General features: G+C 57.3%; 206 protein-coding genes and 2 tRNA genes (2 of these 208 running past the window's edge). 106 read left to right on the top strand and 102 right to left on the bottom strand.

Annotated elements, in window-relative coordinates; genetic code table 11:
- The 4 genes from AC0J4F_RS23505 to AC0J4F_RS23490 all read left to right on the top strand — a co-directional run.
- Positions 1-1,039, top strand: the 3' portion of a protein-coding gene (locus tag AC0J4F_RS23505; protein ID WP_473024933.1) for a nitrate- and nitrite sensing domain-containing protein. Its footprint begins 332 nt before the window's first position; 1,039 of the gene's 1,371 nt are visible here — the last part of the coding sequence; the start codon falls outside the window, past its left edge; the stop codon is at positions 1,037-1,039.
- A 45-nt stretch (positions 1,040-1,084) separates the two neighbouring features.
- Complete coding sequence (locus AC0J4F_RS23500) at positions 1,085-1,990, top strand: methyl-accepting chemotaxis protein (RefSeq protein ID WP_473024932.1); 906 nt, start codon at positions 1,085-1,087, stop codon at positions 1,988-1,990.
- 85 nt (positions 1,991-2,075) lie between these two features.
- Positions 2,076-3,740, top strand: coding sequence for a cisplatin damage response ATP-dependent DNA ligase (locus AC0J4F_RS23495; RefSeq protein ID WP_473024931.1), 1,665 nt, complete (start codon positions 2,076-2,078; stop codon positions 3,738-3,740).
- A 120-nt stretch (positions 3,741-3,860) separates the two neighbouring features.
- Entirely contained in the window at positions 3,861-4,400 is a 540-nt protein-coding gene (locus tag AC0J4F_RS23490; RefSeq protein ID WP_473024930.1) for a hypothetical protein, read from the top strand.
- Positions 4,401-4,437: 37 nt separating this feature from the next.
- On the opposite strand, the gene AC0J4F_RS23485 is transcribed toward AC0J4F_RS23490, so the two are convergent.
- Entirely contained in the window at positions 4,438-5,307 is an 870-nt protein-coding gene (locus AC0J4F_RS23485; RefSeq protein ID WP_306149413.1) for an acyl-CoA thioesterase, read from the bottom strand.
- 466 nt (positions 5,308-5,773) lie between these two features.
- Here AC0J4F_RS23485 and AC0J4F_RS23480 point away from each other — a divergent pair, with 466 nt between their 5' ends.
- Both AC0J4F_RS23480 and AC0J4F_RS23475 read left to right on the top strand, forming a co-directional pair.
- Positions 5,774-6,454, top strand: a complete 681-nt coding sequence (locus AC0J4F_RS23480; protein WP_133947876.1) for a response regulator — start codon at positions 5,774-5,776, stop codon at positions 6,452-6,454.
- A 216-nt stretch (positions 6,455-6,670) separates the two neighbouring features.
- Positions 6,671-9,166 carry a putative bifunctional diguanylate cyclase/phosphodiesterase gene (locus AC0J4F_RS23475; RefSeq protein WP_473024929.1) on the top strand — a complete coding sequence of 832 codons (2,496 nt, stop codon included), beginning with the start codon at positions 6,671-6,673 and terminating at the stop codon, positions 9,164-9,166.
- Between the two features lie 71 nt (positions 9,167-9,237).
- On the opposite strand, the gene AC0J4F_RS23470 is transcribed toward AC0J4F_RS23475, so the two are convergent.
- A complete protein-coding gene (locus tag AC0J4F_RS23470) occupies positions 9,238-12,765 on the bottom strand; it encodes a PAS domain-containing hybrid sensor histidine kinase/response regulator (RefSeq protein WP_473024928.1) in 3,528 nt (1,175 codons plus the stop codon).
- A gap of 279 nt (positions 12,766-13,044) precedes the next feature.
- On the opposite strand from AC0J4F_RS23470, the gene AC0J4F_RS23465 reads away from it, so the two are divergent.
- The 6 genes from AC0J4F_RS23465 (at position 13,045) to AC0J4F_RS23440 (ending at position 18,732) form a co-directional block, all read left to right on the top strand.
- Complete coding sequence (locus AC0J4F_RS23465; protein WP_473024927.1) at positions 13,045-14,217, top strand: pyridoxal phosphate-dependent aminotransferase; 1,173 nt, start codon at positions 13,045-13,047, stop codon at positions 14,215-14,217.
- Positions 14,218-14,291: 74 nt separating this feature from the next.
- Entirely contained in the window at positions 14,292-15,446 is a 1,155-nt protein-coding gene (locus AC0J4F_RS23460) for a two-component system sensor histidine kinase NtrB (RefSeq protein ID WP_473024926.1), read from the top strand.
- A gap of 38 nt (positions 15,447-15,484) precedes the next feature.
- Positions 15,485-16,096: a response regulator transcription factor gene (locus AC0J4F_RS23455; protein ID WP_133947866.1), complete on the top strand. Its 612-nt coding sequence runs from the start codon at positions 15,485-15,487 to the stop codon at positions 16,094-16,096.
- Between the two features lie 133 nt (positions 16,097-16,229).
- The gene (locus AC0J4F_RS23450) at positions 16,230-16,571 is read left to right on the top strand and encodes a response regulator (protein ID WP_473024924.1); all 342 of its coding nucleotides are present in this window, start codon (positions 16,230-16,232) and stop codon (positions 16,569-16,571) included.
- Between the two features lie 222 nt (positions 16,572-16,793).
- On the top strand, positions 16,794-17,507 hold the full coding sequence (locus AC0J4F_RS23445; protein ID WP_473024923.1) for a Crp/Fnr family transcriptional regulator: 714 nt from the start codon (positions 16,794-16,796) through the stop codon (positions 17,505-17,507).
- A 136-nt stretch (positions 17,508-17,643) separates the two neighbouring features.
- A complete protein-coding gene (locus AC0J4F_RS23440; RefSeq protein WP_473024922.1) occupies positions 17,644-18,732 on the top strand; it encodes a MerR family transcriptional regulator in 1,089 nt (362 codons plus the stop codon).
- A 62-nt stretch (positions 18,733-18,794) separates the two neighbouring features.
- Here AC0J4F_RS23440 and hemN read toward each other — a convergent pair whose 3' ends face one another.
- Entirely contained in the window at positions 18,795-20,171 is a 1,377-nt protein-coding gene (gene hemN, locus AC0J4F_RS23435) for an oxygen-independent coproporphyrinogen III oxidase (protein ID WP_473024921.1), read from the bottom strand.
- A gap of 259 nt (positions 20,172-20,430) precedes the next feature.
- On the opposite strand from hemN, the gene AC0J4F_RS23430 reads away from it, so the two are divergent.
- From AC0J4F_RS23430 to ccoS, 9 genes are all read left to right on the top strand, one after another.
- Positions 20,431-21,534 (top strand): AbrB family transcriptional regulator, encoded by a 1,104-nt coding sequence (locus AC0J4F_RS23430; protein WP_133947859.1) that lies wholly within the window; start codon positions 20,431-20,433, stop codon positions 21,532-21,534.
- Between the two features lie 204 nt (positions 21,535-21,738).
- Positions 21,739-23,394, top strand: a complete 1,656-nt coding sequence (gene ccoN / locus AC0J4F_RS23425) for a cytochrome-c oxidase, cbb3-type subunit I (RefSeq protein WP_133947857.1) — start codon at positions 21,739-21,741, stop codon at positions 23,392-23,394.
- 14 nt (positions 23,395-23,408) lie between these two features.
- The gene (ccoO, locus tag AC0J4F_RS23420; protein WP_133947855.1) at positions 23,409-24,143 is read left to right on the top strand and encodes a cytochrome-c oxidase, cbb3-type subunit II; all 735 of its coding nucleotides are present in this window, start codon (positions 23,409-23,411) and stop codon (positions 24,141-24,143) included.
- Positions 24,144-24,148: 5 nt separating this feature from the next.
- Complete coding sequence (locus AC0J4F_RS23415) at positions 24,149-24,304, top strand: cbb3-type cytochrome c oxidase subunit 3 (protein WP_133947853.1); 156 nt, start codon at positions 24,149-24,151, stop codon at positions 24,302-24,304.
- Positions 24,305-24,307: 3 nt separating this feature from the next.
- Positions 24,308-25,186, top strand: a complete 879-nt coding sequence (gene ccoP / locus AC0J4F_RS23410) for a cytochrome-c oxidase, cbb3-type subunit III (RefSeq protein WP_133947851.1) — start codon at positions 24,308-24,310, stop codon at positions 25,184-25,186.
- A gap of 264 nt (positions 25,187-25,450) precedes the next feature.
- Complete coding sequence (gene ccoG, locus AC0J4F_RS23405) at positions 25,451-26,914, top strand: cytochrome c oxidase accessory protein CcoG (RefSeq protein ID WP_209002271.1); 1,464 nt, start codon at positions 25,451-25,453, stop codon at positions 26,912-26,914.
- A 139-nt stretch (positions 26,915-27,053) separates the two neighbouring features.
- Positions 27,054-27,566 (top strand): FixH family protein, encoded by a 513-nt coding sequence (locus AC0J4F_RS23400; RefSeq protein ID WP_133947849.1) that lies wholly within the window; start codon positions 27,054-27,056, stop codon positions 27,564-27,566.
- Positions 27,567-27,576: 10 nt separating this feature from the next.
- Entirely contained in the window at positions 27,577-29,829 is a 2,253-nt protein-coding gene (locus tag AC0J4F_RS23395; protein WP_473024919.1) for a heavy metal translocating P-type ATPase, read from the top strand.
- Position 29,830: 1 nt separating this feature from the next.
- Positions 29,831-29,995 (top strand): cbb3-type cytochrome oxidase assembly protein CcoS, encoded by a 165-nt coding sequence (gene ccoS / locus AC0J4F_RS23390; protein WP_473024918.1) that lies wholly within the window; start codon positions 29,831-29,833, stop codon positions 29,993-29,995.
- Positions 29,996-30,026: 31 nt separating this feature from the next.
- On the opposite strand, the gene AC0J4F_RS23385 is transcribed toward ccoS, so the two are convergent.
- The gene (locus AC0J4F_RS23385; protein ID WP_473024917.1) at positions 30,027-30,191 is read right to left on the bottom strand and encodes a hypothetical protein; all 165 of its coding nucleotides are present in this window, start codon (positions 30,189-30,191) and stop codon (positions 30,027-30,029) included.
- A gap of 352 nt (positions 30,192-30,543) precedes the next feature.
- Between AC0J4F_RS23385 and AC0J4F_RS23380 the strand changes: the two genes are divergently transcribed.
- Positions 30,544-31,026 (top strand): response regulator, encoded by a 483-nt coding sequence (locus AC0J4F_RS23380; RefSeq protein ID WP_473026462.1) that lies wholly within the window; start codon positions 30,544-30,546, stop codon positions 31,024-31,026.
- Between the two features lie 433 nt (positions 31,027-31,459).
- A complete protein-coding gene (gene aroQ, locus AC0J4F_RS23375; RefSeq protein ID WP_209172981.1) occupies positions 31,460-31,903 on the top strand; it encodes a type II 3-dehydroquinate dehydratase in 444 nt (147 codons plus the stop codon).
- A 33-nt stretch (positions 31,904-31,936) separates the two neighbouring features.
- Here the strand turns inward: aroQ and AC0J4F_RS23370 are convergent, their stop codons facing one another.
- The 7 genes from AC0J4F_RS23370 to urtA all read right to left on the bottom strand — a co-directional run bounded on the left by AC0J4F_RS23370 (position 31,937) and on the right by urtA (position 40,341).
- Complete coding sequence (locus AC0J4F_RS23370) at positions 31,937-32,758, bottom strand: sugar transferase (RefSeq protein WP_473024916.1); 822 nt, start codon at positions 32,756-32,758, stop codon at positions 31,937-31,939.
- A gap of 272 nt (positions 32,759-33,030) precedes the next feature.
- Entirely contained in the window at positions 33,031-34,338 is a 1,308-nt protein-coding gene (locus tag AC0J4F_RS23365) for a UDP-glucose dehydrogenase family protein (RefSeq protein ID WP_473024915.1), read from the bottom strand.
- A 242-nt stretch (positions 34,339-34,580) separates the two neighbouring features.
- Entirely contained in the window at positions 34,581-35,276 is a 696-nt protein-coding gene (gene urtE / locus AC0J4F_RS23360; protein ID WP_473024914.1) for an urea ABC transporter ATP-binding subunit UrtE, read from the bottom strand.
- 3 nt (positions 35,277-35,279) lie between these two features.
- Entirely contained in the window at positions 35,280-36,026 is a 747-nt protein-coding gene (urtD, locus tag AC0J4F_RS23355; protein WP_209177128.1) for an urea ABC transporter ATP-binding protein UrtD, read from the bottom strand.
- Between the two features lie 3 nt (positions 36,027-36,029).
- Entirely contained in the window at positions 36,030-37,262 is a 1,233-nt protein-coding gene (gene urtC, locus AC0J4F_RS23350; protein WP_473024912.1) for an urea ABC transporter permease subunit UrtC, read from the bottom strand.
- Positions 37,259-38,878 carry an urea ABC transporter permease subunit UrtB gene (gene urtB / locus AC0J4F_RS23345; protein WP_473024910.1) on the bottom strand — a complete coding sequence of 540 codons (1,620 nt, stop codon included), beginning with the start codon at positions 38,876-38,878 and terminating at the stop codon, positions 37,259-37,261. The genes urtC and urtB overlap by 4 nt, the downstream gene beginning before the upstream one ends.
- Positions 38,879-39,057: 179 nt before the next feature.
- Positions 39,058-40,341, bottom strand: a complete 1,284-nt coding sequence (gene urtA / locus AC0J4F_RS23340; RefSeq protein ID WP_473024909.1) for an urea ABC transporter substrate-binding protein — start codon at positions 40,339-40,341, stop codon at positions 39,058-39,060.
- A 390-nt stretch (positions 40,342-40,731) separates the two neighbouring features.
- Here urtA and AC0J4F_RS23335 point away from each other — a divergent pair, with 390 nt between their 5' ends.
- From AC0J4F_RS23335 to AC0J4F_RS23320, 4 genes are all read left to right on the top strand, one after another.
- A complete protein-coding gene (locus tag AC0J4F_RS23335) occupies positions 40,732-44,124 on the top strand; it encodes a hybrid sensor histidine kinase/response regulator (protein WP_473024908.1) in 3,393 nt (1,130 codons plus the stop codon).
- Positions 44,117-45,025 (top strand): response regulator, encoded by a 909-nt coding sequence (locus AC0J4F_RS23330; RefSeq protein WP_473024907.1) that lies wholly within the window; start codon positions 44,117-44,119, stop codon positions 45,023-45,025. The genes AC0J4F_RS23335 and AC0J4F_RS23330 overlap by 8 nt, the downstream gene beginning before the upstream one ends.
- A gap of 117 nt (positions 45,026-45,142) precedes the next feature.
- The gene (locus AC0J4F_RS23325; protein ID WP_473024906.1) at positions 45,143-46,171 is read left to right on the top strand and encodes an AraC family transcriptional regulator; all 1,029 of its coding nucleotides are present in this window, start codon (positions 45,143-45,145) and stop codon (positions 46,169-46,171) included.
- Between the two features lie 117 nt (positions 46,172-46,288).
- Positions 46,289-47,398 carry an acyl-CoA dehydrogenase family protein gene (locus AC0J4F_RS23320; RefSeq protein ID WP_209173705.1) on the top strand — a complete coding sequence of 370 codons (1,110 nt, stop codon included), beginning with the start codon at positions 46,289-46,291 and terminating at the stop codon, positions 47,396-47,398.
- Between the two features lie 71 nt (positions 47,399-47,469).
- Here AC0J4F_RS23320 and AC0J4F_RS23315 read toward each other — a convergent pair whose 3' ends face one another.
- The gene (locus AC0J4F_RS23315) at positions 47,470-47,766 is read right to left on the bottom strand and encodes an AzlD family protein (protein ID WP_209172991.1); all 297 of its coding nucleotides are present in this window, start codon (positions 47,764-47,766) and stop codon (positions 47,470-47,472) included.
- The gene (locus AC0J4F_RS23310) at positions 47,759-48,511 is read right to left on the bottom strand and encodes an AzlC family ABC transporter permease (protein WP_473024905.1); all 753 of its coding nucleotides are present in this window, start codon (positions 48,509-48,511) and stop codon (positions 47,759-47,761) included. Before AC0J4F_RS23310 ends, AC0J4F_RS23315 begins: the two co-directional genes overlap by 8 nt.
- Before the next feature lie 140 nt (positions 48,512-48,651).
- Between AC0J4F_RS23310 and AC0J4F_RS23305 the strand changes: the two genes are divergently transcribed.
- Complete coding sequence (locus tag AC0J4F_RS23305) at positions 48,652-49,200, top strand: helix-turn-helix domain-containing protein (RefSeq protein WP_133947818.1); 549 nt, start codon at positions 48,652-48,654, stop codon at positions 49,198-49,200.
- Positions 49,201-49,260: 60 nt separating this feature from the next.
- Here AC0J4F_RS23305 and AC0J4F_RS23300 read toward each other — a convergent pair whose 3' ends face one another.
- The 16 genes from AC0J4F_RS23300 to AC0J4F_RS23225 all read right to left on the bottom strand — a co-directional run bounded on the left by AC0J4F_RS23300 (position 49,261) and on the right by AC0J4F_RS23225 (position 68,790).
- The gene (locus AC0J4F_RS23300) at positions 49,261-50,433 is read right to left on the bottom strand and encodes a trypsin-like peptidase domain-containing protein (protein WP_133947816.1); all 1,173 of its coding nucleotides are present in this window, start codon (positions 50,431-50,433) and stop codon (positions 49,261-49,263) included.
- Positions 50,434-50,786: 353 nt separating this feature from the next.
- On the bottom strand, positions 50,787-51,761 hold the full coding sequence (locus AC0J4F_RS23295; RefSeq protein WP_473024904.1) for a hypothetical protein: 975 nt from the start codon (positions 51,759-51,761) through the stop codon (positions 50,787-50,789).
- Between the two features lie 294 nt (positions 51,762-52,055).
- Complete coding sequence (locus tag AC0J4F_RS23290; protein ID WP_306149386.1) at positions 52,056-53,342, bottom strand: tyrosine-type recombinase/integrase; 1,287 nt, start codon at positions 53,340-53,342, stop codon at positions 52,056-52,058.
- Between the two features lie 642 nt (positions 53,343-53,984).
- On the bottom strand, positions 53,985-54,560 hold the full coding sequence (locus tag AC0J4F_RS23285; protein WP_306149385.1) for a transcription termination/antitermination NusG family protein: 576 nt from the start codon (positions 54,558-54,560) through the stop codon (positions 53,985-53,987).
- A 987-nt stretch (positions 54,561-55,547) separates the two neighbouring features.
- Positions 55,548-56,159, bottom strand: a complete 612-nt coding sequence (locus AC0J4F_RS23280) for a hypothetical protein (protein ID WP_473024903.1) — start codon at positions 56,157-56,159, stop codon at positions 55,548-55,550.
- Complete coding sequence (locus tag AC0J4F_RS23275) at positions 56,156-57,091, bottom strand: helix-turn-helix domain-containing protein (protein WP_473024902.1); 936 nt, start codon at positions 57,089-57,091, stop codon at positions 56,156-56,158. Before AC0J4F_RS23275 ends, AC0J4F_RS23280 begins: the two co-directional genes overlap by 4 nt.
- A 1,454-nt stretch (positions 57,092-58,545) precedes the next feature.
- A complete protein-coding gene (locus AC0J4F_RS23270; RefSeq protein WP_473024901.1) occupies positions 58,546-59,019 on the bottom strand; it encodes a DUF411 domain-containing protein in 474 nt (157 codons plus the stop codon).
- 79 nt (positions 59,020-59,098) lie between these two features.
- Entirely contained in the window at positions 59,099-59,884 is a 786-nt protein-coding gene (locus AC0J4F_RS23265) for a hypothetical protein (RefSeq protein ID WP_473024900.1), read from the bottom strand.
- Positions 59,885-59,913: 29 nt separating this feature from the next.
- A complete protein-coding gene (locus AC0J4F_RS23260; protein ID WP_473024899.1) occupies positions 59,914-60,795 on the bottom strand; it encodes a CopD family protein in 882 nt (293 codons plus the stop codon).
- 6 nt (positions 60,796-60,801) lie between these two features.
- A complete protein-coding gene (locus AC0J4F_RS23255) occupies positions 60,802-61,161 on the bottom strand; it encodes a copper resistance CopC family protein (RefSeq protein ID WP_473024898.1) in 360 nt (119 codons plus the stop codon).
- A 35-nt stretch (positions 61,162-61,196) separates the two neighbouring features.
- The gene (locus tag AC0J4F_RS23250) at positions 61,197-61,628 is read right to left on the bottom strand and encodes a copper-binding protein (RefSeq protein ID WP_473024897.1); all 432 of its coding nucleotides are present in this window, start codon (positions 61,626-61,628) and stop codon (positions 61,197-61,199) included.
- Positions 61,629-61,724: 96 nt separating this feature from the next.
- Positions 61,725-62,090 carry a copper-binding protein gene (locus tag AC0J4F_RS23245; RefSeq protein WP_473024896.1) on the bottom strand — a complete coding sequence of 122 codons (366 nt, stop codon included), beginning with the start codon at positions 62,088-62,090 and terminating at the stop codon, positions 61,725-61,727.
- A 38-nt stretch (positions 62,091-62,128) separates the two neighbouring features.
- Positions 62,129-65,308, bottom strand: coding sequence for an efflux RND transporter permease subunit (locus AC0J4F_RS23240; RefSeq protein ID WP_473024895.1), 3,180 nt, complete (start codon positions 65,306-65,308; stop codon positions 62,129-62,131).
- Positions 65,308-67,503, bottom strand: a complete 2,196-nt coding sequence (locus AC0J4F_RS23235; protein ID WP_473024894.1) for an efflux RND transporter periplasmic adaptor subunit — start codon at positions 67,501-67,503, stop codon at positions 65,308-65,310. Before AC0J4F_RS23235 ends, AC0J4F_RS23240 begins: the two co-directional genes overlap by 1 nt.
- Before the next feature lie 83 nt (positions 67,504-67,586).
- Positions 67,587-68,021 carry a hypothetical protein gene (locus AC0J4F_RS23230; protein WP_473024893.1) on the bottom strand — a complete coding sequence of 145 codons (435 nt, stop codon included), beginning with the start codon at positions 68,019-68,021 and terminating at the stop codon, positions 67,587-67,589.
- A 169-nt stretch (positions 68,022-68,190) separates the two neighbouring features.
- Positions 68,191-68,790, bottom strand: a complete 600-nt coding sequence (locus AC0J4F_RS23225; protein WP_473024892.1) for a hypothetical protein — start codon at positions 68,788-68,790, stop codon at positions 68,191-68,193.
- Between the two features lie 73 nt (positions 68,791-68,863).
- Between AC0J4F_RS23225 and AC0J4F_RS23220 the strand changes: the two genes are divergently transcribed.
- From AC0J4F_RS23220 to AC0J4F_RS23200, 5 genes are all read left to right on the top strand, one after another.
- Positions 68,864-69,388 (top strand): Crp/Fnr family transcriptional regulator, encoded by a 525-nt coding sequence (locus AC0J4F_RS23220; RefSeq protein WP_473024891.1) that lies wholly within the window; start codon positions 68,864-68,866, stop codon positions 69,386-69,388.
- A 759-nt stretch (positions 69,389-70,147) separates the two neighbouring features.
- The gene (locus tag AC0J4F_RS23215; protein WP_473024890.1) at positions 70,148-70,864 is read left to right on the top strand and encodes a HoxN/HupN/NixA family nickel/cobalt transporter; all 717 of its coding nucleotides are present in this window, start codon (positions 70,148-70,150) and stop codon (positions 70,862-70,864) included.
- Positions 70,865-71,025: 161 nt separating this feature from the next.
- A complete protein-coding gene (locus AC0J4F_RS23210) occupies positions 71,026-71,382 on the top strand; it encodes a hypothetical protein (RefSeq protein WP_473024889.1) in 357 nt (118 codons plus the stop codon).
- Positions 71,383-71,436: 54 nt separating this feature from the next.
- Complete coding sequence (locus tag AC0J4F_RS23205; protein ID WP_473024888.1) at positions 71,437-72,168, top strand: HupE/UreJ family protein; 732 nt, start codon at positions 71,437-71,439, stop codon at positions 72,166-72,168.
- A gap of 12 nt (positions 72,169-72,180) precedes the next feature.
- A complete protein-coding gene (locus AC0J4F_RS23200) occupies positions 72,181-72,795 on the top strand; it encodes a transmembrane anchor protein (protein ID WP_473024887.1) in 615 nt (204 codons plus the stop codon).
- A gap of 66 nt (positions 72,796-72,861) precedes the next feature.
- Here the strand turns inward: AC0J4F_RS23200 and dmeF are convergent, their stop codons facing one another.
- Positions 72,862-73,854, bottom strand: coding sequence for a CDF family Co(II)/Ni(II) efflux transporter DmeF (gene dmeF, locus AC0J4F_RS23195; protein WP_473024886.1), 993 nt, complete (start codon positions 73,852-73,854; stop codon positions 72,862-72,864).
- Between the two features lie 696 nt (positions 73,855-74,550).
- On the opposite strand from dmeF, the gene AC0J4F_RS23190 reads away from it, so the two are divergent.
- The 3 genes from AC0J4F_RS23190 to AC0J4F_RS23180 are packed head-to-tail and all read left to right on the top strand — an operon-like array spanning position 74,551 to position 77,422.
- Positions 74,551-75,462, top strand: coding sequence for an ABC-three component system protein (locus AC0J4F_RS23190; protein WP_473024885.1), 912 nt, complete (start codon positions 74,551-74,553; stop codon positions 75,460-75,462).
- Complete coding sequence (locus tag AC0J4F_RS23185) at positions 75,462-75,698, top strand: ABC-three component system middle component 6 (protein ID WP_473024884.1); 237 nt, start codon at positions 75,462-75,464, stop codon at positions 75,696-75,698. Before AC0J4F_RS23190 ends, AC0J4F_RS23185 begins: the two co-directional genes overlap by 1 nt.
- Positions 75,695-77,422 (top strand): DUF2326 domain-containing protein, encoded by a 1,728-nt coding sequence (locus AC0J4F_RS23180; protein WP_473024883.1) that lies wholly within the window; start codon positions 75,695-75,697, stop codon positions 77,420-77,422. The genes AC0J4F_RS23185 and AC0J4F_RS23180 overlap by 4 nt, the downstream gene beginning before the upstream one ends.
- 553 nt (positions 77,423-77,975) lie before the next feature.
- Here the strand turns inward: AC0J4F_RS23180 and AC0J4F_RS23175 are convergent.
- Positions 77,976-78,050: transfer RNA gene (locus AC0J4F_RS23175), tRNA-Thr, on the bottom strand.
- A gap of 394 nt (positions 78,051-78,444) precedes the next feature.
- On the opposite strand from AC0J4F_RS23175, the gene AC0J4F_RS23170 reads away from it, so the two are divergent.
- Positions 78,445-78,624 carry a hypothetical protein gene (locus AC0J4F_RS23170; protein WP_133953051.1) on the top strand — a complete coding sequence of 60 codons (180 nt, stop codon included), beginning with the start codon at positions 78,445-78,447 and terminating at the stop codon, positions 78,622-78,624.
- A gap of 150 nt (positions 78,625-78,774) precedes the next feature.
- On the top strand, positions 78,775-80,064 hold the full coding sequence (murA, locus tag AC0J4F_RS23165; RefSeq protein WP_473024882.1) for a UDP-N-acetylglucosamine 1-carboxyvinyltransferase: 1,290 nt from the start codon (positions 78,775-78,777) through the stop codon (positions 80,062-80,064).
- Positions 80,065-80,073: 9 nt separating this feature from the next.
- On the opposite strand, the gene AC0J4F_RS23160 is transcribed toward murA, so the two are convergent.
- On the bottom strand, positions 80,074-80,556 hold the full coding sequence (locus tag AC0J4F_RS23160; RefSeq protein ID WP_473024881.1) for a DUF3124 domain-containing protein: 483 nt from the start codon (positions 80,554-80,556) through the stop codon (positions 80,074-80,076).
- Positions 80,557-80,816: 260 nt separating this feature from the next.
- Between AC0J4F_RS23160 and AC0J4F_RS23155 the strand changes: the two genes are divergently transcribed.
- From AC0J4F_RS23155 to AC0J4F_RS23105, 11 genes are all read left to right on the top strand, one after another.
- Positions 80,817-81,257 (top strand): DUF2948 family protein, encoded by a 441-nt coding sequence (locus AC0J4F_RS23155; protein WP_133953042.1) that lies wholly within the window; start codon positions 80,817-80,819, stop codon positions 81,255-81,257.
- 38 nt (positions 81,258-81,295) lie between these two features.
- On the top strand, positions 81,296-82,603 hold the full coding sequence (gene hisD, locus AC0J4F_RS23150; RefSeq protein WP_473024879.1) for a histidinol dehydrogenase: 1,308 nt from the start codon (positions 81,296-81,298) through the stop codon (positions 82,601-82,603).
- A gap of 30 nt (positions 82,604-82,633) precedes the next feature.
- Entirely contained in the window at positions 82,634-83,137 is a 504-nt protein-coding gene (locus tag AC0J4F_RS23145) for a UPF0262 family protein (RefSeq protein ID WP_133953037.1), read from the top strand.
- Positions 83,138-83,190: 53 nt separating this feature from the next.
- Positions 83,191-83,595: an arsenate reductase ArsC gene (locus AC0J4F_RS23140; RefSeq protein WP_473024878.1), complete on the top strand. Its 405-nt coding sequence runs from the start codon at positions 83,191-83,193 to the stop codon at positions 83,593-83,595.
- A gap of 117 nt (positions 83,596-83,712) precedes the next feature.
- Positions 83,713-83,931 carry a translation initiation factor IF-1 gene (gene infA / locus AC0J4F_RS23135; RefSeq protein ID WP_006939340.1) on the top strand — a complete coding sequence of 73 codons (219 nt, stop codon included), beginning with the start codon at positions 83,713-83,715 and terminating at the stop codon, positions 83,929-83,931.
- A 41-nt stretch (positions 83,932-83,972) separates the two neighbouring features.
- A complete protein-coding gene (locus tag AC0J4F_RS23130; RefSeq protein WP_133953034.1) occupies positions 83,973-84,599 on the top strand; it encodes a Maf-like protein in 627 nt (208 codons plus the stop codon).
- Between the two features lie 49 nt (positions 84,600-84,648).
- Positions 84,649-84,852, top strand: a complete 204-nt coding sequence (gene yacG, locus AC0J4F_RS23125) for a DNA gyrase inhibitor YacG (protein WP_133953033.1) — start codon at positions 84,649-84,651, stop codon at positions 84,850-84,852.
- Between the two features lie 278 nt (positions 84,853-85,130).
- Positions 85,131-86,738: a bifunctional metallophosphatase/5'-nucleotidase gene (locus AC0J4F_RS23120; RefSeq protein WP_473024875.1), complete on the top strand. Its 1,608-nt coding sequence runs from the start codon at positions 85,131-85,133 to the stop codon at positions 86,736-86,738.
- 198 nt (positions 86,739-86,936) lie between these two features.
- Positions 86,937-88,304, top strand: a complete 1,368-nt coding sequence (locus AC0J4F_RS23115) for a tetratricopeptide repeat protein (protein ID WP_133953031.1) — start codon at positions 86,937-86,939, stop codon at positions 88,302-88,304.
- Positions 88,305-88,319: 15 nt separating this feature from the next.
- A complete protein-coding gene (locus AC0J4F_RS23110) occupies positions 88,320-91,517 on the top strand; it encodes a FecR family protein (RefSeq protein WP_473024874.1) in 3,198 nt (1,065 codons plus the stop codon).
- Between the two features lie 300 nt (positions 91,518-91,817).
- Positions 91,818-91,893 (top strand) — tRNA-Phe (locus tag AC0J4F_RS23105).
- Between the two features lie 352 nt (positions 91,894-92,245).
- On the opposite strand, the gene AC0J4F_RS23100 is transcribed toward AC0J4F_RS23105, so the two are convergent.
- The 7 genes from AC0J4F_RS23100 to AC0J4F_RS23070 are packed head-to-tail and all read right to left on the bottom strand — an operon-like array spanning position 92,246 to position 99,818.
- A complete protein-coding gene (locus tag AC0J4F_RS23100; protein ID WP_473024873.1) occupies positions 92,246-93,541 on the bottom strand; it encodes a BatD family protein in 1,296 nt (431 codons plus the stop codon).
- Complete coding sequence (locus AC0J4F_RS23095) at positions 93,538-95,079, bottom strand: VWA domain-containing protein (RefSeq protein ID WP_473024872.1); 1,542 nt, start codon at positions 95,077-95,079, stop codon at positions 93,538-93,540. Before AC0J4F_RS23095 ends, AC0J4F_RS23100 begins: the two co-directional genes overlap by 4 nt.
- Positions 95,076-96,059, bottom strand: coding sequence for a VWA domain-containing protein (locus tag AC0J4F_RS23090; protein ID WP_473024871.1), 984 nt, complete (start codon positions 96,057-96,059; stop codon positions 95,076-95,078). Before AC0J4F_RS23090 ends, AC0J4F_RS23095 begins: the two co-directional genes overlap by 4 nt.
- On the bottom strand, positions 96,056-96,526 hold the full coding sequence (locus AC0J4F_RS23085) for a DUF4381 domain-containing protein (RefSeq protein ID WP_473024870.1): 471 nt from the start codon (positions 96,524-96,526) through the stop codon (positions 96,056-96,058). The genes AC0J4F_RS23090 and AC0J4F_RS23085 overlap by 4 nt, the downstream gene beginning before the upstream one ends.
- Positions 96,523-97,527, bottom strand: coding sequence for a DUF58 domain-containing protein (locus tag AC0J4F_RS23080; RefSeq protein WP_473024869.1), 1,005 nt, complete (start codon positions 97,525-97,527; stop codon positions 96,523-96,525). Before AC0J4F_RS23080 ends, AC0J4F_RS23085 begins: the two co-directional genes overlap by 4 nt.
- A gap of 23 nt (positions 97,528-97,550) precedes the next feature.
- Positions 97,551-98,564, bottom strand: coding sequence for an AAA family ATPase (locus AC0J4F_RS23075; RefSeq protein ID WP_473024868.1), 1,014 nt, complete (start codon positions 98,562-98,564; stop codon positions 97,551-97,553).
- Between the two features lie 36 nt (positions 98,565-98,600).
- Entirely contained in the window at positions 98,601-99,818 is a 1,218-nt protein-coding gene (locus tag AC0J4F_RS23070) for an AI-2E family transporter (RefSeq protein ID WP_473024867.1), read from the bottom strand.
- A gap of 144 nt (positions 99,819-99,962) precedes the next feature.
- On the opposite strand from AC0J4F_RS23070, the gene AC0J4F_RS23065 reads away from it, so the two are divergent.
- From AC0J4F_RS23065 to AC0J4F_RS23055, 3 genes are all read left to right on the top strand, one after another.
- On the top strand, positions 99,963-100,289 hold the full coding sequence (locus AC0J4F_RS23065; RefSeq protein ID WP_473024866.1) for a hypothetical protein: 327 nt from the start codon (positions 99,963-99,965) through the stop codon (positions 100,287-100,289).
- A 9-nt stretch (positions 100,290-100,298) separates the two neighbouring features.
- Complete coding sequence (locus AC0J4F_RS23060) at positions 100,299-100,790, top strand: phage holin family protein (RefSeq protein ID WP_133953022.1); 492 nt, start codon at positions 100,299-100,301, stop codon at positions 100,788-100,790.
- A 325-nt stretch (positions 100,791-101,115) separates the two neighbouring features.
- Positions 101,116-102,000: a homocysteine S-methyltransferase family protein gene (locus AC0J4F_RS23055; RefSeq protein WP_473024865.1), complete on the top strand. Its 885-nt coding sequence runs from the start codon at positions 101,116-101,118 to the stop codon at positions 101,998-102,000.
- A gap of 22 nt (positions 102,001-102,022) precedes the next feature.
- On the opposite strand, the gene hypF is transcribed toward AC0J4F_RS23055, so the two are convergent.
- Genes hypF through hypA form a run of 6 tightly spaced genes read right to left on the bottom strand, consistent with a single transcriptional unit; the run spans position 102,023 to position 107,970 of the window.
- A complete protein-coding gene (hypF, locus tag AC0J4F_RS23050; RefSeq protein ID WP_473024864.1) occupies positions 102,023-104,344 on the bottom strand; it encodes a carbamoyltransferase HypF in 2,322 nt (773 codons plus the stop codon).
- 11 nt (positions 104,345-104,355) lie between these two features.
- Entirely contained in the window at positions 104,356-105,393 is a 1,038-nt protein-coding gene (gene hypE, locus AC0J4F_RS23045) for a hydrogenase expression/formation protein HypE (protein WP_473024863.1), read from the bottom strand.
- Positions 105,390-106,544: a hydrogenase formation protein HypD gene (hypD, locus tag AC0J4F_RS23040; protein WP_473024862.1), complete on the bottom strand. Its 1,155-nt coding sequence runs from the start codon at positions 106,542-106,544 to the stop codon at positions 105,390-105,392. Before hypD ends, hypE begins: the two co-directional genes overlap by 4 nt.
- Entirely contained in the window at positions 106,541-106,795 is a 255-nt protein-coding gene (locus AC0J4F_RS23035) for a HypC/HybG/HupF family hydrogenase formation chaperone (protein WP_008191248.1), read from the bottom strand. Before AC0J4F_RS23035 ends, hypD begins: the two co-directional genes overlap by 4 nt.
- 9 nt (positions 106,796-106,804) lie before the next feature.
- Positions 106,805-107,629: a hydrogenase nickel incorporation protein HypB gene (gene hypB, locus AC0J4F_RS23030; RefSeq protein ID WP_473024861.1), complete on the bottom strand. Its 825-nt coding sequence runs from the start codon at positions 107,627-107,629 to the stop codon at positions 106,805-106,807.
- Complete coding sequence (gene hypA, locus AC0J4F_RS23025; RefSeq protein WP_447234688.1) at positions 107,629-107,970, bottom strand: hydrogenase maturation nickel metallochaperone HypA; 342 nt, start codon at positions 107,968-107,970, stop codon at positions 107,629-107,631. Before hypA ends, hypB begins: the two co-directional genes overlap by 1 nt.
- Before the next feature lie 501 nt (positions 107,971-108,471).
- On the opposite strand from hypA, the gene cysQ reads away from it, so the two are divergent.
- Positions 108,472-109,299, top strand: coding sequence for a 3'(2'),5'-bisphosphate nucleotidase CysQ (gene cysQ / locus AC0J4F_RS23020; RefSeq protein WP_473024860.1), 828 nt, complete (start codon positions 108,472-108,474; stop codon positions 109,297-109,299).
- Between the two features lie 95 nt (positions 109,300-109,394).
- Entirely contained in the window at positions 109,395-110,426 is a 1,032-nt protein-coding gene (gene galE, locus AC0J4F_RS23015; RefSeq protein ID WP_473024859.1) for a UDP-glucose 4-epimerase GalE, read from the top strand.
- A gap of 4 nt (positions 110,427-110,430) precedes the next feature.
- Here galE and AC0J4F_RS23010 read toward each other — a convergent pair whose 3' ends face one another.
- On the bottom strand, positions 110,431-111,180 hold the full coding sequence (locus AC0J4F_RS23010; protein ID WP_473024858.1) for a metallophosphoesterase family protein: 750 nt from the start codon (positions 111,178-111,180) through the stop codon (positions 110,431-110,433).
- Positions 111,181-111,317: 137 nt separating this feature from the next.
- Entirely contained in the window at positions 111,318-112,646 is a 1,329-nt protein-coding gene (gene purB, locus AC0J4F_RS23005) for an adenylosuccinate lyase (protein ID WP_133953011.1), read from the bottom strand.
- A 153-nt stretch (positions 112,647-112,799) separates the two neighbouring features.
- Between purB and AC0J4F_RS23000 the strand changes: the two genes are divergently transcribed.
- Together AC0J4F_RS23000 and AC0J4F_RS22995 are read left to right on the top strand one after the other, a co-directional pair.
- Positions 112,800-113,282 (top strand): NUDIX domain-containing protein, encoded by a 483-nt coding sequence (locus tag AC0J4F_RS23000; RefSeq protein WP_133953010.1) that lies wholly within the window; start codon positions 112,800-112,802, stop codon positions 113,280-113,282.
- A gap of 89 nt (positions 113,283-113,371) precedes the next feature.
- The gene (locus AC0J4F_RS22995; RefSeq protein WP_473024857.1) at positions 113,372-114,997 is read left to right on the top strand and encodes a L,D-transpeptidase scaffold domain-containing protein; all 1,626 of its coding nucleotides are present in this window, start codon (positions 113,372-113,374) and stop codon (positions 114,995-114,997) included.
- 29 nt (positions 114,998-115,026) lie between these two features.
- Here AC0J4F_RS22995 and AC0J4F_RS22990 read toward each other — a convergent pair whose 3' ends face one another.
- The 4 genes from AC0J4F_RS22990 to AC0J4F_RS22975 all read right to left on the bottom strand — a co-directional run bounded on the left by AC0J4F_RS22990 (position 115,027) and on the right by AC0J4F_RS22975 (position 119,279).
- On the bottom strand, positions 115,027-116,637 hold the full coding sequence (locus tag AC0J4F_RS22990) for an APC family permease (protein ID WP_133953083.1): 1,611 nt from the start codon (positions 116,635-116,637) through the stop codon (positions 115,027-115,029).
- A 92-nt stretch (positions 116,638-116,729) separates the two neighbouring features.
- Positions 116,730-117,401 (bottom strand): ribulose-phosphate 3-epimerase, encoded by a 672-nt coding sequence (gene rpe, locus AC0J4F_RS22985; protein ID WP_133953008.1) that lies wholly within the window; start codon positions 117,399-117,401, stop codon positions 116,730-116,732.
- A 113-nt stretch (positions 117,402-117,514) separates the two neighbouring features.
- Positions 117,515-118,252: a DUF2259 domain-containing protein gene (locus AC0J4F_RS22980; protein ID WP_473024856.1), complete on the bottom strand. Its 738-nt coding sequence runs from the start codon at positions 118,250-118,252 to the stop codon at positions 117,515-117,517.
- A gap of 52 nt (positions 118,253-118,304) precedes the next feature.
- Positions 118,305-119,279: a sodium:proton symporter gene (locus tag AC0J4F_RS22975; protein WP_473024855.1), complete on the bottom strand. Its 975-nt coding sequence runs from the start codon at positions 119,277-119,279 to the stop codon at positions 118,305-118,307.
- Positions 119,280-119,388: 109 nt separating this feature from the next.
- On the opposite strand from AC0J4F_RS22975, the gene AC0J4F_RS22970 reads away from it, so the two are divergent.
- Positions 119,389-120,663 (top strand): NAD(P)/FAD-dependent oxidoreductase, encoded by a 1,275-nt coding sequence (locus AC0J4F_RS22970; protein ID WP_473024854.1) that lies wholly within the window; start codon positions 119,389-119,391, stop codon positions 120,661-120,663.
- Between the two features lie 10 nt (positions 120,664-120,673).
- Here AC0J4F_RS22970 and AC0J4F_RS22965 read toward each other — a convergent pair whose 3' ends face one another.
- Both AC0J4F_RS22965 and AC0J4F_RS22960 read right to left on the bottom strand, forming a co-directional pair.
- On the bottom strand, positions 120,674-121,438 hold the full coding sequence (locus AC0J4F_RS22965; protein ID WP_473024853.1) for a substrate-binding periplasmic protein: 765 nt from the start codon (positions 121,436-121,438) through the stop codon (positions 120,674-120,676).
- Positions 121,439-121,550: 112 nt separating this feature from the next.
- Positions 121,551-122,030, bottom strand: coding sequence for an Lrp/AsnC family transcriptional regulator (locus AC0J4F_RS22960; RefSeq protein WP_008196258.1), 480 nt, complete (start codon positions 122,028-122,030; stop codon positions 121,551-121,553).
- Between the two features lie 145 nt (positions 122,031-122,175).
- Here AC0J4F_RS22960 and AC0J4F_RS22955 point away from each other — a divergent pair, with 145 nt between their 5' ends.
- The 3 genes from AC0J4F_RS22955 (at position 122,176) to AC0J4F_RS22945 (ending at position 130,114) form a co-directional block, all read left to right on the top strand.
- Positions 122,176-125,697, top strand: a complete 3,522-nt coding sequence (locus AC0J4F_RS22955) for an indolepyruvate ferredoxin oxidoreductase family protein (RefSeq protein WP_473024852.1) — start codon at positions 122,176-122,178, stop codon at positions 125,695-125,697.
- Between the two features lie 779 nt (positions 125,698-126,476).
- The gene (locus AC0J4F_RS22950; protein ID WP_166672872.1) at positions 126,477-127,562 is read left to right on the top strand and encodes a DUF2336 domain-containing protein; all 1,086 of its coding nucleotides are present in this window, start codon (positions 126,477-126,479) and stop codon (positions 127,560-127,562) included.
- Between the two features lie 197 nt (positions 127,563-127,759).
- The gene (locus tag AC0J4F_RS22945) at positions 127,760-130,114 is read left to right on the top strand and encodes a mechanosensitive ion channel domain-containing protein (RefSeq protein WP_473024851.1); all 2,355 of its coding nucleotides are present in this window, start codon (positions 127,760-127,762) and stop codon (positions 130,112-130,114) included.
- Positions 130,115-130,208: 94 nt separating this feature from the next.
- Here the strand turns inward: AC0J4F_RS22945 and AC0J4F_RS22940 are convergent, their stop codons facing one another.
- On the bottom strand, positions 130,209-132,320 hold the full coding sequence (locus AC0J4F_RS22940) for a PQQ-dependent dehydrogenase, methanol/ethanol family (RefSeq protein ID WP_473024850.1): 2,112 nt from the start codon (positions 132,318-132,320) through the stop codon (positions 130,209-130,211).
- Positions 132,321-133,088: 768 nt separating this feature from the next.
- Here AC0J4F_RS22940 and AC0J4F_RS22935 point away from each other — a divergent pair.
- The 5 genes from AC0J4F_RS22935 to AC0J4F_RS22915 all read left to right on the top strand — a co-directional run bounded on the left by AC0J4F_RS22935 (position 133,089) and on the right by AC0J4F_RS22915 (position 140,363).
- Positions 133,089-133,970 carry a LysR substrate-binding domain-containing protein gene (locus AC0J4F_RS22935; RefSeq protein ID WP_473024849.1) on the top strand — a complete coding sequence of 294 codons (882 nt, stop codon included), beginning with the start codon at positions 133,089-133,091 and terminating at the stop codon, positions 133,968-133,970.
- 132 nt (positions 133,971-134,102) lie between these two features.
- The gene (locus tag AC0J4F_RS22930; RefSeq protein WP_447234668.1) at positions 134,103-135,113 is read left to right on the top strand and encodes an ArsR/SmtB family transcription factor; all 1,011 of its coding nucleotides are present in this window, start codon (positions 134,103-134,105) and stop codon (positions 135,111-135,113) included.
- 1 nt (position 135,114) lies between these two features.
- On the top strand, positions 135,115-136,026 hold the full coding sequence (gene metF, locus AC0J4F_RS22925) for a methylenetetrahydrofolate reductase [NAD(P)H] (RefSeq protein WP_209173062.1): 912 nt from the start codon (positions 135,115-135,117) through the stop codon (positions 136,024-136,026).
- A gap of 230 nt (positions 136,027-136,256) precedes the next feature.
- The gene (metH, locus tag AC0J4F_RS22920) at positions 136,257-139,985 is read left to right on the top strand and encodes a methionine synthase (protein ID WP_133952999.1); all 3,729 of its coding nucleotides are present in this window, start codon (positions 136,257-136,259) and stop codon (positions 139,983-139,985) included.
- 246 nt (positions 139,986-140,231) lie between these two features.
- Positions 140,232-140,363 (top strand): hypothetical protein, encoded by a 132-nt coding sequence (locus AC0J4F_RS22915; protein ID WP_286182913.1) that lies wholly within the window; start codon positions 140,232-140,234, stop codon positions 140,361-140,363.
- Between the two features lie 151 nt (positions 140,364-140,514).
- Here AC0J4F_RS22915 and AC0J4F_RS22910 read toward each other — a convergent pair whose 3' ends face one another.
- Positions 140,515-141,201 carry a winged helix-turn-helix domain-containing protein gene (locus tag AC0J4F_RS22910; RefSeq protein WP_133952998.1) on the bottom strand — a complete coding sequence of 229 codons (687 nt, stop codon included), beginning with the start codon at positions 141,199-141,201 and terminating at the stop codon, positions 140,515-140,517.
- Positions 141,202-141,345: 144 nt separating this feature from the next.
- On the opposite strand from AC0J4F_RS22910, the gene AC0J4F_RS22905 reads away from it, so the two are divergent.
- From AC0J4F_RS22905 to AC0J4F_RS22885, 5 genes are read left to right on the top strand one after another with little or no spacing between them, the layout of a single operon-like run.
- A complete protein-coding gene (locus tag AC0J4F_RS22905; RefSeq protein WP_133952997.1) occupies positions 141,346-141,690 on the top strand; it encodes an NIPSNAP family protein in 345 nt (114 codons plus the stop codon).
- Positions 141,687-142,043, top strand: a complete 357-nt coding sequence (locus AC0J4F_RS22900; protein ID WP_133952996.1) for an antibiotic biosynthesis monooxygenase family protein — start codon at positions 141,687-141,689, stop codon at positions 142,041-142,043. Before AC0J4F_RS22905 ends, AC0J4F_RS22900 begins: the two co-directional genes overlap by 4 nt.
- A complete protein-coding gene (locus tag AC0J4F_RS22895; protein ID WP_133952995.1) occupies positions 142,040-142,960 on the top strand; it encodes an EamA family transporter in 921 nt (306 codons plus the stop codon). The genes AC0J4F_RS22900 and AC0J4F_RS22895 overlap by 4 nt, the downstream gene beginning before the upstream one ends.
- On the top strand, positions 142,957-143,379 hold the full coding sequence (locus tag AC0J4F_RS22890; protein ID WP_133952994.1) for a (R)-mandelonitrile lyase: 423 nt from the start codon (positions 142,957-142,959) through the stop codon (positions 143,377-143,379). Before AC0J4F_RS22895 ends, AC0J4F_RS22890 begins: the two co-directional genes overlap by 4 nt.
- A gap of 9 nt (positions 143,380-143,388) precedes the next feature.
- Complete coding sequence (locus AC0J4F_RS22885) at positions 143,389-143,901, top strand: GNAT family N-acetyltransferase (protein ID WP_133952993.1); 513 nt, start codon at positions 143,389-143,391, stop codon at positions 143,899-143,901.
- A gap of 169 nt (positions 143,902-144,070) precedes the next feature.
- Here the strand turns inward: AC0J4F_RS22885 and AC0J4F_RS22880 are convergent, their stop codons facing one another.
- The 6 genes from AC0J4F_RS22880 to AC0J4F_RS22855 all read right to left on the bottom strand — a co-directional run bounded on the left by AC0J4F_RS22880 (position 144,071) and on the right by AC0J4F_RS22855 (position 149,711).
- The gene (locus tag AC0J4F_RS22880; protein ID WP_473024848.1) at positions 144,071-144,664 is read right to left on the bottom strand and encodes a DedA family protein; all 594 of its coding nucleotides are present in this window, start codon (positions 144,662-144,664) and stop codon (positions 144,071-144,073) included.
- Between the two features lie 75 nt (positions 144,665-144,739).
- Positions 144,740-145,561 carry an ABC transporter permease gene (locus AC0J4F_RS22875; protein ID WP_133952992.1) on the bottom strand — a complete coding sequence of 274 codons (822 nt, stop codon included), beginning with the start codon at positions 145,559-145,561 and terminating at the stop codon, positions 144,740-144,742.
- Complete coding sequence (locus AC0J4F_RS22870) at positions 145,554-146,321, bottom strand: ABC transporter ATP-binding protein (protein WP_473024847.1); 768 nt, start codon at positions 146,319-146,321, stop codon at positions 145,554-145,556. Before AC0J4F_RS22870 ends, AC0J4F_RS22875 begins: the two co-directional genes overlap by 8 nt.
- 50 nt (positions 146,322-146,371) lie before the next feature.
- Complete coding sequence (locus tag AC0J4F_RS22865) at positions 146,372-147,394, bottom strand: ABC transporter substrate-binding protein (RefSeq protein WP_133952990.1); 1,023 nt, start codon at positions 147,392-147,394, stop codon at positions 146,372-146,374.
- Between the two features lie 152 nt (positions 147,395-147,546).
- Positions 147,547-148,986: an ATP-binding protein gene (locus AC0J4F_RS22860; RefSeq protein ID WP_133952989.1), complete on the bottom strand. Its 1,440-nt coding sequence runs from the start codon at positions 148,984-148,986 to the stop codon at positions 147,547-147,549.
- Positions 148,983-149,711 carry a response regulator gene (locus AC0J4F_RS22855; RefSeq protein WP_133952988.1) on the bottom strand — a complete coding sequence of 243 codons (729 nt, stop codon included), beginning with the start codon at positions 149,709-149,711 and terminating at the stop codon, positions 148,983-148,985. The genes AC0J4F_RS22860 and AC0J4F_RS22855 overlap by 4 nt, the downstream gene beginning before the upstream one ends.
- Before the next feature lie 236 nt (positions 149,712-149,947).
- On the opposite strand from AC0J4F_RS22855, the gene AC0J4F_RS22850 reads away from it, so the two are divergent.
- Both AC0J4F_RS22850 and AC0J4F_RS22845 read left to right on the top strand, forming a co-directional pair.
- The gene (locus AC0J4F_RS22850) at positions 149,948-150,910 is read left to right on the top strand and encodes an EF-hand domain-containing protein (protein WP_473024846.1); all 963 of its coding nucleotides are present in this window, start codon (positions 149,948-149,950) and stop codon (positions 150,908-150,910) included.
- A gap of 295 nt (positions 150,911-151,205) precedes the next feature.
- The gene (locus AC0J4F_RS22845; protein ID WP_473024845.1) at positions 151,206-152,207 is read left to right on the top strand and encodes a hypothetical protein; all 1,002 of its coding nucleotides are present in this window, start codon (positions 151,206-151,208) and stop codon (positions 152,205-152,207) included.
- 112 nt (positions 152,208-152,319) lie between these two features.
- Here the strand turns inward: AC0J4F_RS22845 and AC0J4F_RS22840 are convergent, their stop codons facing one another.
- Together AC0J4F_RS22840 and AC0J4F_RS22835 are read right to left on the bottom strand one after the other, a co-directional pair.
- The gene (locus AC0J4F_RS22840) at positions 152,320-152,928 is read right to left on the bottom strand and encodes a YceI family protein (RefSeq protein WP_473024844.1); all 609 of its coding nucleotides are present in this window, start codon (positions 152,926-152,928) and stop codon (positions 152,320-152,322) included.
- 283 nt (positions 152,929-153,211) lie between these two features.
- Positions 153,212-153,397, bottom strand: coding sequence for a hypothetical protein (locus AC0J4F_RS22835; protein ID WP_473026472.1), 186 nt, complete (start codon positions 153,395-153,397; stop codon positions 153,212-153,214).
- Here AC0J4F_RS22835 and AC0J4F_RS22830 point away from each other — a divergent pair.
- The 5 genes from AC0J4F_RS22830 (at position 153,356) to AC0J4F_RS22810 (ending at position 159,340) form a co-directional block, all read left to right on the top strand.
- Complete coding sequence (locus AC0J4F_RS22830) at positions 153,356-154,066, top strand: alpha/beta fold hydrolase (RefSeq protein WP_473026461.1); 711 nt, start codon at positions 153,356-153,358, stop codon at positions 154,064-154,066. The genes AC0J4F_RS22835 and AC0J4F_RS22830 overlap by 42 nt on opposite strands.
- Before the next feature lie 214 nt (positions 154,067-154,280).
- On the top strand, positions 154,281-154,946 hold the full coding sequence (locus AC0J4F_RS22825; protein WP_473024843.1) for a GGDEF domain-containing protein: 666 nt from the start codon (positions 154,281-154,283) through the stop codon (positions 154,944-154,946).
- Positions 154,947-155,456: 510 nt separating this feature from the next.
- Positions 155,457-156,587 carry a type III PLP-dependent enzyme gene (locus tag AC0J4F_RS22820; protein WP_133952984.1) on the top strand — a complete coding sequence of 377 codons (1,131 nt, stop codon included), beginning with the start codon at positions 155,457-155,459 and terminating at the stop codon, positions 156,585-156,587.
- A gap of 9 nt (positions 156,588-156,596) precedes the next feature.
- Positions 156,597-157,148: a GNAT family N-acetyltransferase gene (locus AC0J4F_RS22815; protein WP_473024842.1), complete on the top strand. Its 552-nt coding sequence runs from the start codon at positions 156,597-156,599 to the stop codon at positions 157,146-157,148.
- Positions 157,149-157,954: 806 nt separating this feature from the next.
- The gene (locus AC0J4F_RS22810; RefSeq protein WP_473026460.1) at positions 157,955-159,340 is read left to right on the top strand and encodes a homospermidine synthase; all 1,386 of its coding nucleotides are present in this window, start codon (positions 157,955-157,957) and stop codon (positions 159,338-159,340) included.
- Between the two features lie 36 nt (positions 159,341-159,376).
- On the opposite strand, the gene AC0J4F_RS22805 is transcribed toward AC0J4F_RS22810, so the two are convergent.
- The 5 genes from AC0J4F_RS22805 to AC0J4F_RS22785 form a co-directional block, all read right to left on the bottom strand.
- Positions 159,377-160,078, bottom strand: coding sequence for a hypothetical protein (locus AC0J4F_RS22805; protein ID WP_473024841.1), 702 nt, complete (start codon positions 160,076-160,078; stop codon positions 159,377-159,379).
- Positions 160,079-160,234: 156 nt separating this feature from the next.
- Positions 160,235-161,635 carry a selenium-binding protein SBP56-related protein gene (locus AC0J4F_RS22800; protein WP_473024840.1) on the bottom strand — a complete coding sequence of 467 codons (1,401 nt, stop codon included), beginning with the start codon at positions 161,633-161,635 and terminating at the stop codon, positions 160,235-160,237.
- A 178-nt stretch (positions 161,636-161,813) separates the two neighbouring features.
- Entirely contained in the window at positions 161,814-162,578 is a 765-nt protein-coding gene (locus tag AC0J4F_RS22795; protein WP_133952980.1) for a Stf0 family sulfotransferase, read from the bottom strand.
- Between the two features lie 30 nt (positions 162,579-162,608).
- On the bottom strand, positions 162,609-164,423 hold the full coding sequence (locus tag AC0J4F_RS22790) for an adenylate/guanylate cyclase domain-containing protein (protein ID WP_209002746.1): 1,815 nt from the start codon (positions 164,421-164,423) through the stop codon (positions 162,609-162,611).
- Positions 164,424-164,561: 138 nt separating this feature from the next.
- The gene (locus AC0J4F_RS22785; RefSeq protein WP_133952978.1) at positions 164,562-166,160 is read right to left on the bottom strand and encodes a SulP family inorganic anion transporter; all 1,599 of its coding nucleotides are present in this window, start codon (positions 166,158-166,160) and stop codon (positions 164,562-164,564) included.
- 370 nt (positions 166,161-166,530) lie between these two features.
- Between AC0J4F_RS22785 and AC0J4F_RS22780 the strand changes: the two genes are divergently transcribed.
- Positions 166,531-167,190, top strand: coding sequence for a type 2 periplasmic-binding domain-containing protein (locus tag AC0J4F_RS22780; RefSeq protein ID WP_166672871.1), 660 nt, complete (start codon positions 166,531-166,533; stop codon positions 167,188-167,190).
- 25 nt (positions 167,191-167,215) lie between these two features.
- On the opposite strand, the gene AC0J4F_RS22775 is transcribed toward AC0J4F_RS22780, so the two are convergent.
- Positions 167,216-168,577, bottom strand: coding sequence for an adenylate/guanylate cyclase domain-containing protein (locus AC0J4F_RS22775; RefSeq protein ID WP_473024839.1), 1,362 nt, complete (start codon positions 168,575-168,577; stop codon positions 167,216-167,218).
- A 170-nt stretch (positions 168,578-168,747) separates the two neighbouring features.
- Complete coding sequence (locus tag AC0J4F_RS22770) at positions 168,748-170,535, bottom strand: SPFH domain-containing protein (RefSeq protein ID WP_133952975.1); 1,788 nt, start codon at positions 170,533-170,535, stop codon at positions 168,748-168,750.
- A 236-nt stretch (positions 170,536-170,771) separates the two neighbouring features.
- On the opposite strand from AC0J4F_RS22770, the gene AC0J4F_RS22765 reads away from it, so the two are divergent.
- Entirely contained in the window at positions 170,772-171,491 is a 720-nt protein-coding gene (locus AC0J4F_RS22765; protein ID WP_133952974.1) for a type 2 periplasmic-binding domain-containing protein, read from the top strand.
- A gap of 12 nt (positions 171,492-171,503) precedes the next feature.
- Here the strand turns inward: AC0J4F_RS22765 and AC0J4F_RS22760 are convergent, their stop codons facing one another.
- Positions 171,504-172,976: an alpha/beta hydrolase gene (locus AC0J4F_RS22760; RefSeq protein WP_473024838.1), complete on the bottom strand. Its 1,473-nt coding sequence runs from the start codon at positions 172,974-172,976 to the stop codon at positions 171,504-171,506.
- 200 nt (positions 172,977-173,176) lie between these two features.
- On the opposite strand from AC0J4F_RS22760, the gene AC0J4F_RS22755 reads away from it, so the two are divergent.
- Positions 173,177-174,355, top strand: a complete 1,179-nt coding sequence (locus AC0J4F_RS22755) for an aminotransferase (protein ID WP_133952972.1) — start codon at positions 173,177-173,179, stop codon at positions 174,353-174,355.
- A gap of 38 nt (positions 174,356-174,393) precedes the next feature.
- On the top strand, positions 174,394-175,428 hold the full coding sequence (locus AC0J4F_RS22750) for an asparaginase (protein WP_133952971.1): 1,035 nt from the start codon (positions 174,394-174,396) through the stop codon (positions 175,426-175,428).
- 17 nt (positions 175,429-175,445) lie between these two features.
- Here the strand turns inward: AC0J4F_RS22750 and AC0J4F_RS22745 are convergent, their stop codons facing one another.
- Positions 175,446-175,895 carry a GNAT family N-acetyltransferase gene (locus AC0J4F_RS22745; protein WP_133952970.1) on the bottom strand — a complete coding sequence of 150 codons (450 nt, stop codon included), beginning with the start codon at positions 175,893-175,895 and terminating at the stop codon, positions 175,446-175,448.
- A 12-nt stretch (positions 175,896-175,907) separates the two neighbouring features.
- Between AC0J4F_RS22745 and AC0J4F_RS22740 the strand changes: the two genes are divergently transcribed.
- A complete protein-coding gene (locus AC0J4F_RS22740) occupies positions 175,908-176,714 on the top strand; it encodes an arginine deiminase-related protein (RefSeq protein ID WP_133952969.1) in 807 nt (268 codons plus the stop codon).
- A gap of 224 nt (positions 176,715-176,938) precedes the next feature.
- Positions 176,939-178,471 carry a diguanylate cyclase gene (locus AC0J4F_RS22735; RefSeq protein WP_133952968.1) on the top strand — a complete coding sequence of 511 codons (1,533 nt, stop codon included), beginning with the start codon at positions 176,939-176,941 and terminating at the stop codon, positions 178,469-178,471.
- Positions 178,472-178,492: 21 nt separating this feature from the next.
- Here AC0J4F_RS22735 and AC0J4F_RS22730 read toward each other — a convergent pair whose 3' ends face one another.
- Entirely contained in the window at positions 178,493-179,845 is a 1,353-nt protein-coding gene (locus AC0J4F_RS22730; protein WP_133953069.1) for a TIGR03808 family TAT-translocated repetitive protein, read from the bottom strand.
- Positions 179,846-180,020: 175 nt separating this feature from the next.
- On the opposite strand from AC0J4F_RS22730, the gene AC0J4F_RS22725 reads away from it, so the two are divergent.
- Complete coding sequence (locus AC0J4F_RS22725; protein ID WP_473024837.1) at positions 180,021-180,308, top strand: hypothetical protein; 288 nt, start codon at positions 180,021-180,023, stop codon at positions 180,306-180,308.
- Positions 180,309-180,398: 90 nt separating this feature from the next.
- Here the strand turns inward: AC0J4F_RS22725 and AC0J4F_RS22720 are convergent, their stop codons facing one another.
- On the bottom strand, positions 180,399-180,872 hold the full coding sequence (locus tag AC0J4F_RS22720) for a YHS domain-containing (seleno)protein (protein ID WP_473024836.1): 474 nt from the start codon (positions 180,870-180,872) through the stop codon (positions 180,399-180,401).
- Between the two features lie 288 nt (positions 180,873-181,160).
- On the opposite strand from AC0J4F_RS22720, the gene AC0J4F_RS22715 reads away from it, so the two are divergent.
- Complete coding sequence (locus AC0J4F_RS22715; protein ID WP_133952965.1) at positions 181,161-181,784, top strand: TetR/AcrR family transcriptional regulator; 624 nt, start codon at positions 181,161-181,163, stop codon at positions 181,782-181,784.
- On the opposite strand, the gene AC0J4F_RS22710 is transcribed toward AC0J4F_RS22715, so the two are convergent.
- The 7 genes from AC0J4F_RS22710 to AC0J4F_RS22680 form a co-directional block, all read right to left on the bottom strand.
- Entirely contained in the window at positions 181,747-182,355 is a 609-nt protein-coding gene (locus AC0J4F_RS22710; protein ID WP_473024835.1) for a pyroglutamyl-peptidase I, read from the bottom strand. The genes AC0J4F_RS22715 and AC0J4F_RS22710 overlap by 38 nt on opposite strands.
- An 8-nt stretch (positions 182,356-182,363) precedes the next feature.
- The gene (meaB, locus tag AC0J4F_RS22705) at positions 182,364-183,359 is read right to left on the bottom strand and encodes a methylmalonyl Co-A mutase-associated GTPase MeaB (protein ID WP_133952963.1); all 996 of its coding nucleotides are present in this window, start codon (positions 183,357-183,359) and stop codon (positions 182,364-182,366) included.
- Positions 183,360-183,472: 113 nt separating this feature from the next.
- On the bottom strand, positions 183,473-184,060 hold the full coding sequence (locus AC0J4F_RS22700) for a DUF1131 family protein (RefSeq protein WP_133952962.1): 588 nt from the start codon (positions 184,058-184,060) through the stop codon (positions 183,473-183,475).
- Positions 184,061-184,216: 156 nt separating this feature from the next.
- A complete protein-coding gene (locus tag AC0J4F_RS22695; RefSeq protein ID WP_473024834.1) occupies positions 184,217-184,798 on the bottom strand; it encodes an LOG family protein in 582 nt (193 codons plus the stop codon).
- Positions 184,799-184,858: 60 nt separating this feature from the next.
- Positions 184,859-186,247, bottom strand: a complete 1,389-nt coding sequence (locus tag AC0J4F_RS22690) for a dipeptidase (RefSeq protein ID WP_420338358.1) — start codon at positions 186,245-186,247, stop codon at positions 184,859-184,861.
- Between the two features lie 105 nt (positions 186,248-186,352).
- A complete protein-coding gene (locus tag AC0J4F_RS22685; RefSeq protein WP_473024833.1) occupies positions 186,353-187,303 on the bottom strand; it encodes a cation efflux transmembrane domain-containing protein in 951 nt (316 codons plus the stop codon).
- A gap of 19 nt (positions 187,304-187,322) precedes the next feature.
- Positions 187,323-188,882, bottom strand: a complete 1,560-nt coding sequence (locus AC0J4F_RS22680; RefSeq protein ID WP_473024832.1) for a helicase HerA-like domain-containing protein — start codon at positions 188,880-188,882, stop codon at positions 187,323-187,325.
- 164 nt (positions 188,883-189,046) lie between these two features.
- Here AC0J4F_RS22680 and AC0J4F_RS22675 point away from each other — a divergent pair, with 164 nt between their 5' ends.
- A complete protein-coding gene (locus AC0J4F_RS22675) occupies positions 189,047-189,436 on the top strand; it encodes a DUF2780 domain-containing protein (RefSeq protein WP_133952957.1) in 390 nt (129 codons plus the stop codon).
- Between the two features lie 44 nt (positions 189,437-189,480).
- Positions 189,481-189,888 carry a DUF4332 domain-containing protein gene (locus AC0J4F_RS22670; RefSeq protein ID WP_133952956.1) on the top strand — a complete coding sequence of 136 codons (408 nt, stop codon included), beginning with the start codon at positions 189,481-189,483 and terminating at the stop codon, positions 189,886-189,888.
- Positions 189,889-189,981: 93 nt separating this feature from the next.
- On the opposite strand, the gene AC0J4F_RS22665 is transcribed toward AC0J4F_RS22670, so the two are convergent.
- Entirely contained in the window at positions 189,982-190,560 is a 579-nt protein-coding gene (locus AC0J4F_RS22665) for a carbonic anhydrase (RefSeq protein ID WP_473024831.1), read from the bottom strand.
- 30 nt (positions 190,561-190,590) lie between these two features.
- Positions 190,591-191,697 (bottom strand): NmrA family NAD(P)-binding protein, encoded by a 1,107-nt coding sequence (locus tag AC0J4F_RS22660; RefSeq protein ID WP_473024830.1) that lies wholly within the window; start codon positions 191,695-191,697, stop codon positions 190,591-190,593.
- A gap of 89 nt (positions 191,698-191,786) precedes the next feature.
- Between AC0J4F_RS22660 and AC0J4F_RS22655 the strand changes: the two genes are divergently transcribed.
- Together AC0J4F_RS22655 and AC0J4F_RS22650 are read left to right on the top strand one after the other, a co-directional pair.
- Positions 191,787-192,383: a TetR/AcrR family transcriptional regulator gene (locus AC0J4F_RS22655; protein WP_473024829.1), complete on the top strand. Its 597-nt coding sequence runs from the start codon at positions 191,787-191,789 to the stop codon at positions 192,381-192,383.
- 72 nt (positions 192,384-192,455) lie between these two features.
- Positions 192,456-193,733, top strand: a complete 1,278-nt coding sequence (locus AC0J4F_RS22650) for an amidase family protein (protein ID WP_473024828.1) — start codon at positions 192,456-192,458, stop codon at positions 193,731-193,733.
- On the opposite strand, the gene AC0J4F_RS22645 is transcribed toward AC0J4F_RS22650, so the two are convergent.
- Together AC0J4F_RS22645 and AC0J4F_RS22640 are read right to left on the bottom strand one after the other, a co-directional pair.
- On the bottom strand, positions 193,730-194,692 hold the full coding sequence (locus tag AC0J4F_RS22645; protein ID WP_473024827.1) for a DMT family transporter: 963 nt from the start codon (positions 194,690-194,692) through the stop codon (positions 193,730-193,732). The genes AC0J4F_RS22650 and AC0J4F_RS22645 overlap by 4 nt on opposite strands.
- 203 nt (positions 194,693-194,895) lie before the next feature.
- Positions 194,896-195,228 carry a hypothetical protein gene (locus AC0J4F_RS22640; protein WP_473024826.1) on the bottom strand — a complete coding sequence of 111 codons (333 nt, stop codon included), beginning with the start codon at positions 195,226-195,228 and terminating at the stop codon, positions 194,896-194,898.
- 343 nt (positions 195,229-195,571) lie between these two features.
- Between AC0J4F_RS22640 and minC the strand changes: the two genes are divergently transcribed.
- The 3 genes from minC to minE are packed head-to-tail and all read left to right on the top strand — an operon-like array spanning position 195,572 to position 197,526.
- Positions 195,572-196,387: a septum site-determining protein MinC gene (minC, locus tag AC0J4F_RS22635; RefSeq protein ID WP_473024825.1), complete on the top strand. Its 816-nt coding sequence runs from the start codon at positions 195,572-195,574 to the stop codon at positions 196,385-196,387.
- A gap of 54 nt (positions 196,388-196,441) precedes the next feature.
- Positions 196,442-197,263 (top strand): septum site-determining protein MinD, encoded by an 822-nt coding sequence (gene minD, locus AC0J4F_RS22630; RefSeq protein WP_008195504.1) that lies wholly within the window; start codon positions 196,442-196,444, stop codon positions 197,261-197,263.
- Entirely contained in the window at positions 197,260-197,526 is a 267-nt protein-coding gene (gene minE, locus AC0J4F_RS22625) for a cell division topological specificity factor MinE (protein WP_055672792.1), read from the top strand. Before minD ends, minE begins: the two co-directional genes overlap by 4 nt.
- Before the next feature lie 56 nt (positions 197,527-197,582).
- Here minE and AC0J4F_RS22620 read toward each other — a convergent pair whose 3' ends face one another.
- Complete coding sequence (locus AC0J4F_RS22620) at positions 197,583-197,822, bottom strand: CDGSH iron-sulfur domain-containing protein (protein WP_008191849.1); 240 nt, start codon at positions 197,820-197,822, stop codon at positions 197,583-197,585.
- A 227-nt stretch (positions 197,823-198,049) separates the two neighbouring features.
- Between AC0J4F_RS22620 and AC0J4F_RS22615 the strand changes: the two genes are divergently transcribed.
- Together AC0J4F_RS22615 and AC0J4F_RS22610 are read left to right on the top strand one after the other, a co-directional pair.
- The gene (locus AC0J4F_RS22615) at positions 198,050-198,811 is read left to right on the top strand and encodes a methyltransferase family protein (protein ID WP_473024824.1); all 762 of its coding nucleotides are present in this window, start codon (positions 198,050-198,052) and stop codon (positions 198,809-198,811) included.
- Entirely contained in the window at positions 198,808-199,209 is a 402-nt protein-coding gene (locus tag AC0J4F_RS22610) for a DUF4149 domain-containing protein (protein ID WP_208326800.1), read from the top strand. Before AC0J4F_RS22615 ends, AC0J4F_RS22610 begins: the two co-directional genes overlap by 4 nt.
- Positions 199,210-199,217: 8 nt before the next feature.
- Here the strand turns inward: AC0J4F_RS22610 and AC0J4F_RS22605 are convergent, their stop codons facing one another.
- The gene (locus AC0J4F_RS22605) at positions 199,218-199,574 is read right to left on the bottom strand and encodes a winged helix-turn-helix transcriptional regulator (protein WP_473024822.1); all 357 of its coding nucleotides are present in this window, start codon (positions 199,572-199,574) and stop codon (positions 199,218-199,220) included.
- 66 nt (positions 199,575-199,640) lie between these two features.
- Here AC0J4F_RS22605 and AC0J4F_RS22600 point away from each other — a divergent pair, with 66 nt between their 5' ends.
- Positions 199,641-200,555, top strand: coding sequence for a DMT family transporter (locus AC0J4F_RS22600; RefSeq protein ID WP_473024821.1), 915 nt, complete (start codon positions 199,641-199,643; stop codon positions 200,553-200,555).
- Positions 200,556-200,559: 4 nt separating this feature from the next.
- Here the strand turns inward: AC0J4F_RS22600 and AC0J4F_RS22595 are convergent, their stop codons facing one another.
- Positions 200,560-202,056 carry a diguanylate cyclase domain-containing protein gene (locus AC0J4F_RS22595; protein WP_473024820.1) on the bottom strand — a complete coding sequence of 499 codons (1,497 nt, stop codon included), beginning with the start codon at positions 202,054-202,056 and terminating at the stop codon, positions 200,560-200,562.
- Between the two features lie 339 nt (positions 202,057-202,395).
- Between AC0J4F_RS22595 and AC0J4F_RS22590 the strand changes: the two genes are divergently transcribed.
- Entirely contained in the window at positions 202,396-202,962 is a 567-nt protein-coding gene (locus AC0J4F_RS22590) for a cadmium resistance transporter (protein WP_166672870.1), read from the top strand.
- A gap of 6 nt (positions 202,963-202,968) precedes the next feature.
- Here the strand turns inward: AC0J4F_RS22590 and AC0J4F_RS22585 are convergent, their stop codons facing one another.
- The 5 genes from AC0J4F_RS22585 to AC0J4F_RS22565 form a co-directional block, all read right to left on the bottom strand.
- Positions 202,969-203,160: a GNAT family N-acetyltransferase gene (locus AC0J4F_RS22585; protein WP_473024819.1), complete on the bottom strand. Its 192-nt coding sequence runs from the start codon at positions 203,158-203,160 to the stop codon at positions 202,969-202,971.
- Complete coding sequence (locus tag AC0J4F_RS22580) at positions 203,154-203,432, bottom strand: hypothetical protein (RefSeq protein ID WP_473024818.1); 279 nt, start codon at positions 203,430-203,432, stop codon at positions 203,154-203,156. Before AC0J4F_RS22580 ends, AC0J4F_RS22585 begins: the two co-directional genes overlap by 7 nt.
- A 21-nt stretch (positions 203,433-203,453) precedes the next feature.
- The gene (locus AC0J4F_RS22575; protein ID WP_209173110.1) at positions 203,454-205,052 is read right to left on the bottom strand and encodes a peptide chain release factor 3; all 1,599 of its coding nucleotides are present in this window, start codon (positions 205,050-205,052) and stop codon (positions 203,454-203,456) included.
- 173 nt (positions 205,053-205,225) lie between these two features.
- Positions 205,226-206,488 (bottom strand): MFS transporter, encoded by a 1,263-nt coding sequence (locus AC0J4F_RS22570; RefSeq protein ID WP_473024817.1) that lies wholly within the window; start codon positions 206,486-206,488, stop codon positions 205,226-205,228.
- An 8-nt stretch (positions 206,489-206,496) separates the two neighbouring features.
- Positions 206,497-207,567: an alpha/beta hydrolase gene (locus AC0J4F_RS22565; protein WP_473024816.1), complete on the bottom strand. Its 1,071-nt coding sequence runs from the start codon at positions 207,565-207,567 to the stop codon at positions 206,497-206,499.
- A gap of 199 nt (positions 207,568-207,766) precedes the next feature.
- Between AC0J4F_RS22565 and AC0J4F_RS22560 the strand changes: the two genes are divergently transcribed.
- Complete coding sequence (locus tag AC0J4F_RS22560; RefSeq protein WP_473026459.1) at positions 207,767-208,285, top strand: DUF2585 domain-containing protein; 519 nt, start codon at positions 207,767-207,769, stop codon at positions 208,283-208,285.
- A 15-nt stretch (positions 208,286-208,300) separates the two neighbouring features.
- On the opposite strand, the gene AC0J4F_RS22555 is transcribed toward AC0J4F_RS22560, so the two are convergent.
- Positions 208,301-208,642, bottom strand: a complete 342-nt coding sequence (locus tag AC0J4F_RS22555) for a winged helix-turn-helix transcriptional regulator (protein WP_473024815.1) — start codon at positions 208,640-208,642, stop codon at positions 208,301-208,303.
- 112 nt (positions 208,643-208,754) lie between these two features.
- Here AC0J4F_RS22555 and AC0J4F_RS22550 point away from each other — a divergent pair, with 112 nt between their 5' ends.
- A complete protein-coding gene (locus AC0J4F_RS22550) occupies positions 208,755-209,879 on the top strand; it encodes an oxidoreductase (protein WP_473024814.1) in 1,125 nt (374 codons plus the stop codon).
- A gap of 147 nt (positions 209,880-210,026) precedes the next feature.
- Here AC0J4F_RS22550 and AC0J4F_RS22545 read toward each other — a convergent pair whose 3' ends face one another.
- Positions 210,027-211,655, bottom strand: a complete 1,629-nt coding sequence (locus AC0J4F_RS22545; protein WP_473024813.1) for a di-heme oxidoredictase family protein — start codon at positions 211,653-211,655, stop codon at positions 210,027-210,029.
- Between the two features lie 424 nt (positions 211,656-212,079).
- Between AC0J4F_RS22545 and AC0J4F_RS22540 the strand changes: the two genes are divergently transcribed.
- Positions 212,080-212,943, top strand: a complete 864-nt coding sequence (locus AC0J4F_RS22540; protein WP_473024812.1) for a c-type cytochrome — start codon at positions 212,080-212,082, stop codon at positions 212,941-212,943.
- Between the two features lie 8 nt (positions 212,944-212,951).
- Here the strand turns inward: AC0J4F_RS22540 and AC0J4F_RS22535 are convergent, their stop codons facing one another.
- The 4 genes from AC0J4F_RS22535 to AC0J4F_RS22520 form a co-directional block, all read right to left on the bottom strand.
- Positions 212,952-214,097, bottom strand: coding sequence for an ABC transporter permease (locus AC0J4F_RS22535; RefSeq protein ID WP_473024811.1), 1,146 nt, complete (start codon positions 214,095-214,097; stop codon positions 212,952-212,954).
- Entirely contained in the window at positions 214,094-215,020 is a 927-nt protein-coding gene (locus AC0J4F_RS22530; RefSeq protein WP_133952932.1) for an ABC transporter ATP-binding protein, read from the bottom strand. Before AC0J4F_RS22530 ends, AC0J4F_RS22535 begins: the two co-directional genes overlap by 4 nt.
- 8 nt (positions 215,021-215,028) lie before the next feature.
- Positions 215,029-215,985 carry an HlyD family secretion protein gene (locus AC0J4F_RS22525; protein WP_133952931.1) on the bottom strand — a complete coding sequence of 319 codons (957 nt, stop codon included), beginning with the start codon at positions 215,983-215,985 and terminating at the stop codon, positions 215,029-215,031.
- Between the two features lie 146 nt (positions 215,986-216,131).
- Positions 216,132-216,836: a ParA family protein gene (locus AC0J4F_RS22520; protein ID WP_133952930.1), complete on the bottom strand. Its 705-nt coding sequence runs from the start codon at positions 216,834-216,836 to the stop codon at positions 216,132-216,134.
- 381 nt (positions 216,837-217,217) lie between these two features.
- Between AC0J4F_RS22520 and AC0J4F_RS22515 the strand changes: the two genes are divergently transcribed.
- Positions 217,218-218,126 carry an alpha/beta hydrolase family protein gene (locus AC0J4F_RS22515; protein ID WP_133952929.1) on the top strand — a complete coding sequence of 303 codons (909 nt, stop codon included), beginning with the start codon at positions 217,218-217,220 and terminating at the stop codon, positions 218,124-218,126.
- A 17-nt stretch (positions 218,127-218,143) separates the two neighbouring features.
- Here the strand turns inward: AC0J4F_RS22515 and AC0J4F_RS22510 are convergent, their stop codons facing one another.
- Together AC0J4F_RS22510 and AC0J4F_RS22505 are read right to left on the bottom strand one after the other, a co-directional pair.
- Complete coding sequence (locus AC0J4F_RS22510) at positions 218,144-220,897, bottom strand: putative bifunctional diguanylate cyclase/phosphodiesterase (RefSeq protein ID WP_473024810.1); 2,754 nt, start codon at positions 220,895-220,897, stop codon at positions 218,144-218,146.
- Between the two features lie 121 nt (positions 220,898-221,018).
- Positions 221,019-221,933: a LysR family transcriptional regulator gene (locus AC0J4F_RS22505; RefSeq protein WP_473024809.1), complete on the bottom strand. Its 915-nt coding sequence runs from the start codon at positions 221,931-221,933 to the stop codon at positions 221,019-221,021.
- An 85-nt stretch (positions 221,934-222,018) separates the two neighbouring features.
- On the opposite strand from AC0J4F_RS22505, the gene AC0J4F_RS22500 reads away from it, so the two are divergent.
- The 3 genes from AC0J4F_RS22500 to AC0J4F_RS22490 all read left to right on the top strand — a co-directional run bounded on the left by AC0J4F_RS22500 (position 222,019) and on the right by AC0J4F_RS22490 (position 223,625).
- Positions 222,019-222,165, top strand: a complete 147-nt coding sequence (locus AC0J4F_RS22500; protein ID WP_166672869.1) for a hypothetical protein — start codon at positions 222,019-222,021, stop codon at positions 222,163-222,165.
- Positions 222,162-222,887: a class I SAM-dependent methyltransferase gene (locus tag AC0J4F_RS22495; RefSeq protein WP_473024808.1), complete on the top strand. Its 726-nt coding sequence runs from the start codon at positions 222,162-222,164 to the stop codon at positions 222,885-222,887. The genes AC0J4F_RS22500 and AC0J4F_RS22495 overlap by 4 nt, the downstream gene beginning before the upstream one ends.
- A gap of 66 nt (positions 222,888-222,953) precedes the next feature.
- On the top strand, positions 222,954-223,625 hold the full coding sequence (locus tag AC0J4F_RS22490) for a class I SAM-dependent methyltransferase (RefSeq protein ID WP_473024807.1): 672 nt from the start codon (positions 222,954-222,956) through the stop codon (positions 223,623-223,625).
- 18 nt (positions 223,626-223,643) lie between these two features.
- Here the strand turns inward: AC0J4F_RS22490 and AC0J4F_RS22485 are convergent, their stop codons facing one another.
- A complete protein-coding gene (locus AC0J4F_RS22485; RefSeq protein ID WP_409690197.1) occupies positions 223,644-224,549 on the bottom strand; it encodes a hydrogen peroxide-inducible genes activator in 906 nt (301 codons plus the stop codon).
- A gap of 193 nt (positions 224,550-224,742) precedes the next feature.
- Here AC0J4F_RS22485 and katG point away from each other — a divergent pair, with 193 nt between their 5' ends.
- From katG to AC0J4F_RS22470, 3 genes are all read left to right on the top strand, one after another.
- Entirely contained in the window at positions 224,743-226,914 is a 2,172-nt protein-coding gene (gene katG / locus AC0J4F_RS22480; protein WP_473024806.1) for a catalase/peroxidase HPI, read from the top strand.
- A 239-nt stretch (positions 226,915-227,153) separates the two neighbouring features.
- Positions 227,154-227,918, top strand: coding sequence for an enoyl-ACP reductase FabI (gene fabI, locus AC0J4F_RS22475; RefSeq protein WP_473024805.1), 765 nt, complete (start codon positions 227,154-227,156; stop codon positions 227,916-227,918).
- A gap of 9 nt (positions 227,919-227,927) precedes the next feature.
- Positions 227,928-228,411: the 5' portion of a DUF3141 domain-containing protein gene (locus AC0J4F_RS22470; RefSeq protein ID WP_473024804.1), read on the top strand. Its footprint extends 2,114 nt past the window's final position; only the first 484 of its 2,598 coding nucleotides appear in the window; the start codon lies at positions 227,928-227,930; its stop codon lies beyond the right edge, outside the window.

Raw genomic sequence — 228,411 nt, 5'->3', positions numbered from 1 at the left:
GCGCGTTCGCACGACCAGCGCCGAGCTTGACCAGATCACCCAACACCGCGCCGGTGTCGACGCGAAGTCGGTTAAAGGTCCGGACAATCTGGCATTTTATTCCGGCAAGGTGCGCAAGCTGATAACAATTGTGAACTCTGCGGTTCAGGCGAGCTCAGACAATGAATATGCCCAGCATATGACACCGTTTCTTTTGTTGACCGAAGCAATTGAAGCCGGCGGTCTGGAGCGGGCAATCGGTGGACAGTTGTTCGCAATCGTTGGCAAAGACGGTGAAGTCCCCTCAGCGCGGTTCCTGGCGTATTTCGACCGTCTGTCGGTTGAAACAGCCTTCTTGAAGAATTTCCAGCAAATCGCTTCTCCGCAACAACTGGCAATGTTTGAGCAAACTGTGTCCGGCCCAGCCGTGGACCAGGTGATTGAGTGGCGCAAGGTATTGCGCACACTGCCTGAAACAAAGGACGGGCAAGGCATTGAAGGGTCCGTCTGGTTCGGCAAAGCAACCGAGCGCCTGAACATGATCCGCGCAGCTTCAATTGAAATGTTGAAAGCCGGTGAGGCACGCGCGGCACAAATCTCCGAAGCTGCGAACGGGCACTTGATGCTGGTTCTTGGCGAAACGATCGCGGTCGTTCTCGTAACCTTGGCCCTGGTCGCGTGGCAGTTGCGCAATGTCACCCAAACGCTTGGTCGCCTGACGAGTAGTCTGGTCCGGATTGCTGATGGCGATATCGACTTCAAGATGCCGTTCAGTGACCGCACGGACGCGATTGGCGAACTGGCCAAGGCTGGTGAAGTGTTCCAGGAGAATGCGCGGGTGCGCGGTGTTCTGGAAACAGAAGCCGCCAAGGAGCGTGACCGCGAGCGCATGCGCCAGAACCAGATGGAAAGTCTCATCGAGAAGTTCCGCAATCTAATGGCCAGCGTCACTGGAGACGTGAACGAAAAAACCGGTCAGATGACCGACATTGCCGCGCGCGTCCGCGATATCTCGCAAGGGGCATCCAGCGCTGCAACCGAGGCGAAGAATGCCTCCTGATCGTCGTCTGACAACGTGCAAACAGTGGCGGCGGCAGCCGAGGAAATGTCTGCAGCGATCCAGGAAATTCTCAGCCAGGCAGATCGGGCCAGCAACGTCATCGAAGATGCGACTGGCGTGGCCCAGCAGACGGACGGCAATGTTTCCAGCCTCGCAGAAGCAGTTGAAAAAATCGGCACTGTCGTGGAGATGATCCGCGCCATTGCCGAACAGACAAACCTCCTTGCGTTGAACGCGACCATCGAGGCCGCCCGGGCGGGAGATGCCGGTAAGGGCTTTGCGGTTGTTGCCGCTGAGGTCAAGGAACTCTCGACCCAGACCGCCAAGGCAACTGAAGAAATCTCAAGTCAGATTTCGTCGGTCCAAGGGCTGACGAGCGAAGCGGTTGAGTCCATTCGCAAGATCTCCGGTTCCATCGAGATGATCAGCGAAGTGGCTGGTGCGATCACCGCAGCGGTCGGCGAGCAAAGCATTGCAACACAGGAAATCTCGCAAAGCATCACCATGGCAGCCAGCGAGACGGCAAACGCGGTCAACAGTGCGGAGAGCGTGGATCAGGCCATCCAGGCAACCGCAGGTGAAGCCGAGACTGTGGATCACATTGCTGTGGCGGTGAAAAATGTTGCTGATGAAATGTCTCAAGGCATTGAAGGCTTCCTCAATGAGATGGCGCGTGATGTTGAAGAACGCCGCCGCGCAAACCGGAAGCAAGAGCGCGGTCAGCAAATTCACTTGATCACCGAAAGCGGCGAACACATCCGGACACGCCTGATGAACAGCTCGGAAGGCGGCATTGGCGTGATGAACTTCCACGGTGCGGTTGAAGGCATGCATGTCACCTACGAAGACACCAAAGGACACCAATATCCGATGGCCGTAAAATGGGTCCACGAAGACACGGTCGGACTGCAGTACTTGACCGCAGAAAGGTCAGAGGAAATTGCCGCCTAGGTCCATCGGCTTGACCTTCATTGTCTGAACTGCATCTAACCGGGATAGAGTTGCCTTCGCCCCTCTTTCCCGGTTTTTTGTATTCATGCATGTGTTTTCCCAACTACTTGACCGACTGTCGTTAGAACCAAGGCGCCTTGCAAAAGAAGCGCTTCTTGTCCGCTATTTTCAGGAAACACCTGATCCGGAACGTGGCTATGCGCTGGCAGCGCTGACCGGAGACCTAAAATTCAAGCATGCAAAACCAGCTGTCTTGAAAGCGCTGATCGCAGAGCGTTCGGACGAAACGCTGTTTGCCTTGTCCTATGATTTTGTTGGCGATCTGTCCGAGACAATTGCACTCATGTGGCCTGCGCTTCCCGACGGCGGAGCGAGCGCAGAGCGTGAACGCATCGAACTCACGGGTGTTGTCGATGCGCTTGAGACCGCGGGCAAAACGGATGCGCCGCGTTTGATCGCGAGCTGGCTGGATCAAATGGATGAGACCGGCCGGTGGGCTTTGCTGAAGCTGGTTACAGGCGGGCTTCGGGTCGGCGTATCGGCGCGCCTTGCGAAAACCGCTGTGGCACGACTGGGTGATCTTAGTGTTTCGGACATTGAGGAGGTTTGGTTCGGGCTGAAGCCGCCCTATGAAAGCCTGTTTGCCTGGGCCGAGGGCAAAGGGGAACGCCCGGACAATCTGGACCCGGCCCCCTTCCGGCCCGTCATGCTGGCCCACCCACTTGATGCGGACAGGGATCCTGCTCTGCTTGATGCAGCCGAGTTTGCCGTGGAATGGAAATGGGATGGCATTCGCATTCAAGCAGCGGCTGGTGAAACGCGGGACGGACAAAAGGTCCGTCGTCTCTTCAGCCGTACGGGTGAAGACATCTCGCGCGCATTCCCGGATGTTCTCGACGCACTCAATTTCAATGGCTGTATCGATGGTGAGTTGCTTGTCATGGAGGGTGGCAAGGTCCGTCCATTCGGTGACCTCCAAAAACGCCTCAACAGAAAAACAGCCGGCCCCAAGCTTTTGAAGGAGTTTCCGGCAGCCATTCGGGCGTACGATCTTTTGTCACTCAACGGTGAGGACTTGAGACCGCTTCCCTTTGAAGAGCGCCGCCGCCGCCTCGAAGAGTTTGTGGCTGACTTTGATCATCCACGGATCGACCTATCGCCGCTTGTACAGGTGACAAGTTGGGAGGACTTAACAGAGGCGCGGAACACACCGGAAAGCAGGCTGTACAAAGAAGATGCAGCTGCCGTTGAGGGTCTTATGCTGAAGCGCTGGGACACGGCCTACACCGGCGGGCGGCCGAAGGGTCTCTGGTACAAATGGAAGCGGGAGCCGCATCTGATCGATGCCGTGTTGATGTATGCCCAGCGTGGTCACGGTAAGCGCTCGTCCTTTTATTCCGACTACACATTTGGGCTGTGGCGGGCGGCAGAGACCGGCGATGAACTGGTGCCGGTCGGCAAGGCCTATTTTGGTTTTACAGACGAAGAGTTGCAGCAGATCGACAAGTTTGTCCGAGGAAACACGACCAACCGGTTCGGTCCTGTCCGGGAGGTTGCCTACAGCAAGGATCACGGCCTTGTTCTGGAGGTGGCTTTTGAGGGGCTAAACAGATCCAGCCGACACAAATCTGGTGTTGCCATGCGCTTTCCACGCATTTCACGGCTTCGCTGGGACAAGCCTGCTGGAGAAGCGGACCGATTGGAAACGCTGGAGAAGCTGTTAGAGCCAGTGCGTGTGGCATCCAACTAATCGGCTATCTGTGGTGACAAGTCCCAAAGAGGCCGTGCTTTGGCCATGGATTTGTGGCAACGGTTGTTCCAACGTGCTCATCACAGTGTCTGACTTCACGGAGCCAGGAGAACCGGCATCATGATCCGCAAAAGTAAAACAGCAGCATTTGGCATTTTGGTATGTTTGAGTGTTTCGGTGAACGGCGCGGCGTTTGCCGTAGAGGCGGTGTCGGAAGAAACCGTAACAGCTGTGACAGACGGCACACCTGAAAGATACTCTCTGGTTTCCGTAGAGGGTGACGTTCTGAGAGTGGACCGACAGAACGGGACCGTCTCTGTCTGCAAACAGAAAAATGAGGCATGGCGATGCAATCCCGTGCCCCTGGCTGAAGAGGCCTATCTGGCGGAAATCAACACATTGGCCAGTGAAGTTGAGAGACTGACGGCCCGCGTGGAAGAACTGGAAGGCGGTAACGCAAATGGTCAGCCGCAGTTACCTCCAGGCTCCGCCTTGGATCGCCCTGCTACCGATGCAGAACCCGGAGATCAAACCTCTGGATTGACTTCAGAGGACGAAGAGGAACTCGATCGTGTTCTCGATTTCACCGAGACAGCCATGCGCCGGTTTTTCGGCATGGTCCGCGAGCTTCAAAAAGACCTCGACGGGTCCGGAAACTGACCGAAACCGTCGTGTGGCCAAAAGGCATCGTTGAATTCTAAGAAAGCACCATCTTGGAAATGGCGGTTCTTGCCTCTTCCGGCAATTCGACCGCGCGCCGGGCATCGAGATCCATTGTGAGCGCGACCACATCGAGCGTTGCCGCCAAACGGTTGGTACGGCTTTCGAAAACATGATGCCGCATTCCGAAGGTCTTGTTCTGGCTGCCGGTGAAACCGGAGGCAACCACAATCATGTCGCCGGATTTCAACGGCGAATGCCAAATCAGTTTCATTTCGATGGCGACCCGGCCAAGATTGTGCTGGGTAAGATAAGCTTGGGTAAGAGGGCTGCGCTCCCATACATGCGGAACGCCATCCGTGCAGCAAGACAAAGCGAATTGATCATCTGCTTTTCCGTCCGCATTGACGTGTCTGGGCATTACGGTTCCACGGAAGCAGAGTGCTCCGTTGCCCTGCAGGAGTTTGTCCAATGCCGGGCGTGCGCTGGCTGGGCTGGCCGATAGACCGCGCGGTGTCGCGTCCGCATTCATAGGTGTTTGATAGTCCGAAAACCTCTGCCGCAGTGATTTGACCGTACTGGGGCTCGGTTCGTATCCGTCGATCGCAGTCGCGCTCAATGCGCCAGTCCCGGCATTTCGCATCTCGTGCACCACGGTCAGCAGATGCGGGCCATCGAAAGCGATCCCGGAGTGCACGGTGATGAGATCCCCGGTCCGCAGCTCCTTGTGATAGCGCACATGCCGCACACGGCGTGCCCCGGCGACAGTGTCACTGAGGCCGGATATCAGCCGGAATTGCTGATCTGCCTCATCAAAGCGGCTGAAATAGAACTGGACGTTCAAGTGATCATTTTCATCGCATTCCCACCGGTTGGTGAAGGAATAGAGAGTTGGTGAAAGCGCCATTTTGAAGAAACTTTGATTAGGGAATAGAACAATCAGCGACGTGAAGTTATTGTAATTAATCTGTTTTTTGAAGTTCTTATTTGTGACTTTGTTAATCTGTGGAAAACGCAGATGGTATAAACGTCATCTGGGTTGTAATTGTTCGAGATTAAAACTGCTTTTGAAGACCTGTCAGCTGCGTTCAGTGGCAATAGTTTCAACTCAGCGTAAGTATAGTGAAGCAATAGAGTCTCTTTGCTGTGTCTCATGCTTATTTTTGAGACCTATTGTACCTTTGATGAGAACGAAGCACCGCCCAATCGTTTGACTTGCCAACGCGCCCTTAGGCACATACTTTCAAACATTACGAACCACGTCTGCGTAAGTGTGTGATAGCCCGGCGTAAAGCCTCGGCTTTCGGAGGAGAGCGCGCAGACACCCGTTCGATAAACGGCCTGAAAAAAGAAGGCTGATCTGGGAGGAAAACGTGTCGGCGCCATCGTATCGCTTTGTCATTGCGGATGATCACCCGCTGTTCCGTGGAGCTTTGCGTCAAACGCTGGAAGCTCAATATCCGCAAGCCTCGATTGTCGAGGCGGGGGCATTGGAAGATGTAACCTCGCTTTTGGAGAAAGACGGCGAGGTCGATCTGATCCTTCTGGATCTGACGATGCCCGGCATGCGCGGCTTTTCTGGATTGATGTACTTGCGCGCGCAACACACCGGTGTACCGGTCGTTGTCGTGTCGGCAAACGAAGACCCGCAGGCGATCCGGAAGGCCATGGAGTTCGGCTCATCAGGCTTTATCCCGAAATCTCACGGCATCGAGGTGATCCGGGAAGCCATCGCCGAAGTCATGCTGGGCAATGTCTGGACGCCGCCGGATGTGGATCTGTCTGCCGATGACGGCAGCGGCGACCTTGTACAACGGCTTTCAACGCTAACACCGCAGCAGGTCCGTGTTCTCATGATGCTGTCCGAAGGCCTCTTGAACAAACAGATCGCCTATGAGCTGTCTGTCTCCGAGGCAACGGTGAAAGCACACGTTTCTGCCATTCTTCAAAAGCTGGGCGTCGAAAGCCGGACCCAGGCCGTCATTGCCGCCTCGAAAATCGAAGCTGGTCAGTGGCAAATGAACGGTGAAACCGTTGAGACGCCTGACGCCTAGGGAGTACTGGCGGCGCTCGGTATTCACCTGCCAAGATCGCCAATCTTCAGTTTATGGAAACGATGCCGCAGCTTCCCGTTGCGGCATTATTTGTTGAATACTGACAATAATTTTTTGAATCCTTCTCCTTTACCGTAATTTCATGAGGGGCCAGTTAGGCTCTGAGTGCGCGAAGGTATTGGCGCGTGCATCTCGTTGCGTAGTATTGGAGTAAGCATGCGGTTGTCCGCGCACTGGAAAACGATGCTCCAGGTTATATTTCTGGCGTTTGTCCATCCAGGAAGACAGATCTGGGCGTCTGCCCGCCACAGTGCCACTGGCAAGTCACGGCAAAGCCTGAAAAACTCGATGCAGCCGTTCCTGCTGGCATTTGGTTATCCGGTGGCTGATGAAGATGTCATGCGCAGGGTTCGGGCCGCGCAGATTTCGCATGTTCTACGTCTGACCCCCGTCATGATTGCGGGCAATCTGATTAACGCGGCAGCTCTCACTGCAGTCGGCTTGACGCTTGTGCCGCCAGCTTACGTGCTTGGATGGGCGTTGTTGATCGTCGCTGTAATGGCTCAAATGGGCCTGAGATGGCACAAGAGCGGCAGATATCCAATCGAACAGGCTTCCCCAAAAGTCATCGCACGCGCCATTCATCATGCCACGATTTTGAGCGCGCTTTGGGCCGTCGTGCCTATTGCGGCGCTGGCTGTCGGAGATGCTCAAGGCATCTGGATAGCATCCATTGTGACGATTGGAATGACCTGTGGCGGCGCTTTTGCGCTGGCAACTGTTCCGCAGGCCGCGTTTCGATGGTTGCTTGTTTTGTACAGCGTTTCGGCTGTCTCTCTTGCAGTTGTCAACATAGATCAGTCCTGGATCCTGATCACTCTCCTAACGAGCTTTGCCGTCATCATTGTCGGCAGTTCCACATCGACCAGTTGGCTCTTTACCTCTCATTTCCTCTCGGAGGGAGAGTTGCGCCAGCGCGGTGATCTCATTGCGCTCATGATGAACGACATCGAAGACAAGGACAGCGACTGGTTCTGGGAGACCGATACAAGCGGAAATCTTCGAAACGTATCTTCTCGATTTGCAGCTGTGAGCGGGCGAGACCCAAACAGACTTCAAGCAATGCGATTGACCGATCTGGCCTATTCGCTGTCCCATCCGGACGCGCAGGATGGGTACAAAGTCCTGGACGATGCAATCACAGAAATCACGGCGTTCCGGGACCTTGAGATCGGCGTTGATGTCGATGGCGAAGCGCGGTGGTGGGCGGTTTCAGGAACACCGGCTTTCGACGAGCGGGGTTATTTCACCGGTTATCGGGGCGTTGCGTCGGACATAACCGAGATGAAGGTCGCAAACGCTTTGGTCACGCAGCTGGCCGAGCAAGATGCGCTGACAGGCATTGGAAACCGCAACTGGTTCTTGAAACAGGCAGACCTAAAGCTCGCGGCACAACTTGAAAAACGCGCCAGCACTCTGACCCTGTTTTTGATCGATCTCGATAACTTCAAGGTCGTCAACGATACCAGTGGGCACGCAGCCGGGGATGACCTCCTGATCCAGGTCGCTGAACGGTTCCGTTCAATCAGCGAAGGCCGCACCTTACTCGCCCGGTTTGGTGGCGACGAATTTGCAGCTGTCGGGGAATTCGTCAGCGATCAGGCGGCTGAGGTTTTCGCGAATGAACTCGTGAAAGTTACTCGCAAGCCCTTCAAAGTCGGAAAGCGTGAATTTGCGATCGGCGCGACCGTTGGTTTTTCCCGGCTCCGTCAGACAAACTCAAGCGTGAATGATCTCATGCGCGAGGCTGACATCGCGCTTTACAAGGCCAAAGAGGGGGGGCGTGGGCAGGCGCTTGCCTTTGCGGAAGAGATGGAGCGGGAGGTTCGGGAGCGCCGCGAACTTGAAGCCGATCTGCGCGAAGCTTTTGAAACTGACGGCTTGACCATTGAGTTTCAGCCGATTGTTGAGGCCCGCAGCGGCCGTGTCGTTTCAAGTGAAGTTCTGGTGCGTTGGCAGCATCCAACCCGTGGGGAAATTGTTCCTGATGTGTTTATCCCGATTGCGGAGCACGCCGGGCTCATATTGCCCATGGGGATGTGGGTGTTGAAAAAGGCCTGCAAGGTTGCCGCGCAATGGCCGGATCTTGAGACGGTCGCAGTAAACCTGTCTGCGGTTCAGTTCATGGATCCAAATTTGGTTGAAACCGTTTCCGACGTCCTGATGGAAACTGGCTTCCCGGGCGAGCGGCTCGTACTTGAAATTACGGAATCGGTCTTCTTGAAAGACATCGGATCTGCTTCCGAGAAACTGGACGGCCTTCGGGATATGGGGATCAAAATCGCGCTTGATGATTTTGGGACTGGCTATTCCTCGCTGCTTTACTTGCGTAATTACAATTTCGACAAGATTAAAATCGATAAGTCGTTCGTTGATGAAATTGGTGAGCAAAGCGAGGGACTTGCCATCATTGCCGCCATCATAGCCCTTGCCCACAACCTTGGACTGGAAGTGACTGCCGAAGGAGTTGAGCGCCAGTTTCAGGTTGATGCGTTGCGGACGCTCGGGTGTGACACATTGCAGGGCTACTATTTCGGCAGACCGGACCCCAATCCGATGCTGATCGGCGAGATCCGAAATGAGGATTGGGATGAACGGGCACCGAGCACGGCTCCGGACAAACGCAGTGCCGTAGAAGCTGTACGTGACTGATCGGTCTTAGCTGTCCGCGACAGTCGATCTTTTGCCAGCGTCAATAACTGGGCCCTATGGCCTCGGGATTGTTATTCTGCTGCAGATTGATCTGTCCGGCATCGTCCAAGAGCAGCCCGGAGGGCCGCCGGCTTCAATGGTTTGTTAAAGAACGCGATGTCCTTATCGGCAGCTTCCGTGCGCACCGGGCGGCTTCGATCCGCCGTGATCAGGATGGCCGGTATGTGGCTGCCGAATTTCCAGCGCAGCTTCACGATGGCTTCGATCCCTGTGCCGTTGTCCAGGTGGTAGTCCGCCAGGATCACGTCCGGCGTCAGGTTTTCGTGGTTGAGGAAAGCGGCGGCCTGCGTGTCATCGCAAGCCGTGATGACTTTGCAGTTCCAGTTTGTCAGAAGATGGCGCATGCCGGACAGGATGTCGGGTTCGTTGTCGATCGCAACAACGCAGAGCCCATCGAGCTGGCCCACAATTGCGGCCGGTTGTGGCACCGGTTCTATATCAGGCACGGGCGCGCTTCGTGGCAGTTCGACGGAAAAACAAGACCCTTTGCCAAGTGTCGAGCGCAGGTTCACTTTGTGATTGAGAACGTGGCTGATCCGCTCAACGATCGACAATCCCAAGCCGAGACCTTTGGCGACGCGCATGCCGTCATCCAGGCGATGAAATTCCTGGAAAATGGCTTTCTGCTTGGTTTCAGCGATTCCGAGGCCCGTATCATGCACTTCCACGAACACCCTGTTTTCCCGGACACGGCAGCCGACCAGCACTTTGCCTTCACCTGTATATTTGATGGCGTTGGAAACAAGATTTTGTAGCAAACGCCGCAAGAGGCGCCGGTCGGATCTGATCGACATGGTGGTGTGAACGATCCGAAGCTCCAATTCTTTTTCGGCAGCGATGGGCATGAATTCGAGTTCCAGGCCGCGGATCAACTCGTCCAGCCGGAAGACGGTCGGCTCCGGTTTCAACGCTCCTGTATCGAGCCTTGAAATATCCATGACAGCCCCGAGAATGTCCTCAACGGACTCCAGCGCCGACTCCACGTTCTTCACGAGTTTTCCGTTGTCGCCCTCTTGGAGCTTGTCGACCAGAACAGAGGAATAGAGCCGTGCCGCATTCAGAGGCTGCATGATGTCGTGACCGGCGGCGGCCAGGAAACGGGTTTTGCCTATATTGGCCTCTTCGGCCGCACGGGTCGCCTCCACAAGACGGTCGTTAACGTGTGTGAGTTCCTCGGTCCGTTCTCGAACCCGCCGCTCAAGAGTTTCATTGGCCTTTGCCAAAGCCTCTTCGGCCATCACGCGTTCCGTAATGTCGGTGTAGGTCGTCACAATGCCGCCGTCGGGCATCGGGCTGATCCGCACCTCCAGAACCGTGCCACTTTCAAACAGACGCTCCTGATAGGTCTCCTGGATGATGACCAGCTTCTCGATCCGGTCCTGCACAATGACTTCAACGGGACCGGAACCGTGTTCACCGCGTTCCGCGTTGTATCGGAGGATGGCATCGAGGGTCGTGCCGACCTGTCCATATTCTGCCGGAAGTCCCAGAAGATCCCGGAACTGACGGTTCCAGCAAATCAGCCGGAAGTCCCGATCAAACACGCCAATGCCCTGTCGCACCTGGTTGAGCGCTGTTTGGAGGAGATCCCGATTGTGCTGGATCGCCATGGACGCATCGTCCAGCAGTTTCACCGCGCCCTTGGTCGACGGATCATGCCGCTTCAGCATCAAGGTAAGGACGAGACGGGCGGAGGCGGCACCAATCGCGCTTGCCAGCAGCTGCTCGGAGAACCTTAGAAGGTTCGCATCTGCGATTGTATTTGGTTCGATTGAGATGCCGCGCTCACGTGCAAATCTCTGAAATGAACGCTCTGTTCTTTCTTCACCGAGGTAGCGGGCGACGGTTGCCTGTAGATCTCCAGCGGTAACTGACGTCCGCCAGTACAGGAAGTTGGTCGGGTTGCGGAGTTCTGACGGTACAAAGACGTTTGCCTGCAGCGTTTCTGAAGGTTGAGGCTTTCGGATCAGCGATCCGGCGATGAACAGAACGACATTTGCCGCAAGGCTCCAGAGCGTGCCGTGAATAAATGGATCTGCCTCGATACCGAAGAGGGATTCCGGCTTAAGCAGGTCAATGCCAAATGGCCCCGTGCTCATGATGGTGTCGGAGATCAACCCGGACTGGGCAAAGGTCGGCAGTAACAGCGTGTAGGCCCATAGAAACAGGCCGCCACTCAGACCTGCAATCGCGCCAGTGGCTGTTGCCCGCCGCCAGTAAAGTCCACCGAAGAATGCGGGCGCGAATTGCGCAATCGCGGCGAACAACAACAGACCGATGGAGACGAGGGCAGCCGTATCACCCGCAGCCCGATAATAGGCGTAGGCGAGAAGTAAGATACCGAAGATGGCCAGGCGGCGAATGGTGATCAGACGCCGGCTCAAGTCCCGACCGTCGGTGTTTACAATGTCCTCTTCGCGATGCCCTCTCAGCATCAGCGGGATGACGATGTCATTTGAGATCATTATCGCAAGGGCGACTGCAGCCACAATCACCATTGCTGTTGCGGCAGACAAGCCGCCGAGAAAGACGAAGATCGTCAGCCAGTGCTGACCTGCATCCATCGGCAGGGCCAGAACATAGGTGTCCGGATTAACGTCCTGCCCGAACCGAAGGAGCCCCGCCGCTGCGATCGGAATGACGAAAAGATTGATCAGGATCAGATAGGCCGGAAACAACCAGGTTGCGCGTTTCAGTTCCGCATCGGAGTTGTTCTCCGTTACGGTTACGTGGAACTGGCGCGGCAGCAAAAGAACCGCAAATGCCGACAAGGTCGACATGACAACCCAGTTGCTGATCTTGATTGGCTGATCGAAGACCGCAGCAACTTCGGGGGCCTCGGATATTGCACGGATCAGGTCAAAGGGGCCGCCGAACAGCCCGTAGGTGACCCAGAAGCCGACGGCCAGAAACGCGATCAGCTTGACCACCGCCTCTGCGGCAATCGCGAGCATCAAGCCTTCCTGGTGTTCGGTCGCATCAATGTGCCGGGTCCCGAACGCCGAGCTGAAGATTGCCATGCCCAACGCAACCAGGAGCGTCAGATCGGCAAAGCCCGGATAAAGGAACTCCGGCGGTGAAAAAATTGGGCCGACCATCGTTGTGATCGACAGGGATACGGCTTTCAGCTGCAAGGCGATGTAGGGGATGACGCCGATCACGGCAATCAGGGTCGCCAACGCTGCAACGGACTGGCTCTTGCCATACCGCGCACCAATGAAATCGGCGATTGATGTAATGCTTTCCGTCTTGGAGATATGGATAATCCGGCGCAGAAGCGGATAGCCAAGAGCAAAGACCAGAAGGGGACCGATATAGATGGTCAGAAACTCAGCGCCGTTTCGGCTTGCGTTGCCGACCGAGCCGAAAAAGGTCCAAGACGTACAATAGACCGACAAGGACAGGGCATAGATCATCGGCCGGCCGCCACCGCGCAAACGCTTGGAGCGCCGGGCCATCCGGTCGCCATAACTTGCTATGGCAAACAGCAGCAGGATGTACACCGCTGCCGCCAGTATCACGAGCCAGCCATGCAGCATCGTCTTGCGGTTATCCTCCCGGGCAGTTTTTTGGGGTCAGTTTCAAAGTATGCCGAATCTCAGCACATCCCCGTGTTTATTCCGCCTCTTTCGCGATCCGATCACAGCTTGCAACAGATGTCTATTCGCCATGCGGCGAAGACACATCTGTCGCTGAAACACTCCGGGCAGTCCCGCTATTGATCAGGACCTGTGAAGCAGAGTTCAAATTGTTTCATGAAAACATCGGAAGAATCGCAGGTATGTCGACCGTGGATACAGCTTTTAAGGACCACACATTTGACTGCGCTTATCGACACATTGAGCCACGAGGCACGCATGGCGCCGGAGAGCGGCATCGTTGAAGTCTTCAATGCGGGACAGGGACGTGATGACGTTATTCCTTTGTGGGCGGGCGAAGGGGATCTGCCGACACCCCAGTTCATCTGTGATGCAGCGAAGCAATCCCTCGACAATGGTGAAACCTTTTACACCTACCAGCGCGGCATTCCGGAACTGAGGACTGCACTAGCTGGATATCATCAAAGAGTTTTCGGCAAGGCCTTTGCACCTGAGAGGTTTTTTGTCACCGGGTCCGGCATGCAATCCATTCAACTCGCCATCCAGGCTATTGCATCCTCCGGCGAAGAAGTGTTGGTGCCAACACCAACATGGCCAAACATCGAGGCAGCTCTTGGGATCAGAGGCGTAAAACCGGTCTCAGTTCCAATGCGCGAAGTGCCCGAAGGATGGGAATTGGACGTGGATGATCTGGAGGCTTCGATTATGCCAAAGACCGCTGCGATATTCCTTAATTCCCCCAGCAATCCGACAGGCTGGGTCGCGTCAGAAGAGGTGTTGAGACAAGTGCTTGGCCTTGCCCGCAAGCACGGGCTTTGGATCATCGCGGATGAGATCTACGCACTGTTCTATTATGGCAAGGCAAACCGCGCCCCGTCCTTTTACGACATTGCGGACGAGGATGATCAGATCATCTATGTGAACTCCATGTCCAAGAACTGGGCAATGACGGGATGGCGTATTGGCTGGATTTCGGCACCAGAGGCGCTGGGCCAAGTCTTGGAGAACCTCATTCAATACTCAACGTCCGGCGTCCCGATGTTCAGTCAACGTGCGGCTGTCTCAGCTTTGAATGACGGTCATACGTTTCTCGAGCAGCAAGTTGCGCTTGCCAAAGAAGGGCGGGACTGCGTGGTTCAGGGGCTTGGGGCTTTGAACCGCGTCCGGATCGCGGCCCCTCAAGGCGCGTTTTATTTATTCTTTTCCATCGACGGTGTTGAAGATACCCGGAAGTTTGCAATGGATTGTGTTCGAGAGACCGGTGTGGGTCTTGCACCTGGAACAGCGTTCGGAAACGGCGGAGAAAACTACATTCGCCTGTGCTTTGCGCGTCAGCGCGCCCATTTGGAAGAAGCTATCCAAAGAATTAGCGTTTGGTTGCCAGAGATTTAGAACAAAGACGGGTTGCTGGAGTACGTGAAAGTCCGTAAGTCTTGATGGAAGGGCGAGTTCCATCGGGGTGCGGCATGGCGGATGACAGTGTGATTGAAAGCGGAGAAGTTGCCGCGACGATCTCTGACGCCCGTTTGGACAGTGTCTTTAACACCGCTGTTGACGGCATCATCGTCATCAACGCGAAATGCCAAATCCTGGCGTTCAACAAGGCCTGCGAAAAACTCTTCGGGTATTCAGCAACAGATCTGCTTGGCGAGAATGTCAATCGGATCATGCCTTCCGACTATGCGCACCATCACGATTCTTACGTTCAAAACTATCTGGATACGGGCCACAAGAAGATCATTGGCATCGGCCGGGAGGTCAAAGGCCAACACAAGGACGGGACGGTTTTCCCGTTGGAACTGTCGGTTGGCGAGGCAGCGACGTCTGAAGGCCGACAGTTCATTGGCATCTTGCGGGACTTAAGGCCACGCAAACAGATCGAAGAGCGTTTGAGCAAAGCGCAGTCCCAACTGTTGCACGTGACGCGGTTGAGTGCGCTCGACGAGATGGGTGCTGCCATTGCTCATGAATTAAACCAGCCGCTTACAGCCATTCTGCTCTATCTGCAGTCCGTGTCCCGCAAAGCCTCCGCGGACGAACGCCTGACACCGGTTATGCTGGACGTCATCTCAAAGGCGGTGAAGGAAGCTGAGCGTGCCAGCGAAATTATTCAACGCATGCGCCAACTGGTGGAGCGCAAGGATCCGGAGCGCAAAGAAGTCAACGTCGATGAGTTGGTTGCCACCTGTCTGGAAATGGCAGATTTGGGGGCGATCGACGAACCGTCCATCATGGTCGCCAAGGTTGATAAGAACCTCCCCCCCTTGATGGCCGATCCGGTGCAAATCCGGCAAATTCTGATCAACCTTCTTCGCAACGCTCGAGAAGCCGTTGCCGGCCAGACGGATAGAAAAGTGACCTTGGCGGTGTGCCTTGGTGAGGATTCGCTTGAGTTTCGCGTTCAAGACAACGGACCGGGTGTTTCTGACGAAGTCGCAGACAGTCTTTTCAGGGCATTCAGCGGCGCAAAGCACAAGGGCGTCGGCTTGGGGTTGGCAATTTCCAGATCAATCGCGCAAAATCACGGCGGTGACTTGCGCCTCGAACAATCAGCACCGGGTGCAGGAGCGTCGTTTCTTCTGACGTTGCCCGTCACAATTGAAGAAACCGGGACGGAATGAACGCGGATGGTCCCGGCTCAGGACAAGGAAGTAAATCGATGAAAGCGAACGCTGATGCCATCTATATCGTAGACGATGATGCCGCTGTGCGTGACGCCCTATCCGTTTTGTTCAATATGGAGGGCTTTATCGTTGAAACCTTTACTGATGGTGACGCGTTCGTGCAGTCGGCCAGCAAAGCCGTTCCTGCCTGTATCATGCTGGATGTTCATATGCCGGGGCGGTCCGGCATCGAAGTATTGAAGGCGCTTAACGCAGAAAACTATCCCGCGCCGATCTTTATCATCTCCGGCCAGGGGGACATTCCGTTGGCGGTGGAGGCCATTCGCAACGGAGCGCACGACTTCATTGAAAAGCCTTTCTCAGCCGAGTCGGTTCTGGAGCGGGTCCGCGAAGGCATCAACGCCATGAAGCAGCGCCAATCTTCCGACGGCGGGATGCAGTTTGAGGGCGTAGATCTTCTGACCCGGCGGGAGCTGGAAGTGCTGAAAGAGATCACCGATGGCGCCTCCAACAAGGAGGCTGGCCGGACACTCGGTATCAGCCCGCGCACGGTCGAAGTTCACCGCGCTCGAATCATGGAAAAGCTCGGGGCCCGCAATGCGGCCGAGTTGGTCCGTATTGTCCTCGGCCACGGTGCGTCAGGATGACAATAGCGCTTGAAGGCCTCATCAGATAAGTAATCACGCGAAAACGTAGTACTGCGTACATCTGATACGGTTTTTTTAGCGTAATTTCTCCGAAGGTTTGGCAAAACCCACCAAACCGTGAGGACATTGCCGAGTGATTGTTCACATTGTCGAAGACGATCGGGCGGTTGCCGACGCACTTTATATAGTGCTTGGTGAGCTGGGTTATCTTCCGACCGTTTACAGTGATGGTGAAACTTTTCTGGCCGAAGCGACCATTTCGGCCAACGATATCGTCTTGCTTGACCTCGGACTTCCGGGAATGAGCGGTGTGGATGTTGCCCATCAACTGAATTCCCGGGCGAGCGCCCCCCGCATCATTGCGATCTCCGGAAAGACCCGCGCCGGCTTGAACAGGCATCTCAGGGATTTGCCCGATATGCCGCTGTTGAGAAAACCGCTGTCGATGGAAGCCTTGGCAGAGGCTGTGGCATAATCTCCTGCGTCCGAATATCTCATATGTAATTCTTCTTACGCAGACACCCTAATTTCTCCTGCAACATCTGATAGATACAGTTTCTCCTGCGGTTGGCAGAACGTCGGACGGGACGTTTTGCAGCAACAGTCGAACCACGGTCCTCTCACAAGAGCGGTTGCCAATTCAACAGTTGCCATGACCGGACTACGCCGCACAGGTCTGTGCGCAGGAGGGATTTAAATGGCTTACTATGAAGCAGATACTTTCGGGCATGCGGTTGGAACCGGTCGTCCGGTTGCCGAGATGTGTGCATCCAAAGAGACTTCTTTCGAACATTTTGGGGCCAAGCAGGCCCACTACGATACCCACGCTGTGATCTACTACGAGGGGGATCCGGCGAAGCGGCTCTATGAGTTGGCGAGCGGTACGGTGATGCTTTACAAGCTGCTGCCGGACGGACGCCGTCAGGTTGTTGAAGTTTTGCGCCCGGGCGATCTGTTTGGACTGTCTGGAGCTGAAGAGAACGATTGCACCGCGGAAACGCTGACGGATGCGAAGGTCAATGAGATCGATCTGCGGCACGTTGAGAAATCGGCGGATTTGCAGCGGCATCTGACCAAATGCCTGACCAAGCAAATGCGTGTCCTTCATGAACATGCCGTCCTGCTTGGCCGGAAGTCTGCAGTTGAGCGGGTCGCTAGCTTTCTGATGCATCTGGTTCCGAACCGCGGCGGCCTCGGCTGCACCGGTCCGGTAGACGAGAACGAGGACGGTTACGACCTCCAGCTCCACATGACGCGGCAGGAAATCGCAGATTATCTCGGACTGACCATTGAAACCGTCAGCCGTGTGGTCTCGGATATGAAGCGCCGCGGGATCATCCGTGTGGACCGCTCTGACAAGATCCACCTCAATAAGGTCTGCGGCCTGTGCCAAATGACGGGTATGCACTGAACACAGTGCACTAGTCCAATTAAACAGCCGCGGATCCGTCTGCGGCTTTTTTCTTTTAAGATTGGTGAAATAAACGCATTTTGCCCCTTGAGCCGGACCTATGGTCATACCTTAGAGCGACGCTCAGGAGGTTCTCATGGACAAGAAAATCCAGAACGACGTTCTTTTGACGGCTGCCGAATGCGCAGCAAGGACCGGGCTGTCGGTTAAGACGCTCCGGGTTTATGAAGCTCAGGGGCTGATAATGCCCAAGCGCACGGAGAAGAACTGGCGCCTTTACGGCACCAACGAGATTGTTCGATTGAATGAGGTCATCATCCTCAAACAGTTGGGTCTCAGTCTTTCCAAGATCAGCGAGCTCCTCTCCGGCCAGCCGGCGAATTTGGAACGGCTTCTGGAAATCCAGGCCACAACCCTGCGAACCCGCAGTGCGCAGATCGAAACCAGCCTGCGGCTAATCGGGCAATTGCAGCTCAAAGCTCAGAACGGCCTGTCCATGGAGGATCTCCTGTCGCTCGCAAAGGAGACCCATATGCATGAAGCAACAGACGATATCGCATGGCGCCGGTATGAGCAGGCACGCCCGCGGACCCAGGTTGAAATCGACCCAAGGAGTTTGAAGGATTATGTCGGCGACTACAGGTTTGAAGACGGGCTGACTGGCAAAGTAAGGGCGGACAATGGGAAGCTGTTTGGTGGGCTCTTGGGGCAGCCTGAGTTTGAATTATTTGCCGAGGCGCCGGACAAATTCTTCCTGAAGATCACGCCTGCTCAGGTGACGTTTGATCGGGACGAGACAGGTCTTGTCCAAGGTTTGATTCTTCATCAGGAGGGGTTTGAACTCAAGGCAAGCCGATGTGAGCCGGGTACCTACCAAAAAGCTGAAGACGCCCTGCAGGATCGGGTCAAGGCCAACGAACCATATCCTGGAAGTGCCGACCAGCTGCGGACCGTCATTGCCGAGTGTGCTGCTGGAACGGTCAACTATGATGACTATACACCGCAGCTCGCCAGCGTTATTCGCGAGCAACTCCAAATGGTTGGGCAGGAGCTGGAACGTCTGGGACCGCTCAAATCCCTTGATTTCCGGGGCGTGGGTGCCGGTGGCTATGACCTCTATACCGTCGACTTTGACAGTGGACGGCTGGAATGGGGTCTTTCCAAAGCAGCAGATGGCCGTTTGAACGGGCTCTTCATGCGCCCCGCACCCTGTGACATCGTCTAGAAACAGAGCGGATCGCCGGTTTCTTTCGGCGATCCGCTTGGTTGTTGTGTGGTTGATTGGCCTTAGACAGCCGCAGAATGTCGAGCTTTGCCCGCCGCCTGGCTGTCGGCCAGATAGGCGTCAAACGCTGCAGCCGCGAGGCGCACATACGGGCGGCCTTCATCTGTTACCCGAACCACGGTACTGTTGTTTTGCTTGCGGTTGATCTGCACAAGACCGTCAGCGGCAAGTTCATCAAGAGCGTCCATGGAGGATTGCAGATGATGAATGCCGGTATGATAAGCTGAACACACCTCATCGAGGTCGCAGGAGTAGTTGGTCATAAGTTCTTCAATGATGCGGCCACGCAGCCTGTCATCAATGGACAACGGTAACCCTTTGGAAACCGGCAATTTACCGGCTTCAATGCTGCGTTGCCAGTTGCCGACATCCGGCAGGTTTTGAACGAATCCCTTGCTGAGCTTGCCAATCGAGGAAACGCCGAAGCCGATCAGTTGTTCTCCCTGATCGGTCGTATAACCCTGGAAGTTGCGTTTGAGCGAGCCATCGTTGAGCGCAACGGCCATGCTGTCGTCCGGTCGTGCAAAGTGATCAAGGCCTATCGCCACATAGCCCGCCTTCAGCAACTCGCTGCGCGCAAGGTCCGCCATGGCCAGCCTTTCTGCGGCAGAGGGCAGGGAGGTCTCGTCAATCAACCGCTGATGCTTCCGCATCCAGGGAACATGCGCATAGCCGAACAGAGCAATCCGGCCAGGATTCAAAAACAGGGTCTTTTCAACGGTGTCCAGAATGGACTGTTCCGATTGACCCGGCAGTCCGTACATCAGATCGAAATTCAGCGCATCAAGTCCGGCCTTGCGCAAGTACCCGGTCGTCTGCTCAACCACTTCATAAGGCTGGACACGGCCAATTGCCTTTTGAACGTCCGGATCGAAATCCTGAACTCCAAGGCTTGCCCGGTTGATGCCGACCTGAACCAGCGTGTCCGCCAGTTCCTGCGTCACAAGGCGCGGGTCAAGTTCGATCGCGTGCTCCAGATCCGGGTCGAAATCGAACAGAACCCGCATTAGTCCGGTGAGTTCCACTAGGCTCTGCCGCGGCAGCAAGCTTGGCGTACCGCCCCCCCAATGAATGTGTTTGACGGGGCCAGCTTTTTGCAGGTGAGCCGCAGTCAACTCAAGTTCCCTGCACATTGTGTCGGCATAGGCCTTCAGCGGCGCATCCTTGCGCGTTGCCTTGGTATGGCACCCGCAATAGTGGCAGATCTCCCGGCAATAGGGGACATGCAGATAAAGAGATAACGTGTCCTGCGGACCTATTGATTGCAGCCAATCAATATAAACATCTGCCGATACCCCGTCATGGAAATGAGGGGCGGTCGGATAGCTGGTGTAGCGTGGTACATTGCGCATGGCATAGGAGAGCGTTTTCGTCATCATGAACCAACTATTGGCCGCAGGTCCGCGTGCCGCCTTGATATCGCTCAACCAGCTCGGACCATTTTGGTAATTTCCAGCCGCAATCGAAGAGAAGTCACGCTTTGGGCTGACGAATGCTCCGTCATGATTGAATATACATCGTCTTTGACGATCAGAATATATCAAAAAAATGATTATATTGATCAATGTGATCAATCATGATTCAGCTGAGCGTTGAGACTATAAGGTGTCACCCCAAGACAACTAGGTGACGTAGAATATGAACGAACTCCGGTTTGAGACACTCTGGAAGTTTCCGGCGACGCTGGCGATTGCCGTGGCGGGTGGGGCTGTGTTTCATCTTGCCGGTTTGCCGGCGGCATGGTTGTCCGGGGCCATGATTATCGTTGCCGCTGCGACCCTGGCGGGCGTCCCGACTGTGATGCCGAACAAATTCCGCGACGGCCTGTTTGTTCTTCTTGGCATTTCCATGGGGGCAGGCGTCCAGCCGGAAGTTGTCGAACGGGTATCCGAGTGGCCGCTGTCCATGGCGATGTTGTTGCTCGTCGTTGTCGGGGTGACCATCGCTGGATACTGCGTTTTGAGATACGCGGCCCATTGGCAAAAGGAGACGGCATTTTTTGGGGCAATCCCTGGCACTCTGGCTTATGTTATCGCGCTTGCGTCTGAAAGACGTGCAGATCTTCCCAGAATTGCCTCCACGCAATCGGTTCGGCTGTTCTTCCTGATTGCGCTTTTGCCATTTGCAGTGGTTTCTACAACGGATACCGATGCCAGCGTCACGGTCAGCCGCTATGCGTCCGATCTGTGGGACTACGGCATCGGGGTGCCGCTCTGCATTCTGGGCAGTCTTCTTGCCGTAAAAGTGCGGTTTCCAGGTGGATGGATGACAGGTGCCTTTTTCACAAGTGCCGCTCTGAACGCGTCCGGTGCCATTCATCTTGTATTGCCGGAAAGTATCGTCCTTGCCTGTATGGTTGCGATGGGAGCTGTGATTGGTTGCCGGTTTAATGAGATGACCTTTCGCGAATTTGTAAGCGTCTTGAGCGCTTCGGTTGCGGCATTTGCTGCGGCTTTTTCCGTTTCCGTTGCAGGGGCAGGATTTGTCTCGTGGATGATCGACATCCCCTTTGGGCAGGCGCTTCTGGCTTTTGCGCCGGGCGGACTTGAGGTCATGACCTTGATGGCGTTTGTGCTCGATCTGGATCCGGCGTTCGTTGCGGCTCACCAGATTGTTCGCTTCACCGGAATGGTCCTGCTGTTGCCAGCAATCACATTGATCACCATCGGCAGGGCACCCCGGTCATCCGGCACCTCCGGACACTCCTCCACGATTGCAACGTCCGACAAACCAATGACCTGATTTCTCAAGACTGTCATGTCTTGAAGAGGGAGCCTGGTGTCTCCTGAAAGCCACCTTTTTCGTACCTGCGATAATCTGTCCCAAGCTTCACCGGGGGTGGGGTTCTGATTCTTGACATGAATCAACGCGTCCATTCCGGAACCGTGCGCACTGTCTTGCCATCGTTGGCACCTTGTAACGATTTTAAAGACTGGGGCGCTAAATATGGCACAACAAAAGACCGGTTTGGTCTCGCTCGAGGAAGGCGGCTTCGCTATCTTCCTTGTGCTACTTGCATTTGCCTGCCTTATCGTGGCGGGCAAGACCTTTGATCAGGTCATGGCATTTCACGCTAGCGTCGGCGCATTGTTCGCCGCGCTCGGCGTATTCTATATCTTCAAGAACTTCTTCGATGACGGCGGGCAAGCGATCCCGCAGGAACTCGAGGGTAAACCCAACTACAACATTGGCCCCATCAAGTTTGGCGCAATCGCGGCCATGTTCTGGGGCATCGCCGGCTTCACTGTCGGTCTGGTGATCGCGCTTCAGCTGGCCTGGCCTGCGCTGAACTTTGATCTGCCCTGGACCAACTTCGGCCGCCTGCGCCCCTTGCACACCTCCGCGGTGATTTTTGCATTTGGCGGCAACGTTCTTCTGGCAACATCGATGTATGTCGTGCAGCGGACCTGCCGCGCACGGATGCCAGGCAAGATCCTGCCCTGGTTCGTGATCCTGGGCTACAACGCCTTTATCGTCATTGCCGGAACCGGTTACTTGCTGGGTGCCACTCAGGGCAAGGAATATGCCGAGCCGGAATGGTACGCTGACCTTTGGCTGACAATCGTTTGGGTGTTCTATCTGCTCCTCTTCCTTGGAACCCTGTGGAAGCGGAAAGAGCCGCACATCTATGTTGCGAACTGGTTCTATCTTGCGTTCATCGTGACCATCGCGGTGCTGCACATCACAAACAACCTGACCATCCCTGTGTCGATCTATTCGACCCAGTCCGTGATCGTCTGGGCCGGTGTCCAAGATGCGATGGTTCAGTGGTGGTACGGCCACAACGCTGTGGGCTTCTTCCTGACAGCTGGCTTCCTCGCCATCATGTACTACTTCATCCCGAAGCGGGCTGAACGGCCGGTCTACTCCTACCGCCTGTCGATCGTTCACTTCTGGGCGCTGATCTTCATCTACATCTGGGCTGGCCCGCACCACTTGCACTACACGGCTCTGCCGCAGTGGGCGTCAACACTTGGTGCGACCTTCTCCATCATCCTGTGGATGCCGTCCTGGGGTGGCATGATCAACGGCCTGATGACCTTGTCGGGTGCATGGGACAAGCTGCGGACCGATCCGGTCCTGCGCATGATGGTGGTTTCCGTTGCCTTCTACGGCATGTCCACCTTCGAAGGGCCTTTGATGTCCCTGCGGGCTGTCAACTCCCTGTCGCACTACACCGACTGGACTATTGGTCACGTTCACTCCGGTGCGCTTGGCTGGGTTGGCTATATCTCCTTCGGCGCGATCTACTGCCTCGTTCCGTGGCTGTGGAACAAGAAGGGCCTGTATTCCCTGAAACTGGTGAACTGGCACTTCTGGCTGTCGACGCTCGGTATCGTTCTCTACATCACCGCGATGTGGGTGTCCGGCATCATGCAAGGCCTGATGTGGCGCGCATACGACAGCCTCGGCTTCCTGGAGTACTCCTTCGTGGAAACCGTTGAAGCGATGCATCCCTTCTACATCATCCGTGCTCTCGGCGGTGCGCTCTTCGTGGTCGGCGCCCTGATCATGGCCTACAATCTCTGGATGACTGTCCGTCACGGCGAGGCTGAAGAAGCCGACGCTTTACCGGCAGGCTCCCTGGCTGCGGCCGAATAAGGGGAGGGACAAAAATGTCTGCATGGAAAAAACACGAAATATTTGAGAAGAACTCGATCATCCTTGTGATCGGTATTCTCGTGGCCATCTCTGTCGGTGGCTTGGTTGAGATCGCTCCGCTCTTCTATCTGAAGAGCACGATCGAAAAGACGGAAGGAATGCGGCCTTATACGCCGCTGGAGCTCGCAGGCCGCGAGATCTATATCCGGGAGGGGTGCTATACGTGCCACTCCCAGATGATCCGTCCGATGCGCGATGAGTTGGAGCGCTACGGCCACTTCTCACTGGCAGCGGAGTCGATGTACGACCATCCGTTCCAGTGGGGTTCGAAACGGACCGGTCCGGACCTTGCCCGCGTTGGCGGCAAGTACTCCGATGACTGGCACGTTGAGCACTTGATCGATCCGCGCTCGCTGGTTCCGGCCTCGATCATGCCTGGCTATCCGTTCCTTGCCGAAACCGAGCTGTTCACCCGTGACATTCAGGGTCACGTCAGCGCTAATATGGTGGTGGGTGTTCCTTACACGGATGCGCAACTCGAGTTCGCTGTCGCCGATGCCATCGGTCAGGCGTCTCCGGACACCGACGGGGCTTATGACTTCGAAGAGCGTTGGCCAAATTCGGCGGTTCGCGACTTCGACGGCAACCCGCGTAAGGTCACTGAGATGGATGCGCTCGTCGCCTATCTTCAGGTGCTCGGAACCATGGTCGACTTCTCGATCTACGACAACAAAGCCAACCTGAGGTAAGTGCGATGAACGAGACATACTCCGCGCTCGCGGCCTTCGCGCAAACCGGTGGCCTTATCTACTTCATGATCCTGTTTGGCATCGTTCTGGCCTACGCCTTGTGGCCGAAGAACCGTGAAAAGTTCGATGATGCCGCCCAGATCCCGTTTCGGGAGGACTGATCCATGTCTGATACACATCCAAAGGAAGTCGACCAGGTATCCGGGGTCGAAACCACAGGCCATGAGTGGGATGGCCTGAAGGAACTGAACAATCCGTTGCCGAAATGGTGGCTCTATCTGTTCTACGTTACCATCGTCTGGGCCGTGATTTATTGGGTGCTTTACCCATCATGGCCGCTGATTTCCAGCTACACCACCGGTGTTCTGGGATCCAGCCAGCGGGCTGAAGCCCTTGCAGCCCTTGAAGAAGGCGTTGCCGGTCGCTCCCAGTTCGCTGATCAGATCGTTGCGACACCGTTGGCAGACATCTCCAACGATCAGCAACTCCTGCAATTTGCGATGGCCAATGGCCGGGCTGCATTCGGCGACAACTGTGCACCATGTCACGGGGCAGGTGGAACCGGATTTGAAGGCTACCCGAACCTTCAGGACGACACCTGGATCTGGGGCGGTACGCTGGATGACATCCACACCACGCTGCTTCACGGCATTCGTGTCGACAATGACAACGCACGCTTTGGCGAGATGCCGGCTTATGGTCGCGATGAACTCTTGAGCAAAGAGGAAATCAGCCAGGTCGCCAACTACGTCGCCTCCCGCACAGGCTTGGAAACCGATGAGGGTGTCGATCTCGCAGCGGGTGAAACCCTCTACGTAGACAACTGCGCAGCGTGTCATGGCGACAATCTGGAAGGTATTCAGGATGTCGGCGCGCCAAGCCTGATGTCGGCGAACTACCTCTATGGCAAGTCGCTGGACGCCATCAAGGCTCAGATCACCAACCCGCGCAATGGTGTCATGCCGGCCTGGGAAGATCGTCTTGATCCGGCAACGATCAAGTCGCTGACAGTTTATGTCCACGCCTTCGGTGGCGGTCAGTAAACTGTTCAAAATGGTGCGACAAAAGCGCCAGACTTGGCTTTGATTTGATCCGGCGCAAAGAGGATATCTTTGCGCCGGATTATCTTATGCGCATGGTGGAACTCCACCAGATCAGCGGTGGGTCTACCGGGCCCGGTTGTAACGCCAAAGCTGATCGTTTTTGAAGTGACAGAGCATCCTTGTGCGTTCACTTGAACGCACGATGCTCCAGGCATTTGGTTGAAGATCCTATTGGGGCAGGATCGGGCAAAGAGGACGGACGGTATGTCTACCGACACCGAAACGCACGAGGGCGGCCACGACGACGAGTGGTTTGCGTCTGCCAAGAAAATATATCCCATGGCAACCCATGGTCTGTTCCGGCGGATCAAATGGGCGCTGCTATTCATTACACTGGGCATCTACTATTTCCTGCCCTTCATAAGATACGACCGCGGCCCGAACGCACCGAACCAGGCTGTGCTCGTGGATATGGACAATGCCCGCGGTTACTTCTTCTTTATCGAAATTTGGCCGCAGGAAGTCTATTACCTGACCGGCCTGTTGATCATTGCGGCTGTGACCCTTTTTCTCATGAACGCAGTCGCTGGCCGAATTTGGTGCGGATACCTGTGTCCGCAAACGGTTTGGACTGACCTGTTCCTCTGGGTAGAGCGCAAGGTTGAGGGCGACCGCCGCGAGCGGATTGCGCTCGACAAAGAGCCTTGGTCCGCCTCGAAGGTTGGCAAACGGGCAACAAAACACTTCTTCTGGCTGATGATCGCCTGGTGGACGGGCGGCGCTTGGGTGCTTTACTTCAACGACGCGCCGACGCTGGTTTGGCAGCTGCTGACGTTCCAGGCTCCGATGGTTGCCTATATGTGGATCGGCATTTTGACTGCGACCACGTATTTGCTTGCCGGGTTCATGCGGGAACAGGTTTGCATTTATATGTGCCCCTGGCCGCGTATTCAGGCGGCCCTGACTGACGAAAAAGCGCTCAACGTCACCTATCGCTGGGATCGGGGCGAGCCGCGCGGGTCACTCAAGCACAACAAGGAACTCGAAGCTCAGGGCCTCCCGGCAGGTGACTGCATCGACTGCTACCAGTGCTTCCAAGTTTGTCCGACCGGCGTTGATATTCGCAAAGGTCCGCAGCTTGATTGCATTCAATGTGGTCTGTGCATTGATGCCTGCGACAACATCATGACGAAGGTTGGCAAGCCCACCGGCCTGATTGCCTATGATACCGACGAAAACATTGAGCGCCGGATCGAGGGCAAGGAACCGGTCTATGAGATCGTCCGGGTTCGGACTGTCATCTATGCGGCTGTCATTGCTGTAGTCGGCATCATCATGCTGGCAGCGCTTTTGACCCGAGACTTTGCCGACATCAGCGTTCTGCATGACCGGAACCCGGTTTATGTGGAACAGTCCGACGGCTCGGTCCGCAACGGCTACACCGTGCGTCTGTCCAACAAACGTCGCCATGACCGGCACTTCATGCTGCACGTCGAAGGCATGCCACCGAACACACAGGTCGAAGCTGTTGGTGTGACTGAGACCTTTGCTGGTCGGCCGATCATCCAAGTTGGACCAGACACGACCCGGGAAATCCGCGTTCTTGTGACCTCACCACCTTGGGAAAAGATGCCGCACTCAACTCCGGTGACGTTCCGGATCACCGAAAGTGTGATGGGGGAAGTCATTACCGCGAAGGACACATTCAAAGCGCCGGATCCGGACTAAGCCGGAGCTCTGGACGCTGAGAGACAACCAAACACCTCGCCCTTTTGGTGAGCTCCTGAAAGGGGCGGGGTGATGATCAGACAAACGCTCTTTTGCTGAAGAGGGGCCTTCAGCAAAAGACCACGCCGAGGAGACGGATATGGCGATGGCTGAGATAAACGGAAGAGATCCTAAAGCAATCACTGGCAAGACGGTCCTGCTGTGGCTGGTCGGGTTCTTCGGTGTGATCTTCCTGACCAACGGGATCTTTCTTTACTACGCGCTCGGGACCTTTCCGGGTGTCGCCGTAGAGAGTTCTTATGAAGCCGGTCAGGCCTACAATCACGAAATTGCAGCGGCGAAAGCACAGGAGCAACTGAACTGGACCATCTCCAGCGAGTTGACGCGTCAGGCCGATGGGAGTGGCAAGCTCCTGGTCCTTGCGAAGGATGCCGCAGATGCACCGCTTTACGGGATCAATGTCGAGGCGACCCTGAAGCACCCGGCACAGGTCAATGCCGACATCGCTTTGATCCTAACAGCGGACGGCGGCGGCCGGTATATCTCTGAAGTTGACACATTGCCGGCCGGAAACTGGACGCTGCATCTTGAAGTAACCGAGAACGGCGAACGCAAGTTCAAGTCCGAAAATCGCATATTCATCAAGGAATAAGGCGGCAGAAGTGACGGTTCATCAGCGCGATTGGCAGGCTTTTGTAGTTCCAGCAGATGACGGCGCGGTTCATATGGACTTGGCCGTTGACGGCATCACTTGTGCGGCATGTATGGGCGAAATCGAGCGCGGCCTGAAGCGGCTCCCGGGCATCCGCAAGGCCCGGGTCAATCTGACATCACAGCGGCTGGCGGTTGACTGGGTCGAAGACCAGACCGGAGCTGATGAAATCGTGGCTGAACTGGAACGGTTGGGATATGCGGCTCACCCGTTTGATCCAGCAAGTCAGAAAGAACGGCAGGACAAGACCGGCAAGCAATTGCTGCGCTGCCTGGCAGTCTCCGGGTTTGCTGGCATGAACATCATGCTGTTGTCCGTTTCCGTGTGGTCGGGGAACGCCAGCGATATCACGCCGGAAACCCGGGACTTTTTTCACTGGCTTTCTGCTCTGATCGCCTTGCCGACCGTTGCCTATTCCGGTCAGCCGTTTGTCAAAAGCGCGTTCCGTGCCTTGTCCGCCGGCCGTCTGAATATGGACGTGCCGATTGTCATTGGTGTTGGTTTGGCCGTCGCGCTGTCGGTCGTCCAAACCATCCAGCATCATCACCATGCCTATTTTGAATCGGCTGTGATGCTGCTCTTTTTCCTGCTTGTCGGGCGGTATCTTGACCACAACATGCGCGGACGCACCCGCTCGTTTGCCGAAAATATTGCAGCTTTGAAAGCCGAGGTGGCGGCGAGGATCAACCCGGATGGGTCGGTTCGCGAAGTTCCCTTGTCCAAGATTGCGGCTGGAGACCTTGTACTGGTCGCAGGCGGTGAGCGGGTGCCGGTGGACGGCGTTGTCTCAAGCGGTATTTCCGAAATCGACCAAAGCCTTGTGACAGGAGAGAGTGTTCTCGTTCCGGTCAAGCCGGGCCAGCGGGTTTATGCCGGCACCCTCAACGGGGCCGGGGCGTTGCAGATCCGCGTTGAAGCTGCTTCAGGCGCGACGCTTCTAGATGAAGTCAACCGGTTGCTTGAAACGGCATCTCAAGCCAAGTCGAAATATGTCCGCATTGCCGACCGCGCTGCGCAGCTTTATGCGCCGCTCGTTCATGGAGCCGCTGGCCTCACGTTCCTGGGTTGGCTTTTGGCGGGCATGGAGTGGCAGCCTGCACTTGTGATCGCGATCTCGGTCCTGATCATTACCTGTCCATGTGCGCTTGGATTGGCGGTTCCTGCCGTCCAGGTCGTTGCGTCGGGACAATTGTTCAAGTCCGGTGTCTTGCTGAACTCCGCTGACGCGATTGAACGTATGGCCGATATCGACACGATCCTGTTCGACAAAACCGGAACGCTGACCCTGGCTGAACCGGAGCTGGTTGGAGAGATTGACCGGCAAGATCCTGTGCTGGCCTTGGCTGGGCAGTTGGCATTGGCAAGCCGCCACCCCTTGTCGATGGCCCTGGTGAAGGCCACAGGCGCCCTTGTCCCGCTTGCCGATGTACAGGAAGTATCCGGTGCTGGCCTTGAAACCCATGTCGATGGGCAGCGGTTGCGGCTCGGAAGTCCATTGTTCTGTGGTGCAACGACAGAAGCAATTGAAGAACGTCTGTTGGCAGTACCAGGGGCGTCGTTGCTGGCTATTCAGTATGGCGAAGAGCCCGTGCGTTTGTTGGCGGTTCGCCAGAAGCTCCGCTCCGATGCGCGAGATGTCGTCGATCAATTGAAAGCGCAGGGGTATGCTCTTGAGATTGTGTCAGGTGATACGCAGCCTTCTGTGGCAGAGTGTGCCGAAGCACTTGGAATTGAGAATTGGCAAGCCGCGATGACGCCTTCTGCGAAAATCGCCCGTCTGGAAGCCCTGCAGGCCGATGGCCGGAAAGTGCTGATGGTCGGTGACGGATTGAACGATGCGCCAGCGCTCGCCGGAGCGCATGTGTCGTTGTCTCCTGTCTCCGCTGTTCATCTCAGTCAGGCGGCAGCTGACGCCGTCTTCCTCGGCAAGAAACTCCAGCCGGTTTTTGACGCGCTACGGCTTTCCATACGAGCGCGGCGCGCAATTGAACAAAACCTCTGGATTTCGACCGTTTATAATATCATCGCGGTGCCAATCGCGGTTGCCGGATACGTGACGCCCTTGATGGCGGCCGTCGCCATGTCCGCTTCGTCATTGGCGGTTACGGCCAATGCGCTGCGTTTGAAATGGGGCAACCGGGTTGCAACTGATGTTGAGGCTACGACCGCCTTCGTCCCGGCAGCAAGCACCAAGGGAGAGTGAAATGGATGTCTTGATTTTTCTAATCCCGATTGCCCTCGTGCTCGGCGGCGTGGGCCTCGTAGCTTTTCTCTGGTCCTTAAAAACCGGGCAATATGATGATCTGGAAGGGGCCAAATGGCGCATTCTGGATGACGATGATCTCCCTGAGCGCAAAAACACACCGTGACCTGTGCAAGGGGGCTCCCGTACCGGCTATGTCAAGAAAGGATGTTCGATAGGACCATGCCGGTCGCAAGGATCAGCAGCCCTATCCCGGAAAACAGAAGCATGTTCGGGCGATAAGCCCCGCTCACGTTTGATTGTAAATGATGCTCTTTGGTGCCAGGTGCGCTGTCCGGAGCATTGTTTTCATCTTCTGTCATATATCGAACGATCACCCATAATCCTGTTTGTCTATTTCCAGCGGGCTGACAGCCCAAATTTTTGGGACCTGTCATCTGGAGAATGGCGCTGCAGTTTGAAAGTCCTGTTAATCGGAGGGCTGCAAAAGTCTTAATTCTTCGCAACATTACTAAAACGTAAGGGCAGGGATTACGAATTAACCAGTTCTCCAATAAGATGGCTTACCTTTACAACTTGAGAGCATGTTCAATGCCGGAACGCGACTAACGCATTGTTCAGAAATTCATGTCAGAGAAGACATGAACTTAGGAGGATTGGGTGAGCCTGGATCTGGCCTCGTTGACGTTTTTGCTGGTGGAAGACAGCGCGTATATGCGGACCATTCTGCGCACGATGCTGCAGGGGTTCGGAGCGCGGCGGATTGTCGAAGCCGAAGATGGCGCATCCGGCTTGGAGGCGATGGACCGTGCTAACCCGGATATCTTGATCCTTGATTGGGTCATGCCGATCCTTGATGGCGCGGACATGGTTCGGATGATCCGCAGCCCAAACAATCCTTTTGCCTACATTCCGATCATCATGGTGACTGCTCATACGGAACGTAGCCGTATTGTCGAAGCGCGTCGGCTTGGTGTTCACGAGCTCCTCTCCAAACCGATTTCCGCCAAGGCGCTCTATCAGCGGGTGTCGAGTGTGATCGTTCAGCCACGGGACTTCATCAAGACCGCGACCTATTTTGGTCCGGCCCCGCGCGAGATCCGCAATCGTCAGAAGATCTGGCAAGGTGGTCCTGGGGAACAGCCAAGTGGCGACCAAGGAAACGGCGGCGACGGCGCAGTCACGGCTATCGGTTAGGTCTGCTCAGACGCCCCTAAGCGGCTGACTGTTTCGAATCTGCAGTATTCTCTGCGCCTAACCCATCTGTCTGGCCCAGTGAAGTGCTGGCGTCAGAGAACTGCGCCAGTAGATCCAAGTCAACAGTGTAATTGTCGAGCAGGAATTGTGAAAGAACATCTATAGGGAGATGTTGATACCCTTCGACAGCTTCATTGAGAGCTTCTAATGTGTCTAGTCTTTCACGAATTTTTATCATGACATCCCAAGTCAATCACGAATCATGACCTTTGTTATGATGTAGGGTTAATAATAGGTAATTGTCTGGAGGGCAACAGCTGTCCGGCAAATAAGCTGCAATTGAAAAACCAATTATATTTTGTTCACACCAATGCGCACTTATTGCTAAACAAAACGCACCTTAGGTCTACAGGTGACAACAAAGGATCTCGCAATGGCTGCCGTCGTATACGTTTTGAATGGCCCGAACCTCAATCTTCTGGGCAAGCGGCAGCCAGAGATTTACGGAGCGCAAACCCTTGCCGATGTTGAAGAGTTGTGCCGGTCCACCGCTGCGCGTTTGGGCATGACCGCCGATTGCCGGCAAAGCAACGCGGAACATGAACTCATCGACTGGATTCAGGAGGCGCGGGAAACAGCCGCCGCGATCGTTATCAATCCCGCGGCTTACTCGCACACATCTGTCGCCATTCTAGATGCCCTGAACGCTTGTGAGTTTCCGGTTATCGAGGTCCATATCTCCAACATTCACAAGCGTGAAGAGTTTCGTCATCACTCCTACGTTTCAAGCCGCGCAGATGCAGTCATCGCTGGCTGTGGTGTTCAGGGCTATGAGCTTGCACTTACCCATGCCGCCAGCTTGGTGCGCGTCGGCTAGAAGCTCAAGTTAGCATTGGGGGTTGTGGGCCGTTTAGGCGCCGCTTCCTCTCAGGAACTCGCGGGCGATCGTGCGAGCCACGATTTTGACGTCAAGCCACAGGCTCACATTCTCAATGTATGCAAGATCATACTCGAGCCGCATACGCGCCAGGTCCGCATCGGACGCATCTCCGCGATAACCGTTGACTTGTGCAAGGCCGGTGATGCCTGGCAGCACCTGAAGCCGGTCATAGTAGCGATAGTCGAGGCACTCGTAGGGAACTCCGCCTGCCTGCATGCCGGGGACATAGGGCCGTGGGCCCACAAGCGACATTTGCCCGCGCAACACGTTCCAAAGCTGAGGCAGTTCGTCAAAGCTGCTCTGGCGCAGGAAACGTCCAATCCATGTAACGCGCTGATCGCCCACAATGGTGTGCTGCAAGCCCGTATGGTCGCATTGATTGACGAACATCGTCCGGTACTTGAGAATGGAAAACGGTTGTCCGTTAATCCCAAGACGGGTCTGACGGAAGAACACCGGTCCGCGGCTGGTCAGTTTGATCGTCAGGGCGATGCCTGCCAGTAGAGGGAACAAAAACACGAGGCCGGCGACCGCGCCCGTGACATCGAAGACCCGTTTCAATGCGCGCTGCAAGGGCCTCGCTTCGTAGACTGGGCGCTTTACCTCTGCGTAAGGCGAGGCAGCTTTCCGCAGCTGGCGGGCAGTCAGTATCCGTTGTGCCGCCCCGCCGCGAATTTTCTGCATACGGCCTGAGCTGGTGCCTCTGAACAAGCCGGAGGACGGCGTCGCAAAGCCAAAGCGATAAAGCTTTCGCGCTTCTTTCCTCTCGTCTGTCAGCGTCTCATCTGCCATGCGCCCAAAACACCCGTCGTCCGATCAGTCCTACCTAACTTTGCGGACCATAAATCAGAACATTTTCAGGTTCCAATTAAATATTAGTAAAGTGTTAACGCTGTGATCCAGATCACGAAGTGCATGAGATAAAATACTTATTTGCGCTGACGGAGAAGATGGCGTCAGGACTTTTCCTTACAAGAGCGTTGCGAAGGTGAAAAAGACAAACCCGTAAAACGGGCGAAAAACACCCCAAACGGGCAGGTTTGCAACCTAAATACAACCATGTGTCAGTAGGAGCGGCCAACGCTCGTATAGTCGAAACCAGCTTCTGCCATATATGCAGGTGTGTAGATGTTCCGGAGATCTGCAACCTTTGGGGTTTTGACCAGCGATTTCACGCGCTCCAGATCCAGCGCCCGGAACTGGTCCCACTCGGTCACGATCACGATCGCATCAGCACCTTCGATGGCATGATAAGGACCGTCACAGAACATGACGTCCTGCATAAGTTTGGCGGCCTCTTCCATGCTCGCCGGGTCAAAGGCGCGAATCTTGGCACCGGCTGCTTGCAGTTTCTGAACGATGTCGATACTGGGCGCTTCGCGCATGTCATCGGTGTTCGGTTTAAAGGCAAGGCCGAGCAGGGCGATCGTTTTGCCGTCGACACCCCCGCCCATGAAATCAATGACCTTGTCGGCCATCTTCTTCTTCCGCGCAGCGTTCACCTCGATCACCGAATCGACGATTTTCAGGCCGGATTCCGCGTCGGCTGCGATCTTGGATAGAGCAAGCGTATCTTTCGGGAAGCAGGAGCCGCCATAGCCGGGGCCCGCGTGCAAGAACTTGGAGCCAATCCGGTTGTCCAGACCAATGCCGCGGGAGACTTCCTGAACATTGCCGCCGACCTTCTCACAAAGGTCCGCAATTTCATTGATGAAGGTGATCTTCACGGCAAGGAAGGCGTTGGCAGCATATTTGATGAGTTCGGACGTGCGGCGCTTGGTGACCAGGATCGGCGTCTCATTGAGGTAGAGCGGCCGGTAGAGCTCCCGCATGACATCCACAGCCTTGGCGCTGTCTGTGCCGACAACAACGCGGTCTGGACGTTTGAAATCTTCGATGGCAGCACCTTCCCGCAAAAATTCCGGGTTTGAGACGACTGCAAAGTCTGCATCCGGACGGGTCTTGCGGATAATCGCTTCCACTTCGTCCCCAGTGCCGACCGGAACGGTCGACTTCGTCACCACTACCGTGAACCCGTCAATGAGTGCGGCGATTTCTTCGGCTGCTGCATACACATATGTCAGGTCCGCATGTCCGTCGCCCCGGCGGGTCGGGGTTCCAACCGCGATGAAGACAGCGTCAGCGCCTTTGACAGCTTCTTCTGCATCGGTCGAAAAGAACAGCCGCTCTTCGGAAACGTTCTTGGCGACCAGTTCCTGAAGGCCAGGCTCATAGATCGGGATCTCGCCCTTGTTCAGGGCATCGATCTTGGCGGCGTCCTTGTCAATGCAGGTTACAATGTGGCCGAAGTCGGCAAAACAGGTTCCAGATACCAGACCGACATACCCGGTCCCAATCATCGCAACGCGCATCGTCTATCCCAGTTTTTCCAGACAGGATCGTTTATCCCGTCAAAGGCGCGGCTGGGGCACGGAATACCCTTAGCCGAAGAAGAAAACTCAGCGCGTTGGTACTGGCTTTCTGACAGGTGTCAATCCACGAAGGGCTGCACGGGAACCAATTGCGCAAAGTTGCGGCCCTTATGCCGCAGTTTTCGGCACACTATTATGACGGCAATGTTTCTTGCCCTGGTTTTCCAGGCAAGTTTTGACCATCAGACCGTCAGATAACGCCTGACGTCCGCCTCAGACATGTCGTCGCCACGTCCGGAGAGAACCACTTCGCCGCGGTCCATAACCGCGTAATCATCTGCAAGATCGCGGGCGAACTCGAAATACTGTTCAACCAGGACAATCGCCATTGTCCCTTGATCCCGAAGCCATGAGATTGCCCGGCCAATGTCCTTGATGATTGAAGGCTGAATTCCTTCGGTCGGTTCATCCAAAACCAGCAGTTTTGGGCGCGTCACCAAGGCTCTGGCGATCGCAAGCTGCTGCTGTTGCCCGCCGGATAGATCGCCGCCACGGCGATGCAGCATGTCCTTGAGCACTGGAAAAAGCTCGAAGATCGTATCCGGGATAAACCGTTCCTTGCGCGGGATCGGCGCATATCCGGTTTCCAGGTTCTCCTTGACGGACAAAAGCGGAAACACTTCGCGCCCTTGTGGAACAATGGCGATGCCCTTCTTGGCCCGTGCATGCGGCGGCAGGTTGGAGATGTCTTCACCGTTCCAGATGATTTGCCCCGCACTTATAGGCTGCTGGCCGGCAACCGCGCGCAATGTCGACGTCTTGCCAACGCCGTTGCGGCCCATCAGGCAGGTGACTTTACCCGTTTCTGCTGTCAAGGAGACGCCTTTAAGCGCCTGAGCGGCGCCATAGTGGAGATTTATATGTTCGACTTTGAGCATGTCTCACCGCCCCAGATAGACTTCAACAACCCGCTCATCGGCGGAGACGTGATCAAGAGAGCCCTCGGCCAGAACAGATCCTTCGTGCAGGACCGTGACTTTCACACCGAGGGAGCGGACGAAATCCATGTCGTGTTCGACGACAACGACGGAATGGTCTTTGGCAATCTCTTTCAAGAGTTCGGCTGTTTCCGCTGTTTCCGCGTCGGTCATACCGGCGGCAGGCTCATCCACGAGCAAGAGTTTTGGATCCTGGGCCAGCAGCATCCCGATTTCCAGCCATTGTTTTTGGCCGTGGGAGAGATTTGCCGCCAGCTCATCGCGTTTTTCGCCGAGGCGGATCAGCTCAAGAAGCTCTTCAATCCGCTTTTTTTCAGCGCCTGTAACAACGTGAAACAGGGTTGCGAACGGTCCCCGGGGTGCTTTGAGCGACAATTCGAGATTGTCCCAGACCGTGTGACTTTCAAACACGGTCGGCTTTTGAAACTTGCGGCCAATGCCAAGCTCGGCGATGGAAGCCTCGTCTTCTCCTGTCAGATCGATGACACCGTTGAAAAAGACCTCTCCCGTATCAGGTCGGGTTTTCCCGGTAATAATATCCATCATCGTGGTTTTGCCGGCACCATTTGGGCCGATGATCGCCCGCATTTCTCCCGGGTCGATGGTCAGCGAGAGGTCGTTGATCGCCTTGAAGCCGTCGAAGGAGACTGAGACACCGTCCAGATAAAGCTGGCTTGTTGATCTGGCCATGAGTTACTCCGCGGGCTGAGGTTCTGATGAGAGTGGTTTGCCCTTTCCTGGCCCGGCCATATTGGCTGGCGCAGCCGGGCTTTGAGGCGGTGCTGTCGGCGGCGTGCCAGACCCGCTTTCCGCGCTTGCCGACACTTTGCGCTGCTTCAGTGCCGTCCACCCTTGTGAGACTGTCCCGACAATGCCTTTGGGCAGGAACAGGGTAACCACCACGAACAGGCCACCGAGGGCGAACAGCCAGATGTCAGGGAGGACGGCGGTGAACCACGTCTTGGCGAAGTTCACAAGAACTGCCCCGAGGACAGCGCCGACCAGTGTCCCACGCCCGCCTACTGCGACCCAGATCACCACTTCAATGGAATTGGCTGGTGCAAATTCGCCCGGGTTGATGATGCCGACTTGAGGAACATAAAGCGCACCTGCAATCCCGGCCATCATCGCTGATATGGTCCAGACAAAGAGCTTGTAGTGTTCGACCCTGTAGCCGAGGAACCGTGTCCGGCTTTCCGCATCACGCACGGCGACCAGCACCTTGCCCAGTTTGGACCGCGTGATCGCCCGGCAGATGATGTAACAAAGGCCGAGGGCAATCCCGGAGGCTGCGAAGAGCGCGGCACGCGTGGTGTCCGCCTGAATGTCGAAGCCCAGGATGTCTTTGAAGTCGGTCAGGCCGTTGTTGCCGCCGAACCCCATGTCATTGCGGAAGAAGGCCAGCAACAGCGCGTAGGTAAGGGCCTGTGTGATGATGGAGAGGTAAACGCCGGTAACGCGCGAGCGAAAAGCAAACCAGCCGAAAACGAAGGCCAGGGCGCCAGGCACCAGCACCACCATCAGTGCTGCAAACCAGAACATGTCAAAGCCGTACCAGAACCACGGCAGGGCATCCCAGTTCAGGAACACCATGAAGTCGGGAAGGATCGGGTCGCCATAAACGCCCCGGCTGCCGATCTGGCGCATCAGGTACATGCCCATGGCATAACCGCCGAGCGCAAAGAAGGCGGCATGGCCGAGCGACAGGATCCCGCAGAATCCCCAAACAAGATCGACCGAGAGGGCTAGCAGTGCGTAGGTCAGGTACTTGCCCATCAGCGCAACCGCATAGGTCGGTACATGGAACGGGGAATCTTCCGGGACCAGGAGATTGCCGGCCGGGACCAGAAGGATCACGGCGGTGAGCAGCGCCAGGAATATACCCGCACGGGCGTCCATGGCGCGGAACAGAAAGGACGTCATCATGCTTCGACTGCCCGGCCCTTGAGGGCGAACAGACCCCGTGGACGCTTTTGAATGAATAGAATGATGAAGACGAGCACCAGAATCTTGGCGAGGACCGCTCCTGCGTAAGGCTCAAGGAACTTATTGACCACGCCAAGGGTCATGGCGCCAACCAGCGTGCCCCAAAGGTTGCCAACGCCGCCGAAAACCACGACCATGAAGCTGTCAATGATGTAGCCTTGTCCAAGGTTCGGGGAAACGTTGTCGATCTGTGAGAGAGCAACACCGGCAATCCCCGCGATCCCTGAACCGAGACCAAAGGTTAGAGCGTCGATCCAGGGCGTGCGGATCCCCATGGACGCGGCCATGCGCCGGTTTTGGGTCACGGCTCGTGTGTAGAGACCGAACGGTGTTTTCTTAAGAACCAGGATCAGCCCGGCAAAGACCAGCAGGGCAAACAGGATGATCCACATCCGATTGTACGTAACGGTCATCTGACCGATCTCGAAGGCACCGGACATCCAGTCCGGATTGCCGACTTCGCGGTTTGTCGGGCCAAAGATCGACCGGACAGCTTGCTGAAGAATGAGCGAAATGCCCCAGGTGGCGAGAAGTGTTTCCAGAGGACGGCCATAGAGCCAGCGGATGACGCCGCGCTCAATACCAATGCCGATAAGGCCAGAGGTCGCAAAAGCAAGCGGAAGAGCAATGAACAGGGAATAGTCGAAAAGGCCCGGCGCGGAGGTGCGGATCAGCTCCTGCACCACAAAGGTGACATAAGCACCGATCATGACCATTTCGCCGTGGGCCATGTTGATGACCCCCATGACGCCGAAGGTGATGGCAAGGCCAATTGCGGCAAGCAGCAAAACAGAGCCGAGCGACAGGCCGTACCAGATGTTCTGAGCAGCATCCCAGGTGGCGATGGACTTCTCGATCTTGGCAACTGCGTTTGCGGCAGCTTCTTGAACCGCGCCCGTGGAGGCGGATTGAGCAGCAATCAGAAGGGAGAGCGCATCCCGGTTGCCCATGTCGGACAACGTTTGAATTGCCCCAAGCTTTTCACTCTCATCCAGGTCGGAATTCAGGACCGCCGCTGCGCGCGCCTGCTCCATGACTGTGCGGACGTTGTCGTCGGTTTCTGCGGCGAGCGCTTCATCCAGCGCTTCAATCTTCTCCGGATCCTGGGCTTTGAAAATCGCTTCGGCGGCGGTTAAGCGGACAGCCGGATCGGGTGCCTGCAGGGTCAGTGATCCAAGTGCGGCGCGGATCACGCGGCGCAGCCGGTTGTTGACTTTGATCTTTTTGACTTCTCGGCGGCCCGCTGTGCCCGCAGCCTCTCCTGTGAGCGGGTCGGTGAGGTTATAGGATTTCCCCTCTCTTTGAGCGATGAAGACCATTCCGTCGGATTTGCGGACATAAAGATCGCCCGCGCTCAGCGCTTCAAGGGTAGGCGCAACAGCTGGATCGCCAGTTGCCTTGAGCGCTTCAACCTGGCGCTGGGTTTCGTCGAATTTGCCTTTGGCAAGTTCATTGACCAGCGGCCGGAGCGCTTCGCTGCTGTCTTGTGCGGAAACTGATCCGATTGACAGCACTGCAAGGCACAGGAGAACGAGGAATGATTTCAAAAAGGACATTGGTCCACCGCGGTTGGAATAAATCCGCCAATCATCCTGCGGATCCGCATTCACGGCGTCTCGAAGGATGAGGTTCCTTTCGGGGAGATGGGCAACAGGAGATCACCTGTTCTTGGCGACTGGGAAGAAAACGGGACGGGCCCCCATCATTGCCCGTCCCGCATATTCCAGCCCTTAACTTAGGAGCCGGATCCACCGCATTTGCCGGTTGCGGTGTTGAAGTTGCCGCAGGATAGCGGAGCGCGCCAATCCGCGATCAGGTCCTTGGAGCCATCCAGGTAATCCGACCAGGCATCGCCGACAACGAGACCGGAGGTTTCCCAAACGGTTTCAAACTGGCCGTCGTCCTGGATTTCACCAATCAGCACCGGCTTGGTGATGTGGTGGTTCGGCATCATGGCAGAGTAGCCGCCGGTCAGGTTCGGAACGGACACGCCAACGATTGCGTCAATGACAGCGTCCGGATCTGTAGTACCGGCCTTGTTGACAGCCTCAACCCACATGTTGAAGCCAATGTAATGGGCTTCCATCGGGTCGTTGGTCACACGCTCTTCGTCACCGACAAAGGCTTGCCAGGTTTCGATAAACTCTGCGTTGGCGTCTGTGTCGGCGGACTGGAAGTAGTTCCAGGCTGCCAAGTGGCCGACGAGCGGGGCGGTGTCGAGGCCGGCGAGCTCTTCTTCACCCACGGAGAAGGCAACAACCGGGATGTCTTCCGCTTTGATGCCGGCGTTGCCGAGTTCCTTGTAGAACGGAACGTTTGCGTCACCGTTGATGGTGGAGACCACGGCGGTCTTTTTGCCAGCTGACCCGAAGGCCTTGATGTCGGAGACGATCGTCTGCCAATCGGAATGACCGAACGGCGTGTAGTTGATCATGATGTCTTCTTCGGCAACACCCTTGGCCTTGAGATAAGCTTCAAGGATCTTGTTGGTCGTACGCGGATAGACGTAGTCGGTGCCGGCCAGAACCCAACGCTCGACGCCTTCTTCGTTCATCAGGTAATCAACAGCCGGAATCGCCTGCTGGTTTGGAGCGGCGCCGGTGTAGAACACGTTGCGCTGGGATTCTTCGCCCTCGTACTGGACCGGGTAGAACAGAAGGGAATTCAGCTCTTCAAAGACCGGAAGAACGGATTTGCGGGAGACGGACGTCCAGCAGCCAAAGACCGCATCAACACCGTTCACTTCGATGAGCTCACGCGCCTTTTCGGCAAACAGCGGCCAGTCGGAAGCCGGGTCGACGACAACAGCTTCGAGTTTCTTGCCGAGAAGGCCGCCCTTCTTGTTCTGCTCTTCGATGAGCATCAGCATGGCGTCTTTCAACGTGGTCTCGGAAATCGCCATCGTGCCGGAGAGCGAGTGCAGAATTCCAACCTTTATGGTTTCCTCAGCTGCGGCACCGCCGATCATGGTGGACGCCATCAGGCCGCCCAGCATCAGTTGCTTGAATGTCTTGGTCATTGACTTTCCCCTCTTGAGTGACGTCACCAGCCCCCATGCCGGTGCGAGGCGGCTGGAAGGAGTGCCGCTGTCGGAGAAAGATCGTGCGGTGGTTTGTTGCGGTGCGGTATACGTCAATTGACGTAAGTTGCCGGTCGCTGTCGTCTAAGTTTTTGAAATTATGAGTGTAATTTTGGCGAGTTGTCGCGTGGACTGCTCAGGCATGGAAGGTAACCCGACAAAATCACTTCTATCACCCTATCTGCAGATTGGCGGTGGCTGCTTCCTCTCAAAGGGCTGGCGCAAAACTTGCTCTGCTTCATCAAAACGAAAAAACGCGGAGCGCAAGTGGGGAATGGAGGCTCGGATCTGCCTGCAGAAAGGGCGGCTGCCTATTATTGAGGCAGCTCAGTGACGGCGCGCCAACGCATCGTGCCGATCCGGCGCCAGTATAACAAATGGGTCAACAATCAGACCCTTGAGGATTATGCGCTCCGGTTCACCGCCAAGGGCGCACGGAAATTCTCATCCCGTGCCATCTCCCAAACGGCCATTGGGGCCATATCTTTCCTTGCTCTGGAAGCGATCGGTGGAGCGATCACGCTCTCCCACGGAACGGCGAACGCCTTCCTTGCGATTTTCGTCGGAAGCTTCGTCCTTTTGATCGTCGGCCTGCCGATCAGCCGGTATGCGGTCCGTTATGGCGTGGATATAGATCTTCTGACCCGCGGGGCAGGGTTTGGCTATATCGGATCAACAATTACATCGCTGATCTACGCCAGTTTCACCTTTATTCTCTTCGCGATCGAAGCCTCGATCATGTCGGGAGCTTTGGAGTTTGCATTCGGGATACCGCTTTGGCTCGGCTATATCATCAGTGCCGTCGCGGTCATTCCGCTGGTCACTCATGGCATCACCTGGATCAGCCGGTTTCAGCTGGCGACCCAGCCCTTCTGGATCATCCTGAACATTCTACCCTTCGTCTTCATTCTGTTTACAGACTGGCAGGCCGTGGGCACCTGGCTTAGTTTTTCCGGCATTGATCCGGCAACTGGTGCGCCAAAAGCCGCACAAAGCGGTTGGGACAGCATCAGTCTGATCAGCTTTGGCGCAGCATCCGCCGTGATCCTGGCCTTGATGGCACAGATCGGAGAGCAGGTTGATTTTCTGCGGTTTTTGCCGGCCACTGACCATGGCAGGAAGCGTCACAGGCTGGCAGTATTCCTCGCTGGACCCGGTTGGGTCATTCTCGGTGCGCCGAAGATGATCGCGGGGTCGTTCCTGGCGGTTCTTGTCTTGTCTCACGGCGTGCCGGTCGAGCATGCGGACGATCCGTCGAGAATGTACACCGTTGCGTTTGGATACATGATCCCCAACGAGACAGTTGTGCTGTTGCTGATGGCGGCCTTTGTTGTTGTGGCGCAGCTCAAAATCAACGTGATGAATGCCTATGCGGGCTCGCTTGCCTGGTCGAACTTCTTCTCCCGTCTGACCCATTCGCATCCGGGCCGGGTTGTCTGGCTCGTGTTCAATGTGGTTATCGCGCTTCTTTTGATGGAGCTGGGCATTTACCGGATGCTGGAAGAAACGCTTGGTGTTTTCTCAATCATCGCCATGGCCTGGCTTTCAGCCATCTCGGCTGATCTCTTCATCAACAAACCTCTCGGTCTTTCCCCGCCCGGTATCGAATTCAAGCGGGCGCATCTTTATGACATCAACCCTGTCGGCACTGGCGCGATGCTGCTTGCCGCGGGTTTGGCGCTCGCCGCCCAGTTCGGGTATTTTGGTGAGGTGGCCGCAGCTCTCTCGACCTTCCTTGCCATGGCTATTGCGTTTGTTGCCGCGCCGCTCATCGCCTGGGCGACCAAGGGCCAGTACTACCTTGCGCGCAAGCCGCGCAAAAGTTGGCAGGCGCGAGATCACATAGCCTGTTCCATTTGCGAGAATCCTTTTGAGCCGGAAGATATGGCGTACTGTCCCGCCTATCAGGCCCCAATCTGCTCCCTGTGTTGCTCGTTGGACGCCAGGTGTCATGATTCCTGCAAACCTAAGGCGCGCCTGAATTATCAGCTCGGGTCGGTGGCCGGCGCCGTTTTGCCTGTGCCGGTGATGGAGATGTTCCAAACCCGGCTTGGCCGGTATGCCTTGACGGCCGTCTTTGGTATCGCTGCGATTGGAGCCGTGCTCTGGATCATCTATGCCCAAGCCGTCAGCCGCCTTGGGGATCCAACTGGGATTTTGGGCGAAATCGTTGCCCTGATCTTCTTCGTCTTCGCAATCGCGGCTGGTATCGCGTCCTGGTTCCTGGTGCTTGCGCATGACACCCGCCATGTGGCTGAAGAAGAATCCGCCCGCCAGAACGCTCTTTTGCAGAAGGAAATTGACGCTCACAGTGTCACCGATGCCGCGCTTCAAAAGGCCAAGGAAGACGCGGAGGCCGCCAATCTTGCAAAAAGCCGCTATGTGGTTGGCCTCAGCCATGAGCTGCGAACGCCTCTCAATGCAGTTCTCGGGTATGCCCAGGTTTTGGAGCGGGATGAGGCGCTGCCGGCAGCCCGAAAACCGGCTGTGACGACCATTCGCCGAAGCGCCGAGCACTTGTCCGGCTTGATAGACGGATTGTTGGATATTTCACGGATTGAGGCCGGCCGATTGCAGGTCTATTCGAATGAGATCAATTGCCACGAGTTCCTTGATCAAATCGTTGACATGTTCCGAATGCAGGCGAAAGCAAAGGGACTGGACTTTCATTTCGAACGGGCTGACAACCTGCCGGTGATCGTGCGCACCGACGAAAAGCGTCTGCGTCAAATCCTGGTCAACCTGTTGTCGAACGCCATCAAGTTTACGAACGCTGGGCACGTGTCCTTCGCCGTGACCTATAGGTCGCAAGTTGCGAGCTTTGTGGTCGAGGACAGCGGCCCCGGCATCCCCCTCAATGAACAGGCAAAAATCTTCGAACCCTTCGCACGCAGTGCAACCCAGGAGACCGACAGGATCCCAGGCTTGGGGTTAGGGCTCACGATTACAAAGCTGCTGACCGAAACGCTGGGCGGCGCCGTTGCGCTCTCCAGTTCTGAGGGACACGGCTCCAGGTTTGAAGTCCGGCTCATGCTGGCTGCAGTCGATAAGCCTGTGACAGCGGTTCGCCGTGAAAAACGGATCAGCGGCTACGTGGGGCCTCGTAAGACGATCGCGGTGATCGACGACAACCCGGACCACCGGGCACTGGTACGCGATATCCTCGACCCAATTGGCTTTGTTGTTCTCGAGGCTGCGAGTGCCAACCAGTGTGTTGAAGTTGTCTTGCCCCTCAAGCCGGACCTTTATCTTGTAGACATCCTTATGCCCGGGACAAACGGCTGGGAGCTGGTCAAGGACCTGCGGATGAAAGGGGAAACGGCCCCGGTCATTATGCTGTCGGCCAATATTGGTGATCAGGCGCTGAAACCGGAAGGGCCAACCAATCACACTGCGTCGCTCGCCAAGCCGTTTGATATTCACCAGCTGCTCGACCTGATTCAGCAGCACACGGGTGTCGAATGGAGCGAACATGCGCAGGTGGAATCAGATTTGGCACTTTCTCAAAGCTCTGGATTGACGTCGCCGGGAGGGCGCCATGTTGCCGATCTGATCAATCTCGCTGAAATTGGCTATGTTGAGGGGATTGAGGCGAAGTTGACGGAGCTGACCGAAGACCCGGTCAACGAGCCGCTGGTTCGAGCGCTGCAGGAGCATCTGAGCCGGTTTGATTTTGAAGGGTACAAGGATGTGTTGAACGGATTAGAGAGGCAGGATGGATAACCGCCGCGACACCGTTCTTGTGGTTGACGACAGCCCGGACTCCCTCGGCTTTGTGACAGAAGCTCTGAAAAAGACCGGCATTGCGGTCCTGGTTGCGACCAGTGGTGAAGCAGCTCTCTCCATTTGCGAGCGGGTAACCCCGGACACAATCCTCATGGATGCAGTGATGCCGGGGCTCGACGGGTTCGAAACCTGCCGAAAGCTCAAGGAGAACCAAGGCCTTCAGCATGTACCTGTGATCTTCATGACAGGGCTTTCGGAGACGGAACACATCGTAAAGGCACTGGATTGCGGCGGGGTCGACTTTCTCACCAAACCCATTGATGTTGATGAGCTGAAGGCCCGGATCAAGGTGCATTTGCGCAATGCCCGATCCGTTCAGAGCGCACATGTTGCAATGGACGCGGCTGGGCGCCACCTGGTTGCCGTCTCCTCGGAAGGAGCGATCCTTTGGACCACGCCCCAGATCCACACCCTTTTGGCGCGGACTGGTGCTGTAGATGCAACGCTTTTTCAGCTGGGCCGTGCGCTTGGCGAATGGCTTGAGGGCAGTGCAGATGCGCCACGGCGCGGCAGCTTTATGTTGGGACTGTCTGAAGAATTGGCCGTCCAGCTCTATCCTCTCGGCCGCGTTGGGCCGGATGAGAATCTCTTTCGCGTGACGGCGGAAGACGAGGAGGGGCAAGTTCGGGCGCTTCAGACCGAGTTTCAGCTGACCCAGCGCGAAGCGGAAGTCCTGATCTGGATTGCCAAGGGCAAGTCCAACAAGGATATTGGCGAAATCCTGAACCTGAGCCCACGAACGGTGAACAAGCACCTTGAGCAGATCTTTGTAAAGCTTGGGGTCGAGAACCGCGCCTCCGCCGCGGTCCGGGCTGCAGAGGTCATGTTCGCGCTCTAAATTTCCAGATCCGAAAACCACGCTCGACCCGCCAGTTGTGGCAGCGGGATGGACATTTATGCCTGTTTCTGGCACTCAAGATGATTATAATTGACATAAACTGACAAATCACGGGTTATGACAACTGCATATTCAGGTCTGGTGGGCAATCTCTTGCAAGGTTATGCCGAGGCTGGGTACAGTCAGGCAGATGCACTCACCGCGGCCAAGCTTGAGTGTTTGTCGGATGCGCCGACAGCGCAGGATTTTATCCGCCTCAGCCGCGCAATCTCCCTTCAGATGAACGACGAGTTCGCCGGGCAGCTGGAGCGGCCTCAGCGCATTGGGACGCTGGCCCTTATGGCAGAACATGCTTCCCGCGGACAGACGGTCGGTGGCGCGTTTTCGCGGCTGGCGGAATTCATGAACATGCTGGACAACACGTTCACTGTGACATTCTCCACCGCCGGTTCAGAGTGCCGGTTTCAGCTCAAGCGCACGACCCCAGCTTTTCCGAAGTCGGAATTTGGTATTGAGGCTATATTGGTGCTGATGCACCGGCTGACGGGGTGGCTCGCCGGTAAATGGGTGCCGCTGTCGTCGGTCTGGTTCGACTATCCACGGCCGGCCTGGGCGTCAGGCTGCGGCGAACTCTTCCCCGGCGCATATCCCTCGTTTTCCTCAGAAAGCAGCGGCTTTTCTATGCCGGTTGATGTTCAGGCCTGGCCTTTACACCGGAGTGAGGAGGCCGCCGTTGCCTGGGCCCGGCGCACGCCGATGGATGCCTTCATGCCCGTGGCTTTGCTTCAGGATGTGTCGCAAGAAGTGGCGGGGCTGATCGAAGCGGCGATCGTTGAAAACAGGCCGCTGCCGTCCATGGATGAACTTGCCAGCCTACTTGAGGTGCCGGTCTACACGCTGCGACGCCGTTTGAAAAAAGAAGGCGTCTCACTTCCAGATATCCGACTTCAGGTCAAGCGAGACCACGCCCGTGCGATGCTGGCGGAAACAGACGAGAGTATCGAAGCCATCGCACTGCGCCTCGGATTCAGTGAGACCAGTGCTTTCATTCGTGCTTTCAAGGAGTGGACTGGCGTGACACCACGAACATACCGGCAATCCGGACGTCTTCAGGTTCCTGTGCCGGGTCATCGCACATTCAGATAGAAATTGACAAAAAGTAACAAGTGCGCCACCTTTCCGTAAACGTAAGAATTGGACCCTTGGGAGGTTATCGTGTCTGTTTTTGCCGCCACCGCATCCTGGCCTCAGGAAGAGCACCGAATGTTCTATGATTCAGCGTCGCGTTTGCTGGATGATGAAATGGTGCCGAATATCGAAAAGTGGAACGATCAGGGTGTTGTTGACCGCGAGTTCTGGACCAAGACCGGCGAGGCCGGAATTCTGGGCGCTGCGCTTCCCGAAGAGTTTGGCGGCGCCGGAGCCCCGATCAGCTTTGATGCGGTGACGGCCTACCTCCAGGGTCGCAAGGGCGAGAGCAGCTGGGGTTTTTCCATCCAGTCGATCGTCAATCACTATGTTGCAGCCTATGGCACGGACAGCCAGAAAGAGCGCTGGTTGCCAAAGCTCGCCTCTGGTGAATATGTCGGTGCGATCGCGATGACCGAACCCGGTACCGGGTCCGACCTTCAGAGCGTCAAGACGTCAGCCGAGCTTGTCGGCAACGAGTACGTTCTGAACGGGTCGAAGATTTTCATCACCAATGGCCAGACTGCAGACCTGATCATTGTTGTCGCCAAGACCGACAAGACGAAAGGGTCCAAGGGCGTCTCCCTCCTTGTTCTAGAAACTGAGGGCGCAGATGGGTTCACGCGGGGACGGAACCTCAAGAAACTCGGCTGCAAGGCGAATGACACATCCGAGTTGTTCTTCGAAGACGTGCGCGTACCCCCGGAGAACCTTCTCGGCGGCGAAGAAGGGCAGGGCTTTTATCAGTTGATGAAGCAGCTGCCCTGGGAGCGGCTGATCATTGCCTGTCTGGCGCTGGGGGTGATCGACTTCGCGATCGATGAGACGGTTCGCTACGTTCAGGACCGCAAAGCCTTTGGTCAGCGGGTGATGGACTTCCAGAACACGCGGTTCAAGCTGGCCGAGTGCAAGACCAAGGCGGAAGTGCTGCGCAGTTTCGTAAGCGACTGTATTGCGCGTATGGACGAGGGCACGCTGGATGCGGCAACGGCTTCCATGGCGAAATACTGGGGTACGCAAGTTCAGAACGAGATCGCCAACGAATGCCTGCAGCTGCATGGCGGCTATGGCTATATGATGGAGTATCCGATTGCCCGCATCTATGCCGATTCACGAGTGCAGATGATTTATGGCGGCAGCAATGAGATCATGAAAGAGCTGATCGCCCGGTCCATAGACATCTGATCGGCTGCAGCGGCACCAGGTAATACAGTTAGCGGCCGGAGGGATCTTTCCTCCGGCCGTTTTTCAGTGCGTTAGAGCCCAAGGCTGCGAAGGGCCACGACACTGAATATCCCCGCCGAAACGCTGATGATCAGGGAAAAACGCAATGTCAAAACGCCTGCCAGGATGATCGCGATGGCCTCCGCGGGCCCCTCCGTCGTTGCGGCGGGGGCAACCAGCGCGGTGAGGACGGCCACCGGGACGGCATCGAGCGCAGCTTCCGCGCGGTGATGAAGCGCACCAAACCGCGACAGGATCAGATGCCCGCCGGTTCTTGTGAGGTAGGTGGCCAGGGCACACAGGCAGATGATCAGAACAGTGTTATCCATGGGACACCTCTCCTTTCGGACGGCTGAGTAGGGCGGCTGCGGCAAGGCCGCAAAGGCCGCCAATCGTGATGTGCCAGGGACTGCCGATCGTGTGGAAGGCGAGGGTTGAGGCAGCTGCACTGACCACCAGGATCACTCCGAACCCGCGGCGGGTGTGAAAACCGGCGACAAGGCCTGCGAAATAGATCGGAAGCATCACATCGAGACCGAAGGCGGCCGGATCTTCAATCAGCGACCCGAAAGCAGCGCCAAGGCAGTTGGACGTGATCCAGACGACATAAATTGCAGCTGCGAACGAAAAGTAATAGGCGGGCCGGAGGCCATCCCGCCCCGCGCGCCGCTCGGCTGCTGCATATTGCGGATCAACCAGAACGAAAAAAGCCAGTGCCTTCTGCAAGGTCGTAAACTTGCTCAAATGCCGGCCGACGGCGGCCGAATAGAGCACATGCCGGAAGTTCACCGCAAAGACCGTTAAAACGATAGACCAGGCCGGCACACCCTGGCCGAGCAAGTCAAGCATAACGAACTGACTAGCCCCAGCGTAAATGGACATCGATGTCAGCAGAAGCTCGCCAAAGGTCAGTCCGTTCTCCAGCGCAATGGCGCCGAATACGGCAGCAAACGGGGCAACGGCAAACAAGATGGGCAGGGCATCCCGGATACCGTCCGAAACATCGGATCGGAAGGTACTGGTTGGTTCGCCTGCGAAGTCGGGCGTTCCGCCGTCATTGCGTGTCATGCTCATGAGTGTCGCCTGAGAGATGCTAATTCGATAATGATCGTTCGATATAAAGAACAGGGTTTGAATAAATGAACAATTGGGTGGCGTTTGTCAAATCGAACATATGAGTGTTAAAACGAACGAACAACAAGAGACCACGCGACATGACACCGATCACCCTCATTGCAAAAGCTATTCAACGAGAAAGATTGAAAGCAGACATGAGCTTGTCTGCGCTTGCAAAGACCGCTGGGCTCGCAAAGTCGACCTTGTCCCAGTTGGAGGCGGGGCAGGGCAACCCGAGTGTTGAAACGCTTTGGGCGATCGCGAGTGCACTCAATATCCCGTTCAGCTTCCTGTTTGAGACGGGGACGACGGATAAAACACTCATCCGGGCCGGGGAGGGGGATCCGGTTGCCTCAGAAGCGGCCGGGTTTACAGCTGTCCTGCTGGCAAATTGCCCGCCTGGCCGCCGCCGCGATCTTTACAGGACCAGCCTTTCCGGCGGTGCGTTGCGGGCAGCTGAGCCGCATCCCGCAGGTACGATCGAACATGTTTTCGTGGCAAAAGGCGAGATCCGCGTTGGCCCCGCAGACGAACCGGAAACCCTCTCGGAAGGGGACTATTTCCGGTTCCCCGGCGATGTCGCCCACAGCTATGAAGTCCTCTCTGAAGAGGCTGTCATTCTTCTGGTGATGGAAAGCCCGGTCTAGGGTCAGTATCTCTTTCGAACGGGGCAGCCTTGGTCTCGTGGTCTGATGCCACATTGCGCGCTAGGCAATGTCAACGTATCCGACAATTCCCTCATAGGTGTATTGCGAGAGCGTGTTGATCACGTTGTCCCGTTCCGCTTGAACAGCTGTGTAGAAATGCGTTCCCGTTTCCGTATTAAAAAAACGATAGAGTGCAATGTCGTCGGCGTCCGCAGTACTGTGGAGGTGGTAGGCAACGCCTTCATAATTGAACTGAGGCAGAGTTGAGATCACTGAGTCGCGTTCCGCGGCGCTTGCTGTGAAGAAATGCGTGCCCGTATCTGTGTTGTAAAACCGGTAGAACTCGACCGCATTGGAACCCGTGCTGTCGACACTCTTATAGGCGACGCCTTCATAGCTGTATTGGGATGAACTCGTGTTGATCGAGGTCGCCTCGGCAAAAACCGAGGTGTAAAAATGTGTCCCGGTCGAGCTGTTGTAGAACCGATAAACACCGTCTTCGACCAAGTCGATCGTTACCGTGCTGCCGCTTGATGTGGGATCAAACCTGCCGCCGGACAGTGCCACATCGTTGTCGCGAATGTAGTCGCGCAACCAGTACTCATGGCCGGCAATATCAACAGCTGCAATGCCGGTGGAGACAATTCCGACCACATAGGGACCATCACCGTAGTCATAGAATATTGGTCCGCCCGAGTTGCCGCTGTTGACCTCAAGGTCTCCGTTATAGAGAAACGCGTAATCGTTGAAAGGCGCGTTGCTGACGGAGCCGGTGTCATACATGGGTTGACGGCCATAGATGCCCGGGTAGCCCAGAACACCCACGTTCCCGCCATTGAACCCGTAGTCCATTCCCATCCAGCCATAAACGTCTCCGGCTGCCTCACTGAGAGTGAACAGAGCAATATCAAGCTCGGTCTCTCCAAGTGTGCCGGAATTGAAATCGCCCCAATACAAGCGTCCATCGGCGTCTGGATCGAAATCTGGAAAGTAGTGAACTGTCGACCATTCGACAGTGTCATTGAAAAAGTCGTCGGGATCGTAGGACGGGTAAAGCACAATATCGTCGGCAATACCCCAAATGGGGTCATAGACGACATGGGCTGCCGTCAGGATGTCGTTGCGTCCAACGAGAACACCGCTTCCGGTATACGTTCCGTATCCGTACCAGGTCGCTTCGATGTAGATGCCGGTTGTCGCCGGATAAATGTCGTCATCAACTTCGTAGGTCATCCTGGCCTCGAATATTCCTTGATATGGTGATGAGTACCTTCGACTTTCAAAACAGGCGGAGGCCGACCAACGGGGAGCTGACCGCCCGGTTCTTCGAGCACAGATCGGCCAGTTTCCATCTTATCTGAGGTGAAATTTAGGCCGCTTGAATGCTGTGTTGCTGCCAGCGACGCTGTCAGAACGGCCGTAGGGAATAGTCGACACAGGATACGACCCGTTCATACCGGTTTCGCTGGCGGTGCTCTGCGCTCAGCTGAGCCGAGGAGGCTGTCATTCTTCTGGTGATGGCAAGTCCGGTATGAGCCGTTGATGGTTCTGGTGCCACATACAAGTGACAGTGTTGGAGCAACCGCTTAGAGAAGTCCCCAATCTCGGTCTTCTGCAAGACCAAACATCAACATATGGCTGAGCGGATCGATCCCGGCATTGGCCACATCCGGGTTTGCGTTCAAATAACGATCCCCGATGAAGTATTCTGAGGGGCTTCTTCCCTCGCGCCATCCGTGATCAAGGTAGTGCGTAAGCGGGTTGATGTCCGCCGCGGCGACATCCGTGTTCTGTGCCAAATACCAGTCCGTATCGAACCAGCCATTGGGGTCACGGCCCTCCCGCCAGCCAAAGGTGTTGTAGTGCGCTGATCCGTCCAGCAGGGCGGCGGCCACATCATCGTTTTCCTGAAGGTAAAACACCTCATCAACACCGGCGTCCAGAACAGCGGATGTCCTGATCCCTGACCCCTCAACCAGCCCTGTCTCTTCACAGTGATTGGTGCCTTCGGGATTGGTGAAGTTAAACGCTGTGAAGCCGAGGCATTTCAGTTCAAGTTCAGCCTCTTCAAGGTATTGCAGCACCGGATTGCCATCGGTGGGGCCGCTTGCGACATAATCAAACACCTCGCCACTTGCCAGCAGCGATGTGCTGGAGGTTGTGGCGCCCAAGGTTTTGAGACCATTCAGAGTCAAGACGGCAGTTAGGAACTCCCATTCGGCACGGGATGTCTGATCGTATTGATAGAGGATCGCGTCACGGATCGGTGCCATGATTGCGAGGGTGCGGGCGTATTCAACGGTGTTTGGATCGGTGATTGGCGTATCCGACAGCACCAGCAGTTCACCTCCGGAAAAGGGGGCTGCGGCGGCGGATTTCAAATTGCCGCTGCTGTCGGTGACCTGATTGTATCCGTAAGAGATGAGGCTGGTATCAAGTTGGTGTTCGCCGCCTTCAAAGATCAGCGGCTCGCCCGTACGGGCGCTGAGCAAGCCGAAAGCCCAAAGCCCGGAAAGATCTGTCGCGGAGATGGCGGAAGCTTTAGGTTCCAACAAACTCATCTCGCGGCGCCCCCCGAATGATCATGTATTTGAGGGCATTGCGTAATGCTGCCCCTGTCAGGATCCTACATCATTGACGGCATAAAGCCCATGAGGTCTGAACAAGGCTGTTTCTGGACCTGAGTGGAAACTTTTTCGCAGAGGCAATCGCGCGCAGTTGAACTCTCGCGAAGCCACTTCGAGCACGATGCGCGTTGGTATTTAGATCGCTGGAAATGGTGCTGCCGGAGAGATTTGAACTCTCGACCTCTCCCTTACCAAGGGGGGGGTCTAGTTCTGATTTGTGTAATTTTGTTAATTACTTGCTGTCGTGGCGTCGTTTGTGTGTGTCAAAGACTTGCCGAAATCATCGAAGTTTGACACGACCGACCGGCGGAATTCTGGCACGTCGTGCGTGTATCCGATGACCGAGCGCGGGTCGAGCCAGCCGCCCTGTTCCATGGCGGCGCGGATGTCGCCGTCGCGCAGCATGCGGCTTGCCAGCATGTGGCGGAACCAGTGCTGCGTCATGGATTTCAAAAGAACCGCATCGGCTTGCGCCTCGTTCAGGATTGCCTTCTTGCGCGACGTGTCACCGAGCTTTGCCGCTGCCTCCTGGGCATCGTTCAAAACGGCTTCAGCGGCGCGGCGCTTGGCCGCGTTAAAACCGGTCTTGTTCTGGCCGCCCCATGCGCCGCCCGTGTCAGTGTAGGGCTTTCGCCGAAAGGTGAGAAACAGCGGCGCCTCGCGGTCGTGCAGGTTGCCGCGCCACTTGACATAGTCGCGCAGGATCGCGGCGGCGGTCGGATGCAGGGCCGCGTCAACCGGTTCGCCGTTCTTGGTGTCGTGAAAGGTGATCTGCTCGCGGCCTTCGGCTAGAATGAGGTCGCAGACTCGGCACCCATGCAGCACCGAAGAGACGCGGGCGCCCGCTGACCATTCTACCGCCATCTGAGCCCGGATGGTGATATGCGCGGACATCATCAGGCGCGCGATCAGATCTGGCCGCAACTCCTTGATGCGGCGGCGCGTGCGCCGGTTCGGGTTGCGGGCGCGTTTGTCCCGGTCAAATTCCGGAAGTTTTTCCAGGTTGTGTTTCTTTCCCTGGCAAAACGACAGGAACGCCAGCAGTGCGTTCAGATAGCGTTCTCGAGTAGCGGCGCTATTGCCTTTCTGACGCTGGTCCACATGGCGCTGCCACTCTTCTTCGGAAATCTCGTTTAGACGCCGCAGTCCGAACCGCTGGACAATTTCTTTGATGATGTCGATTGTGGTTTTGCCGATGGCTTTCTGGCGCGGGCGGGTCACGTAGTCGTTGGCGGCGACCGAAACGTAAGAACCTTTCGTGCGCTCGCCGGCCGCTTCCGCGATGATTTCGGTTTCGATGCGCCGGCATTCCTCGATTGCAGCGTCCTCGGAGACGCGTGCGACTGAAAGGCCAAGACTTTTTCTAATGCGGATTGAGCGTCCGCGAGTCCGGACGGTGCCGTGAACGTGCCAGACGCCGTCACGGTCGACCGGGGCGAGCCCGCGAGCACGCCGCCCGGCTCGCTTTCCCGCGCGATTGCCTCGCAGAGATCCTGAAGGTTTTGCCGTGTCCAAAGTCTCGTCCTCCCATGGCGTCGGTGAAACTGAAACAGCTGTTCGCCCGGCCGGCGCCGGCCGTCTTCGGCCAGTATTCCGTTCAGCCAGCGCAAAGACTTGCGTATGTGCTTTGCCACTTCCGACACAGTGAAATACTGCGTCGCGGTAGGGTCAAGCGTTTGCTTGCTGGACATGGGGTTCGCGTTCCTGATTTCGTCTGCCCGTCGCCCTTTGCGGTTCACGGGGTTGTGCTGTTAGGGCGGCACTACTGTGTGACCGGGTCGAGGCTCGGTTCCAAGCGCCACTGATCGAAGGCGTGCTCGTCTTCCGTTCGCTACACGCGTGCATCCGTGCAAAGCGTGTATCGGTTGAAGACCCCTCTACTGGTAAAATCTTGGGAGCTTTCCGCCCGTCGGCGGGCGTGCTTTGGATACGGTCCCTAGTGTCCTCGCCCTTCGTCTTGCCTGACATCGTCACGAGAACGCTTTGCCTGCGAGGCGCTTGATTTAGTGGCGCATGCGCACAGGCAAAACCATGTTGATGGTCAATTTCCAGGGTCGGCCCAATGCGACTTTGACCGTTTTTATAGGGATGATCCCATCTGACTTCGGCTTTTCGATCGGACACCGTGCGCTTCCCGCCCGCGGGAAACCGATACGCTCAACTCCCCAGATCGTCGACGGATGCGACAACGGGTGTTTTGCGGCCGAAGATGGCAACCTCGCCGCGAAAGGTTGCGGTCGCTTCCTCGTATCCGGTGATCTCGACATCGAACCCGGCAAACGGTCCTTTGATCAATTGCAGCGTCTTGCCGAGTTGGATAAATGACCCGTCAGGGATGCGCTCGCCTGTGTTCAGTCTATCGATTAGCGACACCATTTCATCGCGCCCGATCAGATAAGGCTTGCCGGATTTATTGAGAGAAACAATACCTTCGACGCCGTCGCAGTTTCGAACATGCGCAAAGTCTTGGCCCGCCTTCGGATCAATGCCTGCAAACAGGTAACGCGTGAAGATTGGCTTGCGCACGGTCACCTTTCGCTTTGAGCGGGCCTGCTTTCGCTCGAATTGCTCTTCCGGAAGATGGGCAGCGATCCCTGCCTCGGTGAGGCTCATGAACGCTCGCCGCTCGCAATTCGGGTTTGTGTAAACCACACACCAAAGCAGTCGATAACGCCTCACCAGGGTTTTGAGTAGTTCGATTTCAGGGTTCAGCTTTCTTTTTACGACACTCATTTCGCCGCTTGCCTTTCCGTGATTGTTGCGTGGTCTTGCCGGAAACAATCAACTGCCGCGCGCGGCTTCCAGCGGGTTTGGATAGGTTTCGAGAGCGTCCGACGGCACCGGCACGTGTGCTTAGGTGACGACACGCTATGACGAGGGGATGTTCACATGAGACGTCGGCGCCGGCGGTCTCTTCCGCCGCGCGTTAACAGGCATGAGTTAGAACTTCTGCACCTGGCAGGGACGCTATTTCCAGCACCTTCTAAAGCGTAGGCACAACTGAGTTTGCGACGGCGGGAACGCCGTTTGTGGGTCTGTGCTCTAGGAGGTCACAAACGCCGGAGTTTTCAATCAGCGTCCGGCTCCGCAGATATTCGTCGCTGAGGACGAAATCCATGTCCGTTCGCAGTTCCTGAAAGATCATCGCCTAAGCAGATGCTCATAGGCGAGCGCAAGGAGATTGAGCGCATTGCCTGTAGCCAGGGAGACGGACCCGCCACTTCGGGTCGCTGATTATTTAGGTAAGTCAGCTCTTAGACGGGAACCCCAGTGACGGTGCGTTGAGCAAACCGATCTCCTCAAATTCTCAACCTTAGACGTTTAGCTCTCAAGTTTAAGTTTAGGCTTGGAATTTAGCGTCAGACTGACGAGATCCCGGGAGCTTTCCGCCCGTGGCGGGACGAGGTGGTTGTACGGTCCCTAAAACGGGTCATGGCCATCGCCAGTGACTGGTATCGTAGCAAAAAGGCCCGCTGACTTGCGAGCCGTTCGTTTGGCGGTTGAATTTGGTCCATAGAACACCGTCGCGCCAACTCCGCCCCTCCGGCGTCTTTTGTTGGCTGGGTTCATCGCCTCGCGCACTCTGTTTGGAATAGCGGCAGCGGCACGCCCAGGTTCGAGGGATCCGACGAATCGTCCTGACCCAAGTAGATCTCAAAGCTTCCCTAGCTTGTCAACGTCGAGCGTCACTGTTGCTAACCGGGATCTTCATCAATTGGCTCACTCCGCCACCTGGCTTGCCGGGCACCGCAGCATCTCTTTCATGGCCGATTTGACACGCTCACGTTTGGCGTGAATGCCGTTGATCATTCTTGAGATCATCTGATCGAGGGCACTGCCATTGGCAAGGGTGCAGTGTTCCTCGATCTTGGCGTCGGTGCGCGATGTCTGCGCCTTGCAATCGTCGATTTCCCTACCCGTCGGCACGCGCTTTTTGTCCTGGACGAACTCCAGGAGGCAGACGATCCAGTCGCCGTCGCAGGCCCGAAGCGCAACCTCCGGCACGTCGGCGGCCAGGATGCGCATCGCTGCCGCTTCGGGCAGTCGTGGTCCGTCCGCGGGTACAGTGATGTTGGGTCGCGGGTTTTCCGCCGCCAGCCGCTTTGCCCGAGCTGCCTCGCAGGCTCTTATGCAGTCGCGCAAAAGCGGCCAGGTTTGGTTTTCGGCATTGGTCGACAAGTGGTCAGCCGCCGCCAAGAGATCCTCTTGCTCAAAGCTGGAAAGCTTGTCTTTCAACAGCCGGAAATACGCGTTCTCATCGGCGCCCGGTGTACGCTTGAAGACACCCAGAAGCGGCTTGATGAAATGGGCTTGCGCCGGCGAAATCGTCATGCCTCATCCTCCCCAAAAACCTCGGCAATAGCCGCTTTGATCCTTGCGCTTTGCGCATCGTGCTCTGAAACGAACCGGTCCTTGCCGCCAGAACCGGCAGCAGCCCCGGACTTGCCGTTTGCCGCATCGAGCCGGGCTTGCCGGTGTCTGGCGATGGCCTTGGTGAAATAGCTCAGCGATGCGGGCGGCTCGGCCCTGATGCGGCAAATCCCGGTGATGGTCGGGATCACATCCAGGTCAAAATCAAACCCGGCTGCGGCCCATTGCGTGATCAGCCAGACATCGCCCGTCCAGTGCGGGTCGTCCCAACCGATGCCCATCGCCTCGCAAACGCGCTTGCCGCGGTCGACGAGGTCGGTCTCGGGCAGTGTATCGGTTTTCCGTGAAACACCCTCCTCGCGGGCAAGCGCGCGCGCGACCACCCCACTTATTCGTTTATCTTGGGTCGTTAACATTGGTGCCCGTTCATAGGCGGGCAGGGGGTGCCCACTCATGGGTGGGCAGGGGTGCCCATCAGTGGGCAGAGGGTGCCCATATATGGGCAGGGGTGTTTCACGGAGTTCTGGCTCACTTTCAGGCGTGAGTTCGGCCGCGTTTTTGCTGTCGACTTCCAGCGAACAATCGTTTCCGTGGTCGGCCTCTTTCGGGTCGATCACCACGCGGTAGTCATGTGCCGCGGATGCCCCGGACGCGCGCTCATTGACCCTGAATTCCAAGTAGCCGGCCTCATAAAGACGATCAAGCGCGCGCTGCAGCGTGCTGCGTCCGCAATCCAGCTCTTTCGACATCTTCACCTGACTGCGGCGGCACCAGCCATTGTTGTCGGTATGCCGCCCCAAGAGGCACAGCACCTGCAGGTCACGCGGCTTCAGCCGGCGGTCGGTAACCGCCATGGCCGGGATGATCGAAAACCGTTGCCGCCCGAGGCTCATTCCGGCGCCTCCTTCAAAGTGTGGTCGGGAAAGTCAATCGCCAGTGCGATGGTGGTCAGTCCGTAACGCCCGCTATTGCTGACGGCATGGCGCCCACGCGCCTCCAGGCAACAAAAAAGGCCCGCATCAAAGCGAGCCGTGTGCATCGTCTTCTGGTTTTATTCCATATGAACCCATCGCACCAACTCCGCAGGTCCTGCGTCTTGTGTTGGCTGGGTCCGCCGCTTCAGTCGTCTATTAGCGTCTGGCCTTGCGCCAGCATCAGGTCCGAAGGGTCCAACGAATCATCCTGATTAAATCAGATATGCCCAAATCCCCAGATCGTCAACGGGTGCGACAAGGAGCGTTTTGCGGCAGAAGGCGGAAACTTCGCCGCGAAATGTTTTGGCCGCGTCCTCGTAGCTTGTGATCTCAAGATTGAACCCGGCAAATAGTCCATTGATCAATTACAGCGTCTTTCAGACCCAGACAAATGGCCCGCCCGGGCCTCGGTCGCCTGTATTCCAATGTTCAATCGGTGACACCATTTTATCGTGCCCGATCAGATAAGACTAGCCAGTTTTATTAATAGAAACAATATCTTCGACGCGATCTCGCCTACTAACATGCGCAAAGTCATGACCCGCTTTGGGATCAAATCAAGCAAGTAAACAGATAGCGCGTGAAAATCAGCTTGCTCGGAGCCGCTTTCCGTTTCAAGCGCACCTGCTGTCGCTCGTGTTGCTCTGCCGGATGATGCGCAACGATCCTCGCCTTGGTGAGGCTCATGAACGTTCGCCGCTCGCAGTTCGGGTTCGCGTAAACTGCACACCAAAGCGGTGGATAACCTCTCACCAGCGCCTCCAGCAGCTCTATTTCGGTGTTCAGTTTTTCCGTTCCACTTTCATTCCGATGCCTGCCTCTCGGTGACATGACTTTTCGTCCCGGGGCGGTCGTTTGTTCTGATCGCAGCTAATGCTCGAAATGGGCGGTAAGCGGTCGTCTATTGCAGTATGAACCAATTGCAGCAATTGGGCCGAAAACGCCTACCGCAAGTCTCTGCAAGGCTTTAAGACTTGTACATTCAAGACCGATTGACTCCCGTGGGGCGATATCAGACCCTGTTTTGGGCCCTTGGAACCGTCCATAGACCGCATCCGATCCAAACTAGTCTTTTGGCATCTTTTGCACCCACGCTCGGATAGCGTTTCTTGTTTCGTGCCAGCCTTGTTTTTAAGGGTTGGAAAAACAGCTGGATGCCGGCGCGTCGAGGGCGGTTGCCTTTGCCGTGGCTTTCAGCTTGTCGCTGTCGTTATCAGTCCCCAGCTCATGCCATTCAAATACCGTTTGGGAAACCGGGCTCTCCTCTGATGACGGTTCGGCTCGTGTTTCTACGGTTTACTTGTAACATAACAAGGGTGTTGGTTCTTCCAGCCCCAAACGATAGTCATCTGTCTCATCGTCTCAAACCAGCTTCATGAAGCGGCCGCATAGGACGAGAAGACCTCAAACGATCCATTCCGCAAAACCAAAAGGACGTCGTAGGCTTCCCGTTCTGTCTCTGGTCCCATTCCCGGAGATCCGTAGGGCATGCCAGGGACAGCCAGGCCGGCAGCATCCGGGCGGTCCGCTATAAGGCGCCGTACGTCGCGGGCTGGTACGTGGCCTTCAACAACATACCCATCGATGAGCGCGGTGTGACAGCTCGCAAGTTGGGTTGGAATTCCGCGCGTGACCTTTTCCCTTGCCAGAAGGCCCGGCGGAATGTCGTCGGCCGTGACGGAAAACCCCTCCGATCGCATGATATCAATCCAGGCGTTGCAGCAGCCGCAGCCGCGCGCCTTGAGGACATGGATTGCGGGGGCGCCGGTCGCGTTTGCCAAGCTTGGTGTGGCAACGCAAAGAGAGACCGCGCCTTTTAGCAGAGCCCGTCTGTCGATTGTCATCATATTTCTCCCTGCCAGTTGATCGCGTAATCTGACGGTTTTTCATCCGGTTTTGCAAACGCGGCGGATTAGAGATTTCGGGTCAAAAGGCCAGCCGCACCCACCAGGGCAAATCAATCAAAAAGATGAGTCCCGCAAGAAACACGGCCGCCAAGATGGCGAGGCCGGACAGGATCGCGATGGTTTCCAGGGCCATCTCAGAAAAAGCAGATGTCCGAATGGATCGGTTTTTTGCGGCGGGCCAGTTTGACTCGTGACCATCCCCCGCGGTGCGAGCTGTTGCCGGGCTGTTGGGCGACATGTTTGGAGCATTGGCCGCAGTTTTCTGGAGAGCCGGCTGTTTTGAAACGGATCTGCACTCCGGTGGTATGCAAGACAAGGTTTTTGAAGAGCCACCGAATGCCGGCAGCGACTGGGTCCACCTGGACCAGACACCCAGCGTCAGTGCCAGGATGATCAGCACACCGGTTGCCTCGAAATATAGGGGCGGGCCGTGCGGTCCGCTCAGGGCCTCCGGAAAAAGACCCGGCCCGATCGCTGTCATCAGAGTAAAGACATAGGTGCCCAAAGCGGCCAGTCCGATCCCATACCTGAAGATCCGGGCGGGCCAAATCCCTTCAGGACAGTGGCCGAAGAAAGCCCGCCAAATGATCCAAACGGCAATGGGTGTTAGGACAACGAGTTCTGCCCAGTGGAGCAAAGCCGGTCCGAGTGCATCGACGAGCATCGACCCCACCAGGTCGCCCAGGCCGAGCAGAACAGCCCCGGTGAGGATCGCAATTTTCCATCCCGGGTCATCGGCAGTCTCATGCCTTCGCATATCGTTACAGCTGCGGTTCACCAGTTTTGTTCCCATCTCGTCTGCCATAGGCAATACTTCTCAATTCGGCTTGCGGTCTAGGTCGGGGAGGTGATCGTGGTGACGGTCGCTGTCACCAAGAAGATTGAGATCACCAACACTGCCTCCAGGCGGATGGATGTTTTCAATCGAGGCTGAGCCTGCGGATCACCGGCCAGCAGCGCGGGCGTGAGGCGCAACTTGTTCAATGCTGCAAACGCAATCACCGCGGCGAACAAGGCGAGCTTTAGCAAAAACAACTGGCCATAAGGGGCTGCAAAAGCCTGCGGTGTCGTGACCCCAAACAGCCCCAACAGTGTTCCGCCCGCGACCACGAGCAGCCCCACACTCCACAAGGCCTTCTTGCCAAACTCTTCCGCAAGCGCGCCGGTCGTCTCCGAGGCGTTTGTGTTCGCCGAGCGGAGCAATGGCCCAAACACGCCAAGCCAAAATGCCAGGCAAATCATGTGAAGGGTGATCAGTCCGCCGAGCAGAAGACGCGGTTCCTCCAGCGTATGGCCCCGAAAGGCAAAAGACAGGCAAGCAACCAGGGCTCCACAAAGAGCGACTGCAAGACCGAAGCGGGACTTGAAGCAGATGCCAAGGATCAAAGCAAGACCAAAGAGCCGCACGAGCACGCTGCCGCCGAGGGGACTGTCTGCGATCAGCCCAAGCATCATGGGATCAAACGCGCCGTTCAGCGTGCCGCCCATCAGGAAACTGGCGCGGAGCGGGATCCGCAACACTGTCGCCACCGCGGCAATGAGAGCCATCAAGCCTGCGACGCGCGCAAGGTATGTCCGGTCATCTTCGGTCAAGGACCGCAGCACGGCAGATACGAGGACGCTGCCGGCTGCCAACAGCGTGGTTGCCGATGCCAGTGTCTTTGCGGCGATTGAGGTCAGGATCTGGGCGTCCATGGCTGCCAGCACTGCGAGCATGAACCGTCAGTTCCCGACCGAAAACGTGAAGGATCCATCCATTGCGTGCCCGTCTTCGGCCAAACCCCGCCAATTTACAGTGTAGGACCCATCGGGGAGGGCGGCCGGAACGGCCTGAAAGGTCTTCGATGGTGCCATGTTGTCGGTGCGGGTGACCGGGTAGTTGGTGCCGTCCTTGCCGGTCACCTGGATCAGCGTGATGCGCATCGGTGCATCAAAGGTCATCACGATGGCGTCCGGCGGCTGCGCGACGGTGGATCCATCAGCGGGGCTTGTCGTCTCCTTGGAGGAGTGCGCAAGGGCCGATGTGGCAACTGCTGTCCCAAAGGCTGCTGCCAGCGCCAGACGTTTAAACTTGGTCATCATGTCGTTTCCTCGTCTCATTCATCGATTTTGTGTGATTAACAGGGGGATTTGCCGATCCCCAATGGTCCGACCCTTTCGGCAACGGACGGTGGTTCAGAACTTCCGGGCACGATGGCCGCGATCCGGTACCTTCCGGTCTCGCCCAATGTCAGCATGAGGGTGACGGATGCCCCGACCCGGAGCCCGGTCACACCCTCGGCATAGGGCGCAAGCGGAAGGTCCATGGTCATGGCCGGCCAACCAATCCGGTCATTGGCTTCATGGCTGACATTTACGACACCTTCGGACATGGCATTGATCACGCCCTCAAGATGGAAAGCGCCAACAATCTGCGCGCCCGCAATTTCCAGACTTGCATGATCCATTTCACAAGTAGCTTGCGGGGTATCGGTCACGGCTTGCGCGGGTGTTAGCGTCAACAGCAAACCGGCTAACCCCGTGGAGGCGGTGATGGGGAACGATGTCATTTGGACGAGACTTCTTCTTTTGTGCGGTCCAATTCGGCAAGCAATAGGCCGCAGCCCGGCGGTGCAATCCGGGCTGCAGTGTTTTTTGCAAGATGATCAGTTCGGCATCATTGCGCCGATCGCATAAAGACCGTCATCGCCTTTCACCAGCATCAAGGTGACGCTGTCTCCGGCGTTGACATCGCCCATCATCTGGGCGCTTTCCATAAGCGGCAGATCCATGGTCATGGCCGGCCAGCCGATTTCCGGGATCGGGTCGTGGCTGACATTTGCCGTGCCGTCGCCAATGGAGTTGACAACCGCCTGGGTGTGTACGGCGCCTTCCATCTGTTCGGCGTTCATGGGCATATTGGAGTGATCCATACCCGAGTGATTTGCACCATGTTTGGAATCGGCAAAGGCCACGGGTGCGGTGCTGACCGCCAAAAAGCCGGCGAGTGTGAGGGTTTTGATCAGGTTCATGGAGTTTCCTTTCTCTGCTTTGACATGTGATCGAAGAGTTATTCTGCCGGCACGGCTGTGCCGGTTTCCGGTGCGCTTGCCGCAAGCTCACGATTGACGCGGCCGAGAGCGAGACGCTTCCAGATCACGAAAATTGCGGGAATGACGAAGAGTGTGAGGAGCGTGGCGGTTGCCATCCCCCCCACCATGGGGGCCGCGATCCGTTGCATGATCTCCGAGCCCGTCCCATCGCCATACATGATAGGGATGAGGCCGGCGAAGATCGTTGCAACAGTCATGACCTTTGGCCGGACCCGCAAAAGCGCGCCTTCAAAGACGACATCCTCGACATCCTGCGTCGTCATCGTCCGGCCTTCCGCTATTACCGCCGTCTTGCGCTTGTCCCAGGCAAGGTTGAGATAGAGCAGCATGACGATTGCCGTTTCCACCGCGACACCGGCAAGAGCGATGAAACCAACGATGACTGCGACCGACATGTCGAAATCAAGGTGCCAGAGGAACCAGACGCCGCCTGCCAGTGCGACGGGGAGAGCCGCCAGGATAATCCCGACCTCGATCACCCGATTGAACGCCATGAACAACATCAAGGTGATGATAAGGAGGGTGGCCGGAGCCACCAGTTTGAGACGCTCCTGCATGCGCTGGATGTATTCATACTGGCCGGACCAGGCGATGGAATAGCCGGGCGGCAGTTGCACGTTGTTGGCCACCACCTGCCGGGCCTCGGCGACATAGCCGCCAAGGTCCCGTCCAGCGATGTCGATGAACACAAAGCCGGTCCTGCGGGCGTTTTCCGAGCGGATCATACCTGGACCATCAACGACCTTGATCTCCGCAAGGGCGCCGAGCGGAATATGTGCGCCCGACGGCGTGACCACAGGCAGGTCTCTCAAACGTTCCGGACTGTTGCGCCAGTCCTGGGGGTAGCGCAGGTTGATCGGAAACCGTTCCATCCCTTCCACGGATTCGGACACCTGCATGCCGCCAATGGCGGTCTGCACCACGTCTTGAATATCGCGCACGCTCATCATGAAACGGGCGGCCGCATCGCGGTTGACATCAATCTCGATAAACCGCCCCCCAACCGGGCGTTCCGCATAAGCGGAGGCGGTTCCTTGGATGCCTGCAACGGCCGTTTCGATCTCAATGCCGATCTGCTCGATGACCTTGAGGTCCGCGCCCGTGATCTTGACCCCGACAGGGGTCTTGATACCGGTGGCCAGCATGTCGATCCGGTTCTTGATCGGCTGAATCCAGACATTGGTGACACCGGGGATCTGAACCGCCTTGTCCAGTTCATTCCGAATGCCGTCCATGGTCATGCCGGGCCGCCACTCGGATTGCGGTTTCAACTGAATGGTCGTCTCGATCATGGTCAGTGGGGCTGGATCTGTCGCGGTCTCCGCGCGGCCCAGTTTGCCGTGGACGGTCAGAACCTCCGGCACCGTCGCGATCAAACGATCCGACTGCTGAAGGACTTCCCGGGCTTTGCCGATGGACACGCCGGGATAGAGGGTCGGCATGTAGAGGAAATCGCCTTCGTTCAGTTCCGGCATGAACTCGGTGCCGATCCGCTGCAAGGGCCACCACATCGACGCCACAAGAGCTGCTGCGAGAAAGGTTGTCGCCCAGGGCCAGGCAACGGCCGCATCCAGAAACGGCCGGTACACCCAGATCACGATCCGGTTCAAAGGGTTCCTGCTTTCGGGAAGGATCCGGCCGCGCACAAAATACCCCATCAAAACGGGAACGAGGGTGATCGACAGGATTGCCGCGGCCGCCATGGCGTAGGTTTTTGTAAACGCCAGCGGCTTGAACAGCCGTCCTTCCTGGCTTTCCAGAACGAAAACCGGCAGAAAACTAACCGTGATGATGGCGAGGGAAAAGAAAAGGGCAGGTCCGACTTCCGAAGCGCATTCGCCAACGATCCGCCAGCGGTTTTCATTGGTCAGTTTTTCGTTTTCAAGTCGCCGGTGCATGGCCTCGATCATGACGATGGCTGCATCCACCATTGCCCCGATGGCAATCGCGATGCCACCAAGCGACATGATGTTCGCATTCACACCTTGCAGTTTCATGATGATGAAGGCTGCCGCAATGCCGAGCGGGAGGGAGACAAGAATGACCAGCGACGACCTCAGATGAAGCAAAAAGGCGGCACAGACAAGGACGACGACGATGAACTCTTCCGTCAGTTTTTTCTGAAGGTTGTCGATCGCCCGTTCGATCACGCCGGACCGGTCATAGGTTGTCACGATCTCAACGCCCTCCGGCAGGCTGCCGCGCAGCTCGCCGATCCGGGCCTCGACCGCCTTGATCGTCGCCAGTGCATTGCCGCCCCAGCGTAGAATCACGACTCCCCCAACCGCATCGCCTTCGCCGCCGAATTCGCCGACACCCCGGCGCATTTCCGGACCGAGGCGGATTTCGGCAACATCGCCGAGAGTCAGGGCGGCGCCCCGGTCGTTGACCATCAAGGGCGCTTTCGCGAGATCCTGCAATTCATCGACATAGCCTGTGGAGCGGACCATGAACTCCGCTTCACCCATTTCGATCACGCTGCCACCCGTTTCTCGGTTGGCCGCCTGGATCGCGCCGCGGATCTGGGCCAGGGTAATATCGTAGGCTCTGAGTTTGTTCGGATCGACCACGACCTGGTACTGCTTGACCATGCCGCCAATGGTGGCGACCTCAGATACGCCGTTGACGGTCTGCAGTTCGTATTTCAAGAACCAGTCCTGAAGTGCCCTGAGCTGCGACAGGTCATGATTTCCAGTTCGATCAATCAACGCATACTGGTATATCCAACCGACACCGGTCGCATCGGGTCCGAGCTGCGGTGAGACGCCGTCCGGCAAGCTCGCGGTGATTTGGCCGAGATATTCCAGGACCCGGGTTCTGGCCCAGTACAGATCAGTCCCATCTTCAAACACGATGTAGACATAACTGTCGCCGAAAAAGGAAAACCCGCGCACATCGCTGGCGCCGGGGACAGCAAGCATCGCGGTCGCCAGCGGAAAGGTTATCTGGTCCTCGACCACCTGCGGGGCCTGGCCCGGATAAGGTGTGCGGACGATCACCTGGACATCAGACAGGTCTGGGATGGCATCAACGGGCGTTTCGCGAACGGCCCAGACCCCCGCAACGGCAATCATGGCGGCAATCGCCAGCATGATAATCCGGTTCGCGATGGAGGCGCGAATGATGGCGGCAATCATTACATGGCCTCCTCAAAACGCGTTCCAATCAACGTCATGGAGAAGTCCGGATTGCGCCGCAGCAGCAGAGTGACCTCGCGGCTCAATGGCAGATCGGTTGGCGAAAGCGCCGGATCGAGCGTGAAATCCATCGTCATGCCGGGCATGCCTATGTCCGTCATCGGGCCGTGCGTGATGTTGGCTGTCCCGGCGTCCGCGTCGACCGCGTTGATGGTGCCGCGAACTTCCATGGGCGGGGAGACCGGGTCCGCTTTTGCAAGGACCATGGTCATGCCGTCCGGCCGGTCAAAGGTCAGGGTTGTCTCGGTCCCAAGCGGCAACGTTTCCAGATCAAGCGCCGGATCCATATCGAAGGCCATGGTCATGCCCGGCATTCCTATTTCCGCAATGGGGCCATGGGTGATGGTGGCCTTTCCCGCGTCCGGATCGATGGCGTCGATCTTGCCGGAAACGACAATCGGGGGGGCGGCGTCGGAGGTCTCCGTTTCCGCCTCATCGTCCGTCCCGGATATCTTGGCACCCCCGGCTTCACGAACCGCGACCACAGAAAACATCCCGCCGTCATCCTTGGAGAGGTCAAATTCGACCGGCACGTCCAGGGGAACCGTCGCGGGATCCAGATCAGCAACCTCGAGATCCATTTTCATCGCAGGCCATCCAAGCTCCGGGATCGGTCCGTGATCGAGGGTCAGTTTGCCGTCCGCCGTTACCGCCAGAACCGTGCCTGTGCCGGTTGCCGCGATCCCGTCGTCACTGCCCAACTGCGTGAGCCCGAGAAGGCCGTCCGCGCCCCGGACCGCCCGGAACGCGACCGTCTGCCCGCCGGTCAACCGATCAAGAGACATGCCGGCTTGAACGGGAAAGGTGGAGGTCATCGCCGGCCAATCGAGGCTTTCCAATGCGTCGTGGCGAATGGTGGCCATGCGGGTCGCACGATTGAGCGCGATCAGCTCACCCGTTCCGCGGGCCGGAGCCTCATCTGTTGGGGCCATGCGCATCAAACCGGCGCTGAGTGCGCTTTCGCTGTCGATCAGGAACTGGGCGGAGGCCACCACTTCCTCTCCAGGCGCCAGCCCCTGAACGATTTCGGTGCGGCCTCCGTCTCCAAAATCGTCGCGCAAGCCCGTCGTGATCAAACGCGGTTTAAAGGTCCCTTCCGCCACCTTTATGATGACGCGTTCCGCAGCCCCGGTCCGGATCACGGCTTCGGTCGGAACGGTTACCGCCGTCCGTGTTTCCTGCGGAATCAGCGTGACATTGCCGAACATGTTGGGGCGCAGCTGGCCGTCGGAATTGTCGAACCGAAGGCGAACGGGCAGTGTCCGCGTTTTCGCATCCAGTTCCGGGTAGATGTAATCGATAGCACCTTCGAAGGTTTGGCCGGGAAGATGCTCGAAGCGGGCGATGGCACGCATGTCTTTTGAAAGCCGGGCAGTGTCACGTTCAAACACATCGACAATCAGCCAAACCTCGGTCAGATCGGTGATCGACATCGCCTGGGTTCCAGGTTGCAGGAACATGCCGTCTGCGGCGTTCAGGGCAATCACCACGCCATCGCGTGGCGCAACAACCTGAATACTGCGCGCAACCTCACCGGTTCGTTCGATTTCGGCAATTTGGAGCTCCGAAGCTCCATGACTGCGCAACTTGTTGCGGGCGGCCTCCAAGGACAGGCCGTTGCCGTTTTCCAAAGATCGAAGAAAGTCAAAACTCGCAACGCCGAACTCCGGAGAGAACAGTTCGAAGAGAATCTCGCCCTTTTTGACCTGGTCGCCGACGGCACGCACGTTCAGGGTTTCGATCCAGCCATCAACCCGCGTGTGGACATGGCTGGTGAGGTGTTCGTCATATCCGACAAACCCCACCGTTTCGATTTTCTGCGAGATCTCGCCAACCCGCGCCAGGGCTGTTCGCACACCGATCGCATTGATTTCGGTGGCTGACAGCTGGACTTCGGCGGGGTCGCCGGACGGTTCCTGACCCGCATAAACGGGGATGAGGTCCATGCCCATAGGGGATTTGCCAGGGCCCGGCTGGCGGAAGTTCGGATCCATTGGGGCAACCCAATAGAGGATGTCGTCTTCGCCGGACGCAAGATCGCCGGCGGGATTTAGATAAAGTCGCTCAAGAAACACCCCACCGGCCGTGCCTGCAGCAAGGGCCAGGATGCTGAGCGCGGCATAGCGTCCACGCATGATAACCTCTGAGTTGCCGCCGGCAGGGTGCCGAAGGCCTGATCAACAACAAGCGCTTGCGGAATTTCCGCAAGATGGTGTCTTCAGATGAGGCGTGGAGGCCGTTTTGGGAGAGACGTGTCTGCAACTCGAAGCGAGTCGGGCGGAGACTGGGCAAAGTCTGCCGATGACATTGCCGTCGTCAGCCCGTCAACGCCGCCGGCAAGCGTATACCCGCCGCACAGTGCTCCGCCGCAGCACCGGTCAATGTCAGAAGGGTCATGCTGGGCGTGATCGTTTGCGCCGGAGGTCGTGCCGTGATGCCCCATCGCGTCACACGGCATCGCCGCGCTTGACACGGAGGCTTCAGACGCATCTGCGATTTGGTGCGGCATGGGCAGACCGGCGACCACAGCAATACCCAACGCCAAAAACAGCGTTGCTACAAGTCTGCTGAGCTGGTGCATTCGTCCGGTCATCGGCTGCGATATAATCGATTGCCGGTGAAAAGCAAGAGGACGCGCTGATCTTTCGGCCATTGAAGCTTCGTCTGTCTTGCCGAGGAACGGCAGGGAAAAGCCAGGTACAGCCACCTGATCATGACCCGTTTTCCAATCCCTCTTGCCCCCGCGCGCAGGCGTTTTACCTGGCTTCGATGGGAGCGAACCCGGTTTCTAAGGCTGATGAAAACCGGTGCGCTGGCGCGGCCTAGTCACAGCCGTTGTGGCGCCGCCACAAATCCCTGTTGTGTCCTTCCGGCACTCTTGTACATGGATCATCAGCATATCCGCGCAAGATGTTGTATTTTTGAATTTGCGCGTCGCTGAGAAGCTCTGGTGTCGACAAGTGGCGCGACAGGTGGATGAACCGCAATTCGGTGCGGGCTTCGCCAGCGTCGGCAAGCAGTGAGCGAAGCGTCTCTTCGGACAGGCCGGGCTGTGCGAAGGCGTCGCTGATCGCGGCCTCCGCCGCAATTAGGCGTTCCCCGGCAGCAATGGCCGCGATCCGCATTGCCTTGTATGTTTCGGTGATCGTTCCGACCTGCTCAGCCGAGAGCTCAAGTTCTGTCTGCAGGTCAAGAAGATGCGCGGGACCGGGGTGACCATTCAGCTCAGCCGGCAAGGCGAGACCCCAGCCCCCGCCACGTTGCAACTCCGCGATATCCTGTTCCGACAGGCTCTTGATTTCCCGTGTTTCAAAGCCAGCATACGGTGCCGTGTTGCTTCCGTGACCGTGATCTTGTGAAAACGCTGCAATGGGCACGAGCGCCATCGCCAAAGCGAGTGATTTGGTCAAGTGCACAGACATTGTTCGATCCCTTCGCACGAATTCGTCGGGCGATCGGTAGCACCGACAGCCGTTCGCTCATATGATAGTGATCATGTGCAACGCCCTATCAGATCTTTTTGCATCCGGCCGGGTTGTTTCGTTCCAGTCCAACCAGAGTGTTTTTCAGATCGGAGACCGCGTGCAAAACATGTACTTCGTCATCGACGGAGGGGTTGACCTTGTCCGCTACTCCAAAAGGGGTGCCCCTTTGATCCTGGCGCGCGTCGGACAGGGCGGTGTGCTGGCCGAAGCTTCGGCATATTCGAGCCGATATCATTGCCACGCCGTGACCAGCGCGCCAACACAGCTCCGCTTGCTACCCGTTTCGGCGTTCCGGGACCGTCTTCATGGCTCTGCGGACATTGCCCGTACTTGGGCAGCCAAGTTGGCGCAGGAACTGCAGACCGCCCGGATGCAGTCCGAGATCAGGTCGCTCAAGACCGTGGCCGAACGCCTGGATGCATGGCTGGGAGAAAACAAGACCTTGCCGCCGAAAGGGCAGATGCAAAACCTGGCATATTTCCTTGGTGTTTCGCGAGAAGCGCTCTACCGCGAACTCGCGCGGCGGCGCGGGTAGGGCAAACGGGAAAGACCGGCAGGGGATCGTCGCCGGATGTCTGGACGGGTAGGGCGTGGGAGCTTGCACTTTTTCGTCTCTCTTCACAGCGTCGATGGACGCGCGGGGCATGGGTTTTGCGGGACTGCAAGGTTCCTGACCGGTCTTCGCGGTTTGGTGTTTGAGACTGTCTGTTGGGTGGCGTGATCGGTCTTTGCCTAAGCTCTGGAAACGCGTGGATCCCCGATCAAGTCGGGGATGACATCAGACGGGGTGGCCGGGGCTTTTCTTGCCAACTGCGCTGGGGTGGGGCTAAAAAGTTTGCCGTTATCTCTGCCGATCCTTACCCGTCTTCCAGAACCTTTTGGACCCGCGCGCGGGCTGGGGCAACAAGTATGGCCAGACGCTGTTTGTGGAGCTGCTGCCTTGCCTGTGGCGCGGACCAGGAGGCGACCCTATCCGGGCGGGTGCATGGGGATCAGCAGGCCGTGAGTGCGACGCCGTCGATCGGCACTTTTGGCCCTGAGCGGACAGTGTTCTAAGGTGGAGCGAACGGCTGCCTTCTGCTCTAAATCCCCGCCGTTGCATCCGGCCCAAAATGGTCGTTCGTGCAGCGAACTAAATATGCATGGCGTGAGCCGAGCAGATGATCACTCGCACCCGCCAAAGCCAAATGATCCCTCCACTTAAACGCTCTCGATGGTTTCAGTTTATGTTTCGGCCCTCGCTGCAAATCAAATAGGATGCATCAAGCGAGAGACACGCTTTACCCGGAATGAAATGATGATTGACCTGCTGGTCGCCTGGCAACGATGGATTTACGACGGTGTTCGGGTCGCTATTCTTGAGTTCAGTCAATCTGGTGATGTCTGGCTGCTGCCTGGAATGATTGGCACCGGGATTGTCTTTGGCGCAGTCCATGCGCTAACACCCGGACACGGAAAGAGCATTTTGGCGAGTTATATTGCCGGGTCCAACAATGGAGTTTTTCGCGCCCTTTCGATCTCCACAATTTTGGCTGCAACTCACGTTCTGACAGCGGTCCTGATCGCGTTTTTTGCAGCGCATTTGATGGAGCGGTCGTTTGTCGGTGGCGGACGCGCGCCCGCTTTGGAAGCTCTCAGCCGCGTTCTTCTCATCGCTATAGGCATCTGGCTACTTTTTCGCGCACTGCGGACTGTTTCAGCTGACACAAAATCAGAAGGCGTGTACGTTGCGTTGGCGACCGGCCTTGTTCCGTGTCCGCTGACCCTGTTTGTTGTTGTTGCCGCTCTGTCGCGGGGCGTTCCCGAAGCCGGTCTTGTGTTTGCCGGGGCCATGCTGGTTGGGATCGGCATCACCCTCGGCCTGGTTGCTGTTGCGGCGGTGCTTGGACGGCGCACGCTCTTGGCCCTTGTGTCGCGAAACGGAACCGGCTTGCGGCGCCTGTCCACAGGGCTTGATGCCAGCGCCGGGATCCTGATCATTCTTTTCGCTGGCCGTGATCTGCTTCAGTAAGGGCTCTCCTGGCCGTTCGGCGCCATGTCGTTTTCGGTTTTCACTCAGCGCCTTGCAATCCTTCGCCGTTTGGCCATATTTCGCGCTTAATCGAGGCGATGCAAATAACAAGCGATTCGTCGTTCGAAGCCCGACGTAAACAGGAACCCGTTTTGAACTGGATGCGGATCCAAAAACAATCGGAATGGCAGAGGCTCCTGGCAGGGCTGCTCTGCCTCTGCCTGTGCGTCTGGACGACGGTGCCTGCGGCGTCTCACACGCCGAAGTATCTCGACACGGTGCAAGATCATCTTGAGATGATTGAAGACCACGGGCATTCGCATGGGTTTGAACTCGATTTGCTGTGGGCCATGCACGGCCACCAGCACGACCTGGGTGACCATGACCACAACTCCGCAGTGCTTGTGAAACCCGCGCCGAAATCCCCACATGTCTTTGACACATCCTCCTGGCGGCTGCCCGTCAGCGATGCGACGTCTGCCTTCGTGTTTCCCCCGGAGCGCCCTCCAAGGACCTGACAGATTGCCCGGTTCGGGCTCATCAGAAATCTGTTATTCACTTGGAAGGACCTTATGAAGCCTACTTCACTTCATGGGCAGACAAAGCTGCTGCATGCCTTTGTGTTTGCCCTGTCACTCTCATTTCTCTTCTACGCCGCCGGCGTTCAGACCGCCGCCGCGCATGATGTCACTCCCGGCGATGCGGGATACATCCAGGAAATCTGGGGGGTTCACATCATCCCCTTCATCTATCTCGGGGCCAAACACATGGTCACGGGATACGACCACATCCTCTTCCTGCTGGGGGTCGTCTTCTTCCTTTACCGGATGAAGGATGTGGCCATCTATGTCAGCCTGTTTGCGCTTGGTCACTCGGTCACCATGCTTCTTGGTGTCTGGTACGGCTGGGGCATCAACGCCTACATTATCGATGCGATCATCGGCCTGTCCGTGGTCTACAAGGCGCTGGACAACCTTGGCGTCTTTCAAAGAGTTTTGGGGTTTCAGCCGAACACGAAGGCCGCAACGCTTATCTTCGGCCTGTTCCACGGGACAGGTTTGGCCTCCAAAATCCTGGAGTACAATATCTCCCCGGATGGCCTCCTCGCCAATCTTCTGGCGTTCAATGTAGGGGTCGAGATCGGCCAGCTTTTGGCGCTTTTTGTGATCCTCATCGTCATGGGATACTGGCGCAAAAGCCCGAATTTCATGCGCCAGGCCACAATCGCAAACATCATCATGGTATTCCTTGGCGTCTTGCTGACCTACCAGCAAATCGCCGGTTACATCGCCAGCACCTCATGATCGGAGATAGCAATGTACAACGCACCCCAGCCGAAACTTGAAGACCTGCCGAGCAATCGGCAACTGGGCCGCCTGACCGTCGTTGCCGCCATTGGCGCTGCGGCCATTGGCGTGATGGTCTACCTGCCCGCTGAGTACGGCATCGATCCGACAGGTGTCGGCAATGTGCTCGGCCTAACCGAGATGGGAGAGATCAAGCAACAACTGGCGAAGGAAGCGGCAGAGGACGAGAAACTTCATGGCAGCCAGGACTCATCGTCGCTGATCGACGCCGTGTTGGGGCTTTTCGTTTCCACCGCCCAGGCGCAAGACGCCTGGAAAGACGTCGTGACCTTCACCCTTGAACCCGGTGCCTACACCGAGATCAAGGCCACCATGGAAAAGGGCGCCACGCTGACATATGCCTGGATGGCAGACGGCGGACGGATCAACTTTGATCTGCACGCCCACGCTGGCGGGGAAAACGTGACCTATGAAAAGGGCCGCGGCGAAACCTCGGGCGCAGGAAGCTTTGAAACCCCGTTCGCAGGGGATCACGGCTGGTTCTGGCGGAACCGGGACAAGTCAGCCGTCACAGTCACCCTGCAATTGCGCGGAGACTACTCCGGCCTGGTCCGCAGCGACTAAGCTGACTGCCACGCGCCCTCTTCAAGGGTGCGTGGCAGTCACAAAGGTTCAGGAAACACCGGACCTTCAGGCGGCCTCTTGCAATGTGCCGCAGCGGTGAACCTCCAGGCTTACATGCACGATCCCCAGGTCATCCGGGATCAGCCCCTTGTAGTGGGCCGGACTACGCGGGGTGTCGCTGACAATCACCACCTCCGCCGCATACTGGCTTTGACCGATCGACCAAAGGTGAATATCCGCGATCCGATCGCTTTCATCCGCGAGCAGGGCACTGCGCAGTTTCTCGACTTTCGGCTCCTCCACCTGCCAGTCCAGAAGCACTTTCGCTGACATGCGCAACAGCCCCAAGGACCAATGCGCGACCAGAACGGCGCCGATGATGCCCATGATCGGGTCAAGCCAGGCGGCACCGGCATACTTCCCCGCCAGCAACGCGATGATCGCGAGCAAAGAAGTCAGTGCATCGGCAAGGACGTGAAGGTAGGCAGCCCTGAGATTGTGGTCCTTATGGAGCTCGGAGGTTGTTTCGCCGCCTTCATGATGATGGGGATGGTCGTGCCCATGGTGGTGATGGCCATGATCGTGGCCGTGGCGATGGTGAGGGGTCGACGCAAGAAGCCAGGCGCTCGCTCCATTTACGGCAAGCCCCAACACGGCCACGAGGATTGCCTGGTCGAAGCTGATCGCGACCGGATTGAAAAGACGCTCAATGCTCTCAACCGCCATCACGACGGCAAAACCGCCCAAAAGGATTGCACTGGCGAAGGCGGCCAGACTGTTGACCTTGCCGGTGCCGAAGGAAAACCGCCGGTCGCTTGCATGCCGCCGCGCATAGACATAGGCAGCGACACTGATCCCCAAGGCAGCGGCGTGGCTTGCCATGTGCAGCCCGTCCGCCAACAACGCCATGGAGCCATAGTAAAGTCCGGCAACAATCTCCACGACCATGAAAACGGCACTCACCAGGACGATGATAAGCGTTCGCCGTTCGCCCGGACGTGCCTTATCCTGTCCAAAGACATGGTCGTGTGTCCAGGAGGACATATCGTGTTTGTGCATTTTCCCACCTTTCGTGGAATTCGTTGGAGTAATGCACTCATTGCGACCCGGTCGTCGCTTTTCGGGCTTTTCAGGATCCTCTAGCACAAATCAGAGAAATCTGTCTGGCTGCGTAGACTTAGAGGCGGACATTTGTTCAAACCGCAACGCATGGCTACACCCCGCCCATTCCGCCTGTTGCTTTGCATAGCTCAACGTCTCAAGGTGGCTTCGTCTTCCAGCATTTTTTGCACCCGCGGGCAGGCATTTTCGTTGGGTTCAAGCTGCGCGGGCTCTGTTTTTGTGCGCTGGAAAAACGGTAGGTCATCGGCGCCGAACATCCGGAGGGGGCGGGTCCTTTCTCGCAGCTCTGGAAACGAGTGGATCCTTGATCAAGTCGGGGATGACATCAGAGGGGGGGTGGCCGCGGGGCTTGGCTTTCCAACTGCGACGGGCGTGCAGCGCAGGTATCAGCGGGCCGTGATTGGGATGTCGCCGGTTGATGCTCTCGGCCCTGAGCAGACATTCGGCGATTTGTATTTGACATTGCAAAGCCGCCGTTAGCGCCGACTGCTGCGCATCTTGACTTAAAGGTCTAGTAGTAAGTTGTCGACGGTCTGCGGATTGCGCGCCCGGTAGCGTTGACAGCCCTTCGTTGCGTTGCGCAAACTAAATACGCAACCTCGTTCACGAGAGAATCAAAGGAGCAAAGCAGGTATGAATAAATCTGACTTTGATCTGCACTTTGATCTCGCGCTTGCAACGAATAATCAAACGAAATTCGAACAGTGGTTCGCGGCGATGGCCGCGTGTGTGTACGGCACCGATTTCGAGTTAATCAAAGCAGGCGGTCTGCACGGCGACAAGAAAAGCGACGGGCGACGTATTTCCACTGAAACCGTCTATCAGTGCTATGCGCCTGAGTCTCCAAGGACGTTTGCGGAAAAAGCGAAAGACAAAATCTCTGACAGCTTCCCGGAGGTGACGACATACTGGCCCAACCTGAAAGAATGGGTTTTCGTCCACAACAATGAAGAGGGGTTACCGGCCTCTGTGAGCGATGTGCTTGAAGAACTCCGGACACAATACCCAGCAATCACTATCGTGGCCCCATCACCGCCGCGCCGTTTCCTCAAAGATAACTTCCACGACAAGCTGAGCCTGCAACAGTTGATCGACCTGTACCCGGCTGCGAGCAGAAACTTCATGGCTGTGACGATGGCGGACATACGCCCCTTGCTCAAGAAGGTCATCGCGGAAAAGACGTTGCAACCCGATCCGACCGCTTTTGGTGAGCTACCGGACGAAGCTAAACTGGACTTCAACGCGCTCAGCCCGGCTGCGAAGTACGACCTGACCCGAGCGAGACCGCACGTCGACATTGTGGATCGCTACCTATCTGGTATGAGCACCCCTCAACACGCGTCCGTGATTCAGACACAGATGCGTTCCAAGTACGAAGAGGCGCGGGGCTTGGGGCACAACCCAGATGAAATTCTGGGTAAGTTGCTCACTTATGTAGGCGGCGATGGCACACCCACGGTGAGCGCCGCCGCGTACGTGATCCTTGCTTACTATTTCGATGCTTGCGACATTTTTGAGAACGTACCGAGCGCCGCAGTATGCTAATGCCAACGAAACACATCAAGACCGAGAATGCCCTTATTGGTGTTGGTGGCGAGGTGTTGGCGCTTCTCGACGAGGACAAGACGGTCTCCCGCCTGTTCTTTGATCTGCAAGAGCGGCGACGCACAAACGAGCTTTCGACAATTCACTTTGACTGGTTCTTACTCGCAGTCGATTTTCTATTCTCTGTGGGGGCGGTGCGCTTCGAAGAGGGTGTGCTCAAAAAGTTGAACCAATGATCACAAGACTGACCAGTTCGCTGTCGACGTTCAAGACGCTGGATTTCAAACCCGGCCTCAATATCCTTTTGGCGGAAAGGCACGAAACATCGGGCGCACGCGACACGCGAAATGGAACTGGTAAGACAAGTTTCATCGAATTGGTACACTTCCTACTTTCAGAGCGCCGAAACCCCAATGACGATTTCCACAAACCGGAGCTGGTCGGATCAGATTTCGAGGCTGCATTCAAAGGCGACGGGTCGGAATTCACGGTAAAAAGGAAAGCGGGGGCGACCAAGGACGAGCTTTGGCGTGATGAGGTGGAAATCGCTCCTGCTGATCTCAGGGCTGATTTGGCGCAGAGTTGGTTTGGCTTGAATTCTGAAACAACATCCGAGAAATACTCTCCCAAATTTGGAGCATTGCTCGCCTATTTTGTTAGGAAGGAGCGTAATGGCGGGTTCGCCAGTGCGGTACTCAATAGCTCTTCGCAACAAGGCTGGGACAGCCAAGTCTGTTTGTCCTACCTTTTGGGGTTCGATTGGAAGTTGCCCCAACAGCTTCAGGTTAAAAAGGATCAAAAGAAAGACGCCGATACATTGGCAAAGATGATCAAGAGCGGCTATCTCACGGATGGGGCGCTCGACATAAAGAAAATGCAGGCCCGCCTAGACCTTCTCGACACGGAAATTGAAACAAAGCGAGCGGAGATTACATCTGCGACTGTTGTGGACGGGTACCGAGGCCACGAGCTTTCGGCGAACGAATTGTCGACAAACATTCGTGACCTGAACGAGGCTAACCTCGAAGACATTGACCTTTGTGAAGGCATCGATGAGGCGTTGGAAGAAGTCGAAGACGCAAATATCGCCGACGTGCGTAGTCTATACGAACAGGTCGGGATATTCTTTACAGATCAGGTTAACAAGAGATTTGAGCAGGTTGAGGCCTTCCACAAACAGGTTTCCCAGAACCGCGAGGCGCATCTTCGCAAAGAGAAACAAAGCGCACAGGAACGCATTTCTGACCGGAGAAAAGAAATCAACCGACTGCAGAAGGCTTTGGCTGAGAAGTTGGCGCTGCTTCGGTCGGGTATCGCTATAGAACGGCTAACCTACCTCCAGTCTGATCTGAATAGACTTGAGGCGGAACAGGCGGATTTGCAGCAACAAATTCCAAAGTTCCAGAACGTGGCGGATGACCAGAAAAGACTAAAAAGGGAGATCGACGATCTTGTTGATCTGATCGGTCAAGACGTTATGGAACGTGATGCGCCACGCAAATCTGCTGTACAGGTTTTTGCCGATACTTCGCAGTTCCTCTATGACGAACCCGGGCAACTGATTATTGGCAAGTCAACCGGGGTTGCAGGGCTCTCGATAGAAACTGACATCGTTGGTAAGAAAAGCGGTGGAAAAAACCACATGCAGATTTTTTGCTTTGATTGGCTTCTTGTCGAGTCTGCGTTGAAGCAAGATCGGTTTCCCGGGTTCCTAATACACGACAGCCACATTTTCGATGGCGTTGATGGTCGTCAAATCGCGCTTGCACTAAAACTTGCGCAGAGCAAGTGCGAGGATTTGGGAGTTCAGTACATTGTCGCAATGAATTCGGATGATCTTATGAAGATCGATTCCGAATTTGACGACGAAGATATGGAGGGGTTTGATCCCTACGCCTATGTTATGCCAACTCGATTAACAGATGAGATGGACGGCGGTCTATTTGGAGTGCGCTTCTGAACTGAAAATCGATCTCTGCAAAAAGTTCCAACAGTGTTCTGGAGAACTTTTGTGACCTCTCAGCCAATGTCCGTTTCGCGCCCGGCTTACGATTTTTTGTAGTGGAGTCGAACTTCCGCTTCCCGCCCTTCTTCAACATTGGGCGTTCGGCTCGTCTCGATCTGAGCAGCCGTTCAGAAATGGCACTTCCATCGCAAAGAAAAGCTCCAATCAGACCTTGGTCGAGAAACACCCGTCAACGGTGGCACTGACGCATGTGACGGACTTGTTTGCGTGCATACGTTACACGACGCCGAGCGCGGCCGACCCTAAAGCTAGCTGGCTTCGGTGCAGTCTTTATTTTTTCAATCCGATGTAGAAGTGATGGCCGCTCACGCTGTCCTCAGCGATGCCGAAATTACAGCGGCTGTGACGGCCGACACTGAGAACATTCCAAAAACCCGCGTGTCAGAAACGTGCCACAATAGGCGGAATATCCTGCTTTGTTCTGCCATTTGCTGCAGGACGCCGATTTTGGTCGCGTGCAATTTCTCTATGAATTCAAGTGATTTAATGGTGCTGCCGGAGAGATTTGAACTCTCGACCTCTCCCTTACCAAGGGAGTGCTCTACCCCTGAGCTACGGCAGCATCGTTTGGGGACCAGTTTCTGGTCAACCCAGCGTCGGCAAAACAAGTGTTTTGGGACGTAAGTGCTGGCCCCGAGCAGCGTGGCCGCCCGGAATGAGGGGGCTTTTGCCATAAGCGGTCCGGGGACGCAAGCGCCGTTTGCGATTTTTTTCAGTCTATCTGGAACAGCGGAGGATCCGCTGTTTGGTTTTCATCGGCAATGCCGCCGATCCGTTCAGATTTCCTTGGTTGCGGGGCTGTGGATATTTCAGGCAAGAGTTCCTTTCCTGCGGGAACAAGTAAGGATAGGTGTCCTTTGAATAAAGCCCTTGAAGGATGGCTGATCCCAATGCTTTTGACCTGGCGTACGGACCCTTGATAGGTTGCGATCCTCTTTTAATACACAAGCCAAGCCATGAGTGAAAAAGACAAGCCAAGCCAAGATGTTGCGGATGCAGGATCTGTGAAAACCTCAACCGCGAAATCAAGCGGTGCGAAGACCGCACCTCAAAGCCGCGAGGACCGGCTTGCCGATGCCCTGCGCGCAAATTTGCGGCGGCGGAAATCGGCTGCGCGCAAATCCAAGCCGGATTAACCCTACCGTTCCTTAGCAAGAGCTTGCGCCATCGGCGAGACTGCGCCAATGGCCTGCCTTGCAAGGGCCATAAGTTGCGTGTAGATCGCACTTCTTAGATAAGAATTCTTGGGAACGCCGCGGATTTGCGGCTTGGGTTCGGGGAAAAACATGGACAGCATCAAAGTCACCGGCGGCGCGGAGCTGAACGGCATCATTCCGATTTCCGGCGCAAAAAATGCCGCACTGCCCTTGATGATTGCGTCCCTGTTGACCGACGAAACCCTGACGCTGTCGAATGTGCCGCGCTTGCGCGACGTCGCCCAACTGATGCAGATCCTCTCCAATCACGGCGTTGATTATTCGGTCAATGGAAAGCGTACCGGTCAGGACGATCTGGCGGGGCAGACATTGAATCTCACAGCCCGCGAGATCGTTGACACGACGGCGCCTTATGAGCTCGTGTCCAAGATGCGGGCCAGCTTCTGGGTTGTCGGCCCGTTGGTTGCCCGGATGCACGAAGCTCGCGTTTCACTGCCGGGCGGCTGTGCGATCGGCACGCGGCCGGTCGACTTCTTTATCCAGGGCCTTGAGGCTCTCGGTGCGGATATTGAAATCGAAGGCGGTTATGTCGTTGTGAAGGCGCCGGGCGGTTTAACCGGCGGCCGGGTTGAATTCCCGCGCGTTTCGGTCGGCGCGACCCACACTATCATGATGGCAGCGACCTTGGCCAAAGGCGAAACCGAAATCGTCAATGCCGCCCGCGAACCGGAAGTGGTTGATTTGGCCCGTTGCTTAAAGGCGATGGGGGCCAAGATCGAAGGCGAGGGGACTTCGACCATCCGCATTCAAGGCGTCCCGCGCCTGCATGGCGCGCACCATGCCGTGGTCCCGGACCGGATCGAAACCGGCACCTATGCCATGGCTGTTGCCATGACGGGCGGTGATCTTCTGCTGCAGGGCGCAAGAACCGACCTTTTAGAAAGTGCTTTGGATACGCTTCGCCAGACCGGTGCTGAAATCACCGCGACTGATGAAGGTCTGAAGGTCTATCGCAACGGCAACGGCATTCAGCCGGCCGATGTCACCACAGAGCCGTTCCCGGGATTCCCGACGGATTTGCAGGCGCAGTTCATGGCGCTGATGACCAAGGCCGGCGGCAAGAGCCGGATCACCGAAACGATTTTCGAAAACCGCTTCATGCACGTTCAGGAACTTGCCCGTCTTGGCGCTCAGATCGCGATCGATGGCCGCACGGCCACAGTTGAAGGCGTCTCCACCCTGCGCGGCGCGCCGGTGATGGCAACGGACCTTCGCGCGTCCGTGTCGCTTGTGATCGCAGGATTGGCCGCGGAAGGGGAAACCACAGTCAGCCGCGTCTATCACCTCGACCGCGGCTTTGAGCGTCTGGAAGACAAGCTCACCCGCTGTGGCGCCCAGATCCAGCGGATTTCCGGGTAATTCGTTTCACTACTCTTCAGCCGCTGTGCGGCTGATGACGCGCCCGCGGGAGGTGAAAGATGGGCCGGGAGTGCCGGGTCCGGTCACCATGACCGCTTCGGTCAAGGGGCTTAAGGCGCCCTGGTCTGCCGACCATTCCACGAGGAAATTCGCGCCGACACCGCCGGTGGTGTCGTTGCTGGGGACTAGGAAACTGGCCGAGCCCAGCGGTTCCAGGCGCAGCGGTGCATCCAGGATGCTTTTCAGCAGCTTGCCGTCCTCACCGTGGTAATCGACTTTTGTCACGGTTAGCGGGGTCTGCGGATCGACATTGTGAACGGTCAGTGTTGCGGCCAGTAGCTCTGACCGGTCCGGAAAGGAAAAAATCCTGGAGTAGGCCGGCACATAAATCGTCTCAGCAAAGGCTTTTGTCAGATCATCGGCCAAAGCTGTGGGCGCCGGTGATGCGTTTAACATCAATGCGAGGGCAAAAAGTCTTGTGCTGAAGCGCATGGTGCAACTGTTCCTATCTATCTTCCGAAACTCTTGCAGGAATGGTCAAGAATGAGAAGAGCTGATCTTTTGCGCTGTTTCGATCTGAAGTGCCCGTTCGGGCAAATCAACGGCCAATTCCCGTCTGTCCCTGACCGAAACGACGGTTCCTTTGTTGCCATTCTAAAAAATCCCGGCTAGGTCATCAGCCTTGGAGTTGGCGCGGAGAACCCTACATGAGTGCCGCGACACCACGACAAACGGACACTTGTTTGAGCACCATGGATCAATTGAAACTTGCCGCTTTGGATGAGGAAGACCTGCAGGTTCTTTCCGCCCATGTTCAGGACGCCGTGATCACCATTGCGGATATCCGGTATCTGCCAAAAGAAAAAAGGGCCGTGTTCGTCATGAACCGGTTCGTCTGGGACAAGAAGGCCGACAAGCGAAGCAAGGAACATGAGCGCCGCCGGTCTGCATTTGCGGTCTCGCGTGTGACCGGCATGAAATCCCAGAAAATTCAGCAGGACGCCAAAGACGTGGTGCTGGAGCTGCTGGCGGTTACGTTTAAGCCGGCAGAAGACGCACCGGCCGGTCAGATTGAGCTCGCCTTTTCCGGAGGATCCAGCATCCAGCTGGACGTAGAGTGCATCGAGGCCCAGTTGTCTGATCTGGGGGCTGCCTGGTCGACACCAAACCTGCCGCAGCACGACCTTACCTGAACAAACAAGATTTGCTGGCGCTTTGAGCGCCAATCGAGATGGAGAGTTGCGTGGTCCAACGCCTCACGAATACCAGCGCTGATTTTGAAGCCCGTTTCGCCGAACTTCTGGCCGGCAAGCGGGAAGCGTCGGAAGATGTCGATCAGATCGTCCGGGATATTCTTGAAGATGTTCGAAAGCGCGGCGATCAGGCCGTTCTGGAATACACCGCGAAATTCGACCGCCTGAATGCCGCTAAAATGGCGGACCTCAGGGTCTCGCAAGCGCAGATCGACGCGGCGGTTGCTGAAGTGCCGGCAGAAACGCTGGACGCTCTGCAGTTGGCGCACGACAGGATTTTTTCGCACCACAAACGTCAGCTCCCGAAAGACGATCGCTACACCGATCCGATCGGCGTTGAGCTTGGCTCCCGCTGGACGGCGGTCGAGGCAGTTGGGGTGTATGTGCCCGGAGGATTGGCAAGTTACCCAAGTTCGGTCTTGATGAATGTCGTTCCGGCCAAGGTGGCTGGTGTTGAGCGCATTGTCATGGTTGTGCCGAGCCCGGATGATGTGTTGAATCCGCTTGTTCTTGCAGCCGCCAAGATCGCTGGCGTTTCCGAGATTTACCGCATCGGCGGTGCGCAGGCCGTGGCAGCCCTGGCCTTCGGCACGGAGACCATCCAGCCGGTTGCCAAGATTGTTGGACCGGGCAATGCCTTTGTCGCCGCCGCCAAGCGCCGTGTTTTCGGCACTGTTGGCATCGACATGATTGCCGGCCCGTCCGAAGTTCTTGTGATTGCGGACAAGGACAGCAATCCAGACTGGATTGCTGCCGACTTGCTGGCCCAGGCAGAGCATGATCCGGTCGCCCAATCCATTTTGATCACGGACGACGCAGCGCTCGCAGACCACGTTGCCGGAGCAGTTGAGCGTCAGCTGAAAACGTTGCCGCGCGAAGAGGTAGCCCGTGCCAGCTGGCAGGATTTTGGCGCGATCATCCTGGTCGACAGCCTCGACAACGCGATGCCGCTCGCGAATCGCCTGGCGCCGGAGCACCTGGAACTTGCCGTCGAAGACCCGGAGCAGCTTCTGGACAAGGTCCGTAATGCGGGCGCCGTGTTCATGGGCCATCATACGCCGGAAGCGATCGGTGATTATGTCGGCGGGTCCAATCACGTCTTGCCAACGGCACGTTCGGCCCGGTTTTCCTCTGGTTTGTCGGTGTTGGAGTTCGTCAAACGCACATCAATCCTGAAGTGCAACGCAGAAAACTTGCGTGCACTTGGTCCTGCCGCTATCGCTCTAGGTGAAGCGGAGGGCTTGTCGGCGCATGCGCGGTCTGTTTCCATCAGACTGAACATGTAGGCAGGGTGTTCTGAGAAAGGCTTTGACAGCATGAGCGATGCACAATCGGAAAGTTCTGCGGAAACAGCGGGCGGCCGTTTGGTGGACGTGGTGCTGGACGAAGCCTCGATTGCCCGCTCCACACCGGAAGTGGAGCATGACCGCGCGGTCGCCATCTACGATTTGATCGAGGAAAACTGTTTTCAGCCGGTCGGACATCCAGTTGCGAAATTCGTTCTGAACCTGTCGGTCATTGAGAAAAAGCTCGTCTTTCAGATCCAGACCGAAGACGACCAGCCGGTGGTCACCCACGTTCTCTCACTCACCCCCTTGCGAAAGATCGTCAAGGACTACGATCTCATCTGCGAGAGCTATTATGAGGCGATCCGCCACGCCACTCCCAGCCAGATCGAGGCTATCGATATGGGCCGCCGCGGCGTGCACAATGAAGGCTCCACGATCCTGATGGAGCGTCTTCAGGGAAAAATCGAGGTGGATATGGCAACCGCCCGGCGGTTGTTCACCCTCGTCTACGCCTTGCACTGGAAGGGCTAAGGTCTGTGGCCGGGCCGGACCTGCGTCCGACTGCGGTTTTGTTTGCGTGCGGAATGAACTCCGTGCGCTCCCCCATGGCCGAAGCGTTGACGCAAAAGCTGTTCCCGGGACAGGTCTATGTAAAGTCGGCCGGGGTGCGTGCCGGTAAACTCGATCCCTTTGTGGATGCAGTGATGGCGGAGATCGGCGTCGACATGAGTGCACACCGCCCCAAGAGCTATCTCGAGCTCGAAGAGAGCGGCTTTGATCTCATTGTGACGCTCGCTCCAGAGGCGCACCACTGGGCTCTCGATCTGACCCGGACCGATGCAGTTGATGTCGAATATTGGCCCACCATGGATCCGACTTTGGCAACCGGTTCGCGGGAGCAGATCCTCAATGAATACCGTGCAGTGCGGGACATGCTGATGATGCGGATCAAGAAACGGTTGAACTGGACGCCCCCGCCCAGCGGATGATAAAGCGGCATCAAACATCGCCTTGGGACCGATGCGAAAGAATGGTTCACATTCTGAGCCTAATCGGCTAGGTTCCGCGGCACCTGCGGGCAAGGCCCGCCATAATCAGGATATCAAATGGCCAAAGAAGAAGCTCTGGAGTTCCCGGGCGTCGTGACAGAACTGTTGCCGAATGCGACGTTCCGCGTAAAACTTGAAAACGATCACGAGATCATCGCTCATACGGCTGGACGTATGCGCAAGAACCGTATCCGCGTTCTGGCGGGCGACAAGGTTCTTGTCGAAATGACCCCCTATGACTTGACCAAGGGTCGGATTACCTACCGCTTCAAGTAAGCGGCAGGTCGCCTTGCGCCGGCAGGAAAGCACGTGCATCCATGACGAATGCCCCTCAGTTGATCCTGGCGTCCGCTTCGCCGCGCCGTCTTGCGCTGCTGCAGCAAGTCGGACTGGAACCGGATCATCTGCTGCCCGCTGATATCGACGAGACCCCGAAGAAGTTCGAAACGCCGCGGGCGTTGGCCTTGCGTCTTGCGCGAGCCAAAGCTGAAGCTGTGCTTGAGGTCGCCAAGAACACCGATGCCATGACAGGCGGCGTTGTGCTTGCCGCAGATACGGTGGTCGGTGTCGGACGCCGGATCTTGCCCAAGGCCGAACTCACCGATCAGGCCGTCATGTGCCTGTCTCTGCTGTCTGGACGGGGCCACCGTGTTTTCACCGGCGTGGCCGTGGCGGAGCCGAACGGGAAAATACGGACGAAGCTCGTCGAAACGCGTGTCCGGTTCAAACGGTTGTCCCGCCTGGACATGGATGACTACATTTCCTCAGGAGAATGGCGCGGCAAAGCAGGCGGTTATGCGATCCAGGGGCTTGCAGGCAGCTTCGTGGTCAAGCTTGTCGGGTCCTACCCGGCGGTTGTTGGATTGCCGCTGGCGGAGACCGTAAATCTTTTGCAAGCAGCAGGCTACCCTGTCCATGCAAACTGGACGACTGCAGGAGCGTAGTGCTGGGTGCGTTTCGTCAGCGGTAAATGCGCTTCAGGAGGGGACCACATTGACTGAAGAAAACGGCAGAAAACCGCAGCGCCGGATGCGCCCTTGTCCGATCTGCTCAAAGCTTTCCACTCCGGAAGATTACCCGTTCTGCTCCGATCGCTGCGCCAAGGTTGATCTGAACCGGTGGTTCTCCGAAGGGTATTCCATCCCGGTCGTGGAAACCGACGATCTGGACGACGAAGACTACCCGGATCGCGGCTGAGGCTGGACAACGCAGCGGTCTGATTTTTTAGACGCTTAACCTGCAAAAATATTTATCTGGCAAAATATTTTTCGCATTCCGTAACGTCCTCTATTGCTCCTGTCATAAAACTGCACCAAGATTTGCAGGCACCGGCGATCCGGTTCCCGGGAAAGCGCTCCGGCGTCTGCTCATTGCTGAGTGGGCAGGTACGAATGCTGATCCTGGGAAGGCACGGCAGGTGAGGGTCCGGCAAAAAGCCTGACCTCAGGAACAGTCTATCCAAGGGCGAGTATCAAATGAAAAACCAACTTCTGAGCGCCGCAGTGCTGTCGCTAACGACCGCATTGTCGACTGCGGCATTCGCCGATTATTCCCTGACCATCCTTCATACCAACGATGTTCATTCACGCATTGAATCGATCAACAAGTACGATTCCACATGCGATGCTGAATCCGAATCTGAGGGAAAGTGCTTTGGGGGTGTCGCCCGCATCAAGTCCATGGTGGATGAGCGCCGCGACGCGTTGTCCGACGAAGGCAAGAACTTCGTCGTTGTCGATGCTGGCGATCAGTTCCAAGGCTCGCTCTTCTATACGACGTACAAAGGCGCAGCAGCGGCCGATTTCATGAACGGGATCGGCTATGATGTCATGGCGGTCGGCAACCATGAATTTGATGATGGCCCGTCTGCACTGGCTGCTTTCCTGGACAAGGTCGAGTTCCCGGTTATCTCCGGCAATCTTGATCTTGAAAATGAACCCCTGCTCAAGGGCCGCATCCCAGGCACATTGGTGCTGGAGCGCGGCGGCGAGAAAATCGGCTTCGTCTCGAGCCTTGCCGAAGATACGGCAGAAACCTCTTCGCCAGGCGCCGGCGTTAAATTTCTAAACTCAATTGAATCCCTGAAAGCCCAGGTCGCAGAGCTGGAAGCTGCCGGGGTCAACAAGATCATCGCGCTGACCCATGAAGGTCTGTCGATGGATGCGAAAATCGCCGCAGCTGTTCCAGGCATTGACGTCATTGTCGGAGGGCACTCGCACACGTTGCTGTCCAATACTCAGGACAGGGCTTCTGGTCCTTATCCGGTGATGGTGAAGAACCCGGACGGTCAGGATGTGCCGATCGTTCAAGCCTATGCCTATAGCAAGTTCCTGGGCGACCTTGTTGTGACTTGGGACGATGATGGCAACGTGATCAAGGCTGAAGGGGAGCCGATCCTCTTGGATGCGTCTGTGGAACCCGATGCAGAGTTTATTGCGCGCATTGGAGAGCTGGCGCAGCCGCTGGATGAAATCCGTAATGAAGTTGTGGCTGAAGCGACCGCGGCGATCGGTGGTGAGCGCAGCGTCTGCCGGGCTGAGGTCTGCGAAATGGGCGTTCTTGTGACAGAGGCCATGCTCGACCGTGTGAAGGATCAGGGTGTTCAAATCGCAATCCAGAATGGCGGTGGTTTGCGCGCATCGATTGACGCCGGTGAAGTCACCATGGGCGAGGTCCTGACGGTTCTGCCGTTCCAGAACACGCTGGCAACCTTCCAGCTCAAAGGGGCGGATGTGGTGTCGGCTCTTGAAAACGGAGCCAGTCAGATTGAAGAAGGCGCAGGCCGGTTTGCCCAGGTTGCTGGCCTGAAATACACGATCGACAAATCGCAACCGGCCGGTCAGCGTATCTCAGACGTCATGGTGCTTGAAAATGATGCCTTTGTGCCGATTGATCCGGAAAAGGTCTATGGGGTCGTGTCGAACAACTACATGCGTGGCGGCGGCGACGGGTATGCGGTTTTCGAAACCAACGGCATGAACGCTTACGATTTCGGTCCCGATCTTGCCGATGTCGTGGCCGCTTACCTCGGAGAGCAGAAAAGCTACAACGCCTACACGGATGACCGCATCACTGTGAAGTAAAGTCAAACGATCTGAGGCACTTTTCGCGCCGGTTCTGAGGAAACTCAGGGCCGGCGTTTTTGTTGTTGAGTTCGGGGAGTGAGGTGCCGCTGCGTTCAACAGGTTAATTGGACTTGTGGTCCGGACTCATATACGTGTGGTAACGTACTGTTTAGAATTTGAAATCGGTGATGGAAAACCAGAACGTGGTTCCCAGGGATGCGTTTGACGTCTGATACGATACTTTGTCTGGTGATAATGGCCGGTCTTCTGTTTTCCTCTGCTGTTGCTGAGGCGCAGGAAGCCGACATTAGCAGCCAGCCGGAAATGTCTGCAGATGCATTGCTGGCGCGGCAAACCGTGCTTCTGGCAAAAATGCTTGAGCGCCCGGCGGACCTCGATATCGCCTTTGAATATGCCACGGTTTCCGTGATGGTCGGCGACTACGAGGCTGCGATCTCCACCTTTGAACGCATGCTCATATTTGCGCCGGACCTGCCGCGCGTGAAGCTGGAACTGGGTGTCCTCTATTACCGGCTGGGGTCGTTTGAAACGGCGCGCTACTATTTTCAGTCGACGCTGGAGACCCCGAATGTGCCGGAAGAAGTCCGGCAGCGGGTCGAAACATATCTGTCCGCAATCGCGTCGAAACAGCAGCCCACCCAGTTCCGCGCGGATGTCATCATTGGTGCCCGCTATCAGTCTAATGCCAACGCCGCCCCTGGCGGGCGCCGCGTCACCTTGAACGGCAGGGACTTTATCCTCGACGATACCGCGACGGGTCAGGCTGATATCAATGCGTTTGTCGCTGGCCGCGCCTACGGGTCCTATGATCTTGGAACACAAGGAGACCTCATCGAAACTGACGTGGTGTTTTATGCCGCGCGATTTGCTGATCAGGTGCGGCTCGACACTGGTCTTGCAGAAATCACTCTCGGTCCCTCTTTCAACATGGCGCGCTTCAACTTTGATGATGTGCAACTTGGCATTTACGGCGTTGCTTCCGGTGTCCGTCTGAACCACGCGAACTACAATGGCGCGCTGGGCGTTGGAACCCGGCTGGTTGCCCGGCCGGACATTCAAACGGAAATCAATGCGAAGCTGGAGTGGCGCCAGCGTTGGTTCAATGACACGTCCGAGTACCCGACGGTGTCCGACCGGAACGGATATTTCGTGCAGTTTGCCTCCAAGATCTCGCGCCAGTTGACCAAGGGCTTGCAGATGCGCGTCCTTGCGCTCGCGGATTTTGAGGAAACTCGCATCAAGTCACAACAAAGCTGGGAAGCCGGAGGCGGGGTGGGGGCAACCTACCAGTTCGCGTCCCCGGTCAAACAACTGCCGCATCTATGGTCGATTGATCTGGAAGCGGGATACATTTACCGCGCCTATGACGAACCTGACCCGTTGGTGAATGCCGCCGTCAAACAACGGGACCATGAGGGATGGCTGCGCGCGGCGCTGAATGTTCCGCTCAAATACAACGTGTCGGCGGGGCTCGTCGGCGAGGTCCGGAGGCAAAACTCCAACTATGACCTCAGCAGTTACTCAAACGTCTCCGCAATGTTTTCGCTGCGAAAAGCATTCTGACAGGGAGGGAAGCGCATGATGCCGACATCAAAATTCACTCCTTCCGTGCGTAGGCGTTGGGGCGCTGTTGGTGCGACTGCGCTTTTGTCGTTGTTCTTGAATGAAACAGTACAAGCAACAACCGTTGGAACGGCGGCTGCCGTCAATACAGATGCATTCGGAACGCCGCCCGGTGCTGTCCGCCAGGTGAAGCTTCTCGGCGACAACGTCCTCTACAATGAGCGCATAGAAACGTCCGGCTCCGGCCTCGTTCAGGTGCTGTTGAATGATGGGTCCACCTTCACGGTCGGGGCAAACTCCGATCTTGTGATCGACGAGTTTGTTTACGATCCAAATGCGGGAACAGGAAAGCTTGTCGCGTCTTTCGGCAAGGGGGTCGTCCGGTTTGTCGGCGGAAAGGTCAGCAAACAGAAGGGCGGCGTATCGGTTAAGACGCCGGTTGGCACGATTGGCATTCGCGGCGGCATGGCCAATCTCAACTTGAATGGCGACAACCCGGTCTTTTCGCTCCTCTTTGGCGATGAGTTGACCTTCACCGGGTCAGATGGAACGAACCGGCGTATCTACACCGCCGGTTATTCCCTGCAGGTCGGAACAGGCGGGCAGGGCGGAGGTGTACGCCGGACAACGCCTTCCGATCTGGCTTCGGCACAAAGTGGCCTGACTGCGAGATCTGGTCAGTCCGGGGGGACACGCACGCCGCCGACGGCGCGGCAAATCGCGCGATCTGGTGTTCCCAATATCAATTCACGTCTCGGCCACATTCGCACAGCGCCCGTGCCCAAGCCTAGAAGTGTGCAGCCGAGATCGCCGGCGCGGGCAGAACCCAATTTGCTGCAGGTTCAAAAGAACACACAGCAACGCACAATCAATCAGCTTGCCGATGAGATTATCGGCGGGAATGACCCTACCGGGGGTGGAGGTGGTGGGGACGGCGGAGACACGACCGGCGGAACGGGAGACACCGGTGGGGAGACTGTCGAAACAACGGACGTAGCACGGATCCTGACTGCAGGCGTTGAATTCACACCATCCTGGGACACAACTCGCACCGTCTTGGCGCCAGGTGCGCAAGGACTGATTGGTGGCAGCAGCGGCACCGATATGCCGGTCACTTTCACGGTAGGAGAAGTTACGTCCGGCACTGCGACAGCCCTCTATAAAGCGGAGGTTGAAGGCAACAAGATCTATCAGTTCGCCTTCGAGGGTGACGGGCAATATTACTATGCCCAGACCTATACGGATCAGGATGTTGTTGCTCAGCTGGGTGAGTCGGACTTCATTCCGGTGGCACCGACAGTCGACACGGAAACGGAAGGCAACGTCACCTCCTATGCGTGGGGCGTGCAATATTACCACGAAGACTTTGCCACTTTTGCGCATCTGCCAAACGTTACGCCCGGTGGAACCACCAAATTCGACATTGAGAGTATGGTGGTCGGCATTCATGGAGTGGGCACTGATTTTTCAAGCTTCGGCGATGCAAGCGGAACACAGTCCATCCGGATTTATGATCTTGCAACCGACCCGACCTTGGCCTTTTCGCTTGGCACGGCGGGGGATGGCAGAACCTTCACGCCACTCATCACCGAAGCGCTCTTCGTCAATCCGCTGGCCGCCGCGGAACTCGGTGAGAGCTTCCTTAAAGATGTCACTTCGACCGGGTTGCTGATGATCGAAAGCGACCCTGTAACCTTGGAGAGCGCTCATTATCTGGCCGGATCGTTTCATATTGACGGGACTGGTGAAAACCAAAAGTCTTTTATTTCATTGGCGGTTGGAGATGTTGCGGCGGATGAGGCCAGTGGCCTCCTTTCGATGAAAACAGATCGGCGCGGAGGCCACCGGATTGCCAGCAGCCAGAGCGCCGGGCTTTACAGCGGTCCGGTCGGAACAATCGCCGGGCCGGATGATGGACACTTCTTTGGCAGCAATGCTCAAAGCTTTGTTTTCGGCAACGCCCTGGCAGACGGCGGTATCGATGATGCCTATGACGACAGCTATGTCAGTCAGCCTGACATCTTTCCAGCACCGGCGACAGTCTCGTCGAGCCTTCATGTTGCGCGGCTGAGTGGCACCGTCGATGCCACCATCTTGACCCGCAGTGATCGGACACTGTCCGGTTATGCCGCCGGCGTTTTGGAGAGCAGTGTCAACTTCTCGGGACAAGGCGTTGGCCCTGTTGTGTTTGCCAGCGAGAGCGCTGCGGATCTTTCCGTAACATTCAATGGTGCTGAGTATTCGCTCGGCGGCAGTTTGACCGTTCGTGACAGTCAGGACCTCGATCCGGATGTTGCAGCTTACACCGTGCGATTTGGCTCCAACAGCGACGGATCCGGCACGGATCGCGCCACCTTTATTGGCAACGATCTCTATGCTGCACGCGACGCATCAAATCATTTAGAGACCTACCTCACGGTCGATACGGTGGAGCCTGTCGTTCCCGGTCCAGGACCGGATCCAAATCCTGATCCGTACCTATACCCAACCGGTGGCGGAGGGGGCACAGGACCTTACACAGGTCTAGCCGAGCCTCGGAATGAGGGACTTGAAGGTGTGCAACAGGCAGTCAGCAATGTCGCGTCGGCCCTTGCCAGTGATGCGGGGCACATCCTGCAGCAGGATCCATCTCAGGATGCCAACACCTATTTCGTGCCGAACACACTGATCGGGACTGCAGATGATGCGATCATGGCCGGAACCACAGAGTGCACCTGTGCCTTTCTGGAGTGGGGCTATTGGGGCACAAAACTCTCCTATGACGACACGGGCGGTGTGTTGGACGGTGCCAACAGCCGGAAAGATGCGTTTCATCTCGGGACCTGGGTTGCCGGTGACGTGACCAATGCCGCCGATCTGCCGACCAGTGGCAGCGCAAGCTACGTTGGGCATGCTGCCGGCAGTGTTGTGAACAATGGGGCGCAGTATCTTGCGGCCGGTGACTTCCGGATGACGGTTGATTTCGCCCGCCGCACCGGATCTGCCAACATCGCCAATTTCGATGGCCGCACATTTGGCGCGGATCTGACCGAACGCGCCGTTGAAATCGGAAACCAGTTTTCCGGAAACTTGGTCGGCAGTGTCGGATCAGGTTCCATCAACACCTCTATCGTCGGCGGCCCGTCATCCAACTATGACGGCGTGATCGGCAACTTCAATGCGGTCGACGGTACATGGTCGGCGAGCGGCATCGTTGCTGGGGAGATGAACTGACCGCTGCAGATAGAAGCGTCTCTATCACCTGCAGGCGGGGGCTGCTCACTATGGCAAATAGTCAGCCCTCATGCAGCATATTACAAAAGCGGGCCGCCGTTTCCCTAAGCTTGCAACGATCCTTAAGTAACTGAAAGTCTTGGTTTTCCGTTGGTTTTAGGAAGTGGCGCGCAGTTTTCCGACAGGTATTTTCCCATGTTGTGAAAAAACTTTGCCGGGGTGCTGGACAACGATCAAACGAGCTTCTATAAGGACCGGGCTTTCGGCGGACGGGGCATGCCTCCCGCCACATCAAAGCACGCCCAGATAGCTCAGTTGGTAGAGCAGCGGATTGAAAATCCGCGTGTCGGTGGTTCGATTCCGCCTCTGGGCACCACTTTTTCCTTCAAAGATTTCGCCAGTTTAAGCAGCACGTCCGTGTGCTGTTCTCGAGATTCTGACTTCTGCCCGGCGGCGCCGATTTGTAAAATCGAAAACCGGGGTAACCGGCTATTGGTTGGGGACGATGTGGGCGCATTTGGAGTATCATCACTCCTCCATTTGCTTAATCCCTCACCACACCAATACGCCAAAAAACGCTTCCAGCTGCGTGCTGTGGATGACTGCTTTCCTGAATACTTTCAATTCGCTTGCACAAATTCAACGAATGAGCTCGGGCTATCGCAGATCACCTTACAAGGAAAGCAAACCATCAATGATTTGCGCCCTGGGACCAAGCGGCCAAACTCCTAACGCCCAACAGGATTAAGGGGTGGTAGGGGCGTTTTGGATTTACGCCGGACCTGCGTTTTCGCTTGGTGACGGACACCGGCGGCAGAGGTCTTGATCTGCGACCAGACATCATGGACAGATGCTTTTGAGGCTTGGCTTTGACTGCCATAAAGGGCACTGCCCAAAGCTGTAAACCCATGCTCAAGGGGTGCCCAGTCAGGTTGGATCTCCGAAGATTTTAACCGCTGCTTCCACAAAAGTCCGCTTGTGATCGCTGCCGAATAATCCTTGGCGTCGATGGCCTTGTTGAAGTGCCGGTAAGCAAGATATTCGGTCGCCTCATACTTTGCTTTTGCTCCATGGAACAAGGTCACTGCTTTCGGGCCGAACTTGCGCAAAAGCCACACGAAAAGACCTATCAGCAGCAGCGCGGCAGCGGCCCAATACGCCATGGATCGCCAGTTCAATGCCTCTGATTTCGGTTCTGCCGCCACCGGCGGGCCAGTCACAGCCAGATCAATCGCTGGAACGCTCACCGTTTCGACCTTTTCGCTGGTGAGGTTGTACCAGGAGAGTTTCTGTTCAGGAATCCGATAGTTGCCGGCGTTTTCAGGGACGATTGTAACTGTTTCCGTGCGGGTGCCGGATAACTGGCCCCGGTTTTCGGTCTCATTCAGGACCGGGGACGCGGGATAGTAGCTGAGGCCCTCAACCGGGTCTCCAGCACCAATCGGCGGTACAAACATCGGAGCGACCCCGGTGACCTTGATTGTGGTGGTTAAGGTCAGTGCATCTCCGGCAGACAGATCATCCGGTGTTCTGTCGACCTCCCGGGTCAGTGTCAGGGCGATTGCGGCCACAAAGGGCGTCAGATCCCTGGCGCTATCTGGCGCCTCGCCAACAATGGCAAAAGGCGCGACGTCAACCTCCGCTTTGATTGGCTGGCGGGTATCCGGATCCGCATAGGTGATTGTCACCGGGCCTCCGGGGATTTGGAAGGTTCCGGGCACCATGGGATAAAGACGGTAGGCGCGTGAAACCCCGGACCAGGTGTCGCCATTGACCCGTTCGCTGGTTGGACTTGACGCGCGCGATGGGAGCCGGACGACGACATTTTGCGCTTCGAAACTCGGGAACTCTGGTGCCGTCGGCATCCAGGTCGGCACCAGGATCGTGATCCGGAAGATCAGCGGCTGGCCAGGGATTGCGGTGTCCTGTTCAAGCGTCGTCCGGACGATCGGCTGCTGTGTTTCCTGAGCCTGAACGGCAGCGGAAATCAGAAAAAGCCAAAGGGCGAAGATGGCGCGGATCATTTTTGACCCCGTGCGGCTTCAAGTGCAAACCGGGATCTCAGGAAGTCACCTGTGCTGGTGTCCACCGTGCGCATCCATTGGTCGGCGGTTTCCGGAATGGTTTCTGATGTGCTCTGCGGTGGCTGCTGGCTGTCTGTGCCGCGCCCTGCCTCATTGTCATAAACAACATCGTCCGCGCCGATGCCGCTATCTTCTCCGGTATCTGATTGTTCGCGGGTCGTTTCAATATAGTCAAGAATGTAACGCGCAAGTTCGAGATTGTACTGAGCTGCCTTGTTGTCCGGATCCCGTTCGACGGCTTTTTCAAAGGCGGCAATGGCAGGCCGGTAAGAGCGGGATTTGATCAGTGAGAGACCTTCGCCCATCGCTGCATCCGTACTGTCCTGCCAGGCATAGAGCTCTGCTGCTTCTTCATATTTGCCGGCCCGGTAGAGCGCGGTCGCCTTCCATAATGGATCTTCAAAAAGGTCTGCTGCTGTTTGATAGTCCTTGTTTTCAAAGGCCATCTGCCCTTGCTGATCGGGGGTGAAGAACCAGTCTTTCCAGCCCTCAGCACGGGCCTCTACGCCGGAAAATGCAAAACTGGCCGCAACCAAGACCACCGCCCATTGCATGGTCCATCCCCGGCGGAACCAAAAGAGCAACAAAACCGCAGCGGGCAGGGCAAAGATCCACCCCTCGTCCTGCCATTGCTGGCGTTCATCCTGTGAGAGCGCGGCCTGGTAGGCCGCCGTGATGCGGCGCTGGACAGTCGATACATCGCTGCGATCCGCCGTCAACTCGACAACAGCTGTCCCGGCAATCTGGTTCAGTTTATCGGCCGCGCCAGGGTCCTGGCTGGCAAGCCAGAATAGGACCGGAACGCCGCCTTCAGCGGCATGCGTGTTGAAGGCCGACAGGTCTGCATCGGTAATTCGGTCGAGCAAGAAAAGGATCGTCCCGGGCGCTTCCTGGGCGGCCAGGATAGTGGCGGCCAAGGAGAGCGCGCCGCGTGCGGATTCTCCGTCCCGCGGCATGACACTCGGGTCGAGCCCCTCCAGAAATGGTTTGATCACATCCGGATCTTCCGTCGGTGGGACGACTTGATGCGCGGTCCCCGCATAGGCGACAAGCGCGGTTTTGGCGCCTGCACGCTTTTCAAGGAGGTCCAGCACCTTGTGTTTCGCGCGTTCCAGCCGGCTGGGCGGAATGTCGGTGGCCGTCATCGACTTGGAGACCTTCAGGACGACGACGAGCGGTGCGGTATCTGCGACAAGTGGGTTTGCGATCCGCGACCACGTCGGCCCGGCCGCGGAGAGAACCAGGAGGGCTAGCAGCAGGGCAACACCATCGATCGGGCGCAGGCGTTGGCGTTCCTGACTGCCGACGGTGAGGGCGGTGGCCAGATGCGGGGCGATGACATCGGGAAGGTCGATCCCTTGCGCCGCTGCCCGGCGCACCAGCCACCAAAGCGCGGCGATGGGGGCCAGCAACAACAACCACAAGGGGCGGATGAAATGAAAGGCGGCCAGGATGTCCGCGACGTGATCGGTGGTCATGCCGCCCTCCGCCGGGTTTTACGGGTGTGGAGGAGTGCCAGCGTGCCAATGCCGAGTAGCGCAGCCAATATCAGAAGCAAATGCCCTAGCGGTTCTCTCGGGCGGAACGAGCGGGTTTCCACTTCCCGCGGCTTTTGAGCGTCGATCCGGGCATAGGTCTCAGCAAGGCCGTTCTCATCTCCCGTAAAGTAGTAGGTTCCGCCTGCCGCATCCGAGATACTTTTCAAGGTACGTTCGTCCAGCCGCTGATCGCCGGTTCCTGCCGGATCGCCGACGCCGATCGAAATGATTTCTATGCCTTCCTTCGCTGCAATCGCGGCCGCATTGACCGGGGTCATGCGGCTGCCGGTATCAGCCCCATCGCTCAGCAGAATCAACAGCCTGTCGTCAATTTCGCTCGCCTGAAAGGTCTTGATCGACAGGCCGATTGCATCTCCGAGCACGGTATGCGGCCCGGCCATGCCAACTTCGGTTTGCTCAAGAAGCGCACGGACGGAGGCAAGGTCTTCGGTAAAGGGCGCCTGGACGAAGGCCTTGGCGCCAAAGACGATCAGGGCGATCCGGTCGCCATCGCGTTCTGAAATGAAGTCACCGACAACCCGTTTGACCGCATCCAGGCGCTGCGTGCGTTCGCCGTCTTGCGAGATAAAGTCGACCTGATCCATTGAGCCGGAGATATCGATCGCGAGCATGACATCACGGGCCGCCTTTTCCTGAATGATCGGCTCGCCGACACGTTCGGGCGCTGCGAGCGCTGTGATCAAAAGGCCCCAAATTGCGATGGCGGCAAGGTTTTGCAGTGTCGTGCGTTTGAAAATCACCGAACCGGCTTTCGGTGATTGGCCGACCGCGGCCGCGAGCCGGCGGAAGAATGGAAACCGCAACGCTGAAACGCGTTCCTGGTGGGGCGGCACAAGCAGATAGACAACAAGCGGCAGTGGCAGCAGAAAAAAGGCATAGGGGTGGGCAAATTCGATCATGCTGCCGCACCTGTGTGTCTTTTGATCCAGATTCGGATCAACGGCTTCAGATCGGCGCCACTACTGGTTTTCTTGTAAGGCGCTTCGGCGATGGCCTTTCCCGGTCCGTCCGAAAAGTCAGTTCCGCCATACGCATGATCCAGAAAGGTGAGCCAATCCGGGCCATGCAGTGCGGCCACGTCCTGACGCGCATAAGCTGAGAGGGCTGTCCGGCGCAGCAGCTCGGCAAGCCGCTGTGGATCGTTTGGGCAGGACGCGAGTTCGGCCAGCGCCTCACGGCGGTACGCCGTCTTCCGGCGCCAGAGCAGACACCTCCAGCAGCCAACTCCAATGATCACAAGCAGAATTGCGCCCAGCCAAAGCCATCCGGCCGTTTGTGGCAACATGGAAACGGGCGCGGGATCAGGCACTGGCTCCAGCAGATCGATCAGTTCGGTAAGATTTAGGCCGTCCCACGTATCGGTCATGGCAATGGCCGCCTGCCTACAGAGGTCAGCCCGGTCAGCCGTCGGACCTGCGGGATCGTGTCTTCACCAGCGCTCAACGGCAGAACTGGGAGACCATAGCGTTTTTGCCAGCTGAGGATTTCCGAAAGCCGGCCGGAGGAGAAATCGGCAAGGCGTTTGTGGATCTCTCCACTGGCCGTATCTAGTTCGACTTGGAGCTCCCCGTCCGATACAACCAGTTTGAGACCGGCCGGGATCTCTCCGGCGATTGGATCGGTCACCGGACATAAGATCAGGTCATTGGTGCTGGCGATCCGGCCGATCAGCGACGCGGTTTGTTCGTCCACACCATCGAAGTCGGAAATCACGATGACAAGGTGGTTCCTGCGGGCGATCCGGGCGGCAGTTCTCAGCGGTGTATTCAGGGACATTGGTGTGCCGATGGCAGGGGCGTCCGCCCGCAAAAGCTGATTTGCCCGTGCAATTGCCGTCAAGAACCGGTCGCGTGTAGGACGGTTGGCTTTCGGTTTGATCTCTGCAGCAAACTCATCTCCGAATACGATCCCGCCAACCCGATCACCCTGGTCGAGAATACGAAACGCCGCCAGCGCAGCCGTTTCCGCTGCGATGACCGACTTCATGGCATGTTGCGTTCCGAAGAACATGGACATGCGCTGGTCGACAAGGATCAGGGCCGGGCTGTCCCGCTCTTCGCTGTAGACCCGGACATGTGGCTTGCCGGTGCGCGCGGTGACCTTCCAGTCAATCGTGCGTGGATCATCACCGGGCAGATAATCACGCAGTTCTTCGAAGTTGAGCCCCCGGCCGCGCAAGCGGGAGGCATGGCGGCCATTGAAAACGCTCGCGGCCGGTTGACGCGGCAGAAAGCGCAAACCGCGTGCCTGGCCTTCTAGGGCGCGGAGTTGGGGGAGGGTGACATGAATGCGCGGGTCCACCTTGCCGGGCGGTTTCGATGGCTTGGCTGTCAAACCTGTCCGGGTTCTGGCCGCGTGGTCGCTCATCTCCGGGCTCCTTTTTCAGCACCTTAAGTCAGAGCGACGGTCTTGATTAGCTCATCGAGCACGTTGTCTGGAGTGATGCCGTCGCCTTCTGCCTCAAATGACAGGGTAAGACGGTGGCGGAAGACATCCGGTGCGATCGCCTGAACATCAAGCGGGTCGACATAATCGCGCCCATTGAGCCAGGCATGCGTACGGCCGCATTTGTCCAAGGCAATTGACGCTCTTGGGCTCGCCCCAATTTCAATCCAGCGGCCGAGTTCATCTGAATAGGCCCCCGGTGTTCGGGTCGCATAGACGAGATCAGCCATGTATTTGGCAATCGCATCAGAGACATGAATGCCGGAAATCTCGGCTCGTGCTTCAAAGATGGCTGATTGAGGTATCGCCGGATTTTCATCGCTTTTTGCGGGTTCGTGAGCATCTTTCGCGTTTTTCGCGGATGCTGCCAGCGCCTTTTGCTCTTCGGCCCGGACCAGCTCAATGACCTTTACCTCGTCCTCGACTGGCGGATAGCCGATCAAGACATGCATCAGAAACCGGTCCATCTGGGCTTCGGGGAGGGGATAGGTGCCCTCTTGTTCCACCGGGTTTTGCGTCGCCATCACCATGAACAGCGGTTCCATCTTGTGGGTCGTCCCGGACACCGTCACCTGCCGCTCTTCCATGGCCTCCAGAAGTGCTGCCTGCACCTTGGCCGGGGCGCGGTTGATCTCGTCGGCAAGGACGATGTTGGAGAAGATTGGACCCTGTTCGAACCGAAACGTGCCTTCGCCTCCTGCCTGATGGTAGACCTCGGTCCCGGTGACGTCCGAGGGCAGGAGATCGGGCGTAAATTGGATACGGCTGAAGTCGGCTTCCAGGTTCTTCGCCATCGCCTTGATTGCTCGGGTCTTTGCCAGTCCCGGCAGGCCTTCAACAAGCAGGTTGCCGTTTGCGAGCAGCCCAATGATCAACCGGTCAATCACACCCTCTTGGCCGATGATGGATTGCTGCATGCGGGCCTTGAGGTCCTTGATCCTGGAAAGCGCATTCGACATTGACGGGGTCCAATCTGCTGACTTCAAGAAATTTTTTTAAAGGGGTCTTTCAGGTTTTTGTCGTTTGAGCTCTTCAAGTTCTGCCCGCAGTGCATGGATTTCAGCCGGCACGATGCTCTTTTCCGGCGGATCGGGCGGGGCCTCTGCAAGATCTGCAATCGCAGGCTTGTCGGCAAACCCACCAGCCTGAAGATACTCTTCCAGAACGCTCCAGATGGTGATGAAAAGGCCGGCGATCACCGGCCCGATCACAAGACCGACCGCGCCAAAACTGGCAAGGCCGCCGAAGGTGCTGACCAGAACCAGTAAATCCGGCATTTTGGTATCTCGGCCCACCAGAAGCGGGCGGAGCAGATTGTCCACGGTCGTCACGGCCAGGCTGGTCCAGGCCGCGAGCCCTATCGCCGCGACATATTGCTCGTTCACCGCGAGCACGATGACACCCGGAATGAGGACAAGCGTTGGGCCGATGCCGGGTATGACAGACAGCACGGCCATGACACAGCCCCAGAACGCCGCGCCAGGAAGGCCGGCTGCCCAAAAACCGAGCCCACCGAGAAATCCTTGCGCAACGCCGATCAGGAAGGTGCCCTTGATCGTGGCACGGCTGATAGAGATCACACGATCGCTCAAGGTTTTTTGGACATCGCTCGGGAGCCCGGTATGGGCAAGAAGCTGATGGATCATGTTGGCGTTCTGCGGCAGAAAGAACACCATTGCGTAGATCATGATGAAGAGATGCAGAAAAAACGCGACCGTCCCGCGGGTGGCTTGTGAGAGGGCACCGACAAAGAAATCCGCGATCTGGCCCGCCGCCTCGCCAACTTTGGTTGCAATGGTTCTGCTGAGTTCGGCAAAATCGACCTTAAAGGGGATCCATGCTGGCAGCTGGTTCTGGATGGCATCCAGGTCGAGCGTTTCCACCCAGTCACTGATGCTCTTTGCAACGCTCGCCGCTTGGTCCGCGCCCAGAACAAAGATGGAAATCAGCGGGATCAAAACGCCGACGGTGAGGACCAAAAGCGTGAGGGTGACGGCAATGGCCGCTTTTGATCCAGTATGCCGGTACAGCCAGCGGTAAAGAGGCGCCGACATCGCACTGAAAATGGCGGCCATGAAAAGGGCGACCAGGTAGTCCCAGACAAGACCCAGGAACGCGGCGCCTATGGCCAAAGCTGTCAGACCGATGAGAAACAGTTGGAACCGGTGTTTCTCGCTTGGAGCGCCGTCCGGTGCTGTAGTGGTGTTTTCCATCCGGATCGATCTCCACCCGTGATTTCCCGGTTTCAGGTTAGGACCGAACACGACACCCGGACAAGGCAAATATTCTTCCGCTAAGTCTTTAATATGTCAGGGCAACAAGCTAGCATTGAACTCCTGTCTCAAGGAATTGGCTCCATGGGTACCTCGAGTGATCTTCAAAAAGAGATTTTGCAGCTGAAGTCTGATACCGGTGGAAGACGGTCCCGGCGTCGGCGTGATCGAACATCGGCTGCCAAGGCGAAGCTTGAAACGCAAACAGATGTACCGGACGCCGGCGACACACAGACGGATGCCGCTCCTGCCTGGGAGAGTTCGATCGCCAAAAGCGATCTCGATGACTTGGCAGATAAACTATCTGGTCTGGTGGACGACGCTGAGAGTGAAATCCGGGAACGACCTGTCACAATGGTTCTTGGCGCCTTCGCCTTAGGAATTGTTGTTGGTGCGCTGCTTCGCCGTTAGGAGGTATCCATGGATAGCATAGTAAGGACGATGCGCATCATCTGGCGCGCGGAACTGCTCATCATCGAAGCCAAACTCGGTGTGGCAGCCAAGAAGATTGGAGCAACGGCCTTTGCCGGCCTGATCTTTGTTTTTGGTCTCGGAATGCTCAATGTAGCAGGCTTTTTCGCTCTGGCGGAGATTTGGGGACCGGTCTATGCGGCTCTGGGTGTGGCGATAGCCGATTTCTTGATCGCAGCTCTTCTTATGGTCTGGGGATCCCGGCTCACCACGGGCCCAGAGCTCGACCTGGCGCGGGAAGTACGGGATTCCGGGCTAGAGGAGCTCGAGGCCAAGGCCGAAGATATTCAGGACGAATTCGAGGAGTTGCGGAGCGAACTCTATGCCCTTAAAGCGAACCTCGTCTCATTTTCAAAGAATCCGCTGGACGGTGCAATTACAGCTCTGCTGACCCCGATTTTGACACTCTTGATCAAATCGTTATCGAGCAAAAAGGAGTGAGGAAGAAGGAGTCGATAAGTGGATTTGCAAACCAATTGCGCTCTTGTCGTTAACGTGTGATCCGAACCCCAAACCTCTTGCTCTTTGGAGCGGGTACCGCTTCTAAATATTTGGCTTGTAGGGTGCCTTGAGCCGGGGGTGACCTTTCAGCAGTAGAAGCTGATAATACCGATCCAATCCATGTCTGACTGCGTAAGACTTCGCCTGTAGCTAGGCTGGGAGTTACTTCGCCCAAATCGATTTTGCCGCACGTGCATTCGAACGACGAACAACAGAACCCGAAAAATGCAGGTTTTCAGCCAAGGCATTTTGGAAACGGACAAGAATGAGCAACATCACGATCCTGGACGGCGGCATGGGGCAGGAACTGGTTCACCGCAGCGGGCGGGTGCCGAGCGGGCTTTGGTCCTGCGAACTCATGATGGAACGGCCGGATCTTGTCCGCGCCATTCATGACGACTTCTTCGCTGCCGGTGCACATGTGGCGACTGTCAACAGTTACACGCTTCACCACGACCGGCTGCGGCCCAATGGTCTGGATGATCAGTTCGAGCGGCTGCATCACCTTGCCTGCGACCTTGCCTGTCAGTCGCGGGATGCGCATGGCAGCGGACTTGTGGCCGGTTGTCTTGGTCCGCTTGGTTGGTCGTACAGCCATGACGGGGCGCCTCCGGAAGACCAATCTATCAATCTCTATGATGAAATCTGCCGGGTTCAGAAGGATTATGTCGACGTCTTCCTTATCGAGACAATCGCCTCTATCGAACAGGCGCGCGCCTCCCTGACCGCTGCCCTCAGGCACGACAAACCGGTCTGGATCGCTTTGACCGTCGATGATCAGGACGGGGGTGTCCTTCGGTCCGGTGAGCCGCTGCAAGAAGTAGTGAACGTTGTTAAGGAACTCGGACCAGAGGCGGTCTTGATCAATTGTTCGGTGCCGGAGGCGGTGACCATGGGCATGGCCGTTCTCGGACAGTCGGGCCTGAAAACCGGTGCCTATGCCAACGGGTTTACGGCCATCAAACCGGAGTTTCTCAAGAAGGGCAGCAGCGTTTCCAAGCTTGCCGCGCGCACTGATTTGACACCTGAGGTCTATGCGGGTCACGTGGCAGACTGGATTGATCTCGGAGCCACGATCGTCGGCGGGTGTTGTGAGGTCAGCCCTTCCCATATCGCGGAATTGTCCCGCCGGTTTGGCGCTGCGGCGTGATTGAGTGTAGCGCGGCTTGAGATTATGTCACCGCCGCGATCGCCGCCTGACCAAGCGACAGCCCACCATCGTTGGCGGGCAGTCTTCCGGGAACCAGAACCTCGAACCCGTGTGCCATAAGCTGTGCGAACAGCCCGTCGGCAAGGATCGCGTTTTGCATGACGCCGCCCGAGAGCGCGATTGTCCTGATATTCCGGTCCCCAGCAAGACGCGTTGCAAGGGTGCTGATTGCCTTGATGAGCCCCAGATGAAACCGGGCTGCGATCAGACCGGGAGCGGTTCCGCGCCCCAGGTCGCTCAACAAATCGTCCCACATCACCTCCCAGGACAAGATCCCCGGCATGCCGTTCGAAATGTTGACCGGATAGGCGGTTGCGCCTTGCAGATAAGGCCGGGCGAGAGCTTCCAATAATACGCCTGTCTGGCCTTCATAGGATTGGCGCATGGCGCATATCCCAAGGGCCGCGGCAACGGCGTCGAAGAGCCGTCCGGCGGAAGAGGCCATTGGCGTGTTGAGGCCGCTGTCGATCATCTTGTCGATTACGCTGAGATTCTTGCTGTTGAAAAAGTGGCTGAGGGAGGAACTTGCGCTCGAATGGATCCAGTCCGTTCCCAAGGCGGCCCGCAGATGCGCAAAGAGATTGCGCCAGGGCTCGCGGACGGCGGCCGCGCCTCCGAGCAATGCAACAGGCAGGAAATAGCCTGCCCGTTCAAAGTCCTCATAACCGCCAATAAGAAACTCTCCGCCCCAGATCGTGCCATCGCTGCCAAGACCGGAGCCGTCCAGGACAATGCCAAGCACTGGGTCGCTGCCCGGGGGCAGGCCGTGTTCAGCCATGCAGGCGGCAAGATGCGCATGATGATGCTGGACCTCGATCAGCGGAATGAGCTGGTCCGCCGCCAGCCGCCGTCCGGCTTGTGTTGAGACATAATCGGGATGGAGATCGACCGCGATGCGGTCCGGTTCAAAATCGTAAAGGTGCCGGTAGAGGGAGAGGGTCCTTTGATAGTCTTCAAGAACCGGTCTGCTCTCCAGATCGCCCATGTGCTGGGATACGACGGCGCTTGCCTGCCTCAGCTGGCAGAACGTTGATTTGAGTTCACCGCCCATTGCAAGCACCGAAAGGCATGTTTGAAAACCGTTGTTCAGCGCCAGTGGCACAGGGGCATGGCCTCTTGCCCGGCGCAGGATCACCGGCCCGCCTCGATCTGCCCGCATCACACTGTCATCCAGCCGGTTGACGATCTCCCGGTCATGCATGAGGAACCCGTCAGCAATCCGTCCAAGATTGCGCCTCGCATCCTCGTTGGTCGTGACTTGCGGATCTTCCGAGCGGTTGCCGGAGGTCATGACAAGCGGGCCCGGAACCGCTGCCATCAGGAGACGGTGCAGCGGCGTTGCCGGCAGCATGAGGCCGCATTGATCAAGGCCCGGTGCAAGGTGTCCGGAAAGGTCAGGCGTCCCGCCGGACGGAGCTCGCAACCTCAGTAAGACAATGGGGGCACTGCGGTCCTCCAACAGCGCCGCTTCCCTATCGCTGACTTGGCAGATTGTCCGTGCCTGCTCCAAATCGCACACCATCACCGCAAGCGGCTTGTGCGGCCGTTTTTTCTTCTCCCGAAGCCGGGCAACTGCCGCATCATTCGTGGCATCGACGGCCAGATGAAAGCCGCCAAGCCCTTTCAGGGCAATGAGCTCACCTGCCGACAGCCGCGATGCTGCCCAGCGGATCGGGTCGGTTGTTTCAATCTGCATTCCTTCGGCTTCGGCCCAAAGCTGCGGGCCGCAGGCCGGGCAGGCATTGGGCTGCGCATGGAACCGCCGGTCCGCCGGATTGTCATATTCGCTCTGGCATTCCGGGCACATTTTGAAAGCGGCCATCGAGGTGCTGGCCCGGTCATAGGGAATGGATGTCACGATGGAGAGACGCGGCCCGCAATGGGTGCAGTTGGTAAAGGCATAGCCGTGGCGCCGGTTGGCCGGATCAAAGATGTCGGCAAGGCATGCAGGGCAGGTGGCAGCATCCGGGACAATACCGGTGGTGGCAGGACCTTCAACGCTCCCGACAATCTGAAAGTCTTGCGGTGGCGGCCCAAAGGGCCCAGCAAGAACTGCTGTTTCGACGCTCACAATTTCAGAGAGCGGCGGCGCTTCGCATCGGAGCCGGTGCAAAAACCGTTGTTGCCGGTCAGCTGCACCGAAGATTTCCGCGAGCACACCGTCCGCATCATTGAGAACATGACCGGTTAGGCCTTCTTCCCGTGCCAGATGCCAGACGAAGGGCCGGAAGCCGACGCCCTGCACAAGGCCTTTGATCCGGACATGTGTTGCGGTCACGGTCATCAGCCGGCCTGTCAGCAGATCCGGGGCAGCTGTTCGCCCGCAAGCCAATCGACCACACGCACGCCGCCGATTTCCGTTTCCATCTCCACCAGATGGGCATCGTCCTCGGTGACCGTTCCGATCAAGGCCGCATCCCGGCCAAGGGGATGTGCTCTCATGGCCGTCAGCACCGCATCAGCATCGCCAGGCTCGCAAAAACACACCAGCTTGCCCTCATTGGCGACATAAAGCGGATCAAGCCCGAGCAGCTCGCACGCAGCCCTCACATCCGGCTTTATCGGGATAGCGTCTTCTCTCAGATGGATGCCGACCTTGGCGGTGCGGGCGATCTCGTTCAAGGTGGCCGCCAAACCGCCACGGGTCGGATCGCGCAGAACCGCGATCCCGGGTGCTGCCGAAATCATATCCGAGACAAGCGTGTGCAGCGCGGCGCTGTCGGAGCGGATTTCCGTTTCGAATTCAAGATTTTCCCGCTTGGAGAGGATGGCAACACCGTGATCGCCGATGTTGCCGGACAGGAGGATCGCCTGGTCGGGCTTCGCGCGCTCGACCGAGATATGAACGCCGTCCGGCACAACCCCCAGGCCGGTCGTGGTGATGAAAACCCCGTCGCCCTTGCCCTTTTCGACGACCTTGGTGTCTCCGGTGACGATCGGAACGCCCGCCGCCTCTGCGGCCTGCGCCATGGAGATAACGATCCGTTCCAAATCGGCGAGCGGAAAGCCTTCTTCGAGAATGAAACCGGCGGTGAGATAAAGTGGTTTGGCACCCGCCATGGCGACGTCATTCAAGGTGCCATGAACGGCGAGCGACCCGATGTCGCCGCCCGGGAAGAAGATCGGCGAGATGACATGACCGTCCGTCGACATGACAAGTCGCCCTGCTGCCGGTGGCAGCAAGGCCGAGTCATTGCCCTGATCCAGGATCGGATTGGTCAGATGGCGTTGAAAGAGATCGGCGATCAGCTCTGCCGTTGCCCGGCCGCCGCCGCCATGGGCCATGTCGATGCTACCGGCGCGCGTGGACAATTTCGGATCCTGAATATTCATGCCGCGGCCTCTTTTTGCGGCCTGGCCGTCTTGGTGCGGAAACGGCCATAGGTCCAGTAGGCCGCGCAGGCGCCTTCCGACGACACCATGCAGGACCCCATCGGCGTGTCAGGCGTGCAGACCGTGCCGAAGAGCTTGCAGTCGGTCGGTTTTTTCACGCCGCGCAAGATGGCGGGACACTCGCAGGACTTCACTTCGCGCGACTGTTTGGGCGAGATGTCGAACCGCTGTTCGGCATCGAAGGCGGCAAAGGCCTCCCGGATCTTCAAGGCGCTCTTGGCAACTGTGCCGAGCCCGCGCCATTCGAACGCGTCGCGGATGTCAAACACCTCTTCGACCAGCGCCTGAGCCTTGAGATTGCCCTCACGGGTCACGACGCGCGTGTATTCGTTTTCAACCTCGAAGCGGCCCTCATTGATCTGGCGGATCAGCATCAGGGTCGATTGCATCACGTCCAGGGGTTCAAAGCCCGCGATCACCACCGGTTTGCCGAAAATCTCCGCGGCGGGCTCATAGGGCTTTGATCCGATCACCGAGCTGACATGGGAGGGGCCCAGGAACCCGTCAATCTCCACGGTGCCAAGGTCCTGAACATCGGGCGACTGCAGGATATGGGCAATCGCGGGGGGCGTCAGAACGTGATTGCAGAAGACGGAGAAATTGGTGAGGTCTTCCTTTTGGGCCTGTTTGATCGCAACGGCGGTCGGCGGTGTCGTGGTTTCAAAGCCGATGGCAAAGAAGACGACTTCACGGTCCGGATTGTCGCGGGCAATCTTCAGGGCATCCAGCGTGGAATAGACCATGCGAATGTCCGCACCGTCTGCCTTGGCGCGGATTAGGCTGCGCTGTTTCGTGCCCGGCACCCGCATCATGTCGCCATAGGTGCACAAGATCGCATTGTGCCGCTCGGCGATTTCCACGGCATCGTCCAGCCGGCGCACGGGTAGCACGCACACCGGGCAGCCGGGGCCATGCACATAAGCCACGTTGTCCGGCATCAGGTCCTGAACGCCATAGCGGAAGATTGCATGGGTGTGCCCGCCGCAAAACTCCATGAAATTGTAGGTCCGGCCCGGATCAGCCTCGCGCCGGATGGCAGCGGAAACGGATTTCGCGAGATCCTTGTCGCGGAATTCGGAGACGTATTTCACTGGTCCGCTCCTGTCATCTCGTCGAGTTCGTCCTGAAGCACACCGGCCTCGGCCATCAGCTGAAGCGTGCGGGCCGCTTCGTCCGGGCTGACCTTGTGAAGCGCATAGCCGACATGAACCAGAACGTAGTCGCCAACGGCGAGATCCTCGACCAGCGCGGTCGAAATCCGTTTCTTGATGCCTTCCAGCGCAACGACGGCCATGTCGTCGCCGTCAAGTTCCGTGATCTTGGCAGGGATTGCGAGACACATGGGCGGCTCCTATTCCGCAGCATCTGTTGCGGCGGATCCGGCGAAAAGCTTTGCGCGGGCGGTGCCGATCCAGTCGATCCAGTCCTCAAGACCGTCTCCGGACCGTGCGGAGACCGTGAGCACATTGATCTCCGGATTGATTTTCCGAGCGTTTGCCGTGGCGATTTCGACATCGAAATCGACGTAGGGCAGGAGGTCCGTCTTGTTCAGCAGCATGACGTCGGCTGCGGCAAACATGTCCGGATATTTCAGCGGTTTGTCCTCGCCCTCGGTCACCGACAGGATCGCGACCTTGTGGGCCTCGCCAAGATCGAAGGCCGCCGGGCAGACAAGGTTTCCGACGTTTTCAATAAAGACATATGCGCCGTCTTGCGGAGTAAGCCGCTCCAGCGCATGACCGATCATGTGACCATCCAGGTGACAGCCCTTGCCGGTGTTGATCTGAAGGGCGGGGACGCCGGTTTCGCGGATCCGGTCGGCATCATTGGTGGTTTGCTGGTCGCCTTCGATCACATAGCAGGCGCGGGTCTTGCCGAGTCTCTTGAGCGTCTCCACCAGAAGCGAGGTCTTGCCCGAGCCGGGGCTGGAAACCAGATTGAGTGCAAATATACCGCGCTCTGCAAGGTGCCGGCGATTGGCGTCCGCGTAGCTGTTGTTCTTGGACAGGATATCCTGTTCCAGCTGGATCAGGCGGGACTGGCTCATGCCGGGGACCGAGGCTCCGGCATCGCCCGCGCCATAGTGATGGTGATGGTGAGCATGATGCCCATGTGTTTGTTTCTCGCCGTCTCCGATCCGGGTTTCACCGCTCCCGCAGCCGCAAACCGTACACATTACGAGACCTCCAGTTCCTTGATCCGCAGTTCTTCCCCGGTCTTGATCTTGAGCAGATGCGAGCCGCAGGACGGGCAGGGATCGAAACGGTCTTGAATGACAGCGGTCGTGCCGCACGCAGCGCAAGTCGCGGTTGCTTGCGGCTCGAAGATGTCCAGCTGCGCACCGTCCGCAAGGCTGCCACGGGTCACCACGTCAAAGCCGAACCGCAAGGCCTCCGGCTCCACTCCCGACAGGGGGCCGACTTCCAGGCAAACTCGGTCAACCTTAGAGAAGTTCTGGCTGGCCGCTTCGTCTAGCAAGATCCCGAGTATGTTTTCGCACAACGACATTTCGTGCATCGATTGATCCTCAAGCCCCTCTATTGCTGATCCCAACCGCACTGCAATTTATGACAGTCTGCCAGCCCACTTTGGAAGCGGTCCACGACATGGATCAAATGGCTGAAATAAGCAGGCGCGAATGTGACCTCGGCAGTCACACATCATGGCGCCACGGCGCCCTGAGACAGCTGCGCTTTCGAGCGACGTCACTGTTTGGTGACGGTATCCGGATGCGCAAAAGGTCTGTCGGCTCTCCCTGTTGTCGTCCCTGGATTTGAGCCGGGATCTACTCTCATCTCGGCCAGGATCAACCTATCAGTTTCGCGGGTAAGTCTCTTGGAGCGAGCGGATCCCGGCTCTCCGTTCTGCTGCGTCCGGGACGACATTAGCGGGGGCAACGAGGTGGGGATCTTGTAGAACGTGTCGCGAGGATCTGTGGCCTTGCGCCGGAGACAAAGCTGTTCCACAAGAGCGCCATCTTTCACTCAATACGGCGCAACGATGAGGGAACTCAAACAAATGACCGGGACGGCAGATGGCCAGGTGGAATCACTCTTGAACTTGGCAGTGGCTGCCGGGGCTGAGATCCTGAAGGTCTATGCCGAAGACTTCAGCGCATCGGTCAAGGGGGACGGGTCCCCGGTCACCGTCGCCGATCAGGCGGCAGAAGACGTCATCCTAAATGGCCTCGCAAAACACTTTCCGGATGTGCCTGTGGTGGCCGAAGAATCCGTCGAAGCCGGGCAGCTGCCGGAGGGCGGTGCTCGGTATTTCCTTGTTGATCCTCTGGATGGCACCAAGGAATTCGTAAAGCGCAACGGTGAGTTCACGGTCAATATCGCGCTGATCGATGAGGGAACGCCGATTTTTGGCGTTGTCTACGCGCCCGCGCTGAAGGAGATCTACTGGGGCGGCACCTTGCCGGGTGGCGAAGCGCTGGGTGCCTTTCAGGGGCAGGTTTCAGGTGGTCAAATCGCTGATGTTGGAAAAATCTCTGTTCGAAAGCCGCCGGAAGCGGGCTTGAGTGTTCTGGCAAGCCGCTCGCATTTGTCTGAAGAAACCGAAGTGCTGATCGCAAAGCTGAATGTTGCCGAGAAGGTCTGTGTCGGCTCGTCGTTGAAGCTGTGCTGGGTTGCTGCGGGACGGGCGGATCTCTATCCGCGAATGGCACCGACCATGCAGTGGGACATTGCGGCCGGCGATGCGGTGGTACGGGCTGCCGGCGGCCATGTGGTGCTTGCAGAAACCGGTGGGGACTTCGTTTACAGGCTTGCCGAGGGCGCGACTAAAGACGATCTGTGCAATCCGCATTTCATCGCGGTGAGCGACTTGGCGCTCTTGCCATGATGGGCGCTGACGCGCGTAAGGAAACGTGAAGGTCTTATCGGCAATTATGTCCTCGGCAATATAAGCGGTAGGCACGCGGGAAAGGCAACAGTGACATGACGATCCTGATCACCGGTGGCGCAGGCTACATCGGATCCCACTGCTGCGTGACCTTTCTGGAAGCAGGTCACGATGTCGTCGTGCTCGACAATTATTCCAACTCCAGCCCGGAAAGCCTCAAACGGATCACCGCGATTACGGGCAAGGAATTTGCTCATGAAGAGGGCGATATCCGAGACCGGGACACGCTTGAACGGGTGCTGAGGAAGTATAACTGCTCAGGCGTCATTCACTTTGCCGGGTTGAAGGCTGTCGGTGAGTCCACAAAGGTTCCGCTCAGCTATTACGCCAACAACATCACCGGAACGCTTGCGCTTTTGGCCGCCATGGAGGCGTGCAATGTGCGCCAGCTCATTTTCTCCTCTTCGGCCACAGTCTATGGCGAGCCGAAGTTCCTGCCCTTGACCGAAGATCATCCGCTCAGCGCCACGAACCCCTATGGCCGCACCAAGCTGATGATCGAGGAAATCCTCGGTGATGTCGCAGCAAGCGATCCGAGCTGGCGCTTTGGCATCCTGCGCTATTTCAATCCAGTCGGGGCGCACAAAAGCGGCCTGATCGGGGAAGACCCGCAAGGGATTCCGAACAACCTGATGCCGTTTGTCTCGCAAGTCGCCAGCGGTCGACGCGACAAACTCTCGGTCTTTGGCAACGACTATGACACGCGCGATGGCACCGGTGTCCGCGATTACATCCACGTGGTCGATCTGGTGGAAGGGCACCTGCGCGCCTATGAGGCCCTGTCTTCGCTCACAGACACGGACAACAGCTTTACCGTCAATCTGGGGACCGGAACCGGCTACAGCGTTCTGGAGATGGTGAAAGCCTTTGAACGGGCGTCAAACCAGGCGATCCCTTATACAATCGCTCCGAGGCGTCCCGGGGACGTCGCCGAGGTTTATGCCGACACAAACAAAGCTGCGGACAAGCTCAACTGGACCGCTGAACGCGGCCTTGAGGACATGTGCTCCGACACCTGGAACTGGGCCTGCAAAAACCCGAAGGGCTATGGCGCGTCGAGCGATTAAAACCCTACGACAAAGGCCCGTAAAAGCCACAGCGCAATGAGCGCCCCCAGCCTGGGCGCTTGTTCTTTTCCGCTTCTAGTGCCGCAGCTTCCCAGTCGTAAGGCAGGATCTTTTCCTGAAAACTCCATCCGGATGCACCTTTGGTCATCAGCGCATACCGCGCGTGCGGGCTGCCCACTTCCATCTTGTGTTTGTTCGGGTGGTCGTCTTCATAAGACGGCAAGCCGACGCTGCCGGGGTTGAGGATCGTCTGCCTTGTTTCATGAAGATGAATGACCCGCGGAATGTGGGTGTGACCGCAGCAGATGATCGGGGATGCTTCGCCCTTGAGCTCGGCAATCAACGTTTCTTCATCCGGCAGATGACCTTTGGGGCCCTCCACCTTTTCGGTCAAATACCGGTCGTCATTGTCCGGTGTGCCATGGCAAAGGAAAACGTCATCACTCAACCGGATGGTCGGTTGTGTCGTCTTCAGCCAGTCAAGGCTTTGCCGGGACAGGCCGTCGGCTGCAAAAGAGTCGGTCGGGCCCATCTTTTCAATCGGATTTTCAAGGACAATCCGATCATGATTGCCGCGCACCGTCGGCCACTTGGTGTCCCGCAGGATCGCAGCCGTCTCCTCCGGCCACAGAGGACCGGAGACGCAATCGCCAAGATTGACGACGACATCAGGAGCTTCGCCGGTAAGATCCGCCAGCACCGCTTCCAGTGCCAGCACATTCCCGTGAATGTCCGAAACAACCGCGATTTTCATGAGTGATTGCCCCATTTACACCCTGCCATCCCTGCAAAAGCAGGGATCCAGTAACCCGGAAAGATAGACAGGAACCCTGACAGCCGTTTGAAGGTCCTGGGCCCCTGCCTGAGCAGGGGCGGCACAGGGTCGTGCGGTCAGCTCTCCCCGAACACCCGCTCAAAAATCACGTCGACGTTCTTGGTGTGATAGCCAAGATCGAAGCGATCGCGGATTTCTTCTTCGGACAGGTAGTTGCGGACGTCTTCGTCATTGAGAAGCTCGGTGAGGAAGTCGACCTTGGCGTCGCCCGACACCTGATAGCTGTCCCAGACCTTCATCGCGTTGCGCTGAACGAGGCGGTAGGCGTCTTCACGGGAGGAACCTGCTTGCGTCAAGGCGAGCAGGATCCGCTGGGAATGCACGAGACCGCCGAGACGGTCCATGTTGCCCATCATGCGTTCCGGGTAGACCACCAGCTTGTCGATGACGCCGGTGAGGCGCGCCAGGGCAAAGTCGAGGGTGACGGTCGTGTCCGGGCCGATCATGCGCTCAACGGACGAATGCGAGATGTCACGTTCGTGCCAGAGAGCCACATTCTCCATGGCTGGCACGGTGGACATACGCACCAGGCGGGCAAGGCCGGTCAGGTTTTCGGTCAGAACCGGGTTGCGCTTGTGCGGCATCGCCGACGAGCCTTTCTGACCCTTGGAGAAGAATTCTTCTGCTTCCAGTACTTCCGTGCGCTGCAGGTGGCGGATTTCGGTCGCAAGACGCTCGATCGAGGAGGCGATGACGCCGAGGGTCGCGAAATACATCGCGTGGCGGTCGCGCGGGATCACCTGTGTTGACACCGGCTCGGCCTTAAGGCCAAGCGCTTTGGCGACATGCTCTTCAACGCGCGGGTCGATGTTGGCGAAGGTGCCGACGGCGCCGGAAATGGCACCGGTGGCGATTTCTTCGCGGGCATTCAACAGGCGCGCCTTGCAGCGGTCGAACTCCGCATAAGCCTGCGCCATTTTCAGGCCGAAAGTGACCGGTTCGGCGTGGATGCCGTGGGACCGGCCGATGGTGACCGTGTCTTTGTGCTCAAATGCCCGGCGCTTGATGGCCGCCAGCAGCTCGTCCATGTCCTTCAGAAGAAGGTCGGTCGCCTTGACCAGCTGGATGTTGAAGCAGGTGTCCAGAACATCCGACGAGGTCATGCCCTGGTGCACGAAGCGGGCATCTGGTCCAACGATCTCTGCAAGATGAGTCAGGAAAGCAATGACGTCATGCTTTGTCTCCCGCTCGATCTCGTCGATGCGGTCGATGTCGAAGGTGGCGCTTCCGCCTTTTTCCCAGATCGTCTTGGCAGCGTCTTCCGGGATCACGCCGAGCTCCGCCAATGCATCGCAGGCATGCGCCTCGATCTCGAACCAGATGCGGAATTTCGACTCCGGAGACCAGATATCGACCATGTCTTGGCGGGAATAGCGCGGGATCATCGCAGGTTCAGTCCTCGTCTTGGGAAGTGTTGGCTGCGGGATAGCAGAGCGCGCCCGGCCCTTCAATGGAAAGCCGCCGTTTTTGCTTGCAGCGGGCCGGGGAATATGACTGATTATCGCGCAACTCATCCATTTCTGGTGTCGGAGGCCTTCATGACCATCTGGCGACCCGCCAATTTCATCAACGTCAAAGCCCTGGCGCTCATCTGGCAAGATGACGCTCTGCTCCTGACCGAAATCTATGACGATCATGGCAATGTAAAGGGCATGCGCCCCTTGGGCGGCACTGTTGAATTCGGCGAAGCTTGGCGCGATACGTTGCAGCGGGAGTTCTTGGAAGAACTCGGTGCGCGAATCTCCCTGGGCAGCGACCACTTTGTCCTTGAAAACATCTATGAACACTATGGCCAAACCGGCCATGAGATCGTTTTCTTGTGCCATGCGCATTTTTCAGATGGGCGCTTCTACCGGCAAGATGCCATCCCGTTTCTGGAGCATGATGAAACCGAGTGTATTGCCAGGTGGATGTCGGTTGCAGAATTGAAGGCTAAACAGATCGAACTCTATCCCGAAGGCTTGATAGAGCGGCTCACCCAACCTGTCGCCGGCTCGGCTGTCAGCCGCCGATACAGCTAAAACGACGCGCAATCGCTTGATTCTTTGTGTGTCCGCCAGAAATACTGTGAGGAAGGTGTACGTGGAGACGGAAAGGGAGGCCGGTTTTGGTGCTTACACGGAACGCAGGTCTGCCAATCGGTTTCTTGGCGGTTTTCATTGTTTGGATGAGTGTGATTTCCGGCCCAACGTTGGCGAACGGGGGATTAGGGGACGTCCAGCGGGTTTTGAACACGCCGGAACGCCTGTCTCTCATCGTTGAAAAACGCCGACGGGAGATTAGCGCGTATTACGGGTCTGAAGATGCGTCTCTCTTATGGCTTGGAACGGACAGGGCCGCGGCCTTCTTGGATCTACTGGGAAATGCGCATCTCCATGGTCTTCGTCCGGAAGACTATCCGCGTGCCTATCTGGAAGCTGAGCTCAAGTCCGTCGACGCAGGTCTCAGGCCTGCGGAGGTCGCATGGATTGAGCTCCTGTTCACAGGCCATTTTCTTGACTTTGCCAATGACCTCAGGGCTGGCCGGGTAACACCTCGGGTGCTCTATCCTGGCGCCTACATGCCCGTGCACACAATCAATGGGACGGATGGCTTGAAGCGGCTCGCAGCTGCACCCCAACTGTCGGATTTCGTGTCGATTTGGGAACCGCAGGACGATACCTATCGCTTGCTGAAGACACACCTTGCGCGCCTGTATGCGGTCAAGGACGGCGGCGGTTTTACCTACTTGGATATAAAAGAAACGCTGTCGCCGGGCACACAGAGTGATCAGGTACCCAACCTGCGGCGCCGGATGTTCGAAGACGGTCTTGTCGGCGAAGGAGCAGGTGGAGAGCTTTTCGACAAGCGGCTTGCATTTGCGGTCGCCCAATCGAAACACAGATACGTTCTTCCTGTTTCCAGCGAGGTGACACCCCGGCTTGTCCGCGCGCTGAACATTCCCATCGAGCGCCGGATCGAACAGGTCAGCAACGCCATGGAGCGCATTCGCTGGATCCCGCCAGAGTACTCCCGGGTCAAGCTGTTCATCAATAAAGGCGAAAACCAGTTTGTATTCTCTGAGTCGGGGCGTGTGGTGATGGAAGGCCAGGCTTTCGCCAACTGCCCGGACAGAAACCATGCGAATACGGCGACAGCCATTGAAGCTGTGACCTTTCATCCAACCTGGCAGGTTCCTCTGGAGTTTCTTGGAAATGAATTGCTGCCGCGATTGAAGGACGATCCGGCGGAAGTTGAGGGTGTTGGGTACTATTTGAGACGGAAAGGGGCGGATGTGCCGCTCAGTTCGCTCCCCTGGGGACAGGCAACGCCGCGCGCCATCAACCGTTTTAAGGACGAGTTCAATCTCTATCTGCCAGCTTCAGACGAAAATCCGCTTGGAAGCTATGCATTCCGGCTCCGGCAAGAACAGAAACTGGCGTTGTTCCATCTGGATTCTGCCCCGGAAGACGGTGTGTTCTGCAACCCCTATCTTCCGGAAAATGCGTTTGGAATTGTCGATGGGTTGGCGTTGCTGGAACAGGTGATCGAGCCGAGGGTGTTTCCGGCCGAGGGAATTGAAAACCGGCTCGCACGGGGGGATACGATTACATTTCCGGCCCGGTCAGGCCTGATGGCCGTTGCAACGCACCAGTCCGTGTGGTTGCAGCATCAAGGCGCAATTCGTTTTGGCCATGACCCTTACCTTGAAGATGCACGGCTCACGGCCGCTTTGTCCGGGCGGCCAAAACCCTAGCTCTGTCTCGCGGAACACACCTGCTGGCATCAGGTTTTTCGAAACGGCCCTTCATAGATGTCGTCTTCCAGGGTGCCGTATTCAGCCAACTCTTCGATCTTTTCCTGCGCCATGTAGCGGGCGAATTTCTCTTGCGGCAGTCTCAGGTGAATGGCTCCGACATAGATCACCGTTGCGAACACTGCGATCAGAAGAATGTCCGGGCCGAGCGGCAAAATTCCAGATCCGCCCCCAAAGGAGCCTAGATAAGAAAATACAACAATCCCGATGAGATAGGGCACCAGCCAGGACGCCTCCCGCCAATCGAGGTTGGCGTAACCAATGTGATATCCGCGGATCATCAGAAGCCCAAATCCTGCGGCAAGGCTGAGCCCCAAATGAAGCATGGTATGCCAGCCGGTCCAGTAGATGATCAGGGTTGCAACGACAAAAGCCAGACAGCCAAGAACTGGCGCGGCGGGTAAGGTGAAGGCACGGGGTGCATCAGGAAGCAGCTTTCTCAAGGCGACCACAGCGATCGGTCCGACAATGAAAGACAGAACGATGGTCGAGGTGTTCAGCGCAAGCACTTCATCGAAGGGGAGCGCAAAGAAAAAGAGCGCTGCGACAGCAAAATTGACGAGCAGCGAAAACAGCGGCACGCCCTTGTCCGACAACGTTTCCATGAATTTCGGGAACAGCCCGTTCTGAGCCATAGCAAGTCCCAGCCGGGCGTTGGACCCCACCGAAACGAGGCCGGAGGCGAAACTCGAAATCCTGGCTGTGGTGTCCAGCAAGCTGACGACCCAAAGAGCGCCAACGGCTGTTGCCAGTGCCGCGAGAGGGCCGAGGTCGCCGCCGAAATGCAGTCCTGACCAGCCGTTTTGCAGCTGGGCTGCATCCAATGCGCCAAGGAATGCAATCTGCAGTCCGCCATAGACAAACAGGCAGATCAACAAGCTCAGGATCAGGGCGAGCGGGATATTGACCTTCGGGTTTTTTGCCTCGCCGGCCAAATCGATGACATGCCGGAAGCCAAGGAGCGAGAAAATCACGCCGCCGGAAGAGATGGCGGCGAGGATGCCCTTCAGACCCTCCGGTGCAAAACCGCCATGGTTCGTGAAGTTGGACGGTTTGAAGCTGAGACTGATGATCACGACCGCCAGAAGAACCGGCACCAGGATTTTCAGCCAGGTCAATGCCGTGTTGATCCTGGCGAAGAGCTTGACGCCAAATGCGTTGATCACGGTGAAAACGGCCAGGAGCACGAGGGCGACTGCGAGCCCTCCGGTGCTAAGCTCGTTGTCGTTCAAATAAAGCCAGGGGGCCAACGTCTTGGAATACCGAAGGATGGCCTCGACCTCGATAGTAGCTGCCGTGTTGTAGCCAACCCAAGCGGTCCATCCCATTGCCATCGAGACGACTGTTCCATGAGAAAACTGAGGCACCCGCCCGATGCCGCCAGCGACCGGCAGAATTGTGGAGATTTCCGCAAATGTGATCGCAATCAACAGCATTGCAACACCGCCGATCAACCAGGCAATCAGCGAGGCCGGACCGGCAGACTGCGCGGCGATCATCGGAACAAACAGCCAGCCTGACCCAAGAATTCCGCTGATAGCGACAAACGTGAGGCCAAGCAGACCAATGTTGCGTTGCATATGTGCCAAACGACACCCCCAGACTTTGCACTTCAGCTTAGCCGAAGGGACAGCCGGATCAAAAGGTGTTCGGCGAAGAGTTTTTGCTTCTGTTAGGCGTTTGCAGCCGCAGTCCGGATTGCATCGATGTTGGACTTGTAGGCGTCGACTGTACCGCCCTTGAAAACCGCGGATCCGGCAACAAGAACGTTGGCACCTGCTGCTGCAACCAGCGGAGCGGTCTCGGGCGTGACGCCGCCATCGATCTCCAGATCGATTGGTCTATCGCCGATCATTTGTTTGATCCGGGCTGTCTTTTCCACCATGGCTTCAATGAACTTCTGACCACCGAAGCCCGGGTTCACCGTCATCACAAGGATCAGGTCGAGCCGGTCGAGCACGTACTCCAAAACGCTTTCCGGCGTTGCCGGGTTGAGCGACACGCCTGCTTTCTTGCCGAGAGCGCGAATGGCCTGTAGCGACCGGTCCAGGTGGGTCGTTGCTTCTGCGTGCACGGTGATGATGTCCGACCCGGCTTTGGCAAAGGCTTCCAGGTAAGGATCGCAAGGTTCGATCATCAAATGCGTGTCGAACACCTTGTCTGTGTGCGGGCGCATCTTGGCAATGACATCCGGGCCGAAAGTGATGTTGGGAACGAAATGGCCGTCCATCACGTCAAGGTGGATCCAGTCTGCTCCCGCCTCGACTACATCGCGGACTTCCTGGCCAAGCTTGGAAAAGTCAGAGGCAAGGACGGACGGTGCAATAATAATCTCGCGCGGCATTTACGGATCTCCTGCGGGCGGCGGCAACGCCGGTCATAGACTGTTGGCGCCGCGCTACCACGTGTCCGGCAGACCGGCAAGTCAAAGAGCTCGCTCCTAATCGGTTTAACTGTTCACAGCCGTCCGGAGATGGCGAGAAACCGGCCGTCAGGCCCTTCAAAGCCGTGGGTCGCCATGTGAACGATCACCGTGACGACAGGTGGCTTGTCTTCCGGGAAATAGCTGACGACCTTGTCTATTCGGTAGCCGATCGGGCACCCGCGGCTTTTCGGGAGGCTTTTGTCCAGATGCCGGACGCGCGCTTCTCCGCCATAGATCGTGTTGAGCTGGAACCCCTTGGTGGCCGCGCCATAGCTGGCACACGTGTCGTCGGGCAGGGGAAATTCCATCAACTGGATCTCCATCGGCTCATCGATTGGGGGGACGACGGGCCGCAGATTGACCTTCATGTTGAAAGGATTGGCGGAGATTTCCGTGATCGGGTTGCTGCCGACTGTCAGTCCGTGGCCGTTAATGCCGAGGGAATTGAGAAGCGGGTCTGCAGCGGCCCTGTTGGCGGCCCGGGCAGCCTTCAGGAGCGCTACCGGATTGTAGCCGTTGCTGTCGTCGATTTCATCGCGGCGGCGAAACGGAGACGGGCTCACCCATTTGTCCTCATGGACATCGATCACGAATATTTCTGAATAGGGAAAACCGGAGCCGTCCTGAATTCCTGACTGCTCAAAGGCAAAGTAACGGCCATCTTCAGAGTAGCCGAGAATGTCCAAACGGGCCTGATCTCCGGCAATGGCTGCCGACAGCGAGCCTGTTATGAACGCAAAAAAAGCAACGAGCAGTTTACAGAAACGCATGACCGGTCTCCCTTTGATTTGTTCAAGAGAGTATCGCCGGGTTTTAGGTCTGTCAGGTCTGCGGCGTCACAGTTTTGAGCTTTAGTCCGCAAAACCATCCGACAAACGGTTTCAGGACCATCGGCAAAATATAGATCGGGAATTGTCCGACTGCGAACCAAAGCCACGTGAGCTCTGGCAGGGTTCCGCCAAAGGCGGCGACCATCAGCCCCATGTTGCGCGTGCCGCAAGTGTGCGCAATGGCATAGGCATCTTCTCGGCTTGCGGGCGAAAACAGGAGCAGGGTCACACCGATCTGTGCAAAGGCGAGGCAGAAAGTGATCGCGGTTAAGCCGAGGGTAAAGCCGGGTTTGTCCGCGAAACTCGCCGCAACGCCATCCATCGCAGCAATCGCGAAGATCAAAAGCAAGAGAACATTCAAGCCGCTGATCATGTTTGCGCCGTTTGCAATCCGTTCCTGTCCGGCAATCCGGCGGATCACCATTGCAGTAAGAAATGACCCAACAAGCAGAAATGACAGTTGCGCAGCCAGGCCACCGATACTCAGCGGCAAGGCATCCCCCAGCATCAGCTCGCCAATGAAAGGTGCCGAAAGCGGCGTAATGATCAGGGCCGCAACGGAAAGCGCAAGGCTGAGCGTTCCATTCAGGCCCAGGAGATAGATAAAGGCCGGCGCGGCCATAACCGGCGGGGCGGCCGTGGAGATAAACAAGGCCAGCACAAGCTCAGGTCCAAGCGTTTCCGGTCCAATCAACTGAACGGCCGCAAAAGCAATCAACGGCACACCTAGCATCATCCAAACGAGTGCGGTGAGGAGCAGTGTCGGTCGTTTCAAACGCAGTTTGATGGCTTCGATATCCACCCTCAAGAAAGCCAGCACAAGCAGGCTGAAGACGGAAACACCGAGATAGGGTCGCAGATGTTCCGATAGGGCTGGTAGCGCCATGCCGATGAAGATACTCACAGCCAAAGCGGCCGTTCCATGCTGGCCGATCCATGCCACAGCTACCGCGAGCATCCGAATCATTTAAAATCAACTCCTGAAAATCGCGTGTGGGCAGGGACTTGCGGTTCTTTTAAGGGAACTTGACCGGACTTGCCAATCACGATGGCGTCCTGCTGTCGGACTGTGGGCCATGACAACTTCGAAACAGATGCAGACATTTGATGTGATGGTTCTGGGAGCCGGAATTGTCGGTGTTTCGACCGCAGCGCATTTGCGCCGCCTTGGCCTGGATGTCGCTTTGATAGATCGGAAACATCCGGGCGGCGAAGCTTCTGCAGGCAACGCAGGCGTCGTCCAGCACAATGGGTTCGTCCCGCAAGGTCTGCCGAAAAATCCGGTGGCGTTCCTAAAGTCATCCTTCAATCTTGGCGGACCATTTTCGTACAGACCGCTTACCTTGGCGAAGATGCTCCCGTGGATCCGGCAGTACGTGCGGGCAAGCTACGGCGAGGCGGCAGAGACATATTGCCGGGCCATCATGCCGTTGCGCCAACAGGCGGTCAAAGCGCATCTTGATCTTGCCGAGCAGTCAAATGCGGGCCGGTTTTACCGGAAGGGTGGTTGGCTGCACCTGTACCGAACGCCAGCCAGTTTTGATGCAGATGATATGTCCCGGTACTACGCTCGGATCTACGGTGTTGATTACAAGGAAATGGATGGCGCAGAAGCCAGTGTTCTGGAGCCTGGGTTGAAGCTTTCAGGCATGAAGGCTGTGCATTGGACCGAAAGCTGGTCAGTCTCCAACCCGGCTGCTGTCGTCGATGCATTCTGGCGGGGATACATCCAAAATGGTGGTCAGTATTTTCGCGCGGACGCCAAAAAGCTTATCCGCCAGAGAGGGGGGTGGGGCCTCGAGGGAGAACGTGGGCCCGTGTTCGCCCGCAATGCCGTCGTTTGCTTGGGCGCCTGGTCCATGGATGTCCTGAAGAAACTTGGCGAGCAGTATCCGCTGGCCGTCAAGCGCGGCTACCACATGCATTACAGGCCGCTCTCCGGGGCGTCCCTGTCGCGCCCCGTCGTGGACATCGACAACGGGTTTGCATTAACTCCAACCGACTTCGGCATACGGCTGACGACGGGTGTGGAGCTGGCAGGACGCGACGCGCCGCCGAACCTGCAGATCATCAAACAGGTCCGGCGCAGGGCAGAAGAGATCTTTTCTCTCGGACGCGCGCTTCACGATGAACCATGGGTGGGAAGCCGGCCCTGTCTGCCGGATTCTCTTCCGGTCATCGGACCGTCCCCGTCTGTAAAGGGGTTGTGGCTCAATTTCGCCCACGGCCATGATGGTTTTACGCTCGGACCGGTCTCCGGCCAGATCATGGCCGATATGATTGCCAACAAACCTCTTGTTGCAGACGCCGCCGGTGTCTCGCCGAACCGCTTTCAGACACAAAAGATATGACGACCCGGGTTTAGCTGGAAGGCCCGATATAGGTCGCCTTGATTTGGTCGATCGATCCGTCGTCTTTCATGCGGCGGATGATCCGGTCGTACTCGGTCTTTAACTTGTCCATATCCGGGTGCGTCGAGGCTTTGGAAAAGACATTATAATAGGCCTTTGACTTCATTGGCTTTGGAAGAAAATCGATCTTGTTGCGATAGCCGCCGATATGAGCCTGGTGCAGTGTCGAGATGGTGTTCATCGGAACCGCGTCGATCCTGCCTGCGAGCAGCTTGTCGATCTGCAGGGAATTCTCTGAGACAAGTTGCAGCTGGAGGCCCGCGTCCCAGAACTCCGGGGTGTAGGAAATTCCATGCGTTGCACCGATCGTCATTGAGCGCAGGTCATCGAACTTCGAAAACGTGAACTTGCCGCGATCTTCCGCCCTGATGAAGAAATTCCAGTCCAGATCGATGTAGCTTTCGCTTGGATAGTCCAGAAAGGTGCGGCGGTCTTCGTTTTGCGAATACAATAGCAGCACATCGATCCGCCCGGCTTTAACTTCGACCTGCAGGCGCTGGTCGGATTCAATAAGCAGCACTTCATAGTCTATCGCCAGTTCGCGCAGGACCTCGTCCATGACTTCGATGTCGATGCCGCGGACTTGTCCGTCCGCCTCGTATTTGAAGGGGGCTTGAGGATTTGCGGCAATGATGAGAGGGCGGGCTGTCGCCGATGTTTGCCACATCGCAGCCAGAAGACAGCATATGCAAAACAGACCGATTTTCCGTAGCACGCCTAAAAACCTTCCCAAGTCACTGCCGGACAAACACACGGGAGGTTTCACTGTTCCATGCAATAGCCAAACAAACAGTGAATTTTGAAGAGGAGGCAATGTACAGCGCGTCTCAATTCTCGCGAAGAGGCAATGCGGCGGTATCCTTTACCGTGTTGACAACGATACGTGACTGAACGTCAGATACCAGTGTATTATCGAGAAGCTTCAGACGCAGGAAGTCGTCATAGGTCTTGATGTCATCGGTTACCACCTTGATGAGGTAATCGACCGCACCTGTGATACGTTCACAAATAACGACTTCCGGCCAGTGATGGACGAGCTTGTCGAACGTTTCCATGTTTTCGCGGCTGGGAACGGCAAGCTTGACGAAGGAATAGGCGACAAAGCCAAGGCCCACAGCTTCGCGGTCTATGATCGCGGTAATTTGCTTGATGATGCCTTGTTCCTTCAACCGTTTGATGCGGCGCCAGCAAGGGGTTTGGCTCATGCCGGCCTCTTTGGCGACTTCTGCGATTGAAAGGGAGGCATCCCTTTGCAAAACGCGCAAAACACGGATGTCGGACGGGTCCAGAAGATTCTTTTCGGTCATTGGGTCATTTTCGGAAATTTTATGCTGCCTGGTGACGAATTGCGGTGACGATAGCACAGAAATCGCTGCTGAAAAGGACGATATTAATCGGAAATGGCAGTTCGCCGCAGAGGGCCGCCCCGGGGGCGTAGGAGGAGAATACCGAATGGATGTGCTTGTGTCCGATATCAGCCTTGAAGACAAATACACCGCGACGGACGGTCGTGTGTATCTGACAGGCATTCAGGCGCTGGTCAGATTGGCTCTGGACCGCGCGCGCCTGGACCGGCAGGCAGGTCTTAAAACCGGTGGTTTCATTTCCGGATACCGTGGGTCGCCGCTGGCTGGATATGACACTGAGTTGGAGCGCGCCCACCGGCACCTGAAGGGCCTTGAAGTTGTTTTCAAGCCTGGTGTGAACGAGGAACTTGGGGCGACCGCAGTTTGGGGAAGCCAAAAACTGCGCGGTGAGGGCGGTGTCGGACGGCCTACAGAATATGACGGCGTCTTTGGCATCTGGTACGGCAAGGCCCCAGGTGTTGACCGGGCTGGCGACGCACTGCGTCAGGGGAACGCATCTGGCACGGACCGCAACGGCGGTGTTCTGGCTTTGGCCGGTGACGATCACCTTGCCAAGTCCTCCATCCTGCCTGCGCAGAGCGAATTCTTCTTTGAGCATGCCGAAATGCCGGTTCTGAACCCGGCGGACATTCAGGACGTTCTCGACTACGGATTGCACGGGCTTGAGATGTCCCGCTTTTCCAGTCTTTGGACGGCGTTGATCTGCGTGGCCGACACGATGGATGCGTCCGCCACCATCAATGTATCGCCAAACCGTCTCAGGATGGTTCGCCCTCTGGAAGGTGATCCGCGCAAGGATTATCATCAAAACCGCGATCTGCTGCTCGGCAACCGGTTGGAAACAGAGCGCCTGGTGCGTGAGCTGCGGATCCCTGCAGCCCAAGCCTATGTTCGCACAAACGGCCTGGATCGTGTGACCTTTGGTGCCCGGCAAAATCCGAAGCTCGGCATTGTTTCTTCCGGCAAAGCCTATCGGGACCTGCTACAGGCACTCGATCTCATGGGCGTGACGGAAGACAAGGCCAAAGCGCTGGGCCTTGGGATTTACAAGGTCGCAATGACCTGGCCGATGGAACCGCTTGGCCTGCGGGATTTTGCCCGCGGCGCAGAGAAACTGTTGGTCGTGGAGCACAAGCGGGCCTTCATGGAACCGCAGATCAAGGAAATCTCTTATCACTGGCCGGACATGAGCCGTCCTGAGATTTGGGGCAAACGCCGCCCGGATGGCTCGCCATTCCTCTCGGATGTTCTTGAGATCTCTGTCGCTGAACTCATCGAGGGTTTGATGAAGTGGCTGCCGGCAGATGCTGTCACCGAAGAAATGCAGGCCGTTGCTGGGCGCATGACCAAACAGGCCATGTGGGCGCAGGGCCATGCGGAACGCGCCTCCCGGGTGCCTTACTTCTGTTCCGGCTGTCCGCATTCAACCTCGACCAAGACGCCGGAAGGTTCTCGGTCGATGCCGGGTATCGGCTGTCATGCCATGACCGAAATGGCGGGCCGGACCACGGAAGGCCAGATCCAGATGGGCGGTGAGGGCGTCCTTTGGGTTGGTCAGCAGCCGTTCTCGGGCGACAGCCATGTGTTCGCAAACGTCGGCGATGGAACATATTTCCACTCCGGTATCCTTGCGATCCGTCAGGCGCTCGCGGCCAAGGTGCCGATCACCTACAAGATCCTTTACAACGATGCCGTGGCCATGACCGGTGGTCAGAAGCATGATGGACAGTTGAGTGTTCCGCAGATTACCCGTCAGTTGGAAGCAGAAGGGGTAGAACGCATTGCGGTGGTCTCCGAAAATCCGGATGCCTATGGATCATGGACACCGATTGCAGCAGGAACCAAGGTTTATCATCGCGACGAGTTGATGGATGTGCAGAAGGACCTGCAGACTTTCAACGGCGTTTCCGTAATCGTCTACGACCAAACCTGTGCAGCCGAGAAACGGCGCCGCCGGAAGCGCGGACTGTTCCTGGATCCGGATCAGCGCCTGTTTATCAACGATCGCGTCTGCGAAGGCTGCGGTGACTGCTCGGTCCAGTCCAACTGCCTTTCGGTTGAACCGCTGGCCACGCCGTTTGGCGAAAAGCGTGTTATCAACCAGTCGAGCTGCAACAAGGACTTTTCCTGCATCAAGGGTTTCTGTCCGTCCTTCGTCGAGATCGACGGTGCGGCGCTCAAAAAGCCGAAAAAGGCTGACGTGGATATCGATGCGCTGGTCGAACAGTTGCAGGAACCGGTTCTGCCGGCGCTCGACCGGACGCAGAACGCGTTGGTTGCCGGCATTGGCGGCATGGGCGTCACCACAATCAGTGCTGTTCTAGCAATGGCGGCGCATATCGATGGCAAGCAAGCCTCGACCCTGGACATGACGGGACTGGCGCAAAAGGGCGGACCGGTGACCTCCCACGTTCGCTTCGCTTCCATTGACCGCGCCATTGAAGGTCCCCGGGTTCCGGCCGCGAGCCTCGATCTGTTGATTGCAAGTGACATGGTCGTTGCCACGAATGCGGAACAACTGGCACTGGCCCACCGTGGTCAGACCGTGACAGTGGCAAACACCAAGGTTGCCCCGACTGCAGAGTTTGTCCTGAAGCAGACCCTGTCTTTCGATGAGAAGAAGATGGACGCCGCCTTGAAGGCAGCATCCGGCACGTATCTCGCGATGGATGCGGCCGGTATTGCCGAAAAGCTGCTCGGCGATGCGATCTTTGCCAACATGCTGCTCGTGGGCATGGCCTATCAATCAGGTGCCCTGCCGGTTTCCGGCGATGCCATTGAAACAGCCTTGCAGCTGAACGGGGCGGCAGTGGCCGGAAACATCAAGGCGTTCCGCGCCGGCCGTGTTCTGGCTGCCGACGCTGAGCTGTTGTTGAAGGCTTTGCCAGCGAGCGAAAAACCGCGCACGTTCACATTGGATGAAAAGATTGCATTCAATGCCGACGAGCTTGTCAGGTATCAGGACGAAGCCTATGCGGCCCGTTACCGAGATCTCGTTGAAAAAGTGAAGGCAGCGGACGAAGCTCATGGCCCGGGGCAAATGCGCCTCTCCAGAACCGTTGCTGATCTGCTCTATAAAGTGATGGCTTACAAGGACGAGTATGAAGTCGGCCGCCTTTATTCCGATCCGGCCTTCAAGGAAAAAATCGCGCAGCGGTTCGAAGATCCGAAGAAGCTAAAGGTCTATCTGGCCCCGCCGATGCTGGCGCACCGGAAGGACCCGAAAACCGGACGCCCGGAGAAGATGGCATTCGGACCGTGGATCTTTACCGCGTTCAAACTCCTGGCCGGGTTCAAAGGCATGAGGGGCAAATGGTACGACCCATTCGGACGGACCGCGGAGCGCCGTGCAGAGCGCGCCCTGATCGCTCAGTACGAAAAGGACATCGCGGAGATCATCACCCGTTTGCCGAACGGCAATTACGGTCTCCTCGTAGAACTGGCGCGGGTGCCGGATCTGGTCCGCGGGTTTGGCCCGGTCAAGGAAGCGAACCTGGAAAAGGCCGCGGACAAACGCCGTGTTGTCCTTGAACAACTCAATACTCGCAAAGACGGCGGCAATGATGGCGATCATCAAACCGGCGACTTCCTTCAAGCCGCCGAATAACGCGCGGTATTCTTATTGAAAATTCAGGCCGGCGCAGCTTCTGCGCCGGTTTTTCGTTTGTAGACATAGCAGCGCATAGCGCTAGGCCGTGTGGACGAATTGGAGATGCATTTCGCCGGGATTTGCATCGTTCAAGATCAAGGAAATCCGGTGAAGGTGATGCTTGCGCATCATCTAGACGGATTTGCGCTGGAATTGAGCAATGCAAACACGGCCCAAAGGGTGAGACAAGTGCCGGCGATCTGGCACCGGCGATCCCTTGACCGTATTTCGATACGCTCTGCAGGACCGTCGCCGCCATATCTTGGCACTTGGCTCACGAAATACGCCTCCAATTCGTCTACACGGCCTAGGCTGACGCAAGAAAAAAACGGCATATCTATCCAAGCTACGGAAGCGGCTTGGGCACGCGAATTTCATTATATGCATCGCCGCTTTCGGACCTGCCCACCAGGGCAACGCGGATTAATACTCCGGTTAAAGAATTGAGGCATTCGGCGTGAAAACGAGGCTTGGACAAGACAAAAATGCGCCCAGCTAACAAAAATTAATACTCGATTTTTTAGTCTTCAAAAAGCGCCGAAACGGGATGCCAGATCCGATAAACTCATAAAAAACAATAGAATGTAGAGTAACTGGCAAATCTAGTTAGAATTCTTCGTAAAATTTATAAAAACACGATTACATTCTCCAAATACCTGTTTCTGTCTTCTTTAAATCTCCAATTCATTTTGTGGCCAGAGCCGAAGACCGGCGTAAGATTTAACCTGGTAATGAAAATGAGTGAAGCGTTGAAAACAGAACTGGTGAACTTCTCGGAGCTGACCGGGGAAGCAGCAAGCGCCCGCCGGGCTGAACTGGCCCGCCATGTGGCAACGCTCTTTGCGTTGACATCCGACAGATGCTCTGACGAACAGGTCGATATCTACGACTCCGTGCTGCTACGCTTGGTGGATATGGTGGAATCTGAAGTCCGCCGTTTTGTCGCTGAGCAGATGAGCACCTTACGCCGCGGTCCGGAAGAGACCATCCGGCGTCTTGCAAGTGATGTGATCGAGGTGTCCGAACCGATCCTCGTGCGCTCAACCGTCCTGCGCGATGCTGATCTGGTGTCAATTGCCGAAGAGCAAGGTAACGATCATCGCTACGCAATTGCACAACGTGAAGTGCTCTCCGCGGACGTCAGCGAGATCCTTGTCCGGCGCGGTGATCTGAAGGTCAAGCGGAAGATTGCCAGCAACGAAGGCGCCAGCCTGTCAGGGTCTGCCATCGAGATCCTCATCTCCGATTCCGCTGCTGACGCAACGCTTCAGCTCAGCTTGAGTGACCGGCCGGATCTCGCTGAAGCGCAGATTGCCAGCCTGATTTCCATCGCGAGCGACGAAGTCCGCAAGAAATTGCAGACATCCGGCCGTTCCGGTGAAACCGCGCAATTGAATGAGGCTGCCGATATCGCCGCGCGGCGCATGTCCAATCAGTACTGGTTGGGCCGGTACGATTTTGAAACAGCCCGCAGCCGCATTCTGCTCCTGGCGAAAAAGGGCATGGTGAATGAAGCCGCTTTGCGCCGGTTCGCGTCCGAAGACAGGTTCGCCGAAGCCGTCGCCACCTTCGCGTGGTTGGTTCGGTGCGGCGTTGAGGAAGCCAGCCACTGGATGGTGCGTCCGGACCCGGAGCCGTTTGTCATTCTCGCAAAAGCCTCCGGCTTTTCGTCGATCACCGTCGGGGCATTGTTGAGCATCGGCCCATGGCGTCATCGCCTGACGCCTGAGACCCGCAGCAACGCGATGAACCTTTATGAGCGCATGACTGTTGCAGAAGCCAAGCGCAAGATCGCCCATTGGAGCTACAACGTTCTGAAGTGATCTGACCAAGCAGAATGCGCAAGACATCAAGCCCGGCCTCTGTGCCGGGCTTTTTTCGTCCGTAACTAACGTGCGAGATGCCTTTTTTCCTTAGCGGAACCGTGCTTTACAGGGCGAAACAGATTCTGCAAAGAGCGGGGCCAAGGGGTATGCGCAGATCCGTCCATCAACTACTGCAACATGAGCTGCCTCCGGCAATGCGCGCTTTTTTCGGCCGCGTTCCGGTCTTCGCAATTGCGGTCCTGAGCTTGCTGTTTGTGAGTTTGAGCGCCGGTCCGGATTATGCCCACGCTCAAGGCCCTGCGAGCTTATTGTCGGCGGTTAGTGGCAGTTCGAAGGAAAAGGCTGCGGAGACAACCGCAAAACACTCAGAACCTGCCTCTGAGGGAGGCGGTGTCAGCGCCGATGAGGGCGGCGGCGCGATGATGGAGTCTATGGACGAGTTTGCCGATGAAGCCGTTCGCGCCCGCGACACTTTAAAAACAATCGTACAGACGATCCCGAATATTCGCGCTGCGATGGTCGAAACGCTTCGCTCGCAAGGCGAAGACCAAGGACTGGGCTGGATATCGTCCGCCTTGATCGATGTGGTGATCGCGGTTCTCTTTGGTCTTGCAGCCTCGACTTTGCTGGCGCGCTGGGGGCGGCGGCAGTTCGCGGGAATGTACAAGCCCGACGTCTACACCCGTTCCGACAAGATCATCTATCTGTATTTGCGGGCGATTTTGATGATCGCCGGGGTGGTCCTCTATTTTGCCGTGGCGACGGTTGTTTATCTCCTGATTGGCACTGGTCTGGAAGCTGCCAATGAAACCGCCCTCGTCGCGTTCAGTATGAGCGCCGCCTTCATGGCACTGCGGATCATATGGATGAACCTGCTCGCCCCGGATGCGGAAAGCCACCGACTGGTCGCCCTGAGCAACAGGGAAGCGAAGGGGCTCTACCGGTTCTTGCTGGTCGGCAGCGGCATATCAATTGGTGCGATCGCGTTCTGCCTCTGGATGGAGCGTCTTGGTCTGCCGCAGGACATTCACAAACTGGCGCTCATTGCAGCGTCTGGTCTGTCAATGATTATCCTGTGCGTCATTGCCGTGGCGTATCGAGCGGTGATTGCGCGCTTGATCCGAGGTGCTGCAGGGGACCAAGCCCCGATGTGGCGCCGCGTGCTCGCCGCCGTTTGGCATCTCATCGCCGTTATCTACTTCGTGATTGCCTGGGGAATTTCTGCTCTTCGGATCCTTTTGGACTTGCCGTCCGCAACAGGACTTGTGGGGGCTCCGATCCAGGTTTTGCTGGTGGCAGCCGTTGCCTATGGGCTGCTTATCCTTCTGATCGACCGTGTGTTGTTGCCGCGTCTTGATACCGCCAAAGCGGAAGCGAAGATTGCGGAAGACATTCAGCGGGCGGAAGAGAGCGAGGGTGCTGAGCAGGACCCGGAAAGCACGCTGGCCCAAGCGCATGCTGAAGCTGCTGACCGCGAAGCCGATCGGTCCCCGTTCCGTGCACTGTTGGATCGCGGCGCTGCGATCCTCGTGGTCTTCGGCGGACTGGACCTCTTGACGTCTCTTTGGGGTGTCGGCATGGCCGGGGAAGGGTCGATCATTGGATCCTTCATTGAGGTCCTGCTGGTCATGTTCCTTGGATACATGGCGTATGAGGCGGTTAAGATCCTGATCGACCGGCAGATCGCCAAGGAATCCCCAGCGGAGAAAGACGAAGAAGCTGAAATTGGAGGGGCCGGTGAAAGCCGGATTTCTACCCTGCTGCCGATCTTCCGGAACTTCTTGCTGATCACCATCGTGGTGATTGCGGCCATGGTTGTCCTGGCTGAGCTGGGTGTCAATATCGCGCCGCTCTTCGCCGGTGCCGGTGTTGTCGGTCTGGCGGTCGGTTTTGGCGCACAGACCCTCATTCGGGATATCTTTTCCGGTGCGTTCTACCTGATTGATGATGCTTTCCGGAAAGGCGAATACATCGACATTGGCAGCGCCAAGGGGACTGTCGAGAAAATCTCGATCCGCTCGATGCAGCTGCGCCACCATCGCGGTGCGCTTACCACCATTCCGTTTGGCGAAATCCAGCAGGTGGAAAACTTCTCGCGCGACTGGGCCATCATGAAGCTCGCCTTCCGGGTCACCTATGACACGGATGTCGAAAAGATGCGCAAGATCATCAAGAAGTTCGGCCAACGGCTTCTTGAGGATGAGTACTATGGACCGATGTTCCTCGCGCCGCTGAAATCCCAGGGCATCATGTCCATGGAAGACTCCGCCATGATCGCCCGGGTGAAGTTCACCGCAAAACCCGGCAAGCAATTCGAATTGCGGAAGGTGATCTACGCAGGTCTGCGCGATCTCTTCGAGGAAAACGGCATCAGGTTTGCCCATCGCCAGGTTACGGTCCGCGTTGCTGGCGCCGGAGATGATGAGGACGATGGCGCCAACGGCAAAATCTCACGGGAAACGGCCAAGGCTGCTGCAGGTGCCGCGGCCATGTCGGGAATGCTCGACGAAGAAGCCAATGGGGATAGCGGTCAGGATGACCCGATCTGACGGTGGATGAGCGCTTACAGAAAATGGCTCTGCGGAGAGATCCGCAGAGCCTTTTTCATTTGTTGTAAGGCCTCTCGGCCGTTGCGCCGAAACCCTACTGCGCCTTGGTTGCCGCCGCAGCCCTTAAAGAGTCGGCTGTGCCCTGGATAAACGCCAGCACGTTTTGAACGTCGGCATCGGTCAGATGCGCATCAAAGCGCGGCATGCCGTTGTGCAGTCCGGCACCTTGCAGGACCCAGGCGTCCGCATTGGTCAGGACTTCTGGTTCCGAGTAGCCAAGGTTTGGAACTGCACCGCCATTGTTGACCCCCGGCACACCGTGACAAAAGAGACAGTTGGAGACATAGGTCGCCAGCCCAGCCGTTACCTGTTCCGGGTCATAAGGAACGCCGGAGACGAGTTCAGTGCGGGTCGACAGTTCCGCTGTTGGAATTTCTTCGGCGGCGCCAATCCGGAAGGTGAAAACCCGGCCCGGCCCGACCTTTTCGGTCGCCCGCTGCATGAGGCCATAAACCCCGCCCCAGCCGGCTGCAATCGTGACGTATTGTTCGCCCTCGTGTTCCCAGGTCATGGGGGCGGCAATGACGCCGGATGTCATGGGAGCCTGCCAGAGCGTCTCTCCGTTCGTGGCATTGTAGGCAATGAACCGGCCATCAGCGGTTCCCTGAAACACCAGATTTCCAGCCGTGGTCAGGGTGCCGCCATTCCAGGGCGAGACATATTCCGCGCGCCAGGCCTCCCGCCGGTTCACCGGATCCCAAGCCAGAAGGTGTCCGAAGGGCGTTGCTTGCGGCGCAACAACGTTGAACAGATACCCAAGGTTCCAGCCGACTCCTGACATGGTCGACATGGGCTTATGCGAATTGAGTTCCCAACTTGGGTCGGTCGACTGCACCAGCGGCACACCTTGGGCCGGAATATACACAAGCCCGGTATCCGGATTAAAGCTCATGGGATGCCAGTTATGCGCACCGTAAGCGGATGGAACCGGTTCGAACGGCTTGTCTTTTGAGCGGGCATCCGGGTTTTCGATAGGCCTGCCATCGGCGTCATAGGCCTTGGCCCAAGTCGTCTCAACGAATGGTTCTGCGGAAATGAATTCGCCGTTGGTGCGGTCAATCACATAGAAGAAGCCGTTCTTCGGGGCCTGCATCAGCACTTGGCGCATGTCGCCGTCGATCTCGAGATCGGCAAGAATAATGTGCTGAGTAGATGTATAGTCCCAGGTATCCCCTGGCGTGTTCTGGTAGTGCCAGACATAGTCACCGGTATCCGGATTGAGCGCGACGATGGAGGCGAGAAACAGGTTGTCGCCCCCGGCCGGTGAACGCAGATGCTGGTTCCAGGGAGAGCCGTTGCCGGTTCCGATGTAAAGAAGGTTCAGCTCCGGATCATAGGCCATGGCGTCCCAGACGGTGCCGCCACCGCCTGCTTCCCAGTATTTGGCGGACGGATCCCAGGTTTCCGCCGCCATTTTCATGGCATCATTTTCATAAGGCTTGGCCGGGTCGCCAGGAACCGTATACCAGCGCCAGACGGTGTCCCCGGTCTCAGTATCATAAGCTGAGATGTAGCCGCGCACTCCGAACTCGGCGCCGCCATTACCAATTATGACCTTACCATTGATGACCCGTGGCGCCCCGGTCACGGTGTAGGACATGTCCCGGTTTTCAATGGTGTCAATCTTCCAGAGTAGCTCGCCGGTGGCAGCATCCAGGGCATGCAGATAACCGTCATAGGATCCAACGAAGACCTTGCCTTCATAGATGGCAACGCCCCGGTTGACGACGTCGCAGCAACCCTTGGCGGCATATTCGCCGGGCACCTCTGGATCATACACCCAGAGCTTTTCTCCCGTGATGGCGTCCAGCGCATGAACAACGGACCAGGATGCGGTGACATACATGACACCATCAGCCACGATCGGTGTCGCCTGAACACCACGGCGGGATTCCAGATTGTAGGACCAGGCCAACCCAAGCTCGCCGACATTGTCGGCCGATATTGTGTCGAGTTGAGAGTATCGTGTTTCGGCGTAATTCAGGCCGTAGTTGAGCCAATTTTGGTCTGACGCGTCGTTTTCGATGATCGTTGCCGTGTTGATGCCGCCGGTAGCCGCGCGAATGGCGTCAGCCGAAATTGGCTCAGCCGCCGCCAGATCGGGGCTGACAAGAAGAGCCAGTGCTCCGCCAATAAAGCGTTTCATGAATTGTTTCCTCCCTCACAAATTTATTGTTTGCCCCGCGCAGGGCACCGTCCCGCGGTCCAACCTCAGGCTCTCCTCCAGGTTGTTGAACTCAGTGACGGGCAAGCGGAATAGAACCGTGCCTCCCAGTTTTGATGTTAGTGAATAATACTAATGCGAATTAAGTTGGACGCAACTGAATGCGCGCTTCTCGTGCTAAAGTACCAGAAACACGCATCGCGCGTGAGGGCGGGTGTAGCGAGCGACCAAAAGGATTTGCTGACGTCTTCGGCAGGCTTAACTGCTTGATAGGTTTCGGCGGAAACCAAGGCGCTTTGCAGGCATTTCAAATTGCACAATCTCAGCATTCGGCCGTGTATCATCTACACGTGTGAGCTCGGCCTTTAGAAACTTGCGTGAGCGCAACTGCGCGCGGGTAAGGCCAAGATCAGCCAAAACACTATCGGGTTCCTCCCGGAGCAAGTGTTGTCTCTCCGAGGCCAATTGCAGGAAGTGCTTTATTTTTGTGGTTTTGTCGCGCAACCACTTTGCCAAACGGTATTTGTGAGAAAATCTCTTAAGGCTATGGTTTTGACTGGGGAAGGAAATGACCCGCGCCGTTTGCGGCGTCGAGGCGGGTTTGAAAATGAGCTTTTGTGTCTTCACGGTATTTGTCCGGAATAAGAGCGGAATGATTTCACTATCACGAAAAAATATCGCCTGGTCGAAGGAGAAGTTATCAGTCTATTGTGAGAAAAAAGAACATATTTCGCGATGTGAGAGACTGAGATGAAACGGCTGCCACCCTTGAATGCCTTGCCAGCTTTGGAAGCGACGGCCCGGCTCGGATCCATGAGTGCCGCTGCAGATGAGCTTGGCCGGACCCATGGCGCGATCAGCAAGCAGCTCGCTCATCTGGCAGAGCAGGCGGGTGTCGCCTTGTTCCGGAAGGACGGGCAGGGGGTGGCCCTGACACCGGAAGGGGAAAAGTTTGCAAAGACGGTCGGTGGGTCGTTGCAGGAGATCGAAGCGGCTTGGCAGGGGCTCACGCAGCTTGCTGACAGTCCGACCCTCGACATCGGAATCAGCGCGACGTTTGCCATGCGCTGGTTGATGCCGCGCCTGCCGCGGTTCTATGAGAGGTATCCCGATGCACAGGTCAATTTCCGGATGACCGGGAAACACTGGCTGCCGGAAGAGCAGATGGATGCCATCCTGACCTGGGACCGTTTGCGCTGGCAGTTCGGAGGTCGGACGGACATTGAAATGCTGGGCGATGTCGCTTTCGGTATTGTGCATGCGCCCGGTCTCGGCGTTGACGTAAAGGAGCGCGTGCTGACGGTTAAAAACCGCTGCGTTCAGGAATTGCCCGGAGATGTGTGGGGCGCTTATCAGACGCTGGCCGGAGTTGAAGTCGTCTCGGAAGCGGCAACGGCTTACCCGCATACGTTTTTGGTGATTGAAGCCGCCTTAGCCGGTTTGGGAGCAGCTCTGGTGGAAAAGCGCATTGTGGCGGAGGAGCTGGCGGATGGCCGCCTTGTGGCCCCCTTTGGATTCACGCTGATCAAGGATGGTTTCGGTGCGATTGTTTCTCAACGAAAACGGCCGAAGCGTCTGGCGCGCGCCTTTCTGGGGTGGCTGCGTGAAGAGGCGGCAACAGCTGCGCAATAGCAGCCCTGTTAACTGATGATTTGCCAATATTGTCGCTCAGAGACAAGAGTGTGACGCATTTGGGTCGCTGGGCTTGCATCGTCGATGTGTTTCATATAAAGATATCTTTATATTGACATTGGCGGTGAGTAAATGACCGAGCGGAACACCCTATCTGTAGACGAGACCCTGGCCGCCTTGCGGGCAGTCGGGGAAGCAACGCGGATCCGTCTGATCGCTCTGCTGGCGCAAAACGAACTCACCGTGAAGGATGCCACTGCTATCCTTGGTCAGAGTCAGCCACGCATCTCCCGTCATTTGAAACTGCTTGCTGAAGCCGACGTCATCCAACGCTTCCCGGAAGGCTCTTGGGTCTACTACCGTCTGTCGGACGGCCCAGAGGGTGCGTTGGCGCGTGATGTCGTAGCCCGGATCTCTGATGAAGACGCCGTTCTAGCAGCTGATCAGGAGCGTTTTCAGGCCATCCGCAAAGCCAAGGCGGAAGAGGCTGCTGCCTTCTTTGCCGCGCGTGCGCTCACTTGGGACCGGGAGCGTTCTTTGCATGTGCTGGAGGCCGACGTCGAAGCGGCTATGCGCAATGCGCTTGGCGATGCACCGTTCCAGACATTCCTCGATCTTGGAACTGGCACGGGCCGTCTTCTGGAAGTCTTTTCTGATCAATATGTCTCAGCGCTTGGGGTCGACGCCTCCCATGACATGCTGGCCGTTGCGCGGGCGAACCTGTCAAAAGCAGGCCTGAACAACGCCCAGGTTCGCCATGGCGATGTCTACGCCCTGAATGTGCCGCCGAAATCCTTTGACGTGGTCGCAATCCACCAGGTGCTGCACTTCCTGGATGATCCGGCACGTGCGCTTGCAGAAGCTGCACGAGCTTTGCGCCCCGGCGGGCGCTTGCTGATTGTCGATTTTGCGCCGCATGAGCTTGAGTTTCTGCGGGACCAGCATGCCCACCGCCGCCTCGGCTTTGCCAGCGAGCAGATGGAGCGCTGGCTGGACGCGCTGGATCTCGATCTTGAAAAAACAACCGACCTCGTTCCCGGCGAGGCCGATGACAGCAAGCTGACCGTTACCCTTTGGTTGGCCCGCGATCGGCGGATCATCACCGACGTGCCTGCCCAGAATTCTTCCCGAGAGGTTGCCTGATATGACTGTTTTGTCATCCCGACTGTCCAGAGGTGCTACCCAGACACCGATTACCGCATCTTTCGAGTTTTTCCCCCCGAAGTCCGAGAAGATGGGTGAGACACTTTGGGAAACGGTCCAGCGCCTTGCGCCGCTTAACCCGTCTTTTGTGTCGGTCACCTATGGAGCGGGTGGATCGACCCGCGAGCGGACCCACAAGACGGTCGAGCGCATCTTGAACGAAACCGATCTCGCACCGGCGGCACACTTGACTTGTGTCGGCTCTCCGAAAGCGGAAGTCGATGCGATTGTTAAAGACTATTGGGATCTTGGTGTGCGCCACCTTGTGGCTCTTCGCGGTGATCCGCTTGCGGGCATCGGCGCGGTTTACGAGCCGCATCCGGAGGGGTATGCCTACGCGACCGATCTGGTTGAAGGCATCAAGAAGATCGCCAATTTCGATGTTTCGGTATCCGGCTACCCGGAAAAACATCCCGAGAGTGGCAGCTGGCAGAAAGAAATCGACAATCTGAAGCGCAAGGTTGATGCCGGTGCGGACCGGATCATCACCCAGTACTTCTTCGACAACGATCTGTTCGATGATTACCTGGACCGCATTGCGGCGGCGGGTATCAATATCCCGGTGATCCCCGGCATTCTGCCGATCCATAATTTCGAGCAGACCATGGTGTTCTCCGCAAAATGCGGCACCTCGATCCCCGAATGGGTCGCGCGGCGCTTTGCCGGTCTGCAAAACGATCCGGAAACCCGCAAGCTCGTCGGTGTTGCCATCGCTTGTGAGCAGGTGATGGACCTGGTGGATCGCGGCCTGACGGACTTCCATTTCTACACGATGAACCGTGCCGATCTGACATACGCGATCTGCCACATGCTCGGCATGGGGCAGCAAGGCACCGAGAAAGTGGCGGCCTAAAACAAATCCTTAGGCTGCCATCCCGGCGTTGCGCCGGAACAGCATGAGTTTGAGATATGAGGGCCCCGGATCAGGTCCGGGGTGGCATTAGTATAACGACTGTCCCGGTCTTGAACCGGGACCTCACGAGTTTGGAATAACGCGGCCCGGAGCTAGTCCGGTGCGGCAATGTCAAAAAAAAGCCGTCCCGGCCTCAAGCCGGGATCATGGCCAAGAGGTAGGAAATCCCCGTGACCAAGTCTGACGCCTTCGCGCGCCTTCAGGAGATCGCAAAATCCCGCATCCTCGTGCTGGACGGAGCTATGGGGACTGAAATCCAGTTGCTCAAATTGGACGAGGCAGCCTATCGCGGTGAGCGTTTCAAGGACTGGCCGTCGGACGTCAAGGGCAACAACGATCTCCTCAGCCTGACAATGCCGGACGCCATCCGTCAGATCCATGTCGACTATCTGGAAGCGGGCGCGGACATCGTCGAGACAAATACGTTTTCCTCCACGACCATTGCCCAGGCCGATTACGGCATGGAGGACCTTGCCTATGAGCTGAACCTGGAAAGCGCCCGTTTGGCGCGAGAAGCCTGCGATCAGGTAACAGCTCAAGATCCGTCCCGGCCCCGCTATGTTGCTGGAGCGCTTGGGCCGACCAACCGGACTGCATCGATCTCACCGGATGTAAACAATCCCGGCTACCGGGCCGTCAGCTTTGATGATCTCCGGATCGCCTATGCTGAGGCCGTGCGCGGTCTGATCGAAGGTGGTGCGGATATTCTTCTCGTTGAAACCATCTTCGACACGCTGAATGCCAAGGCTGCGCTGTTTGCCATTGAAGAAGTGTTCGAGGAAATCGGCAGGGAATTGCCGGTGATGATTTCCGGCACGATCACCGATCTCTCCGGCCGGACCTTGTCCGGTCAGACACCGGAAGCTTTCTGGAACTCCGTGCGCCACACCAATCCGCTGACCATCGGCCTCAACTGCGCCCTCGGCGCAAAGGAGATGCGGGCGCATGTCGATGAGCTTGGCCGCGTCGCCGATACGCTCGTCTGTGCCTATCCGAACGCGGGTCTGCCGAACGAATTTGGCGAATATGATGAAAGCCCGGAGCATATGGCCGGCCTCATCGAGGAGTTCGCCTCCGCCGGTCTCGTCAACATGGTCGGTGGGTGCTGCGGCACCACGCCTGCGCACATCAAGGCGATTGCCGAGGCGGTCAAGGACAAGGCTCCGCGGAAGATCCCGGATGTTGCCCGGTTCATGCGGTTGTCGGGTCTCGAGCCGTTCACGCTGACGCCGGAAGTCAATTTTGTGAACGTCGGCGAGCGGACGAACGTCACCGGCTCAGCCCGGTTCCGCAAACTGATCAAGGAAGGCGACTACGCCACCGCGCTCGACGTCGCCCGCCAACAGGTTGAGAACGGCGCCCAGATCATCGACATCAACATGGACGAGGGGCTTCTGGATTCCGAAGAAGCCATGGTCACCTTCCTCAATCTTGTGGCAGCTGAACCCGATATCGCCAAAGTGCCGGTGATGATCGACAGCTCCAAGTGGACGGTTATCGAAGCCGGACTGAAATGCATCCAGGGCAAAGGCGTGGTCAACTCGATCTCCCTGAAAGAGGGCGAAGAGGCGTTCCTGGAGCAAGCCAAGCTGATCCGGCGCTACGGCGCGGCTGTTGTCGTCATGGCCTTTGACGAACAGGGCCAGGCGGACACTTTTAAACGCAAGACCGAGATCTGCGCGCGCTCTTACAAGGTTCTGACTGAAAAGGCAGGATTTGCACCGGAAGACATCATCTTTGATCCGAACATCTTCGCTGTCGCGACAGGGATCGAGGAGCACGACAACTACGGTGTCGACTTCATCGAGGCAACCGGCTGGATTCGCGAGAATCTTCCGCATGCCCATGTGTCGGGCGGTGTCTCCAATCTGTCCTTCTCTTTCCGCGGCAATGAAGCTGTGCGCGAGGCGATGCACTCCGTGTTCCTCTATCACTGCATCAAACGCGGAATGGACATGGGCATCGTCAACGCCGGTCAGCTGGCGGTCTATAACGATCTCGATGCCGAACTGCGCGAGCTGTGCGAAGACGTTGTTCTGAACCGCCGGTCTGATGCGACGGACCGCATGTTGGACGCGGCCGAGCGCTGGAAAGGCGAGGGTGGCAAAAAGAAGGAAGCCGATCTCACCTGGCGGACCTGGGGCGTCGCCAAACGCCTGGAGCACGCGCTGGTTCACGGCATTGACGACTATGTGGTGGAGGATACCGAGGAAGCCCGTCAAAGCTTCGACCGTCCGCTGCATGTGATCGAAGGTCCGCTGATGGACGGCATGAACGTGGTTGGCGATCTCTTCGGATCTGGTCAGATGTTCCTGCCGCAGGTGGTCAAATCCGCCCGCGTTATGAAAAAGGCCGTCGCCTATCTGATGCCGTTCATGGAGAAGGAAAAGGAAGAGCAGGGTCTCACCGGTCATTCCTCTCAGGGCAAGATCCTGATGGCAACGGTGAAGGGCGATGTCCATGACATCGGCAAGAACATTGTCGGCGTGGTCCTTCAGTGCAACAACTTCGAGGTCATCGACCTCGGGGTCATGGTGCCGGCTGCGAAGATCTTGGAGACGGCCAAGCAGGAAAAGGTCGACATCATCGGTCTCAGCGGTCTGATCACGCCGTCGTTGGATGAAATGTGCCATGTCGCAGCTGAAATGGAGCGCGAAGGTCTGGATATACCGCTGCTGATCGGCGGGGCCACCACGTCAAAAATCCACACGGCAGTGAAGATCCATCCCAATTACGCAAAGGGGCAGGCGATCTATGTGACCGATGCGGGCCGAGCGGTTGGTGTTGCTTCCAAGCTGATGAGTGAGGGGGGACGTGCGCCATACTATGGCGAGGTTCGCACGGAGTATGCGGATATTGCCGAAAAGCATGCCGCTGGCCGGGGAGCCGCCCGCCGGATCCAGTTGGCAGATGCCCGAGCAAATGCCTTTAAGGTTGATTTTGAAGATAAGGCGCCCGTCAGACCGAACCAGTTGGGAACAACGGTGTTTGACGACTTCCCGCTGGAAGAACTGGTGCCGGTGATTGACTGGACACCGTTCTTTGCGACTTGGGAAATCAAAGGCCGCTACCCGCAGGTTCTGACCGATGACCGCTATGGTGTTGCAGCCACGGCGCTTTTTGATGACGCCCGGCGGATGCTGGACGAGATCGTCGAAAAGAACCTTCTGACAGCGCGCGGTGTTGCGAAGCTGTGGCCGGCAAATGCGGTTGGCGACGACATTCTCGTTTACACAGGTGAAAACCGCGGCGAAGTCGCGGCGACCTTCCACACACTCCGCCAGCAAATGGCCCGCACGTCCGGTGGCCGGGCCAATGTCGCCATGAGCGATTTCGTGGCGCCACTCGACAGCGGCATCAATGACTGGATCGGCGGATTTGCAGTGACGGCAGGTCATGGCGAGGACGAGCTTGCTGGCCGTTACGCCAAGCAGGGCGATGATTACAACAAAATCCTTTCCCAGGCGCTCGCGGATCGTCTTGCAGAAGCTTTTGCCGAGAAGCTGCACCAGATCGTCCGCAAGGATCTTTGGGGCTACGCGGCCGATGAAGCGTTGTCCAGTGAAGAGCTGATTGCAGAGAAGTATCAGGGCATCCGTCCGGCACCGGGCTATCCGGCACAGCCGGACCACACGGAGAAGGACACGCTCTTCCGTTTGCTTGATGCGGAGAAGCTGACGGGCATTCAACTCACCGAAAGCCGGGCCATGTTGCCGGGATCCTCCGTCTCCGGCCTCTATTTTGCACATCCCGACAGCCACTATTTCGGTGTCGGGAAGATCGAAAAGGATCAAGTCGTGGATTACGCAAGGAGAAAAGGCTGGGATGTCGAGTATGCTGAGCGCTGGCTCGCTCCAATCCTCAATTATGATCCGGCGCAGCTACAAGCCGCGGAATAGATCACCTCTTTCAATCTGTTATGCATTGAGCGATTCCCGCGGCCTGTCCGCGGGATTTTTTTCGATGGTTAGTGATAAGTTGGCTAACAATTTGCGTTCGCCATGCTGGATCAGCTTTACGTCGGGAAGTTAAAGGAAATTTCATAAAAAATGCACAATGTGCGCCTTGAAAAGGTGCACGTGGTGCGCTAAATTTGTTTCCATAATAAAAGAACCCCACCCGGTTTCCGGGGAAAGGAGATAACAATGATTGTGCAAGTCGCTAAGACACTTCTGGTCAACCATCGTCAGGACTACAACCGTGACCGTTTGCCGTGGCTGCCCGCACGGCTCTACCGGTCATTGCGTGAAGCCCGTCAGGGCCGCAAGGCGAGCTGAGACAGCTCTTTAGTGGCCCCGTACCGCATCCGGCCCAAGCGGAAAAACAAACAAAATACTTCGGATAATTTGAAACACTGAAAACCCGGCCTCGGCCGGGTTTTGTTTTGGTCAGGCCGAACAAGAGCCTGGATATGGAGGCGGCCTCCAATCAAACTGGAAACAAGGCCCTGAGTTCAGTCTCTCCCTTCGGAGATATATGAACCACGCGGCTGTCAGGTTCGCGACGGAGCCATTTGTTTTGCTGAAAGCGGGACAAAAGGGCAGCTCCCACCGCACCGGCCAGATGATTGCGCCGTTCGCTCCAGTCGAGACAGGGGCGGCACAATGGTCTGCGAGCGGCCTTCAAAGGTGCAAGGTCAACGCCGATCGTCGCCAAAAAAGCCTCACCGGTCTCCGTCAAGGCAATCCCGCCGGCGTCAGTGGATGTGGTCAAATAGCCACGCGTTTCGAGACTGTCATAGATCCGGACTGCCATATCGCCGGCAAGATGATCATAACACACACGGGCTGTGCGCATGGCCGGATCACGCGGTCCGGTGCGGGTGCGCAAATGCCCCTTGTTTGCCGCAAGCCCCATCAAGGCCTCAAGGGTCGTGCCAACCTCCGGGCCTGCCAGAGTGAAATACCGGTGCCGGCCCTGTTTGGCCTGGGCGAGCAGCCCGCCTTCCATGAGTTTTTTAAGGTGAGAGCTGGCTGTCTGGCCGGTGATCCCGGCCTCAGCTGCCAGTTCTGTTGCAGTGAGCGCCTTGCCGCTCATCAGGGCTGACAGAATGTTGGCTCTGGCGGGGTCGCCAATGAGTGCGCCAATCCGTGCAATGTCCGGTCCGTCTTTCATGGTTCGATCTCCATCAAAGTGTGGCCGTAAGATTGGCATGTGGCGGCAGGGAGCGCCAGTCACAATGCTTCGATCCGCGTCGAAGCATTCGAAGCGGCAACTGTGGCACATCCACGATCGGCACAACGAAAGAGGACCGCCGCCATGATCACTTGCTTCATCCGCTATCACATCGATCCCACCAAAAAGGCTCAGTTCGAAGAATATGCACGCAACTGGGGACAGGCGATTCCCCGCTGTGGTGCAGACCTCATCGGGTATTTTTCTCCGCGTGAGGGCTCGACCACTCTGGCGTATGGCGTTTATTCCATTGAAAATTTGGCAGCCTACGAAGCATACCGGGCCCGGCTTTCCGCCGATCCGCTTGGACAAGAGAACTACGCCTTTGCCATGCGCGAAAAATTCATCTTGAGAGAAGACCGGACGTTCTTGAAACTAGCCTCAAAACCGCATGGCAAACTGATCGGGTTTGAGGGAGAACACCAATGATCGCAGTCATTTTCGAGGTCATACCGCATGAAGACAAGAAGCAGGATTACCTCGATATGGCCGCTGAAATGCGGCCCTTGGTCGAAGAAATCGACGGTTTCTTGTCGGTCGAGCGGTTTCAAAGCCTGACCAATCCGGAAAAGCTGCTCTCGCTGTCCGTCTTCAGAGATGAAGAGGCGCTCGATCAGTGGCGTCAGCTGACCCAGCACCGGAAGGCGCAATCGGTCGGCCGGAACAGCTATTTCGAGGACTACCGGCTCCGGGTGTCACATGTGCTGCGCGATTACGGTATGACGGAGCGGGCGGAAGCGCCGTCGGACAGCCGCGCCTTGCATGATCGGCAAGAGAGGTGACCGGGCTGAGACTGGAGTTCGGCCTACTGGGTCTGCTCGCGCTCCTTTGGGGTTCATCCTACATGTGGATCAGCCTTGCGCTCGACACCATTCCGCCACTGACGTTGATCACTTTCAGAGTTGGATTGGCGTCGCTGATATTGGTCGCAATCTTAAGTTTTCGCGGTTTGCGATTGCCGTCTGAGGCGCACACCTGGCGCGCACTCTTTATCCAATCCATCGTCAACAGCACAGGACCCTGGCTGCTTCTGGCCTGGGGACAGCAGTTCGTCGACAGCGCTGTCGCCAGTGTTCTGAACTCCACTTCTCCTCTGTTTGTCTTTTTCTTTTCCCTTTTCCTGATGTCCGGCAGTGACAGGCCAGCGGGGCAGCAGCTTCTCGGTGCCCTTGCCGGGATTGCGGGAATCGTTCTGATTGTCGGGACCGGAGCTTTGGAGAGTCTGGGCGGTGCTTTTGTGCCGCAAGTCGCGGTTCTCGCCGGCGCGGCACTCTACGGGATTGCCGCGATCCGGGGACGCCAGTTTGCCCATCTGCCGCCGCTGGTCACGGCTGCCGGGACGCTCATTTGCTCGACCCTGACGCTGCTGCCGCTCAGCCTGATGTTTGATCATCCCTGGACCTTGCAGATTTCGCCTCAAAGCCTTTGGGCCGCGGGAATTCTCAGCGTTTTCTGCACTGCGTTTGCGTTCCTCATTTATTTCCGTCTGATCAACACGATCGGGCCCATGGGAACGTCCAGTCAGGCCTATCTGCGCTCCGGAATTGGTGTTCTTCTGGGTATCGTCTTCTTGAACGAGACACTGGATCTGGAAACGTTTGTCGGGATTTGCCTTGCCATATTCGGTGTAGTTCTGATCAACTGGCGACGCCCAAAGAAGCAAGCATCGAGTAAAACGGCACAGGAGAGCTCCGGATGAGTGTGTTGACGGTTTATGAGGCGGGATCCCGGCCAACAAAACGGGCTAACCCGGACTATTTTACTGGAACCGTTTGGCAGGACCCGGTGATCGAGGCGCCCGCGCCGGCACGGGTTCAAGCGGTTAAGGTGACCTTTGAGCCAGGAGCCCGCACACATTGGCACACACATCCCCTCGGCCAGACCCTACAAATCCTGAGTGGCGCCGGCTTCGTGCATTTGTGGGGGCAGGAGAAGCTGTCGATCATGCCGGGCGACGTCATCTGGATCCCGCCAGGTGTCAAACACTGGCATGGCGCAGCCCGGCACGTTTCCATGGTGCATCTTGCGATCCACGAAGCCGAAAACGGGTCCGTCGCAGAGTGGCTGGAACCTGTCGATGAGGCCACTTACCGGGGAGATCTGGAAGCGCGGCGGTAAGGAGACTACATGGACGTTTTCATACGCAGACTGTCGGAAGCGGATGTCGCAACCTACAGGCAAATTCGGCTAGAGAGCTTGCAGCGGCATCCCGACTTGTTTGGGACCAGCTATGACGAAGAAGCAGCCCTGCCGGATGAAGTATTCGTGCAGCAACTGAGGACAAACTTAATCCTCGGCGGAGGAGCTGACGAACAACATATCACTGGAATTGTTGGTTTTATCGTCGGTGGGGCGGTGAAGGTCCGGCACAAGGGTATCCTCTGGGGACTTTATGTGCAGCCGGAAGCCCGCGGGTCTGGATTGGCAAAAGCGCTGGTCAATACGCTTATTGATGCGGTGAAGGATGAAGTTGAGCAAATCCAATTGTCTGTTGGTACGCATAACATCCCGGCGGCCAGACTGTATCAGGGGTTTGGGTTTGAACCCTATGGACTTGAAAACAGCGCCCTGAAGGTTGGGGAGCAGTCCTTTGACGAAGTTCTCATGGCCCTCGATCTGCGCAAATTGAAGCAGTCCTAAGTTCATCGACCCAAAAGCCGCCGCTCAAGAAACCTGAGGACTATTCTGGCGATTTCCCGAACGGGGAAAGGAGCGACATGTCCGCATGTCGCCCGTCGATGAGGCACTAGCCGGAGGGGCTGGAATCTCAACGTAAACGGGTCCGGTCTGCTGCGAAACTTAGCAGCCGTTAGTTCGCAGAGGCGAGGGGCGTCCGGCTCAATCGCCACCACGCAAGGCCGATCACCAGAACCATTGCAGCGAGCAACGCAACACTTACCAGTCCCCATCCGCCCTCGACGGCCGTTTGAACCTGCGCACCGAACACGTAGCCCGCACCGACCAAAACTCCTGTCCAGAGGGCTGCCGATGCAGCATTTAGAACGGTGAAGGATGGCCAGGGCATCGGCCCAAGTCCCATCGGCAAGGCTCCGATGGTGCGCATGCCTTTGGGATACCGGTACATGAAGACGTAAAGCGCTCCGTACCTGGTGACCAACGAGGTGGCCGTTGTAAATGCGCGTTGAAGACGGGGCCGGTGCGACAGGTCCGGTAGCCCGTAACGGCGGACCAGCCCGAACCGCAACTCATCGCCGAGATACCCGCCCATAAACGTGGCTGCTGCGACCGGGCCGACCTCAAGGGCACCCGTTTGAGCAGCAAACCCTGCGAACAATGGCAAAGCACCGCTCTTCAGCGCGCAGTAGCCGAAAAGCAGCACATAAACCAAAGGGCCGTAAGAGCTGATGAGGTCCAAGAGTTGTTCCAGAGAGATCTCCTGCACAGCAAGTTTCGTGATCGCAGACCACCAAAAATAGGTCGTCGTATGGCCGTGACCAGATCTGAAATGCCGACAGCTCTAGACCCGCCAAACCAAAAGCCTGCGTTCCATGAATCCGATGACCATGTTGAGGATCACGCCAAGCAGGGACAGGATCACGACGCCTGCAAAAAGACGGTCAAGGTCATAGAGCGATCCGGCCTGAAGCACATAGGCGCCAATGCCGTATTCTGCGCCCAGCATTTCTGCTGCCGTCAGCAAGATAATGGCAATCGCCAGGGATATGCGGAGACCTGACAGGATACCCGGCATGGCGCCCGGAAGAATGATTTTCCGCACTATCGACAGCCAGGAGAGGCCGAAACTCTGCCCCATTCGGATCAGCGTTCGATCGACGTTGTCGACGGCTCCATAGGTCGCCACGACGGTCGGCGTGAAGGTGCCAAAAGCGATCAGCGCGTATTTCGACCCCTCGTCGATGCCGAACCAGATGACAAACAAAGGCAAAAGGGCGATCTTCGGCACAGGAAACAGAGCCGCGATCAGAGGCACCAGCCCTGAGCGGACATAGCTAAACAATCCGATGAGAATGCCGGTTCCGATCCCGGCCGCGGCGCCCAGAAAGGCCCCAACCGCCAGCCGGGTCAGGGAGGGCGCCATATGTGCCGTGAACTGGCCCGACTGATAGAGTTCGACAAGAGTACCGAGTACGTCCGATGGTTTCGGAAGTGTCAGCGCTGAGATCCAGCCAGACTGCGTTCCCCATTCCAGAACCAGAATGAGCACAACAAAAACCGCGATGCCCGTCCAACGGCGCGGTTTCGGTGCAAAGCCGCCGCCGCGAAACCGAACGGTCTGGGCCGTGCCCTTGGTGCTTTCTGACAAAGAGGCATCAGCCATCGATCAATTCCGTATCGGCGGTCCGGGCTTCTTCCCTAAGAAGAGACCACAAGTGTTTCTGAGTTTTTTCCAGGTCCGTGTCACCCAGTTGTCGCTCTTCCAGAGGCTTGTCGAGTGTCACGATCTCGCGGATCTTGCCCGGTCTGCGCGACAAGACCACGATGGAATTCCCAAGACGTACGGCCTCTGCCAGATTGTGGGTGACATAGACGGAGGTAAAGGGTGTCCGCGTCCATAGTCCGACCAAGTCGTCCATCAACAGTTCGCGGGTCTGGCTGTCGAGGGCAGACAAGGGTTCGTCCATCAGCATGACCGCTGGTCGGACTGCCAAGGCTCTTGCAATTGCAACACGTTGTTTCATGCCGCCGGAAAGCTGCTTGGGCAGGGCCTTTTCGAAGCCGGTGAGATTGGTCCGCACGAGGACATCGGAAATGATCTCCCCCGATTCCGAACCCTTGATGCCATGGTCTTCCAGAACCAGCGATATGTTGCCCTCAACGGTTCGCCAGGGAAGTAGCGCAAAATCCTGAAACACATACGTCAGCGGATTGAGACTTCCTGGCGGTGGCGATCCGACTTGAACAACGCGGCCCTTGGTCGGTTGTTCCAACCCCCCTATGAATCGCAAAAGCGTGGATTTTCCGCAGCCGGACGGGCCGACAATGCACACGATATGGCCGCTGGGGACGTCGAGCGTGATGTCTTCGAGCACGGTGACAGTGTCATAAGCGTGCCCGACGCCCTCAAGACGTAGGTCCATGAGTTACTCCGAGAAGTGCGGGCGCTTGGCGCCCGCCTTCATGCATTTGATCAGGATTTCAGGATCTCGACATAGGACGGATCGACCAGTGTATCCAGCGTCACGTCCTTGGACACAAGATCCTCGGACTGGAACCAGGCCAGCTGGTTTTCGATCGATGTGACGTTCAGGGCTGCCCCTTCGTTGAGGTACATCGCGCCATTGATGATCGACGGAGCTGCCTTTTCCCGCGGACGGTCTGTGTAGACATACTTGTGAATGAGATCGACCATTTCGTTCACACCGGCGTCGCCGTTGGTTTTCGAAACAAGATCAGCATCATAATCGGCAACGCCTCTTGAGAAAGCCGTCAGGAAGTCCGTTGTCATGCCTTTTTCATCTTCAGCGTTCTTGGTCGACGTGAAGACCGTGGTGACCTGGTAGTCCGGGATGTAATCAACGACATTACCGATGATGTGAACCGCGCCGGAGCCAGAGAGCGGCTTGGCGATATGCGGAACAATGGACCAGGCATCGATCTGGCCGGACTTCAGGGCGCCGATGATCGCACCGACCTTTTGCAATGGCTTGAACTTGAGGTCTACACCTTCTTTCGAAGCAATCGTGGAGCCCATGTAGTGGAAGGACGAGCCGGCCGTCGTGATGCCGAACGTCTTGCCGCCGAGATCGGCTGGGGATTTCAGACCGCCTTGGAAAGCTGCGTCGGAGGCGAGGATCTTCTGCCCGTCGACACCTTTCTTTTCAGACAAGGCTCCGCCGATCACCTTGATCGCGCCTTTGTCCGCAAGCGAAATCAGGCCGCCAGAAACGGCTGTCACCGCATAGTCGATGTCGCCGGAAGCAATGGCGACCGCCATCGGCTGGGCCGCCTGGAAGAATTTGAATTCAACGTCGAGACCGGCATCTGCAAAATAGCCGCGCTCATAGGCAACAAAGCTGCCCGAATGCGATGTGAAGCGCAGCGCGCCGACCTTGATCTTTTTGTTGCTGGCAATTGCAGGGGCGCTCAGCGTGGTGGATGCTGCAGCAGCACCAAGCAGCGTTAGAGCCTTGCGGCGGTTCATCGAGATCATGGTGTCCTCCCTTTGGTATTAACCTCCGGCCATAAAGACATAAAGGAGGCGTTTTGAAAAACGCCCGGCCGGAAAATCATCAGCTTTATCAATTGTTGGACAAAATGCTTAGCACGCAGCCGTGCCGTCGGCCAGACCGTGAAAGACGCAGATCAGTTCCCTTTTGGGAGGCGGACTTCTACCCTCAAGCCAGTGCCAGCCACATTGGAAAGCGTGATCGTGCCGCCATGGGCGTGGATGATTGATCGCGCGATCGCAAGGCCAAGACCGATGCCACCGGTTTCTTCGTTGCGGCTTTCTTCAAGGCGCACAAAAGGTTCAAAGACATCTGCCAGACGGTCTTCCGGGATGCCGGGGCCTTGATCAAAGATCTCGACGATCACATCAGCCTCCAGCGCCTTTGCCGTAATCTTGACCGAACCGCCGTAGCGGATGCCGTTTTCTATGAGATTGCGGAAGGCGCGCTTCAAGGAAAGAGGACGGCACGACAGGACAATCCGTTCCTCCACATCAACTTCGCAGGCATGGCCGAGGTCTTGCTGGTCGTCCGCCAGGCTCTCCAGCAAAGCGCCCAGGTCCGCCTGCTCGGCGGGCTCCTGACTTGCATCGTCTTTGGCGAACCTGAGCGCTGCCTCGGCCATGGCTGCCATGTCGTCGAGGGTCTCGATCATCTTTGTCCGGTTTTCCTCATCGTCGATAAACTCCGCCCGAAGGCGCAATGAGGTGATCGGTGTTCTTAGGTCATGGCTGATTGCCGCCAGCATCCGGGTGCGGTCGCGCACAAACCGGATCAGGCGCTCCTGCATCTCGTTGAAGGCGGACGTTACGGCGCGGACTTCGCTCGGACCGGTCTCCGGCAAACTGTCGACATCTTCGCCGCGCCCGAGCCGGCCGGCGGCATCTGCAAGACCCCGCAAGGGGCGGGTGACCCGGCGCACGGCAAAGGCAACGATGCCGATGATCGCCAATCCCATAAGTGAAAGCTGGACAACCAGGGGGATGAAGGCGCCGGGCGGCGGCCGGTAGCTTGTGGCCATGTTCAGCCAAGTGCCATCGTTCAGCTGGATGGAAAGGGACAGATCCTCCGGCTTGTTCATGACCCGTTTCAGGTGCCGTGGCCGCTCGGACTTAGGCACGTCGCGCCAGCTTTCCTTGCCGTCATCACCCCGGTTGCGCCAGGACGGGCCGCGTTTCTCATCAGAATGAAGGTTGATGTGGATTGTCCGCTCAGACCCGAGTTGCCGCGCCGCGTAGTTTTGCACACGCTGTTCGAACCGGCTTTTGCCCGGCTCCTTTGCAAGTGGTACTTCGCCGGTCCAGAACGCGACATAGCGGGTGCTGCTGGCTTCCAAAACCCTGCTGTGCAGGTAAGGCGGTGTTTCTTCCAGGAGCTCTGCGATAGAGACCGCACGGGCCAGGATGCTGTCGCGGGCAAGGGCAACAAGGGCAATCCGGCGCTCGTCGTGGAAAATGTAAATCGAGATCGCCTGAACGACTACAATTGCCGCCAGCAGAAGCAGGATGAGCTGGGATGCCAAGTTGCGCGGCCATAAACGCCGGAAAACTGAGGAGCGGGGAGATGATGCGTTCATTCCACCTGCTCTTTCACATCGGCCGTAAACATGTAACCGCCGCCCCAGACGGTTTTGATCAGCTTGGGATCTTTCGGATCCTCTTCAATTTTCCGGCGCAAACGCGAGACCTGATTGTCGATGGACCGATCGAAGACGGCCGGCGTGCGCCCTGTGGTAAGGTCCATCAGCTGATCGCGGTTCAGGACCATTTTCGGCCGTTTCAAAAAAGCGCAGAGCAGTTGGAATTCACCGCTGGAAAGCGCGACCGCGATGCCGTCCGGATCCGTCAACTCCCGGCGGGTCACATTGAGGGCCCAGCCGTCGAAATGCATCCGGTCCTGTTCGATCGGGTCGCGGTCCTTTGGCACCAGCGATGTCCGTCGTAGTACAGCCCGGATGCGAGCAAGCAATTCGCGTGGATTGAAAGGTTTGGTGACATAATCATCGGCGCCGATTTCCAGACCGATCACCCGGTCCGTATCATCGGCCATGGCGGTTAGAAGGATCACCGGCATGGCGCCCGTTTCGACAAGATGACGGCACAGCGACAGCCCATCTTCGCCCGGCATCATGATGTCGAGAACCACAAGATCAATGGACGCGGCCTTCAGCGCCTTGCGGGCGGCGGCGGCATTTTCGCAAGCCGTCGCGCGCAGACCGTTCTTCACCAGATACCGGGCGAGGGTCTCGCGGATATCACGGTGGTCATCGACGACAAGAATGTGTGGGCTCGGATCGCTCACCTTTATCTCCACTCGGTCGCGGTGCAAGGTACCGTTTCAGCACAAGCATTTGCGAACTGCGTTGTATCTAAAGGAAAAGTAATAACAACCCGGCCCCCGTGCGAGCAGAGTTTGTAACAAACTGTATCATCGGCCTGTCCCGTGACAGGTTGCGACACTTGACCGGGTTTTTGCAGGTAATCCTGCGACAATTGCCACCTACCTTGAGCTCATCAACGAACCAAGGAGTTGTTGGAATGAAACCGTTCAAGACGATTGCAATCGCTGCCCTGGCCGCAAGTGTTGCCGGCACCGCACTCACCGCGGGCCTGCCCGCCTATGCCCAGTCCGGCGCGGCAAACGCGGGCGGGGGGCAAAACAACCCGGCAACAGCCGAGCAGAGCTTGGCGCATATGAGTGAACGCGGCGGATATGAGTATGGTCATGGTCCGCGCGGCGGCCGCCGTATGGCCAACCGGATTTTCGAGCGCTTCGACGTCGATAAAGATGGCGCCATCACCCAAGCTGAAATCGAGGAAGTCCGCACGGCCGATTTTGCGGCAGCGGACACCAACGGAGACGGCGAGATCAGCCTGGAAGAGTTCAAGGCTGCTTTCGTGGAGCGCTCCAATGATCGCATGGTTCGCGTCTTCCAGCGTCTCGACCGGGATGGTGACGGCATTGTGACCCAGGCCGAGGCGGATCGCGCAGCCAACCGGATGTTCAACCGGCTGGACCGGGATGGCAACGGTGTCGTTGAGAAGGTGCGCGGCGGCAAACGCGGTCATGACGGCGGCGGCAAGAAGGCCGAAGCCGGTAAGCGCGGCGAGCATGGCAAGCGCCATGCCCATGGAGGCCGCGGTGGCCCGGCCGGGATGTTCATGGCGGTCTTTGACACAGATGGCACCGGCTCTGTGACCCGTGAGGAGTTTGACGCCAAACGTGCGGAACTGTTCGCTCTAGCCGACACCAACGGCAGCGGCTCTTTCACCCTAGAGGACTTTGGGCCGCTGTGGCTGGCCATGAATGATGCCCGCATCGTCAACATGTTCCAGCGCGCAGATGCTGATGGCAGCCTGGGCATAACGACGGAAGAGCAGGAACAGGCCTTGTCGAAGATGCTGAACCGGGTGGACCGGAACGGCGATGGTGTGATCACCAAATCCGACTTCAAACGCAGTCACAAGGGCAAGCACGGCAGGCACCGCGACCGGAGCTAAGCCTCAAGAAACAGCTTCCAGGAGCGTTTCCAGGCGAAGTGGAGACCGGTTCGCCGTCCGGAAGCGCTTGAAAACAACAGCTGAGTGCATATCGCGTGAGTTAGCGAAACCGGGATATGCGCGAGCCCGCCTCTTAGGAAGCTGACCGGGTCCAATCCCCCCCGTCCCTGGAACCCGGATACAGAGAGGGAGCCGCCCGCGCGGCTCCCTTTTTTTGCCATCAAGCTGCACCTTGCGTAACTCTATCTTCAAGGTTGCTGGCAGATAGTGCGGTGCCAGATCGATGGGGGACACTATGGCAAAACCGGGCTTGGGTGAATTTCTGGACGTCAAGATTTCGGACGGTCAGTTTTCAGAAGATGATGTCATTACGGTGCGCCGGTACATCTATGGCGACATGCATGTCACGCTGGAAGAGGGCGCCGGTCTCTTCCGGCTGAACAATGCCGGTCTTGCGATGCCTCAAACCTGGTTCGAGCTGTTTCCTGAAGCGATCGGCGATATCCTCGTCCATCAGGCAAACCCTCAAGGGTACGTTTCTGATGAAAATGCCCACTGGTTGATCGGTGAGATCACTGCGAATGGCCATGTCTGCAGCCGCACGGAGCTTGATGCTGTGCTGCATGTCCTGGAAAAGGCGCGCCAGGCCCCCCGGTTCCTGGAACAGTTTGCTCTGAAGACTGTGGCCGATTCCGCCATTTCAGGGCAGGGGGCAACCCGCTCTGGGGCAACCTTGACCCCAGGCGTGATCCAAGATGCAGAAGTGGAGATCCTCCGGCGCGTTCTTTATGCTGGAGCAGGCTGTGGGGGCATCGCCATATCCAAGGCAGAAGCTGAAATCCTGTTTGATCTGAATGATGCCACCAGTGAATCCGATAACGCCCCGGCCTGGTCTGAGCTGTTTGCCAAGGCGGTTGCCAATTATCTGATGGCGCTGTCCGGTTTTGCGCCGCCGCCGAGGGAGGTTGCGCTGGCGCGCGAAGACTGGATCAACAGTCCCGGCGGCTTTGATGGCGGCATTTCCGGGTTTTTTAAATCCATGTTCGGCGGCGGTGTCAGCGGGGTTCGCGATGCTTATTCCAATCAACCGGATCCATTTGCTGCAAAAGGCGCTGCCATGACAGCCGAGATTGCGGTGAATGAAGTGGTGACCGAAGATGAAGCTCAATGGCTTGTCGATCGGATTGGCCGCGACGGTGTTCTTCACGAGAACGAGAAGGCTTTGCTGCGCTTTATCCAGCAAGAGAGCCCGGATATTCACCCGGCGCTCAAGCCGTTGATGGAGAAAGCCATGTAAAGCAAATCGCGTTTAAATTGATGCAGGTTTCGCAGTCAGTCTGCTTTGCCTCGTACGCGAAACTTGAAGCAGCCTGAATTCAATGAAACCGGACACGCTCCAAGTCCGGTGTTTAGTCGACCCGCCAGGCTTCCGTTTCGATGATCACCTGAACGTCATCTCCAACGAAACCGTTTTCAACGGCATAGGTCATGCCGAAGTCGCTGCGCTTGACCACGCCTTGGGCGCTGATGCCGAGCGTGAAACGGCCATGTCCAAACGGATATTTCGCGGCCTTGTTGAGGGTGACATCAAGCGTCAGCGGCTGGGTTTTGCCAAGCAGGGTCAACTCACCCTCCACGACGCCGGATGTGTCATCAGCCGGTGTGCCGCCGTTAGCAGTGAAGGTCATCACCGGATGGTTGGCAACGTCCAGAAAATCCTTGTTCAGGACATGATTGTCACGGGCTTCGTTGAAGCTCTCAACGCTTGCCGTTTGAACCGTGACTTTCAGATCGCTCAGTTTCTGAGTGTCCATGTCATAGGTGAAGCTGCCCTCAAATTCCAGAAAGACACCGAGCGTGTCCGCATATCCCAGATGGTCCACCATGAACGCGATCGTGGTGTGTTCCGGATCAAGCTCATAGCGATGCGGCTCTGCCTGCGCTGCAGCAGAAATGACAAGACCTGCAAAAATCGTGGCGCCTGTGACTGTCGACTTGAAGTAACCAGCTAATGCCATTTTTCACCCTTTCTTCTCGATCTCCGGCAAACAGTCCGGACCCACTCCGTGTTTAGGAAGCTCGTCAGTTCAAATAACGCTTAGACGATCCGCAGCAACCACTCGCTTTGTGATTGGTTGTTTGGTCATTGCGATTTGTGTCGAGAAAAGACCTTCTGGAACCTTTTTGTCGCAAAATTTGAAAAACTCTGCTGTCTCACTCGGGAAAGCGTGGCGTTAGGGGAGCGCGGTAGTGCTTTCTTAATTTCAGGACTAGTCAAATAATCAGCCTCCAGTGAGGATGTCAGATGACGAAGACACGGTCCACGATAGTCAAAAGGTGCCCATGCTGACTGAAGACGACATTGTGCGACGCAACAACGTGCGCATGACCGGCAGTGGTGATACCACGCTTGTCTTGGCGCATGGCTTTGGTTGTGATCAAAACATGTGGCGTTTCGTGGAAGGTGATCTTGCAAAGGATCACCATGTTGTCCTGTTCGATTATTGTGGGTCCGGTCAGTCAGACGTTTCGTTTTATGACAAGGACCGATACGCGTCTTTGGACGGTTACGCGGAGGACGTCGTGGAAATCCATGACGCACTTGGGCTAAAGGACACAGTTCTTATCGGCCACTCGGTGAGTTCAATGATCGGGCTTTTGGCCAGCATTTCTCGACCGGAGCTTATTTCAAAATTGGTGATGGTTTGTCCTTCACCGTGCTTTTTGAATGACCCACCCGGCTATCATGGCGGTTTTGAAAGGGCTGACTTGGAGGAACTGATCAGCCTGATGGACAAGAACTATATTGGATGGGCCGGATACCTCGCGCCGCTGGTCATGGGACAAACAAATCCGGACGATCTTGTTCAAGAGTTGAACGACAGTTTTTGTTCAACCGATCCAGTTCTGGCCAAGAATTTTGCTATGGCGACTTTCTTCGCCGACAACAGGCAAGACTTGTCGCGTTCCAAGGCCCCCGCGTTGGTCTTACAAAGCGCTCGGGATAGTCTCGCAGCACCGGAGATCGGGGCGTTCATCCAAGAAAATATGCTGGACGCCGCGCTTCGCATCGTCGAAGCCGACGGGCATTGTCTTCACATGACACACCCAAGGGACGTCGTGCGTGAGGTAACCGCCTTTGTTTCCGCCGCCTGACCTTAACCTGTTCAATTGCGGTCTGCTCGTGACGGATGAAGACCGGCGGGTTCTTTACGCAAATTCCTTCGTCTTAAATGAATACGGCCACGACCCCGATGTCATTTCAGCCGGAGGGTTGAGCGCGCTATTCACGAGATCGAGCTTGATCCTCTTCGACAGTTATTTGTACCCAATGTTGTTGCAAGAGGGCGTGTGCCAAGAGCTCCAGGTCATGGTGCAAACAGCCGATGAGGAGCGCGTGCCCGTGCTGATTTCCGTAAAACAGGATACGACCGGAACCGGGCATCATTATTGGGCGCTTTTCGATGCGACGAACCGCTCCAAACTGTATGATGAGTTGATCGAGACACGAGAAAAGCTGCAGGATCAGGCCGAGTCTCTTGCCAACCTCGCCAAACGGGATGCGCTAACCGGGCTTTTGAACCGGCGCGAGTTGACCGAACAATTTTCCATGCTGTTGTCACAGGCCAACCGGGCCGATCGTGCGGTTTCGGTGCTTCTGATCGATATTGATCATTTCAAGACAATCAATGATGAGTATGGGCATCAACGGGGCGATGCCGTGCTGCGAGAGTTTGGAGCACTTTTGCAGAAGTCGTGCAGGACCGGCGATGTGGCGGCACGGTATGGCGGCGAGGAATTTATTGTTTTATTGCCGGACACCGGGATAACAGATGCAGCAAAACGCGCCGACCGGATTCATGAAAAATTATCTGGAATTGAGGTCGGGGGGCTCAGGGTTTCCGTAAGCATCGGAATTTCGGAGAAAAAAGCTCCGGTTGCGACCGATGCAGAAAATATGATCAGAAAAGCCGATGAGGCGCTGTACATGGCCAAAAATGCTGGACGCAGCTGTACACGGCTGGCTGACGCCTGAATTGCATTCATCAAAAATCAGCCTTGCAAAAATTTCCTGTTGCGCAAGGGGGCAAATCGGGTCATACACCCCCTGCCCAAATTCGCACGTGCCCGTGGTCGTTCATGGGATTTCGATGAAATCTCTTAAGGGGTAGCTGCCAAGAAACACCGCCAAGGGGCGGGGCAGTCAATCCGGACGGCTTAAAGCAACGACGTAAGAGGGCCCTTTTGGTCTCTGCCGGGGTTTCCAACCTCCGGGGTAACAGAAGAGGCACTTGTTACATCCTTGCCCGACGTGCGGTTCGGTTTCTCCCGATCCAATCAACGGCATTCCCGACGCGGGAAAGCTTTGCGCATCCAAAACACGGTGCTGCATGGCCCAACCGTGGCTGAAGATCCTTGTACGCCCTCCGGTTCCATCCCGGGGGTGGCGCGCTTGCATCTTTGGCACCCTGCGACGTGAAACTGCAGCGCCTAACAGCGATTTTCAAAGGCGGCTGCAGCCAGACATTGAAAAGGGGTAATCCCCATGAGCGAACGTATCCGCGAATTCCTCCGCCGACGCGACGAAGATGGTCCATGCGTTGTTGTCGATCTCGACATCGTCCGTGACAATTTCGAAGCCTTTGCCCGGTCTCTGCCGGACACGTCCGTTTATTATGCGGTGAAAGCCAACCCGGCGCCTGAAATCCTGAACCTCCTGGAAAGCCTCGGTTCTTCCTTCGACTGCGCCTCTGTCGGCGAAATCGAAATGGTTCTGGCAACCGGTGCCGATGCGTCCCGCATTTCCTATGGCAACACAATCAAGAAGGAGCGGGACATTGCGCGTGCCTTTGAATTCGGTGTCCGTCTCTTCGCCGTCGATTGCGTCGAAGAAGTCGAAAAAATCGCGCGGGTCGCGCCTGGATCTCGCGTCTTCTGCCGCGTCCTGTGTGACGGGGTTGGTGCCGAGTGGCCGCTCTCCCGCAAATTCGGCTGCGACCCTCAAATGGCGCCCGACGTCCTTGAACACGCCCACCGCCACGGTCTCGAAGCCTATGGTGTCTCCTTCCACGTCGGCTCCCAGCAAGCCAACCTCCAAGCCTGGGATTTCGCTCTCGCCATGGCGGCAGGCGTCTTCCGGGAAATGGCGCTGCGCGGCATCGAGCTGAAAATGGTCAACATGGGTGGGGGCTTCCCGACCCGTTATCTGAAAGACGTGCCGGGTGTACCGCGGTACGGCGAAGCCATTTTCCAGGCGCTATCCAAGCATTTCGGCAACCGTCTGCCGTCGACCATCATCGAACCGGGCCGCGGGATGGTCGGCAACGCCGGTTTGATCGAAGCGGAAGTCGTTCTGATTTCCAGAAAATCCGAGACGGATGAAGTCCGCTGGGTCTATCTGGACATTGGCAAGTTCCACGGTCTGGCCGAAACAATGGACGAAGCCATCCGGTATCCGATCAAGACCCCGCGTGATGGTGACCGTACGGCGCCTTGTGTGCTGGCCGGTCCGACCTGCGACAGCGTCGATGTTCTTTACGAAAAAACGCCTTATGAACTGCCGGTGAGCCTGTCGATTGGCGACAAGGTTCTGATCGAAGCCTGTGGTGCCTACACCACGACCTATTCCTCGGTTGGATTCAACGGCTTCGCGCCGCTGGCCTCCTACGTCATCTGACGCAAAGCCATGATCGACATTGTTGACGAGGCGCAGGCACATGTCTGTGCCCGCGAGGCGTTGCTCGACCGGAGTTTCGGCCTCGATCGGCATTTGAAGACATCGGAACGCTTGAGAGAAGGCCGTCTTCCGGTGTTCGCCTTCACAGCGCGTCACGCCAACGGGAACGTTGTTGGCACTGTGCGCCTGTGGGCCGTGGCAGACCGCTGGGGGCACCAGTCTCTTCTGCTTGGGCCCCTTGCAGTTGACCCTGAGTGCCGCGGTCTGAAAGTCGGCGACCGGTTGATGCGGCATGCGCTCAACCAGGCGGCCCTTCATGGTCATGGTTCAGTCCTGCTCGTTGGGGATCTACGCTACTACGAGCGCTTTGGCTTTGCCGCTGGTCTGCTGGAAGATGTAGCGCTGCCGGGACCGGTGGACTATCGCCGCTTTCTTGGGCTTGAGATTGCACCTGGTCATTTGGCCGGATTGGAAGGAACACTGTGTGCAGCCGGTGTCCTCGATCCCATCGCGTCCTTTTCCAACGCCGGCGATGGTCTTGTGCTTTCCAGGCTCGCATAACTACACTCAGTTGAATTGAAAATTTGCCCGGAGGTCTTGCGCTTCCGGGTAAAAATTGTCATGCCTACAATAGGGCGCAATCAGTGCGCTTTTTGCGTGAGGGGAAACAAGACTTACCGGGCGCGAACATGCATTCGAAGCAGCGGACCGGACAATGAATGGAGCTTTGGAATATGACAGACGACCCGAAGGGCGACGCACCAAAAACCGTAGCAGCGAAACCGGCAACCCGCCGCAAACCGGCTGCAGCGAAAACGACCACCGGGAGTGCGTCCGGTTCGAGAACGTCCCGCGCCAAAGCTTCTGCGAGTAAGACAACAGCCGCCGCGAAGCCGGCCGCTGCCTCTGCTGCACGCAAACCCGCGGCGTCCAAAGCTGCTTCTAAACCGGCTGCCACCAAAACAGCGGCGACAAGGGCGTCTACCGCCAAGGCGACAGCCAAGGCAGCCCCTGCCAAGTCAGCCGCTGCCAAGCCTACGACAGCGAAGCCAGCTGCAGCATCCAAAACCGCTGCATCGGCAAAGGCCTCTGCTGCAAAACCCGCAGGCGCAAAGCCGGCTGCTTCGAAGGCAGCTCCCAAGAAACCCCGAGCAACCAAGACAACAGCGACCAAACCGGCCGCTCAAAAGCCTGCGGTGGCTAAACCGGCCGCTGCAGCCCAAACCGCTACAGCAGCCAAAGCGTCAGCCGGTAAAACGACACCTGCCAAAACGCCAGCAAAGAAGCCTGTGACCCGCAAAGCGCCTGTGAAAGCAGCCGCGAGCAAGTCCTGGCCGGTCCATGGCACGATCACGGGTCCGCTTGTGATGATCGGTCTCGGGTCGATCGGCAAGGGGACTTTGCCGTTGATCGAGCGTCACTTCAAATTCGACAAGTCCCGGTTCACAGTCATTGACCCGGTCGATACCGATGCCAAACTGGTGACGGACAAGGGTTACAAGTTCCAGAAAGTTGGGCTAACCCCGGAAAATTACGAGGAAGTGCTGACGCCTTTGCTGACCGAAGGCGAGGGACAGGGATTTGTAGTGAACCTGTCGGTCGACACGTCCTCCCTCGACCTCATGAAGTTCTGCCGCAACCTTGGTGTGCTCTACATCGATACAGTCGTCGAGCCCTGGCCCGGCTTTTACTTCGACGACACGGCGAAGGCCGCCGACCGGACGAACTACGCGCTTCGTGAGACAGTCCGCAAGGAAAAGAAGAAGAACCCTGGCGGAACCACGGCTGTGTCGTGCTGCGGTGCTAACCCCGGCATGGTGTCTTGGTTCGTCAAGCAGGCGCTGGTCGATATCGCGACAGACACCGGTGTCATGTTCGATGAACCGTCCAGCCAGAAGGACTGGGCGAAGTTGATGAAAAAGGTCGGCGTCAAGGGCATCCATATCGCCGAACGCGATACCCAGCGCGCAAAAGAGCCCAAGCCGATGGACGAGTTTTGGAACACCTGGTCGGTGGAGGGCTTCCTGTCAGAAGGGTTCCAGCCGGCAGAACTCGGCTGGGGGACACACGAAACCTGGAAGCCAAAGAACGCCAAGGAGCACAAGAAGGGCTGCCGGGCCGCGATCTACCTGGAACAGCCGGGAGCCAGCACGCGGGTGCGCACCTGGTGCCCGACACCTGGCCCGCAATACGGCTTCCTTGTAACCCACAACGAGGCGATTTCGATCGCGGACTATTTCACGCTGGAGGGCGGCAAGAAACTGAAATACCGCCCGACCTGCCACTACGCCTATCATCCGGCAAATGTTGCGGTTCTGTCGTTGCATGAACTCTTCGGGTCGGCAGGCAAGATCCAGGAAAAACTGCACGTCCTTGATGAGAGCGAAATCCAGGACGGCATCGATGAGCTGGGTGTCCTTCTCTATGGGCACAAGAAGAACGCCTATTGGTACGGCTCCCAATTGTCGGTTGAAGAAACCCGCGAGCTGGCGCCGTACCAGAATGCGACCGGACTTCAGGTCACATCAGCGGTTCTCGCCGGTATGGTCTGGGCGCTGGAAAACCCGGAAGCCGGGATCGTTGAAACGGACGAGATGGACTACAAGCGCTGCCTGGAAATCCAGAAGCCGTACCTGGGGCCTGTGAAAGGCTATTATACCGACTGGACGCCGCTGGATGGCCGTCCGGGCTTTTACCCCGAAGACCTCGACACCAGCGACCCCTGGCAATTCAAGAATATCCTGGTGCGGTAACAGACAGGTTCATGAAAACGGACGGGCGGGGCTCTTTCAAAGCGTCGCCCACAATCCGATGCCGCCGACCAGGATGAGGCTGAGGGCCCAGACCACATCCAGATTGAACCAACTCTGGGAGACGAATTTTAGTCCCAGAATACGGTAGACCGCGTAAGCGACAGCGCCGCCCGAGAGGATCATCGCTGCGGTGTGAAGAACGGCGACGCCAAGGGCAATGCCGATGTTGAAACTCATAAGCTGAACAGGCGCACCGTAATCGCGTCCAGGACCGCCCGGCCCGCAGAGACCCAGATAGATCGGGACAAGCATCAGTCCGGCACCATGCGCCATGGCAACAAGAAACGACCATAGCGCAAGGCGCGACGGTTTGACCCGGGACAAGAAGCGGGGGTGGCGCCGGTTGATCACGAGGTAGAGCCCGGCCGCGATCACGAGGCACGAAGCGCCAATTCTGATTTCCCGTTGATACTCGACCAGCACAAACATCACCGCAAAGGGCAAAAGAATGCCGAGCATGGCGAGCAGGTGGCCGAAGCCGAGTGCTGCGAGCGCACGGAGGAGGGCGGTCCGCTGGCCTTCGAACAGCGCTGCGGATACGGCAAGGGGCCAGCCCATACCGGGATTGATGCCGTGATAAATGCCTGAGGCCACAACGACGAGCCAAAGGGCCTCCGCCGAGGTCATGAAGTCTGACAAGTTCGGTCTCCAGAGCGGGTCGCGTTTAATCGGGTTCATTTGATGGGCTCAGTAAGCACACCCTTCGGACCGGACAGTTTTTGCCTCTGGCTTTGTTGTGGTCCGCTTATGGTACCCTGCACCACCGCGCGGACCACGCCTCGCCAGAAACAAAAATCGTCTCGGTCAAATGAAACCGATTAAATGCGACCCGCTCTAGACAGACGGATAGCAGAAGCTGTCCGTTGAGCAGTCCCCGCCCTCAAGCCGGATCTGGTGGCTGCGGTAGCCTTTCGGGAACTCGACATAGAAGTCTGGATCAAGCTCCAGTCCGCCGCCTTCTTGAACGTGGGCAACGACCATCGCCGCACCCCGTTCCCCTGGATAGAACTGATCATCCCAGGTGGAGTAGAGCGAATTGGTCCAGAAGACCCGTTTTCCGTCGCGGCTGATCTCAACCATCTGCGGTCCGTAACCGAAATCCTTGCCGTTGGGATGTTTGCTTTTCTTGACGATTCCGCCGATCTCGACCTTGCCGGCCAGTTTCGGGTTCATCGGGTCGGAGACGTCATACTGGTGCATCTCGCCCTGGCCCCAGCACGAGACATAAAGGTACTTGTCATCCAGGCTGAGATCGATATCGGTCACCAGGGCCGGAACCGCGCCGAACCCGGCCAGCAATGGTGGCAGATCTTCGGCATCGGCCGGTTGAGGCGCAATGGTGATTGTTTTCTTGGCTTCAAACGTCCCATCGTCGTTCCGCCACCAAGTGAAAATCGCACCTTCCAGATTGGTCGTGTCGACGACGACACCAACAAAGCCATACTGCTTGACCGGATCATGGGCGGGCCGGATCTCCAGCGCCATTTGATGGTTTTCGCCAAGATCAATCGTCTGGATGTTCTTGCGGCCGCGCAGATCCCAAAAGTGGATCTTGTGGCCGTATTTGTTGCTGAGAAGATCTTCCGGGACGATGCCGTTTTCGAATTGTGGCGGCAACGCCCACTCGGACGAGACCATGTAATCGCGCGGCAGGTTCCACCAGAAATCATAGTGTTTGTCCTGAATGCCGCGTTCGATCTCATACCGGCCTATGATCTCGAATGTCTGGCAGTCCATGATGAAAATGCCGGGAGGCCCATCCGTTCCGTCCTCACCGCCGCCGCCAAGGGTGGAGACGTAAATACCTTCCGGGCCGCAATGGATCGTATGGGGGCGGGAGTAACCAGTCTTCTCAAAGACTTCTTCTGGCTCGATGATCTTGTGGATCTTGGCCTTGAGCGGCTCCTTGACATCAATCACGTAAATCCGGCTCGACCGGATGCCGGGAATGATCAGATAGCGGCGCTCCAGGAACGCATGCCCTGTCAAAGGGGAGAGGGCGGAGGAACAGGCGTTCCAGCCGAAATGGTGAAATTCATCGCCCGTGTTGGGCATCATAACGGAGTGCAGAATTTGTCCGTAAGTCTTTGACTTTGCATCGACATCAACGACGGCCAGACCGTCGGGCTGCGAAAAATCCGGGCTCAGCATCAAAGTGAATGCGAGCGTTTCCGCAGGGGCTTCCATAGCAATTTTCGGCGACGCATAAAACGTCGAATCAGGTCTGACTGTCATGCTTTTCCTCCCTAAGCGCCTGTGCCTGGCCGCCTCAAAATCGGGCGGATTTAACCTCAGGTGACAGGCGCAATTGGAAGTAAACGCGCGGGTTCGGCAGCGGTCAAGAAAAATGACTTCCGCAGCGTCTTCATTTGGTTACTTGGGTTTGCTGTTAAGCTGGTCCGGCTAGCCCAGGTCAGGAGTCCGCAGCAGCCTGGTCCTGAAACCTCTTGATCCAGTCTGCGTTGATGCTGTCTGCGAGTTTGGCAACGCCTGGCTGGACAGGATTTGCAGCGGATGGCGGAAGGTCGAGGGCGGTCAAAACCCTTTTGAGTTCGGTTTGTGGGTCGGCACACAGATCGTTGTAGGACAGGCGAAGCGGCTCAATAGCCTGCTCGGCAAACCAGTCGTTCCAATCCCGATCGAATTGAATGAATTGATCGCGGCAGTCTTTCAATGCTGCAAAATCATAGACTGGATCTGCAGAAGGAGAGAGACGTTCCAGCTCCGAGCCGTCGGCGGCCCTGTGCCATAGGCCGCTTTGTTGTGCTTTAACGTAAGAAACCGCCTGCGAGAGCTTGTCCGGTCGTGTGAGGTGAACGAACAGGGTGCGGCCAAACACAGCCTCAAAACGGGCCTTGTCCGTTGGTTTATCCGGGCGAAGAATGCGGAGCTGGCGGAAGAAGAAGTCGAAGCTGTGCCGCTGGAGCCGCAGTCCAAACATGCCTGTGTTCGCGGTTCCCTGGTCGATCGCGGTATCAATCAAGAGCCTCAGGTACTCCAACTCGCTCATTCCAGCCGGGCGGGAGGCACCGAGATCAGACGCCCAGTTCCCAAGATCAGGTTTGTGAAAATAGGATTCCGGGTGACCGGCCACACCGGTCTCGGCGAGCATCTTGCAAAGCAGTGTGCTTCCGCTTCTAGGAGAGGTGCATAGAACGTACGACTGAAATTCTGACATCAAAATGGGCTTTATAAATGTATGTTGAGTCTACGGGAGGATCCGCAGAACGGTCACCGGTTCATCGCGGCCTTTTACCTTGTGCGGTCCAATGGGTTCAAGGTCAAGGTTGTCTGAGAGCGAAGCTGCAACCTCTTCAGACGCAGTGATAATCACATCCGCGTTCGGATCGATCTCCTTACCGAGGCTTTCAAGGCGGGCGGCGATGTTTACCGTATCACCGATCACCGTGTAATTGACCCGCTCCGGCGCGCCGATGTCGCCGACAACCAATGGGCCGATATGAAGTCCGATGCGGATACGCACGGGTTTTTGGCCGCGCTCGACGCGTTCCAAATTGTCCTGACGGATCGCGGCGGCGATGCCGACGGCCGCGGTGGCAGCCGCTCCTGCCGGATTGTCGAGCCTTTCCGGCGCGCCCCAGAAGGCCATCACCGCATCGCCGATGTATTTGTCGATCGTGCCGTTTTGTTTGGCAATCTCCGCCCCGATCAGAGACAGGTGGTGGTTGACGAAATCGGCGGTTTCGGCCGCGGACATACCCTCCGAGAGGGATGTATAGCCCGCGATATCGGTGAAGAGCACTGCAACCTCGCGCTCTTCCGGAGGCGTTTCGGTCCGGCCTTCCTGCAGAAGGCGTTTGACCAGGCTCGTTGGAACATACCGGTTAAAAGCCTTGAGGCCCGCGACCATGGAATTGAAGCCTTTTGAAAGATCGTCGAGTTCGCGGATCGTGCTTGGCGGCAAGTCCTCCACCTTCCCAAGGTTCAAATCCGCAACATCCTTTGCCGCGACGGACGCTCTTTTGACAGGCACCGAGATCCGGCGTGCAAGCAGGCCCGACCCCAGCAGAGAAATCCCAAGCAGGCCAAGGCCTGTGAGCGCAGCGCTCGACAGCTGGTTTATGGAATGCTCCAGAAAATCCGCTGGAAAATGAACGCCGATGCGCACGGGCAGCCCTCGGAACCGCCGATTTTCATCCTCCAGGACGAGAAACCGCTTTTCACCGTTCTCGTCATAACCGGAATACAGCGTGTCGCGCGGGTTCAGGTCGTAGGTCCGGTTGCCGATCTGCCTGAGTTCAGAAAATCCGGCGAGAAAGGGATCGGGCACATCGTCGACATCCACCAGAATGTTGTCGGGGCTGAGATCTGCAAAATGATGGTTGAGACCTGGGTGGGCGATGATCTCGGTGGTGCCCACTTCCATCAGGAAAACAGTTACGTCGTCGTCGGAGAGGTACCGGGTTATGTCCGACATCCGGTAAAGGGACATTCCGAGGATAATACTACCGAGATACTCATCCGCCTCGTGAAGCGGTTTGACGTAAAGCAGGTACGTGTTGTCGCGTTCAGGAAGGAAGATCGGCTTGCTCCAGAACGAGGAGTAGGTCGAGCGCGCCCGGTTGAAGATCGGGGCAACAAGCGGTTCGTCCAAGTTCACCGAAAACGTCTCGGACAAAAGCGTGCCATCGCCGGGACCGCGATCGACCATAAGCCCCGAGCCATCGGCGTCAATCAGCAGCGAGAAGGACACAAAATCCAGTGGAGCCAGAGACCCGAAGAGGTACTGTTCGGCCTTGTCGGTGTCATCAAAACTGAGCGTCCCCATGTCGAGCGCGCGCGCTGTGTACCGTGCAGTTTTTCGGATCGCATAAAGTTGTTCGGCAACCGCAGCTTCCAGACCGTCCATGCCATTGTCGATGAGCTCTCCACCCAGCTCCCGCACGACGTCTCTGGATATGACGGCCTGGACAACTAGGACGGCACCGGCTGTCAAAAGAACGAACAGACCCAAGACAGTCGTCAGGGCCGGTGTTATGCGAAACTTTTTGGCGTGAGACACTGTGCTGGTTTGTCTTTCTTGTTTGCATTCTGCTTGTCTCACCGAGTTAGAATCAAGAAACCCCGCAAGGTCAATGACCCTGCGGGGTTTCTGTCTAACTATTCAGGTGGGCCGCTCGCCAGCCCGAAGCAATATTTCTTATTTTGCTTTTTCAGGCGTGTCGAACGTGTGGCCGTAATCGACAGCGATTTCGTAGTCCGGGTCTTCCAGGACGGAGACCTCCACCAGATTGCCGGCCTTGTTCAAAAGCCTCTGACAGTCAGGCGACAGGTGACGCAGGTGCAGGCGCTTGCCAGCCGCCAGATATTTGGAAGCCAGCGCATCAATTGCTTCCAGGCCCGAATGGTCGACGACGCGGCTGTCCATGAAGTCGACAACCACATCTTCCGGATCGTTCTGCGGATCGAACAGATCGACAAATCCGGTCGTGGAGCCAAAGAAAAGCGGGCCTTCAAGGCGGTAGACCTTCCAGCCTTCCTTGCTCTTGCCGATTTTCGCATTGATGCGGCTTGCCGCATTCCAGGCATAGGCGAGGGCTGAGATGATCACGCCGACAACCACCGCGACGGCAAGGTCGGCATAAACGGTAACACCCGTTACGATGATCATCACCAACGCGTCGGTCAGCGGGATCTTGTGCATGATCTTCAAGCTGGTCCAGGCGAAGGTGCCGATGACCACCATGAACATGACGCCGACCAGCGCAGCAACCGGTATCTGCTCGATCAGGGACGAGGCAACCACGATAAAGGACAGGAGGAACAGCGCCGCAGCGATACCGGAAATCCGGGTGCGGGCGCCGGATTTCACGTTGATCATCGACTGGCCGATCATGGCACAGCCACCCATGCCGCCGAAGAAGCCGGTGACGATGTTTGCCGTCCCTTGAGCAACACACTCCTTGGAGGCACCGCCCTTGGTGTTGGTCATGTCCGCAACGAGGTTCAGCGTCAGAAGGGATTCAATCAGGCCAATCGCGGCGAGAATGATCGCATAGGGCAAAATGATCTGTAGCGTTTCAAGGTTCAGCGGGACCATCGGAATGTGGAACGTCGGCAAGCCGCCGGCGATGGACGCAAGATCGCCAACTGAACGGGTGTCCAGGCCGAGGCCCAGGACCAGGCCGGAAACAACGAGAATGCCCGCAAGTGGTGCTGGAAACGCCTTTGTAAATCTGGGGAGCAGGTAAATCACAGCCATGGTCAACGCGATCAGGCCAAGCATCAGATAGAGCTGCGAGCCGGTCATCCATTCCTGGCCGCCGGCACCGTCCGGAACCTTGAACTGGCCGAGCTGGGCAAGGAAAATCACGATGGCAAGGCCGTTGACGAAGCCGAGCATGACCGGGTGCGGCACCATGCGGATGAACTTGCCCCAGCGCAATACACCAACGGCGATCTGAATGATCCCCATTAACACGACGGTGGCGAAGAGGTATTCAACTCCATGTTGGGCAACAAGCGAGACCATCACGACGGCAAGCGCGCCGGTTGCGCCGGAGATCATGCCCGGGCGGCCGCCGATGCAGGCTGTGATCAGACCGACAAAAAAAGCGGCATAGAGGCCAACCAGTGGATTGACGCCCGCCACAAAAGCGAAAGCAACGGCTTCCGGCACCAATGCAAGTGCAACGGTCAGGCCGGCAAGGAGTTCGGTTTTGATGCGCGCAGCATCGAGTTTTGTCGATTGAACAGGCGCAACGGCCTCGGCTCGTCCGGTCAAGGCGGGCTCCAACATATCTAGCGTGTGTTTGGCAGGTCTTGGGCCGCGGTTTGGCCCCCCACGGCAGACTGACCTCAGTCAAGTTGGTTGTCTTTTACTGGAAATATTGCGCCGCAGCAAGGCGCGCTGTGCCGGGCAGCCATGCAACGGCGGGAACCCGCCGGCTTCAACAAATACTCCCTGTAAGAAATGCTTAGAATTTCGAGAAGTATTTCTGAAAATTCTTGGGTTTTGAAATCATTATCTTTTTTGTGATTTTTAATCTTATTGTACGAAAAGAAAAATGGTGCGGCGGAATACGCAGTTCATGTTGTGTCGTTTCTATACATTTTGCTTTGTGGTGTTGGTTTGGGCTGCTCCTTCTCGGGCAGAGCAGGACACGCTTGTGATTTCGACGATCGAAAACTCGCCGTTGACCGAGATTGTCGAGATCATCATGACACAAGCCTATCACCGCTTGGGCATTCCGATTGAGATCTATCCAACGTCTGGAAACAGGTCTTTGGTGGTGTCCTCAAGCGGCAAGGTTGATGGCGAGCTTGTCCGTATTGGTGCAGTCAAAGAGCATTATCCCACCTTGGTGCAAGTCCCGGTCCCGAACATGGAATTGAAGGGGGTCGTCTATGTGCGCGCGGCCGACAAGGATCAGATTGTAACTGGAAATCTTGCGAAGCTGCGTGTGGGCTATCTGGAAGGTATTGTTCAAGCGGAACAGTTCACACAGGGCTTTGAGAACTTGTGGGCCGGACAATCGGAGATCGAGCTGTTTCGTCTGCTGGCGGCTGGCCGCCTCGATGCGGTCGTCAGTGATCAAATCGACGGTGCGCTGGCCATTGCCGAACTTGGCCTGGCCGATGTCGTTCCCCTGGGGCGGCCGTTTCAGGTGGAACCGATGTTTCACTATCTGCATGAAAAGCATGCGGCGCTGGCGCCGCAACTGGCTGCTGTTCTGGCAGACATGCGCGGTAGCGGTGAGTTGGAGAAAATCGTGGAGACCGCACTGGAAGCCATGATCACCGGTCAAGGCGACCCTAGCGCTAATTAGGTTTGTTCTGCTGTCCGTCGGCAGATCAGTCCGGACGCCACGTCCATATCGGCCAGTTTCCCGGAATGCCCTTGAGTTGGTGTTCACCTGAGAGGGTCAGTTCTATTTCATCTGACGTTTGCGCAACGCCTGTGTCGGCGATGATCGCAGCATTCAGGTCCTTGCCCAATGTTTCCAGCCGGGCCGCCCGATTGACGGTTTCCCCGTAAACAGTGAACGCTTGGCGCTCAGAGGAACCGACGCTGCCAGCCGCCAGCGGGCCACTGGCGAGGCCAACACGCAATTGGAACCCTTCAGAATGCGCATGGGCAACCAGATCCCGGGCGCAGGCCAATGCGGCGCGTTCCGGGGTTTCTATCGGAATAGGGGTGTTGAAACTTGCCAGCAATCCATCGCCGGTGAACAGAATGACCACACCGTTATGTGTGGCAACGCTGGTTGCTGCCAGATCGAGGAAGTCGTTCAGACGTCCGATGACTTCGGTCGGAGGCTTGCCGGACGCGAAGTCGGAAAACCCGGCAATATCGGCGATCAACACCACGCCGTGCACCTCTTGCGGGACCATCGCCTGAGTGTCGTTGACCAGACGCATCGCCACGGCCTCCGGGACGTATTTTCCAAGCACGCTGGTTGCGCGCTCTCTTGTTGCCTGCGCCTCCTCGCGCGCTTGCTCAGCTCTAAGCTGCGCAAAAAACACGCGCCGTGCGCGATAGACTGCGAGAGCCAGCACGGCTGAGGCGAGAAACAGCATACCGGCTTCCCCGATCCGGTTTCCGGTGCCCGCAAACTCGGTCGACAGAAACAGGGTTTCATAGTCCGCAGTGGTTGGATTGTCCGGAAAATCACGCCATTCGATGATGCGCGGCATATCCTGCAGGACCCACCAGTAGGCCGTGAACCAGCCTGCCAAAGCGACAAATCCGCTCCACAAAACCAGACGCCAGGACAACGAAAGACAGGCCATGGCGATCAGCGGAAAAAGGAAGTGAATGCCATAGGCCCGAAACGCGAAAATTTGCGGAATGTCTTGACCCTGGCGCAGGGGGAGGAGGGCGAAGGCGGCGCAAACGGCGAGGATGTCGATGGTGTAAATCGTATATTTCAGCCACCAGCGGTCCAGGCGGGTTCCGATGAGTAAATAGGCGATCACGCCATAGATCGTGAGGCTCGCCAATATGCCCATTGCCGTCAGAGAGACCGAGGCCCCGATCAGGGTTGTTGCTGCAACCCAATAGACAGCACAGACCCCAATGACCGCTGTTCGGCACAGGACTGCAAGCTTGAGCCCGGCCCGTTCAGCGGTCTCGAGGCGCGATATTTCCTCGGCTGATGCTTGAGCCCTGCTGTAAACGGCTCTTTGTGTGTCAGGCGGCGCAGTTTCTGCCAAACAAGGTCCAGTCTAATGCGGCAACAGGAATGCTACTGGACAATGATAGGGGCGGTTGCGGCGAAGTCGATGTCTTGAAACAAACAAGGATCATCATTCCTACGTGTGTTCAGGAGGCCAAGCCTTGGACGTGTCAAACAAACATCGCCTGGCCACCAATCCAAAGGGCGCTATTGCGAAGGTGTTCGCGGTGTTCCCGCAGCAGAGGATTGTCCACCAATACTGGCCCCCAGAAGAGCAGCTGCTCCAGCAAGGCCTGCACCGTCACCACCCACAACAGTGTTTGGCACGAGTTTGCCGACGAGACCGACGAGCTCCGGTTTGCGTTCCAGCGATGTCAGGAGCTTTTCCAGAGCCTGTAAAAGTGCAACCCGATCCTGGCCGAGGACGTCAACCTGGGCGCGCTGACCGCGGGCCAGTTCCTCCAGATATTGCCGTTCCGCCCGCCCGAGGGCCGCACGTTCCTGTTCGCGCTGGTTGGCGACCTGCACAGCGATCTGGGCTTCCACTAGACGGGGCTGTTCATCCGCCGTTGAACGGGCTTGTTCGGTCTCAATCCGTTTTTGCTGTGCGTCCGTTTCGCGCTCGTAAGCGGTCGAGAGCTGGTCCGCCAATTGAACCCGCAGACGGGAAACCAGAAGTTCCGGCGGGATTGCGGGTTCGCCGAGCCGGATTTCACGGATGTTCACGCCGGCCTTGTTGCCTTCGATCTTGATCTGTTGCTCGATGGTCTGCTCAAGCGCATCGCGGTTTTCAATGAGGTCCAAAACGCGTGTTGGGCGCACGGTGAACTGAGCCGGTTCGACCGGCGTCCCATCAGCGTTCTTGTCCGGGACCCGGATTGAGGCGCCCGCGACGTTGCGCACGATCGACCGGATTGCCGGTGTCAAAATCCGGTTCTCGATCTCGCCCAAACCGCCGACCGAGCCAACCACGACCGGCGCGTTTGTCGGGTCAACCTGGACGAGCGCGCGGAGTTCCAGTGGAATATCCCAGCCTTCAACTTTGACGTAGACGGCCCGGTCGGCTGCATCATCCGGAATGCGCTCCTGAACGGAGCGCTCGTTCTGCTGAATGTTGCCCTGTTGATCCACGGAGAGGTCGATGATGCGTTTGGTATATCCGCCCTTGTACTCCCAGGTCTGCACCCGCGTATCGACCAGCGTGACTTCATAGGCCTGACGGTTGAGATAATAGGCGCCTGGAAAGAGGGGTTCTTTCCAGATTCCAACGCAGCCGCGCGGAACCAGCGGAACGGTCAACGCTTCGCGCGAGGCTGTTGAGGCTGAGACTTCTTCCTCTACACAATTGATTCCGGGTTGGCTGACATTCGATTTGACCACACCCACATGCCCTGCCGGGATGATGGTCGCATTCGTGTTTTCATCGAGCCGTAGGTCAAAGAGATACCGGTTCAAACGGTATTGGCCCGGCTTCAGAACCGTTTCCTGAGGCCCCCGAAGCCCCCCCTTTGTCAGAAAACTCTCGGCTTTGAGCATGTCGCCGACTTCTGAATCGGAGATTGCGGGCGCCATGAACATGCCTGAGGGCATGGCCGCCCCGTCGAGCGCTGTCAGCTGACCGTAATATCCTTCCGGAATGGAGACGACATCCCATTCCTCAAAATCGTAAAGGACCCTGACCAGCGGAATGAAATGAAACCCGGGGCCGAGGATCTGGGCTTGCGGGCCTTTTTCGCCTTCAAGCGCGATGATCCGGCCTTCGGGCAGCTCTTTAAATGCATAGATGCGCTTGAGGTGGCCAACGCTGTTTGCATCGACGAAGACGAAAGACGTCGACATCAGCATGAAGCCGCCGATGAGCACGAGAAAAACGCCGACTGGCTTCCCTGTAAGGATCTTGGATACCCGGGAACTGCCAGCAGCCGGACCTCCCCGTCTGAGCAAGGCGCTGGCTCCCAGCACGATGGCGACCAAGCCGATGATAACGCCAAGCATAATCTATCCTCCGGTATGAGAGCCCGGCGGAAGTTGCCGGTTGTGACCCATAATGATGAAAACCATAAGAGGGCCCCATGAAGGGAATGTTAAATGAAAATTCAATGCGCGCCGAGCCTGCCGGTGGCTGACAGGGAGATATTGGAAATTTACGCAAGGTAGAAGAAGCCATATACTGCAATTTAAGCGATATAGTATTAAATGTTCGCCTCAGGGCTCTTTGAGAGGAGCTGCGCGTGACAAGAAATGATTGTTTGCAAACACTTCTATGGGTCATCTGTGTAGTACTGTCTCTGACCATAGGGCTACCAGACCGTGCTGTGTCGGAGACCTATTTCAAGTTCACCGCCGTTGAGGGGATGCGCCACAATATGGAGGGACTGAGGCTGCTCCGTGAGGTCTACGCGGCGATTGGTGTAGAGTTTTCCGTGCTTTACCTCACACCCAACCGGTCCATCCAAGAGGTCGAAAGCGGCGCAGCGGATGGTGAATTGCTGAGAATCCGGCAGGTCGGTCACCACTTTACCGAGATTGTCCGGGTCGAGATCCCGGTTATTTCCCTCCCCATCTATGCTTATACAAATGATCCGCAATTGACCGGTCTAGCGCTGGACGAGATGGGCCGCTACCGGGTCGGGTATGTCGATGGTGCGCTGTTTGCACAGCGCATGACCGCAAAACTCCCGGACGTCACGCCCGTTGAGAGCCCTGACATTCTGTTCAAGATGCTGGAGTTGGATCGGTTGGACATTGTGATCGCTGCGGAAAATCCCGGTGATACCGTCATGCAAACCGTTGGCAATGGGCGGATCTACAAGGGATCAAAGCAGCTTCGTTCAGTCGAATTCTATCACTACCTAAATCGGCGCCATCGCGCGCTTGTTCCGCGGATCGAGTGGATTCTAGCGGAGTTAAAAGAGGGCAGAACCCTGGTGACACATTCAATGGAGCGCTAGCTTCCAACGCATCTAGTCCCGCCGTTGAACAGTGAGATCCAGAAATCTCTGTGTTTCCGACATCAAGATAGAATGAAACGGGTTCCACCGCATGCGCAGCATGTCACCGGCTGGAATTTCCGAAATCCCGCGTTCTCCGCGCAGCGCAAGTGCGCCCAATTGAAGCCTGGAAATCTCCGGCTGCGGGATTATTCCGTAGAGCGGGTCTTCCGCGGAGAACGGTAGCGAGATGTGCGCAAGGGAGAAAACGCCCGGTGGCCAGGAGAGGTCAAGGCGTTGTACAGCCGGTTCATTGGTGCCTGGAACATATGTGTTCAAGACTGTCTTTCGGTCCGATGGCGTTTCATTGGTAATAACGCGCAAGGTGTAGGTGCGGGCTGTGTCAGTCACAAGCGGGTCCAGAAAATCTGCCGCATCATCGGAGAGCAACGGACGTCTTGTGAGAAACTGATTTGTGTCGAACAAAAACAGTTCCGATCCGTTTTCAGGCAGCTTGGCATAGAGATTTGAAATCATATCCCGGGTGATCACGGTCGCATCGACTGCGGATGAAAAGCCGAGGATTGGTGGAAGAGCGGCAACCAATCCATCCGCCGTGGCCGCATCCATGCGCGATCTAATCTCCATCGTCAGCTGGTGGGTGACATAGCCGGCATTGATGGCAAAGGACGTGTATTTGTAAGGATCGTATTCGGGTCCGAGAGAACTCCAGGCAAGACGCTGGACACCCAGAATGTGCCCGAGCTGAATGGCGATTGGCGCGTAGGCCGCAGCCGGTGTGACCCCGATTGCGGGGGACAAGAGGATAATCCGGTCGATCTTTGCAAGAGACGGGTCCTCCAACTGCCGGAGTGCGTGCACGACCGAAAGGGCGCCGCCATTGGAGTAGCCGACGGCAAAAAGCGGTTTGTCCGGCTGCATCGCCTTCAGATGTTTGGCAGCGAGCGCGGTCGCGGAAATCATGTCCTCAGCTTTGGTTTCCAGAAGACCGGCCGGGGCCGTGCCATGTCCCGGCAGGCGGAGTCCGAGCACGTTGGCCCCGGCTTCGTGCAAGGATTGCCCTATTTCTCGCAGGCTGTAGGGGGAATCCGACATTCCGTGGAGCAAAAGGACAGAGGCAGTGGGGCTTTCGGTTTCAAATAGAAACGACCGGTTCCAATTCCGCGGCCAGGTCAGCGGATTTGAAACGCTGTCAGGCTGGAAGCGATTGACTTCATCCTTGGGGCCGAAACTGAGTCTGGAGATCAACTCGTTCTGGAGTTCGCCAAACAGGCGGTCCTCCATGGCAAGGTAGTCGGTAAAGGAGCTAACGGCCCCGCCTGCCGTATAATCCTCGTCGAGGTGGACCGTGTGCCAGGGCTCCAGATCCGACAGGCTGTTCAAATAGAAGACAGCAACAGCGATGACCGCGACGATGCCGCCAAGAACCGTGAACCCGGCAAACTTGAGGGCGCCTATCAGAGGGCGGTGGACAAACTTCAACATTTCTACCTCAACAACCTGACGCAACCGACCCAAGCTGTTGGGCCACGGTTTTGGGCCCGACCCACGCCGATTCCGTTCAGAACCATCTGAAGGGGACGGCTCGAGGCTGTCAAATATCCGCGGTGTTCGGTTTGCCTATGAAGGCCTCGACGGTCCGGCCAATTCAGACTAAACAAGCCGAAGCAAACATTGGGGATATCATGAAGTCGACCAATCCGGTTTTCACCGGCATTCAGACCACTGTTTTTGAAACCATGTCGCGCCTTGCGATGGCACATCGGGCCGTCAATCTCGGTCAAGGCTTTCCGGACGTCGATGGACCGGAAGACATTCGCGAGACGGCCGCCAAAGCCTTGATGGAAGGGCCGAACCAGTATCCGCCCATGCTTGGGCTGGCGGAGTTGCGGCAGGCGGTTGCCGATGCCAACAAACGGTTTTATGGCCTTGAGATCGATCCACAGACCGAAGTGCTTGTGACATCAGGGGCAACCGAGGCCCTGTCAGATGCGATCATGTCGCTTGTCTCTCCGGGGGACGAGGTGGTTTTGATCGAACCACTTTATGATTGTTATCTTCCGCTGGTGGAACGCGCAGGTGGCATCGCGGTTCGTGTCCGTGTGACCCCTCCGCACTGGCATCTGGATGAAGACGCTCTGAAAGCTGCGTTCTCGGACAAGACCAAAGCCGTTTTGATCAACAACCCGATGAACCCGACCGCCAAGGTTTTCTCCGATGCCGAGCTTGGTCTGATCGCAGACCTCTGCAAACAGCATGATGCCTATGCAATCTGCGATGAAGTTTACGAGCATCTGGTGTTTGACGGCCACAAGCACCGGCCATTGATGACGTTTGACGGCATGCGCGAGCGGACGATCCGGATCGGCTCGGCGGGCAAGACATTCTCTTTGACAGGATGGAAAGTCGGCTACATTACCGGCCCGGCGTCTATGCTGGATCCGATCGCGAAGGCCCACCAATGGACCACGTTCACCACCCCGCCGAACCTGCAAAAGGCCGTGGCCTATGGGATCGGCAAGGATGACAGCTACTATCAGGGGCTTGCGGATGATTTGAGCGCAAAGCGGGACCGCATGGCAAAAGGCCTCTCCGCGCTGGGCTTCGAGGTGCTGCCCTGTGCGGCGACCTACTTCCTGACCTGCGGCATCACAGGGACCGGGTTGGGTGACAATGATGTCGAAGCCTGTGAGGTCCTTGTGAAGGAGGCTGGTGTTGCTGCTGTTCCTGTGTCTGCGTTTTACGGCTCGGACGCGCCGACCGGCTTCATCCGCTTTTGCTTCTGCAAGCAGGATGCGGTGATCGATGAGGCCCTGGAACGCCTATCGCGCTTTTTGACTGCGGCGCGCGCCGAATCCGCATAAAATCTCAATCAATTCAGTTCGAGCGAAACGAGACCTTGATGACCAATCCTGCCCTTGTGGACGTGACCCGCGGCCAGCTGACTGAAAGCCTGCATCGCGGCAGCGTCGCGGTTGTTGATACCGATGGTAAGTTGGTGTGCGGTGTTGGTGATTTCGAGGCTCGCGTCTTTCCGCGCTCTGCAATCAAGGCTCTGCAGGCCATTCCGCTGGTGGAATCCGGTGCCGCCGAGGCGTTGGATCTCAGCGACGCAGAACTGTCGCTTGCCTGCGCGTCGCACAATGGCGAGGAGGTTCACGCCAATTCCGCGCGTGTCATGCTGATGAAGGCGGGTCTCACCGAGGATGATTTGGAATGTGGGCCCCAGTGGCCAAAGCGGATGGAGGACGCCGCAAAACTCATTCTGGCCGATGAAACACCCTGCGGGCTGCACAACAACTGCTCGGGAAAACACGCCGGTTTTCTTGGCCTTGCCAAGGTTATGGGTGTTGAAACGAAAGGGTACGTTGAGCCGTCCCACCCTGTGCAACGCGAAATCCGGAACGTGATGGAGCAAATGACCGGCGACGTCGTTTCGGAAGACGTTTGCGGCACCGACGGATGCTCAATCCCGACCTACGCGTCACCGCTGAACAGCTTTGCCCGCGCATTTGCGGCCTTCGGGACGGGCGAGGGGCTAGAGCCGCTCCGCCAGGACGCAGCGCAACGTATTTTCGACGCTTGTATCAATGAGCCCTACATGGTTGCTGGTGCGGATCGCTTCTGCACCAACGTTATGGAAGGCTTCCGCGGGCGTGTCTTTGTGAAGACCGGTGCGGAAGGCGTGTTCTGCGCTTCGATCCCCGAGCTTGGATATGGCGTTGCCTTGAAGTGCGACGACGGCGCGACCCGGGCCGCCGAAGTCATGATGGCAACAGTGCTCGAAGTGATGCTGGAGCTTGATGAGGCCGAGGCAAAGCTCCTGGATGGTCTGGTCAACCCGCCGGTCCTGACGCGCCGGGGTGCGGAGGCAGGTGTGATCCGGCCGCGCAGCGAATTCCTTCAGATGCTCAAAGAGGCTTTGCCGGCCAACTGACGCGGAAGTGCACGGCCCTAGATTGGTTTGCTCATCCGCACCTTGTTGCCTGAGCGTCCGGTCTCTGACCAGCCGAGATGCGCGTAAAGTGCAACATTTTCGGGCATTCCGACATGCGTTGCGAGCTGGATCTCTATAGCGCCCATGTCCCGAGCGTGGGTTTCGATCACGTCGATGAGTTTTCGTCCGGCGCCGCGTCCACCATATTCCGGATCGACTGCGATGTTGACGAGCTGAGCGGTCTCGCCATCAACCGCCAAGACCGCACATCCGATGATGTTTTCGTCGGTTTCAGCCACATAAACCACGTTGTCTGTGATCTCGGATTCTAACCCTGCGGAAACATCGGGCAGGTCTCTGAGCTTCGCCTTTACCGGTGCATAGGCACGATCGATGCACTGTTTCAGCGCATTCACGTCTTGCAAATTTGCTCTGCGAATGGCTGGGTCTTGGTTTGTTATTGTCATTGGAGTTCCAAAATGGTGGCGCGCGCCGGTCTGTCCTATCGTTTCACTCATGCAATCACCCGCAAGCCGGCAGACAGTGTCGCGAAGGGGTTGCGGGCTGTGGACACAGGTGATCCCAGCGGTGACGCGTTTCGGGCAGAACATGAGCTCTACGTCAAGGCATTGCAAGATGCAGGGCTGACCGTCGACGTACTACCTCAATTGGAAGCCTATCCGGACAGTTGTTTTGTTGAGGATCCCGCCTTCTGTCTTCCTGAAGGTGCGATCCAATTGCGCCCGGGCACGGTCAGCCGTGAAGGCGAAGGCAAGGAAATTCGGGCAGCGCTTGATGCACGTTTCGACAAGGTCGTTGAATTGCCGGGTAGCGGTTACGTTGATGGCGGCGACATCCTGATGCTGGACGATGTGATCCTGATCGGGCTTTCTGCGCGCACCAATCGTGAAGGTGCAGACGCGTTCGCACAACTCCTCAAAGAATGGGGTTATAACGCGGAGGTCTGTGAAACGCCGGAAGGTGTGCTCCACTTCAAGACTGCCTGCTCGACCCTCGGGGAGGGCGTCATTCTGGCAACTGAAGTGATGGCGAAGAGCGGTTTCTTCGGTGAGCGGAAAGTCGTCGTGGTGCCGGACGGCGAAGACTATGCGGCCAACGTGATCCGTGTGAACGACGTTGTGTTGGTGCCGGAAGGCTACCCCAAAACCCTTGCAGCCATCGAAGCCGCTGGTTTCAGGACGGTTGTTCTTCCAACGCACGAGGCGCGCAAAGTGGATGGTGGTTTGTCCTGCCTGTCCTTGCGATTCGCCAGCAAAGCAGCCTAACGCTGGTTTACTGTCAGATGTAACGAGGCGCAGATCCTGCTGCTCAGGGTCTGCCGCTTTGGAGAAACCGGTGTTTAGATCAATCGGGGCCCGGGATTTCCGATTGACTGTGAAATACGTGATTTTGCGTATGGAAAGGTTTTGGCATTCGAAAATACTGAAAGGTATTCGGGATTACGTCAGGTGGGGACCGGTGGGGGTCTTTGTCCCGGGGAGACATATGCGTGCCGACCTTTTGGTTTCGGATCAGTGAAATAGCCTTGGTGGCAGGGCTTTATGTCCTGACTGCGCGGTTGGGGCAGACGCTTGCTATTCCTCCAGGCAACGTCACCCCGGTCTGGATGCCATCCGGTTTGATGCTCACTTGGGCGCTTCTGCGCGGGTCGCACATCTGGCCTGGTGTGATCTTGGGTGCATTCCTGGGCAACGTCTGGGCTTATGCTGATTTTTCATCGTTTGGTTCGGCTGTTCAGGTGCTCCTCGCTGGCATCTCAAATGGCATTGGCGATGTATTGGCATCGGTCGGATGCAGCATCGTGTTGCATCGCTATTTCCGCCCCTTTCGAATGTTCCAGAGTGTCTCTTCTGCGTCCGCCTTTTTGGTGATTGGTGTTGCAGGCGGTGCGGCGGTTAGTGCGCTAATTGGCGTGTCGGGGCTGTTGGCAGCCGGTCTCATCGATGCGCAAAACTACGGCAATACATTTGCGACCTGGTTTACCGGCGATGCGATCGGTGTCTTGGCAATCACACCATTTGCGCTTGCTGTTTATCTGTCTGACAAGACAGAACGCGTGTTGCCGGGTTTCGAGACAGTCGCCAATTTCCTCTTGATCCTGTCCGCCATTTACATTGCGTTTTGGAGCGATGTCGGCGGTCTTATGCAGAGTTTCGAACTCGCGGTCTTGCCGGTCTTGCTCATGTGGGCCTCCCTGCGCCTCAGCCGGATCTATATCTCTTTCGCGTTGTTGTTCTTGATTGGTGGCATCATTGTTCCGACCGCGCTGGGCCAGGGGCCTTTGCAGGGCATCGACAGGAACACCACCCTGATCAACACGCAGCTTCTGCTGGGTGTGATTGGCGTCCTGGTCCTGACCCTTCATGCAACGCGCGAACAGGTTCGCCAGCAGGTCCGGCATCTGGAACATGTCAAAGATACGCTCGACCAGAAAGTCCGTGAGCGGACTGCCGAACTGGAAGAGGCCAAGAGGAAAGCCGAAGAACTGGCGTCGACGGACGCTTTGACGGGTGCTCCAAACCGGCGCGTTTTCTTGAAACGTGGAAACGAGGAACTGAATCGCGCCATTCGCGGCGGCGAGGATGCCTGCGTGATCATGTTCGATCTGGATCACTTCAAGGAAGTGAACGACACCTATGGGCACCAAATTGGAGATCGGATCCTGAAGGATTGTGCTGCGGTGACGATGGGCTTCGTTCGCAACTACGATCTGTTCGGTCGGATTGGCGGGGAAGAGTTTGCAGTATTCTTGCCCAATACCACCGTATCAGGCGGGCAGAATGTTGCAGAGAAACTGCGTCAGGCCTTTTTGGAAAGGTCGGTGTCCAGTCACAAACTCAACTACACAGCAAGTTTCGGGATCAGTCCGGTTTTGGAAAAAGACCGGGCACTATCGATGGTTCTGCGCCGGGCCGATTTGGCTATGTACCGCGCAAAGGCAAACGGACGAAATTGTGTGGTGGTGTATGAGCCGTCACTGGAGGATAAAACCACGGGTGAAGGCTCTCCAACCCCTGCGTGAAACTCGCCTTTATGCGCCCACTCAACTCCAGATCTGATTGCTGTGCACCGTCAAATTGGAGAATTCGGACGTGCCGTTGAGTTCACCCGTCGCCCGCTCAAGCCAGCGGAACCCATTGATGGAGCCTTGCTTGGCGCCCTGAACGATGTTGTTCGTAATGACCGCCGGCCCGGCGCCGTCGGCAACGCTTACTGCAATCCCGATGTTGCAGTCCCGCAAGACGTTCTGTGATGCAATGATGTTCCGCATATACGGGCCCCAGCCGAGCAGCATGCCGTATTTCGGAACGCCCTCAATGACGTTGCCGGTTATCGTCGTATCGGCTTCGGCGGCAATCCCGATCCCAAACCCGGCGACATCGGGGGGATAGGGGCCTGTGTCTTTGATGTTCCGGATTAGGTTTCCGGAGCAAACAGCAAGCCTCCCGTCGTCAGCGAAATTGGCAATGGAGATTCCAATGGTGCCGCCGTCCGCGATGTTGTTGGCTATCACCGCGCCCTGGAAACCAAATTCGCTGTAAATGGCGGTCTCACCGGACCGCAAACAAGAGTTTCCGATGATCTGAATGTTGGATCCGGCATTGGAGCGGATCGCGGAAAAGGCACAGTCGGCCACCCTGTTGTTGGAGACAACAACACCGGCAGCCCGAAACACGTTGATGCCATTGCCGAACTGACCGGTGCCGCCATAGCGAGCGCTGATCCGTTCAACACGGTTGCCGGAGACGATGGTGCCGTCTTCACCGTCCTGCCAGCGATGGATCCATATACCGCCATTGGCGCAGTCCGTTACGGTGTTGCCGATGATCGAGAGGCCGGTAGCCTCATTGGAGCGGATACCGGCTTCGGCAGCCCCAGATATCCGGGAATTCTCGACCCGGCCGGAGCACCGGTCGAGCAGGAGCCCGGATTTGGTTGACCCGGCGACTTCGCATTCGTCGATCGCCAGATTGCGGACCCCAATGAAGTGCAAGAGACCGTCCGTGAAGTCGCCGATGGAGCGGTTCGCTCCATCAAACGTAATTCCGGTAAGGCCGATGTTGCTGACCCCTTCTGCCCGGATGAGCTGGCCGCCGCCGCCCTGATAAACAAGGCGCGTCCGGCCCGGAACACCGACAATCAGTGTACCGGACGGCAGACGCAAGTTTGCCACTGGATAGGTGCCTGCGGGCAGAAACAGGGCCCGGCCGCGTTCGACTGCCCGGTTGACGGCATTTTGAAACTGCGCGGTCTGGTCATTCGTGGCGTTGGGGATCAGACCAAGGTCAGCGGAATCGATCGAGCCGCGCAGATCCGCAACATCCATTGAAGCTCCAGCAGCTGTGCCGGAAAGACACAAAGCTGTCCCAGCAAGGAACGCCCGCCGGCTGGTCAGGACAGGCTTAGGGCATATTCTGGCGTCTTTTGGCACGGATCAGCTCCAAAACGGAAAATCGAGTTGTTTTGGAGTTCAAAAGAGCAAGCAGTGTGCCGAATGCGTGATGTTCCTGATTTTGACGCACTCTGTGCGGTTTGATATTCTTTGCCGGCTATGGGTGGAGGATCCGATAATGATTACCATTCAGGACTGCATCGGCATGTCCGATCTGGACGAGGCTGAAATCCTGGCTCTTGCCGAACACGAACATATCAGCGAAATCGCGGCGGCAGCACTCGGTGCTTATCTTCTGCATCAACCAAAGGGCGCGGATAAGATTGTGCGCATGATTGAGGACGACATTCGTGACGCCCTTGGTCGCGGCGACAAGGCCCACGCGAAGGAATTGTTCATGGCGCTTCGGCATTTTCTCCATGAGCACGCGGGAGAACTGAGCCGCAGGACATCTGCCTTGAGCTGAAGAGGCTGATCGGCCGGCCGGGAAGTGCAGGGACGAGAAAGGCGGAGATGAGGCCATCTCCGCCTGTCGGAGGTTCTTGCTTTTTAGGTATTACAGTTCGGACGGATCGACGTTTTCGATTTCAGTCCACTTGTCGTCGCCTTTTTCGATGAAGCCGGCCGTGTCCTTGTTCCAACGCTCCTGGATGCTTTCGGACAGGTTCAGGTAAAGCTTGCCATCAACGATTTTCCAGAGGTCCGGATCGCCATCTACCTTCACGCCCATCGCGGTGCCGAAGGCACAGAACCCGCCATATTGCGGCAGATACTTCTCAGGGTTCTTCTCAAAAAGGTTTTTGTTTTCTTCAGAGGTAAACCGGTAGGTCGCACCGTTGTGGACCGACGTGATGGAGAAATTGCCATCTTTCGGAGCGCCGTTGGTGAAATAAGACACCGGGTCAACGCCGCGCAGGGCCAGGCCGGTGACGGTTGCGTTGACATCAACACCTGCAGCGAAGGCGCTGGATACGAGAGTGCCGGCAACAACAGCAGCAGCAACGGTGCCGCGGATCAGATTAGCAAACATGTTTTATAAACTCCAAGGAAAGACAGGGTAATCGGCAAGGGAGTTCGTTTCGAAAATAAGGAACCAAATGGTTCCAAACTTATCAAAAAAATTTACCCTCACCGGTGAACCTAAATTGGGAACTCGGGTGATCATCTGCAAAGCACGAAGCGGTGAGCGGTTTGTGAGATCTTGAGAGCACCCACCTGAAATACCATGGTGTCCTGGCGATCGGTACCCGATCATCCTTGCAAACCGCCCGAAAGGTGCCGATGTTTGGAAGGCAGCTAAAGGAGGCTGACCAAACCGATGGCAAGACCAAGGGAATTTGAGACAGATGCAGCACTGGACAGTGCCATGAGCCTGTTCTGGGACCTTGGCTATGAGGAAGCTTCTCTTGCCCGTCTTCTGAAGACCATGAAGATCACCAGGGGATCGTTCTATAAGGCGTTCAAGGACAAACACGCGGTCTATCTGGCAACGCTGGACCGCTATGATCGACAGGTCGTGTCTTCGACGGTTGCTTTTTTGGGTAACCCCGAAAACGGGTCCGGTCGGGACCGCATCCTCAGCCTTCTGACAAATATCGCGGACATGGCCGAGACAGACGGCGACCGGCTCGGCTGCTTTTTATGTAACGCCATGGCAGACAAGGCAGCGCAAGGCGGGGAGATCGAACAAAGGTTGCAGGCTATGGCCATGAGGCTGGAAGCGGCCTTTCAAAAAGCCCTGGAAGATGATTTGACCCCGTCAGATCGTGCGGGCCACCGCGCCGGAGAAACAGCGCGGGCCCTGTTGGCGCTTTACTTTGGAATGCGTGTTTTGGGACGCGCCGGTCTCGCTGGCCGAATGGCGCGGGATTGCGTCACGCAAGCCGAAAACCTGATTGTCGGTATTACCGCATACGGCGGGCGAGTTCCCGCAGCAGACTAACCGCAGCATTCTCAACCAAGGCAAGGGACGGGCGTGGATCCCATCTCGTCCGCGGTAGCGGCGGAACGTGGACGAAAATGCTCGGGATGCCGGACCCGATGGAATCCCACAGCGTGGCATTGCAAAGGTACGTCCCCGCATTTTGAGACACCTTTGTTGAGGCTCCCGATTGCCGCGCCGCTGTGGCCAGATGTCCGGCGGGAAGAGTTGCAGTACGTGCACGTTCGCCCTTCGGGTCGAGCTCCGGATTTCCGGGGCCTTTTCCGTCGCTGTCGAACCGGACTTGAATGGCCTTGTTGACCGCACGGTTCTCCACGTTGATATCCTTCCGGGTGCCATCAACGCCGAAATGCACGATGGCATCTGGCTGGACTTCCCGGCGCAGCGCATCCGTAACGCTTGAGCGGGCCTCCCATGTCGTCGGCAGGACTTCAAAGTGATAGGCGACGCCGTGCTGATGCACACCTAGCCGCTTCGGGAGCCTTTTCATAAGGAGTTGCGTCGGATTGACAGGGGCCCCTGGAAAGGGGGTGAAACCGGTTACAAGTATTGTTTTTTGAGTATTCTTCATAAATCAAATCAATCGTTTAAGCCCATGAGGGTGGATAATTCATCAACGGCTACGGACACCGCCGTGGTGCCGTCGCGCACATCTGCTTCCAAAGTCTTCAGCCGGTTGGCGGTCTTCTGATTTGTTTTCAGAGATTCCATCAGGCGTTGTTGCAGTGTATCCCACATCCACGAGACTTGCTGGTCTGCACGGCGTTTTTGCCATTCCCCGCTTGCGGTCATGCGCTCGCGGTAAATCGTGATCTGCTCCCACATATGGTCCAGACCTTCATTGGCAAGCCCGGAGATCGTGATCACAGGCGGGCTCCAAGTCAGTGTTTTCGGAGCCAGAATATGCAGCGCTGCGCGGTAATCCGAGGCTGCTGCTCTTGCCCGGGTTGCGCCATCGCCATCGGCCTTGTTGACGGCGATCATATCGGCGATTTCCAGGACACCCTTCTTGATGCCTTGGAGCTCGTCGCCAGCTCCTGGCAACATGAGTACGAGAAAGAAATCGACCATATCGGCAACCGTTGTCTCCGATTGCCCGATGCCAACGGTTTCGACGAGAATGACATCGAAACCGGCAGCTTCGCACAGGAGCATCGTCTCCCGTGTTTTGGCTGCAACGCCGCCCAAAGTGCCGGCCGACGGCGACGGCCGGATAAAGGCATTCCGGTCGACGGCAAGGCGGGCCATCCGGGTCTTGTCGCCGAGAATAGAGCCCCCAGTGCGGGTGGACGACGGATCGACTGCCAGAACCGCGACTTTGTGGCCGGCTGCCGTGAGATTGGACCCGAAGGTGTCGATCGTGGTCGATTTCCCGGCGCCTGGAACGCCGGTGATGCCGACGCGAAGCGCCTTGCCGGTCCGAGGCAGGACTTCCTGCACCAGTTCCCGGGCGATCTTGCGATGCTCCGGTTTTTTGGATTCAACAAGCGTGATTGCGCGAGCAAGCGCAGCCCGGTTGCCTGATATCAATTGTCCGGCAAGGTGCCTTGGATCGGGTAAGGTCCTATGAGTCATAGGACCATGGCTTTACGCCAAGAATCAGCAAAGGTCACCAGCAACGTTTGGACGAGGAATGCTCGCCGCAAAGGCGCCGGCATTCCTCAAACCAGTTCGTTTAGGGTCCGAATCTAGGTCTTTGGTGTCCAAAGGATGCGCTGCAACTGCGCGTCAAAGAGTTCCTGGGCTGGTGGCAGCACGTCGAACGGACCGGTGTATCCCGGTATTGCGTAGACCAGTTCGACATTCGGATGGCCGGTTGACTCGCAGATTGCCATACCCCGCCACAAGTTGCGTCCAATGCGGCAATCAGCGCGCGCAGTGCCGATCTCCGCGAAGGTCATTCCAATGCGCTCGCCATTAGGGCCCTGCAAATGGTGGGTGACACCATGAACGGTGCGCACCTTGCCATTCTGTCCCTTGAAAACCTGCAAGACCTGAAAACCGTCAGTGTTGAATGCGGCCAATGCCCATTCTGTGTTGTTTTCAACGGCGGTCTGAATGCCCTCGGTGGTAAAGCCGGGAAGGGAGGCCTCAATCGCTTTTGGTGCATAAGCCGTTTCTGCGGTGATGCCGCCAACCCGGTCTTCGGTGATTTGCAACAGGGTGACATTGGATGTCCGGAACGCAGCTTCCGGGGCTGCAAGGTCCGCAGACGGCGTACAGGCTGTGGTCAGAAAAGCGGAAATCAGAAGGAACGCAGCAATCGGCGAACGCATAAACAAGATACTCCATCGGCCATGGGAACAGGCAATTTCACGACGCGGGTTTTAGCATCACCAATGGGATCGAGGAAACCATCCGCTCGTCAGTTTTAACACTCTTCACAGGGCATTTTGTCTCAATCATCCGAACCGGCAGACGTGCTCGTGATCTCAGGTTTCGTCCTTCTTGATCCACTTGGGTGTCGATGGCGGGGAATAGCGTTCAAACAGCGCAATAAGGTCGGCAGGCGCGTCAGCAATCTGCGCCATGTTCCGCATTTCTCGCTTGGTAAAGCCTTCCTGTGTCTGATGATCGAGGAAGGCAATCAGGTGGTCGTAATAGCCATTGATGTTGAGAAATCCGCAGGGTTTTTGATGATAACCGAGCTGGCCCCAGGTCCAGACCTCAAAGATCTCTTCCAGCGTACCGACCCCGCCGGGCAGGGCGATAAAGCCATCCGACAGGTCCGCCATCATGGCCTTGCGCTCGTGCATGGACTTGACGAGGTGCAGTTCGGTCAGACCCTGGTGCTCGATCTCCTTTTCCTTTAGCGAATGCGGAAGAACGCCGATCACCTCGCCGCCAGCTTCCAGAGCTGCATCGGCAACGCTTCCCATCAAGCCGACCCGCGCCCCGCCATAGACCAGCCGCATGCCTTTTTCGGCAATGGCCTTACCGGTTGCTTTTGCCGCGTCGTTGTAGTCTTCCAGCGCGCCGTAACTTGACCCGCAGAACACGCAAATCGATTTCATGGTTTTCTCCGAACTGGGAAATCCGGCCGCCTCTTGGCGGCCGGAGACTTGAGCTCAATCTCAGTCCTTCGCAAGCTCATCGAGAACCCGCGCCCAGGACCGGATGCCCTTGTGGAAGCTCTTGAGGTTGTATTTTTCGTTCGGCGAGTGGATCTGGTCGTCCTCCAGTCCGAAGCCGATCAGCAGGGAATCCATGCCGAGCATGCGCTTGAAATCACCAACGATCGGAATGGAGCCGCCCATGCCGGTGAGTGCTGCGTCCTTGCCCCACTCATCTTTCAAGGCCTTTTTGCCTTTCTCCAGAACCGGCATCGCGAAGTCGAGCCGGAGCGCCGGGCTGCCGTCCTTGGAGATGAATTCGACCGAACAGTCTGCCGGGATCTTGGAGCGGACATAGGCGCGGAACGCGTCCTGGATCTTTTCCGGATCCTGATCGCCGACCAGGCGGAATGTGAATTTCGCATGGGCTTCGGCCGGAATGACAGTCTTCGTGCCAGCGCCCTGGTAGCCGCCCCACATTCCGTTGACCTCACAGGTCGGGCGGGTCCACAGGTGCTCCAGTGGGGTGCGGTCGTTTTCGCCGCGCGGGTATTTCAGGCCGACATCGCCGAGGAACTCCTCGACATCAAAGCCGAGCTTGTCCCACATCGCGGTAACTTCTTCCGGCATATCGATGACGCCGTCATAAAAGCCCGGCAACGTGATCTTGCCGTTTTCATCATGAAGTCCTGCAATGATGTTGGCAACGATGTGGTTCGGGTTTTGTGCCGATCCGCCATAGGAGCCGGAATGCAGGTCGCGGCTGGCGGCCTTGACGATGATTTCATCGCCGACCATGCCGCGCAGCATGACGGAAATCGCCGGAGTATCAGCGTCCCATTGGCCCGTGTCGCACACCAGCGCCATGTCACAGGAAAGTTCGTCCTTGTTGGCTTCCAGGAACGGATGCAGGGACGGGGAGCCTGATTCTTCCTCGCCCTCGAACAGGATGGAGACATCGACCGGCAGATCTCCGGTTTCCGCGATGAAGGCGCGGGCCGCTTCCACGAAGGTCATCAGCTGGCCTTTGTCATCCGCAGCGCCGCGCGCAACGATGATCTTGGTGCCGTCTTCCTTGGTTTCGATGGCCGGATCGAACGGATCCCGGTTCCAAAGGTTCAGCGGATCGACCGGCTGGACATCGTAGTGGCCGTAAAACAGAACATGCGGACCAGGCTTTCCGGATTTGCGGTGTCCGACGACCATTGGATGGCCTTCCGTATCGCGGACGGAGGCCTCAATCCCGATGTCGTTCAATTCTTTCGCCAGCCACTCGGCAGCTTCCCGGCACGGGGCCTTGAATTCCGGGTCGGTGGAGATGGACTTGATTTTGAGGAGTTCAAACAGGCGATCGAGACTGTTGTCCAGGTCGGCATCAATGCGCGCCAATACCTTGTCGATGGAACTCATGACATGTCCTTAAATTATGAAACAGGATGTGAAAGGCCGGCTCACAAGCGGCCTTGAGAAGGGCATAAAAGGCCACAAGATCGGGCGGGGCGCAATGCGTTTTCCTTAAGCGCTTGCCACCGCTGGGGAAGTCTTGAGACCGTTGCGGGCGGTGACCATCACCTCCACGCGGGTTGGACCGACCACATCTTCAAGCCGCCCTGATACCTTATCCTTGAAAAGGTCGACGTCATGGGCCTCGATGGGCTTCAGCGGATCAATGTAGATGGCGGCATAATGCATGCGCCCGGCTTGCAGCACCGCAACCCGATGCAGCTTGTAACCATGTTCTTTTGCAAGATCGCGGGCAACGCGGGATACCTTTGAGTAAGTCTTTCGTGGCGCGCTGGTGCCGGACAGATCTGCCAGTGTGGACCGGAATGAAGAGAGTGGCTGCCAAATGATCACCAGGATCAGCAGCACCACAATCACCGCGTCGCCAATCGGCACATAAGGTCCAAGCGGCGTGTCTTGCAAGAAGGGTAGAGACAGGAGTGCAGCGCCAGTGCCGACGCTCAAGGCGCCGTCAATGATGGCAGCCCGGGATTCGGTTTTCAGCACCGCGCTGCGCTGGCCGGTCTTACGGTATGCGCGGTGATAATTGAAGGCAAGGGCAAGACAGATTGCGACAATGACGACCGAGTAGATGACTATCGGTCCGAAGACCAACTCTGGCACGTCGCCGCCAGTGAAGAATGTCCAGATCTTGGTACCTGAGACAAAGCCTGCAAAGACCAGGATGCCGATCAAAATGAGACTGCGAAAGGTAACATAAAGCACCTCATCGAAGTCATGCCCCCACGGGCGGCTGCGGGTGGCGGGAAGACCGACGCGTGCGCCAATCCGTGCAGCAGCAATCGCCGAAACGAAGTTGACGGCTGAATAAAGCCCATCCACGAGCATGGCGTCCGAGCGGGACAGCCAGGATGCGAGGATGCCGGCAAAGGCCATAAACAGGTTCGACCATTTCCCGACCTTCAGGGCACGCTGCTCGATCAGCAGTTCCGGGGACGCCATTGCCGTTGCTCCGTTCTGGTCAATTGCCGCGTTTCAATGATCCCATCAGACCGCGCACGAGGGCACGTCCAAGCGATGTACCGAAGCTTCGGGCAGCTGACTTCAAACCGGCTTCGAAAGCCGTGTCTCGCTGGCTGCGCCGCTGCGTCCGCCGCTGGCGGCTCTGCCGACGCGGACGGTCGTCACGCCCAAAATCCGGCAATTGAAAACCCGACCGCGTGCGGCGCGGTTCGCCGTGTTTTTCCGCGAACTTATCGTCCTTTTCCGCCTGTCTTTGCTCCATCCGCTGGGTCTCTTCGGCCCGGTTCATCAGAACTTCATAGGCAGATACCCGATCTCTTTGACGCTCATAGAGCCCGAAGACGGGGCTGGACTGGATTAAGGTCCTTCGTTCCGCCTGGGTGATTGGCCCGAGTTGTGAACAGGGCGGCCGGATCAGCGTACGTTGAACGATGGAGGGAATGCCTTTGCCTTCGAGTGTCGAGACCAGTGCTTCACCGACGCCAAGTTCGGTAATGACACGCTCTGTATCGAGATCCGGGTTGGGCCGGAAGGTTTCGGCTGCCGCCCGCACCGCCTTTTGATCGCGTGGCGTGAACGCGCGCAGGGCATGCTGGATCCGGTTGCCTAGCTGCGCCAGCACAGTCTCGGGGATGTCCAACGGGTTCTGTGTAACGAAATAGACCCCGACCCCCTTGGAGCGGATCAGGCGTACCACCTGTTCCACTTTTTCCAGAAGCGCTTTGGGAGCGCCGTTGAACAAAAGATGCGCCTCGTCGAAGAAGAAGACGAGTTTCGGCTTGTCCGGATCTCCAACTTCAGGGAGTTCTTCAAAGAGTTCAGAGAGCAGCCAAAGCAGGAACACGGCATAAAGCCGCGGCGCTGTCATCAGCTTGTCGGCAGCCAGGATATTCACCATGCCGCGGCCGTCCGGGGCCGTGCGGATGAAGTCGCGGATGTCGAGCGCCGGTTCACCAAAGAAATGCTCGCCACCCTGACGCTCCAGAACCAACAGTCGCCGCTGAATGGCACCAATCGAGGATTTCGAGACGTTGCCATAGACGGTGGAAAGCTCGGAAGCCCGCTCGGCCACATGGGTCAGCATGGCCCTCAAATCCTTCAGATCGAGGAGCAGCAGGCCTTCGTCATCGGCGAGCTCGAACAGGACATTGAGCACACCTTCCTGGGTGTCGTTCAGCTCCAAAAGCCGGGCTAGGAGCAGGGGGCCGATTTCCGATACGGTGGTCCGGATCGGGTGGCCTTGTTTACCGAGCAGATCCCAAAAGGCCGTCGGCACTGCTTCATAGTCGTAGGTCTTGTCGATCCCGACTTCTTTGGCGCGTTTTTCCAGGAAATCCTTGGAGGTGCCTGCTGCTGCGAGACCCGAAAGATCCCCTTTGATATCGGAGCAGAACACCGGCACTCCGGCTTTGGAAAATCCTTCTGCAAGGATCTGCAGCGAAACGGTTTTGCCGGTTCCGGTTGCCCCGGCGATCAGGCCGTGGCGGTTGGCCAGTTTCAATGAAAGCGCTTCGTCCTTGCCGCTGAACCCAACAAAAATCTGACTGTCCTTACTCACATTCGTCCCCCGAATCCGTCCCTTACGTCAGTAACCTAGCTCAGTCTTTTGAAAATTGCGCGTGTTAGACCAAATGCCGTCGACGAAGCTGTCATCGAGCCTGTATAGGGTGGCAACTTCAAACTTGCCGGAGGCCTCCGGCGCAATCTTCAGGACGTGACAACATGCAAGAACTGATCAGCCGCATCATGGCAAGAGCCGGCATTGAACAGCAGCAGGCCGAGGATGGTCTCGGGATCATCCTGGGCTTTTTGAACAAGGAAGCACCGGCAGAAAAAATGCAGCAGGTGCTCGATGCTCTGCCGGGCGCTGCCGACCTTCTGGCCGCGCGCGCAGGAACCAGTGGCGGAGGCCTTCTGGGCGGCCTTGGCAATATGATGGGTGGCACGATGGGCGCCATGGCCGCGCTCAACGAGCTCAACAAGGCCGGGCTCGGCATGGGTGAAATACAAGGGCTTGTCAAAGAACTCGTCTCTTATGCTAAAGAAAAAGCCGGGGATGACGTTGTTGATGAGGTTATTGCGAAAATTCCGGGACTGAGCCAGATCGTCTAACTGCCCCAGGGTTCGGCCGCCGGTGCAACGGGAGTGAATTGAGGATGTCTTATTCCATCGATGAGATCGAGGGCATCGGCCCGACATATGCGGCCAAACTCGGCGAAATCGGCATCAAGACAACGGAAGCGTATCTTGAGCGGGCAAAGGACCCGAAGGGCCGCAAGGCGCTGGAAGAGGAAACCGGCATTGACGGCAAGCGCATCCTCAAATGGGCCAACATGGCCGATCTGATGCGCATCAGCGGTGTCGGTGAAGAGTATTCCGAGCTTCTGGAAGCGGCCGGTGTGGACACCGTTAAGGAACTCAAGCACCGCAACGCCGCGAACCTTGCCGCGAAAATGAAAGAAGTGAACGACGAAAAGAGCCTCGTGCGCCAGGTACCGAGCGAGACCCAGGTCACAAAGTGGGTAGATCAGGCCAAGGAACTTGCGCCGATGATGACCTACTGATCGGTCCGGTCAGTCCAACTGTTTTTGCAGCGGGCGCGCCATCGGCGCGCCCGCCTCTATTCAGAAACGTGTCATAGGTGTTTTAGGCGAGGTTCAAAGAGTGGCGCTTGTTGGCGCGGAAGTCGGGACACGTTCGGCGCGCCAGTCCTGAAGCGGTTTTGCGGGGGCGATTTCCTCTACCAGCCCTGTTGCGACATCATAAAGGGTCGCCGAGACAGAAATCCCGCCGGGCACCTGTGCAGCCGCGCAGAGCCGGTCGATATCGCCCATCAAGTCGGACCGTTGATCGCGGATCGCATATTCCGAAACGTCGATGCCCATCTTTTCTTTCATCATCGCCTGCATTTCCGGCTGCGCCAGCCTTTGCGCGCCGCACTGCGTGTGTTGCATGAGAATGATGTTGAACCTCGGCTCCTGGCCATTTGTCGCCGCACGAACTAGAGCCGCCAGGGTCGCGACCTCCTCGATTACAGCACGGGTTACCCGCCCGCCGGTATTCCGGATCACGACGGCGTCTCCAAGCTCGAGCCCGAAGAGATGGGCCGGATCGGTGCGGGCATCAAGGCAAGCGATGATGAGGGTTTGCAGTGTCGGCAATATGGGCAGATCCGCCTTGTCGAAACTGGAGGCAAACGCCTTGTTGCGGTTAAGGAGCTTTGATTGCGGGGTCATGGGGGATAATCCTTTTCGGTTCAAAGTGGTTCAGGCGACGCGGGCCGCGGGGAGGCTGATGGATGCCGGTTGGTGTGTTGCCCGCCAGGAAGCGTCGTCTTGTGCGAATACCGGCGCGGACAGCTGGACGTAATCCCTCTCCGCTTCGGCGCGCTTCAGATCAAACGGCCGGGTTGCCAGGATCTTGGCAAAGCGGGCCATGGCGCCCAGGCTTCCCAGGGGTCTTTTCACCAGCCCAGGTTGTCCGGCTGCATGTTTGCGCACAATCGCTTCAAAGCTCTCCGGTTCCTGCCCGCCAATTCGTGCAACGTGATCCGTCGGTGCGTTCACCGCAAAGCTGCCACGCCGGTATTCGGCTGCATAAAGGGCAAGCTGCGTGACGGCGGCAACGGAGTAATTGGAGGGCGGCAGAGCCTTGAGCGCCTTCACCATCATCCGTTCGGAAATGTCCATGTAGCGTACCCGGCGGCGCAGCGCGCGGCTCATGGCGGCGGCAATGTCATTGGGAGAAAGCAGCTCGGGCCCTGTCGGACGGTAAGTTTGACCGGCATGTTTTGCGGGATCGGTTAGGGCCGCCACCACAACGCGAGCAATGTCCTCGTTCGACGGCGGTGCATTTTTCTTCTGATCCCCCGCACCAAGCGGCATGGTGAAGAGGCCCAGATGCGCGGCCATGTCGAGAACCATCAGATAATTGTCCGCAAACCAGCCGGGATTGACGGTGGTGACCGACATTTCCGGACGCATCCCGATCAGGATGTCGCCAAGATATACTTCCCGCGTAAACAGCGACGGGTGGTCCGCACTCGAGAGCCACTGGCTGAGGGTCACGACATGGTCCAGCTTGGCCTCATAGGCCGCTGCCGTGAAAACGGCGTTGAAGTGTAGGCCATTCGGTGCCGTCGGAGCGCATTGATAAGCGCGGCTGACGCCTGTCATCGCGGTGCGCATATCGGTTAGCGAATATTGATTGCCGACGAAAACCTCCGCACCGGCCCGTTCCAGCGCCTCTGACCGATGATCCTTCCGGCGTACGAAGGCGCGCACCGGGTAGTCTTGCTGGCGGAGCTGCAGGGTGACGTGCAGGCCGGTTTTTCCGGCGGCACTTGTCACGAGAATTTTGGGAAGGGTCTTCATGCGCGATGTCCTTAATGATGATAGTTGTCATCTATAAATTAGATGATATACGTCATCATTAGTGTCAAGAAGATTTTCGGAGGCTTTTGATGCCGCGTGTGTCGAACGAAGAAAAACAACGAAATCACAACAAGATAGTCGATGCAGCCGCCCGATTGTTTCGGGAGAACGGGATCGAGATGACCAGTGTTGCCGATGTGATGAAGGCCGCCGGCCTGACCCATGGGGGGTTCTACAGGCACTTTGGCTCAAAGGAAGACTTGATCTCAGCTGCGCTGGATCGTGCGGTCGATGACGTTTTGAAAGAGGGTGAAGAGGCTCCGGAGGGGGCAGCGCGCGCACTGGCGCGAGACGCCTACATCGCACGGTATCTTTCGGAAGATCATTTGTCGGGGCGCGGCAAAGGATGTCCGTTGGCGGCCTTGGGAACGGAACTCGTCCGGATGAACGGGGCCCCTCAGGACGCTGCTCAAAATGCGGTCGATCGCACGGTCCGGTTGCTTACTCTGGGCGAGGGGAAACGGGGTCCGAAGGGGCAGGCCGTACTTGCCCTCCTGCTTGGCTCCGTGGTTCTTGCCCGCTTGACGGACGGCGATGACGACAAGGGCAAGATGATGGAGGCTGCGAAGACCGCCGCTGCGCTGCTGGAGGACGCGTGGCCGGTCGAGACGGGCGCAAACACTTAAGGCCCTGTTCAGAACGGCCAATCGTGCTATCAGGTTCAGACAATAAGAACTTTTGGCAAGGGTTGGGCGAAAATGAACGCAGCGGTTTCCTGGGATGCAACAACGGTGGGTCAGCGGCTGGACGCAGCCCTGGAGAAGGCAAAAAGCGACCCTGCGGCGGCCCAAGTCTACATCAAGCTCCTGGAGACACGTGCCCGCCAGCAGGTGGCGAAAGTGGCCGAAAATGACGGTCCGCTCAAAGGAGCACTGGTCAGCGTCAAGGCGCTGTTTGATGTTGCCGGGGAAGTGACGACGTCCGCCACGACAGTTCTGAAAAACGATCCGCCGGCAACGGAAGATGCGCCTGCGATTGCCCGGCTGGATGCGGCGGGGGCGGTGTTCACCGGCCTGACCAACATGTCCGAATTTGCCTATTCCGGGCTCGGCCTCAATCCCCATTACGGCACGCCGGAAAACGCGCTTTATCCGGGCTGTGCGCCGGGCGGATCGACCAGTGGCGGGGCGGTCGCCGTGGCGCTGGGCCTGTGCGACATTGCGATTGGCAGCGACACCGGTGGGTCTCTGCGCATCCCAGCGGCGTTCAACGGCATCACCGGTTTCAAACCGACGCAAAGCTCCGTTTCGATGGCAGGCGGCAAGCCGCTTTCCGACAGTCTGGACAGTTTTGGCCCGATGGCAAAAACCGTCGCGGAATGTGAACTCACCTGGCAGGTGATGGCAGGGCGGGAAACCATCCCGGTAGAGCCCAAGGCGGCTCGCCTCGTGGTGCCGAAAAACTTCGGCTTTGACGAGATCGAGGCGCCCGTTGCCGAGGGTTTCAAGGCCGTGGTGGAAAAATTGCGCGCAGCGGGTTTTGAGATCGTGGAGAAGGATCTCGCCGTCATCGATCTCTACGCAAAGGTTCCGCCGTGGCACATGACCTCCGTGGAATCGCGCGCCCATTACGAGGATCATTTCCAGTTATCACCGGAACAGTTCGACCCGCGTGTGCATGCGCGCATGGGCCGGGCGGAGGAGATTTCTGCCGTTCAGTACCGGCAGACGCTGAACCGGCGTCAAACCTTGATTGAGGCCTTTGCGGAGGAGGTCGGCAGCGACATTCTCTTGCTGCCGACAACACCCATTCTGCCGCCGAAGATTGCCGATCTGGTGGATGATGGCGATTTCAACCGGCTCAATCTTCTAGCTCTGCGCAATCCCTCGCTCGCCAACGTCTGCGATGGCTGCGGCATCGCGCTTCCCTTTCAAAACGCCGATCACACCTTGAGCGCCATGCTGGTCGCACCGGGCGGTCAGGACGAGAAGCTTCTTGCTTGCGCCAAGGCGGTAGAGAGTGTCCTTCCTACCTAATCCGGCTTTTCGTCGTCGTCCTTATCCTCCGCCCGGTTGACGCTGGAGGCGTAGCCGGTATTGAAGCGGAAGCTGGCACTGCGGGTGACAGGGCGGCGGGCGGAGACGTTTTCCTGGGCCTCGCGCCAGACCACGAACAGGCCGGACGCGACAATGATCGCTGAGCCGAGCGCCACATAAAAATCCGGTGTTTCTGAAAAGAACAGCGCGCCGAACAGGGCGGCCCACAGGATCTGGCTGTATTGCAACGGCGCGACTACGGCGGCGGGCGCGGCCCGGTAGGCGCCGATGATGGCCGATTGGGCAATCACCGACAGAAAGCCGATTGCGGCCATTAGTCCGAGATCGCCCACGGCCATCAGCTGGTAGGAGCTGGGCATCAGGATGGACATCACGATCAACATCAGGATCATCGGATAAAGGATCAGGACCGCAGAGCGCTCTTGCCCGCCGATTTTGCGCACCAGGATCGAGGAGACCGAGTTCGCGCTGGCCGACAAAAGCGCGGCGATGTGGCCAGCGGACAGTGCGCTGACACCGGGACGCAGGACGATCACCACGCCGATCAGCCCGACAATGACCGCGATCCAGCGCTGAAAACGGACGGTTTCGCCAAGGAGCGGTACGGACAGGGCAGTGACCAGCAACGGCGTGGCAAAAAGGAGGGCATAGACCTCGGCAAGCGGCAGAACGGTAAAGGCATAAAACCCGCCGGACATTGCAACGATCGCAAGGCTTGATCTTAAGAGCACCAATCCGGGCCGCCGGGGGCGGAAATTGTCCGCCTTGCCGTCCGCCAGAATGATCAGGGAGACGGGCACAAAGGCGAACAGGACCGAGAAGAAGATGATCTGGAAGGCCGGATAGGTGCCGCCGAGCGCCTTGATCAAGGCGTCATGGGTGGAAAAGATCGCAAAGCCGCTGAGAGCGAACAAAAAGCCTTTGAGCGATGCGGACATGGGCAGCGGCCTTGAAGAAGCGGGTTTTTTGAGGGTCTGGCCATATGCCGAGTGGCATGGTCAGGGAATTTCCTGCGGTCTGATAGAGCGCCGCACCGGCACAAGTGTTAGCAGAAAAGCGGGCACTGCCAAAGGCGGGAACGGTCCGGAATCAAGCCGCTTTGCACATTTTTCTAATCGGTTTAATTTTCTGCTCTGCAGCCTCAGACAAAAACCCGGGCAAGGGTGGCAACGGCAAGGGCGGTGGCGGCGCGTTTCGGGCCGGCAAGGTCGGAGGACATCTGGCTCGGCATGTTCAGCGTGACACGGTTGAGGTCAGAGGCCTCCAGATGGTCAAGGTCGGCCGATTTTGCTGCTTCTTCGGCAGACCGGCGCACGTCGTCGAGCATCTGCACGAGGGACTGCCAGATGTGCAGGGGCGGCGCCTCATTTGTGTTGCGCCAGCGAACAATTTCGTCTGCAGATGATTTGAGGACACGGGCTGCCTCGTCCTGAGACAGACCCAGATAGTCCATTACATCGCTGAAATTACTCATAATTGTTCCAGGTTCGGTCAGCGCGCTCTGTTGTTAGATAGCTTATATTGCACTGCAATATGGCAAAAGTGAAGCTTTCATCTGGAATTCGGTTAACCGGCGGCGGCTCAAATTGACAGAATCGCCCTGTATTCGCGGTGATTCCTGCCGATTGGATCGGCAGTTTTGTCAGGTCTGCGGCGGAAGACCAATCAGGGAGACGTCGCAGACCCGGCAATTGCCTGAAAACTCGGAAGAATTTGGATATCCGTGGAAAACGGTCCGCTGCCCAATTGTCCGGTTCGGTTAATGATAGGTTTATGCGACTAAGCACTCCGTTTGAGAAAGACGCCGGGCCTCTTTGATGAAATTCAAGGGAAAATCCTTCATTGCGATCGTGCTATCTCCCGAGCCGCCCTATCAGGACTGGTTCAAGGAGATCGACCGGATCATCGCGCGCACACCGGGATTTTTCATCGACCGGCCGATCGTTCTGGACGTGCGCGGCACCAAGATCCCGATCGAGGACCTTGAGACCGTTCTGGACGGCTTGAGCAAGCGTTCCATCCGGGTTTTCGGCATTGACGGGATTTCCGGAACGCGCCTCAAACCGGGAATGCCGCCGAGTTTCGGCGGTGGACGACTGACGGCTGATGTCGAAATCCCGGAAACTGCCGTCGGGAGCGAGTCGGCGACAGAGGCTGCGGGCCAAAAGGCAGTCGGCAACACCGATGCGCCCAAAAAGGCTGCGAAAACAGATGCATCCGATCCGGACCCGGCAATCAAGACTGCTGAGAAGCCGGTTGCCAAGAAAGCAGATCGGCATCCCCGGGCGATGCCTGAGGCCAATGGGTCATCAATCGTCATTACCGAACATGTCCGCTCCGGTCAGAGCATCCTGCATCCGGATGGCGACGTGACGATTGTCGGCTCGGTCAGCTCCGGCGCAGAGATCATTGCGGGCGGATCAATCCACGTTTACGGCGCCCTGCGCGGCCGCGCTTTGGCCGGGGTCTCCGGACGGGATGGCGCGCGGATCTTCTGCTCGAAACTGGACGCCGAACTGGTGTCCATCAATGGACTTTACAAGGTTGCCGATGACTTCGACGCGGCTCTGCGCAACGCACCAGCGCAGATCCGCTTTGAAGACGAGAGCCTTGTCTTTGAACAACTGAGTTAACTCTGGTCGGGGCCGTGAAGAGCCTTTGCACCGTCAACAAGTGGGACGAACACCATGAGCAACGCAACGGTCGTTGTGGTCACGTCAGGCAAGGGCGGGGTTGGCAAGACAACCACATCCGCCGCAATCGCCTCAGCGCTGGCCAAGGAAGGTTATCAGGTCTGTGCCATCGACTTCGATGTGGGCTTGCGCAACCTGGACCTGATCATGGGCGCGGAACGGCGCGTCGTGTTCGATTTGGTCAACGTGGTGCGCGGCGAGGCGACCATCAAGCAGGCTTTGGTGCGCGACAAGAAGCTGAACAACCTGTTCTTGCTGCCGGCTTCCCAGACCCGTGACAAGGATGCGCTCACCGAAGAGGGCGTTGCGAGCGTCATCAGCGAATTGCGCCATTACTTCGACTGGATCGTCTGTGACAGCCCGGCTGGCATTGAGCGCGGCGCGACGCTGGCCATGCGCCACGCCGATGAAGCCATCATCGTTTCCAACCCGGAAGTGTCCTCCGTGCGCGACTGCGACCGGATCATTGGGCTTCTGGACGCCAAGACGCAGGTTGCGGAGCAGGGCGGGCGCATGCCCAAGCACCTCCTGATCACCCGGTATGACAGCGCCCGCGCCAAAACAGGCGAGATGCTGGCAACCGACGATGTGGTGGACATCTTGTCAGTGCCGCTCATTGGCGTGATCCCGGAAAGCAAGGACGTCCTGAAGGCCTCCAACGTCGGCCTGCCGGTCACGCTGGCCGATGAAGGTTCGCCCGCGGCCCGTGCCTATATGGAAGCAACGCGCCGTCTTTTGGGGGAAAACATTCCCGTCACCATCCCGGAAGAAAAGAAGGGCTTGTTCGGCAAGATCTTCAAGGGGAGGGCGGCATGAACATCCTGAGCCTTTTTGGCAAAAGAAGCCAAAGCGCTTCTGTTGCCAAGAACCGGCTGCAGATCCTTCTCGCGCACGAACGCTCCGGAAACAGCGATGATGCCGCGCTGATCTCCAGTCTTCGCGAGGACATCCTGGCCGTTGTCGCCAAGCGTATCGATATCGACCCGGATGCCGTCCGGCTTGAAATGGACCGGGAAGGCGATGTCACCACGCTGGGTATCGACATCGAACTGCCGCCGTCCGCAGCCCGGGCGTCCTGACACAACGAAAATCTGAAGACAGCCGGATCGGGGTCCCCGGTCCGGCTGTTTCGTGTTTACAGCTTGCTGTGCGTCCCATCGCAAAGCGGGGATTTGCTGCTTGCCTTGCAGCCGCAGAAGAACGCTTTGCCGTCCTTTTCGGCCGTATATTTGACCGGCGCGAAGTCCGTACCCTTGTGGCTACCATCGCAAAACGGCTGGTTCGCGCTCTTGCCGCACGCACACCAAAAGTAGTTTTTGCCTGCTTCAACTTCGACCGCATAAGGCGCTTTTTGCGCAACAACTGGTTCAGACATTCAGTTCTCCCTCAACTCTCAACCGTGTAACTAGGAAGATGACCGGGGACGCCAAGGTTTCCGGCGGTTTTCGGCCTACCCTGGTCTAATTTTTTGGGGATCTCCCAGACCTCTGCGACAAACCGTCAAGTGCCACTGGCAGTTGAGGTGTTTGGCGCTAAGTTCTGTCAGCGATGATGCTGGTTGACCTGAAACCTTTACAGAGGCTGCTCCGCCTGGTGGCGGGGATGTTGTCCGTCCCGCCCGGGCGCGCCCGGATTGCGCTTGCCTATATTTACGGCCTTGCCTGCCACACCCTCTTTGCGGCCGCAGTCCTTGCGATGATCGCTGCGATGTTCTTCGGGATGAGCCGCAGTTTTGGTGCTGTACCGGATCCATGGCGCTATCTCGCCAATGCGTTCCTTTTGCTCCAGTTCCCACTGACCCACTCCGTGCTTCTGTCGGCGCGCGGGCGGAAGTGGCTATCGGCGCTCGCCCCGTCCGGACACGGCAAGACTCTGGCGACCACGACCTATGCCATCATCGCCTCCGTCCAGCTGCTTTTGCTGTTCGCATTCTGGACACCGAGTGGTGCGATCTGGTGGCAAGCGGAGGGAGCGGTTTTTTGGCTTTTGTGCGGGCTTTACACGCTCTCATGGCTGTTGTTGATCAAGGCGAGTTATGACGCAGGTGCTGAGGTGCAATCAGGCGCGCTCGGCTGGATGTCGCTGGCGCAGAACATTCGCCCGATTTTCCCGGACATGCCGGAGACAGGGCTCTTCAAGATCATCCGCCAGCCAATCTATGTGTCCTTTGCCCTGACAACGTGGACGGTGCCGGTCTGGACGCCTGACCAGCTCGCTGTTGCGAGTTTTCTGACAGCCTACTGCCTGCTCGCACCGATGCTGAAGGAACGGCGTTTCGCCTCTCAGTTCGGGGAGCGTTTCCGGCAGTACCAGGCAACCGTTCCCTATATTTTACCCAGTGTCACACGGAGACCTAAGAAATGATCGTCACCTCAGCGACCCTTCTTGTGACCGCGCTGTTGTTCGGTGGCATGACGCTCTATTCCTTTGGCTTCGCGGCCTTCGTCTTCACCGCGCTGCCGGCGGAAACGGCAGGACCCCTTATCCGGAAAGCCTTCCCGCACTTCTATCTGTTTGTGATCGCGACATCCTTGGCCGCGGCGCTTGGGACCGGATTTCTGGATGTGGTCTCTTGCGTGGTGATGGTCCTGATTGCAGCATCCGCGATCTTTGCAAGACAGGAACTGATGCCGATGATCAACGCGGCGACCGATGCGGGCGAAACAAAGCGTTTCAAGGTTCTGCATGGCGCGTCCGTCGTCATAACGCTTGCGCATATCATTGCCAGCGCTGCCGTCTTGATCCGTCTTGCCGTTGCCTGAGTAGCTAACTACTCAGACGCGCCGGTGCCGCTCTGCTCGATGCGCGCGGCCCAGACCTTCGACACTTTAGAAAGTGGCAGGAGCGCTTCGTAGACCTCCTGCCCGAGCGGTGACACGCAATACCCGCCATCCCCTTGTGTGACGAACCCTGCGGCCCGCAGTTCTTTCAGTCGGGCATTCAAAACAGCCGGAGAAATGCTCTCGCAAGCCTCCTGTAATGCGCGGAAGGTGCAAGGGCCCTGTTCGCTCAAGGTCCAGACCACACCCATTGCCCAGCGGCGTCCCAGTAAATCGAACAGGGCCATGATCGGCGCGCCGCTGCGCGATCCGCGGACGGCCTTTCCGGGAATGGGAATGTCGGTCATACGTCCTCCATTGCTATTAAAATAATAGCGTGCTATTTCTTTCATAGCAGTTTAGAGGATAGGCCCATGCAGGCAAGAGACTTTCTATTGTGGTCGGTGCTCGCCGCGCTTTGGGGCAGTTCGTTCCTGGCGATTGGTGTCGCCGTCAAAGACATTGACCCGGCCACGTTGGTCTTTGCGCGGATGGCAATTGCAGCGCCAGTTCTGGGCTGTGTGCTGCTGCTGAGGGGAGGCGGGTTTGACCTCGGGGTTCGCGGCTGGATCATTGCGGCCATTGTCGGCGTCAGCGGCAATGTCTTGCCGTTTCTTCTGATCAGTTACGCAGAGCAGGAGGTCAACACCGGGCTTGCCGCACTGATCATGGGCATTGCCCCGATCATCACTCTGGTTGCCGCGCCTCTGGTCCATTTTGAGGAAAGCCTCACCAGACTTAAGATATTCGGTGCGCTGGCCGGTTTTGCCGGGGTCGCCGTGTTGGCAGCGCCGGACTTAAGTGCGGGCCGGATTGGCGATCTTCTTCCCGAGCTTTGCCTGGTTGCGGCAGCCTGTTGTTATGCCTTCACGGCGCTTTTCTCGCGGAGATTTGCCTTTCCTGATCCCTTGCAAATGGCTGCAGCCTCGGTCTTCGTCGGGCTGCTGGCGCTCGGGGGATACATGGCTTTGTTCGCTCCAGACCTTGGTCTGCCCGCTGCGCCGGTTCCAGCGCAGGCCGCGGTCCTCTATTTGGGGCTGGGACCGACAGCGCTGGCGGCTTTGATTTATTTTTACTTGATCCCGCGCATCGGGGCCGCCCGGCTGCAGCAAGTGAACTATGCGGTGCCTGTGATCGGCACCTTGCTGGGGATCGCTGTGCTTGGTGAACAACCGGGCTGGACCGCCTGGCCGGCTCTTGGCCTCATTGTTTTCGGTGTTTATCTGGTGACACGGCCGGACAAGACTGAACCGGCGCCAGCGCGCCAAATCGCGGAGCCTGCTGAATAGACGGCTATAGTGTTTCGGTCGCAGGTAACCGTTGAGCTGATGTGTCGGTGGAATCCGGGATATAGACCGTGACCTGGCCGCGCCCCTTTTTCTTGGAAGCGTAAAGGGCCGTATCCGCCCGCCGCAGCAAATTGACCGGTTCGGTCGAATAGGCAATGCCGGCGCTTGCCCCGAAATGGCAGGAATGGCCGTTGAGGGTAACCCGTTGGGACAGGATCGCAATCGCTTCTTTTGCGACTGCCAGAACACGCTCACGGTCCGTCAAGCCGAAGACGATCACAAACTCATCCCCACCAAGCCGGAAAACCTTGTCCTGCGGGTAGGTGAGCGAGCTCAAGGTCTCGCCGACATATTTGAGAACTTCATCGCCGGTTTCGTGTCCCAAGGTGTCATTGATCGTCTTGAACCGGTCGAGGTCGAAGCAGACAAGAGCGAATTCCTTGGTGCCGTCGGCCTTTGCGGAGAGTGTGTCGAGGGCTTGCTCAAAGCTCCAGCGGTTGCCGAGGTTTGTGAGAGCATCCGTGTTCGCCTGATGCGCAAGCAGCTCTTTGGCCCGCTCGGTTCGTTTCTTGGCAGCGTCCAGAGCGCTGACCATATGCGTTGCCTGCTTGAGAAATGCTCGGGCCGCGATCATCATGCCTGCATAGACGATGATCAGGCCGAGCGCCAAGGGGGGCAGCAGCCGCTGGCCTGGAAGAACCGGGTTCCAAACGAAGTTGGCAAGCCTTGTGCCGTCTTCGGTTCGGATCGGCCAATGAGCCTGAAAATATGAGGGGTCTTCTGTCGTAATCTGGAGACCCGGCAGCTGGAATTTCTCGCCAAGATCCGCAAGCGCCTCGTCATCCAGCGGGCGCACGAACATCATAATATGATCTGTGCTGGTGATCTTGTCGGTGTCGTAGGTCGTCATCCGGATTGCCGAGGCAAGATACAAATCGGATGCCGAGCCAAGAAAGGCAGTCGCGGGAATTGGCGCTTCATTTTCCTCGGTTCTGCGTGCCCGGTTGATCAATCTGCCGGCATCCGGCCCGTAGCGCTCCATGGAACTCCTGTCGGCGCGGTAGTCTTCGAAGATGTGCAAGCGGTCCGCATTCTCACCATCCAGAACGTGAACACCGATAATCCCGAGGTCGGAGTAGATGTACTCAATAAACGTTGTATCGATCCAATCTTCGTCGAATTCGTTGACGAGGCGGTCCACGGACTCGTCCCAATAGGCGTATTCCAAAGTGAGCTCAGAGAGCCGGTCTGTCCGCTCCCCTAGAAGAGATCCCATGACCCGTTCACTGGACGTGATGGCTTGCCGGTCAAGTGCGTTGACCAGGAAGGCTGCAAATACAAGCAGGCTCACGGCACCAATGATGAAAGACGCCCAGAACGGGCGGGACAGCTTGTGGATTCGCTTCAGGCGCGCTTTTCCTGCCGGTGCATCAGCTTGCTGATGCCCGGTTGGCGCTCTGGAAGTTTCTTTTTGACTGGCCCCAATCTCCGTGGACAACACGATCCCAAATTCTCGCAAGCCGTTTTTTCGTTGTCGCGCAAGTATAAGTGCAGTTCATCGAAAAACGAGCTCGTATTTTAGTAAAACTTGGGATTTTGGAGTTTCTGGAAAATAAAAAGGAAATATGCCAAAACACTCCTTGTGAAAAATTCGGAGAAAGGCAGATTTCGACTTCCTTAATTTTGACGAGGGGGTGCGCCTTTTAGGTGTGAAATTTTGAAGTTCACCTCTTCACCAGGCCTCCGCATCCATCTTATGACGGTTTTTCCGGGACAGTATGCCTCGGTGTGTTTAAGACAGACAACCGTACCTGCAACGTTATGGCTCTGGATTTTCTGGATGATTTTTGCGCTCTCGGTCGCAACCACATACGTACTCACCAACATCGACGGGCTGTTTGCTTTTCTCGCATTGGCAGCCACAGGACGCAAACCTGCGGCAATCATCGGCTTTTTACTGGCGCAGGTCGTGGTGATCGGCGGCGCTGCTCTGGTCGGTAGTGGCGCTGCTGTCCTTGCGCCAGCTGATCTCGGGCTACTCGGCCTCGTGCCGGTCGCTCTCGGCTTTCGCGAAGTCCTGAAAAACCGGCGTAAATCCAAACAAGTGGAAGACAGGAAACCTGCGCCCGGGTCGATTATTGGCGTGGTCGCGCTTTTCCTGGCGCTCAGCACCGACACCTTCGTTTTGATGGCAACGTTTTTTGCCGACACGCGCGCCGAGCTCGATCATTTCGTGCTCTCCGGAGCGCTGATTGCAGTCGCAGCGCTTCTGGCGCTTGGGACGTTCTTGAGCCGTCTCATAAAGCCGACACCGGCGACAGAGAAATTTTTCGAACGCCTTGCCCCGCTCGTCATGATCGTCGCAGGCCTTTACATCCTCATGGACACGCAAACGGATGTTTTCTGAGCAGTTTCAACGAAGTTCCTTGGCCATCTGGGCCGTTTGCTGCCACCCGTCGCGTTCGTAGAGCGGTCGCGCCTGATCGGTCGCGGTCAGAACGGCATGGGTGATCCCGCGCGCCCTGAAGGCGTCATCGGATGCGGCCATCAGGCGATTGGCGATGCCCTTTCTCCGGTGGTCCGGTTCGACAAAAACGTTCAGCACATAGCCGCGTTGCAAGACGTCCGGGTGGAATTGTGGTGGGGAGGCCAGTCGATGACCATCAGCCCAACACCGCCGACAGCAACCCCGCCCACTTCTGCAATGAAGCCAAAATAGCTCTCGGACTGGAGCGTGTTTTGTTGCCACTCTCGATAGGCCGGGCTCAAGGCGGCTTTTGCTGCCTCTTGATCGCCTGCCGCAAGAAACATGTCATGCCGGTGCCGACAGATCAGATCGCAATCAGAGGGCGCGACAGGGCGAAGAGTGACGGTCATGTCAGACAAGGCGCTTGTTTCTCAGCCCTCGTAGACGATCTCGCGGGTTTCGCGGAAGGTGACATCGGAGAATTTTTCGGTGATGTGGCCGACTTCCCAGGCGTTCTTGAACAGGAAAACGGGCTTGTCGTCGCGGTCGTTGGCGATCGACATGCGGTGGCCTTCGATCATCTTCTGCAGGGTCTGGCTGTCGGTCTCGATCCAACGGGCGGTCGTGTAAGGAACGGCCTCAAAGCCGATTTCCGTACCGTACTCCGCGCGCAGGCGATCGACTACCACGTCGAGCTGCAGCGCGCCGACAACGCCCACGATCCAGTTGGAGCCAAGGTCTGGCTTGAAGATCTGAACAAGGCCTTCTTCAGCGAGGTCCTGCAGGCCCTGGCGCATCTGCTTGACGCGCATGGTGTCGGACAGGCGCACGCGGCGCAGGATTTCCGGCGCAAACGCAGGCAGGCCGGTCACGTGGATGTTCTCGCCTTCGGTCAAGGTGTCACCAACGCGCAGCTGGCCGTGGTTCGGAACGCCGATCACGTCGCCCGGATAGGCAAGATCGGCGATTTCGCGTTCCTCTGCAAAGAAGAAGATCGGGGCGGAGACGGCGATCTGCTTGCCCGCGCGCACGTGCTTCAGCTTCATGCCGCGCTTGAAGGTGCCTGAACACAGCCGCACGAACGCGATCCGGTCGCGGTGCTTCGGATCCATGTTCGCCTGAACCTTGAAGACAAAGCCGGTGACTTTGTCCTCGTTCGGCATGATGGTCCGCCCGCCGGTCGCCGGCTGGGAGTGCGGCGGCGGGGCAAAGTCGGCGATGAAATCAAGGATTTCCTCGATGCCATAGTCGCGCAGGGCCGAGCCGAAGAACACCGGGGTCAAATGGCCTTCCAGGAAGCTTTCCTTGTCGAACTCCGCATAGCCTTCCGCGCCGAGTTCCACGTTTTCAGTGAGCTCATCCATGATCCGGTCGAAGACAGTGCCGGTGAGTGCTTCGTCGTCCAGACCGGACACGGTCTTGGTTTCCGTGTAAGGCCCGCCGCGATCACCGCCGGATGTGTGGAACTGCTTCTTCTGCCAGTCGTAAACGCCGAAAAAGTCGGAGCCCATGCCGACCGGCCAGGTCTGCGGAGACACATCAAGGGCGAGGGCTTCTTGCACTTCGTCGAGAATTTCCAGCGCATGCCGGCCTTCACGGTCGATCTTGTTGACGAAGGTGATGATCGGGATGTCGCGCAGCCGGCAAACCTCGAAGAGCTTGCGGGTTTGGGTTTCGATACCCTTGGCCGCATCGATGACCATGACCGCAGCATCCACAGCGGTCAACGTACGGTAGGTGTCTTCGGAAAAGTCTTCGTGGCCCGGCGTGTCGAGCAGGTTGTAGATGATGCCCTTTCGCTCGAACGTCATGACGGATGACGATACGGAGATGCCGCGTTCCTGTTCGATCTTCATCCAGTCGGAGCGGGCCCGGCGCCGTTCGCCGCGTGCGCGCACCTGACCGGCCGCCCGGATGGCACCGCCCGACAAGAGCAGCTTTTCTGTCAGCGTCGTCTTACCGGCATCCGGGTGGGAAATAATCGCAAAAGTGCGCCGGGTCTGGTGCGGCGCCGCGCCGTTGGTGGCCATCTAGGTGTCTCCTGAGCAAACCGCCGGGCAAAACCATCGTCTGGGCCGCGCATCACACCGGAGATCCGGGAGCGCAAGCCTTCACAAGAGGCCGGACGGATTGATGTTTCGTTGGCGCAAGGTTCTAGTGTGGTTTGGGGCAAAAGGCTAGGGCGGATTATCCGGGTAGTGGACTAGACGTCCAAAGGTTCCTCTTCTGAGATCTTACCCGCTTCCTGAACCATTTTCAGGCTGTTCTCCGGAACAGGAACAGAGGGGCTTGGTTCTTCTGGCGCCTCGACCCGCGACAACCTCAAGAAGGCAACGGCGATCAGCACCAGGTTCACGGCGACGACACACCCCTGTAGGGCGTTATCGCCGATCACAGAGCTGGTGGCCAAAACTGTGGTTGGCCCCACAACCGATCCGATTGAATAAAGCAGCAGCAAAGTTGAGGAGACTTCTGTTGTCGTACCGTCTTCAGCCCGATCAAACGCGAGGGCCGAGGAAACGGAATAAAGCGGGAAAATTGCCGCGCCCAACAAGACCGGCGCCAGAAATGCAAAAATCTGGACAGCCGAGCCCTGGGCTCCTGATAGGGCCCGCCCTTCACCGTCTCCAACAATGGCCGAGAAAATCAAGACAAGGACGGTTGGCACGGCGAGGCCGATGATCACCAGGCGGCGGTCCATTCTGTCAGATAGGATGCCGACCGGCCACTGCGCAAATAGGCGCCCGCCGTAAAGCAGCATGATCACAATCGCCACAAGTGAGACGGATAATCCATGGCTGGTCAGATAAAACGGCAGCACAGAGATGGTGGAGGTGACCGAGAAACCGGAGACAAATGCACCGACACCAGCGGTCGGGGAGGGGATGTTCAGAGCCGCCTTGGTTCCGGTTGAGGGCGGCAGGACCGGTTGTTCCGATTTGGTGACGGCTATCACGGCGACCGAGATGTTCATGAGAGCCGCGAAATAGAGGATCAGGCTTTCCGCATCAGAGCCCATCCATAAAAAGACCACTTGGCTGCCGATGGATGCCAGACCCAGAATAATGGAATAAAGCGCGATCACCTGACCGCGCCGGTCTTTCGGGGCTTCATGGTTGATCCAAGTGTCGGAGACGGCCAAAACGGTTGCGATCGAAGCGCCCATGACAAAGCGTAGGGCTGCCCAGGAAAGGGTGTTGTCCAAGGCCTCCAGACCAATAATCGTGATGGTCGCGATTGCGGCGGCAGCGGCATAGGTTCGGATCACCCCGCTGCGGCGGGCAAGGTTGGGAGCAGCAAAACAGCCGACCCCAAATCCAATCGAATAGGCCGCGGCGATGAAGGACACATCGCCTTGCGACCCGCCCTCATTCGCGATCAAGATACCGAGCATGGTGGAGATCGCTGCATTCGCCAGATTGACCAGAAATGATGCGAAGAAAAGCGCGGAGAGTTGTTTCGGCATACTTATTTTTATTTCAGGTGGCGGTCGAAGAATTCGAACAATTCGCGAAGCGCATCTTCCGATTCGGGCATTTCCCGAAAAAGCCCTTGAATATAATCGCCATGCGCCTGGCCATCATACACATGAAGATCGGCGACAATACCATTGGAACGCAGCGCACGATGCATTCGAACGGTGTCGCTGAGCAAAAGGTCACGGGTGCCGGAAATCAGGATCGTCGGCGGAAAATCATGGAGATTTCCGTTGACAGGCGACAGCAGTGGGTTTGAGAGATCCTGTCCTGCAGCATATAACTCAAACGTTCCGGTGATAAGGCCGTCACGACGGCCCAGCGGGTCAAGCCCCTGCAGCGTAAGCCAAGTATCAGATGTGTTTTCCAGGTCTGTGGCAGGGGTCCCGGCAAACAACGCACCCGGCAAAGGCAGGTCGAGCTCCTTCAAACGAAGCGTTGTTGCGAGCGTCAGATTTCCGCCAGCGGATGTGCCGAACAGAGCCGTCTTGTTTGCAGGCTGTTGTGCGGTGACTTTCCGCCACACGGCGACAGAATCGTCAAGAGCAGCCGGGAATGGATCCAGAGGGGGACGTCGGTAATCAACCGACACGACTTTTACCCCTAGCCCGTCCGCCAGCCAGACAGCTTCGCGCAACACTGAATCTCCGCCGCCAAAGACGAAGGCTCCTCCGTGAAGATGTACAAAGACACGGTCCGCGAACCGATCCGATAGCTTCTTGGGTGTCACGGTGTAAGTGCGAACTCCTGCAGTCTCGCCAATTTCATAGGACGCTCCCAACGATTTTGCGGCCTGCCGGCCGGCTTCTTCTCCTGGCGCATCGAATAGGGTTTGATACTCAAGCCATGCTTCAGGTGTATTTGGGACCGGGATATGCGGCGGGATTTTTCGCTCCTCCACAATTTCCTTCATTGCCGGAGAGATGCCGTGCGGTGTAGGCACCGTGCGTTCTCCGAGTGTTGTTACGCTCGGAAAAGTCGACGGAACTTCGAAGGAGAAAGCTGCGCTGGAGGCAAGGATTGGAAGTGCGATTGTAAGACAGAGTTTGCTAAGGCTGTAGCGCGGCATATTCGACTTGCTCCTCCTGATCTGACATGCAGGGTAAGAGCCAGACCTCTGTTCTACAAGACATTGTGAGATTGCTCTCAGGTCGTTGCCAGAAGGCAGCTGGTTGGCCTCGATTTCAAATGTCGGCGCTTTTGAAGAATCTGCTGCCAAGGAGAAAAAGCCTTTGACTAACCGCGCTTGCCTGATCACCGGCCTCCTCATGATCGCTGCGACCGCTGTGATCTTGCTCTTCATGGGCCGGATCCCGATCTGTGAGTGCGGTTATGTGCTGTTTTGGACTCCGGCGAGCGATGTAGCGGGGTCGTCGCAGCATATTGCTGACTGGTACACCTTCAGCCATATCATTCACGGCTTCTTGTTTTATTGGCTGCTGTGGGCGCTGTTCAAGCAAAGATCCGTTGGAGAGCGGGCGCTCGGCGCGATCTTCATCGAGGCGGCCTGGGAAGTGGCGGAAAACAGCCCCTGGATCATTGACCGATACCGGGAAGCGACGATCGCCGTCGGGTATACCGGCGACAGCGTCCTGAACTCCGTTTTCGATATTCTCTGGATGCTCGCCGGTTTCTTTTTCGCCTGGCGGATGCCGGTCTGGGTCACGGTCGTGGTCGGCATCGTTTTTGAGTTTCTGGCGCTCTGGGTGATCCGCGACAATCTCACCTTGAACGTTCTGATGCTCGTTTATCCGGTGGATGCCATCAAGGTTTGGCAAGCGGGTTGATTTTGCGTTGGTGCGTCAGCTCTCAGCCTGACGCTTTTCCAGATAGGAGCGGGACCAGTCTTCGAGTTGATCGAGAATTGGTTTCAAGGCTTCTCCGTGAGCACTAAGACTGTACTCCACCTTTGGCGGGATTTGTGGATACACCTTCCGCACAATGATTTTGTGATCTTCCAGTTCTCTCAATTGCTTGGTCAACATGCGCTGAGAAATGTCCGGGATTATGCGGTGCAGCTCGTTGAACCGCATGGTCTTGCGGCAAATACACCACAAGATCATCCCTTTCCATTTTCCGCCAATCAAACCAAGGGCGGTTTCAGTCGGGCAAAACAGCGGATCAATTTGTTGATTCTGAGCCATCGGAGAGCCTATTAGTTACTTTTTTGTATGTATAAGCAAAAATTGTGCGTACTTGTCAAAAGGTAATGTGAAATTTAACTCTCGTGCACTTCCTCAACAAAGGGCACTTCAGATGACACATACCTTTCCAGTTCTTCAAGAAAAGGCAATTAAAACAAGCACTTTTTCCAATCGTTACGTTCTGGCGCCAATGTCACGTGCCAGCGCCGGCGCAGACAGTGTGCCAACGGAGAACATGGCGGAATATTATGCCGGTTTTGCCCGGGGTGGTTACGGCCTCATCATTACGGAAGGGGCCTTTACCGATGAAAAATGGGCGCAGTGTTATTCCGGTCAGCCGGGGCTTGTGAACGATGTCCAGGAGATGGGGTGGCAACGGGTCGTCCAGGCAATCAAGGCTGAGGGCGGGAAGGTCATCCTGCAGCTCATTCATGCTGGCGCCGTCTCTCAACATATCATGGAGCCAGTTGCACCGTCTCCGGTCCGGCCAGCCGGGTCCATGCTGCAGGGCTATGGTCACCGTCAGGGGGGCTACGACGTGCCAGACGAACTGAGGCTCGCCCAGATCGAGATCATCAAGCGCGGATTTTGCCAGGCCGCCCTGCGGGCAGAGGCTGCAGGCTTCGATGGCGTCGAGATCCACTGTGCAAACGGGTATCTGCTCGATCAATTCCTGACAGCAGAAACGAACCTTCGTCAGGATCAATATGGCGGCACGTTGGAGAACAGGATCCGGCTGACACAGGAGATCATCCGGGAGGCACAGGGCGCCACAAAATCAGACTTCATTGTCGGGGTTCGGTTATCCCAGGCCAAGGCAAACATCCAAGACTACTTCTGGCCAAACGGATTGGCAGACGCGAAGGTCATATTTCAGGCGGTTGCGGACGCGGGCGCCGATTTCATTCACCTTGCGAGCGAAAAAGAAGGCTATGCCGTGCACAGCTACACAGAAGCCGGGGAAAACCTGACAGCCTACGCTCGGGATCTGACTGGTCTACCCGTGATCGCCAATGGTGGACTTCATGTCATTGCGGATGCCAATGAGCTTATTGCTTCCGGCAAAGCTGATTTCGTCTCTATCGGCAAAACGGCGATGCTCAACCCCGACTTACCCAAGCGGGTCGCGGAAGGCCGAGAATTACAAGAGTTTACATTCGATATGTTCAAGTACGGTGTGACGATCGAGGCGCAGCAGCAATGGGAAGAAGAGCAGGCGGCCTTCGGACCCACGTGATCGATTTCAATCTCGAAAACTCAACCAATTTGTTGAAAATGCGTAGGAATTAATTTGCCGCGGTGGTCCAGGTGCGGGTGGATGCTGGACCACCGCGGCAGTTTCACGCTGCCATCAAGAAGTGGCAAACCCTTCTGTTTCGGGGCATCAGGGTTTTACGGGCGGAAGGACGGTGACCAGGCGGGCAGTCCTGGTGCTGGTGTCCTCAGATGCCGCTCCTAGTGAGGCCGCAGCGTGATTTTCTTCGTCCTCTTCCTCCGGGTCGAGGTCGATGATGATCAGGTTTTCCAAAAAGGCGATGATGGCTGCGCGATCCTTGTCGCCAAGCGCTTCATAGGCAAGACGGCTGGCTTCGGCTTCACCGCCATGGGCCCGGATCGCTTCATCCAATGTCGTCGCGTTGCCATCGTGCAGCCAGGGGCCGGTCGAACCGACACCGGCAAGCGAGGCCGTCGGCCAGACGGACGCACCAAATCCGTGGACGTCCACCGGATCGGCGAGGTCTTCGCCCATCTCGTGCCGTTTGAAGTCGGAGTACCAGGAGACAAGCGCCCCGCCGTCGCCTGCCTTCGGAAAGGCACCAAGGTTCAGCGTTTCGCCCTTGGCGGTCACAACATGGTTGTTGGGGCTGTCTTCTGTGAGGTCGAACCAGATTGGTGCGTGACCATCAAGACCGCTGTCGATCGCCTTCTGGCCGGAGGGGAAAATATCTTCCCGGAAACCGGCCTGCAAACTCGGCTCGGAAAAGATCGGTGTCGAGATCTTGAGCGTCGGCACATGACAGGTGGTGCACTGGGCCTCGGTCATCAAACGTTCGCCGCGCTCGATTTCCAGAACCTCGCCGGCTGTCAGCTCCATCAGTCCGTGTTTGGCAAGTTCGAGTTTCGAAGTCGGTCGCTCCAAGGCGGCCATATAGATGGACAAGGCGGTCAGATCGCCGACGGACAACTCTCCGGTCACGCCATCATGGTCGCCGTCATGGTTGCCCACCAGTTCATCTGCCTGCATGCCGAGTTCATTATGGGCGGCGTGGCGGGTGAAAGCTCTCAAGGTGGCGTGCGAGCCCTTCCAGCCGAACATGCGGACCACGAGGTCTTCGTCCACGCCCTCAATCCCGGACCGGTCGTAGTCGGCAATACATATCCCGGTCAGCGGGTCTTTCTCAGGCGTTGCAGAGAGTGTGCCGAAGCTGATGGTCTTTGCTGTCAGATTCACCGAGGCATCTTCGCCCAAGGTGCAGACTTCCTTTTGAAGAAGCTCTTCCTGGGCAAGGAGTTCTGCCGTCATTTCTTCTGCAATCCGCTGCACCGCGCCAAGCGCGAAGAGATGCGGTGTGTTCCGGTGCAGATACTTGGACGGGTCGCCCGTATGCAGCGGATCGACGATCCCGTTCAGCGGGTTTGGACCGGCCCCATTGGCATAAGGCGCTGAATGGCAGGAGATACAGGATTGGGCGACCGGGCCGGCTTCGCGCTCCGGCAGGTGCGTGGTCCACTCGCCGAAAAGTTCCAGATCTGCCCGCGGCATGCGGGTAAACATCTTGCCGTCCTGGCTGACCTTGGCTCCGACCCCGCGTTCGGCCGTGAATGTCGCCTCGGTCAATTCATCACCGGCCTCAAACGCTTCTATGAAAGCGGCCTTCGGGTCTTTGAGGGCAGACGCATTCAAGTCTTCCTGATTGACTTTCGGCGGCTCTTCTGCAGAAGCAGCAGTAATACACAAAAGACCCGCAAGGCCGAGCGGAGCCGCTCGGCGCAAAGACTTGCGCACAGACATTGATCTTCTCCCTCTGGATCACAATGTCTTGAGCTTGGCACAGCTAATTGTGGCGTGTTTGGTAATTTCTGCCACAATTACATTTATTCGAGATTTAGAACATTAAATTTTATTTACGGGAATAAGAAAGTTTTTTGTGTGTTGTATAGAGTTATTTACCGCCCCGTCGGGCGTCGTGTATTCGGCAAATGATGTCGATTTGATTTTTGTCACGCCGACATGCCCGAAGCCGTCCGACACGCAAGAGGGGACTGGTTTGCGGTCAATATGGCGTCCTCGGTCTTTGCGTTTTTGGAAGTATGAACATCACGGCGGCAATGACCTGATCGCCAGGCAGTTACCGCAAATGTCAATCCTGACCATATCCGTCAGCGCGACATGAGAGTAGCATTCCCAAGCGTCACATTGGCTGGGAGGCTTTGGTATGCGCACGACAACAAGCAGACTTCTACGACTTTCAAGCGGTCTCGTAGCCGCAGTTGCCTTTCTCGGTATGGGAACCGCGGGTGCTGAACCCACGCTGGAGCGCGGCCGGTATCTGGTGGAAGGGCCTGCCGGATGCGGCAATTGCCATACACCACAAGGTCCGGATGGGCCGGTGGCGGATATGGGACTGGCCGGCATGATGGTTGAGAAGAACGACATGTTCACTGCCATCGCATCGAATATCACGCCGGGCAGCCGTGTGGTCGATTGGACGGATGAACAGCTGGGCCGCGCTATTCGGGAAGGCATTCGCCCTGATGGCAGCATCATTGGCCCGCCCATGCCATTCGGGCTTTACAAAGGCATATCAGATGATGACCTGATGAGCATGGTGATGTATCTGCGCCAGGTTCCGGCTGTCGATCATGATCCGGGGCAAAGCGTTTACAATATTCCGCTTCCGCCGGCCTATGGACCGCCGGTTATCAGCGTCGCAGAGGTGCCGCATGGTGTTACGCTTGAGTACGGTGCCTATCTCGCCGGTCCAATCGCCCATTGCACCGAATGCCACACAACCTTTGGTCCTAAGGGTCCGATGTTTGACACACATCTTGGCGCAGGTGGATTTGAGTTTCATGGTCCATGGGGTGTTTCTGTTGCACCGAACATCACGCCAACACGGCTGGCGCAATACAGTGACGCCGAGCTTGATGACATGATCCGCAAGGGCGTTCGGCCGGATGGGGCGCGCATGCTGCCGCCGATGCCATACGGGTATCTTGCCAAAATGACTGACGAGGACGCGGCGGCCATCACGCTCTACCTGCGTTCGCTTCCCGCCTTGCCGGATGGCGGACAGTAGTAAGGGTATCAATCCAGACGTTTCTTGAACCGGACGGCAGCGGCGACCATGCCGAGGACAAAGAAACCGCTCATCCAGATGACATCGCGGTGGACATCCATGAGCGTAGCGTCCCGGAGCACGAAGCCCCGGATCATGCGCATGAAATGTGTCGCAGGCAGCGCTTCGGCAATGTACTGCGCCGCAACAGGCATGCCCTCGTAAGGGAACATGAATCCGGACAGAAGGATGGACGGTAGAAGTACGAAGACGGTCATCTGCATGGCTTGAAGCTGGGTCTGGGCGATCGTGGAAAACACCAGGCCGAGCGACAGGCTGGCCCCTATGAACAAAAGCGTCCCGATAAAGAGGTCAATCATGTTGCCATCCAGCGGCACATTGAACAGGACGTGCCCCAGACTGAGAATGATGATCGTTTGCACAAGGCCAATGAAAATGTAGGGAATGATCTTCCCGACCATCAGTTCGATCGGCCGGATCGGCGTGTTGATGAGCATCTCCATGTTGCCGCGTTCCCGCTCGCGCACAATCGCAGCGGAGGTGAACATGATCATCGTCATCGTCAGGATAGTGCCAACCAGGCCCGGCACAATATTGACCGCGGTGCGTTGTTCGGGATTGTAGAAGAGCGTGACTTCAAAGGTCGGCGTCGACCGGTTGGGTGCCTGCCGGTAGATCTCCGAGAGCGGCATGTTCCGAAGGCTCTTGATCGAGCTCGCGATCATCGTATCCGAGCCATCGACAATCCATTGAGCAACCGGGCGGCTGGTTTCCTGATCTGTCGAGGGTGGTGTGCCAAGACCCACAGCTGGAGACCTTGCCAGTCGCTGAGTGAGGTCGTCGGGTAGAATGAAGGCGGCCCGGACGCGGGCGGAGCGGATCGCTTCTTCGGCTTCTTCCGGCGTGGTCAGCCGCTCGGTCACCGTCACGACCCGGGTTGCCTCGACCATTTGAACGAGAATGCGGCTGATGCCGGTCTGACTCTGATCGACCACCGCGATCGGGATGTCGCGGACATTGGTGTTTATGGCGTAACCGAACAGGATCAGCTGAATGAGCGGGATCATGACGACCATTCCAAAGGTCATCCGGTCTCGGCGCAGCTGGGCTAGTTCCTTGGAAAAGACGGCGAGAATGCGCGATATCGATCTCATTGACGCCCCTCTCCGGTTGCTGTGACAAAGACGTCTTCCAGATTGGGCCGGACCTGTTCGACAATTGTTGCGCTTGCCGTTTGCGGGTTGGATTTCATGAAGCCCTCCGGATCGGGGATGGTGTCTTTGACGAGCACCCGCAAGCGCGCCCCAAGCTGCGCAGCTGTCACGATGCCTTCGGTGCCCAGAAGATGCCGCCGGATATCACGCAGGTTCGGCGCTTCGATCTCCACAACATTGGCACCCATGGCGGACATTAGCGCACTGGGCGTGCCGTCCAGCCGTTTTTGACCGGCTTCCATGATCGCAATCTTGTGGCAGCGCTCGGCTTCATCCATGAAATGAGTTGTCACAACAATGGACGTGCCCTCATCGACCAGGTCGAAAAGCTGCTCCCAGAAATGCCGGCGCGACTCGGGGTCCACCGCCGAGGTCGGTTCATCCAGAAACAACAGTTGCGGGCCGTGCAACACGGCCGCCGCCAAGGCAAGGCGCTGACGCTGGCCGCCACTCATCTTGCCCGCGAACCGGTCACTGAGCTGCGTCAGTTCATAGCGGTCCATCACTTCGGCAATGCGTTCCGTGCGCTGGGCCCGGGAGAGGCCGTAAACGGTTCCCATGAAGTTGAGATTTTCCAGTACCGTGAGATCGCCATAAAGCGAAAAGGCCTGGGTCATGTAGCCGATCTTATATTTTAAAGCTTCAGCGTCCTTGGGCACGGACAGCCCCAGAACCTCGACGCTTCCCTCTGTCGGTGTCAGCAGGCCGGTCAGCATGCGGATGGCGGTTGTCTTGCCGCATCCGTTGGGGCCGAGAAACCCGTAGATCATGCCACGCTCAATGGTCAGGTCGAGGCCGTCGACCGCCCGGAAGCCCTTGAAGCTTTTCACCAGCCCTTCGGCTTGGATCACAATGTCGGACATGGGCGCGGTCACGGCAGCACGGCTTGTGCCGGAACACCGTTCGGCAGGTTGGAGGCGCTGTCGGGCAACTGGATTTCAGCGACATACATCAGCCGTGCACGGTCCGACTGGTTGAGCGCATAGTAGGGGGTGAAGGACGGCTCTGAACTGATCCAGCGCACGTGCCCGTCGATTGGATCGTCGAGGCCATCAACGCGAATGGAGAGTGTGTCGCCTTCGTTGATCTTCACCCGGTGGGGTTCGGGCACATAGACCCGGGCATAGGGCGCAGCACCTGCCAGCATCACGGCAACCGGGCTGCCGACAGTAACGCGTTCTCCAAGGTTCCAGGGCAGGCTGTCCAGAACGCCGTCCCGGGAAGCAACAATTGTCAGGTCACTCAAGATCTTTTGCTGTGTTGCAAGACTGGCCTCGGCCGCGGCGAGTTCCGCGCGGGCCATTTCCAGGTCTTCCGGACGGGTCCCGGTGACCAGCTCAAGAAGTTGCTGCTCGGCGCTGTTCAGGCTCGCATCTGCCGCATCCCGGCTGGCCCGTGCACTGTCGAGCTGGGCCTGGCTGGTGGTGCCGCGTGTTGTGAGGTCTTGGTAGCGTTCGAAGTTGTTTTCGGCCTCCACCAGTTCAGCCTTGGCTCCAGCCACAGCGGCTTCGGCCTTTGCGATCTCTTCCTGCCGTGCGCCATTTTCCAGCTTTTCAAGATTGGCACGCGATTTTTCGACTTCGGCGGCGGCCTGATTAACGACGGCTTGTTGCTGTGTCGCATCCAGCCGGGCGAGCACAGTGCCTTTGCTGACTGGTGAGCCTTGCGGGACGGGAAGCGCAACCAGAACCTCTGCAGCTGTGGCTGTCAGTGCCACACGTTCGCGCTCCAGGGTGCCCAGGGCGACGCTGCCGTCATCCTTATTGCAGGCAGACAGGGAGACGGCGAGCGCTCCGGCGATCAGAAGCCGTGTCGGGGAGAGGGGCATGAAATTCTCCAGCGGGATCCGGACGATGCCTGTAAGTCAGCTTGTTTTCCTGAAAGCTTATCCCGCCTGTCCAAGAACCTCCATGAGCAGGATCAAAAAAAGCCGGGCGCAAAGGCCCGGCGTTCAGTCAGCTGTCAATCAGGGAGCTAGCTGGCGCGTCGGAAGACGTTGTACCAGCGTTTCTTCGGAGCGCTGATTGCCCGCTCCAGAACTTCTGCCGCGTAAAGGGAGGCGTTTTCCCGGGCCTTTTCAACGCCCGAGACCATCTTCGGATCAAGGTTTGCAAGGCCGCCGCCAAACTCGAAGAGATCGCGGAAGGCTGCGCGCTCGACGATCGGGGTCATCAGAACATCGATGTTTTGCGCTGAGAGAAAGTCTTGCACCGCCTTCATGGCCCTTGTCGTTACGGCCGCGTTGGAGCGTGTCAGCACGACGCAGTGCTTGATGTCCTGACGGACGATTTTCTCCAGCTTTTTGATCAGGGTCAGAATTTTTGCACCGCCCCGTGCATCCATGGAGGATCCCTGGATCGGGATCACCACCAAATCGGACACCGAAAGGGCGTTTGCAACGATCAGGTTCTCCGTGCCTTCAAGATCGACGATCACATAATCGGATGTCTCAGAGGCTTGGGTGATTTGTTCCGTGATGGAAGCAGGGGAAATCTGGCTGACCACGGAAATCCCTTTGCAGGTCCGGGGCAGTTCATGCCATTTCGAAATCCATTTCTGCGGATCTGCATCGAAGATCGTGACACGCTTTCCGCGGGCGGCAACTTCTGTTGCCAACAGCAAGGCGGCTGTGGTTTTGCCGGCGCCGCCCTTTGCATTCGCGAAGGAAATGACTGGCATGAGAGTTCTCCTGAACATGCCGCCATGGATGGGGATGGCGGTCTTTTTCCTGCCTAAAGCTTCGCCAGTCTTGAAATTTTATGGTTACCAATTCCTTAAATTCGCAAAATGCGAGGAGGTTATTCAGCGCCCGAGGCTGATTGTGGATAAGTCTCTGAAATTCCTAAGCACAATTTCGGAGGGTGTGGGCCTCTGGTTTCGCGCGTGAGTCTCAGGACCGTGTGCGTTGCTGCAGGATCACGAGTGCGCATTGATGGGGATTACTGCGGATTAATGGCAGCGGATCTGAGTGAATTGACCTTGGGTCCATTGAAAGCCGGAGCGTGCCTGCGTAGGTTTTACCGGTATTGGCTTCCAATTTGGCCCAGCGAAGGACACTGCATGCTGAACAGTTTTCTGAAAGCCCTTCAGGCACGGTTCGCCAAACTGCCGGTGGTGGTGCTTGCCGCTGTTTTTTGCGGGGTGTCGATCAACGCACATGCTGAAGCCTTGAAGCCGTACAAAGACCGCCTGTTCCGCTACAAGAAGGTCACCGAAACACTTTACGACGGCGATTTCATCGTTGTGGAGTACATCAAGCAACGCGATCTGCACGGCCGGGATCAGATCCCCGAGCGCCAAGTTTATGGCAACTACGTTTCTTACAAGCCGAAACGCGGCCGCGGCAGCGGAGAGCTCAAGGCAAATGGCCGGACCATCTCCTACATGGGGACGGGCAAGTGGAAGGGCGGCGCCAAGACGATCGTCATCTATATTCATGGTCAGGGCGGAAACCGCTTTCAGGGCATGAACGATGTGTCCTTTGGTGGCAACTTCAACCGGATCCAGAACCTGATGGTCCGCAACGGCGGCGCATATCTCACGGTTGATGTCACTCACTTCGACAAGCGGGGCACAGCGGATGTCGCGGCGCTCATCCAGCAGCAAAAACAGCTTTCTCCCGGCGCCAAGGTTGTTGTGGCGTGCGGATCGATGGGCGGCATCATCTGCTGGAACCTTGTGAAAAACGGGAACTATGCGCGCCTCGTGAACGGGATCATGCTGCTCGGCTCGCCTAAGGATCCGAACATTTTCTCAGCCGGAGTGCTGTCCAGGAACGTGCCGATCTATATGGGGCAAGGTACGCTGGACCGGGTCTATAATTGGGAAACCCAGGCGCAGTTTTTCAAGCAGATCAAATCAAAGGCGCCAAACTATCCGATCAAGTTCACGCTGTTTGACACCGGCACCCACGGGACGCCGATCCGAATGACCGATTGGCGCTTGGTGCTGAACTGGATGCTTGGCTAGGGGCCTCACAAACCGCGTCACGCCCGCTTCTCCCCCACCTTGAACGGGACTGTGTCGGTGCGGTCGAGTTTCCGGTCGAGCAACAAGTTGTCGATCGTATTCACGCAGTCTTTTGCGAGCGCCGATAACTGGTTGGCAGCTGCAGCGGAGCACGTCTTCTGTGCGCCAAGGCTACTTCCGCAATGCCATTTCGCCTGGTTCATCAGGTTCTCACACTGGGTGAGCAGCAAGGCGTAGTGATCGCTTCCAGCAAACAGTTTTGTGCCGTCGCGGTTGAGCCAGGGCCAATAGTTCGCCGCCATGTCTTCCACGTTGAGGGTGCAAGTCGGCCGCTCCTTGGCGTCTTTTTGACCACTCAGCACCTTGATCCAGTTCCGGAGTTCGACCTGAAGGTAAAGCAGTCTGACGCGCCGTTTTGATAGGTGCTGCAACAGGCTCCAATCGGGATCGGGTGCGAAAGTCTCCGTCCAGTCGAGAAAGGTGCCGTAGGGCAGGGGACGGGCAATGGAGTACCCTTGGAGGATCGTTGTTCCCAGGCTGATCAACAGGTTCTGGTGCGCCTTTGTTTCCACGCCTTCGGCAATCACCTCTCTGTTGAGAGCGCCCGCAAGGCCGAGAACCGCGTCCACAATCGCAAGGTCATCGAGGGTATCGATTGCAGCCCGCACGAAGGTCTGGTCGATCTTCACGTGATCTGCCGGGAGATGGCGCAGGTGCGTGAGCGTGGAATACCCGGTGCCGAAGTCGTCGATTGAGAAACTGACACCAAGTTCCTGGCACTGTTTGATCGCAAGGGCGACCGAGGCGTTTCCGACCGCCGTCGCGTTTTCCAGCACTTCGATATCGAGCAGAGATGGCGCGATCGAGTCGTATTTTGCCAGGAGACCCTTTAGCGTGTCGTAGAGCCAGTTCGACGTGAGGTTCCGGGGGTCGATATTGACGCTGATCGGCACTTCCAGCCCAGCCTTGCGCCACGCAGACGCGGTCTCAAAGGCGGTCTCCAGCGCCCATGTGTCCAGTTTCAGGGACAGGCCGATGTTTTCCGTAGCGTCCAGGAAACTGCCCGGATACCGGATACCCACCTCCGGATGCTGCCAGCGGACGAGGGCTTCGGCACTGTGGATTCGCCCGCTGACCACATCGACCTTTGGCTGGTAGTGGAACACCAGCTCATTATTATCGATCGCATTGGAGAGTGCGTTGATCCTGTTGTTGAAGGCGGTGATCTCAATCTCGGTTTTCGGATTGAACAGCGTATAGCGGTTCTTGCCTTCCAGCTTGGACTGATACATCGCTGAATCGCTTTGGCGCAAAAGCTGGTCCGGTGTGGTGTCGCTGTCTGCGGAAAAGGCTGCGACGCCAACGCTCGTCGAAATGGCCACCGATTTGTCACCGAGATCAATCGGTTTGCTGGTCTCCGCCAGCACCCGTTCGGCGAGGGTTCTGTAAGCGTCCGGGCTTTCGTAGTCGGACACCACGGCAATGAACTCATCACCGCCGAGCCGTGCGACAGTATCGGTTGACCGGAACTGCGAGAGGAGCCGCCTGGAAACCGTGGTCAGAAGCTCATCTCCGAGCTCATGGCCGTAACGGTCGTTGATTTCCTTGAAGCCATCAAGATCGAAGAAAAAGACGGCGCCCCAGCAATTGTCGCGTTTGACGCGTTCAATCGCTTCACTCAGGCGTTCGCGCAAGAGGACCCGGTTGGGCAGCTCTGTCAGTGGGTCATAATGGGCAATGCGCTCCAGTTCATACTGATGGTTCTTAAGATCCGTGATGTCGGAAAAAATTGAGATGTAATTCGTAAGGGTCCCGTTTCCGTCCTTGATCGCGGCAACGGAAACCCGCTGCGCGTAGCGCTCACCGTCGGGGCGGACATTCCAGAGTTCCCCGGCCCATTCCCCGGTCTCTGCGAGCGCCCGTGACATTTGCCGCAGGATCTCGGAACGATTCTGATCCGAGGCGATCTTCATTGGGTTTTGGCCAATGATTGCGTCAAGGTTTTCGCCTGATATGCGCGCGACAGCCGGGTTGGCCTGGATGACGATGCCATCTGCGTCCGTCACCAGAATGCCCTCATTGGCATGGCGGAAGACCATGTCGGCAAGCATCAGGTCCTGATTGGCCTTGCGCAGGTTCTTGCGGGAATCGTGCAAACGGACTGCGTAGAAACCGACGAGGCCGAGCGCCACCGTAATTGCGATCAAGAAGCCGAAGAGCCAATGGGTCTGGGCTTCATAGGTGACTGCAAGTTTTTCACGCTGCTCGCGGACTTCTTCTTCGAGACGGGTCTGGTAGTGCCAAAGCTTGTCCTGCCGGCTGCGCTCTCCGGTAATATCGCGAATATTGGAGTGCAGCAGGACCTGTCCACCAAAGTCGAGCGGATAGGAACGCACCTCTACGGTCCGGATGGAGCCATCTGCGAGTTTGTGGCGGAAGATGAAGTAGTTCCGGTGCTCTTCCTTTGCGAGCCGGCGTTCTTCCGCAACCTGCTCCGCGGTCAGCTGGTTGATCTGCTGAATCCGCATGGTTGAGAGCGCGCCGGGGCCATATCCGTAAAAGTCATGCGCGAAACTGTTGGCAAACGCGATACGGCCAGTCTGCGGCTCAATGATGAGAACAACATGCGGCAGCGCATTGTAATAGACTTCAAGGGACGGTGTCAGGTGGCTTTCAGCGGAGACCGCAGGTCTTGCTAGCGCGGTCAAAGCGATGAGCATTGCAAACAGGCAAATTGCAGCAGCCCTTAAATCCCTGTTTCTGCTCCGCATTCCCTCGTCGCTTTTCACAAATATCAAAAGTTGCAAATTGAGTTGCCGAGGATAATTCTGATTGTTTTCAAAACGATTGACGAGAAAGATTCAAAAAACGCAGACACGCGATAAAGTCTGTTTACTTTTCATGCGGTTGTCGCGGCTGTTTGTGCCGCAGATGTTCAACAAGGTGGTCAAAAACGATCCGGATCCGCCGGCTGGTATGCAGTTCCCGGTGCGTGACGAGCCAAACCGGGAAGTAGACTTCCGTCAAATCATCAAACGCTGGAACGAGTTCCGGGCAGCAGGCGGCTATTTCGTCGGCCATGATGCCGAGACCAAGGCCGCGGCGGACATATTCCCAGGCAACGGCGCCGCTGGGGGAACTCAGTTTTATGTTCGCTTCCGTCACAGGCAGGCCCATCGCCCGCAGATGGCCGACAAGTTGCGGATTGTCGTCAAAGCCAATGAAGTCGTGAGCACCGGCATCTTGCATCGACAGACCGTTGCCAAACCGGCTCAAGTAAGATCTTGCGCCATAAACCTTGGCGGAGGCATCGTAGAGCTTGCGGGCGTAAAGATCCGGATGGTCCGGTTCGACGTGGCGAATGGCAATGTCCGCTTCGCGCCGGCGCAAATCGCTCAAGGAATTGGTGCATCGGATACGGATCTCGATCCCGGGCGCTTTTGTCCTCAGATCTCTCAGGATTTCCGGCAGCAGGTAGATCCCGAGTACGTCTGTCGTTGAGATCGTCACCATCCCCTCGATTTGCTGGGATTGTCCAGACGCCGAAAGTGAGACCCGGCTGGCTGCCTCGCCCATCGCCCGGACATGTTCAGCAAGTTCAACACCGGCTTCGGTGAGAACGAGCGATTTGGAGACCCGCTCAAACAGCGTGACGCCTAAGGTCTCCTCAAGCGCGGCCACCTGCCGGCTGAGGGTTGGCTGGGTCAGGTTGAGAGCGCGGGCCGCCGCAGACAGAGAGCCTTCCTCTGCCGTTACCAAAAAAGCGCGGGCCTGGTTCCAATCGAAAGTGATGCTCTGCCAATTCATACAAATATGTATATCAACTCCCCAGATTTAGGCAATTTGTATTCATTTATCTTGGGTGTAGAGAAGCTGCAAAGGAGACGGGGCCATGAAACTTTATTGGCTGACCGGACCGCTTCTGACTGTGGTCCTCTCGATACTGGAATTTTTCGCATCACCGACCGGCGGCCGAGACATCGGCCGAGCGATCTTGCGGCATGTCGGCCTGCGCGGTGGCAATGGAAAAACAAAATGAGTCTTGATTTCAACGATGTGAAGATCCCGGTGTTCGAACGCTGGTTCGGATCCTGGCAGGTCTCGGTCAACCGGCGCGGCTTTGCCGCCTCTGAACTCAGCGCCGCCTATGATGCCGAAGCAGGGCTTTGGGAAGAAAAGATTGCACGGCTCGGGTTTCCCGGTGGCTACAGACGGCTTGTGCGTGAGGTTCTTCCAGCGCTTTCTGACGGGGCCGGGCATCAATTGGACGTCCTGGATTGCGGGATCGGAACAGGCACTCTGTCCTTGGCCTTTGCCGCGGAAGTCCGCCAACCCTATGCCTTGTCGGCTGTTGATATCTCGCCCTGCATGTTGTCCGAAGCCCGCGGCAATCTTCGGGACAACGGTGTGAGTGTTGACGCTTCGGTCTCAGATATTCGCGACATGCCACACCCCGGCAACAGGTTCGATTTGGTCATGTGCGCGCATGTTATTGAACACCTGCCGGACCCAAAGGCGGCCTTGCAAGAGATCCACCGGGTTTTGAAGCCGGGCGGACACCTGTTGCTGGTTGCCACGCGTAAATCCTGGATCGGTGCGTATATTCAACTGAAATGGCGGACGCATCGGTTGAGCCAGGACAAAATCGCTGGATGGCTGGAAGACAGCGGCTTGGAAGTGCTTGAGGTTCCGGAAACCGGCCAGGGCCGCTGGATGCAGTCCTGGAGCACAGCCTTTCTCGCCCGAAAGATCATCAATTGACGGAGCAGGGGAGCTGCCCGTCGGCACGCTCTGTTTTCCTGACCCAATGAACTGGATAGACTGACCATGACAACCACATGGACCAACGAGATGACGCCCTCCAGCACCTTCTGGGACAAAGTCGCCCGCAAGTACGCCAAGAGCAAGATCGCAGATGAGGCGGCCTATCAGAAGACGTTGCAACGGGTGACAGAGCACCTTGGGCCAAACGACAAGGTGCTTGAACTTGGTGCCGGGACGGGTTCCACGGCTCTGCTTTTGGCCGGCAGCGTGAAAAGCTATCTGTCGACCGATTTTGCGCCTGGTATGATGGAAATCGCGGAGGAAAAACTGGCAGCGGCGAAAGCTGAGGGAAATGCGCCCGAAGGCTTGTCGTTCCTCGCTGCGGACGGGTTCGACCCACGCTTGACCAGGGCTGCCGGCGATGAGGGGTTTGATGCCGTCTTGGCGTTCAACTTCCTTCATCTGGTGGAAGGACCTGAAGCGCTTCTTGATCGTGTCAACGGGCTTCTCAAACCCGGTGGGCTTTTCATCTCAAAGACAGTCTGCCTGAAATCAAAAGCCTGGCTGTTTGTCCCGATGATCAAGGTGATGCAGCTCTTCGGCAAGGCGCCGTATGTCTCAATGCTCTCAACGGACATGGTCAACGACATGATGACGAAGGCCGGATTTGAGATCATCGAAACCGGTCTCTACCCGGCACCGCGCAGCCACTTCGTGGTCGCCCGGAAGGTTTGATTTGTTTTCCAGCCTTGTTCAGCTGGCAGTGCTGTTTGATTGAGCTGCCTCCCGCACCAGATCGGCGATCTCGGTCAGCTGGCTTGCGAGCGGGCTGGATTTGCGCCAAACCATGCCGAGGGTGCGGGCTGGCTCCGGCGGCTCGAAACGGCTGACCGCGACGTCCGCCGAGCGTGTTTCGACCGGGACCGCCATTTCCGGAATGAAGGTGACGCCCATCCCGGCATTGACCATTTGAACCAGTGTCGACAGAGAGCTGGCGTCGAGCACTTCCCGCGGACGTCCAGCCTGGATGTCGCAAAAGGAGAGGGCCTGGTCGCGAAAACAGTGGCCTTCTTCCAACAGCAAAAGCCGCATCTCCTTGAGGCTGTCCGCGCAAGGCACCGGGAGATTGGCCTCACTGCCTGGCCGGACAAGCACGAAATTCTCCTCAAACAGCGGCGTTTCTGCAAGCCCTGGTTCGGAGACGGGCAAGGCCAGGATCGCTGTATCAAGCCGGCCGTCATTCAGTTCCTGAACAAGCTTTGGTGTCACGGTCTCACGCACATGGATATCCAGACCCGGATAGCGCGCTGTCAGGCGGCTGACGACCTGTGGCAACAAATACGGTGCGACTGTTGGAATGACGCCAATCCGCAGCCGGCCTTCCAACGTTTCCTTCGAGGCTCGCGCAAGATCTCCGAGCTCGTCCGCTGAGCGCAGGATCGCTCTTGCCCGTTCCACCGCCTCCTCACCAAATCCGGTGAGAGACACCTGGCGGGCCGAACGTTCAAACAACGGCGCGCCCAAAACCTCCTCCAATTCCTTGATCTGCATGGACAGCGCTGGCTGGGAAATGGCGCAGTCTTCGGCCGCCCGGCCGAAGTGGCCGTGGCGGGCGAGGGCTTCAAAATAGCGGAGCTGTTTGAGGGTGATATTTATCATCAGAAAAATTTATCATCATTATTAGAAAATACAACTTCTCCTGATTGGGCTGCCTTGCTAGTTTAGAAACGTTCTGACATGGATCCCAAAAATAATTGGTCGACCTTGCAATCAGACAACTGGAATTTCGATGCGTGACCGCCAATTTAGGTCATGCAGATATTTTGATGGCAGATGCCACAGGGAGATACTCATGGACGCAAAAGTGGACAATGGCGGCGGTTGCCCGGTCATGCACGGCAGCTTGACCGAGACCGGCAAGACCGTCACGGATTGGTGGCCGAAGACCCTTAACCTGGACATCCTTCATCAACACGATACCAAGTCCAACCCGCTGGGCGAAGACTATGACTATCAGGAAGAGTTGAAGAGCCTCGACTTCGGTGCGCTGAAAGAAGACATGAAGGCGCTGCTGGTCGATAGCCAGGACTGGTGGCCGGCCGACTTCGGGCATTACGGTGGTCTGATGATCCGCCTTGCTTGGCACTCTGCCGGGTCCTACCGGATTGCTGATGGCCGCGGTGGTGGTGCTGGCGGCAACATCCGCTTTGCACCTTTGAACTCTTGGCCGGACAACGGCAACCTAGACAAGGCGCGCCGTCTCCTTTGGCCGCTGAAGAAAAAATACGGCAACAAGATTTCCTGGGCGGACTTGATCCTCTTCGCCGGGACCGTTGCGTACGAATCCATGGGCCTGAAAACCTATGGGTTCTCCTTCGGCCGGGAAGACATCTGGCATCCGGAAAAAGACGTTTACTGGGGTGCCGAAAAAGAGTGGCTCGCACCTAGCGAAGAGCGCTACGACAACCTGGATGATCCGTCCACGCTGGAAAACCCGCTGGCCGCGGTCCACATGGGCCTCATCTACGTCAACCCGGAAGGTGTCAACGGTCAACCGGACCCGCTGAAGACTGCAGCGCAGGTGCGCGAAACCTTTGCCCGCATGGCCATGAACGACGAGGAAACCGCGGCCTTGACCGCCGGTGGCCACACTGTCGGTAAGGCGCACGGCAACGGCGATGCGGAAGCGCTTGGTCCAGAGCCGGAAGGCGGAGATGTTGCTGACCAGGGCTTCGGCTGGATGAACCCGAACATGAAGGGCGTCGCTTCGAACGCTGTCACGTCTGGCATTGAAGGCGCCTGGACTACCAACCCGACCGTCTTCGACATGGGCTATTTCGAGCTTCTCTTCGGCTACGAGTGGGAACTCACCAAGAGCCCGGCGGGCGCCAACCAATGGCAGCCGGTCGATATTAAGGAAGAGCACATGCCGGTCGATGCGTCGGATCCGTCCGTGCGCCGCATGCCGATGATGACGGATGCCGACATGGCCATGAAGATGGACCCGGCCTACCGCGCCATCTGTGAAAAGTTCATGGCCGATCCGGACTACTTCAAGGAAACCTTTGCACGCGCCTGGTTTAAGCTGACCCACCGCGACATGGGCCCGAACGTCCGCTACATCGGCCCGGATGCACCGGAAGAAGAGCTGATTTGGCAGGACCCGGTTCCGTTCGGCCCGTTCAACTACGACATCGGCGGTTTGAAAGCTGCGATTGCGGCAACGGATCTGAGCGTTTCCGAGCTGGTTGCAACAGCCTGGGACAGCGCCCGCACGTTCCGTCAGTCGGACCTGCGCGGCGGGGCCAACGGTGCGCGCATCCGCCTTGCTCCGCAAAAGGATTGGGAAGGCAACGAGCCGGCCCGTCTTGCAAAGGTTCTGGGTGTTCTTGAGCCGCTGGCCGAGAAGTTTGGTGCTTCTGTTGCAGACACCATCGTTCTGGGCGGCAACGTCGGTATCGAGAAGGCTGCCAAGGCTGCCGGGTTCGACATCGAAGTGCCGTTCGAGCCAGGCCGCGGCGATGCCATCGACGAGATGACCGATGCGGATTCCTTTGAACCGCTCGAGCCGATCCATGATGGGTTCCGCAACTGGGTCAAAGAGAACTATGCGGTTGCAACGGAAGAGCTGATGCTCGACCGCGCCCAGCTGCTGGGTCTCACTGGCCCGGAGATGACGGTTCTGGTCGGTGGCATGCGTGCGCTCGGCACCAACCATGGTGGAGCCAAGCATGGCGTCTTCACCGACCGGGAAGGCGCTCTGACGACAGACTTCTTCGTCAACCTGACCGACATGGGCAACAGCTGGATCCATACCGGTGATGGCCAGTACGACATCCGCGACCGCAAGACCGGAACCACCAAGTGGACCGCATCCCGTGTGGATCTGGTCTTCGGCTCCAACTCCATCCTGCGGGCTTACGCTGAAGTCTACGCCCAGGACGACAGCCACGAGAAGTTCGTCTTCGACTTCGTGGAAGCCTGGAACAAGGTCATGAACGCGGACCGGTTTGAGCTGTCTTAAGCCAATCGTCTGACTGAAATGAATGTGAGCGCCCCGGACCCAGTCCGGGGCGTTCTGTTTTTTGATGGGCAAGCCACCCCATCCGCACTAACCCTGATCCGAGGCGAATTTCATAGTTTCGTCACACCCTCTATGTTGCACTGCGATAAAGTGGTGTAGGTTACGCATTGCGACGCGTGATCTGCCGTGTCTGTCCGGTAAAAGTCCGGGGCAGGCCCTTTTTCAGGAGCCGTGCATTCATGTTCGATTTAACTGGTCAAAAAGCCCTCGTCGTCGGGGTCGCGAATGATCAATCCATTGCATACGGCTGCGCCAAGGCCTTCAAGGCACAGGGTGCGGATTTGGCTATCACTTATTTGAATGAAAAGGCGGAGCCTTATGTCCGCCCGCTCGCTGAAGAGCTTGACGCTGACATCATCATGCCGCTGGATGTGCGCAGTGAAGACCAGCTGGATGCCCTGTTCGGTGTGATTTCCGAAAAGTGGGGCCGGCTCGATACGGTGCTGCATTCCATAGCCTTTTCAAAAAAGGAAGATCTGCATGGCCGGGTGATCGATTGCTCCGCAGACGGGTTTGGTCTGGCGATGGACATCTCCGTTCACTCGTTCCTGCGCTTGATCCGCCGGGCAGAACCTTTGATGCCCCATGGCGGGACGTGCATGACGGTCTCTTTCATGGGAGCTCAGAAAGTCGTCGACAATTACGGCGTCATGGGCCCGGTCAAGGCCGCGCTGGAAGCCGCAGTCAGGTATGCAGCATCAGAACTCGGACCCAAAGGCATCTCCGTCCACGCACTTTCGCCCGGACCATTGAAAACACGGGCTGCGTCCGGAATTGCCGAGTTTGACGAACTCTTGGACGACGCTGCAAAGCGTGCGCCGACCCATCATCTTGCGACCATCGAGGATACCGGGGCCTATGCCGCGTTCCTGGCGAGCCGCGAAGCGTTTAACGTAACCGGCGGTGTTCATCCCATCGACGGCGGTTACAGCATTATCGGATAGGAGGTTCTCATGAAGGACATTTTTGACGCGTTTGAAAAAGGCCAGAACGAGTTCCTGAACTCCTTGAACGACGCCACGGCCTGGGGACCTTCCGAGCGTTTTACGGCACTGCAGGCCCAAGGAACCGAGCTTTCTAATCTTGCAGAGCTGATGGGGCGCGGCCTTTCCAAGCACTTTGAGAAGATCACGGCGGATCACAAGGGCCGTTGGCAGCTGGGTCTTGCCGATATGGGCAAGGCTGTTGAAGACCTGAGCGAGGGCCAGCGGAACGGCAGTCTCTTCGATGCCTGGCAGGCTTACTGGAAAGATGCGGCACAACGGGCCGTGCTGACCATGGACGTGCTGCGCCAGCGCGGCGACATCTTTTTGGAACACGAAGAAGCGGGATGCCCGCCTGTCCTGATCTACGATTATGACGTGGTCATGGATGGCGCCGATCTGCCGCGGCCGTGCTGCTATCAGCTCCTCCGGATCAAGGCGCCGGATGATGGCG

It is taken from the genome of Roseibium sp. R5, from assembly GCF_055755305.1.
The sequence above is the reverse complement of the archived record's forward strand: the minus strand, read 5'-3'. Positions and strand labels throughout refer to the sequence as shown.

Excerpts from the sequence above, each read along its gene's own strand:
- AC0J4F_RS23500 (WP_473024932.1), top strand. The coding sequence starts at position 1,085 with ATGTCTGCAGCGATCCAGGAAATTCTCAGCCAGGCAGATCGGGCCAGC.
- AC0J4F_RS23495 (WP_473024931.1), top strand. The coding sequence starts at position 2,076 with ATGCATGTGTTTTCCCAACTACTTGACCGACTGTCGTTAGAACCAAGG.
- AC0J4F_RS23490 (WP_473024930.1), top strand. The coding sequence starts at position 3,861 with ATGATCCGCAAAAGTAAAACAGCAGCATTTGGCATTTTGGTATGTTTG.
- AC0J4F_RS23485 (WP_306149413.1), bottom strand. The coding sequence starts at position 5,307 with ATGGCGCTTTCACCAACTCTCTATTCCTTCACCAACCGGTGGGAATGC.
- AC0J4F_RS23475 (WP_473024929.1), top strand. The coding sequence starts at position 6,671 with ATGCGGTTGTCCGCGCACTGGAAAACGATGCTCCAGGTTATATTTCTG.
- AC0J4F_RS23470 (WP_473024928.1), bottom strand. The coding sequence starts at position 12,765 with ATGCTGCATGGCTGGCTCGTGATACTGGCGGCAGCGGTGTACATCCTG.
- AC0J4F_RS23460 (WP_473024926.1), top strand. The coding sequence starts at position 14,292 with ATGGCGGATGACAGTGTGATTGAAAGCGGAGAAGTTGCCGCGACGATC.
- AC0J4F_RS23455 (WP_133947866.1), top strand. The coding sequence starts at position 15,485 with ATGAAAGCGAACGCTGATGCCATCTATATCGTAGACGATGATGCCGCT.
- AC0J4F_RS23445 (WP_473024923.1), top strand. The coding sequence starts at position 16,794 with ATGGCTTACTATGAAGCAGATACTTTCGGGCATGCGGTTGGAACCGGT.
- AC0J4F_RS23440 (WP_473024922.1), top strand. The coding sequence starts at position 17,644 with ATGGACAAGAAAATCCAGAACGACGTTCTTTTGACGGCTGCCGAATGC.
- hemN (WP_473024921.1), bottom strand. The coding sequence starts at position 20,171 with ATGATGACGAAAACGCTCTCCTATGCCATGCGCAATGTACCACGCTAC.
- AC0J4F_RS23430 (WP_133947859.1), top strand. The coding sequence starts at position 20,431 with ATGAACGAACTCCGGTTTGAGACACTCTGGAAGTTTCCGGCGACGCTG.
- ccoN (WP_133947857.1), top strand. The coding sequence starts at position 21,739 with ATGGCACAACAAAAGACCGGTTTGGTCTCGCTCGAGGAAGGCGGCTTC.
- ccoO (WP_133947855.1), top strand. The coding sequence starts at position 23,409 with ATGTCTGCATGGAAAAAACACGAAATATTTGAGAAGAACTCGATCATC.
- AC0J4F_RS23415 (WP_133947853.1), top strand. The coding sequence starts at position 24,149 with ATGAACGAGACATACTCCGCGCTCGCGGCCTTCGCGCAAACCGGTGGC.
- ccoP (WP_133947851.1), top strand. The coding sequence starts at position 24,308 with ATGTCTGATACACATCCAAAGGAAGTCGACCAGGTATCCGGGGTCGAA.
- ccoG (WP_209002271.1), top strand. The coding sequence starts at position 25,451 with ATGTCTACCGACACCGAAACGCACGAGGGCGGCCACGACGACGAGTGG.
- AC0J4F_RS23400 (WP_133947849.1), top strand. The coding sequence starts at position 27,054 with ATGGCGATGGCTGAGATAAACGGAAGAGATCCTAAAGCAATCACTGGC.
- ccoS (WP_473024918.1), top strand. The coding sequence starts at position 29,831 with ATGGATGTCTTGATTTTTCTAATCCCGATTGCCCTCGTGCTCGGCGGC.
- AC0J4F_RS23385 (WP_473024917.1), bottom strand. The coding sequence starts at position 30,191 with ATGACAGAAGATGAAAACAATGCTCCGGACAGCGCACCTGGCACCAAA.
- AC0J4F_RS23380 (WP_473026462.1), top strand. The coding sequence starts at position 30,544 with ATGCGGACCATTCTGCGCACGATGCTGCAGGGGTTCGGAGCGCGGCGG.
- aroQ (WP_209172981.1), top strand. The coding sequence starts at position 31,460 with ATGGCTGCCGTCGTATACGTTTTGAATGGCCCGAACCTCAATCTTCTG.
- AC0J4F_RS23370 (WP_473024916.1), bottom strand. The coding sequence starts at position 32,758 with ATGGCAGATGAGACGCTGACAGACGAGAGGAAAGAAGCGCGAAAGCTT.
- AC0J4F_RS23365 (WP_473024915.1), bottom strand. The coding sequence starts at position 34,338 with ATGCGCGTTGCGATGATTGGGACCGGGTATGTCGGTCTGGTATCTGGA.
- urtE (WP_473024914.1), bottom strand. The coding sequence starts at position 35,276 with ATGCTCAAAGTCGAACATATAAATCTCCACTATGGCGCCGCTCAGGCG.
- urtD (WP_209177128.1), bottom strand. The coding sequence starts at position 36,026 with ATGGCCAGATCAACAAGCCAGCTTTATCTGGACGGTGTCTCAGTCTCC.
- urtC (WP_473024912.1), bottom strand. The coding sequence starts at position 37,262 with ATGATGACGTCCTTTCTGTTCCGCGCCATGGACGCCCGTGCGGGTATA.
- urtB (WP_473024910.1), bottom strand. The coding sequence starts at position 38,878 with ATGTCCTTTTTGAAATCATTCCTCGTTCTCCTGTGCCTTGCAGTGCTG.
- urtA (WP_473024909.1), bottom strand. The coding sequence starts at position 40,341 with ATGACCAAGACATTCAAGCAACTGATGCTGGGCGGCCTGATGGCGTCC.
- AC0J4F_RS23330 (WP_473024907.1), top strand. The coding sequence starts at position 44,117 with ATGGATAACCGCCGCGACACCGTTCTTGTGGTTGACGACAGCCCGGAC.
- AC0J4F_RS23325 (WP_473024906.1), top strand. The coding sequence starts at position 45,143 with ATGACAACTGCATATTCAGGTCTGGTGGGCAATCTCTTGCAAGGTTAT.
- AC0J4F_RS23320 (WP_209173705.1), top strand. The coding sequence starts at position 46,289 with ATGTTCTATGATTCAGCGTCGCGTTTGCTGGATGATGAAATGGTGCCG.
- AC0J4F_RS23315 (WP_209172991.1), bottom strand. The coding sequence starts at position 47,766 with ATGGATAACACTGTTCTGATCATCTGCCTGTGTGCCCTGGCCACCTAC.
- AC0J4F_RS23310 (WP_473024905.1), bottom strand. The coding sequence starts at position 48,511 with ATGAGCATGACACGCAATGACGGCGGAACGCCCGACTTCGCAGGCGAA.
- AC0J4F_RS23305 (WP_133947818.1), top strand. The coding sequence starts at position 48,652 with ATGACACCGATCACCCTCATTGCAAAAGCTATTCAACGAGAAAGATTG.
- AC0J4F_RS23300 (WP_133947816.1), bottom strand. The coding sequence starts at position 50,433 with ATGACCTACGAAGTTGATGACGACATTTATCCGGCGACAACCGGCATC.
- AC0J4F_RS23295 (WP_473024904.1), bottom strand. The coding sequence starts at position 51,761 with ATGAGTTTGTTGGAACCTAAAGCTTCCGCCATCTCCGCGACAGATCTT.
- AC0J4F_RS23285 (WP_306149385.1), bottom strand. The coding sequence starts at position 54,560 with ATGAGTGTCGTAAAAAGAAAGCTGAACCCTGAAATCGAACTACTCAAA.
- AC0J4F_RS23280 (WP_473024903.1), bottom strand. The coding sequence starts at position 56,159 with ATGACGATTTCGCCGGCGCAAGCCCATTTCATCAAGCCGCTTCTGGGT.
- AC0J4F_RS23275 (WP_473024902.1), bottom strand. The coding sequence starts at position 57,091 with ATGAGCCTCGGGCGGCAACGGTTTTCGATCATCCCGGCCATGGCGGTT.
- AC0J4F_RS23270 (WP_473024901.1), bottom strand. The coding sequence starts at position 59,019 with ATGATGACAATCGACAGACGGGCTCTGCTAAAAGGCGCGGTCTCTCTT.
- AC0J4F_RS23265 (WP_473024900.1), bottom strand. The coding sequence starts at position 59,884 with ATGGCAGACGAGATGGGAACAAAACTGGTGAACCGCAGCTGTAACGAT.
- AC0J4F_RS23260 (WP_473024899.1), bottom strand. The coding sequence starts at position 60,795 with ATGCTCGCAGTGCTGGCAGCCATGGACGCCCAGATCCTGACCTCAATC.
- AC0J4F_RS23255 (WP_473024898.1), bottom strand. The coding sequence starts at position 61,161 with ATGATGACCAAGTTTAAACGTCTGGCGCTGGCAGCAGCCTTTGGGACA.
- AC0J4F_RS23250 (WP_473024897.1), bottom strand. The coding sequence starts at position 61,628 with ATGACATCGTTCCCCATCACCGCCTCCACGGGGTTAGCCGGTTTGCTG.
- AC0J4F_RS23245 (WP_473024896.1), bottom strand. The coding sequence starts at position 62,090 with ATGAACCTGATCAAAACCCTCACACTCGCCGGCTTTTTGGCGGTCAGC.
- AC0J4F_RS23240 (WP_473024895.1), bottom strand. The coding sequence starts at position 65,308 with ATGATTGCCGCCATCATTCGCGCCTCCATCGCGAACCGGATTATCATG.
- AC0J4F_RS23235 (WP_473024894.1), bottom strand. The coding sequence starts at position 67,503 with ATGCGTGGACGCTATGCCGCGCTCAGCATCCTGGCCCTTGCTGCAGGC.
- AC0J4F_RS23230 (WP_473024893.1), bottom strand. The coding sequence starts at position 68,021 with ATGGCCGAAAGATCAGCGCGTCCTCTTGCTTTTCACCGGCAATCGATT.
- AC0J4F_RS23225 (WP_473024892.1), bottom strand. The coding sequence starts at position 68,790 with ATGTCTGTGCACTTGACCAAATCACTCGCTTTGGCGATGGCGCTCGTG.
- AC0J4F_RS23220 (WP_473024891.1), top strand. The coding sequence starts at position 68,864 with ATGTGCAACGCCCTATCAGATCTTTTTGCATCCGGCCGGGTTGTTTCG.
- AC0J4F_RS23215 (WP_473024890.1), top strand. The coding sequence starts at position 70,148 with ATGATGATTGACCTGCTGGTCGCCTGGCAACGATGGATTTACGACGGT.
- AC0J4F_RS23210 (WP_473024889.1), top strand. The coding sequence starts at position 71,026 with ATGCGGATCCAAAAACAATCGGAATGGCAGAGGCTCCTGGCAGGGCTG.
- AC0J4F_RS23205 (WP_473024888.1), top strand. The coding sequence starts at position 71,437 with ATGAAGCCTACTTCACTTCATGGGCAGACAAAGCTGCTGCATGCCTTT.
- AC0J4F_RS23200 (WP_473024887.1), top strand. The coding sequence starts at position 72,181 with ATGTACAACGCACCCCAGCCGAAACTTGAAGACCTGCCGAGCAATCGG.
- dmeF (WP_473024886.1), bottom strand. The coding sequence starts at position 73,854 with ATGCACAAACACGATATGTCCTCCTGGACACACGACCATGTCTTTGGA.
- AC0J4F_RS23190 (WP_473024885.1), top strand. The coding sequence starts at position 74,551 with ATGAATAAATCTGACTTTGATCTGCACTTTGATCTCGCGCTTGCAACG.
- AC0J4F_RS23185 (WP_473024884.1), top strand. The coding sequence starts at position 75,462 with ATGCCAACGAAACACATCAAGACCGAGAATGCCCTTATTGGTGTTGGT.
- AC0J4F_RS23180 (WP_473024883.1), top strand. The coding sequence starts at position 75,695 with ATGATCACAAGACTGACCAGTTCGCTGTCGACGTTCAAGACGCTGGAT.
- AC0J4F_RS23170 (WP_133953051.1), top strand. The coding sequence starts at position 78,445 with ATGAGTGAAAAAGACAAGCCAAGCCAAGATGTTGCGGATGCAGGATCT.
- murA (WP_473024882.1), top strand. The coding sequence starts at position 78,775 with ATGGACAGCATCAAAGTCACCGGCGGCGCGGAGCTGAACGGCATCATT.
- AC0J4F_RS23160 (WP_473024881.1), bottom strand. The coding sequence starts at position 80,556 with ATGCGCTTCAGCACAAGACTTTTTGCCCTCGCATTGATGTTAAACGCA.
- AC0J4F_RS23155 (WP_133953042.1), top strand. The coding sequence starts at position 80,817 with ATGGATCAATTGAAACTTGCCGCTTTGGATGAGGAAGACCTGCAGGTT.
- hisD (WP_473024879.1), top strand. The coding sequence starts at position 81,296 with ATGGAGAGTTGCGTGGTCCAACGCCTCACGAATACCAGCGCTGATTTT.
- AC0J4F_RS23145 (WP_133953037.1), top strand. The coding sequence starts at position 82,634 with ATGAGCGATGCACAATCGGAAAGTTCTGCGGAAACAGCGGGCGGCCGT.
- AC0J4F_RS23140 (WP_473024878.1), top strand. The coding sequence starts at position 83,191 with ATGAACTCCGTGCGCTCCCCCATGGCCGAAGCGTTGACGCAAAAGCTG.
- infA (WP_006939340.1), top strand. The coding sequence starts at position 83,713 with ATGGCCAAAGAAGAAGCTCTGGAGTTCCCGGGCGTCGTGACAGAACTG.
- AC0J4F_RS23130 (WP_133953034.1), top strand. The coding sequence starts at position 83,973 with ATGACGAATGCCCCTCAGTTGATCCTGGCGTCCGCTTCGCCGCGCCGT.
- AC0J4F_RS23120 (WP_473024875.1), top strand. The coding sequence starts at position 85,131 with ATGAAAAACCAACTTCTGAGCGCCGCAGTGCTGTCGCTAACGACCGCA.
- AC0J4F_RS23115 (WP_133953031.1), top strand. The coding sequence starts at position 86,937 with ATGCGTTTGACGTCTGATACGATACTTTGTCTGGTGATAATGGCCGGT.
- AC0J4F_RS23110 (WP_473024874.1), top strand. The coding sequence starts at position 88,320 with ATGATGCCGACATCAAAATTCACTCCTTCCGTGCGTAGGCGTTGGGGC.
- AC0J4F_RS23100 (WP_473024873.1), bottom strand. The coding sequence starts at position 93,541 with ATGATCCGCGCCATCTTCGCCCTTTGGCTTTTTCTGATTTCCGCTGCC.
- AC0J4F_RS23095 (WP_473024872.1), bottom strand. The coding sequence starts at position 95,079 with ATGACCACCGATCACGTCGCGGACATCCTGGCCGCCTTTCATTTCATC.
- AC0J4F_RS23090 (WP_473024871.1), bottom strand. The coding sequence starts at position 96,059 with ATGATCGAATTTGCCCACCCCTATGCCTTTTTTCTGCTGCCACTGCCG.
- AC0J4F_RS23085 (WP_473024870.1), bottom strand. The coding sequence starts at position 96,526 with ATGACCGATACGTGGGACGGCCTAAATCTTACCGAACTGATCGATCTG.
- AC0J4F_RS23080 (WP_473024869.1), bottom strand. The coding sequence starts at position 97,527 with ATGAGCGACCACGCGGCCAGAACCCGGACAGGTTTGACAGCCAAGCCA.
- AC0J4F_RS23075 (WP_473024868.1), bottom strand. The coding sequence starts at position 98,564 with ATGTCGAATGCGCTTTCCAGGATCAAGGACCTCAAGGCCCGCATGCAG.
- AC0J4F_RS23070 (WP_473024867.1), bottom strand. The coding sequence starts at position 99,818 with ATGGAAAACACCACTACAGCACCGGACGGCGCTCCAAGCGAGAAACAC.
- AC0J4F_RS23065 (WP_473024866.1), top strand. The coding sequence starts at position 99,963 with ATGGGTACCTCGAGTGATCTTCAAAAAGAGATTTTGCAGCTGAAGTCT.
- AC0J4F_RS23060 (WP_133953022.1), top strand. The coding sequence starts at position 100,299 with ATGGATAGCATAGTAAGGACGATGCGCATCATCTGGCGCGCGGAACTG.
- AC0J4F_RS23055 (WP_473024865.1), top strand. The coding sequence starts at position 101,116 with ATGAGCAACATCACGATCCTGGACGGCGGCATGGGGCAGGAACTGGTT.
- hypF (WP_473024864.1), bottom strand. The coding sequence starts at position 104,344 with ATGACCGTGACCGCAACACATGTCCGGATCAAAGGCCTTGTGCAGGGC.
- hypE (WP_473024863.1), bottom strand. The coding sequence starts at position 105,393 with ATGAATATTCAGGATCCGAAATTGTCCACGCGCGCCGGTAGCATCGAC.
- AC0J4F_RS23035 (WP_008191248.1), bottom strand. The coding sequence starts at position 106,795 with ATGTGTCTCGCAATCCCTGCCAAGATCACGGAACTTGACGGCGACGAC.
- hypB (WP_473024861.1), bottom strand. The coding sequence starts at position 107,629 with ATGTGTACGGTTTGCGGCTGCGGGAGCGGTGAAACCCGGATCGGAGAC.
- hypA (WP_447234688.1), bottom strand. The coding sequence starts at position 107,970 with ATGCACGAAATGTCGTTGTGCGAAAACATACTCGGGATCTTGCTAGAC.
- cysQ (WP_473024860.1), top strand. The coding sequence starts at position 108,472 with ATGACCGGGACGGCAGATGGCCAGGTGGAATCACTCTTGAACTTGGCA.
- galE (WP_473024859.1), top strand. The coding sequence starts at position 109,395 with ATGACGATCCTGATCACCGGTGGCGCAGGCTACATCGGATCCCACTGC.
- AC0J4F_RS23010 (WP_473024858.1), bottom strand. The coding sequence starts at position 111,180 with ATGAAAATCGCGGTTGTTTCGGACATTCACGGGAATGTGCTGGCACTG.
- purB (WP_133953011.1), bottom strand. The coding sequence starts at position 112,646 with ATGATCCCGCGCTATTCCCGCCAAGACATGGTCGATATCTGGTCTCCG.
- AC0J4F_RS23000 (WP_133953010.1), top strand. The coding sequence starts at position 112,800 with ATGACCATCTGGCGACCCGCCAATTTCATCAACGTCAAAGCCCTGGCG.
- AC0J4F_RS22990 (WP_133953083.1), bottom strand. The coding sequence starts at position 116,637 with ATGCAACGCAACATTGGTCTGCTTGGCCTCACGTTTGTCGCTATCAGC.
- rpe (WP_133953008.1), bottom strand. The coding sequence starts at position 117,401 with ATGCCGCGCGAGATTATTATTGCACCGTCCGTCCTTGCCTCTGACTTT.
- AC0J4F_RS22980 (WP_473024856.1), bottom strand. The coding sequence starts at position 118,252 with ATGCGTTTCTGTAAACTGCTCGTTGCTTTTTTTGCGTTCATAACAGGC.
- AC0J4F_RS22975 (WP_473024855.1), bottom strand. The coding sequence starts at position 119,279 with ATGATTCGGATGCTCGCGGTAGCTGTGGCATGGATCGGCCAGCATGGA.
- AC0J4F_RS22970 (WP_473024854.1), top strand. The coding sequence starts at position 119,389 with ATGACAACTTCGAAACAGATGCAGACATTTGATGTGATGGTTCTGGGA.
- AC0J4F_RS22960 (WP_008196258.1), bottom strand. The coding sequence starts at position 122,030 with ATGACCGAAAAGAATCTTCTGGACCCGTCCGACATCCGTGTTTTGCGC.
- AC0J4F_RS22955 (WP_473024852.1), top strand. The coding sequence starts at position 122,176 with ATGGATGTGCTTGTGTCCGATATCAGCCTTGAAGACAAATACACCGCG.
- AC0J4F_RS22950 (WP_166672872.1), top strand. The coding sequence starts at position 126,477 with ATGAGTGAAGCGTTGAAAACAGAACTGGTGAACTTCTCGGAGCTGACC.
- AC0J4F_RS22945 (WP_473024851.1), top strand. The coding sequence starts at position 127,760 with ATGCGCGCTTTTTTCGGCCGCGTTCCGGTCTTCGCAATTGCGGTCCTG.
- AC0J4F_RS22940 (WP_473024850.1), bottom strand. The coding sequence starts at position 132,320 with ATGAAACGCTTTATTGGCGGAGCACTGGCTCTTCTTGTCAGCCCCGAT.
- AC0J4F_RS22935 (WP_473024849.1), top strand. The coding sequence starts at position 133,089 with ATGAAACGGCTGCCACCCTTGAATGCCTTGCCAGCTTTGGAAGCGACG.
- AC0J4F_RS22930 (WP_447234668.1), top strand. The coding sequence starts at position 134,103 with ATGACCGAGCGGAACACCCTATCTGTAGACGAGACCCTGGCCGCCTTG.
- metF (WP_209173062.1), top strand. The coding sequence starts at position 135,115 with ATGACTGTTTTGTCATCCCGACTGTCCAGAGGTGCTACCCAGACACCG.
- AC0J4F_RS22915 (WP_286182913.1), top strand. The coding sequence starts at position 140,232 with ATGATTGTGCAAGTCGCTAAGACACTTCTGGTCAACCATCGTCAGGAC.
- AC0J4F_RS22910 (WP_133952998.1), bottom strand. The coding sequence starts at position 141,201 with ATGAAAGACGGACCGGACATTGCACGGATTGGCGCACTCATTGGCGAC.
- AC0J4F_RS22905 (WP_133952997.1), top strand. The coding sequence starts at position 141,346 with ATGATCACTTGCTTCATCCGCTATCACATCGATCCCACCAAAAAGGCT.
- AC0J4F_RS22900 (WP_133952996.1), top strand. The coding sequence starts at position 141,687 with ATGATCGCAGTCATTTTCGAGGTCATACCGCATGAAGACAAGAAGCAG.
- AC0J4F_RS22890 (WP_133952994.1), top strand. The coding sequence starts at position 142,957 with ATGAGTGTGTTGACGGTTTATGAGGCGGGATCCCGGCCAACAAAACGG.
- AC0J4F_RS22885 (WP_133952993.1), top strand. The coding sequence starts at position 143,389 with ATGGACGTTTTCATACGCAGACTGTCGGAAGCGGATGTCGCAACCTAC.
- AC0J4F_RS22875 (WP_133952992.1), bottom strand. The coding sequence starts at position 145,561 with ATGGCTGATGCCTCTTTGTCAGAAAGCACCAAGGGCACGGCCCAGACC.
- AC0J4F_RS22870 (WP_473024847.1), bottom strand. The coding sequence starts at position 146,321 with ATGGACCTACGTCTTGAGGGCGTCGGGCACGCTTATGACACTGTCACC.
- AC0J4F_RS22865 (WP_133952990.1), bottom strand. The coding sequence starts at position 147,394 with ATGATCTCGATGAACCGCCGCAAGGCTCTAACGCTGCTTGGTGCTGCT.
- AC0J4F_RS22860 (WP_133952989.1), bottom strand. The coding sequence starts at position 148,986 with ATGAACGCATCATCTCCCCGCTCCTCAGTTTTCCGGCGTTTATGGCCG.
- AC0J4F_RS22850 (WP_473024846.1), top strand. The coding sequence starts at position 149,948 with ATGAAACCGTTCAAGACGATTGCAATCGCTGCCCTGGCCGCAAGTGTT.
- AC0J4F_RS22845 (WP_473024845.1), top strand. The coding sequence starts at position 151,206 with ATGGCAAAACCGGGCTTGGGTGAATTTCTGGACGTCAAGATTTCGGAC.
- AC0J4F_RS22840 (WP_473024844.1), bottom strand. The coding sequence starts at position 152,928 with ATGGCATTAGCTGGTTACTTCAAGTCGACAGTCACAGGCGCCACGATT.
- AC0J4F_RS22830 (WP_473026461.1), top strand. The coding sequence starts at position 153,356 with ATGTGGCGTTTCGTGGAAGGTGATCTTGCAAAGGATCACCATGTTGTC.
- AC0J4F_RS22835 (WP_473026472.1), bottom strand. The coding sequence starts at position 153,397 with ATGGTGATCCTTTGCAAGATCACCTTCCACGAAACGCCACATGTTTTG.
- AC0J4F_RS22825 (WP_473024843.1), top strand. The coding sequence starts at position 154,281 with ATGGTGCAAACAGCCGATGAGGAGCGCGTGCCCGTGCTGATTTCCGTA.
- AC0J4F_RS22820 (WP_133952984.1), top strand. The coding sequence starts at position 155,457 with ATGAGCGAACGTATCCGCGAATTCCTCCGCCGACGCGACGAAGATGGT.
- AC0J4F_RS22815 (WP_473024842.1), top strand. The coding sequence starts at position 156,597 with ATGATCGACATTGTTGACGAGGCGCAGGCACATGTCTGTGCCCGCGAG.
- AC0J4F_RS22810 (WP_473026460.1), top strand. The coding sequence starts at position 157,955 with ATGATCGGTCTCGGGTCGATCGGCAAGGGGACTTTGCCGTTGATCGAG.
- AC0J4F_RS22805 (WP_473024841.1), bottom strand. The coding sequence starts at position 160,078 with ATGAACCCGATTAAACGCGACCCGCTCTGGAGACCGAACTTGTCAGAC.
- AC0J4F_RS22800 (WP_473024840.1), bottom strand. The coding sequence starts at position 161,635 with ATGACAGTCAGACCTGATTCGACGTTTTATGCGTCGCCGAAAATTGCT.
- AC0J4F_RS22795 (WP_133952980.1), bottom strand. The coding sequence starts at position 162,578 with ATGTCAGAATTTCAGTCGTACGTTCTATGCACCTCTCCTAGAAGCGGA.
- AC0J4F_RS22785 (WP_133952978.1), bottom strand. The coding sequence starts at position 166,160 with ATGTTGGAGCCCGCCTTGACCGGACGAGCCGAGGCCGTTGCGCCTGTT.
- AC0J4F_RS22770 (WP_133952975.1), bottom strand. The coding sequence starts at position 170,535 with ATGCTTGGCGTTATCATCGGCTTGGTCGCCATCGTGCTGGGAGCCAGC.
- AC0J4F_RS22760 (WP_473024838.1), bottom strand. The coding sequence starts at position 172,976 with ATGTTGAAGTTTGTCCACCGCCCTCTGATAGGCGCCCTCAAGTTTGCC.
- AC0J4F_RS22755 (WP_133952972.1), top strand. The coding sequence starts at position 173,177 with ATGAAGTCGACCAATCCGGTTTTCACCGGCATTCAGACCACTGTTTTT.
- AC0J4F_RS22750 (WP_133952971.1), top strand. The coding sequence starts at position 174,394 with ATGACCAATCCTGCCCTTGTGGACGTGACCCGCGGCCAGCTGACTGAA.
- AC0J4F_RS22745 (WP_133952970.1), bottom strand. The coding sequence starts at position 175,895 with ATGACAATAACAAACCAAGACCCAGCCATTCGCAGAGCAAATTTGCAA.
- AC0J4F_RS22740 (WP_133952969.1), top strand. The coding sequence starts at position 175,908 with ATGGTGGCGCGCGCCGGTCTGTCCTATCGTTTCACTCATGCAATCACC.
- AC0J4F_RS22725 (WP_473024837.1), top strand. The coding sequence starts at position 180,021 with ATGATTACCATTCAGGACTGCATCGGCATGTCCGATCTGGACGAGGCT.
- AC0J4F_RS22720 (WP_473024836.1), bottom strand. The coding sequence starts at position 180,872 with ATGTTTGCTAATCTGATCCGCGGCACCGTTGCTGCTGCTGTTGTTGCC.
- AC0J4F_RS22715 (WP_133952965.1), top strand. The coding sequence starts at position 181,161 with ATGGCAAGACCAAGGGAATTTGAGACAGATGCAGCACTGGACAGTGCC.
- AC0J4F_RS22710 (WP_473024835.1), bottom strand. The coding sequence starts at position 182,355 with ATGAAGAATACTCAAAAAACAATACTTGTAACCGGTTTCACCCCCTTT.
- meaB (WP_133952963.1), bottom strand. The coding sequence starts at position 183,359 with ATGACTCATAGGACCTTACCCGATCCAAGGCACCTTGCCGGACAATTG.
- AC0J4F_RS22700 (WP_133952962.1), bottom strand. The coding sequence starts at position 184,060 with ATGCGTTCGCCGATTGCTGCGTTCCTTCTGATTTCCGCTTTTCTGACC.
- AC0J4F_RS22695 (WP_473024834.1), bottom strand. The coding sequence starts at position 184,798 with ATGAAATCGATTTGCGTGTTCTGCGGGTCAAGTTACGGCGCGCTGGAA.
- AC0J4F_RS22690 (WP_420338358.1), bottom strand. The coding sequence starts at position 186,247 with ATGAGTTCCATCGACAAGGTATTGGCGCGCATTGATGCCGACCTGGAC.
- AC0J4F_RS22685 (WP_473024833.1), bottom strand. The coding sequence starts at position 187,303 with ATGGCGTCCCCGGAACTGCTGATCGAGCAGCGTGCCCTGAAGGTCGGG.
- AC0J4F_RS22675 (WP_133952957.1), top strand. The coding sequence starts at position 189,047 with ATGCAAGAACTGATCAGCCGCATCATGGCAAGAGCCGGCATTGAACAG.
- AC0J4F_RS22670 (WP_133952956.1), top strand. The coding sequence starts at position 189,481 with ATGTCTTATTCCATCGATGAGATCGAGGGCATCGGCCCGACATATGCG.
- AC0J4F_RS22665 (WP_473024831.1), bottom strand. The coding sequence starts at position 190,560 with ATGACCCCGCAATCAAAGCTCCTTAACCGCAACAAGGCGTTTGCCTCC.
- AC0J4F_RS22660 (WP_473024830.1), bottom strand. The coding sequence starts at position 191,697 with ATGAAGACCCTTCCCAAAATTCTCGTGACAAGTGCCGCCGGAAAAACC.
- AC0J4F_RS22655 (WP_473024829.1), top strand. The coding sequence starts at position 191,787 with ATGCCGCGTGTGTCGAACGAAGAAAAACAACGAAATCACAACAAGATA.
- AC0J4F_RS22650 (WP_473024828.1), top strand. The coding sequence starts at position 192,456 with ATGAACGCAGCGGTTTCCTGGGATGCAACAACGGTGGGTCAGCGGCTG.
- AC0J4F_RS22645 (WP_473024827.1), bottom strand. The coding sequence starts at position 194,692 with ATGTCCGCATCGCTCAAAGGCTTTTTGTTCGCTCTCAGCGGCTTTGCG.
- AC0J4F_RS22640 (WP_473024826.1), bottom strand. The coding sequence starts at position 195,228 with ATGAGTAATTTCAGCGATGTAATGGACTATCTGGGTCTGTCTCAGGAC.
- minC (WP_473024825.1), top strand. The coding sequence starts at position 195,572 with ATGAAATTCAAGGGAAAATCCTTCATTGCGATCGTGCTATCTCCCGAG.
- minD (WP_008195504.1), top strand. The coding sequence starts at position 196,442 with ATGAGCAACGCAACGGTCGTTGTGGTCACGTCAGGCAAGGGCGGGGTT.
- minE (WP_055672792.1), top strand. The coding sequence starts at position 197,260 with ATGAACATCCTGAGCCTTTTTGGCAAAAGAAGCCAAAGCGCTTCTGTT.
- AC0J4F_RS22620 (WP_008191849.1), bottom strand. The coding sequence starts at position 197,822 with ATGTCTGAACCAGTTGTTGCGCAAAAAGCGCCTTATGCGGTCGAAGTT.
- AC0J4F_RS22615 (WP_473024824.1), top strand. The coding sequence starts at position 198,050 with ATGTTGTCCGTCCCGCCCGGGCGCGCCCGGATTGCGCTTGCCTATATT.
- AC0J4F_RS22610 (WP_208326800.1), top strand. The coding sequence starts at position 198,808 with ATGATCGTCACCTCAGCGACCCTTCTTGTGACCGCGCTGTTGTTCGGT.
- AC0J4F_RS22605 (WP_473024822.1), bottom strand. The coding sequence starts at position 199,574 with ATGACCGACATTCCCATTCCCGGAAAGGCCGTCCGCGGATCGCGCAGC.
- AC0J4F_RS22600 (WP_473024821.1), top strand. The coding sequence starts at position 199,641 with ATGCAGGCAAGAGACTTTCTATTGTGGTCGGTGCTCGCCGCGCTTTGG.
- AC0J4F_RS22590 (WP_166672870.1), top strand. The coding sequence starts at position 202,396 with ATGATTTTTGCGCTCTCGGTCGCAACCACATACGTACTCACCAACATC.
- AC0J4F_RS22580 (WP_473024818.1), bottom strand. The coding sequence starts at position 203,432 with ATGACCGTCACTCTTCGCCCTGTCGCGCCCTCTGATTGCGATCTGATC.
- AC0J4F_RS22575 (WP_209173110.1), bottom strand. The coding sequence starts at position 205,052 with ATGGCCACCAACGGCGCGGCGCCGCACCAGACCCGGCGCACTTTTGCG.
- AC0J4F_RS22570 (WP_473024817.1), bottom strand. The coding sequence starts at position 206,488 with ATGCCGAAACAACTCTCCGCGCTTTTCTTCGCATCATTTCTGGTCAAT.
- AC0J4F_RS22565 (WP_473024816.1), bottom strand. The coding sequence starts at position 207,567 with ATGCCGCGCTACAGCCTTAGCAAACTCTGTCTTACAATCGCACTTCCA.
- AC0J4F_RS22560 (WP_473026459.1), top strand. The coding sequence starts at position 207,767 with ATGATCGCTGCGACCGCTGTGATCTTGCTCTTCATGGGCCGGATCCCG.
- AC0J4F_RS22555 (WP_473024815.1), bottom strand. The coding sequence starts at position 208,642 with ATGGCTCAGAATCAACAAATTGATCCGCTGTTTTGCCCGACTGAAACC.
- AC0J4F_RS22550 (WP_473024814.1), top strand. The coding sequence starts at position 208,755 with ATGACACATACCTTTCCAGTTCTTCAAGAAAAGGCAATTAAAACAAGC.
- AC0J4F_RS22545 (WP_473024813.1), bottom strand. The coding sequence starts at position 211,655 with ATGTCTGTGCGCAAGTCTTTGCGCCGAGCGGCTCCGCTCGGCCTTGCG.
- AC0J4F_RS22540 (WP_473024812.1), top strand. The coding sequence starts at position 212,080 with ATGCGCACGACAACAAGCAGACTTCTACGACTTTCAAGCGGTCTCGTA.
- AC0J4F_RS22535 (WP_473024811.1), bottom strand. The coding sequence starts at position 214,097 with ATGAGATCGATATCGCGCATTCTCGCCGTCTTTTCCAAGGAACTAGCC.
- AC0J4F_RS22530 (WP_133952932.1), bottom strand. The coding sequence starts at position 215,020 with ATGTCCGACATTGTGATCCAAGCCGAAGGGCTGGTGAAAAGCTTCAAG.
- AC0J4F_RS22525 (WP_133952931.1), bottom strand. The coding sequence starts at position 215,985 with ATGCCCCTCTCCCCGACACGGCTTCTGATCGCCGGAGCGCTCGCCGTC.
- AC0J4F_RS22520 (WP_133952930.1), bottom strand. The coding sequence starts at position 216,836 with ATGCCAGTCATTTCCTTCGCGAATGCAAAGGGCGGCGCCGGCAAAACC.
- AC0J4F_RS22515 (WP_133952929.1), top strand. The coding sequence starts at position 217,218 with ATGCTGAACAGTTTTCTGAAAGCCCTTCAGGCACGGTTCGCCAAACTG.
- AC0J4F_RS22510 (WP_473024810.1), bottom strand. The coding sequence starts at position 220,897 with ATGCGGAGCAGAAACAGGGATTTAAGGGCTGCTGCAATTTGCCTGTTT.
- AC0J4F_RS22505 (WP_473024809.1), bottom strand. The coding sequence starts at position 221,933 with ATGAATTGGCAGAGCATCACTTTCGATTGGAACCAGGCCCGCGCTTTT.
- AC0J4F_RS22500 (WP_166672869.1), top strand. The coding sequence starts at position 222,019 with ATGAAACTTTATTGGCTGACCGGACCGCTTCTGACTGTGGTCCTCTCG.
- AC0J4F_RS22495 (WP_473024808.1), top strand. The coding sequence starts at position 222,162 with ATGAGTCTTGATTTCAACGATGTGAAGATCCCGGTGTTCGAACGCTGG.
- AC0J4F_RS22490 (WP_473024807.1), top strand. The coding sequence starts at position 222,954 with ATGACAACCACATGGACCAACGAGATGACGCCCTCCAGCACCTTCTGG.
- AC0J4F_RS22485 (WP_409690197.1), bottom strand. The coding sequence starts at position 224,549 with ATGATAAATATCACCCTCAAACAGCTCCGCTATTTTGAAGCCCTCGCC.
- katG (WP_473024806.1), top strand. The coding sequence starts at position 224,743 with ATGGACGCAAAAGTGGACAATGGCGGCGGTTGCCCGGTCATGCACGGC.
- fabI (WP_473024805.1), top strand. The coding sequence starts at position 227,154 with ATGTTCGATTTAACTGGTCAAAAAGCCCTCGTCGTCGGGGTCGCGAAT.